Raw genomic sequence first — 225,139 nt, forward strand, 5'->3', positions numbered from 1 at the left:
ATCTTGTGGCCTGACCACGTTTTCTAGCAGGCTGATCCCGCCTCTCCTCACCGTCTCGAACAGTTGACGGCGGCCCGTTTTCCGGAACCGCGAAGCATAAGTAAGACAGAGTGACATGATAACAGCAACGACCGTGGTCGGGATAGATGTGTCCCGCGATTGGCTGGATGGGTTTTGCCTTCCTGGCGAGCAGAGGTTCCGACTGGCGAACTCGGCAGAGGGCCACGAACTGCTGGTCGCGGCGATCCGGGAGATGCCCGGCCCGGTCAAGATCGGGTTTGAGGCGACGGGCGGTCAGGAATGGGTGCTCTGGGCCACACTCGTCGGACCTCCGGACCCTGCTGGACACGCAGGTCCGTGATCTCGGGCAACGGATCGAGAGCGTCATCGCGCAGGAGGAAACCTCGGCTGCAAAGGCAAGGCTCCTGCGGTCCATCCCCGGGATTGGCGCGGTTGCTGCGTCCATGCTGATTGCGGAAATGCCGGAACTCGGCAGGATGACATCTGGAGAGGCCGCAGCCACGACAGGCCTTGCACCTGTCCCACACGACAGTGGTGCGATGCGACGAAGGCGCGCAGTCGCAGGAGGCGGGCGCTCACTTCGGAATGTCTTGTTCCAGGCCGCACTTGCCGCCGCCTGTCACAATCCGGTTCTGAAGCCAGTCGCCCAGCACCTCGAAATGCGCGGCAAGCCGCACAAACTCGTCATCGTCGCCAACGCCCGCAGACTGGTCACCATCGCAAACGCGATCCTGAAAACGGGTGTCCCATGGCGACAAAACCCGGTCACGTAAACACAGGTGCCAGCCCCCCGCATCGAAGACGGCCGCATCGAAGACGGCCGCATCGAAGACGGCCCCCCGAACGACAGCAACTACGACCGCCCCTCGTCCCGAACGCCCGCTCTCAAACGCCCGCGGCTTGCAGCCGGGCGACCACCGCACGCACCTGCGCCTTGCGCTCCATGTTCGGCGGGTGCGTCCCGAGGAACGCATCCCCCGGATCGGGCAGCCGGTCGAAGAACCCCGTGCCCGTCACCGGATCATAGCCCGCGCGCAAGGCGATCTCGGCCCCCAGCGCGTCGGCTTCCAGCTCGAACCCCTTGGCGTAGCCGCGCGCGCCCATCGTGGCCCCCATCTCCTGCGCCTGCTTCACCGTCGCCGCATCCCCGCCCGCCGCCTGGGCGAGTATACCCGCGAGCACTGCCCCCGTCGTCGCTGTCTGCTTTTGCTGCGGGATATGGCCAAGGATGTGGTGCGACGCCTCGTGCCCCAGCACAAAGGCGATCTCGTCGGCATTGCGCGCATCGGCAATCAGCGCCAGCGTGAACCCGAGCACCGGCCGGCCGCTGCGGTCGAGCGTCTGGAACGCGTTCGGTGGCTGGCCGGGCCGGTCATCGATCACGATCATGAAATCGCAGTTCACACCGGGGTTGCGGGCGCGGCACAGCGCCTCGGTCATCGGCTCGACGCGGCGCACGACTTCGATGAAATTGCGCGCCGCATCGCGGGGTTGCAGACGCTCGGATGGCCCCGAGACCTGTTCGGTGGGCGGCATCACGGGGCCGGACCCCACGGGACCAGCGGCCGGACCCATGGGGGCCATGGGCGCACAGGCCGAAAGCCCCAGCGCCAGAACCACCATCGTCACAGCCCAGATGCGTCCGGCCATATCGTCCCCCTACCCGCCTGCCCGAAGCTAGCAAAGCCGCAGCCATGCGAAAGCCCCCGCAGCGGGTTTCGGCGAAAAAACACCCCGGCGCAACCGCCACTCGCAGCCGCCCTCCTCGCTAACCCCCGTTGCCCCGCCACCCGACCCGCGCTAGCCTTGTGCCATGTTCACCATCGAGCACGATTTCGACGCGACCGTCATCACCCTGATCGACGAAGGCCACGAAGGCCTCGTCGACGATGTGACGATCAACGCCTTCGAGGATTGCGTAACGCTCGAGCAGCTCGACCCCCTGACCGGAGAGCCGGTGCGCGTCACCCTGTCGATGGCCCAACTGCGCGACCTCGCCGCAGCGCTCGACCTGCCCGAAGGCAGCTACCGGATCGACCGCAAACCCGCCTGAACCGCAAACCGCCCCGCCCTCGGGGGGCATCGAGCCCCCGCTCGGGCGGGCTGCCGCAGGATCGACGCCCGACCGGGCGCCCTGCGGCGCGAGTGCAAGGCGCGTTTTTCCGCAAGGGTGAAATGGCGGACCGCCACGCCCTGAAGTTCAAAGGCGATGCCGACCGCGGCCGGAGCAAAGCTCGACCACGAGTCGCCTCCCCTCTCGCAGCGCAAGCACCACAGCGGCCCGCCACGACCCCGTGGTCGGACACCGCAAAGACCACCGTCCGTCAGCAGCCATCGCCCGCCCAACCCCGGCCGTCATTCCAGCCGGAACAGCTTATGGCCCACCTCCCCGATCCTCACGCCCAACACACAGGCCGCTGCGGCAAGTGCAGCCCACCCTCGGGCCGAGTTTTCCCACCACCGCCCCTCTCGCAGCGCAAGCACCGCAGACACCCTTCACGACCCCAACGTCGGACACAGCAAAGACCACCGTCCGGCACGCCATAGCCCGCCCAACCCCAGCCGTCATTCCAGCCCTCATTCCAGCCGGAACAGCTTGTCGCGCGACGTGGTCCCCCTGACCAGCACCAGGCGCCCCTTCGCCACGCCCAGCGCATGGGCCACCGCTTCCGCGACCGCTGCATTGGCGCGCCCGTCCTCGGGCGGGGCCGTCACCGCCACGCGCCACAGACCGGCCTCGACCACCACCCCCGGCCGGCGCGCACGCGGCGTTACCCGCACCGCGAACTCGGCCCCCGCCACCGCAAGATGCGCCATTTCCCCCTTCTGCACCGCTGCGTCCCCCGCTACCCTGCGCCCTGACCCAACCGGAGCCGCGCTGATGACCACCGCCCTTTACCACGACGAACGCACTCTCTGGCACGGCGGCGGCAATTATTCCTTTACCCTGCCCACCGGAGGCCTTGTCCAGCCCGGAGCAGGCCTGCCCGAAAGCCCTGAAACCAAGCGCCGCTTCAAGAACCTGATCGAGGTGACGGGCCTCACCCGCGATCTCTCCCTCCGTTCCGCACCCGAGGCGACGACCGAAGACCTGCTGCGCGTCCATCCGCAACACTACCTGACCAGCTTCAAACAGCTGTCCGACCAGGGCGGCGGCGAACTCGGTCCCCGCGCCCCCTTCGGCAAGGGCGGCTACGAGATCGCGGCCCTTTCGGCGGGCCTGACCACCGCCGCGCTGCAAGCCGTGCTTTCGGGCAGCGTCACCAACGCCTATGCCCTGTCGCGCCCGCCGGGGCACCACTGCCTGCCCGACCGTCCGAACGGCTTTTGCCTTCTGGCCAACATCGCCATCGCCATCCGCGCGGCCCAAGCCGCCACCCCCGGCCTGCGCGCCGCCGTGATCGACTGGGATGTGCATCACGGCAACGGAACCGAGGCGATCTTTTACGACGACCCCTCGGTGCTGGCCATCTCGCTGCATCAGGACCGCAACTACCCGATGGACACGGGCCACGCGGCCGACCGCGGCGCGGGGCGGGGGACCGGCTTCAACCTCAACATCCCGCTTCCCCCCGGCACGGGGCACAAGGGCTATCTTGCCGCCTTCGACCGCCTCGTTCTGCCCGCGCTGCAGGGCTTCAAGCCCGATGTCGTCATCGTCGCCTGCGGCTATGACGCGGCGGCGGTCGACCCCTTGGGCCGGATGCTTGCCACCGCCGACACCTTCCGCCAGATGACCCGCCGCACGCTGCAGGCTGCATCCGACCTTTGCGGCGACCGCCTGATGATGGCGCACGAGGGCGGCTATTCCGAAACCTACGTTCCGTTCTGCGGTCATGCGGTCCTACAGGAAATGGCACAAAGCCAAATCACCGCCCCCGACCCGTTCGAACCGACCCTCACCCTGCGCCAGCCTTCCGCCGCATTCGACACCTTCGTCGAAACGTGGATCGACGACCTCGCAGCCGCCCTGTGACCTCCGCGCAAACGGGGGCCAGGCAAACGGGGGCCAGCCCCCATCGGCCGCGGGCCGATTGCCCCGGGATAGTTGGACGAGAAGGGCAAAGCAGGCCACTTCGTTCGACACGCGCGCGGGACTATTGCGCCATCCTCTCCTCCGAAGGCCTGTCACCGCGCTCGCACCATCAAGCCGAGAGTGTGCGGATCATGCATCGGGAAACGCCCGGTTACGGGATCACCGCCGATCGTCATGCCTGCACCCTCGAGATCACAAAATCCAATCCGCAGAACTGCGGCGTCGGCAGCAGCCTGCGTTCGACGACGATGGAAATCGACCTGCGGTCGGTCGACACCGTCACACGGAAACCGGAAACGTCTGCAATCGTCCTCGCACCCAGAAAGTTCATGGCCTGATTGCGGGACTTCGTGCAGACCTGTGACGGCAGCCTAACCGGGATACCCTGAAACACCCCCCGGCCATCTTCCTTCCCGCGGAATTTGTCCTTGGCGAAACCGCACCGCTCGACAGAGCGATCCGCGACTGCAGCCCGTTCTTCTTCCCCGCCCCAGTCTGACCTTCCCAAGGCCCCGACCACCACGGCGCGCCGGAACGTCCGCCAGTCAAACGCCCCCATTCACCCTTGCCCAAATACTCGCCTCGCACCCGCAGCCAAAGCGCGCAACACCAACCGCCCCGCCCCGATCTTGCGTCGATAAATGACCTTCCCCCCGCCGCCCCCCTCGCCTAGCCTGCCCGCAAAACGAAAGGCCACCCACATGACCGTCCATATCGGCGCGAAGCCCGGCGAGATTGCCGAAACCGTCCTTTTGCCGGGCGACCCCTACCGTGCCCGCTGGGCGGCGGAAACCTTCCTGGAAAACCCCCGTCTGGTGAACGAGGTGCGCGGCATGCTCGGCTTCACCGGCACATGGCGCGGCCATCCGGTCACGATCCACGGCTCGGGCATGGGAATGCCGTCGATCTCGATCTATGCCAACGAGCTGATCCGCGACTACGGCGCGCAAACCCTGATCCGCATCGGATCGGCGGGCGCGCTGCAACCCCATGTCAAGGTGCGCGACATCGTGCTCGCACAGGCCACCAGCACGCTGGGCAGCCCCTCGCGCGCGATCATGCGCGAGATGTCCTTTGCCCCCGTGGCCGATTTCGGCCTGCTGGCCGCCGCCCATGCCGCAGCAACCGCCAAAGCCATCCCCACCCATGTCGGCGGGGTCTATTCGTCCGATACTTTCTACGACGAACGCCCCGACCTGTCGGACCAATTGCAACGCCACGGCACGCTCTGCATCGAGATGGAAGCGGCCGAACTCTATACCGTCGCCGCCCGCTACCAGCGGCGCGCGCTGGCCGTGCTCACCATCTCCGACCACATCCTGACCGGCGAGGCCCTGCCGTCGGACCAGCGCGAACGCAGCTTCGGCGACATGGTGGAAATCGCCCTGACCGCCGCCTTCGGCTAAGACCCAAAAGACGGGGGGCCATCTGCCCCCCGCTGCGCGTGCCGCGCCCCCCCGGGGAAATCCGGCCCGTCCATGAAAGAAAAAACGGGCCGCGCGGTCACGGCGCGGCAATGCGCTCGGCCACCATGCGCTGCAAGCGCCACAGGTAGCGGTCCCTGATCCCCAATTCCTCCAGATGCCGCACGGTATTGTGCAGATAGGCCGCACAGCTTCCCATATGGCCCGCCGCCCCTGCCAGACGGTCGGCCTGTTCGGCCTCGGTCAGGCGCACATAGGTCCCTTCCCGTCGCGGGGCGGCATAACAGGCAAGCACCGGAACCACCGCGCCCCCGACACGACCCGCGATCCAGCGCAGAAAGCCGATATCCTCGACATAGCCGATCTCGCGCCGCAGCAAGGCCTCCATCGCCGCCTCCAGCCCGTCCTCGGGCATGCGGTAGGCCATCCCGTGGCACGACCCGCCCCGATCCAGCGCCAGCATCAGCCCCGGACGGTCAACCGTGCCGCGCCAGCTTTCCAGATGCAGGCAGAACGACCGCCGCCAGCCATGCACATGGCAGGGCCGGGCCTCGACCGCCTCGAAAGCGGGCTTCCAGATCAGCGAGCCATAGGCAAAGACCCAAACCGCCCCCGCGGGACGCGCAGCAACCAGCGCCCGCGCGGCAGGTCCGTAATCGGCCTCCTCCATCCGCACCAGCCCCGCGCGCGGCGGGCCTTCGGGTTCCACCCGCTCGACCCGCGCCACCAGTGCCTCGGTCAGATGCAGGGCGCGCGGCGGCCTAGCGGCCATGGCTGCGGTCATAGCCGCTCACCCTTGGCGCCAGCCAGCCTGCAGGCGGGGCAAGGGGGCGGAACACCTCGACCAGCAGCGGATGACACAGCGAAACGTCCGATGAATGTTCCGCCGAGCAATCCCCGCCGGGACAGGCCGACAGCCCGCCCAAAAGATCGATCTCGGCGAAGAACTCGATGAAATCGCCGGGTCGCACGGGGCTGGCCTTCATGAAGTACTGCCCCGTATCGCGCGTGAACCCCGTGCACATGAACACGTTCAGCACGTCATGCACATGCCCCTCGGCCTCATGCAGCGAAAGCCCGGTCCAATCGGCCAGCGCCCGCGTCAGGTTGGAATGGCAGCAGTGGTGATACTGCCCGCCATCCGACAGCAAGGCATGCGTATAGGGGTCGCAGCGCGTGCCGATCACGTCATGCACCGCCCCGCCAAAATCATCGAACCCGTACCAGTCCAGCGTATCCTCGGTGATCACGGCCATGGGCCGCAGATAGGGAAACGATGACCACATCCGGTCCCCCGCCGACAGATGCGTGCCGTGCAGCGCCCGCGTCTTGCCCGAATAGAACCGCTCGCGCAGATCACCCGCAGCCCACAGGTTCAAGTCGCCGACCTGCGGCCCCCCGACACTGCTGATGCGGAAGAAATGCCCCGCAGGCACGGCAAAGCAGCGCGCGTCACGCGGCGGCACCAGCACCTCGGCCACCCGCTCCCACCCCGCCCTCGCGGCAAGCAACGGGGCCAGATCGACCGCAGGCAAGCCCTCGACCGGATAGCAGATCACGGGCCGCACCCCGCGCCGCATGTCGGCATCGGCAGGTCTGGCATGGGCAGGAACGTCGGGCTTCATCGGGGCGCACTCCACTGGCATCGCCCCACCGTATCACCCCACGGGCCGCAGACAATCCTTCGGCCGCTTGCCCGCCGCAACCGTGACCGCAGCCCCGCAGGCCGCACAGCGCCAGGCATCCACGCCCGCCGTGCGGTCCAGCCGCCACCGGCAATCGCGCGTCAGGGTCGACCCCCTGCGCGCCACCCACATATAGGCCAGCACCCCGACCAGCAGCACGATCAGCAAAACCGGCACCACGCCCCCCGTTCACGCTCGCCCAAATATCCATAGCCACAGCCGCGCCAAACGCAACGGGCGCAGGTTTCCCCGCGCCCGCACCGCCATAAGCCGGAAAACCTCAGCGCACGATATAGATGATCTGCCGCTGCCCGTTCTCGACCAGCACCGGAACCCCGTTCACATAGGCATAGGAATAGGTCGTCTCGGGCACCGGCTGCAACGGCACCGTCTCGGGCAGGCTTGCGCCCGTTACCACCTCGCCCTCCAGATACACCGGCTCGACGGGATTTTGCTGCACATAGGTCGTCACCGTCGTGTCGGGCGTCGCCGCAGCCCCGCCCGCAGCACCCAGAGCGCCACCGACCGCAGCCCCGATCGGCCCCGCGATCAACGCACCGGCAACCGCCCCCGCAACACCGCCTGCCGTGGCATTGTCCGAAGTGTCGCCCTCGTATGTCATGGTCTGGACCTTCAGCCGCTCGCGGTTCGGGTAGATCGCCACCGGCGCGTCATTCTCGACCACGGTCAGATAATCGCCCGACGCCCAGCCGTCCGTTCCGTTGAACGACACCTGACACCAGCTCTGCTCGGCAAGGCATCCGCCCACGGTAACGGCGGTCTGCGCCGGAATGACCGACACGACCGGATACATCGGCCCCGGCCCCGCGCGCAGGTTCAGATCGGTCCAGGCGGTCACCGCCATCTGGTCCTGCGCCTGAGCTGCGCCAGCCAGCAGCAGGGCAGACAGCGTAAGGGTCTTGAACATGTCGTATCCTCCAGGGGTTTACGACAACCCAACCCGCAACGCAGCGCCCCGTTCCGTTGCCGCGATGAAATCCCCGTGGTGGCGATGGCGGCGCCCCCCGGGGCCGGCCCCGGACCCCGGAGTATTTGGACAAGGATGAAACCGCAAAAAGACAAAGGCCCGGAACATGTCCGGGCCTTGGGCGGGGTCGGCTTGGCCGGAAGGTGCAGGCTGCCGGTCAGACGACCCGTTCGACCATCATCTTCTTGATCTCGGCAATCGCCTTGGCCGGGTTCAGCCCCTTGGGGCAGGTCTTGGCGCAGTTCATGATCGTGTGGCAGCGATACAGCTTGAACGGGTCTTCCAGATCGTCCAGCCGTTCCGGCGTCGCCTCGTCGCGGCTGTCGATGATCCAGCGGTAAGCGTGCAGCAGCGCCGCAGGCCCCAGATACTTGTCGCTGTTCCACCAGTAAGACGGGCAGGATGTCGAACAGCAGGCGCACATCACGCATTCATAAAGCCCGTCCAGCTTCGCGCGGTCACCGATAGACTGGCGCCATTCCTTGGCCGGGCGGTTGGTCTTGGTCTCCAGCCACGGCATGATGCTGGCATGCTGGGCATAGAAATGCGTCAGGTCGGGGATCAGGTCCTTGATCACCGGCATATGCGGAAGGGGGTATATCTTCACATCCCCCTTCACCTCGTCCAGCCCATAGATGCAGGCCAGCGTGTTGATCCCGTCGATGTTCATCGCGCAAGACCCGCAAATCCCCTCGCGGCAAGACCGGCGGAACGTCAGCGTCGGGTCGATCTCGTTCTTGATCTTGATCAGCGCGTCCAGAACCATCGGTCCGCAACTGTCCATATCGACGAAATAGGTGTCGACGCGCGGGTTCTCGCCATCATCGGGCGTCCAGCGATAGATCTGGAACTTTCGCACGTTCGCCCCCGCAGGCTTCGGCCATGTCTTGCCGGTGCGGATCTTCGAATTCTTCGGCAGCGTGAACTGGACCATAGGCTTATCCCTTCCATTCCGGGAACGAGTAGAGCGGCCTGCTCGGAGGCTGGCCGGATTTCTGATAGACGCAAGAGTTGAACACGTCCGAAGGATCGCGCCCCGCAAGATAGTCCGACGATACGGTCACTTCGATATTGGTCCCGACGCGCCCGTTTGAACCGACACCAACCCCGACCTCACCACGCGGGCCGGCGGTCAGCCGCGCCCGTTCGAAACATTGCCGCTCGGCCTGCTGCACGGTCACCGGCCCGCAAGCAGCCAAAGGCACGGCCAAAGCCAAAAGCGCAAACACCACGCCGCGCATCAAAACACCGGCGCGGCGATACCCGCCGCCCTGAAACAATCCTGCGTCGGAGCACGTGCCGCGATGGTGCGGATCAGCGCCTCGGTCGACGACCCCGCCACCGTGCCCACATCGCGCACCAGCGTCTGCACCTCGGCGGCATCGGCATTCTGCACCACGCATTGCGTGGCCGCCCCGCTGCCAACCACTGGCTGCACAACCGTTTCCGCCGTGCGCCGACCCACTTTGTCGGCCACATCCTCGGGCGAACAGGCGGCAAGGAACGGCAAAACGGTCAGGGCAAGGATCAGGCGCATGGCTTTGGCTCCGGTCAGGGTGTGTTGCCGCCACCCTGCCCCGCAACCCCGCGCTCCCGCATCCCCCGCAGCGCATCCCTGCCCCGCAAAGGCGCTTTCCCGCCGACCCATGCCCGACTTGCCCCTCATCAGAACTTCCGTTCCGCCGGAGCGATCTTCTTCAGGCTGATCCCGCCTTCGGCCTCGGTCGTCAGCGGCTCGGTATGCACGGCACGAAAGCCAAGGCTCACATTCGCCCCGTCCACCCAGGCCAGCGTATGCTTGCGCCAGTTCACGTCGTCGCGCGTGGGATGGTCCTCATGTGCATGCGCTCCGCGGCTTTCGGTCCGCGCATGGGCGCCGTAAATCGTGGCCAAGGCGTTGGGCATCAGGTTGGCCAGCTCCAGCGTCTCCATCAGGTCGCTGTTCCAGACCATGCTACGGTCGGTCACCTTCAGATCGGTCACCTTGCCCGCAATTGCCGTCATCTTGCGTTCGCCCTCGGCCAGCGTCTTTTCGGTGCGGAACACGGCGGCGTCCGACTGCATGGTGCGCTGCATTTCCAGCCGCAACTCGGCCGTGGGCGTGCCGCCTGCCGCATGGCGGAACGCGTCGAAGCGCGACAGCGCCTTGTCGACTTCGGCACGGTTCACGGGGGCGACCGGTGCCTTCGGGTCGACGATCTGCCCTGCCCGGATGGCCGCAGCCCGCCCGAAGACCACAAGGTCGATCAGGCTGTTCGACCCCAGACGGTTCGCGCCATGCACCGAGGCGCAGCCCGCCTCGCCCACGGCCATCAGGCCGGGGAAGATGGCGTCGCCATTGTCAGCCGTGGGGTTCAAGACCTCGCCCCAATAATTGGTGGGGATACCGCCCATGTTGTAATGCACCGTCGGCAAGACCGGGATCGGCTCTTTGGTCAGATCGACGCCCGCAAAGATGCGCGCCGATTCCGAAATGCCCGGAAGCCGCAGGTCGAGCGTTTCTTTCGGCAGATGGTTCAGGTGCAGGTGGATATGGTCGCCATTGGCCCCCACGCCCCGCCCCTCGCGGATTTCCAGCGTCATGCAGCGCGACACGTAATCGCGCGGTGCGAGGTCTTTGTAATGCGGCGCATAGCGTTCCATGAACCGCTCGCCGTTCGAGTTGGTCAGATACCCGCCCTCGCCGCGCGCGCCTTCGGTGATCAGGCAGCCCGAGCCATAGATGCCCGTGGGGTGGAACTGCACGAATTCCATATCCTGAAGCGGCAATCCCGCCCGCGCCACCATGCCGCCGCCGTCGCCGGTGCAGGTATGGGCGGATGTGGCACTGAAATAGGCGCGGCCATAGCCGCCCGTCGCCAACACCACCATCTTGGCGTTGAACACGTGCATCGTGCCGTCATCCAGCTTCCATGCCACCACACCTGTGCAGACGCCATCGGTAATGATCAGGTCGAGCGCGAAATACTCGATGAAGAATTCGGCATTGTTCTTCAGGCTTTGCCCGTACAGCGTATGCAGGATCGCATGCCCCGTCCGGTCAGCCGCCGCACAGGTCCGCTGCACCGGCGGGCCTTCGCCATATTCGGTCGTATGCCCGCCAAAGGGGCGCTGGTAGATCTTGCCCTCTTCGGTGCGCGAAAACGGCACGCCGTAATGCTCCAGCTCGTACACCGCCTTTGGCGCTTCACGGGCCAGATATTCCATCGCATCCGTGTCGCCCAACCAGTCCGACCCCTTGACGGTGTCGTACATGTGCCACTGCCACGAATCCGGACCCATATTGCCAAGCGATGCGGCAATCCCGCCCTGCGCTGCCACGGTATGGCTGCGTGTCGGAAAGACCTTCGTCACGCAAGCGGTCCGCAAGCCCTGCTCGGCCATGCCCAGCGTCGCGCGCAAACCGGCACCACCTGCCCCCACCACGACCACATCGTAGTCGTGAACCTCATACGGATAAGCCGTCATGTCAGACCCTTCAAAGAGCGATACGGGCCAAGGCGTAAAGCCCCGTCGCCGTGATCACGTAAGCCAGCGAATGCGCCAGAATGACCAACCCGCGACGGGTCGATCCTTGCGCGTAATCCTCGATCATCATCGTGGCACCCTTGGCGAAATGCCGCATCGAAACGAACAGCACCAACCCCGTCAGAATCGCCGGAAACGGCCGCGCAAAGGTGGCAACCACCGCCTCGTGGCTTTGCCCCAGCGCATGGCCGAACACGTAAATCCACGTCGGCACCATAAAGGCCAGCGCCACTGCGCTTGCGCTCATGTACCAGTGATGCTCGGTCCCGGTATGCGACGCACCCTTGCCCACGGCACGCTTGCGGTCTGTGATATAACGCATTTCCTGCCTCACACGATCAGAACGGTCAGCACGGTCAGGATGACCGACCCGAGGATGCAACCCCAGCCAAGCCGTTCCGCCGTCGGAATATCAAGCCCGTGGCCCGCGTCGAAATACAGATGCCGCAGCCCCGCAAGATAATGATACCACAGCGCCCAAGCCGACAGCGTGAACACCAGATCGCCGAACCAGCTCGTCGCCACCGCATCGGCAGTCGCAAAGTAGTCCGGCGACACCGCCGCCGCCAGCAGCCACCACACCGCAAGCACCGTGCCCACGATAAGCCCGTTCCCCGTGATCCGCGTCAGGATCGAGGTAATCGAGGTCAATTGCGGACGATAAATCTGCAAATGCGGGGAAAGCGGTCTCTCGACCCGCTTCACGTCGGCCATATCGGTTTCCTCCGTCTTGCTCTCGGACGCTGCAGCCCCGGTAACGGCCGGCGCAGCGATATCTCTATGCAGTGAATAGCGTCTTTTTCGCCCGAGTCACGCCCCACAACGCCGCAGGTGCAGCATGTTCGCGCTAAACCGGCGATTTTTTCGCACGGCGTGATCACAAATTTTCAGCCTGTGATCACAAGAACATCCACGCCGCACGAACCGCCCCTTGCCCAGCTCACAGCCGATCGATCACCTGCTGCGCGCTTTCAGAACAGATCGTCACCGACTGGTCACTGGAATCGTAAAACGCATTGGCCTGCCCGCAGGGCGCCACACGCACCACCAACTCCGACGGCAGGGTGAGGATCGAATTGAAATAATCCACCTCCTCCTTCATCGCGTCGGTCAACGGCGTCTCTTCTTTCGGCTCTTCCCAAACCATCGTCTCGCCCGCTCCGGCATCGACCAACTGCTGGAAGAACCCGCCCCAGCTTTCCTCGATCTGGGCATATTCCTCGGGGCACGAACCGGCCCGATCCTCGGGGATCGCCAGATCGGCGGCAAAATCGCCCCGCGTGTCGGGGCTTGCCCCGTAGAACAGGCAGGCCATCGTCGCGATGCGCTTCTTGTCCGGCCCGTGCACATCCCACCAGTTCGGCTCGCCCTCGCCACGGCTGTCGGCAATCGCGGCCCATGTCGCAAGCGACGCCCGCATCACCTGCTGCGCCCATTCATCTTCCCAGAGCGAGTTGATCAGGAACACCGACATGATATCTGCCGCATCTTCCTCGTTGCCCAGAACCGGCAGGTCCATGATGTCGATCAGCGCATGGCCCATCTCGTGGTAAAGATCGGTGGTGATGCTGCCGGTGATCTCGTTGATCTGGTCCTCGTCGAGCGAGTCCCAATCCACATCCTGTGCGACAGCGGCCACGGGCATCAGGCCCAACAGCGCAACAGACAAAACCTTCAGCATCGACAGCACCACGTAATAACCCGCTCCGGGCATCAAACCGGCATCAGCGCCCAGTAATCAAGGTCCAACAGCACTTCGGGCAAATATTTCCCGCCGTCATCGCGCAACCGGAACGGCTCCGCACCATCCTTGACCGCGACCAGCCGCAAGCGCAGCGCCCCCACCCCCGGCGCGCCCGTCGGGGCCTTGCCCAGCACCTCCGACCATGCCCTCACCGTATCGCCCGCAAAGCACGGGTTGGCATGCGCCCCGCCGTTCAGCGCCACGATCATCTGCGCGTTGGCAAGGCCGTTGAACGACAGCGCCCGCGCCAGCGAGATGACATGCCCGCCATAGATCAGCCGCCGCCCGTCCTCGCGCTGGCGCACGTCGAAATGCACCTTGGACGTGTTCTGCCACGCCCGTGTCGCCAGCATATGCTCGGCGTCCTCGATGGTCACGCCGTCCACATGGTCGATCACCTCGCCCACCGCGTAATCGCCCCAGCGATGCGGCTCGCCGGCCAGCGCAAAGTCATACCCCGTGAAATCCAGCCCCGCAGGCACCACCAGCGCCTCTGCCGCCACGGCCTTGGCCAACTGCGGCACCACCGCCTCCGGTGCCGCCATCGCAAAATCGCGCTTCTTCACCATCACCCAGCGCACGAACTCGATCACCACCGCCCCGCGCTGGTTGATCCCGCGGCTGCGGACGTAAACCACCCCCGACTTGCCGTTCGAGTTCTCCTTCAACCCGATCACCACCGATTCCGACCGCAGCGTATCGCCCGCTTGGACCGGCTCCAGCCAGCGCCCCTCGGCATAGCCAAGGTTCGCCACCGCGTTCAGGCTGATGTCGGGCACCGTCTTGCCAAAGACCACATGGAACGCCAGCAACTCGTCGACCGGCGACCCCGCCAGCCCGCAGGCACGCGCGAATTCATCCGAAGACGCAATCGCATGCCGCGCCGGATAAAGCGCATGGTAAAGCGCCCGCTCCCCGCCCGAAATCGTGCGCGGCACCGCATGCACGATGGTCTCGCCCAGACGGTAATCCTCGAAAAAGCGCCCCGGATTGGTCTTCATTGGAAAGATGAACCCTTCTTAACGCTTTTTTGCATTTCGTCTGCGCCAGCCGTGCATCCCCTGTGCATCGGCCCGGCCCTACTGCTCGCCCAGTTTCAGGTCGGCCGAATAGGTGCCCGGCACCTCTTTCACCACGGCCTGCCCGCAGCGCATCACGCCGCGGGCCGCATCAAAGGCATAGGTCGGCGGGCCTTGCAATTCCCACCCCTTGCTCAAGGCCAAAGACACCTTGTGACAAAAGGCCGAAGTGTCATCTTCCGACAGAAAACGGTACAGTTTCATAGGCTTGCCTCTTGCGTCCTCAGCCCCAGGGCTGCACGCCCAACCAGTTGTGGATGCCCATGACGATCCCCGTCACGACCAGCGCGCCGACCACCGCCATCACCTCGCGCGACATCGGCACAGGCGCCGGGCGCACCCAGTTCCGGTCGGCACGGTTAACCAAAATCACCTGCACCACGGCCCAGGCCAAAAGCCCCCCGAACAGCACCAAAGACGCCAGATCGCCATTCACCAGCAAATGCGCCACGGCCCATGTCTTGATCGCCGTCAGCTGCGGATGCCGGATCTTCCGCGTGATCGCCGTCTTCATCCCGCTCGCGGCATAAAGGTAAAAAGCGAACACCATCAACAGGTTGTTGATCCCGACCAGCGCCTGAACCTTCGGCCACAACTCGACATACTCGGCCCCGCGATAGCCGATGATCATCAGAACCACGCCCAGCACGATCATGACGCCCAGCACCGCCTTGCCGGAATTGCCCATCCGCGCCCGCAGGTCAGGTGCCAGACGTTTCAGAAAATGTGCACCGATCCAAAGCGCCAGACCTAAGATGATTAACAGCACGGCTCGTCCCCCTTGCGACAATTACTGCCGCACCCTGCGCTTAATCCGCCAAAGCCGCAATCGCTTCCGCCCGCCCCAGAACCGCCTCGGCTCCGGCAACGTGCAGATTTTCCACGATCTTCCCGTCCAGCACAGCCACACCCTGCCCCGCCGCCCGCGCAGTGGCAAAGGCCTCGATCTGGCGCCGCGCCAAAGCCACCTCGTCCTCCGAGGGCGCAAAAACCTCGTTCGCCACGGCAAGCTGATCGGGGTGAACCAGCGTCTTGCCGTCAAAGCCCATGTCCCGCCCTTGCAGGCACTCGGCCCGTAACCCGTCGTGATCCCTAAAGGAATTGTAGACCCCGTCGATGATCACCCGCCCCTCGGCCCGTGCCGCCAGCAGGCACATCCCCAGCCCCGCCATCATGGGCAGGCGGTCGGCACGGAAACGGCTTCCTAACTCTTTGGCCAGATCATTGGTCCCCATGACCAAGCCCTCCAGCCGCGGATGCGCCGCGATCACACCTGCGTTCAGCATCCCCCGCGCCGTTTCCATCATCGCCCACAGCGGCTTGTCCGTCATCCCTGCCACAGCATCCAGCACCGCGACCCCGTCAACCTTGGGAACCAGAATGGCATCCACCGCCGCCAACCCGCCAAAGACCGCTGCATCCTCGCGCGCCCAGGGCGTATCCAGCCCGTTTATCCGCACGATCCGCAGCCGTGGCCCGTAATCAACCTCGGCCAGAAACCGCGCCAGCGTCACCCGCGCCGCCGCCTTTTCCTCGGGCAGCACCGCATCTTCCAGATCGAAGATGATCGCATCCGCCGCCAGACCCCGCGCCTTTTCCAAAGCGCGCTGCTTGGACGCCGGAATGTAAAGCACCGAACGGTAGGGGCGGGTCATGACGGAATCCTCCAAGCAAGATTGTTTCGCTTGATGACATCAACGCGACACTTTCCGCAAGCCCAATTTTGCCGCAGCGCAGAAAGTTACCCCAGCAACACCGCCCCGCGAACCCCGTCCCAGACCAGCTTGACCGAAACCGCCACCAGCGCCCATGTCACCAGCCGAAAGAACAACGCCTCGGGCAGCAGCCTCACAAACCGCACCCCGGCAAACACCGCCAGCGCCGCGACAGGCATCAGCACCGCCGCGACATGCAGGTTATCCGACGAAAATTGCCCCAACATGTAGTAGGGAATCAACTTGATCGCGTTCACATAGGCGAACAGGATCGTCGACGTCCCCGCAAACACCGCTTTGCGCATCCCCAAGGGCAGGGTGTAGACCTGATAGGGCGGCCCGCCCGAATGGCTGACGAAACTCACGAACCCCGTCACCACCCCCAGAATACCCCCGGCGCCACAGGCGCGGAGCGGGGCACCGCCTCGATCTTGCGGCGCAGCACAAGGTTCGCGCAATAGGCCAACCCGATCAGCCCCACCAGCAGCGTCACATAGGCCTCCGAAACCACCCGCGCCGTCAGATAACCGGCGTAAACCCCGACCGTCGTCGCAGGCACCATGATCGCCAGCACCCGCTTGTCGAAATCGCGCCGGTAGGCCCAAAGCCCGAACATGTCCGACACCACATAGACCGGCAGCAAAAGCCCCGCCGCCGTGACCGGAGAGATCACAAGCGACAGCACCGGAACCGACAATATGCCAACCATGGGCAAACCGCCCTTTGACACCCCCACCAGCAGCGCGGCCATCCCCGCCGCCGCCCAGAACGCCAGACCTTCCATCGCCAACCCCGCCGCCCGAGAAACCCCGCCCTTGGCCTTTAGCGCAAACATGCACCGTCCACCACCAAATGCCGCATGCAACGGCATACCGAGACGCTTGCCAGACGGGCCATAGCGGCGTAGGCACAGCCCCGACTCACACCAGACGGGAGATAAAACCCATGGCACGACCCAAGATCGCCCTTATCGGCGCAGGCCAGATCGGCGGCACCCTCGCCCACCTCGCCGCCATCAAGGAACTCGGCGACGTCATCGTCTTCGACATCGCCGAAGGCACGCCACAGGGCAAGGCGCTCGACATCGCGCAATCGGGCCCGTCGGAAGGGTTCGACGCAGCAATGCGCGGCACCAACGATTACGCCGATATCGCCGGCGCAGATGTCTGCATCGTCACCGCAGGCGTGCCCCGCAAACCGGGCATGAGCCGCGATGACCTTCTGGGCATCAACCTCAAGGTCATGAAATCGGTCGGCGAAGGCATCAAGGCCCACGCCCCGAACGCCTTCGTCATCTGCATAACCAACCCGCTCGATGCGATGGTCTGGGCCTTGCGCGAATTTTCCGGCCTGCCGCACAACATGGTCGTCGGCATGGCAGGCGTGCTCGATAGCGCGCGCTTCCGTCACTTCCTCTCGGTCGAATTCGGCGTGTCGATGCGCGACGTCACCGCCTTCGTCCTCGGCGGCCACGGCGACACGATGGTCCCGCTGGCGCGTTACTCGACCGTCGCAGGCATCCCGCTTCCCGATCTGGTCAAGATGGGCTGGACCACGCAGGAAAAGCTCGACGGCATCATCCAGCGCACCCGTGACGGCGGCGCAGAAATCGTGGGCCTGCTGAAAACCGGATCGGCCTTCTACGCCCCCGCCACCAGCGCGATCGAAATGGCCGAAGCCTTCCTCAAGGACCAAAAGCGCGTCCTGCCCTGCGCGGCCTATGTCAAAGGCGCCTATGGCCTTGACGGCATGTATGTCGGCGTCCCAACCGTGATCGGCGCGGGCGGGATCGAACGTGTCGTGGCAATCACCCTCGACCCGGCCGAACAGGCGATGATGGACAAATCCGTCGACGCAGTGAAAGGCCTCGTCGCCGCCTGCAAGGCGATCGACCCCTCGCTGGCATGATCCTGCACCGGACCTGACCCAAAGGCGCGCCCCGACGGCGCGCCTTTTCCGTTCGCAGCACGATTTCTGCCAAAAAACGGGGGGCTATCCGCCCCCCTCGGCGCAACCGCGCCTCACCCCCCTTGCACCCCGACCCAAGCCCGCATCGCGTCACGGTCATCACCCCCTCCCCCTCGCAGGGGGAGGGTCGGGGTGGGGGTCACTTTCGCCAGCCTGAAAATCGCAGTAGAAGCGCCCCATGTCCAAAGGTCTCGTCTCGCCCTACACCGCGCCCGACTTCTATGCCGATGCCCTCGCCAAGGGGCGGCACCGCGATATCGTCGGCGGCCGCTGGGATGAAACCGGACGGGCGCAGATGCAACTCCTGCGCGACGTCGGGCTGCAACCACACCACCACCTGCTCGACATCGGCGCCGGCTCCCTACGGCTCGGCTGCAAGGCCGTGCCCTATCTCGATGCCGGCAACTACTGGGCCACCGATGCCAGCCGCGCCCTGATGCTGGCGGGCCATACGCAGGAACTCGACGATCCCGCTCGGCTGCCGACCGACCACCTCGTCGAAGACACCGGTTTCGCCTTTCCGGCCATCCCCGACACCATCACCCACGCCATCGCCTTCGCCGTCTTCACCCACCTGCCGATGAACCACCTGCGCGTGGCACTCCTGTCGCTGCGCGCCCGCTTCCCCGCGCTCGAAACGCTCCTATTCACCGTCTTCCTCGCCCCCGACCCCGCCGCGCTGCTGCACCCCGTCAAGCAGCCCGATGGCGTCGTGACCCACGCCACCCGCGCGCCGTGGCACATGCTGGCCGATGACGTGCTGCACCTTACCCGTGCCTCCGGCTTCACCGCAAAGCTGCGCGCCGACCGCCTCCCGCGCGGTCAGGCACTGGTCATCGCCCACCCCGCCTAAGACCGAATCACCCGTTTGCGGTAACGGTTCCGCGACTTGTGATCACAGTTTTTCAGCGTGTGATCACAAATGCCGCTTTTTTACCGACAATCCGATGCATACCATAGAATACCGTTTTCTGATGCCGTTATCCGTGGCAAGACCCCTGCAAAAGCACAGCGATGGGACATTTGCCATGAACATCCACGAATATCAGGCCAAGGCGTTGTTGCGCCACTACGGGGTTCCCGTGTCCGATGGCCGCGTGGTCCTGCGGGCGGAAGAGGCAAAGACCTGCGCCGGCGAACTCGACGGCCCGCTCTGGGTGGTCAAGGCGCAAATCCACGCCGGTGGCCGTGGCAAGGGCCATTTCAAGGAAGCCGAAGCCGGTGAAAAAGGCGGCGTCCGCCTTGCCCGCTCGGTCGAAGAGGCCGACGAATTCGCCCGCCAGATGCTGGGCCGCACGCTCGTGACCGTCCAGACCGGCCCCGCCGGCAAGACGGTCAACCGCATCTACATCGAAGACGGCAGCGACATCGACCGCGAACTTTACCTCGCCCTGCTGATCGACCGCCAGACATCCCGCGTTTCCTTCGTCGTCTCGACCGAAGGCGGCATGTCCATCGAAGACGTCGCCCACGACACGCCCGAAAAGATCCTGTCCTTCGCCATCGACCCCGCAACCGGCATGTCCGATTTCCACGGCCGCCGCGTCGCTTTCGAGCTTGGCCTCACCGGCAACCAGATCAAGCAATGCGTGGCCTTGGTCAAAAACCTCTACCGCCTCTTCATCGAAAAAGACATGGAGATGCTGGAAATCAACCCGCTCGTGGTGATGACCGATGGCAACCTGAAATGCCTCGACGCCAAGATGGGCTTCGACTCGAATGCCCTCTACCGCCACGCCGATATCGCCGCCCTGCGCGACGAGACAGAGGAAGACCCCAAGGAACTCGCCGCCTCCAAGTTCGACCTCAACTACATCGCGCTCGATGGCGAGATCGGCTGCATGGTCAACGGCGCAGGCCTCGCCATGGCCACGATGGACATCATCAAACTCTACGGCGCGGAACCCGCCAACTTCCTCGACGTGGGCGGCGGCGCGACGAAAGAAAAGGTGACCGAAGCCTTCAAGATCATCACCTCCGATCCCAACGTCAAAGGCATCCTCGTCAACATCTTCGGCGGCATCATGCGTTGCGACATCATTGCCGAAGGCGTGATCGCGGCGGTGAAGGAAGTCGGCCTGAAAGTGCCGCTGGTGGTGCGTCTGGAAGGCACCAACGTCGAACTCGGCAAAGACATCATCCGCAATTCCGGCCTGAACGTCATCGCCGCCGACAACCTATCGGACGCGGCGGCCAAGATCGTCAAAGCGGTCAAGGGGTAAGATCGTGGCGATGCGGGCCAAGATCACGGCACAGGGGGCGGCGCTTCTGGCGTTGTGCCTTGCCCTGCTCGCGGCCTGCACGCCTGATCTGACCCCTGACGAATACGAATTGCGGAACATGAAGCCGTCCAACATCGTGCCGAAATCCTCGCCCAAGGCGCTCGTCACGGCGTTCGAGCGGTTCTGCCTCGATGCTGGCACCCTTGCCGAAACCCGCGCGGCCCTGCGGACGGGCGATTATGTGCCCGTGCCCGACAGGGTGGGTGAGTTGCAGGTCTGGCTGGTCGATGACCAGCGCCCCGCAGTTCTGCTGAACGACACCGATTGCGTCGTGATGGCACAATCGCGCACCGGCCAGACCGAGCGGGTCAAGCGGCTCGTCGCAAGCCGCTTCCCGCAGGCCAAGCCGGTTACCGGCAGCCGCTTCGAAAACCTGTGGTCCGAGGGCCGCAGCCTGATCTTCACCCGTCGCGTCACCCCCAATGCCGCGCCGTCCCAGTTCATGCTCGGCATCTCGCAGGGCAGTTAACCCGTGGCGGGGCAACCCGCACCCCGTGACCACAAAGGAAGGCTGATCATGGCTGTCGCGACCACCGCACCCGCAAAGTTCCCCTGCCCTCTCGTGGCAGGCACCTGCGGCATGGCACTTCGGGCAAGGGGCTGATCGTCATGCGTGCCGGTTTCGCCCTTGTTTTCCTGACCTTGCTGATGCCCCTTGGCGCACATGCCGACACAGCCGCCCGCTTCGACCAAGGCATCGACGGCTGCTATTCCACCATCGGTGAAGGCGGGCGGCAGACGGCGGAATACCTTGCCGATGCGGGCTGGAACGGCGATGCCGATGACGAGATGGGCCTTGGCTGGCTTTATCCCGACGGAACCGAAGACCCTTTCATCACCGTCGCCATCGACGGCAGCTTTTGCCAGATCGAAAGCACCAGCCTCGGCAGCGAGGCCGCCGCAGGCCAGTTGCGCCGCTATCTCGAAACCAAAGGCGCGGCCCATGACCCCGACAAGGACGAGATGGGCTGCACCCGCTTTGACCTTGGCGACGGCTACGCGGTCACCATCACCTCGGGCGGCGACGATCCGACCTGCGCTTCAGACAAGAACAGCGCCCTGCGCTTCACCTACGAATGAACAGCGGGCCGGACGTCCGGCCCGACCCGCGAAAGACCAACCGAAGGAACGCCGCCAATGGCCGTACTCGTCAACGAAAACACCAAACTCATCTGCCAGGGCTTTACCGGCAGCCAAGGCACGTTCCACTCGGAACAGGCCATCGCCTATGGCACGAAAATGGTCGGCGGCGTCACCCCCGGCAAGGGCGGGTCGACCCATCTTAACCTGCCGGTATTCAATTCGGTGCATGAAGCGCGGGCCATGACCGAAGCGAATGCCACCGTGATCTACGTGCCCCCGCCATTCGCAGCCGACTCGATCCTCGAAGCCATCGACGCCGAGATGGAGCTGATCGTCTGCATCACCGAAGGCATCCCCGTGCTTGACATGATGAAGGTCAAGCGCGCGCTGGAGGGGTCGAAATCCCGCCTGATCGGGCCGAACTGCCCCGGCGTCATCACCCCCGACGCCTGCAAGATCGGCATCATGCCCGGCCACATCCACCGCCGCGGCTCTGTCGGCGTCGTCTCGCGCTCCGGCACCCTGACCTATGAAGCCGTGAAACAGACCACCGACCTCGGCCTTGGCCAATCGTCGGCTGTCGGCATCGGCGGCGACCCGATCAAGGGCACCGAACATATCGACGTGCTGGAAATGTTCCTTGCCGACCCCGAAACCCAGTCGATCATCATGATCGGCGAAATCGGCGGATCGGCCGAAGAGGAAGCCGCGCAATTCCTGCGCGATGAAGCCAAGCGCGGCCGCGCCAAACCCTGCGCCGGTTTCATCGCCGGACGCACCGCCCCCCCGGCCGCCGCATGGGCCACGCCGGTGCCATCGTGGCAGGCGGCAAGGGTGACGCGGAATCCAAGATCGAAGCGATGCGCGCCGCTGGCATCATCGTTGCAGACAGCCCCGCCACACTGGGCGAAGCCGTGATGAAAGCCATCGGGCGCTGAACAGGGAACGGGTCATGGAGGAGACGGATATGGATATGCGCGCCAAGACCATGATCGCCTCCTTCGTGGCCCTTTTCGGCCTTCTGGCGCTGACCGCATTCGCCTCGCTGAACCACGCCGAAACCAACGCCGCCCTGACCACCGCCCTTTTCGGCCCCACAGACTGACGACAGACTGACTCCACAGGCACGGGGGACGCCCCGCCGCCAGCCCCAAACGGGAGGAACGACCAGATGACCGACCAAAGCCCGAACGACCAGTTCCACGCCCAAAGCTTCCTGCAAGGGCATAACGCGGAATACATCGACCAGCTGCAGGCCCGCTATGCCACCGACCCCGCGTCGGTCGATGCCGCATGGGCCGAGTTTTTCCGCGCCTTGGGCGAAACCGAAGTCGATGCCAAACGCGCCGCAACTGGCCCGTCATGGGCGCGGGCCGACTGGCCGCCGACCCCCGCCGACGACCTGACCGCCGCGATGACCGGCGAATGGCCCGCAGCCCCCGCCAAGGACGCCAAGGCCACCGCGCAAAAGATCGTCGCCAAGGCCGAAGAAAAGGGCGTCTCGCTTTCCGACGCACAGGTGCAACGCGCCGTGGTCGACAGCATCCGCGCGCTGATGATCATCCGCGCCTACCGCATCAGGGGCCATCTGGTGGCCAACCTCGACCCGCTCGGGATGCGCGACGAAAAGATGCACCCCGAGCTTGACCCCGCCTCCTACGGCTTTTCTGACGCCGACATGGACCGCCCGATCTTTCTCGACAAGGTGCTGGGGCTTGAAACCGCCTCGATGCGCCAGATCATCGAGATCGTCAAACGCACCTATTGCGGCACCTTCGCCCTGCAATACATGCATATCTCCGATCCCGAACAGGCGGCTTGGCTGAAAGAGCGGATCGAAGGCTACGGCAAGGAAATCGCCTTTACCCGCGAAGGGCGCAAGGCGATCCTGAACAAGCTCGTCGAAGCCGAAGGCTACGAGAAATTCCTGCACGTCAAATACATGGGCACCAAGCGTTTCGGCCTCGACGGCGGCGAAGCCCTGATCCCCGCGATGGAACAGATCATCAAACGCGGCGGCGCGCTCGGCGTGAAAGAGGTCGTGATCGGCATGCCGCACCGTGGCCGCCTGTCGGTGCTCGCCAACGTGATGCAAAAACCCTACCGCGCGATCTTCCACGAATTCCAGGGCGGTTCCTACAAGCCCGAAGACGTGGACGGTTCGGGTGACGTGAAATATCACCTCGGCGCGTCAAGCGACCGCGCCTTCGACGGCAACATCGTCCACCTGTCGCTGACCGCCAACCCCAGCCACCTTGAAGCGGTCAACCCCGTCGTCCTCGGCAAGGTCCGCGCCAAGCAAGACCAGTTCGGCGACCAGATCAACCGCGCAACCGTCCTGCCGATCCTGCTGCACGGCGACGCGGCCTTTGCAGGCCAAGGCGTCGTGGCCGAATGCTTCGGCCTGTCGGGCCTGCGCGGCCACCGCACGGGCGGCACCATCCACATCGTGGTGAACAACCAGATCGGCTTTACCACAGCGCCCTCGTTCAGCCGCTCGTCGCCCTATCCGACCGATATCGCGCTGATGGTCGAAGCGCCGATCTTCCACGTCAACGGCGACGACCCCGAAGCCGTGGTCCACGCGGCCAAGGTCGCCACCGAATACCGCCAGAAATTCCACAAGGACGTCGTCATCGACATCTTCTGCTACCGCCGCTTCGGTCACAACGAAGGCGACGAGCCGATGTTCACCAACCCGGCGATGTACACCCGCATCAAGAAGCAAAAGACCACGCTGCAACTCTACACCGAACGCCTCGTCAAAGACGGCCTCATCCCCGAGGGCGAGATCGAGGATATGAAGGCCGCCTTCCAGTCGCGCCTGAACGAGGAATTCGAGGCCGGCAAGAACTTCAAGCCCAACAAGGCCGACTGGCTCGACGGCCGCTGGTCCGGCATCGACCGCGAAGGGTCCGACTACACCCCCGGCGACACCGCCATCAAACCCGAAACGCTGGCCGAAGTGGGCGCGGCGCTGACCCGCATCCCCGAAGGCTTCGACATCCACAAGACCGTGGCCCGCCAGTTGGAAGCCAAGGCCAAGATGTTTGAAACCGGACGCGGCTTTGACTGGGCCACCGCCGAAGCCATCGCTTTCGGCTCGCTCGTGACCGAAGGTTTCCCCGTCCGCCTGTCGGGCCAGGATTGCACCCGCGGCACCTTCAGCCAGCGCCATTCGGCCTTCATCGACCAGCAGACAGAAGAACGCCACTACCCGCTGAACCACATCCGCGCCGGCCAAGCCCGGTACGAGGTCATCGACTCGATGCTCTCGGAATACGCGGTCCTCGGGTTCGAATACGGCTATTCGCTGTCGGAACCCAACGCGCTGACCATGTGGGAAGCGCAGTTCGGCGATTTCGCCAACGGCGCGCAGATCATGATCGACCAGTTCATCAACTCGGGCGAAAGCAAATGGCTGCGGATGTCGGGCCTCGTCATGCTCCTGCCCCACGGCTACGAAGGCCAAGGCCCCGAACACTCCTCGGCCCGGCTCGAACGCTTCCTGCAAATGTCCGCGCAAGACAACTGGATCATCGCCAACTGCTCCACCCCGGCGAACTACTTCCACATCCTGCGCCGCCAGATCCACCGGTCCTTCCGCAAACCGCTCGTCCTGATGACGCCGAAATCGCTGCTGCGTCACCCGATGTGCATTTCGCAAGCCGCCGATTTCACCACCGGCAGCACCTTCCACCGCGTCCTCTGGGATGACGCGCAAAAGGGCAACTCCGAGCTGACCCTGAAACCCGATGCCGAAATCAAGCGCGTCGTCATCTGCTCGGGCAAGGTCTATTACGACCTTCTGGCCGAACGTGACAAACAGGCGCTGGAAAACACCTACATCCTGCGCCTCGAACAGTTCTACCCCTTCCCGGCGCTTGCGCTGACCAAGGAACTCGAACGCTTCAAGGGCGCCGAAATCGTCTGGTGTCAGGAAGAACCGAAAAATCAGGGCGGCTGGTCCTTTGTCGAACCCAACCTCGAATGGGTGCTGACCCGCATCGGCGCCAAGCACAGCCGCGCCCGTTACGCGGGCCGCGACGCCTCGGCCTCGCCCGCCACCGGCCTCGCCTCGCGCCACAAGGCCGAACAGGAAAAACTGGTGAACGAAGCCCTCACCGGCTGACCCCATCCCCCGCGCCACCACAGGCGCGGGCCATCACACAGGGGCCACAGGCCCGAACCGGAACGATTGGCGCCATAGCGCGCGGAGGAATGAACAGATGACCGATGTTATGGTGCCGTCACTCGGCGAAAGCGTATCCGAGGCCACCGTTTCCACGTGGTTCAAGAAAGTCGGCGATTACGTCAAGCAAGACGAGATGCTGTGCGAGCTTGAAACCGACAAGGTGTCGGTCGAAGTGCCCGCCCCCGTCTCGGGCACCCTGACGGAAATCATCGCCCCCGAAGGCGCAACCGTCGCCGCCAGCGCCCGCCTCGCCATCATGACCGAAGGCGCCGCCACAGCCCAAGCCCCCGCCACCGCCCAGCCGGAAATCAAATCCGCCGCCGTGGTAGGCTCGCCGGGTGACGGCCCCGAACAGCTCGTCGCCCGCAAAGACGTCGAAGACGCCCCCGCCGCCAAAAAGGCCATGGCCGAGGCTGGCCTGACCCGTGACCAAGTCCAAGCCACAGGCCGCGATGGCCGCGTGATGAAGGAAGATGTCGCCCGCGCCACCGCCACCGCAGCCCCTGCCCCCGCCCCCGTGGCAGCCCCCGCCGCCATCCCGCGCGGCCCCGTCGCCGCCGACGATGCCGCCCGCGAAGAGCGGGTCAAGATGACCCGCCTGCGCCAGACCATCGCCCGCCGCCTGAAAGACGCGCAAAACACCGCCGCCATGCTCACGACCTATAACGAGGTCGACATGTCCGGCATCATGGAGCTGCGCAACAGCTACAAAGACCAGTTCGAGAAAAAGCACGGCGTCAAACTCGGCTTCATGTCCTTCTTCGTCAAAGCCTGCACCCACGCCCTGAAAGAAATCCCCGAGGTGAACGCCGAAATCGACGGCACCGACGTGATCTATAAAAACTACGTCCACATGGGCGTGGCCGTGGGCACCCCCTCCGGCCTCGTCGTCCCCGTGTTGCGCGACGCCGACCAGATGGGCTTCGCGCAGATCGAGAAAAAGATCGCCGAACTCGGCCTGCGCGCCCGCGACGGCAAGCTGAGCATGGCCGAAATGCAGGGCGGATCGTTCACCATCTCGAACGGCGGCGTTTACGGCTCGCTCATGTCCTCGCCCATCCTGAACCCGCCGCAATCCGGCATCCTCGGCATGCACAAAATCCAGGACCGCCCCGTCGTGGTTAACGGCCAGATCGTCATCCGCCCGATGATGTATCTGGCGCTGTCCTACGACCACCGGATCGTCGACGGGAAGGGTGCGGTCACGTTCCTCGTGCGCGTCAAGGAAGCACTGGAAGACCCGCGTCGGTTGCTGATGGATTTGTAAGGGTGCGCGCATAGCGCACACCCTACGTAGGGTGCGCCTTCATGGCGCACCTTACCCTCCCGCCCTCTCACGCCGGTCCATAAAATGACCCCCGAACTCACCGCCCTAACCCTCGCAGGCCTCCTCCAGATGGTCCAGTTCATCCTCTTCGCGGTCCCCGCGAACCTTGAGCTTGGCACCCGCTACACCTCCGGCCCCCGCGACAAACCGCCCGAGCGTCCCGTCTCCACCCTGACAGGCCGCCTGCAACGCGCAATGAACAACCATTTCGAGGGGCTGATCCTCTTCACCCTCGCCGTAACGGTCGTCACCCTCTCCGGCCAATCGACCACCACGACAGCCACCCTCGCCTACACCTACCTCGCCGCCCGCGTCCTCTACATCCCCGCCTACGCCCTCGGCCTTACCCCGTGGCGCTCGGGCGTATGGGCGGTGGGCTGGTTCGCAACCCTTGCGCTGATGTTAACGGCGCTGATCTAAACTGTGCATCGACTGTGCATTCCCGTTCGCACGAAAAACCGAAGGATCTGACCCATGGCAAGCTTTGACGCGATCATCATCGGCGGCGGCCCCGGCGGCTATGTCTGCGCCATCCGCTGCGCCCAACTCGGCCTGAAAGTCGCCGTGGTCGAAGGCCGCGAAACCCTCGGCGGCACCTGCCTGAACGTCGGCTGCATCCCGTCCAAGGCACTGCTCAATGCCACCCATCACCTGCACGAAGCCCATGAAAACTTTGAGAAAATGGGCCTGATGGGGCCTGCGCCCACCGTCGATTGGCCCAAGATGCTGGGCTACAAAGACGACGTGATCGGCCAGAACACCAAGGGCATCGAATTCCTGTTCAAGAAGAACAAGGTCACATGGATCAAAGGCTGGGCCTCCATCCCCGCCCCCGGTCAGGTGAAAGTCGGCGAAGACATCCACACCGCAAAAAACATAGTAATTGCAACAGGTTCCGAGTCCTCACCCCTGAACGGAGTGACCATCGACGAGAAAACCGTCGTCACCTCCACCGGCGCGCTGACCCTTGAAAAAATCCCGCAAAAACTGGCAGTTATCGGCGCAGGCGTCATCGGGTTGGAGATGGGAAGCGTCTACGCCCGCCTCGGTTCCGAAGTCACAGTGATCGAATACCTCGACGCCATCACCCCCGGCATGGACGCCGAGGTCGCCAAAGCCTTCCAGCGCATCCTGCAAAAACAAGGGCTTAAGTTCATCCTCGGCGCCGCCGTCCAAGGCGTCGACACCACCGCCACCGGCGCCACAGTCCGCTACAAGCTGAAAAAGGACGACTCCGAAGCCACCTATGAGGCCGACACCGTCCTCGTCGCCACCGGCCGCCGCCCCTATACTGCAGGCCTCGGCCTTGGATCGCTCGGCGTCGAAATCCTGCCCCGCGGCCAGATCAAAACCGACGCGCATTTCTCCACCAATATCAACGGCCTATACGCCATCGGCGACGCGATCATCGGCCCCATGCTGGCCCACAAGGCCGAAGACGAAGGCATGGCACTGGCCGAAATCCTCGCCGGAAAAGCCGGCCACGTGAACTACGCCGTCATCCCCGGCGTGATCTACACCACCCCCGAAGTCGCAAGCGTAGGCCAGACCGAAGAACAACTCAAAACCGAAGGCCGCGCCTACAAGGTCGGCAAATTCAGCTTCATGGGCAACGGCCGCGCCAAGGCCGTCTTCCAGGGCGACGGCTTCGTGAAAATCCTCGCCGACAAGGAAACCGACCGCATCCTCGGCGCCCATATCATCGGCCCGATGGCGGGCGACCTGATCCACGAAATCTGCGTCGCCATGGAATTTGGCGCCTCGGCCCAAGACCTCGCCCTCACCTGCCACGCCCACCCCACCTATAGCGAAGCGGTGCGCGAAGCAGCCCTCGCCTGCGGCGATGGCGCAATCCACGCATGACCAAAGGGGGGGGCGGCCGAACACTCAGCCCCCCATTTTCTGCCCTGAACTATCCCACGGGTAGTCCGTCGGTTTCGCCATCGGTTCAAGAAACCGATGGACTGCGGGGTGTGAAACCCCCGGCGGCCCGCCACACGCACACTGCCAGCCGTAACCCTAACCCGCCAGATGCCGCAGCCCCTGCGTCACATCCGTCCTGACCGCCAGCCGCAAGCCCGGCTCGTCGCCCGCCTTCAGCGCGGCAAGGATCATGCGGTGATGCTGCGGCGGTTCCTTCCGGCGCAGCTTGGAATAAAGCGCCCGCATCGTCGGTCCCAGTTGCAGCCAGACCGTCTCGCACATCGCCAGCATCGCCGGTGCCTGCGCCCGCAGATACAAGGTGCGGTGAAACTCCAGATTGGTCCGCACATAGGCCACTGCATCCTGTTTCACCACAGCCTCGGCGTTCAGCGCATTTATTGCCGCCAAGCGCTCGATCAGCGCAAAATGCGCCCGCGGCAAGGCCCGCGAAGCCATTTCCGGCTCCAGCAAAGCCCGGATCGCCGCCAACTCCTCGATCCGCTCGGGGCTCAGTTCCGGCGTCGACACCCGCCCCGAGGAGGACAGCGTGAACGCCCCCTCGGCCACCAGCCGCCGCACGGCCTCACGCGCGGGTGTCATCGACACATCGAACTGCTTGCCGATCCCGCGCAGCGTAAAGGCCTGCCCCGGAGCCATCTCGCCATGCATCACCTGCTGGCGCAGACTGCGGTAAACCCGCTCGTGCGCTGCGGCATTGGGGTCGGTCTGGCGCGGTGTGATCATCTAACCTCCGAAGCGAAAGGCATGCAGGGCCTGCCCTTCGGTATGCAGCCACCTGCGCTGTACCTGCCAACGCGGGTAAAGCCGTTCGACCACGGCCCAGAACCGGTCGGAGTGGTTCATCTCGACCATATGCGCGACCTCATGCGCCGCCACGTAATCGAGCACAGAGGGCGGTGCCATCACCAGCCGCCACGAATACATCAACGCCCCGTCATGCGCGCAAGACCCCCAGCGCGACCGCGTATCGCGCAAGGTCACGCGGCTCACCTTGCGGCCGATCTGCGCGGCGTATCGGTCGGACGCCGCCACGAGCCGCTCCCGCGCCAAGGCCTTGAGGAACGCGCCCACCCGCACACTGGCGACCGCCGGATCGCCCGCCACCACCAGCGTCTCATCCTCGATCCGCACACTGCGCCCCGGCCCCGTAACCAGTCGCAGCATCCGCCCCTCGACAGGCACCAGCGTCCCGATGCCCACGCCTGCCACCACGGGCATCGCGGCCAGCGTCGCCCTGATCCACTCTTCTTGCGCCCTCGCGAACGCCATCGCCTCGGCCTCGCGCGCCCGAACCGGCATAGACAAGGTCACACGCCCGTCCAGCCGCGACACCCGCAGCGAGAATCGTCTCGCCCGCGCCGACCGCTTCAGCGTGATCTCGACCGCCCCGCTATGCGCCCCCGATGCTGGCAGAACCGGCATGCATCCCCTTTGAAAACAAGCGCAGGATACCGCGCCCGCAGCCAAGGGCAACCGGCCCCGCCCCCAAAGCGGAAAATGACGCATTTTCCGCGCCGGAGTTTTGCGAAAACTCCGCCCCCCACCGTCGCGCCTCCGAATTTGCGTCAAATTCCGCCGCGGAAAATGCGTCATTTTCCGCGGCCGCCTCTAAGCCGAATAAAGCCTTTGACACCCGCCTTGGCCTGTGGCAAGCGACACCGCTTATCACGCCTGTCCGCAGGCACCTTGAACCAAGGGGACGACCATGCCCAAGGAAGAATGGGGCACGAAGCGCATTTGCCCGACGACCGGCAAGCGCTTTTACGACCTGAACCGTTCGCCGATCGTTTCGCCCTATACCGGCGAAGTCGTCGATATAGAATCGGCCCGTCGCAAGATGGCTGCCGCCGTCATCAGCCGCGCCGTACCCGAAAAGGACGACGAGGTTCTGGTTGACGATCTGGAGGCCGATGACGATCTGCTCGAAGCCGGTGTCACCGACGATGCCGAACTCGACGACGATCTCCTTGAAGACGACGCCGATGACAACGTCTCGCTCGATGAGTTGGCCGATGTCGCAGGCGACGAGGAAGAGCCCTGATCCAATCCTGACAGGGCCGCCACCAACGGCGCAAGAAGGTGCGTTTTTCCTCTTGCACCCCCCCGCGCCCTAAACTAGACAACGGCCACCGAAGCAGGCGACTGCTTCGCCCATCGAAGCGGAAACGCTTCGACCTCCGGTGGGGTCATAGCTCAGATGGGAGAGCGCTTGAATGGCATTCAAGAGGTCGGGAGTTCGATCCTCCCTGGCTCCACCAACACAAATATAGAAAACTGTTTGAAATCAATGGCGTTGCCCCCTGGGCATCGGGATTTCTTATGATTTTGCTACATATTTTGCAACAAAACTTGCTACAGAATTTTTCGGTCTTGGTAGGTGCCGCAGGGATTGCGCTTATGAATTAGGCGCTCGCCCCCTGACATGATGAGGCAGACAAACAGAGACGCGCTGCGCCTTGTTGGAACGACTTTAGACTCAGGCATGGGATTGGTGACTTCGTCTGGCAGGGTCGGTCGCTACACCTCTTCGCCGGTCGCCAACGCTGCTGAAGTTGTCTTCGGAGCCATCTGTCGGTCGGTAACGATACGCCGCACCGCGCACGGAGGGTCGGCAACAGAAATCGCCGAGGGTCCCTATCGGGATACGGCTATTTCTGTTGCCGGCCCGAGCACGTCGGGCAAGTTGATCGTTCCGGCTGACAGAGGGGCTGAAGAGAGCGGGCTGTCTTTGGTGAATCATGAGGAGGTGCAGGGGTCGGGGGCAGCATGCCCCCTTCGGGTCATGCCGGCATGGCAGGGTGAGTTTTGGACCACCATTATGTCACGGATGACCGTCTTGATCCCACATCGACCCCACGCTGACAGAGGGTCATTTTCGAGATCTTTCCGTCGTTTCCGGCTGCCGACCGCGTAATCGGCAGACACAAACGCTCAGCTTTCGGCCTCGACCATCATCCCGATGACGATCAGCACCTGATAGTCCTGCTTGCTGCACCCCTCGACCGCCGGCATGACCATGCCGGGCGTCATGGGGAAAACAGACATGGGTGCTTTTGCGGGCGAGCAGCTTTGTCCGGAAACATTTTCGGTATAGAGCGCGGCCCGACAGCCGAAATGCGTCACGTCGTAGATCGTCGCCCCGTCGTCCAGGGTCCAGCCTTGTTTGCCGGTGGCATCAGGTTCGGAAACCGTCAGAAGAGATGTCACCTCGCGCCCTCCGGTGACGACATACTGGCCGGCGGGAAGCGGAAACTGCGGCGCCTCCATGATAAGGCCATGCTCTTCCAGCCACCAACCCTTTGGGTCGAACTGCCAGCCGTTCGGGGCGGCACCCGCATTTGCGACCAGATCGTCGAAGTCACCGATGCGAACCCCGCGCGGACCGGGGTCGATCGCCCACAGGCCCCATGTGCCTGCGTCGTCGCCTGCCGAAGCCTTCGGGTTACCCAGAGCCGCAATATATTGCGTGGGGATGCGGACAAAAGTCGCCTCGGCCCATGCGGGCACAGAGGCCGTCAGTGCGACCACAGAGAGGACTACGCCGCATAACATTCGCAAGGCTTTCATGGCAGGTTTCCGTCCCCGTTCGCTGCGTCTGACCAAAAGGAAGAGTAGGGCAGTGGGGACCAAAAGCAAAATGCTGGCTGATTTGCAGTTTCAGGGCAGTAAATGCCCGGCCCGAAGCGCCTGTATCTGGCTCCTGATCCCACACCGCGCCCACACCCTTCCCCCTGCTCACAGCGGAACCCTGCTCAAATCCACGCAGACCGCGCGGCCGGTTTCGCCGGTCCAGCGGGGGAGCTTGCGAAGCATGTGGCGTCCGTCGCCGGGGATGACCAGACCGTGCTGGAGGAGAAGTTTCAGGGCACTTGCGGCCTCGGTCGGGTTTCCGAACCAGCCTTCGAAGGCCTCGCGACTGATGCAGGCGTAGTCGTCATCCTTCCAACCGATAGCGACCGTGGGGGCATCAGGCCTGCCCTGCGGGGTGATGAAGCGGTGCTCGCATTCCTCGAGGTGCATCCAGAGGGTCTCGATTGCGCGGTTATCCTTCATCAAGGTGAAAAAGGCAGGGTTGTCGAACTGCCGCAACGCGCGGAAGGCGCAGTGCCGTATCGCCTTGGTCAGTCCGGCGAGCGTCCAGGGGGCGAGGCCAAAGTCGATCGCCAGAACGCCAGCCGCATAGATGATCGCGAAATTGCGGAGCATGCGGTGGTGCTGCGGGCTGGTCCACCGCCCCGCGGCCAGAACAATCAGACTTCCGTGTTCCAGTTCGACCTGTTGCTTCGCCCTTGCGATCGACGCCGGTAAATCCTGGCAAAGAGCCTCGATGTAGGCCCGCCCGAGGCTGCCGGCATGCTGCGACGCCGCGGTCTTGATGGCCGGCACGAACGCAGTGTCTGAGTCGAAAGGACCGAAGGTGTCGAACAGCCCGTACCTGTGCCCCTGCACCGCAATAACCGGATGGCGGACCCGTTGGCCGGTCTGGACGGGCTCCTTGCTCGCTTCGGTGGGTGTGGTTTCGCCTGTTGTTAAAAGAATGGTCTTCCATTCGTTCTGATGCGCGGCATCTCCGTTGGCGGTGGCGCGCAACTTTCCCCTTCCGTTCGCAACGCCGCAGGAGTCTTTCGCCATGCCCGCGCGCGGGCGCGGTTCATCGAGGACGAAGGCATGATCATTATGACGGGCAATGACCGGCTCCAAACCGTTCGCGGTCGCCTCGGCGGTCATAAGGTGACCACGCGAAAAAACCGCATGGGCCATCGTCCCGGCACTGGATTTGCCCACCGAAGACATCCCGTCGAGATGCACACTGAACCCGTTTTCGCCGATCAGACGCAGGAGCGGACCCGCCAGCTGCAAAGCGATCACCATCGTCGGAATACGGTTGTCCTCTATCAGGCGTTTTACCCCTTCGCACCATTTCAGGGCTTCGCTGCGATAGCTCTGCGTGAAGGTCGGGCCCGCATAGATCGCGGCGATGGTGTCGGGATCCGCGCCGATGACAACGCCATCCTGCATGCGGAAGGCAGGCACCGGCCCGAAAGCCCAGCCCGTCCTGGTCAGGGCGATCTTGCTCGCCTCGACGGGGAAGGACTGGATCAGCGTTGCTACCTTACCTTCCTGCCCGCGAGCGCAACGCAGACCAAGGTCAGCAAGGTTTTTGACAAAACGGCCGCCTTGGACGAGGTCGGCTTCCTTGACCAATTCGCGCTGCACGCGCCCGTGGGGTGTCGAAAACACAACCTCGCGCGGATACCCGCGCCGTTGTCGCGCCGGAAGTCCGCGATGGTCTTGTGATCCGGCACCAGCTTGCCGGTCAGCCACATGACCTCGACGTTGCGCCCTGCCTCGCGTTCCAGCCTGCGGCCAGACGGGATGCGGTTGAGGTAGCCGTAGATGAACAGCTTGAGCAGCACTGCAGGGTGATAGCCGGGCCGTCCCGTCCTCGCGGCGGCAGAGCGAGCGAAACCAAGACGTTGCAGATCCAGCTCTTCGACGAAGAAATCGACAACGCGCACGAGGCTGTCCTCACCGATCCAGTCGTCCAGCCGATCAGGAAAAAGCACCGACTGGCCGCGATCGACGCCCTCGATGAAACCCGCCATGCCCGCCTCCGCCTGACCTGCCGAAGTCTAGCACAGAGAGCAGTTTCCACACAGCCTCGGCCCAAAGCGGCCGTTCGTCTGAGTTCGACGTCTATGTGTTCGGCCCCGAGGGGCCGGCGCTTGGCGCGCCGGCCCGGCTGGTTAGTTGGTCAGGGCTTGGCGGAGGCGGGACGTGGCGTAGTCCATCGCTTGGGCGGCCTGCGGCACGACCGTTCCCATGCCGAAGAATTCGTGTGTCACCGCGTCGTAATTCTTCATCTCGACCGCAACGCCGGCCGCTTCGAGAGCTTTGGCATAGGCCATGCCCTCGGATCTCAGGGGGTCGATCTGTGCCGTGATGACGGTGGCCGGTGGCAGACCGGAGAGGTCGGTCCGGCTGACGAGGTTGATGCGAGGATCCGCCGCATCGTCGGGCTTGGCGAAGGCGTTTTCCACGAACCAGGCCATGTCAGCCTTGCCCAAGGGCGCGGCATCCGCGTTTTCGAGATAGGATGAGGTCGTCATGTCGTTTCCGGCGACGGGATAGACCAGCAGCTGATGCAGGGGCTGGGTGATCTTTGCGTCGCGGGCCATGATGGCCACGTTGGCGGCAAGGTTGCCACCCGCGCTTTCGCCGGCGAGCGCCATATGCGCGGCGTCCCCGTTGAAGTCGCCCGCATGTTCGACGGCCCAGACATAGGCGGCATAGGCATCTTCATGGGCGGCCGGGAACACGTCTTCCGGACCTTGGCGGTAGTGCGACGAGACGACGATTGCCTTTGCGCCGACCGACAATCGGCGGGCCGAGGCGTCGTAGGTGTCGAGATTTGCGATCACCCAACCGCCGCCGTGGTAATAGACGATCACCGGAAACGGGCCCGCGCCGGGTGGTGTGTAGATACGCGCCTTTATCTCGCCGCCGGGGCCGGGGATCGCGACATCGCGCATCTTGATCTCGGCGGCGGGACCGGCATCGATGCCCTTGTCCTTCATCACCACCGCCACGGCATCGGCGGGTGTCGGCTGTGCCCGTGCCTCTTCGACCGTGAGGGTATGGAGCGGCTTTGCGCCGAGCGCCTTGAGCGCGTCGAGAACGGTCTGCATCTCCGGCGACGGGGTCGCCATTGCCTGCGCCGTTCCGGTTTCCGGCTTGGTTTGGGCCGTTCCGCCAGAGGCAAGCGCGGCGAAGACCACCGCCGAGGTTACGGCGACCGAGGGCAACATTTTGAACCGCATATCAACATTCCTTTGTTTGGCCGAAGCTCGGCGTGCGGTCGGCAACCGCAGGCCGGAGCGATTGTTCCGGACTGCGGGGCAGCCCGTTCCGGCGGGAACGCGGCGTGGCGCGGCGGGAGGCGCAAGGGCGTGGAGCGGCCAAGGCGTTGATCTCGTTGCCCGCAGGGCGCGGGCAGGCCGCGGCAGGGATCGAGGCTTGGCAGAGAAAAGAATTCTGCCACGTCACGGTCCAAGGACGATCCTTGCAAGGGTCGGGAGCGCCAACGCGCCGGCGCGATGCGCGATGGTGGATTTCTGCGACAGGGCCGGATTGGACGGTGCAGTTCTATCGGTTCGGTGGTAAGGCTACGGTTGTACCCCTTGCGGTCCCCTTGACCGAGCCAATGCGTGTTCTGCCTTCAGACAGGCGTGGCAGTGGGAAACACCACCGAACAACTTGGATTGGACGCGCCTTGAATCGGACAGCGGATCAACGCACCGCCTCGGACTCGTCTGCCTCCGAGTCCAGTCGCGACACGGTAGGCAAGACCGGTGGCGGGCCGCGGCATTGCCCGCTTGTCGGGATCGGGGCTTCGGCGGGCGGGATCGAGGCGTTGATACGTCTTTTCGACGCCATGCCCCCGGACAGCGGCATGGCCTTTGTCGTCGTGATGCATCTCGATCCGACACGGGTCAGCGGGCTAGCCGATGTTCTGGGCCAGCACACGAAGATGACGGTCGGCGAGGCCGTCGATGGCGTTGCGGTCGAACCCGACCACATCTACGTCATCCCGCCTGCAACCTCGTTGACGGTGGAGGAGGGGCATCTTCGGCTGAGCGAACCGGTCGAGCGGCGCGGTGCCCGCTATCCCATCGACCGGCTTTTCGAGTCGATGGCGACACATCGGCGCGGACGGGCGATCTGCATCGTTCTGTCGGGTTCCGGCACCGACGGCACCGGCGGCCTGCGCGAGGTCAAGGCCGAAGGCGGCTGCGTTCTTGTGCAATCCCCGTCGACGGCAAAGTTTGATTCCATGCCGCAAAGCGTGATCATGGCAGACCTTGCCGATCACGTGCTTGCGCCCGAGAACATGCCCGAAATCCTGTTGCGCTATGTGAAACATGCCTATTCCGCCGGAGCCGAGCTTTTTGCCGACGGGCCGTCGCGCGATGTGTCGATCACTCCGGTGCTTGCGCTGCTGCGAAGCCGCGCGGACCACGATTTCCGCCTCTACAAGCGCAGCACGCTGACGCGACGGATCCACCGCCGCATGGGGCTGTGCAACCTGCACAGCGTGGAAGACTACCTCGACTACCTGCGGTCGCAGCCGGGAGAGTTGGAAACGCTGGCGCGCGATCTGATGATCAACGTCACGACGTTCTTCCGCGATCCCGAGGCATGGGCCGCGCTGGATGAAAGCGTGCTCGCCGCGCTTGTGGCCGAGCGCGAGACCGGCGCCGCGATCCGTCTTTGGGTGCCGGCCTGTGCCACCGGCGAGGAAGCCTATACCTTGGCCATGCTGCTGGTCGACCGGGCCGAGGCGGCGGGCAAGCGCTTCGACATCAAGCTCTTTGCCACCGACAGCCGCGAGGACAACCTGACGATCGCACGCGCGGGGCTGTATTCCGAGGGGGCTATTGCAGCGATCCCGCCACATCTTTTCGAGCGCCACTTCGACATGCTCGGCGAGAATTGCCGGGTCAAGGAAGAGCTGCGCGACATGGTCGTCTTCGCCGCCCACAACCTGCTGCGCGACCCGCCGTTTTCGCAGATCGACGTGGTGACCTGCCGCAACCTGCTGATCTATTTCGAGACCGCCGCGCAGAAGCGCGCGCTGGCCCTGATGCATTTCTCGCTTCGGCAGGGCGGCTACATGATGCTTGGCAATGCCGAAAGCGTCTCGGGGCGCGAGGACCTGTTCGACACAATCTCGAAAAAATGGCGGATCTTTCGCAGGCTCGGACCGAACCGGCACGACATCCTCGACTTTCCGCTGTTTCCCGGCCGGTCGCGGCCCGGCGCTGCGGATGGAGCGGCCGCGCCCGAGGCCAGCCGCCTGCCGCCGCGCATCGTCGATGTGGCGCAGCGCGCGCTTCTGGAGCGTTTTGCCCCCGCCTCGGTGCTGATCGGGCGGAACGGGGAGGTGGTCTGGGTGCACGGATCGACCGGTGCCTATCTGGAACCGCCGCCCGGTGAACCCAGCCGCGACATCCTTGCCATGGCGCGGCATGGCCTGCGCGCCAAGCTGCGCCATGCGGTGCGCGATGCCATCGCCGAGAACCGGCCGGTCGAATTCCGCGTGAGGATCCGGCGCGATCACCACGAACAGCCCGTGGCGGTGGCGGTCGTCCCGCTGTCGGAACAGTCGGACGCGCTGCTTCTGGTCAGTTTCCGCGACATCGGCCCCGAGCAGACCATTCCGGCGACTGCCGATGAAACGGACCGGATGGTGACGCAGCAGGCGGTCGAATTTGAACTCGTCGCCGCGCGGATCGAGTTGCGCGAGACCGTGGAACAGTTTGAACGCACCAACGAGGAGCTGAAGGTCGCCAACGAGGAAGTGACCTCGATGAACGAGGAGCTTCAATCGACGAACGAGGAGTTGGAGACCTCGAAAGAGGAACTTCAGTCGTTCAACGAGGAATTGCAGACCGTCAACAGCCAGCTTCAGCACAAGAACCAGGAATTGGCGGATACGACCGACACGCTGAACAACCTCTTGGCCAGCAGCGAGATCGCGACAGTGTTTCTGGACCGGAATTTCTGCATCAGATGGTTTTCGCCGAGCAGCAAGGGGCTTCTGGCACTGGTTGATACCGACATCGGCAGGCCCGTCACCCATTTCGCCTGGAAGGTCGAGGATGATGCGCTTTTGCCCGATGCGCGGCTGGTGCTGCAAAAGCTGACGGGAATAGACGCCGAGGTGCGCGGCAGTGCCGGACGCTGGTATCTGCGGCGCGTGCTGCCCTACCGGACCCATGACGACCGGATCGCGGGCGTGGTGATCGCCTTCGTCGACATCACCGAGCGCAAGCTGGCGCAGGATGCGATCAAGGAGGCGCTGGACTACGCCGAGGCGATCATCAACACGGTCCGCCATCCCGTGATGGTGCTTGACGCCGAGTTGCGCGTCCAATCCATCAATCCGGCCTTCTGCGAAGCCTTCAGCTGCCCGCCGGATGAGTCCAATGGCTATCAGTTGCACGAACTGGACCACGGAGCCTGGGACATTCCCGAACTCCGCCGTTTGCTGCGCGAGGTGTTGAGCGAGGCGCAGGCCTTCGACGATTTCGAGATCGAGCATGTGTTTCCCAAGCGCGGGCGGCGGCACATGCGTCTCAATGCGCGCAGATTGGTGCATGGCGGCGATCGTACGAAACTGATCCTGCTGGCGATCGAGGACGTGACCGCGAACCACGAGGCCGAGGGGCTGCGCCAGACCCTGATCAGCGAGCTCAGCCACCGCGTGAAGAACACGCTGGCGATGGTGCAGTCGATCGGGTCGCAGACGATCCGCCAGAGTGCGACGCTGGACGAATTCAGGATTGCGTTCGAAGGGCGTCTGACCGCCCTGGCGCGGGTCCATGACCTTTTGCTGCGGCAGAACTGGGACGGAGCCGACCTTGACCAGCTTGTCCGCGAGACGCTGGCTCCGCATGGCCGAAAAGACCGGATCCGCGCCGAGGGCCCCACCCTGACCATGACACCCGATGCCGGCGTGGTGCTGGCGATGGTTTTGAACGAGCTTGCCACCAACGCCGTCAAATACGGCGCGCTTTCGGAAGGGGACGGCCGTCTCGACATCCGTTGGGAATTGCAGACCCGCGCGGACGGAGACTGGGTGTGCCTGACCTGGACCGAAACCGGCGGCCCTGCGGTCGCTGCGCCTTCGCGGCGTGGGTTCGGATCAAGCCTGATCGAGCGCAGCATCACCCATCAACTCGGCGGCACCGCCGAGCTGGACTTTCGGGCCGAGGGGTTGCAGTGCGACATCGCCTTTCCGCGGAAGATCGACCAACGCCCTCCGGGCCGAAAGGAAACCTGATTTGTGTCCGATTCCAGTGAACCACTGAAAGGCCTGCGGATTCTCGTCGTAGAGGACGAGATGCTGATCCTTCTCGACATCGAGGACATGCTGCACGAGTTCGGTTGCGTGGTCGTGGGTCCGGCGGCCACCGTCGCCGCAGCCCTCGCGGTCATCCGGAGCAACGAACTGGACGGCGCTTTGCTCGACATGTCGCTGCGCGGCGAACGCGTCACGCCCGCGGCCGAGGAACTGCTGGCGCGCGGCGTGCCCTTCATCCTCTGCACCGGCTTCGGCAGGGACCCGCGCGACGAGGCCGCGATCCGAGATGCGCCGAGGCTCACCAAGCCATTCTCCAAGGAAAGTCTGCTTTCCTTGATGCACCAGACGTTCAGGGCCGTGACGAAACCATGATCCGTAATGGACGATGTATGCAAGGAGACGACGGCACATGAAAGATCTGACTCCATTGGCATGACCTCTTAGCTGAATTCGGGTTGTTCGCATTTCGCTGTGATGACGTCGACGCCCTCCTGCATCGAGCTGCCGAACTCGTTTCCGAAGCATTGGATTTGCCGCTCGTGAAGCTGCTGGAACACCATCCTGAGCAAGGCGAAATGCTTATTCGTGCGGGAGTGAATTGGCAGCCCGGTGTGGTGGGACACGAAACTTTCGGAGACGACGAGCGATCCCCCGGGGGCCATGCCCTGCGTTCCGACAAGCCAGTTGTATCCCCAGATATAGACCTCGAAGACCGCTTTGATATACCGGACGTGCTGCGTCGCCACGGGTGCGGAGCATGGTCAACGTTATCATCGTCGGCCAAAACGCACCCTTCGGCGTGTTGGAAGTGGATGAACGAGAACCACGAGATTTCAATGCGAATGACATTGCGTTCTTGCAGACCTATGCGAATTTGCGCGCCGCAGCGATTGAAAGGGTTCGAAGCCATATAAAGCTCAGCCAAGGTGCGAGCGAGCAAGCTATTCTGGTTCGCGAGCTCGGTCACAGAGCCCGAAATTTGCTGGGCTTGGTGCGCGCTCTTGCCACACAAACATCTACGACTGACCGCACCGCAGAACAGTTTCGCTCGGCCTTTATCGGTCGGCTGATGGCCCTGTCTGTCGCGGAAGGCATAGTTTTTGAAAGCAGCGGCGACCGTGCCGATCCCCTTCCGCTGGCCCGCGAAGTGCTTGCGCCATTCCGCGATGATGATCCAAAAAAGTGACCATTGACGACAAAGGCCAGATGCGTCACCGTGCCATAGATCAGGGCGAGGGCGATCCTTGCCTTGCCGCTTGGCGGTGCAGCGCATCCCGCCACCAAGGCCGTCAGCCGCCCGATGGGCGTTTCCGGCGTCGTCATGTCCGCTGGCCCCGTCTTTGCGCGAAGGGAACGCACATCAGGGCAACCAGCGTGAGCAGCGCGATCATCAGCCATGCTTCGTTGATCGCCATCGTCAACGAAGCCTTTTCCAGCAGGGGTGCGAGCATCGCCATGCTTGCGGGGTCAATCGGTCCGCTGGGCAGGGCCGTGATCATCGCTTCGGGGATGCCGATGAACCGCGCGGCATCGGCATCGCCGGTTTGCAGCCGCGCCACAAGATCGGCGGCGTGCTGCGGACCGCGCGTGTAGATCACCGTGTCTATCAGTGCCAGTCCGATTGCCCCGCCCAGATTGCGCATCAGGTTGAACAGGCCGCTGGCATCGGGCACCCGCTCGGGTGCCAGTGCCCCGAGGGCAAGGCGGGTTGGCGGCAAGAGGCAGAACATGATGGCGAGGCCCCGCACTACCTGCGGCCAGAACATCTCCGCGCCGTCCGTCCGGGACGTCTGGAAGCCGCTCATCGCGAGCCCCGTGGCAAAAACGGCAAAGCCCAACCCCGTCAGCAGGCGCGCATCGGCCCTTTGTTCCAGCGCAACGGCGAGGGGGGCCATCAGCAACTGCACGACGCCGGTGACGAGCATGATCGTTCCGATCTCGAGTGCATCGTGCCCGCGCACGAAGGCGAGGAAGACCGGCATCAGATAGACCGATCCGAAGAGCCCGATCCCGAGGACGAAGCTGAGGAGGCAGCCAACCGCGAAGCTTCGGCTGGCGAAATTGCGCAGGTCCACGATTGGCGTGGCGGTTGAAAGGCTGCGGCGCACAAAGCCCGTTCCGCTGATGACGGCAAGCGACAGAAGTCCGATCCCAAGCCCCGACGTCCAGCCGCGTTGCGGAGCCTCTTTCAGCGCGATCTCGAGCGCGCCAAGCGCGACGGCCAGCATGGCCAGCGACAGCCAGTCGATCCTGCGGACCAGCCCCATCTGCATCGCGGCGCGTGGCAGCACCGTGGCTGCGACTGCAATTGCGACCACGCCGGGGACCACATTGATCAGAAACAGCCAGTGCCAAGAATAGGTCTCGGTGATCCAGCCCCCGACAATGGGGCCGACCGTCGGGGCCAGCACCGCCAGAACACCGGCCAGCGTGGTGGCGATACCCTGTCGGCTTTGGTCAAACAGCAGGAAGACCGCCGCGAATACCGCCGGAATCAGCGTTCCACCGGCAAGCCCCTGCACGATACGCCAAGCGATAAGCTCAGTGAAACTGCCCGAAGCGGCGCACCCGACCGAGGCGATGGTGAAGATCGCCGTTGCCGCAACGAACAGCCAGCGCATCGTCAGGATACGCATCAGCATTCCGGTCAGCGGGATGGCGATGACCTCGGCGATCAGATAGGCGGTCTGCACCCAACTCATCCGGTCGGGGGCGATCTTCAGGGCGGCTTGGATGTTTGGCAGCGAGGTCGCAACGATCTGCACATCCAAGATCGCCATGAACATGCCGATGCACATCGCGCCGAAGCCAAGCCATGTCGCGATCTGGGCCGGTTCCGTCGGGTGCCGATCAGCGCGCAGCATGGTGGCGGGCCATTTCCAATCCGGCGTTCTCTGCCCTGATACGGACCGTAAGGACCGCAGCATTCAGCGCCGTGAAAACGACCGCCAGCCAAGGCAAGCCAAGGCACAGCGGCAGCACTGCGATCTCTCCGATCACGACGATGTAGTTCGGATGGTTGACGTATCGGTAGGGGCCCCGCGCCACCAGCCGCTCGCCCGGCACGATGATGATGCGTGTTGTCCAGCGCGGACCCATCGTCGCCAGAACCCAGATCCGGCCGAGTTGCAGCACCACGAACACCGCGAGCCATCCCCCGTTCACCGGCTGGCCCGCGCCAAAGGCCCACAGGCTGGCAAGCCACAGGCCGTGCAGCACGACGATTGCCGGATAATGACCGGAGGCCCTTTCGGTCGCGCCTCGGGAAAGCAACCGGGCCGTGTTGCGCCGCGCCAGCCACAACTCGCCCAGACGGGACAGGGTGACGAAGCCAAGCAGCAGAACGGCCGGCGTCATGCGGCGGCCTGCAAGGAAACACAGCTCGCGGTAAATCCCGGCCCCATCGCCGTCAGCAGCGTGCGGGGCGGAAGCCCGTCCCTGACCAGCCGGTCGAGTACGAAGAGTGCGGTCGGGGCGGACATGTTGCCATAGTCGGCCAGAACCCCGCGTTCATGGTTCAGGGTGCCCTGATCCAGTGACAAGGCGCGTTCCAGTGCGGTGATGACCTTTGCCCCGCCGGGGTGGCAGGCGAAACGGTCGACCGCGTCCAGCCCCAAGCCATTCCGACCCAGGATGGTTTGCAGGGCGGGTGCGATGTTTGCCTCGGCAAAGGGCGGGATGGCGCGGTCGAAGATCACGCCAAGTCCGCTGTCATCAACACTCCACCCCATGATGTCGAGCGTCTCGGGCCATGTGTGGTGTCCCGAGAACTCTACAGCGGCAATCCCGTCTCCCGCCGACCCCAAGACGCAGGCGGCCGCGCCATCGCCGAACAGCGCAGTCGCAACGATGTTTTCCTTTGTCAGCTTGTCGAGGCGAAAGGCCACCGAACACAACTCCACAGCGACGACCAAGACGTTGCTTCCGGGCCGCGACGCTGCCAACCGTGCGCCCAGCCCCAGGCCGGTGACACCGCCCGCACATCCGAGGCCGAAGACCGGCACGCGCTCGACATCGGTGCGAAATCCCATCTGCCCTGCGACGCGCGCGTCGATGCCGGGCGTTGCCAATCCGGTGGACGATATGGTGACGACGGTGTCGATATCCGATCCCGCAAGCCCCGCCTCGGCAAGCGCCTTCGATGCAGCCGCAACGAACAGCGCACAAGCTCCGTCAAGATATGCCGCGTTGCGTTCGGCCCATCCCAGCGGCTGAAGATACCAATCCAGAGGTTTGACGAGGTAGCGCTTCAGGATGCCCGAACTTTCGAACACCTTCACCAGACGCTCGAAATCATCGTATCGCGCCGAAAAACTCGCATGGGCTACCTTGGCTGCGTCGCGTTGATGGATCAGGTTCGGGGGGACGGCTGTGCTGACAGAGACGAGTTTGACCTGGTGCGACACCATCGTCTTCCTTTGCTCTCACTCGTCACGGAATTGTGGCGCATCCCTGAGCGCGCCAGAACCCGTTTCGTTCCGGACTTGAAGCAAAGCTCACGTGTAAGTGCAGAGCCTGCTGCGGTGGCTGGATGAAACAACGGGACGCGAAGGTCCGCTTTCCGCCCGGATCGTTGATGAGTAGTTCGGGCCCGCTGCAGATGCACCGCAAACTGGACGACGGCTTTGGGTCTGCTGAAGCCGTGCCGTAACAAAGATAACGCTGTGGCTCGCCCAGCATTACCTACGCCGGGCGAGGACGTTTACAGGTCGACGGTTTCAGACAACGCCAAAGCGTCGTCGAGATCTACGCCAAGGTAGCGGACCGTGCTGTCCATCTTGGTGTGGCCAAGAAGAAGCTGCACTGCGCGCAGGTTGCCGGTCTTCTTGTAGATCTGGGCAACCTTCGTGCGGCGCATCGAATGTGTACCGTAGGCACTTGGCTCCAAACCTATCGATGTGACCCAAGCCCGCATGATCCGTGCGTATTGGCGGGTCGAAAGGTGCGGGCTTCCATTTACCCGACTTGGCCAGAGAAATTCGGCACCGGTCATTTCGGTGTTGACGTCGCCCCCGACTTTTATCCAGCATGAGCGAGACTCCGGGTTTGAGTTTTGCCTGTTTGGGCGGGTTGGGCAACGGGGCGAGGGTCTGGGCGAAGGCGGCAGGCGTCTGCCAGCCGAGGCGTGAGTGCGGGCGTTCGGTGTTGTAGTCCGTGCGCCAGGCCGCGAGCGTGGCGCGGGCGTGGTTCAGGGACGCAAACAGCGTCTCGTTCAGAAGCTCGTCGCGCAGGCGACCGTTGAAGCTCTCGATGAAGGCGTTCCGGGTCGGCGTTCCGGGTCGGCTTGCCGGGTGCGATGTAATGCCACTCGATCTTGCGGTCGTCGGCGAAGGTCAGGATCGCGTTCGAGGTGAACTCGGTGCCATTATCGCTGACCACAGTTCCTGGCTTGCCTCGGACCTCGAATAAGGTCGCCAGCTCTCGCGCCACCCTTGCGCCGGACAGGGACGTGTCGGCGATCAGGGCGAGGCATTCCCGCGTGCAGTCGTCGACCACGGTCATGATCCGGAAGCGGCGGCCATCGGTCAGCTGGTCAGAGATCGAGCCATGGGAACGCCACTGGTCCGAGTGACCATGGCGAGGGTCCAGCGACCAGCGCTGGTTCGGCATCAGGCGTAACGCCATCGGGGCCCGCGTTCCGATGGCCCGCTTGCGTCCACCGCGACGGCGCACGTGCAGCCGCTCCTCGCGGTAGATCCGGAACAGGCGCTTGTGGTTCACCTCATGCCCCTCGCGGCGCAGGAACACATGCAGCCGCCGGTAGCCGAACCGGCGACGGACACGGGCCAGCTCCTTCAGCCGCTCGCGCAGCACGGGGTCCTCCTGCCGGATCGCCTCATAGCGCATGGTCATCCGGCAACAGCCGATCACCCGGCATGCCCGCCGCTCGCTCATCCCGTGGCCCGCCACCCGATGCGCGACCGCTTGCCGCTTTCCGGCGGGCGTCACCACTTTTTTCCCAAGAGATCCTTCAGCGCCGCCCTCGCCATTGGGCTTGAACCAATGGCGCCACAATGGCTCGATCGAGCATCGCATCGGCTAGCGGCCGCTTCAGACGGGCGTTCTCGTCCTCAAGCCCCTTCAGGCGCTTCGCCTCACTGACATCCATGCCACCATACTTGGCCTTCCCCTTGTAGACAGTCGCATCGCTGACGCCGTGCTTGCGACACAGATCGGCGACGGAAACCCCGGCCTCGTGCTCCTTCAGAATGCCGATGATCTGGTCTTGGGTGAACCTACTGCGCTTCATCTCTGGTCCTCTCGGTTGGGCCAGAGTCCACCTCAAACTGGATTAGGCGTAGGGGGCAACGTCACCGATAACCTCGCGACGCCCTGACCGATCAGGCCGCCCCGACCTCGCTTGCCATGACGATGGTCCCCCGGTTCATCGCCCCTCGGGCCCGACGGCTGTGCCCGGTAGCAGGCGCGCCCACACGTCCCGCCCCTTCGCTGACAGTGCCTTCAGGCGCCACGGGCTTTGGCGCGAATGCCTGCAACCCGCGCCACGCAGGGCTGCGGCGCATCCCATACCAAAGAATGTTAATTAGTCTTAATATAAGTTTGAACGGCGATGCCGAACGTCTAAACGGATACCCAGGCGTCATCTTGCGGCGCGAAATCCATTTTCCCCGGAGTTCATGCATGACCACCCGCAGCGCGGCACGGCTTTTTCTTCCGACAGTCGGCCCCGCTGCCGTCCATACCGGCCGCCCCCCCTTCTGCGCGGATGCGCGGTGTCGGCGCTCGCCCTTGGGCTGACGATGTCCGGAACGGCCTCTTTCGCCGGTTGCCTGACCATCGGGATCAACTATCCTTGCATCGGCGCGACCGACTTTACGCTCGATGCCGGCCCCGACGGCAACCTTGTCTATTCGGGTGGTGCGACCGGAAACCTTACCGTCAATGGCCAAGGCGGCAACGACAGCATCGTTTTCGGTGAAGCAAGCAACCTTGCTCCCAAATCCGGCACCACGCTCGTCGATGGCGGAGACGGTGACGATGCCATCACCGCACAGGGCGCCAGCGTCCTGTCCGGCAATATCCTCGGCGCCGATGGGGCCGACAATATCCTGATCGAAGGGGCCTCATCCCTTACCGGCAACGTCGATGGCGGCCTCGGTGACGACATACTGACCCTGCGGAACGCGGGAACGACCGTTACGGGCACCCTGTCGGGCGGTGACGGGGCCGACGTCATCATGCTGCGCGATGCGTCCGAACTCGCAGGCAACATCGACGCCGGCGCAGGGGCCGACAAGGTCACACTCAAACTCGGCACGACGCTCGACGGCGACCTGCTCGCAGGGGCCGATGCAGATACCGTGCTTATCCGTGGCGGCTCGACCGTCACGGGCGACGTCAAGGCCGAAGACGGCGCCGATCTTCTGACCATTCAGGAACAAAGCACCGTCGAAGGATCGGTCTATACCGGCGGCGGCGACGACACGGCACTCCTCGAAGGCGACACGCTGGGCGGCTCGACCATCGAGGGCGACTTCGACGCAGGCGCGGGAAAGGACACCGTGGGGATCCGCGGCGCAAGCACCGTCGACGGCGATGTGCTGGGGGACACGGGCGATGACGCCATCCTCGTCACCGGAGGCTCGACCGTAAAAGGCGATGTCGATGCCGGAGACGACAACGATCTGGTGACGGTCCAGGCCTTGGCCGTCGTCAAGGGCAGCGTGCTTGGCGGCGCTGGCGGCGACAGCCTGCTTGTCGAAGGCAATGCCACGGTCGAGGGCGCGCTATCCGGCGGTACCGGCGATGACACCATCAACGTGACAAGCGGCGAGGTGCAGGGGGGTATCAGCGGCGGCGAAGGCAACGATACGGCCAACCTGACCGGTGGCAAGATCGGGGGCCTCAGTGGCCTCGGGTCACTCGACCTCGGCGCGGGCGGCGACACGCTGAACCTCGTTTTCAACGACACGCTCGGCGCCGATGCGCTGGATGTCACTGGAATTTCGATGTTTGACGGCGGCGACGGCGCCAACAGCGCAACGCTCACCGGCTTCGACGGCGACTACAGCGAGGGCGGACTGTTCTACCGCCAGTTCGACCAATGGGACAGCGTCGAGGCCGTCGGCTCATTCCTGCAGTTCTCGCAAGATGCGACGGTCACCACGCTTGATCTCACATCCTCCAGTGCCCTGTTCCAGACGAACGGTACGCGCGCCCTGACCGCTGCGGACGGGTCCGACACGGCCAAGCTTTCGGTCGATGCGACATCCTATGTCGATTTGCGCGATGCGGCCTTTGCGGCAGTGCTTCCGGTCTCGAACCTGCCGCTTTCGGTCGTGTCCTTTCCGGTCTTGCCGCAATCCACAGCCGACGATGCACTTACCGTCGCCGACCTCGACCTGACCGGAAGCGCCACGCCCCTTACCTTGCCTACGCTGCGTGTGAATTTTGACGCCGATGACACGACCTACCGCAACGGGCGCGACGATGCGGTCAGCGGCAATGCCGACCAGATCGACGTCAGCACCTCGATCACCACCACAGGCACCATCGGCATCCGCATCGACGCGGTTGGCGGCTACCTCGACATGGGCATGCCGCTCGGCCTGTCCGGTTCGGTCGCCATCATCGACGACCTGCAATCCGCTGCCCTGTCCCGACCGGGTGCGGGCGCCTCGCTCGTCGCCTCGACCACCTATGTTGCCGACAGCAATCTGCCCGTCGATCCGGCCCGCCAATGGGCACTGGTCGACCAGGGCAACGGCGGCGTCTACCTGCAATGGACAACGGCGCTCGACGGCGTAACCCTCGGCCCGAACGCCAGCGCCGAACTCGCCTTGGCAAGCGGTGGTGTCGAAGCCATGTCGTCGCTTCTTACGGGCTTTGCCGATGGCTCCATCGCCAAACGCGCGCTCTGCACCGGCACCACGATCGATTGCGCCCTCACGCCCTCGTCTGTCTGGGTCATGGCAGGGGCCGGTTCGTTCCGGATGGGCGCAGCCAGCGGCTTCGAAGGCTTTGACGCGACGAACCGCACCCTGACCGGAGGCATCGAATACGCCATCGGCCAAAGCATGAACGGTGGCGTATTCGCAAGCCTGCAACAGGGCAGCACCGACCTCGGCTCGACCTTGGGCGCCTTCGGTCCGCGCTCCTCCACCGCGTCGCATAGCGCAGGCTATGTCGGCAGCTACCTCAGCGCAGAACAGGGCGGCGCCTACATCACCGCCCTCGGCGCGTTGGGCAAGGCGAACAGCGACCTCGTCAACGGAACGCTGTTCAGCGCAACCTCCAGCCATGACAGCATGATCGCCGTGGTCGCGGCAACGGCAGGCAAGCGCATGGCGTTGGGCAACGGCTTCGCACTCGACCCCCGCGTGGAAGCGTCCTACGCCAGATCGGACTCGAACGCCTACACCGACGATCAGGGCCTGACGGTAGACGCCTCTGGAACCCAGACACGTGTTGCGGCGACGCTTGGGCTTACCTACCGCGAGTCCACCTCGCCTCTCTCCCTGACCCTGCGCGCCGGAACCGCCTTCCTTGTATCCGACACGACCACGGCAGCCGGAGACACAGGCGCAGGATCCTTGTCAGGCATCGACGCGCACCGCTCCGACAGGGTGTTCACCGCCTCGATCGAAGGGCGCTACAGCTTCACCGAAAACGCGGCTCTCGTAGGCTCGATCTCGGCCGATGACGGGAACGATATCGGCGCGGCACGCGGCGGGCTGACCTTCACCTACGCGTTCTGATCCGGACGCAACGAACCGCCGCAAACGCAGCCAAGAGTTTTCAGAACTCTTGGCAAATTCCTTCAAAAGGAATTTGCGCGGCGCAACGGGGGAACGTGCAGAACCTGTGTCGAAAGTGCGGGCCGCTTCACCCGGCCCGCACCACACGGCTCCGGTCCCGTCAGCCGATGATCCGGTTGAACGTTGCCGAAGGACGCATGACCGCAACCGTCTTTGCTGCATCTGTATGGTAATAGCCGCCCAGATCGGCAGGGCTGCCCTGCCCGGCGGCCAGTTCGGCGCAGATCACCGCCTCGTTCGCCGCCAACGCCTCGGCCACCGGCGCGAAGCGCGCGGCAAGCTCAGGCGATTCCGTCTGCGTGGCCAAAGCCTGGGCCCAATAGAGCGCAAAGTAAAAGTGGCTGTCGCGGTTGTCGGTCTGCCCCGCCTTGCCTTGGGGCGACCTGTCGTGGTCAAGCACCCCTTGCGTCGCCACATCGACCGCCGCGCCCAGAATACGCGCCTTGTCGTTACCGGTCGTCTCGCCCAGAAACTTCAGGCTCTCGCCAAGCGCGCAGAACTCGCCCAGCGAATCCCAGCGCAGGTGGTTTTCCTCCACCAACTGCTGCACATGTTTGGGGGCCGACCCGCCCGCGCCGGTCTCGAACAGGCCGCCGCCGTTCATCAGCTTGACGATCGACAGCATCTTGGCCGAGGTGCCCAGTTCCAGAATCGGGAACAGGTCGGTCAGGTAATCGCGCAGCACGTTACCGGTGATGGCAATCGACGTTCCGCCCTTGCGGATCGTCTCGAAACTGCGGCGCGTGGCCGCGCGCGGGGCCAGAACGGCGAACCGGTCGGTCACACCCGCCGCCGCAAGGATCGGCTCGACATAGCCGATCAGCTCGGCATCATGCGGGCGGTCGCGGTCGAGCCAGAAGATCGCCTCGCAGCCCTCGGCCCGCTGCCGGTCGATGGCCAGCCGCACCCAATCCTCGATCGCCGCCTTGCGGGTCGATGCCGCGCGCCAGATATCGCCCGCCTCTACTGCGTGCTCGTGCAGCACATCGCCATTCGCCGCGATCAGCCGCACCACCCCGTCCGACGCGATTTCAAAGGTCGTCGGGTGCGACCCGTATTCCTCGGCCTTCTGCGCCATCAGCCCGATGTTCTGCACCGTTCCCGCCGTGGCCGGATCAAGCGCGCCGGTCTCTTTGAAATAGGCAATCGTCTCGTCATAGACAGCGGCATAGGAGCTGTCGGGAATGATGCAATTGGTATCGGCGGCCTTGCCATCCGGCCCCCAGCCCTTGCCACCGGCTCGGATCAGCGCGGGCATCGAGGCATCAACGATCACATCCGAAGGCACATGCAGGTTGGTGATCCCGCGATCCGAATTGACCATGTAAAGCGGCGCCCGCGCCTTTAGCGTGGCCTCGATCTCGGCCAGAATGGCGGCCCCGCCCGCCATATCGGCGATGCGCTCCAGCATCACGCCCAGACCGGAATTCGCATCGATCCCTGCCGCCTGCATTGCCGCCCCGTGGCGGTCGAACACCGGCGCGAGGAACGCCTTGACCGCATGGCCAAAGATGATCGGGTCCGAAACCTTCATCATCGTGGCCTTGAGGTGGATCGAGAACAGCAGCCCCGCCGCTTGCGTGGCATCCACCTGTTCGGCCAGAAACGCCCGCAGCGCGCGCGCCGACATGAATGTCGCATCGACCACCGTTCCCGCCGGATAATCGACCCCCTGTTTCAGCACTCTCACCGTGCCATCCAGTCCCACATGCTCGATCCGGGCTTTGCCCGCCTGCGCCGCCGTCAGCGTGACCGACCGTTCGTTCGACCGGAAATCCCCCTGCGCCATGGTCGACACGCGGGTCTTGCAATCGGCAGACCAGCGGCCCATCGAATGCGGGTTGGCCTTGGCGTAATTCTTCACCGCCACCGCCGCCCGCCGGTCGGAATTGCCCTCGCGCAGCACGGGGTTCACCGCCGACCCCTTGATCGCATCATAGCGGCGGCGGCTTTCCACCTCCTCCGGTGTTGCGGGCGCTTCGGGATAATCGGGCAGATCATAGCCCTGCGCCTGCAACTCGCGCACCGCTGCCACCAGTTGCGGCACCGAAGCCGAGATGTTGGGCAGCTTGATCACATTCGCCCCCGGCAGCGTGACCAGCCGCCCCAGATCGGCCAGATCGTCGGGTTGACGCTGCGCTTCGGTCAGGCGTTCGGGAAAGGCGGCGATGATCCGCCCGGCAAGCGAGATGTCCCGCGTCCCGACCGACACCCCCGCCGCCGCCGCAAAGCTGCGGATGACCGGCAAAAGCGAAGCCGACGCAAGCTGCGGCGCCTCGTCCACCTTGGTCACGATGATGTCGGAAGCGGTCTGGTCAGTCATTGCAATCAGCCTTGTTGAAACGCGAATACGGGTCCGAGCGGGGAACGGCCGCAAGCCGCCCCCCGTAGCACGGGTTTACACGACCATGACGGTCAGGCTCCCCAGCCCTTCGATCATCGCGTCCATCGTATCGCCGCGCAAGACCGGTCCGACACCCGAAGGCGTGCCCGACATGATGATGTCACCGGCCTGCAGCTCGAAATATTCCGACAGATAGGAAATCATCTCGGGCACCTTCCAGATCATCTGGTTCAGATCGCCCTCTTGCCGCAGCGCGCCATTCACCTTCAACTCGATCCGCCCCGACGCGAGCGGTCCCGAGATTGCAACCGGAATCAGCGGCCCGACCGGAGCCGACCGCTCGAACGCCTTTCCGATCTCCCACGGGCGACCCAGCTTCTTTGCCTCGCCCTGCAAATCGCGCCGCGTCATATCCAGCGACACCGCGTAGCCCCAGACATGGTCAAGCGCGCGGTCGAGCGGAATGTTCGTGCCACCCGACTTCAGCGCCACGACAAGTTCCACCTCGTGATGCACGTCGGTGCTGTGCGGCGGATAGGGAAACTCCCCGCTCGAATCGAGGTTGTCGGGGTTCTTCTGGAAAAAGAACGGCGGCTCGCGGTCCGGGTCGTGCCCCATCTCGATGGCATGGGCGGCATAGTTGCGCCCGATGCAATAGACGCGACGCACGGGAAATGACCCGCCCCCGCTGACCGGAATGGACGGAACGGATGGCGCTGGGATCACGAAATCAGACATGTGTCAGCCTCTTGCGGGATGGATTTGTTGCGGACGGTAACTTTGCGATCGTCGGAAATCAATCCCGCATTGATCCACTATGCACGTCAAAGCAAAATCAATTTGACAATGGTCTGGCGCGATATACCCTGTATTTCAGGAAACCTGTCGTAAATTGGTTGACCAATTTTGGAGAATTGATCGTGAATGACAACGAGGCCGCCACGATGGATCCAGTCGCCCGCCTGCGGAGCTTCATCATCGACGGCGGGTATGAACGGGGCGGAAGACTCCCCCCGAACGGCACCTGACCGACGAACTCGGCCTGTCGCGCGCCACGCTTCGCAAGGCGCTCGACGCGCTTGAACGGGATGGCATGATCTGGCGGCATGTCGGCAAGGGCACCTTCGTTTCGGACGGCACCACGGCCCGCGCGCCCAGCAATGCAGTGCTGGAACTCGGACGCCAGCTTACCCCTTTCCGCATGATGCGCGCCCGTCTTGCCATCGAACCCGCAATCGCCCGCGAAGCGGCGGTGAACGCCTCGGGCGAGACGCTGCAAAAGATGCAGCGCGCCATCGACCGCGCGAAATCTGCCACAACGTGGAAGGACTACGAAGAACAGGACGACATCTTCCACCGCACCATCGCCGAGGCGAGCGACAACCTTCTGCTCCTCGCCCTGTTCGACCAGCTGAACGAAGTCCGCCGCGCCGTCGCATGGGGCAGCGTCACGCGTGAGACGACCAGACCGTCGCCCGACCATTCCAGCTTTGCCGAACACGACGCCATTGCCGCCGCAATCGGCAACCGCGACGCGGGGGCCGCCTATGACGCCATGCGAAAACACCTCGGCTCGGTCGCCAAACGACTGTTCGGCGAGGTGTGAGCACCACGAACGACCACGACGAACGACCACTCCGGCAAGGGACAGAAAACGAAGCCCGCCGGACCAAGGCCCATACTGAAACGGATTCTCAGGGAGGAGAGCCATGACGACGATTTTTGCCAAGTTGGCCGGTGCCGCATTCATGCTGGGCGCGCTTGTTTCAACCGCTCAGGCCGAAACCATCCGCATCGCGCTGGCCGAACCGCCATCTGATGAAATGGCCGCCTTTTTCGTCGCGCTCGACCGCGCCAAGGCGGCAGGGGTCGATTACGAATGGACCGCCTTTGCCGAAGAGGAACTCGCCATTCAGGCGGTCCTCAGCGGTGACATGGATATCGCTTTCGGCACGCCCTATGCCGCCATGCAGCGGTCCAAGGCGCCGGTGCGGATCATCTTCCAGCTGTCGCGGCTGGTGTTCTTCCCCGTGGCGACCAAAGACTACAACACGCTGAAAGACCTCGACGGCGTGCCGATCATGCTGCACTCGCGCGGCGGCGGCACCGATGCCATCGCCAATGTGATCGAAAGCCGCGAAGGCATCACCTTCGGCGACCGCTCCTACGTGCCCGGATCCGACAAGCGTGTGGTGGCCATGCTCGCCGGTCAGGCCGAAGCCACGATCCTCGATCTGTCGAACCGCAACAAGATCATCGCCGAAGCTGGTGACCGCTTCAACTCGCTGCCGATGTTCGAGGTGAAAGCCAGCGACGAAGCCCTGTTCGCCAACCTCGACTGGATCAAGGAAAACGAGGAAGCGGTCAACACGCTGATCAAATCGCTGCATTCGGTCTGGACCGAAATGAGCGCCGACCCCACCCTGATCAGCCGCGAAACCGATCCCGAAGGCCCGATCGGCCAGTTGCCCGCCGAAATCCTGGCCGAACTCGACGGCTTTTACACCGATGCCGTCGCGGGCGGTCTTTACGATCCGAACGGCGGCGGGCGCGAAGCGGCGGCGGCAGACCTCGAATGGTATGCGCTCTCGGGCCAGCTCGAAGGCGATCCGTCCACGCTGAACGCCGAAGACTTCTGGTATTTCGCCCCGCTCGACGCGGCGATGAAGTGACCCTTTCCGCCGGCGCAGCCCGCGCCGGCGGCACCTCCCCCCCTCCCTTCCCCCAGCGCCGGAACGGACCGATGATACACCGATCCCTCCTCCTCAAACTCCTGTCGGCGGCCATCGTCTTTGGCGCTTGGGAAATCGCGGGCCGCGTGCCCGTGTCATACGCTTTCCCCACCTTCATCGATTCCATGGCCGCGCTGCTGCGGATGACCTTCGACGGCAGCATCTTCGTGGCCTACGGCGAAACCCTGCGCCCCCTCGTCGTCGGCGTCGCCATCTCGGCGGTCAGCGGCATCGGCCTCGGCCTCTGGATCGGCCTGTCCGCCCGCTTTGACTGGCTCTTCTCGCCGATCTTCGTCGTGATGCAGGCGGCCCCGCTTGCCGCGCTGATCCCCATCCTCGTCATGGTCTACGGCATCGGCCTGACGTCCAAGGTCTTCGTCGTCTGCATCATGGCCATGCCGGTCATCGTCCTGAACACCGCCTCGGCGGTCCGCAACACCCCCGGCTCGCTGAAAGAGATGTCGCGCTCCTTCCTCGCCTCGGAACGCGACGTCCTGCTGAAGATCATCCTTCCCGCCGCCTCGCCCGTCATCTTTTCCGGCCTCCGGCTCGGGGTGTCGGCGGGCTTCATCGGCGCGATCCTGTCCGAATTGAAAATCACGCCGACAGGGGTCGGCGACATCATCACCTACAGCCGCTCGATTGCGGATTACCCCAGCATGTATGCCGCGATCTTCTCGATCATCCTTCTGGCCGTGCTCTTCCTCAACCTGCTCGAAAAGCTGGAAAACGTCCTCTTTGAAGGGAACAACCGTGGATATGTCTCAGATTAAGCCAGATGCACGACAGGGCGCGGCACCCGCCGACATCGCCGTCTCGGTCCGCAACGTCTCGAAAGTCTACGGCGATGTGCAGGCGCTCAAAGACCTGTCGCTCGATTTTCCGCGCGGCGAACTCACCTCGCTGCTCGGCCCCTCGGGCTGCGGCAAGACCACGCTCCTCAAGATCATCGCAGGCCTTCTGCCCGCCACGTCCGGTCAGATCGAGGTGAACGGCAAGCCCGTCACCGAACCCGGACCCGACCGGTCTTTCGTCTTTCAGGATTTCGCACTGCTGCCCTGGGCCTCGGTGATCCGCAACGTGGCCTTCGGTCTGGAACTGCGCGGCGTGGCCAAATCGGAACGCGAAGCGATTGCCGAAAAATACATCCGCGAGGTCGGGCTGGCCGGGTTCGAACAGAAATTCCCGCACCAGCTTTCGGGCGGCATGCGCCAGCGGGTCGGCCTTGCCCGCGCCCTTTCGGTCAACGCGCAGGTGCTGCTTCTCGACGAACCCTTCTCGGCCGTCGACGAACAGACCCGCCGCAAGTTTCAGGAAGACCTGCTGCAACTGGTGCAGAACGAGAAGAAAACCTTCATCTTCGTCACCCATTCGATCGAGGAAGCGGTCTACGTCTCGGACCAGATCGCCATCCTTCTGCCCCGCCCCAGCCGCGTGTCCGAAATCATCCGCCCCTCCAGCTTCCGCAACAAGGGCGTCGACAACATCCGCCGCGATCCCGAATACCTCGACATCGTCGACAGTATCTGGGCCTCGCTGCGCGCTTATGTCGAATAGGGGCGCGCCATGTATCTTCTCGGCTACAAACTGCCGGCCCTGTCTTCCCTGATCCTGTGGGCCTTGCTGTGGGAGGTGGTGGGCCAGCTGCAACTGACCTTCTTCGTCCCCCCCTTCTCCGAGGTTCTCGTCACCCTTGTCGGCCTTATCCCCACCAAGGCCTTCCTGAACGCGCTCAGGGTCACCGCCTATGCCTTCTGGGCGGGCGTGTTCTTTGCCGTCATCATCGGTATTCCGGTCGGCATCCTGATGGGCAAAAGCCGCCTGCTGGACGAGTTGCTGCTGCCTTGGGTTAACATCTTCCTGTCGGCCCCGCTGACCGCCCTTGTCCCCGTGCTGATGGTCCTCTTTGGCTTCGGCACCAAAACCGTCATCATCACCACCACGCTTTTCGCCATCTGGATCATCATCCTGAACGCCCGCGCAGGCGTGCGCCAGATCAACCGCTCGCTCGTCGAAATGGCGCGCAGCTTCGGCGCCACGCCCACCGATGCCTTCTTCAAGATCTACTTCTGGGCCGCCCTTCCCGAAATCCTCGGTGGCGTCCGCATCGGCGTCATCCGTGCGGTCAAGGGCGTCATCATCGGCCAGCTCCTCATCTCCATCGTCGGCTTCGGCGCGCTGTTCGAACTTTACTCGAGCAAGTTCCTCATGGCCGAATTCTGGGCCGTGCTGATCGTCCTCTTCGGTCTCGCCTTTGTGCTGTCCGAGTTCCTTGGCTTTCTCGAGCGGAAAGTGTCCTATTACGCAGCATCACGCTGACGAACCCGCCCCGAAAGTGCCAAGCCCGACTGCCAAAGGAACAAGCGATGACGACCACCTTGAACAGCCTGATCGCGGGCGCTGCCCCGAATGCCCGTGCCATCGGCGCTCCGGGGCGTGCATGGATGGATTACGCGGGCCTGCGCGCTCTGTCCGCACGGGTCGAACAGCAGTTGCGCGGCTTTGGCATCGGCGCCTCCGACAGGGTGGCAATCGTGCTGCCAAATGGCCCCGAAATGGCCACCGCCTTCGTTACCATCGCGCAGGCGGCGGTGACGGCCCCGCTGAACCCCGCCTATCAACAGGCCGAATACGCCTTCTACTTGGGCGACCTGCAAGCCAAGGCGCTCGTCATTCCCGCAGGCTATGACGGCCCCGCGCTCGCCGCCGCCGAACCCTTGGGCATGGTCATCCTGCGCCTGCATGCCGATACGACCAGCCCCGCGGGCGAATTCCACCTGACCGGCCCCGCAGCCCCCACCCCCGCCGCCCAAGGCCGCCCTGATGCAGATGCGACAGCCCTCATCCTGCACACCTCGGGCACCACATCACGCCCCAAGATCGTGCCGCTTCTCCAATCCAATCTCGCCGCCTCGGCCCGCCACATCGGCCAGTCGCTCGCCCTGACCCCCGCCGATTGCTGCCTGAACGTCATGCCGCTTTTCCACATCCACGGGCTTGTCGCGGCCGTCACAGCCTCGCTCGCGGCGGGCGGGTCGGTCTGGTGCGCGCCGGGCTTCGATGCGCTCAAATTCTTCGGCTGGATGACCGAAGCACAGCCGACATGGTATACCGCCGTCCCGACCATGCATCAGGCCATCCTGTCCCGCGCCGCCCGCAACCGCGATGTCATCGCCGCCCACCCGCTGCGCTTTTTGCGCTCCTCCTCCGCCTCGCTTCCCGCCCAAGTGATGGTAGAGCTGCAATCCACCTTCAACGCCCCCGTGATCGAGGCTTACGGCATGACCGAAGCCGCCCACCAGATGGCCTGCAACCCCCTGCCGCCCCGCGCGCAAAAGCCCGGCTCGGTCGGCATCGCCGCAGGCCCCCTGCTCCGCATCGCGCACGAAGTCGAAAACCGCCTGACGGATGGCACCGGCGAGGTGGTGATTTCCGGCCCCAACGTCACGCCGGGCTATGAAGGCAACCCCGATGCCAACGCCAAGAACTTCTTCGAGGCCGATGGCCTGCGCTGGTTCCGCACCGGCGATCAGGGTGCGCTCGACGACGAAGGCTACCTGCGCCTGACGGGCCGGCTGAAAGAGATCATCAACCGTGGCGGCGAAAAGATCAGCCCGCTCGAGGTTGACGGCGTGCTTCTCGATCACCCCGCCGTGCAGCAGGTCGTGGCCTTCGCCATGCCCCACGCCAAACTCGGCGAAGAGGTCGCCGCCGCCGTCGTCCTGCGCGAAGGCCACAGCGCCACCGAACGCGAAATCCGCGATTTCGCCGCCACCCGCATGGCCGATTTCAAGGTTCCGCGCCGCGTGGTGATCCTCGATGAAATCCCCAAGGGCGCCACGGGCAAACTGCAACGCATCGGGCTTGCAGAAAAGCTGGGCCTCGGCACCCAGTCCGCAGGCGGGGCGGCGTAAACCCATGAAGATCTGCATCTTCGGCGCAGGCGCCATCGGCGGCTACATGGCCGTCAAACTCGCCCAAGCCGGGGCCGATGTCTGCATCGTCGCCCGCGGCCCGCATCTGGCGGCGATCCAGTCCAAAGGCCTGACCCTGCTGGAAGAAGGCCAAGCCCCCGTCACCGTGCCTGTCCGCGCCAGCGCCGACCCTGCCGACTTCGGCCCGCAGGATTACGTGATCGTCACGCTCAAGGCCCATTCCGTCCCGCCCGTGGTCGCCGCCATGCAACCCCTGATCGGCCCTGACAGCACCATCGTCAGCGGCGTAAACGGCGTGCCATGGTGGTATTTCCACAAGATCGGCGGCGCCTTGGAAGGCACGCGCCTCTCAAGCGTCGATCCGGGCAACCTGCAATGGAACGGCTTCGGCCCCGACCGCGTTCTGGGCTGCGTCGTCTATCCAGCGGCCGAGGTCAGCGAACCCGGCACCATCCGCCATATCGAAGGCAACCGCTTCTCGCTCGGCGAACCCGACGGCAGCAAATCCCCCCGCGCCACCGCCCTGTCGCAAGCCCTGCAAGCCGCAGGGTTGAAAGCCCCCGTCCGCCCCCGCTTGCGCGACGAAATCTGGGTCAAGCTCTGGGGCAACCTGTCCTTCAACCCTATATCGGCCCTGACCCATGCCACGCTCGAGGTGCTTTGCACCGATCCCGGCACCCGCGATGTCGCCCGCCGCATGATGGTCGAGGCGCAGGAAATCGCCGAAAAGCTGGGCGTCACCTTCCCCATCGACGTCGAACGGCGCATCGATGGCGGCGCGGCGGTCGGCGCGCACCGCACCTCGATGCTGCAAGACCTCGACGCAGGCCGCCCGCTGGAAATCGACGCGCTGGTCCGCTCGGTGCAGGAACTCGGCCATATCACAGGCACGCCAACCCCCACCATCGACACCGTGCTCGCCCTCGTCACCCTGCGCGCCCGAACCGCCGGGGTCTACTGAACCCGCCCGCGTTCGGCCTACATCAGGCGCGGCAGCCCTGCCAGCAGCGCGACCGTCAAGACCACCGTCACCAGCACAAAATGCCACAACAGCGCGATATTCCACAAAACCGCGTCATAGCGCGGCGTGATCGCCCCGAAGACCAGCCCGACAAAGGCAAAGCCCTGCGCGACCGCCCCCAGCACCAGATGCGCCACCGTCCAGATCACGATGGCCCAAAGCATCGCCGGATAGACATGCAGGGTCGGGTCCAACCCGTTCACCCGAAGCGACCAAAGCAATGCCGCAGCCCCCGCGACCGAAGCCAAGGCAGCCACGGCCAGACACAGCGCCGCCGCAACACCGCGCCCGCCCTTGTTCAGCCTGCGGGCAGCCACCGTCAGCCCCCACGCAGCAAAAACCGCGCCCAGCGCCGCCAGCGCAAAGACCGCCTCGGCATGCGCTGCCCCTTCGGGCGGAAAATCGGGCCGCGCAGTCCAGTAATAGAACACTCCGAAGATCAGGCTGACAAAAGCCGTCGCATCCGCGATCATCGTAATGCACACCGCCCACCAGCCCACCGAAGCCGGACCCGACGCATAAAGCGGCAAGGTCAGCCCCAGCCCCGCATCCTTGCTTTCGGCCTCGGGGTGGCGGGCAATCCCCTGATAAAGCCACACCAGCACCGCCCCCACCGCACCCGCCGCCGAAACTCCGGCCAGCACATACATGTGGAACACCGGCAAGATGAACGCGCCCCCCGTGAACCCCGCCGCCACCAGCGTGATCCAGGCCGACCCCGGCAAGCGATGCACCTGCACAGGCGTCGCATCGATGACCGATGTGACCATCGTCTCGCGCAGCCCCTCGGGCGCGTCGGGCAGATAGTAGCGCCCCTTGCGGATACGCTCCTGAAACCGCTTTTCCTGCCACAGCGGATAGCGGTGATCGACGTATGGGATCGACCGTATCCCCCACCGCTCGTCGGTTTCCCCCGCCCATTCCAGCGTTCCGGCCTGCCACGGATTGCTTCCCGCATCGGCCTTGCCGCGCAGCGGGCGCACCAACTCCCACGCCAGCACGGCAAACCCTGCCGCGATGACAAAGGACGCCACGGTCGACAGCATGTTCAGCCCGTCCCACCCCAGTCCGGCAGGATAGGTGAACACCCGCCGTGGCATGCCGATCAATCCGGTCAGATGCATCGGCAGAAACGCAAGGTTGAACCCCGAAAACACCAGCCAGAAGGCAAGGCGGCAGGCCCTCGGGGACAGAAGTTTGCCCGTAACGGCGGGATAGAAATAGATCGCCCCCGCGATGACCGGAAAGACAAAGCCGCCAAACAGCGTGTAATGCAGATGCGCCACAACGAAATACGTGTCATGCGCCTGCCAGTCGAAGGGCGCTATCGCCACCATCACCCCCGTCAACCCGCCCGCCGTAAAGATCGCAAGTGACCCCGCGATCCACAGCATCGGGGGGATCATCCTGACCCGCCCCGCAAGCAACGTGGCGACAAAGCAGAACAACTGGATCCCCGTCGGAAACACCACCGCCTCGGACGCCGCCGAAAAGAACCCGACCGAGATCGTCGGCAACCCCGTGGTGAACATGTGATGCACCCACAGGCCAAAGCTCAGAAAGCCGGTACCCACCGCCGACAGCACCACCCACGAATAACCCACCATCGGCGTCCGCGCCGCCGTCGGCACGATCATCGCAGCCAAGGCGACCGAGGGCAGGAAGATGATGTAAACCTCGGGATGGCCGAATATCCAGAAGAGGTGCTGCCACAAAAGCGGATCGCCACCCCGCGCAGGGTCGAAGAACGGCCAATCGAAACTGCGCTGCAACTCGAACAGGAAATCCCCCGCGATCAGCGGCGGAAAGGCGAACAGGATCATCACCCCCACCACCAGCACATACCACGCATAAAGCGGGATAAGGTTCAGCCGCATCCCCGGCGGGCGGCACTTCAAGACGCCCACGATCAACTCCACCGCCGCCGCGATCGAGGCGACCTCGATGAAACTCAATCCCAGCAACCAGACATCCGCGCCCACCCCTTTCTCGGCCGTGGCCAGCGGCGGATACATGAACCACCCCGAACTTGGCGCGGCATCGAACAGCACCGAGCCAAGCACAAAGACCCCGCCGATCAGGAAACACCAGTAGCCAAAGGACGACAGGCGCGGAAACGGCAGGTCGCGGGCCGAGAGGAACGCGGGCAAAAGCAGGATCGACACCGCCTCGAACATCGGCACGGCGAACAGGAACATCATCGCCGACCCGTGCATGGTGAAGAACTGGTTGTAACGGTCCGCCGACAGAAAGCTGTTCTCCGGCACCGCCAACTGCACCCGCATCAACAACGCCAGCACCCCCGCCGCCAGCATGAAGACAAAGCAGGTCAGCGTGTACCAGATGCCGATGGACAGGTTGTTCACATCCGACCAATAGCGCCAGCCCGTGGGCGCGGCCCAGACCCGCCGCAGCCGTTCGTCCTGTGCGCGGCGCAGATCGCCCGGCACCTCTTCGGACAGCATCGCTTCGGTCGGGGGGAACACGCCCTTCATTCCAGCCCCCGCAGCCAGACGGCCAGCCGCTGCATATCCTGTGGCGTCATATGGTCATAGGCGGGCATCGCCACACCGGGCTTGAACGCCTGCGGCGCACGCAGCCAGTCGGCGACTGCCTCTGGCGTCATCGGGAGCACGCCCGCCCCAAGCGTCATCCGGCTGCCCAGATGGGTCAGGTCAGGCCCGACCGCCCCCCGCGCCCCGGTCCCGCGCAGCGTATGACACCCCCCGCAGCCCTGCGCCTGAAACAGCCCGAACCCCGCATCCGTGACGCCAGCGCCCAGACCGCCCGCCTGCGCCTCAAGCCAATTGTCGAACTCCCCCGGCTCCATCGCCACGACATCAAGCGCCATCATCGCATGCGACAGTCCGCAGAATTCGGCGCATTGCCCCCGCCACACCCCTGCCCGCACCGGATGCAGCGACATGCGGTTCACACGGCCCGGAACGATATCCATCTTGCCGCCCAGCGCCGGAATCCACAGCGCATGGATCACCTCGCGCCCGACCAGCTCGATCTCGGTGCGCTGCCCCACCGGCAAGCGGATCTCGTTGGCCGAAACCACCGGAGCAGTCGCCCCCTTCGGCCAGTATTCCACCCGCCACCACCAGCTTTCCCCCGTTACCGTCACCCGCAGGCCTGTCCCCGCCGCCCGCTGGTCCGGCATTACCGAAAGGCCATAGGCCAACAGTGGCGTCAGCACGACCAGCGGTAGTGCGATCCCGCCCAGCCCGATCAACCGCCCCGCCCCCTTGCGCGACAGGGGGCGCGACTTGCCGCGCGTGGCATAAAGGAAAGCGCCGTTCATCCCGACCCACAGCAGCGCGGCCCCGCCAAGCATCCAGTAAAACAGCTGCGAAAGCTGCATGGCATCGGCCCCGCCATCCGAAAAGACCGACTGCACGCCAGTGCAGCCCGACGCGGCAAAAGCCGGAACAGCCATGCAGATGCTTGCCCTGATCGACATCGGCCAGATCATCCCCTCGCAGGCTTTGCGCGCGCGGGCCCATCCGCACGCTCTGCAAACGGTTCAACTCCACCCGTCTACGCAAAGCGAACCCCTCCGGTTCCGGCAGGGTTCCACCCGGCACCGGCCGCCCACCCATCCCCCGCAAACGAAAGCAGTGCATCGCCAAAAGACAGGTCAGATACGATTTCGCATCAAGGCCTCTCCTTGGACATCCGACCCGATCCTTTGCCCGTGTTGACCGCCAACCACCCCGACCCGACAAGAGATGCCATAGGAGAAAACCACCATGTGCACCGACTGCAACGACACGAACGCGCCCCGCGCAGACCGCCGCCAGTTCCTCGGCCTCGCCGCCATGCTTGCCGGAGGCGCCGCTCTCTCGCTGACGGCAGGCCGCGCCTTGGCCGATGAATGCGCGCCCTTTCTGGCCGACGCGCAGGCAGCCACGACGCCCGATCAGGCGATCCAGCTTCTGGCCGACGGCAACGCCCGCTTCGCCGCCAACGCATCGCTGCATTGCGACCTTTTGGGCGAAATGAAGGCCACCGCCGAAAAGCAGACCCCCTTCGCCTGCGTTCTGGCCTGCATCGACTCGCGCTCGGCCCCCGAACTGGTGTTCGACCAGCAGATCGGTGACCTCTTCGTCGCCCGCGTCGCCGGTAACCTGCCCACGACCGAGGTATTGGGCAGCTTCGAATACGCCACCAAGGTCGCCGGAACCAAAGCCATCGTCGTGCTCGGCCACAGCCATTGCGGCGCGGTCAAGGGCGCGGTCGACAAGGCCGATGTGGGTGCCAACCTGACCACGCTGCTCGACGCCATCGAACCCGCCATCGCCGCCACCCCGCTCACTGGCGAGCGGTCGTCGAAAAACCACGAATTCGTCGAGGCCGTCGCCGAAACCAACGTCCGCATGGCCGTGGCCGCCATGACGGCCAACAGCCCTGTCCTCGCCGACCTCGTCGCGGCAGGCGCCCTCAAGATCGTCGGTGCGCTTTACGACATCGAAACCGGCAAGGTCAGCTTCCTCGCCTGATCCCGACAGCGCGGCGGCCCTCCCCTCGGGGCCGCCGCGCACCCCCTTTCCAGCCAGCACTTCCTTGTGGCCCCCACGCGCTGCGCTATCGTCGGCGCAAAGCCTTAACGGGACGCAGGGCACAGCCAGCCGCATGACCGCGCTCAAGAAATACCAGCGGCTCGAAAGCCCCGGCCTGTGGCGTGACAGGCAGGATGCCCAGCGCCGCGAAGTCGTCGTGGCCTTCCGCAACGCGACACTCGTCCTGACCGATCCACGCACCGACCGGCCCTTCACCCATTGGTCGCTTCCCGCGATCATCCGGCTCAACGCCGGCGCGCTGCCTGCGCTTTACGCGCCCGCCCCCGATGGCGACGAAACGCTGGAAATAGACGACCCCGACATGATCGCCGCCCTCGAAACCGTGCTCGGCTCGGTCAAGCGGCGCACGCCCCGTCCCGGCCGCTTGCGCGGCACGCTTATCGGCGGCCTTACCCTCGGCATCCTTACCGTCGGGGTGATCTTCCTGCCCGACGCGCTCCTGCGCCATACCGCCAGCATGCTGCCCTTTTCCATGCGCGAGACAATCGGTCAGGCCGCACTCGCCGATGTGGTCCGACTGACCGGCAAACCCTGCACCTCGCCCTTGGGCGACCGCGCACTCGACCTTTTGTCCGAACGCCTCTTTGGCGGCGGCGGCCCGCAGCTTCTCGTGCTGCGCGAGGGGATGAAGGGCGCCGCCCACCTGCCGGGCAACATCGTCCTTCTGTCGCAAGCCAGCTTGAACACCCCGCTTCCCGAAGCGCCCGCAGGCTTTGCACTGGCCGAAAACCTGCGCGCCGCGACGACCGATCCCGTGCTTGCGCTTCTGGCCCATGCCGGACTATCGGCCACCGTCCGCCTGCTCACCACCGGCACCCTGCCGCAGGGCGCTACCGCAGGCTACGGCGAGGTGCTCTTGCAATCGCCACCCGGGCCGCTTGCCGACGAAGCCCTGCTCGCCGCTTTCGAAAAGGCTGCTGTCTCCTCGGCCCCCTACGCCTATGCGCTCGACCCCAGCGGCGAAACCAGCCTCCCCCTGATCGAGGCCGACCCCTACCGCAGCGGCAGCCCGCGCGCCCTGTTGAACGCCGAAGACTGGAACAGCCTAAAGTCGATCTGCCAATGAAAAGACCCCCCGTTTGGACCGGGGGGCCTGCTTCTTGAAAGACCGTCTTTAATTCTGCCCGACGATTTGCACTACCTTACGAACGCGTCACCAAACCCTGCGGACCGCGCGATGCCCCGCGCCGCTGCCGCCTCGGCGGGCGATCCGAACGGACCGGCCATCACCACCGTCAACCCGTTTGCGCGGCCCCGCGCCACAGGCAGACCCGCCGCCGCCAGACGGGCCAAAGCCCCCTCGGCATTGGAGGGAACACCGAAGCTGCCCGCCTGCACGTAATATCCGCCCTGCCGCGCCGCGACCGGAGCCACAGGTTCGGTCGGTGCCGACATGGTCGAAACCACCAGAACCGTCCCGTTGACCCGCGCCCGCGCCGCCTCGCGCCGCGCCTTGCGGGTGTCGCCGACCAGCTTTGCAGGCGTCTTGCGCGTCCAGACCTGGTCCTGCGCCGCCTGCCCCGCCGCCGTGCCGACGCCGCGCAGCGGGTTCAGCCGGTCATCCTTCCACGCAACCGTATACCCGACCGGAGCCTGCGACACCGTCTGCGCCACCCGCACATTCACCGTCGGACGCCCCTGCCCCGAGGCTTGCCCCAAGGGGATCTCGGCGACACGCGATGGCGCAACACGGGCCACAGGCTGCGGCGTATCCTCAAAGGCAGCGCCCACGCCTGCACCGTCCGCAAAGACCGGCGCCCGCAAATTCCGCAACGCCCCGTCACCCGGCGTGCACACCAGCACCGTCCCGCCATTCGTCAGCGCAAGACGCTGCAACCGCGGGGCCGAAGCCGGACACCCGACCTGTCCCGCAACCGACCCTACCGAAACACCGGGCCGCACCGCTACGACCAGCGGTTGGGCCGCCGCAGGCGCAATCTGTCCGGTCGGTATGACCGTTCCCACCCGCGCCGGAGGCGGCACGTAATCCGCAGCCGCAACGCTCTGCCGCATCGGGGCCTGCGCCACCGCCAGGGGCTTCGGTGCAACCGTGGCCACGCGGGGCGCGGCAGCCATCGGTTCCGTCATCGGCACCTCGTCCGGCACGGTCGCAATCTCGACCTGCTTGCCGCCGAATGTCGGAGGATAACCGCACAGCACCTTGCGGTCCTGACCCACGCGCGGCACCCAGTTCACCGTCCCGCCCATGCCCGCACGCAAAAACACGCAGCCGCGACTGTCGATATATTGCATCGATGAATACCCGGCCGGCGGCAGCTCTTTCGGGCCACCGATCTGCGAAACGGTCTGGGAATGGGCCATAGATGCGCCCAGAACGGCGACCCAAAGGGTCACCGAAGCCAACTTAATACACATAAACTACCCCCAAGTAGCACAAGGGGAACCATGCGATAGTTGGCGGTCCGAGTAAAGCGAAAGCTGGCTTATTTTGTGCCGAACATGCGGTCACCCGCATCCCCTAGTCCCGGAACAATATATCCATGATCATTAAGAAGACGATCCACAGATGCTGTGACAATCGGCACATCCGGATGCGCCGCCTTCATCCGCGCGATTCCCTCGGGCGCAGCCAAAAGACACAGGAACCGGATGTTCTTTGCCCCCTTCGACTTGATCAGATCGATCGCCGCCGCACTCGAATTGCCGGTCGCAAGCATCGGATCGACCACGATGGTCACGCGATCCTCAAGCTGTTCGGGCAGCTTGCAGTAATACTGCACCGGTTGCAGCGTCTCGGGGTCGCGGTAAAGCCCCACGAAACCCACGCGCGCGGCCGGAATCAGCTCCAATATCCCGTCCAGCAAACCGTTGCCTGCCCGCAAGATCGACACAAGGGCGAGCTTCTTGCCCTCAATCATCGGCGCGTCCATCTCCTCGAGCGGTGTCTCGATCCGCTTCGTGGTCATCGGCAACCCGCGCGTCACCTCATAGGCCAGAAGCAGGCTGATCTCGCGCAGCAACTGCCGGAATGATGCCGTCGATGTATCTTTTTCCCGCATCAAGGTCAGCTTGTGCTGCACCAGCGGATGGGTGACGACAGTCAGATGGTCCAGCATGGCGAAAGCCCCCTATAGCCTTTTCAGCACCTTTTCGCGGGTATCGGCGTCACAAAAGGCCGCGTCAAGCGATGCCCGCGCAATGCCGTCAAAAACCCCTTCGTCCCAATCGAAAGCACGGTTCAACATCTCGTATTCCCGCGCCATCGTGGTGTGGAAAAACGGCGGATCGTCGGTGGAAACGGTGAACTTCACCCCCCGCTTGTAAAACTCGCCGATGGGATGCTTGCGCCAGCCGTCATAAAGCCCCAGCGCAATGTTCGATCCGGGGCACACCTCCAGCACGATGCCCGCTTCCGCGATCTCGTCCACCAGCGCCAGATCCTCGATCGCCCGCACCCCGTGCCCGATCCGCTCCACCTTCAAATCGCGCAGGGCCTCGCGCACGCTTTCCGGCCCGCCCCACTCACCCGCATGGGCGGTCAGCCGCAACCCCGCCTCGCGCGCGCAATCGAAGGACCAGACGAAATCCTTGGGCTTGCCGATCTTCTCGTCCCCCGCGATCCCGAAGCCCACGATGAAATCCCCCGCCGTCTCGACCGCGCAGCGCACGGTCTGCCGCGCCTTTTCAGGCCCGAAATGCCGGATGCAGGTGATGATCCCGCGCAGGGTAATGCCATCCTGCGCCTCGGCGCGGTCAGCCGCCTCGCGGATCGCGTGCAGATACTCCCGCCACGCCCCCACATCGCGCCCACCGCAGAAATCGGGGCTCAGGAAGGTCTCGCAATACACCACCCCCGACGCAGCACTTTCCTCGAGCACCGCCGTGGTCAGCCGCGCATAATCCTCGGGCTTGGTCAGCACGGATGTCGCCGCTTCGTAAACCTTCAGGAACTCCCAGAAATCGGCAAAACGGTAATTCCCGCCCTCGTCGAAAATCCCGCCGATATCGACCTTCTTTTCCTTCGCCAGCCCACGGATGAACGCAGGCGGCGCCGCCCCTTCAAGGTGCAAATGCAACTCGACCTTGGCCAAATCTTTCACTTGATGGCGTCCTTCACAGAAAACTCCTCCCCGACCCCTGCGCCGGAACCCCCAGATGCGCCGCCACGCTTGCCGCCACATCGACAAACCCGCAAAACCCGATCTCGCCCGCACCGACACCCGCACAGACCACCGGCACCCGTTCCCGCGTGTGTTCCGTCCCGCGCCAAGTCGGGTCATTGCCGTGATCGGCGGTAAAGATCACAAGATCTCCGGCCCGCATCCGCGCCAGAAACGCGCCGACCCTGCGGTCGAACCATTCCAACTGCCGCGCATATCCCGCCACATCGCGGCGATGCCCGAAATTGCTGTCGAACTCGACAAAGTTGGCAAATGTCAGCGATCCCTCCTCGGCCACATCCGCCAGCGTCAGCAAATGTTCGAAAAGCGCCGCATCATCCTTGCCCTTCCACAATCGCCCGATCCCGCGCCCCGAGAAGATATCGCCGATTTTCCCCACAGCATGCGTCGCCCGCCCCGCATCCGCCACCCAGTCGAGCAGCGTCGGCGCAGGCGGCGCAATCGCGAAATCCCGCCGGTTCCCCGTGCGGTGGAAATCCCCCTCGCTTCCCACGAAAGGCCGCGCAATCGCCCGCCCCACCTTCATCGCATGAAGCGTCGGCGCAAGATCGGCGCACAGTTTCACCAGCCGCTCCAGCCCGAACACCTCTTCATGCGCGGCAATCTGGAACACCGAATCCGCGCTCGTATAGCAGATCGGCCAACCGGTCCGCATATGGGCGGCCCCGAAAAGGTCGATGATCGCCGTGCCCGACGCATGGCAATTCCCGAGGATACCACCCACCCCCGCCAGCCTGCACACCTCGGCAACAAGGTCAGGCGGAAAGGCGGGCACCGTATCGGGGAAATAGGTCCAGTCCCAAGGCACCGGCACCCCCGCCAATTCCCAATGGCCCGAAGGCGTATCCTTGCCCATCGACACCTCGGTCGCCGCCCCCCAGCGCCCCTTTGGCACCGCCTCCAACCGTGGTGCAGCCTGACCCGAGGCAAGCCGCATCGCAGCCCCCAACCCAAGCGCATCGAGGTTCGGCATCCGCAGCGGCCCCGCACGCCCCAGATCGGCACGGCCCGCCGCACATTCGGCGGCGATATGGCCCAGCGTATTGGCCCCCTCGTCCCCGAACGCCGCCGCATCGGGCGCACCGCCGCAGCCGACCGAATCCATCAACACCAGAAAGGTCCGCATCACGACACCCGCTTCAGAACCAGGGGCGGCTCGTCGGGTTCCGAAGTCCCGATCCGGTATGCCGCCAGAACCGCCGCCACCGCCCGATCCGCCGCAGCCTCGTCGGCCGCATGCACCATGCCCAAGGGCACGCCCCGCATCACGCTTTCGCCCAATCCGGCAAGGTCCGACACCCCGACCGAAGGGTTCACACGGTCCCCTTCGCGCAGGCGCCCGCCGCCCAGATGCACCACCGCCTCGCCCAAGGCCCGCCCGTCGATGGCCACGACGAAGCCGTCACTTTCGCAAGGCACCTCGCGCACCACGGGGGCCGAAGGCAGACGGTCCGGCCAGCGGTCAACGAAATCGGCAGGCCCGCCCTGCGCGGCAACCATCCGCCCGAAATATTCCGCCGCCTGCCCGCTTTCCAGCGCATCTGCAATACGGGCCGCGCCATCCTCGGCATCGGCGGCCAAGCCGCCCAGCGCCAAAGCCTCGCCCCCCAGCGCTGCGGTCAAATCCCACAGCGCCTCGTTCACGCTCGTTCCCGTCAGCGTCTCCATCACCTCGATCACTTCCAGCGCATTGCCCGCCGCCGTAGCCAAAGGCTGGCTCATGTCGGTGATCAGCGCAGCCGTCATGCAGCCCGCCCCCTGCGCGGTGGACACCAGCGCCTGCGCCAAGGCTTCGGCCTTCTCCAGCGTATCCATGAACGCGCCGGACCCGCATTTGACATCCAGCACCAGCGCCTCCAGCCCCGCCGCCAGCTTCTTGGAAAGGATCGACGCGGTGATCAGATCGATGCTCTCGACCGTGGATGTCACATCCCGCACCGCATAAAGCCGCTTGTCCGCAGGCGCGATCTCGGCATTGGCCGCCACGATGGCGCAGCGCACCTCGACCATCTGGCGGCGCAACTGCGCCTCGGTCAATCCGACCCGAAACCCCGGAATCGCCTCGAGCTTGTCCAGCGTCCCGCCCGTATGCCCAAGACCCCGCCCCGAGATCATCGGCACATAAGCCCCGCAAGCCGCCAGCGCGGGCGCCAAGAGCAGCGACACACAGTCCCCGACCCCGCCGGTCGAATGCTTGTCGACCACCGGCCCGTTCATATCCCACTCCAGCACCTTGCCGGAATCACGCATCCCCTTGGTCAGCGCCACGCGCCCCTCGTCGCCAAGCCCGCGCAACAACGCGGCCATGGCAAAGGCCCCCGCCTGCGCGTCGCTCACCGAGCCATCCGCCAGCCCCGCCGCGAACCAGCGCAACTCGTCCGTCGAAGGCTTGCCCCCGTCCCGCAGCTTGGCGATGATCGCCCGCGCGTCCACCTTAGGTCCGGTCCATATGCGCGGCGGTAAAGACGCCGGGCAACAACTCGGCCACCGTCATCACCTTCTGTGCGCCATCCGTGGTGCACAGCACCACCCGCACATCCTGATCGGCGAATTCCGCGATCTTCTGGCGGCACCCGCCACAGGGCGGCACCGGATCGGGGCTGTCGGCGATCACGCAGACCTCGGCAATGCGGGCATCCCCCGCCGCGATCATCGCCGCAATCGCCCCAGCCTCGGCGCAAGTGCCTTCGGGATAGGCGACATTCTCGACATTGCAGCCCACATGCACGACGCCAGACGTGGACCGGATCGCCGCCCCCACCTTGAAACGCGAATAGGGCGCATAGGCGCGTTCACGCACGGCAGTCGCAGCGGCAAGCAGGGTCATTTCCGTCTCCATATGTCGTTCAGCACATCCTGCGACCGCCGCCGCAAGGATGCAAGGCAGAGGATTTTCCTGCGAAAAATCCAAGGGGGGCTTTCCGCCCCCCTCGGGGCTTCGCCCCTCACCCCCCGAGGATATTTGACGACAGAAAATGCAGAAGAACCGCCTTCCCCCTGCATCCGGGCACAAGTATTTGCCGGGGGGGGGTGCCGGGGGGGCGGCGGCCCCCCCGCTGCGACAGGTCAGCCGGTGATTTCGGTCGCGGGATTGCCCGGCAGCGTCACTTCCAGCAGTTCCAGATCGGCCGAGGGCTGCGCGTAGCGCGTGGCCATCCCCGGCGGGATGACAAAGGCATCGCCGCGCGACAGCGCGAAGGGCTCTTTCCCTTCTCCCTCCAGCACCATCGTCCCTCCCATGACAAAGGTGAACAGGATGTCGCCGCCATGCTTCGTCCACTTCGTATCGCCCCCGTCGGGTCGGGCCACCATGACAGACGCCACGCCCTTGGTATTCGCGTCGATCGTCGTATCCCGCGCCACGAACCCTGGCAGGCGGAACGGCGCGAACGCCCCCTTGGCCCCAACATTGTGAACGAACCGCTGCCCCTGCCATTCACGTTCGGGCAGCAGATGCGGGGTAGGCAGCACCATCGCATGGTCGATCTCGGTCACATGTTCCGCAGGCACCCCGATCTCGATCACCTCGATCCCGTCGCTTGCATGCAGCACGCGGTGGCGGATTTCCGGCGGCTGGATGAAGCAATCGCCCGCCGTCAGCCGGATCGGTGCACCCTGATCCTCGTAGACCACATCGACCCAGCCGTTGATGCAGAAGATCAACTGGAACCCGACCTTGTGGTAATGCACCATGTCCGGCACCGGCCCGCCGTCCGGGATGCGGATGTGGCTTGCGATCATCGCGCCCCCCAGACGCGACGGCACAAGATCACGGTACTGCATCCCCGCCCGCCCGATCACCCATGGCGCCTGATCCGCCAGCCGCCGCACGACAAAGGCATGTTCGGTCGCGGGCAGCACCATCGGCGGGTTCGCCTCGTCGATCTCGATCCTCGTGCCGTTGGGCGCCACCAACACCCGCTCGCCCCCCGCAAAACCGTCAGGGTCATCCGTGAGGATACGGATCGTCCCCGCCGCCTCGCTCGCGCCCTTCTGGATCCGCAACCGCAAGCCATGCCCCGACAGCACCGCCACCTCGGGGTTGTCGGCGGGATAGATGCTGTCCAGCCGGAACCCCAGCCGCTTGGTGTAGAATGGCAGATCGTCGCGCAATTCCTGCGTCGGCAGGCGGATTTCGGCGCGGGTTTCGGTTTTCTGTTCCAGCATGGGGGCCTCCAATTCGGGACGCACTTTGAAGGTCTTGTCCGATGATTTGCAAGCCATCCCGAAAAGTCCTATTCGATATGCCGGGCTTGACGCTGGCAGCGGCGGCAGAAAAACTGGTTTAACGTTAAACAAAATCCAAAGGGGCAGTCATGGACGACGGGAAACCGACAAGCGCACGTCAGGCGGCGCTGGATTACCATGAATTTCCGAAGCCCGGAAAGCTGGAAATCCGCGCGACAAAGCCGCTCGCCAATGGCCGCGACCTGTCCCGCGCCTATTCCCCCGGCGTCGCCGAAGCCTGCCTCGAAATCAAGGCAGACCCCTCGACCGCCTCGCGCTACACCTCGCGCGGCAACCTTGTCGCCGTGGTGACGAACGGCACCGCCGTCCTTGGCCTCGGCAACATCGGCGCCCTTGCCTCGAAGCCGGTGATGGAGGGCAAGGCCGTCCTCTTCAAGAAATTCGCCAATATCGACTGCTTCGACATCGAGCTGAACGAACCCGACCCCGTCAAACTGGCTGAAATCGTCTGCGCGCTGGAACCGACCTTCGGCGCGATCAACCTCGAAGACATCAAGGCCCCCGACTGCTTCATCGTCGAAAAACTCTGCCGCGAACGGATGAACATCCCCGTCTTCCACGACGACCAGCATGGCACCGCCATCGTCGTGGGCGCTGCTGCAACCAACGCGCTGATCGTCGCGGGAAAGAAATTCGAAGACATCAAGGTCGTCTCGACCGGCGGGGGCGCCGCCGGCATCGCCTGCCTCAACATGCTGCTGAAACTGGGCGTCAGGCGTGAAAACGTCTGGCTCTGCGACCTTGCCGGCCTCGTCTACGAAGGCCGCAACGACCAGATGACCGCCCAGAAAGAGGAATACGCCCAAGGCACCACCGCCCGCACGCTGGGCGAGGTGATCGAAGGCGCCGACCTCTTCCTCGGCCTATCGGGCCCCGGCGTGCTGACGCCCGAAATGGTGGCGAAAATGGCCCCCCGCCCCATCGTCTTTGCCTTGGCCAACCCCTCGCCCGAAATCCTGCCCGACGACGTGCGTTCGGTCGCGCCCGAAGCGATCATCGCCACCGGCCGCTCCGACTTTCCGAACCAGGTCAACAACGTCCTCTGCTTCCCCTTCATCTTCCGCGGCGCGCTCGACGTCGGCGCAACCGTCATCAACAAGCAGATGGAACTCGCCTGCATAGAAGGCATCGCTGCCCTCGCCCGCGCCACCACCAGCGCCGAAGCCGCCGCCGCCTATTCGGGCGAGAAGCTGTCCTTCGGGGCCGATTACCTGATCCCAAAACCGTTTGATCCGCGCCTGATCGGCGTGGTCGCCACCGCCGTCGCCAAGGCCGCGATGGAAACCGGCGTCGCCACCCGCCCCATCGCCGACCTTGATGCCTACAAGCGCACGCTCGACGGGTCGGTGTTCAAATCGGCCATGATCATGCGCCCCGTATTCGAGGCGTCCAAGATCAGCGCCCGCCGCATCGTCTTTGCCGAGGGCGAAGATGAACGCGTGCTGCGCGCCGCCCATGCGATGATGGAGGAGACCAACGACATCCCTATCCTGATCGGCCGCCCCGAAGTGGTGGAAATGCGCTGCGAACGTGCAGGCCTGCCGATCCGCCCGGGCACCGACATCCACCTCGTGAACCCCGAAAACGACCCGCGCTACCGCGATTACTGGGGCACCTATCACGAACTGATGGCGCGGCGTGGCGTCACCCCCGATATCGCCCGCGCCGTTATGCGGACCAACACCACCGCCATCGGCGCGATCATGGTGCACAGGGGCGAAGCCGACAGCATGATCTGCGGCACCTTCGGCCAATACCTCTGGCACCTCGGCTATGTCCGACAAGTGCTCGCCCGTGGCGGGTTGCATCCCGTCGGCGCCCTGTCCCTGATGATCCTCGAAGACGGCCCGCTCTTCGTGGCCGACACGCAGGTCCACCCCGAACCGACCCCGCAGCAGATCATGGAAACCGTGCTGGGCGCCGCCCGCCACGTCCGCCGCTTCGGGTTGGAGCCGAAAATCGCGCTCTGCACGCAAAGCCAGTTCGGCAACATGGAAAACGCCGCCGCCTTGCGGATGCGCGCCGCACTGGAACTGCTCGACGCCCGCGAGCCGGACTTTTGCTACGAAGGCGAGATGAACGTCGACTCTGCGCTCGACCAGCAACTGCGCGAACGCATCTTCCCGCACAGCCGGATGGAGGGCGCGGCCAACGTCCTCGTCTTCGCCTCGACCGACGCGGCAGCCGCCACGCGCAACATCCTGAAAATGAAGGCCAACGGGCTCGAGGTCGGCCCGATCCTGATGGGCATGGGCAACAAGGCCCATATCGTCACCCCTTCCATCACCGCGCGGGGATTGCTGAACATTTCGGCACTGGCCGGAACGCCGGTCACCCATTACGGCTGAAAATCGTCTCTCGAACGATACCACGCCGACCAAAGCAGGGCCGCGCAATCACAATGCGCGGTCCCGTTCTGTTTCGCCCCGCTCTATCCTTACGGGTTCTGCGGTGCATCCTTGCCGCAGCACTCAAGGCAGGAACTCTAGATGAACATGAAATGTGTCCCGCTTGTCGCCATCACAGTGCTTTGTGCACCGATGGCCATGGCAGGTGGACCCGCCGCCCCCGCAGCAGAATCCGCAGTGGCCACCTCCGCGCCCGCACGCGCCGCTTCGCCCTTTGATGGCGCCTGGGCAGGCATCTCCGTCGGCAAAGGCTATTCGTCGATTGGCGTCACCGCCGGCATCGGCCCGCAAGAGGGAATAGACGCCCCCTTCGTCGGGGACCTGATCTCGCTCGCCTATCCCGACAGCGGCGCCTCGGGGCGCACACTCGGTGTCGAAGCGGGCTACGGGCGCAGCTTCGGGAACGGCTGGTATTGGGGGGCGCAGTTGGATCACACATCCACCGCCATCGACGCAAACGCCAATCTCAAACTCAGCATTGTGAACCCGATCCAGGGGCCGAACCCTTATCCGCCTTCGGGCGAAGCCGATTTCGGCTACCGCGTCGGCATCTCGTCGATGACCTCGGCTCTTGGCCGGATCGGCTATCAGCTCAACGACCATTCGATGGTCTATGGTCTGGGCGGCATTACGGCGGCTCGGGGGAATGCGTCGCTCGAAGGTCTGAGCACTTCGCAAAGCGGACGCAGCTTCACCGCCGCCGCGGTCACCCTCGGCATGGGCATCGAAACCCTTGTCGGTGAAAAGACCTCGCTCAAGCTGGAATACCGCTCGTCCAACTTCGGCGACCAGACGATCGAAAGCATCGACTCGACCGTTCCGTCTGTTCCGCTCAACTTCCACGCCACAGCCTCGACCCGTGCCGACACGATCCGAGTCGTTCTGGCCCACCGCTTCTGACAAGGGCGGGGCGAAGTTTGCAAACTTCGCCCCGCTTCGCTCTCCAACGCTAACAAGAGTGAGCTTTGCAAAACTTTGCGACGGCTTTACCCCCAATTCTGCAAATATTTTGCCGCACCCCCCTTGCTGCAGCCCGCAACAGCATTGCGCGAAAGCCCCCCCAGCTTGTAACAAACCGCAACTCGTGGAGGAGGGCATACAATGGCATACCGTGAGATCTACGCGAAATGGCAAGCCGACCCGGAAGCCTTCTGGCTTGACGCCGCAGGGTCCATCGACTGGACGACACACCCGCAAACCGCCCTGAACGCCACCCGCGCGCCGCTTTACGAATGGTTCACCGACGCAACAGTCAACACCTGCTGGAACGCGGTGGACCGCCACGTGCTTGCCGGTCGCGGCAAACAACCCGCGATCATCCATGACAGCCCCGTCACCGGCACCAAACACGTCATCACCTATGCCGAACTCCTCGACCGCGTCTCGCGCCTTGCCGGGGCGCTGAAAGCCCGCGGCGTGGCCAAGGGCGACCGCGTCATCATCTATATGCCCATGGTGCCCGAGGCGCTGGAAGCCATGCTCGCCTGCGGCCGCATCGGCGCGATCCATTCGGTCGTTTTCGGCGGTTTCGCTGCCGCCGAACTTGCCGTCCGCATCGACGATTGCAAACCCAAGGCGATCATCGCGGCATCCTGCGGGATCGAACCCAACCGTGTGGTCCATTACAAACCGCTGCTCGACGGCGCGATAGACCAAGCCACGCACAAGCCCGACTTTTGCGTGATCCTGCAACGCGAACAAGAGGTCGCCAAGCTGATAGAGGGCCGTGACCTCGCGTGGCATTCGTTCCAATACGGCGTCGAACCGGCCCCCTGCGAACCCGTCGCGGGCAACCACCCCGCCTATATCCTGTACACCTCCGGCACCACCGGCGCGCCCAAAGGCGTGGTCCGCCCCACCGCAGGCCATCTGGTGGCACTCGCATGGACCATGCGCGCGATCTACGATTGCGGCCCCGGCGATGTGTTCTGGGCCGCGTCCGATGTCGGCTGGGTCGTGGGCCACAGCTACATCTGTTACGCCCCCCTGATCGCCGGATGCACCACCATCGTGTACGAGGGCAAACCCGTCGGCACCCCCGACGCAGGCGCTTTCTGGCGGGTGATCGAAGAACACAAGGTCCGCGCCTTCTTTACCGCCCCCACCGCGCTGCGCGCGATCAAGCGCGACGACCCCGAAGGCACCTTGGTCAAGGATTATGACCTTTCGCGGCTCAACGCGCTCTACCTCGCCGGCGAACGCGCCGACCCCGATACGGTCAACTGGGCATCGCGCCACCTGAATGTGCCAGTGGTCGATCACTGGTGGCAGACCGAAACCGGCTATGCCATCGCCGCAAATCCCTTGGGAATCGAACGCCTGCCGGTCAAGGTGGGCAGCCCTTCGGTCGCCATGCCGGGCTTCGATGTGCAGGTGCTCGACGAAGGCGGCCACCCCGTCCCCGCCGGACAGCTTGGCGCCATCGCGATCAAACTGCCCCTGCCCCCCGGCACCCTGCCCACACTTTGGAATGCCGAAGACCGCTTCGTGAAATCCTATCTGACCCATTTTCCCGGCTATTACGAAACCGGCGATGCGGGCTATGTGGATGAGGACGGCTATCTTTACATCATGGCCCGCACCGATGACGTGATCAACGTCGCAGGCCACCGCCTGTCGACCGGCGCAATGGAAGAGGTTCTGGCCAACCACCCCCATGTCGCCGAATGCGCCGTGATCGGCGTGTCCGACACGCTGAAAGGCCAATCCCCGCTCGGCTTTCTGTGCCTGAACAAGGGCTGCACCGTGCCGAGTGACCAGATCATCCGCGAATGCGTGCAACTGATGCGCGACAAGATCGGCCCCGTGGCCGATTTCAAACGCGCGGTGGTGATCGACCGCCTGCCGAAAACCCGCTCGGGCAAGATCCTGCGCGGCACCATGGTAAAAATCGCGGACGGCGCGGCGTTCAAGATGCCCGCCACCATAGACGACCCCGCCATCCTCGACGAAATCCGCACGGCCCTCCAATCCTTGGGTCTGGCGAAACCCGCCTGACGCAAACCCGCGACACGAACGGGGGGCTTGCCGCCCCCCGCACCCCCCGCCCGTGACGCCCTGCGATCCGGTGCGTGGCCACGGCCTTCGTTTGGCAGGGCTGGACAACCACAGGCACCTGCGTAACCTGTCACCCATGCAGCCCCGCACCATGCCCGACTCCAAAGGCGACACCGAAACCTGCCTTCTGGGCGATGGTGGCACATTGCGCGACATCCTTATGCTTGCCGGACCCGACATCGCACCAAGGCTGCTCGCGCAGATCACCGCCGACCTGACCCAGACCGCCAACCAGTTGCGCCCGGCACTCGCACAGCGTGACTGGCCGCTGATCCGCGCGCAAACGCATGTGCTGATCTCGGTCGCGGGCACCATCGGCGCGATGGGCCTGCATGCCGAAGCCTGCCGCCTGAACACCGCAGCCCACCTGCGGGACGAAGCGCAGACCGCCGCCCTCGCCCCGGCGCTGATGGACGACCTTTCGCGCCTGATCGCCCTGATCGACGCGTTGGGGACCGCGCCATGACAGGGCCGCTGCTTCTGATCGAGGACACGCCTTCGCTGCAGATGGTCTACCGTTCGGTGCTGACCTCGGCGGGCCATTCGGTGCATGTCGCCGCAAACGCCGCCGACGGTCTGGCGGGCTTTGTCGAACACCGCCCGGCCGTGGTTCTGCTCGACCTCATGCTGCCCGACCGCGACGGGCTGGATCTCATGCAAGAGATGCTGGCCCTGCGGCCCGAGGTGAATGTCATCGTCATCACCGCCAACGGCTCGATCAACAAGGCGGTCGAGGCGATGCGGGCCGGAGCGCACGACTTCCTCGTCAAACCCTTTGACGAGACGCGTTTTCTTGGCGCGGTCGACAATGCGCTAAGCGGCCGCACGCCGCCCCGCCGCACGCCCCGCATGACCACCCCCGCGCCCCCCCGTCGGATGCTTTCATCGGCACCTCGGGCGTCATGGCCGAAATCCATGCCAAGATCAGATCGGTCGCCCGCTCGATGGCGACCGTCTTCATCACCGGCGAAAGCGGCACCGGCAAGGAACTGTGCGCGCTGGCAATCCATGACAATTCCGCCCGCGCCACCGGACCTTTCATCGCGCTGAACTGCGGCGCGATCCCGCAGGACCTGCTGGAATCCGAGGTGTTCGGCCATGTCAAAGGCAGCTTTACGGGGGCGATCAGCGACAAGCCGGGCGCCGCGACGGCCGCCGATGGCGGCACCCTGTTTCTGGACGAAATCTGCGAGATGGCTCCCGCCCTGCAAACCAAGCTGCTGCGCTTTTTGCAAACCTCGACCGTGCAGCCGGTCGGGGCGACACGGCCGCGCAAGGTCAACGTCCGCATCGTCTGCGCCACCAACCAGGACCCGCTCGACGCCGTGCGCCGGGGCGCCTTTCGCGAAGACCTTTACTATCGGCTTTTCGTCGTGCCGATCCACATGCCGCCCCTGCGCGACCGTGGCGAGGATGTGATCGAAATCGCCCAAGCCGCCCTGCACCGCTTTTCGGTCGAGGAAGGCCGGAACTTCGCGGGCCTGTCGGGCGAGGTAGAAACGCTGTTTCGCAATCACCCCTGGCCGGGCAACGTGCGCCAGTTGCTCAATGTGATCCGCCATGTCGTCGTCTTGAACGACGGCGGACTCGTCACGCTGCCGATGCTGCCCGAAAGCCTGCCCCGGAGCGTCCAGCCGCCCCCTGCCCCCGCCGCCGCCGCGCCAACCGATCCCGCATCCTCGGGATATGTACTCGACAGCCTGATCGGCCGCCCCCTCGCCGAGATCGAACGCATCGTCATCGAAGCGACCCTTGCCCGTTTCGACGGATCGGTCCCCAAAGCCGCCCGCGCGCTCGAGCTGTCGCCCTCGACCCTCTACCGCAAGATCGAAGGCTGGCGCGGGGCCTGACCGCCCCGCCCTCGGGGGGCATCGAGCCCCCGCTCGGGCGGACTGCCGTGGCAGACCGGCAAAGGAAACGCCGCAGGCGCATGGTGCGCCACGAGTATTTGGACAAGGGTGAAAGCATGCGATGCAAAGCGCCCGCCCCCTGCTCGCCCCACTTTGCAGGACCGGCTACAGCGGTGACGGGGTGCGACTGTCAGACGAATTGTTCGTTGATCAGCCGCTCTTCCAGCCCGTGGCCTGGATCGAACAGGATACGGTGCCGGACCTCGGGTTCGGATGCGACCTCGACACTCGCCACCTCGCGCACCGAACCACGGCTGTCGGCATCGGCCATGACCGGGCGCTTGTCCGCTTCCAGCACCTCGAAACGCACCACGGCGGTCTTGGGCAGCAGCGCCCCGCGCCAGCGCCGCGGCCTGAACGCCGCCATCGCCGTCAGGGCCAGCACATCCGCCCCGATCGGCAGGATGGGACCATGCGCCGAGTAGTTATAGGCAGTGGATCCGGCAGGCGTGGCCACCAGCGCCCCGTCGCAGACCAGTTCTTCCATCCGCACGCGCCCGTCGACGCTGATCCGCAGCTTTGCCGCCTGCGGCCCTGCGCGCAGCAGCGACACCTCGTTGATCGCCAGCGCCCGCGTTTCCACCCCGTCGACACCGACGGCCGTCATCCGCAGCGGGTTGATCACTGCCTCTTCCGCCATGCCCAGCCGGTCGGGCAGGTCGCCGGGCTGATAGGCATTCATCAGGAAGCCCACCGTGCCGCAGTTCATGCCATAGACCGGCAGTCCCAACCGCTCGGTATCATGCAGCGTGGCCAGCATGAACCCGTCGCCGCCCAGCGCCACCACCACGTCGGCATGCGTCACCGGCGTCTGGCCATAGCGCGCCGTCAGCACGCGCAGCGCCTCTTGTCCCGCTGCCGAATTGCTCGCCGTAAAGGCGATCCGCGCCAAGCCCATCGGCCCCGTCCCCCGTATGCTGTGCTGCACCTTGATCAGCCAACCCGCCAAACTCAAGCCCCCTACGACCGCTTTCGCATGAAGGCCACGCGTTTCCGCTCCGCCGCTTTATTTCGCAGCGGCCCCCGTTTGAGTCGTTTTCTTGCCTTTCCGCACCCCGAACCTTGCTCTAGATAGGCCTTAAGCCCGCAATACCCAGCTTTCCGCCCCGACAGGAGCCACGCCCATGAACGCCCCCCACCGCGATACCGGATTTTTCACCGAAAGCCTGACCACGCGCGACCCTGAACTGTTCGGCGCCATCACGCAGGAACTCGGCCGCCAACGGCACGAGATCGAACTGATCGCTTCCGAAAACATCGTCAGCCGCGCCGTGATGGAAGCCCAAGGCTCTGTCATGACGAACAAATACGCCGAAGGCTATCCGGGCAAGCGCTACTACGGCGGTTGCCAGTATGTGGACATCGCCGAGAACCTCGCGATCGAACGCGCCTGCCAGCTGTTCGGCTGCTCTTTCGCCAATGTGCAGCCCAACTCGGGGTCGCAGGCCAACCAGGGCGTGTTCCAGGCCCTCATCCAGCCCGGCGATACCATTCTCGGCATGTCGCTCGATGCTGGCGGCCACCTGACCCATGGCGCGGCCCCCAACCAGTCGGGCAAGTGGTTCAAGGCCATCCAGTATGGCGTGCGCAAGCAGGACTTGCAGCTTGATTACGATCAGGTCGCCGAACTCGCCGCCGAGCACAAGCCCAAGCTGATCATCGCCGGCGGTTCGGCCATTCCGCGCATCATCGACTTCAAGAAGATGCGCGAGATCGCCGACAGCGTCGGTGCCTACCTGCTGGTCGACATGGCGCATTTCGCCGGTCTGGTCGCTGCCGGCCTCTACCCCTCGCCCTTCCCGCATGCCCATGTGGCGACCACCACCACGCATAAAACCCTGCGCGGCCCGCGCGGCGGCATGATCCTCACGAATGACGAGGCGATTGCCAAAAAGTGCAACTCGGCCATCTTCCCCGGCATCCAGGGCGGCCCGCTGATGCATGTGATCGCCGCGAAAGCCGTGGCCTTCGGTGAGGCGTTGCAACCCGGCTTCAAGACCTATCAGGCGCAGGTCATCAAGAACGCGCAGGCGCTGGCGGACCAGCTGATGAAGGGCGGTCTCGACATCGTCACCGGCGGCACCGACACGCACCTGATGCTCGTCGACCTGCGGCCGAAATCAGTGAAAGGCAACGCGACCGAAAAAGCCCTGGGCCGCGCCCACATCACCTGCAACAAGAACGGCATCCCCTTCGACACCGAAAAGCCGACCATCACCTCGGGCGTCCGCCTCGGCACGCCTGCAGGCACCACGCGCGGCTTCGGCGAAGCCGAATTCCGCCAGATCGGCACCTGGATCACCGAAGTCGTCGACGGCCTCGCCGCCAATGGCGAGGAAGGCAACGGCGCGGTCGAAGCCAAGGTCAAGGCCGAGGTCGAGACGCTCTGCAAGCAGTTCCCGATCTATCCGGGCCTCTGATCCACCCACATGATCCCAAAGGCGCGCCCGTCAAACGGCGCGCCTTTTCCATTCGGCAAAGCGGAAAATGGCGCATTTTCCGCGTCGTTTTCTGACGCAGAAAACGAACCCCACCGGCACCGCCCCTTGCCGCCGGAAAATGCGTCATTTTCCGCCGCGTTTTCTGCGTCAGAAAACGCTTTCCTCCCCCGCTTGACGAAAGCCCCCCCGCTTGTAGGCTGCCATCGTCCTTGCCGAGTGCTCCATGCCCGATCCCGACACACGCAGTCTCGAAAACCGCCTCGGCAACGCCGCCCGCACGGTCCTGCCGGAATTCGCACTCTTCGTGCTGAAACAGGGCTGGGCCTGCCTTTTCGGCAGCCTCATGCTCACAGCGATCATCGCCTCGAAATTCCTCTGGCAACCCGACTGGCCGATTCACCGCTATGACGCGCTCTTCCTCTTCGCGCTTGCCACGCAAGCCGCCTTCCTGCGCTTCAGACTGGAAACATGGGAAGAAGCCCGCGTCATCCTCCTCTTCCACCTCACCGGCACGGCGATGGAATGGTTCAAGGTCCATGCCGGATCGTGGGCCTATCCCGAACCCGCCGCCTTGAAACTGATGGGCGTGCCGCTTTTCTCGGGCTTCATGTATGCCGCCGTCGGCAGCTACATGGCCCGCGTGATCCGCATCTTCGACATGCGCTTCACCCCCTACCCGCCCTTTGCCGCGACGGTGGCGCTGGCCCTCGCGATCTATGCCAACTTCTTCGCCCACCATTTCCTGCCCGACCTGCGCTATGCCCTCTTCGCCGCAACACTCGCGCTTTATGCCCGCACCAGCGTCTGGTTCCGCGTCTCCACCCGCCATCTGAGGATGCCCCTGCCGCTGGCTGCGTTCCTGTCCAGCATCGCGCTCTGGCTCGCCGAGAATATCGGCACCATGACCGGCACATGGCTCTATTCCGGCCAGATCGCGGGCCAAGCGGTCAGCCTTGGCAAGCTAGGCTCGTGGTATCTATTGCTTTACGTCTCGTTCGTCACCGTCACGGTTGTCAGCCGCGCGGCACTCGGCGGTCCGGCCCCCGCCACGTCTGGCCCTGCGGCACAGGCCCCGCTATAACCGCCCCATGCTGTCGCTGATCAAACACCCCGCCGCTACCCGGACCGAAGCGCCACCGCTTCTCATCGCGCACGGGCTTTTCGGCACCGGCCGCAACTGGGGCGTCATCGCCCGCCGCCTTGCAGACATCCGCGATGTCTACACCGTCGACATGCGCAACCACGGCGAAAGCCCGCATATGGCGACACACAGCTACCCCGACCTTGCCGCCGATCTGGCCGAGGTCGCCCGCCACATCGGCGCACCCGTCGATCTTCTGGGCCATTCCATGGGCGGCAAGGCCGCGATGCAACTGGCCCTCACCGAACCCGCGCTCGTCCGCCGCATGGTCGTGGCCGACATCGCCCCCGTCGCCTATACCCATGACCAGACCCGCCATATCGACGCCATGCGCGCCCTTGATCTGACAGGCCTGTCCACGCGGGCCGAGGCCGACCGCCGACTGTCAGCCCATATCGATGACGAAGGCCTGCGCGCCTTTTTCCTGCAATCGCTAGACCTCAAGTCGCCCCAAGGCCCGCGCTGGAAACTCAACTTCGACACGCTGGCCGCCGAGATGCCGATCATCGTCGGCTGGCCCGGCACGACGGGGCAATTCGGCCACCCGACCCTGTTCCTGACCGGATCGGAAAGCCATTACGTCAAACCCGAATACCGCGACACGATCCGCGCCCTGTTCCCCCGCGCACGCTTTGCAAAACTCCCCGGCGCGGGCCACTGGCTCCACGCCGAAAAACCGCGCGAATTCGAAGAAACCGTCCGCGTCTTCCTGACCGCGCCCGAACGCGCGCCCGCTTAGCCCGGCCGCTTCATCCGCAGCAAAAGCCCGTCCTTCAGCACGAACTGGTGCCACAGCGCGGCCAACACATGCAGCCCCACCAGCACGATCAGCACGGGCTTGACCCAGCCATGAAGATCACCCGCAGTCTCGCTGCCGCCGAACCATGCGATCAGCCCCAGCGTCGGCGCGACGATCAGGATCGCGTAAAACGACCAATGCGCCAGCTTTGCGGCCAGCCCCAGCGGCCCTGCGCCTTCGTCGGGCACACCGCGCCGCAGACGCAGCGACAGCCGCCACAGCGCCAAAAGCCCGATCAGCACACCGGCTGCGATATGCAGCACTGCCTGCAGCGAATAACCCGAAGCCCCGCTTTCCAGCCGAGCATCGAAACTCTCCACGATCCCCTCGCCAAAGATCAGTTGCAATATGACCAAAGCCGCAACGACCCAGTGCAACCGGATTTGCAGCAGCGAATAACCCGAAGGCTTTGCAGACATGGCAGGATATCCTTGTTTAAACCGTTGCTATCCATCACCCGCAGGCGGGGCGTTGTAAAGCCCCGGTTCATCGCCCGCGCCGGGCATCCTCGGGAAACTCGGCCGCCCTCAGAAAAGGATGTCGTCCAGATCGTCCGATGCCGCAGCCGCCACAGCCACAGCCACAGCCGCTCCTGCGGCAACTTTCACAGTGGCCGGCACGGGCGCGCCGACGATGCGGTCATGGATGTCACGCTCGGCCTGCATCGTATAGCGCTTGCGTAAACCGGCCAGCACTTCGCCTGCCTCCGCATCCGGCGCTGCGGCATTCCCCAGACCCACCAGCCGCGCTGCCACCGCCGCATCAAAGAACGTCATTTCACCCAGCAAAAGCTGAAAGCCCGCCAGCGCCTGCGTTGCATGGCCCAGCTTTTTCGGCAGGCTCTGCCCCACGTCGTCGAACGTCCGCGCCGCCTCGGCACGATCCTGCCCGATCCGCTCGATAAAGCTGCCAAGCTCCGCCGCCTCGTCAAAAAAGGCGTGCAGCGCCGTCTCGAAGCCGCCGATGCTTTCCCCGCCCATCCGGTCGGCCAGCCCCGCCGTGCTGTCGAGCACAGTTTGCAAGCGCATCACGATCGCATCGCTTTCGTCGGTCAGCATGCGAAGCCATTGCGCCAGTTCCCGCAAGGCCCGCCCATCCTCGCCCAGCTTGGCGCAAATCAGTACCGCATTCAGCCCCGACAGACGCACCTGATGCCCGATCTGGCGCAGCGCCGCCTCGTGGCGCAGAATGGCACCCAACCTTTCGCGCAGGGCCGCCGCCCGCGCCCGCATCAGACCAAGCTTGCCCCGGACCGACGCGATGCTGGCCGCAAAGCCAGCCGCGGCATCGCCTTCGCCCGCCATATTCACCGACCGCTCGACATAGCAGACCCGCGCCTGCCCCACCGCGACATCCGCCGACTTCTGCACCGTCCCGGCAGCCTCGACCGTCGCCGCGATCTCGCCCGCAGCCGCCTTGACCGCCGCGTCCGACAAAGCCGCCGCCAATTCCAGAAGCACCGCAGCCCAAGGCGAACCGGCCGCCAGATGCAACACGTCGCGCACCCGTTCAAGCCGCTGGCGCGTCGCATCGCCCGATTGCAGCCCGATCACCAGTCGCGACACCTCGGCGTTGATCGTGTCCATCCGCTTCGCCAGACCGGCATTGGTCAGCGCCATCGCATCCTGACGGTCCAGAACGCCCTGCGCCATCCGGTCGAACCGTGCCAGCGCGGGCAGCACCTTCTGGCCCAATTCCTCGCGCAGGTCTTGCGTCACCGCGTCCATCTCGACCATTTCCGCACCGATCCCGGCCATGGCCTCGCGCACATCGCGCAAGATCGCCTCGGCCTCGGCGGCCATCACGGCCAGCCGTTCGATAAAGGCCGTTACCTGCGGGCGCGGCGGGATCAGCCCGTTGCCCTGGATACGCGCATTGATCGACACATTGGCGATGGTCCGCACCACGCGGTCCAGATCGCCCACCTCGACCCGTACGCTCCGCACGGCCAGACGCACCGCCTCGTTGGCATCCACAAGGCGGCCGAAGCCGCCCTGTATTTCAGCCACATGGCCCCGCGTCGCCGCGATCAGCGCCACCAGCCGGTCGCCGTTTTCAGGGCCAAAGGTCACGCGCAGCCGGTCGAACAGCCCGCCGACAAGGCGCAGCACCTCGACCGCGTCCACCAGATCGCTTCCCGCGGCAAGGAAACTGGCCTCGGTCCGGCGCAGCACCTCTTCCAGTATCTCCTCGGCCCCGGCCGCCCCTTGCGGAACCACGCTTCCGGCAGGAAAGAGGTGCTGCAAATTCATCCGGTCGCCCCCATCTGCTGCCTGCGCGCAAAGCCCATGATCGCTGCCGCCATCCGCTCGAGAGGCAGCGTCTGCACCGCGCCGCCCCGTTCCACCGCCTCGCGCGGCATGCCGTAGACCACGCAGCTCGCCTCGTCCTGCGCGATGGTGGGCGATCCCATCGCCCGCATCTCGGCCATGCACGACGCCCCGTCATCGCCCATTCCGGTCAGGATGATCCCCATCGCATTCGACCCCGCCTGCACCGCAGCCGACCGGAAAAGCACATCGACCGAAGGGCGGTGACGGCTGACATTTGGCCCGCCCACCACGTTTGCGCGATACCCCGTCCCGATCCGCCGCAACAAAAGATGGTGGTCCCCCTCGGCGATCACCACCTTGCCCTGGCCCAGCACCGCGCCGTCCACCGCCTCGGTGATGGCCATCGCGCAAAGCGAATTCAGACGCTTGGCGAAAGCCGCCGTAAATCCCGAAGGCATATGCTGCACGACCGCAATGGCGGGCGCATCGGCAGGCAACATCTCCAGAATGACGCGCAGCGCCTCGGTCCCGCCGGTAGACGCGCCGATGCAGATGATCGGCTCGGTCCGCGGCACGGCCCGCCCGATGATCGGCGGCGGCAGGATTTCGGTCGCCGTCAGCTTGGGACCGGGCACCTTGTCCTGCACGACAACCCGCTGCGGCCTGCGTCCCAGACGGCTCTGCGTTGCCGCATGGACCGCGTCGCAAATCCGCATCGTGGCATCCTGCAAAGACGCCTCGTCGCGCGGCGACGGCTTCAGGATGACCTCGACCGCGCCCGCTTCCAACGCCTCGAAACTCTTCTCCGACCCGAATTCGGTATGGCTGGAGCACACCACCACCGGCATCGGCCGCTGCTCCATGATCCGCTTGAGAAACGTGATCCCGTCCATCCCCGGCAATTCGAGATCGAGCAGGATCACGTCGGGCAATTCAACCTTCATCAGCCTGACGGCGGCAAAGGCATCGCCTGCGGCCCCCATGACGCACAGCCCCGGATCGCCTTCGACGATCCGGCGCAGCATGGTGCGGGCCGATGTGGAATCGTCGACGATCAGAACCTTGATCGGGTCGGTCTTGCGCGGCGGTACCATCACTCAAACTTTCTGGAAGATTGTTGGACGTATCTGTTTCAGGCCGGCCAACCGCACGACCATGCTTTCGGCATGACCCACGACCAGATACCCGCCCGTAGCGACATGCGATGCCAGACGCTGAACCACGCGCTCCTGATCGCCCTGATCGAAATAGATCAGGATGTTTCTCAGGAAGATCAGGTCGACATCGCGGTCCACCGGATAGGTTTCGTCCATCAGGTTCAGATGGCGGAACCGCACATGCCGGCGCAATTCGGGCACGACACGCACCTTGCCCGCCACGCTCGGATGGCGCGACGACATGAAGTAGCGTTTCACCAGATCCGGCGGCACGGTCGAAAGCTGGTCGGCGGCATAGACCGCTTCCGCCCCCCGCTCCAGCATCCGCTGCGAAATGTCGGTACCCAGAACCGCAAAGTCGAACTGAAGCCCGCGCCGCTGCGCCTCGGCAAGCACCATAGCCGAGGTAAAGGCCTCGGCCCCCTCGGACGCGGCCGCACTCCACAGCTTGAAGCGAGGCCGCCTCGTCCCCTTGGCCGCAGCCAGCCTTTGCGGCAGGGCCTCGCGCGCCAGAAAATCGAAATGCTCGGACTCGCGAAAGAAGCTGGTGGTGTTGGTCGTGATCAGGTCGATCACGATCCGCAACTCCTCTTCCATCCCCTGCCCGTCGAGCAGTTGTTCCAGATAGGCCTCGGTATCGGGCAGATCAAAGGCCATGACCCGCCGCCTCAGCCGCTGCTCGATCATCACCACCTTGCTTTGCGGCAGGCTGATGCCCGTCAACGACCGGATCAGGACCCGGAAACGGTCGCTGTAACTTGATCCGCTTGCACTCATTACATTCATCACCCGTTCCACTTCACGCCGCGTCCGCAAGCGCGGGCAGGTCCACCCGCTCGAACAGCCGGTCAAGGTCAAGCAAGCTGACCACTTCGCCCTTCAGACGCCCGATCCCTGCGATCGCACTGCCCGACCAGCGCAGCAGGTCGGCCTCGGCCAAGGGGCTGACCCGCCCCTCGTCCAGTTGCGTCACCTCGATCACACGGTCGGTCTTCACCCCGATCGTGACCTGCCCCCCCAGATGCGCGACCGACACCACAAGGATGCGCGTTTGCGCCGTATCCTCGCCCGACACCCGCCCCAGAAGCTGCCGCAGGTCGACCACGGGGATATTGGCCCCCGCAGATCGATGATCCCCAGCAGATGCGCGGGCGCGTTCGGCATCACCGCCACCGGGCGCAGGTCGAGTATTTCCTGCACCCGGCTGACCTGCACCGCGTAAAGCGCATGGTCGGCAATGAACGTCACGACATCTCCGGTCTGCAGTTCCGTCTCGGACCCGCCCTTCACAACAGTATCGTTCACCACCGCACCCCCGCTCAGGCCGCGTCGCGGCGTTTGAAGTTGGCATCGATGTCGTCGGCGCCTTCGTTCAGGTCAAAGTCGAAGCCGCCGTCGTTGCGCGACACAGGCCGCGCCGCTTTGGCCGGCTTGCGCGGCGCGGCCGAGGCGGCAGGCCGCATCCGCCCGTTGCCGATGATCACGCCCGCAGGGCTGTCATCGAGCTTGAAGAACTCGATGGCCGAGGCCAGCGCATCGGACTGGCTCGCCAGTTCGGTCGCCGAAGACGACATCTCTTCGGACGCGCTGGTGTTTTGCTGCGTCACCTTGTCGAGCTGCTGGATCGACATGCTGATCTGCGCCGATCCGGTCGCCAACTCGCGCGACGCAGACGAGATTTCGGTCACCAGCGCGCTCGTCTTCTCGATGTCGGGCACCAGACCCAGCAGCATCTCGCCTGCGCTCGCCGCCGTCCGCACCGTGCTCGCCGACAGCGACGAGATTTCCGCCGCCGCCGTCTGGCTGCGTTCGGCCAGCTTCCTGACCTCGGCCGCAACCACCGCAAAGCCACGGCCATGCTCGCCCGCCCGCGCCGCTTCCACCGCCGCGTTCAGCGCCAGAAGGTCGGTCTGCCGCGCGATTTCCTGCACGATCATGATCCGGTCGGCAATGGTCTGCATCGCCTGCACCGCATCGGCCACGACCTTGCCGCTGGTGCGCGCATCCTCGGCCGATTTCACGGCGATCCGCTCGGTGATCGACGCGTTGTCGGCGCTTTGCTTGATGTTGGCCGACATCTCCTCGACCGCAGCGCTCGCCTCTTCGGTCGATGCCGCCTGCTCGGTCGCGCCCTGGCTCAGCTCTTCCGATGTGGCCGCCATCTGCGCCGATCCCGAAGCCACGTTCCGCACCGCCATCGACACGTTGCCCACCACTTCGCGCAGTCGCAGGATCATCGCATTTTGCGCGTTCAGCAGGTCGGCAATCTCGTCACGGCCTTGCACCGCTGCCGTCTTGCGCAAATCACCCTCGGCCACGGCCTTTGCCAGATCGACCGATTGCCCCAGCCCACGCATCAGGCCCGAGATCGTGTACCACGCCGCCACGACCGACGCAGCAAGCCCGATCCCCAACAGGATCAGCAGATTGCGCGACGAGGCAGCTTGCTCGCCAGAGGTCTCCTCGGCCTGCGCCCGCAGATCCGTACGGATCGCCTCGCGCATCGCGGTAAGCGCATCGCGGATGCGCGTTCCCATCTCTTTCAGCTCGCCCTGATAAAGATCATCGGCCGCCTGCATCTGGCCCGACATGGCAAGCTGCATCGTCTTGACGTTCAGCGCATAAGCCTGCTTGTGCAGCCCTTCGAAATCGTCGACCGCATCGCGCAGCTTGCCGGTGGTGCTGGCCTGCAACTCGGCCACGCGCTTGTCCACGTTGGCGGCCAGTTCCACCACCTTCGCTTTCTGGCTGTTGATATAGTCCGCAGGCATGTTGGTCATGGGAATCAGCATGTCGGCCACCGCAGTCCGCACCTGCAACTTGGTCGAAATGACGTCTTCGATCGCCATCAGCTCCGCCACTTCCACATTCACCGTCCGCGCGTAGCGGTCTCCGCCATGGCGAAGATCGGTGATCGCCAGCCCGACAGAAACGGCCCACAAGACGAAGATCGTCAGGAAGGTCGCGATGAGTTTGGTCTTGATTGTCAGTTTCATGATACTCGGTACCCTTTGGTTGGATCAGGCCGTTGCCACTTGGGCGGTCTGGGCAGAAAAAATTGCGGGAAGGTCGGGAAGAAGCACAAATCCGGTCGGGCCCTTGTAAAGCCCGATCAGAAAGTCCGGCGGCCAGATGCTGGCGGTTTCGGGCAGGCGTTCGATGCCCGCCGTTTCGATCGTGGCGACCTCGTAGACCGCGTCGGCCTTGATCGCGACAAGCGCGGGTTCCCCGTCGAGCGGCAGTTCCAGAACCAGAATCCGGCTCCGCTCGTCCACGCTATCCTCGGTGATCCCCAAAGCGATCTTCAGGTTCGCCAAAGGCACCACCGATCCGCGCACGTTCACAACATGCCGCACGAAAGGCGCCGCCCCCGGCACCCGCGTGACAGGCAGCGGGTCGAGGATTTCGCGCAGCGCGCTGGCCGGTATGGCCAGCGTCTGGCTTCCCAGCGCCATCGTCACCAGCGTGATCTGCGCCTCTTGCTTCAAGCTCTCCAGTTTCATGCTGCCACCTCTGCAAAGCCCGTGCCCGCTGCGACCACCGGCCCCGACAGACGGCCCAGCGCGATCAGATGTCCGACGTCGAGGATCAGCGCCACCGACCCGTCGCCAAGGATCGTCGCCCCCGAAACCGCCCGCACCCCGGAATGCAGCTTCGACATTTGCTTGATGACGGTCTGGTTCGTCCCCACGATCCGGTCGACGACGATGCCGACCCGCGTTTCCCCCGAACTGACGATCACCACGTTCTGCTCGGCCGAAGGCGTTCCGGCACAGTCAAACAACGACCGCAACCGCAGGAACGGCACGAAATGGCCGCGGATATCCAGAAAATCGCCCGTCCGCTTCGGCGTCACCCGGTCCCGCGGCAGCGCCACGATCTCGTGCACCGATGCCATGGGCAGGGTGTATTTCTCGCCCGCCACCTCGATCTGCAGGCCTTCGATGATCGCCAGCGTCAGCGGCAGGCGCAGCGTCACGCTTGTCCCCTGGCCCAGCTTCGAGTCGATCTCGATATTGCCGCGCAGGCTTTCGATGGTGCGCCGCACCACATCCATGCCCACGCCACGGCCCGAAAGCTCGGTCACTTCGGTCGCGGTCGAAAACCCCGGCTCGAAGATCAACGCGAATATCTGCCCCTCGGTCAGCACGGCATCATGCGCGATCAGCCCCTGCGACACCGCCTTGGCCCGTATCCGCGCCGGGTCCATCCCGCGCCCGTCGTCGCGTACGCGGATCAGCACCTCGGCCCCTGCATGCTGCGCCGAAAGCTCGATGACCCCGACCGCAGGCTTGCCGCTTTCGGCCCGCTGCGCGGCGGTCTCCATCCCGTGGTCGATCGCATTGCGAAGCACGTGAACCAGCGGGTCGGCCAGTTTTTCGATCACCGTCTTGTCAAGCTCGGTATCCTCGCCCAGCACGCTAAAGCTGACGGGCTTTGCCAGCGTATCCGACAGCCCCATCACCAGACGGCGGAACCGCCCGACCAGCGACCGCATCGGCACCATCCGCATCGTCATCGTCGCGTCGCGCAGACCTGCCGCCAACCGCGTGATCTGCTCGGCGGTGGTCATCAGCGCCGGATCGCGGCTTTGGCGCGCCAGTTCCGTCAGCCGCGCCTCGACGATCACCAACTCGCCCACCGCATCCATCAGCGCATCCAGCCGCTCGGCCGAAACCCGGATCGTCGCCGCCGCTTGCGCCACCGGCACAGCGTCGGATTCTGCGTTCCCCGCTTTGGCTGGCGTATTGGCCGAACCCGCGCCGCCCAAGCCCGCGCCACCTTGCCGTACGGGCTCCGCTTCGGCCGGTTCAACCGGCGCCACAGATACCGGCGGCGCACCCTCCGCCTCGGCCCCGAGCTCGAAGTCGAAACCCGACCCGTCCGAGACCTCAAGCCGCGTCAGCTTCCATTCGGCATCGACGAAGACAAACACATCCTCGACCTCGGCCTCGGTCACGGTTGCCGGGAGTTCCAACCGCCACACGATATGGCAGGTATCAGGGTCCAGCGTATCGAGCGGCGGAACATCGGCCAGATCGGCCACGATCCCCGAAGCCCCCAGATCGCGCAATTCCGTCAGCAATATCTCGGGCCGCGCGCCCAGACCAAGCGCCTCGCCCAGCAGCCGGAACTCCAGCGCCAGCGGCCCCGCTTCGGCTGCATCCGCCCCCGCGGCATCAGCCGCTTCGGGTTCCGCGTCCGGAACCGGAACCGGACCGTCCCCCAGCGCCACAAGCCCCGCAAGGATCGCCACGCGCCGCCCCTCGGGATCGGCCTTGCCATCCACCAGCCCCGGAATCTCGTCACGCGCGGCCAGCGCCAGCCGGATCAGGCCGGGCGTCACCGGCACCTCGCCCGCGCGGACCTTGTCGAACTCGGTCTCGAAACTGTGGATGAAGGCGGCAAGGTCGGTGAACCCGAACATCGCCCCGCTGCCCTTGACCGTATGCAGGTCGCGGAACACCTGATTGACCAGCGCCATATCCTCTGGCGCCGCCTGAAGGTCCAAAAGCCCGCGCTCCAGACTGTCGAGCAGATCGCGCAACTCTTCGCGGAACACCGCCGTCATTTCGTCATCGACCATTACCCGAGCACCTTCTTCACAACCGCCAGCAACTTGTCTTGCGTAAAGGGCTTCATCATCCAGCCCAGCGCCCCCGCCTCGCGGGCCTGCGCTTTCAGGTCTTCTTGCCCGTCCGTCGAAAGCACCACGATCGGCACGCCGCGTCCCATCGGATGCTGGCGCAGCGCGCGGATCATCCCCAGCCCGTCAAGGTTGGGCATGTTCTGGTCGGTGATGATCGCATCGATCGCCTGCGACGTGGCCTTTTCCAGCCCGTCCTTGCCGTCCACCGCCTCGATGACGCTGTAACCCGCCTCTTGCAGCGTCATGGCGATCATGCGGCGGATAGACGGGCTGTCATCCACGGTCAGAATGGTCTTGCTCATTGCGATAGTCCCGCTGTCAATTCGTCTGCGGCCACATCCGGCATGGGCAATCCCACCGCCGGCAGGGCCAGGGTCTGCGCTATATTCCAGACCGCGCAACCTTCGGGCATGTGGACATGCAGCCGCCGTCCGGTCCGGTCCGCCAAAGTGCTCGCCGCGATCAGCACCTGAAGGATGCCCGCATCGGCCTGACTGACCTGCGACACATCCAGCATCGCGTCGCCGGTCGCCAGGGCGGCGGTCAAATCAGCCGCCAAAGCGCGGGCATCGGCCTGCCGCAAGGCCCCCTGCATCTGTCCAACCATAAAATCTGCCCCCTTTTACCAGTCAAACAACCGGCACATGCCGGTCAAACAACCGGCACATACCGGTCCAACAGACGCCACGCGCCTGTGACATCTCCTCAAACGGACGGGTTTTCCGCGCTGTTAGCCGCTCCCCCCAGAAACCCGCGCCCGAAACGGGCAAAAAATTCGGGGCCAGACGGGGGCCAGACGGGGGCCAGACGGGGGCCGGACAGCGGCGAACACCCCCGCTTCAGGCGTCACCCCACGGGAAACGCGCCGTTTCCGCCGCGAAACCCGCGTCACGGGCCACAACCGCCGCAAATTGTTTTAACCTTGAAATTCCCGTTGACAGCCCAAGGCACCGCAATAGGCTGGCCCCCTACCAGCGAGGTTGCCATGCCTGTCCCCATTCTTGGCCCCATCCTTGGCCCCATCCTTGGCCCCACCGGCCATTCCGACACTTTCACCCGTGACAACCTGCCCCCGCCGGACCTTTGGCCCGATCTCGTCACCGCAGGCTTCGACTACCCCGAATGGCTCAACGCGGGCGTCGAACTCACCGACCGCATGGTCGAACGCGGCTTTGGCGACCACACCGCCCTGATCGGCAACGGCCGCTCGCGCACGTACAAGGAACTGGCCGACTGGACGAACCGCATCGCCCATGCGCTTGTCGCCGACTTCGGCGTGAAACCGGGCAACCGCGTGCTGATCCGTTCGGCCAACAATCCCGCCATGGTCGCGGCATGGCTCGCCGCCACCAAAGCGGGCGCGGTCGTCGTCAACACCATGCCAATGCTCCGCGCGGGCGAGTTGTCAAAGATCGTCGACAAGGCCGAAATCACCCACGCGCTGTGCGACACCCGCCTGATGGAAGACCTCGTCGCCTGCGAGAAATCCAGCCGCTTCCTGAAAACGGTCATAGGCTTCGACGGCACCGCCAACCACGATGCCGAACTCGACCGCGCCGCCCTTCGCAAACCCGTCAAATTCGACGCCATCCGCACGGGGCGCGACGATGTCGCCCTCCTCGGCTTCACCTCGGGCACCACCGGCGAGCCCAAAGCCACGATGCACTTCCACCGCGACCTCCTCATCATCGCCGATGGCTACGCGCGCGAGGTGCTGGGCGTCACCCCCGACGACATCTTCATCGGCTCGCCACCCCTCGCCTTCACCTTCGGCTTGGGCGGCCTTGCCATCTTCCCGCTGCGCTTTGGCGCGGCGGCGGCGCTTCTGGAACAGGCCAGCCCGCAAAACATGATCGAAATGATCGAAACCCACCGCGCCACCGTCTGCTTCACCGCCCCCACCGCCTACCGCGTCATGCTCAAAGCCATGGCCGAAGGCGCCGACCTCACGTCGCTCCGCGCCGCCGTATCCGCAGGCGAAACCCTGCCCGCCCCGGTCTATACCGAATGGATGGAACGCACCGGCAAACCCATGCTCGACGGCATCGGAGCGACCGAGATGCTGCATATCTTCGTCACCAACCGCTTCTCAGACCACCACCCCGCCTGCACCGGCCGCCCCGTCACCGGGTATGAGGCCCGCATCGTCGACGACACCATGCAAACCCTGCCGATAGGCGAAGTCGGCCGCCTCGCCGTGCGCGGCCCCACCGGCTGCCGCTACATGGCCGACGACCGCCAAAGCAAATACGTGCAAGACGGCTGGAACCTGACCGGCGACAGCTTCTGGATGGACGAAGATGGCCGCTTCCACTTTGCCGCCCGCTCGGATGACATGATCATATCCGCAGGCTACAACATCGCCGGCCCCGAGGTCGAAGCCGCCCTTCTGTCACACCCCGCCGTGCTGGAATGCGCCGTGATCGGCGCGACAGACGAAGACCGTGGCCAGATCGTCGAAGCCCATGTCGTCCTTGCACCGGGCCAGACCGGCGACCCGCTCATGGTCAAGCTGTTGCAAGACCACGTCAAAGCCACCATCGCCCCTTACAAATACCCCCGCCGCGTGGTCTTTACCGACAGCTTGCCCAAAACCCAGACCGGCAAGATCCAGCGCTTCCGCCTGAAACACTAAGCGGCCGGACCCAGAATGACAGACCTCGACCTCGCAGCCCTGACCGCCACCCTCGACAGCCTGCCCAAACGCTTCCCCGGTCCGGGCGGCGTGGCGGGCGTGGTCCGGAACGGCCAGACCATCGCCGCCCGCGCATGGGGCTACACCGACCTCGACGCGGGCACCCCCATGACCGCCGCCACCCGCCTGCCGCTCTGCTCCATCACCAAACAATTCACCTGTCAGGCCCTGCTGTCCCTCTTCCCCGACCCCGACCGCCTGAACGACCGCGTGGCCCGCTACCTGCCCGCCTTTACCGGCCTCTTGCCCACCATCCGCCAGCTTGCCCACAACCAATCCGGCCTGCGCGACTACTGGGCGCTGACCGTCCTGCAAGGTGCCCGTGCCGAACAGCCCTTCCGCCGCGAAGACGCCCTGCCCCTCGTCGCCCGCATGAAGACCGGCCACTTCCCCCCCGGCACGCAATACTCCTACTGCAACTGCAACTTCCGCATCCTGTCCGAGATCGTCGAGGCCGAAACCGGCGAAGCCATGGCCGCCCTTTACGACCGCCTCGTCTTCGCCCCTGCGGCCATGAAAACCGCCACCCTCACCGCCGACACCAGCCGCCCCGCCGATGGCGTCACCGGCTACGAAGGCACCGACGCGACCGGCCATTTCCCCGCCGAAAACGCGATCTACTGGGTCGGCGATGCAGGCATCTCCGCCTCGCTCGACGACATGCTCGCCTATGAGGCATGGATCGACACCACCCGCGACGACCCCGACAGCCTGTATAACCGCGCCACCCGCCGCCCCCGCTTTGCCGATGGCGCGCCTGCCTCCTACGGCTTTGGCCTTGCCCACCGCAGCATCGCGGGCCGCGCCTTCACCGGCCATGGCGGCGCGCTGCGCGGCTTTCGCGCCCACCGCATCACCTGCCGCGACGAACGCCTGTCGGTCGTCGTGCTGTTCAACCACGAAGCCAGCGCCCAAGCCGCAGCCGACGCCTTGGCCGAAGCCGCCCTTGGCCACCGCACCCCCGCCCCCGCACCGGTCACGACCGCGATGGACGGCCAATACCTCTGCCCGCAGGGCCTGCGCGCCACGCTCGTCGCAGGCCGCACCACGGCCAGCCTCGCCTATGCCACCGCCCCCGATACGCTGCGTGCCACGGGCGACGCCCTCGCATCGCCCACCGTGACCGTCACCCGTCAGGGCGACGCTCTGACGATGCAGCGCACAGCCGATAACCTGACCACCCCCCTCGCCCCGCTTCCCATCCTCGACCGCGCCGACCCCGCCCCGCTCACCGGCAGATGGCACGCGCCCGAACTGGATGCGACGCTGGAAATCATGGCCCGCGACGGTGCCGCCTACGCCCGCTTCACCGGCATGCTCGGCACCGGCCGGATCGAGCGTATGGCCCCCGCAGGCCCCGATGTCTGGACCATAGCCACCCGCCGCGCGATGGACGCCCCCGCCCCCGGCGACTGGACACTGATCCTTGCGCGTGATGCCAGGGGCACACCCACCCACCTCACCTTGGGATGCTGGCTCGCCCGTGGCATCGTCTACTCGCGGGCCTGACAGCGACGCACCGGACACCTTGCCCGTGCCCTTGCCTTGACCGCACGGCACGCGACACCTTAGCCCGCCGCAGCTTCGCGCAGCGGGCAACAAGCGGCTTCTCGATTCACCAAAGCGCCGCCTCGACACTCACTTTTCAGATCTTGTGCAGCTCTTGAGGTAGTCGATCAACCAGCGCCCCGCCGGACCGGGCGGGGTGGTGGCCTTGTAAACCGCCAACATGGGCAACGTGACTCTGGCCTGCGGCACCTCTTGCAGGTCGAGCGTCACCAGACGCCCCGCCTTGATGTCGGCCTCGACCGCATGCGACGGCATGCTGCCCCAACCAAGGCCGCGCAAAATGAAAGCCTGCTTGGCAAAGAGATCGGCCAACCGCCAGGTCGACGGAGAGACCACGTTATAATCGTTGCCAGACGACAGCGCTGACCGGTCGGTCAAGACCAGCTGCACATAGCGCGCAAGCTCTGTGCGCGGGATCGGCCCCGGATAGGCTGCAAGCGGATGATCGGGCGCTGCAACCGTGATCAGATCGATCCGTGTGATGTCTTCCACGATCAAACCCTGTGGCGGGGTCGGAAACGACGCCACAAGCGCAAGCCCCGCCCTGCCATCCAGCACCGGCTCGATGACTCCGCCCAAAGCCTCGACCGAGATGCGAAGCGGGGTCCTCGGAAACTCGGCATAGAACGCATGCGCGGCGTCGGACAGCGCATCTAGCGGAAAGAACACATCGAAGACAGCGACGAGTTCAGCCTCGAGCCCGTCGGAAATTCCCTTGGCGCGGGCCTTCATAGCATCGACTCCGGCCACGACGGCGCGTGCATCGTGCAGCAGCACCACCCCCGTCGGCGTCAGCTTGGGGTAGCGGTTCGTTCGGTCAAAGATCGTGACCCGCAACTGTGCTTCCAGATTGGCGATGGATTCGCTGACCGCCGATTGCGTTCGGTTCAGGCTGCGCGCGGCTGCGGAAAAGCTGCCCTCGTCGGCCGCAGCGACGAAGATCCGCAGTTGATCGAGAGATACACCGTCAAGCATGGCCTGTCCTCTATCGGTTTGCCCGATGGATAGCACAATCTAACACAGGCTTCTCCGTTTTCTTTTGGCATGGCACCTACGCAGCAAGAGCAAGAGGAGCCAGAAATGACCCATGCAGGTCGGATTGCCGTGGTAACGGGTGCAGGTCGCGGGATCGGCGCACAAATCGCGATCGAACTTGCGCGGCGTGGGGCGACTGTGGTCTGTGCCGACCTTCAAATGCCTGCGGCAACCCTGCTCGCAATAGGGTCGGGCGCAGTGGGCGTCGCGGCCGACGTCAGCGAACCTGCCGGCTGGAAGACGATTGCCACCGCCGCCCCGGGCACGGTGGATATCGTCGTGAACAACGCGGCCTATTATCCCAACGCACCGATCGACACTCTGGACTTCGACACATGGCGGCGGACCATGGCCGTCAACATGGACGCGCATTTCCTCTCGGCCAAACAGTTCCTTCCCGGGATGCGTCAGCAGAAATGGGGCCGTTTCGTCGGCATCTCGTCCAATTCCGTCGGCTTGGCGATTCCGGGCATGAGCCATTATATCGCCTCGAAGATGGGCATCATCGGCTTCATGCGCGGTCTGGCCAATGATGTGGCAGCCGATGGCATCACCTGCAATGCCGTGCTGCCCGGCCTGACCGATACCCCCGCCACCGCCGCAATGGATGACGCGCAGCGCCGCGCCACCTGGCAGGGCCAAGCCATCCAGCGTTTTGCCGACCCCGCCGATGTCGTGGGTCCGGTGCTGTTCCTTACATCCGACGACGCCGCTTTCATGACAGGCCAGGCGCTTGTCGTGGATGGTGGGCAATACCGCGTCGGCTGACCATTTTAACCCTGACTGGAGACGATGATGACGAAACTTAGTGCCGTTGAGTTGTTGGAAAGAAGCTTTGACCGCTTCAAGGCCAAGGACATGCGCGGCTGGGCCGATCTTTGCGCCCCCGATGTGGTGGCGGAATTCCCCTTTGCCCCCGCTGGCCTGCCCAACCGGATCGAAGGGCGCGACGCGCTTTACGACTATCTCAAGGGCTATCCCGACGTGATCGACATCACGGCAATGCCGACCATGCACATCTTCGCCACCGATGACCCGAATGTCGCCGTGGCGGAATGGAGCGTCTCGGGCAAGGTCCTGACCAACGGCAACCCTTATGAAATGAGCTATGCCACCTTCGCCACCTACCGCGATGGCGAGCTGGTCCTGTACCGCGAATACTGGAACCCGATGGCGTTCCTGACCGCGATGGGCGGCGGCTCGTTCTAAACCCGACCAAAGTTGTGCAGGGCTATCTGGCCCTGCACCCATCCCGAACGCGGCCGCCTTTCGCTTTCCGCGACCACAACGGCTTTGTCCGGCACCCACAGGAGGAACACATGTTCGACGCCAAAAACATGAATGACGGCCATCTTGTCCTGAACCGGCGGCGCTTTCTGGGCGTGGCGGCGGCGCTGATCGCATCAGGTGCCCTGCCGAAATCGGCCCTTGCGCTGGCTGGCCCGCACCGCTTCACCCACGGAGCCTTCGACCTGACGGTGCTGAGCGATGGCCAACTCGTGCTGCCGCTTTCGATCGTAAGCGCGCAGGCCACGACCGGGGATTTGAAGACCCTTATGGGGGCGGCCATCCAGCCCGGCGACATGTTCACATCGGAAATCAACGTCGTGCTGGCCCGCAGCGGCAGCGACCTGATCCTGTTCGACACCGGCGCAGCCGGTGCCTTCGGTCCGACGGCGGGCCAACTGTTCGAAAGCCTCAAGACCGCAGGCGTCGATCCCGCCGACATCACCAAGGTGATCTTCACCCATGCCCACCCCGACCACATCCTCGGGGCTATCGGGGCCGATGGCAAACCGACCTTTGCCAATGCCTCGTTCCATCTCGCGGAAAACGAGTTCAACTTCTGGTCGCCTGCCGACCTTGCTTCCCAAGTCCCTGCCCAGATGAAGGACATGACCTTGGGCATTCAGGCCGCTTTGAAAGTGCTGGGCGACCGTCTGGTCACGTTCAAAGCCGGAGCCGAGGTTCTGCCGGGTATCGGCGTGATCGAAACCCCCGGCCATACACCGGGCCATGTGGCCTTCGAACTTGCAGGCGGTGACGGGCTGATCCTCGCCGGCGATTCCATCGCGCTCGAGTCGGTATTCTTCAAGAACCCCGACTGGGCCTTTGGCTTCGACTATGACGGCACGCTGGCCGGCAAAAGCCGCCGCGCGCTGCTCGATCAGGCAGCCACGGGCAAGAAGCAGATGCTGGGCTACCACTGGACCTATCCCGGTCTGGGCCGGGCCGAGGCCAAGGACGGCGCCTTCGTCTACGTGCCAGCAAATATCTGACGGTCAATCACAAGGCCCCGCCAAAGCTTGGCGGGGCCTTCTTGCCAACAGAGATCGAAATGAGCGAAGCAACTTATGACATCATCATCGTCGGCGGTGGCTCGGCGGGCGATGTGCCATCGGTCGCGACAGGCTTTCCGACCATGATGCCGGCGGAACGCATCGCCCGCGCGATGATGTGACAAAAGCCCGGCCAGTCGCGTCTGGCCGGGCTATTCCTGCTCCGCCGCAATCAACCCTCGATACTGCCGTCCGAGCGGCCCCTGCACCTTTGCACAAGACCTCCGGTACTGCTGGCCGCAGCCATGCAGACATCTCCTGCGCCGTCCGCGATGCCCGCGCGGCTGCCCGCCGTGGTATCGACATTGCCGATCCGAACCGCTGGCTCCGGGCAGGGCCATGCCCCCGAAGTCCGGAGCCACATTTTGCAAATCCGACATGCCCGCTTCATGCCACTGTCACCGGCCACCGTCATTGGTCAGTCCGTGAACCGAAGCAAGAGGTTGCGATGGACGAGAGCGCAGGCCACACCTTCAGCCGTGTCCGTCACCACAGAGCCTTGTTCCTTTCAGACCTCCACCTTGGCACGCTGGGGTGCCGCGCCGATCTTGCGCTGTCTTTTCTGGAACAGAACTCCGCTGACACGATCTATCTGGTTGGCGATATCTTCGATCTGTGGGATCCGCTGGTCATCCGATGGGGCGCGGAACATGACCGCATCCTGACCCTGTTGCGCGCCCGCGCCGGGGCGGGGACAGAACTGTTTTTCCTCACAGGCAATCACGACAAACCGGTGGCATCGGGGCTGCACCGCGATCCGCGCACGGATCTGCCGGCTGTGCCGCAGGCCGCGGTGACGCATGCCGCAGCCGACGGGCGGCGCTATCTGGTCTTGCATGGCGACATTTGCGATGCGCGGTTCCTGCGCTTTCACCTGCTCACCCGGATCGGGTCGCGGCTGGATAGCCTGCTGCGACTGCTGGATGGCGGACTGCGCCGGTTGCGGTTCAGCTTCGGTCCCGATGGCAGGGGTCCGGTCGAACTCGCGCTGTCGGCGGTGAACGATCTGCTGTACCGCGGACGGCAGCACGAAAGACGGCTGGTTGCCCTTGCCCGCTCTGGCGGTCATGACGGGGTGATCTGCGGCCATTTCCACATCGCAGCCCTGCATGCCGATTTCGGCCTGATCTACGCAAACTGTGGCGACTGGGTCGACAGCTTCAGCGCTATCGCCGAAGCCGCCGACGGGTCGCTTCGACTCCTGTCCCTGTCCCCCGCCGAAGCCACGCAGTCCGCGCCGGTGCCTGTCGTGGCCGAGTGATCCCATGGAAACAGCATTTCTTATGATTTCGGCAGTGCTGGTTGTCCTGCACATCGCGACCTGCGCCATCGCGTCTCTCCGCCTTGGACGCCGGCAGCCTGCCGCGAAGCACCGTCCCTCTGTCACGCTGCTGCGGCCCGTATGCGGGCTTGACGCCCATGACGAACGAACCCTTGGGTCCTCTTTCGCCATCGACTGGCCGGAATACGACGTGATCTTTTGTGCGGCCCGCGCAGATGATGCCGCCGTGGCCGTCATCCGCCGTCTGATCGCGGAAAATCCCCGGATCCCCGCGCAGCTTTTGATCGGAGAGGATCGCATCACCCGCAATCCCAAGTTGAACAACCTGGCCAAGGGCTGGCATGCCGCGAAAGGCGACAGGATCGTGATGGCAGATGCCAACCTGTTGCTCCCCCGCGACTATTTCGAACGTCTGGTCGCGGCCGAAGCGGCGGACACCGGCCTTGTATCCTCACCCCCGATCGGCACCGAAGCCGATGGCCTCTGGGGAACGCTAGAGGCCGCCTTTCTGAACGGAAATCAGGCGCGGTTACAGCTTTGCGCGGCTGAACTCGGTCAAGGCTTCGCGCAGGGAAAGACGATGATGTGGCAACGCCACGTGCTTGATCGTGCGGGCGGCATTGCCGCTTTGGGGCGCACGCTGGCCGAAGATGTCGCTGCGACGAAACTGGTCCGCGAAAGTGGCCTTCGCGTCAGCCTGACCGGCGCGCCCTTCGCGCAGCCGATCGGCCACCGTGGCCTCCGGGCCGTCTGGGCACGTCAGTTGCGTTGGTCCAAGGTGCGCCGTGACGGCTTTCCCGCCCTCTTCCTTCTGGAACCGCTGAACGGCGCGGCCTTGCCGGTCGCATTGGCCAGTGTCGGCGCCGGACCGGCCACAGGACTGATCGTCGCCGTCGCCGTCTATGGCGCAGAGCTTGCGCTCTGCCGGTTTGCCCGCTGGCCCGTCGGGCGCCTGTCGCTGCCCGCCATGGTGCTGCGCGACCTGATGCTGCCGGTCCTTTGGGTCGTCACCTTTACGAAACGCGGCTTCGAATGGCGCGGCACGGCGCTGGCACCGCCCCGCCAACCCGCCCTGGGGGAATAGGCCAGATGCCGGAAATCGGCCTCGCTACCCACGGGCATCTGATGCTGTTTCTTTTGGCCATGCTGGAAGGGCCGGTCATCGTCGCCACGACCGCGGCACTGGCGGATACCCTGAAATTCCATCTCGGCACGATCTGGATCGTCGCCCTTGCCGCCGATCTGGCAGGGGACCTGCTGCTATACGCGGCAGGCCGGTTCCTGTCGCACCTGATCCCGCATCGTTTCCGCATCTTGACGCCAAAGCCGGAACTGACGCGCCTTTTTGACCGGTCGGGCGGCAGGATACTGGTCGTCGCCAAACTGACCCATGTCGCGGGCCTGCCGACACTGCTGGCCGCCGGATATGCCCGGATGGAGGTCCTGAGATTTCTGGGCTGGAACCTTGCCGGAACGCTGCCAAAAGTCACGCTGATCGTGCTGGGCGGATGGGCCTTGGGCACGGGGTCCATTCTGGTGCTGCACCGGCTCGGCAACCAGGGCGCGGTGCTGGCCGCCTTGATCTGCCTTGCCATCGCCTGCGGCGCCGTTTGGAAATTCTACGTCAAGCGAAAGGTACCGGTATGGAGCTGACAGTCAGTTGCATCATCCCCGCATGGAACGAGGCTGACAGGCTGCCCGCCGTTCTGGCCTGCGTGGCGGCGCATCCCCTGCTTGCCGAAGTGATCGTGGTCGATGACGCATCCACCGATGCAACCGCCCGTGTCGCTGCGGCCTTTGGCGTTACGGTCATCCGGCAGGACCGCAATGGTGGAAAATCCGCCGCCGTCGCACAGGGCCTGCGGGCGGCGCGGGGGGATCTGGTCTTGCTGCTGGATGCAGACCTGATTGGCTTGACCCCGATGCATGTGACCGCCCTTCTGGAACCCCTTGTGTCGCGCAAGGCAGTGGCATCGGTCAGCCTGCGGTCAAACGCACCGCTTTTGTGGCGGTTGATCGGTCTGGATTACATTTCCGGCGAACGCGCGATGCCACGCGCTTTGCTGGCTGAAAATCTGTCGCGGGTCGAAAATTTGCGCGGCTTCGGGCTAGAGGTCCATATGAACCGCCTGTGGCTCGCGCGCGGGGGCCGGATCGCCGTGGTGCGCCTTGAGGGTGTGGAAAGCCCGTCAAAAGCTGCAAAACGCGGCCTTCTTGGCGGGATAAAGGGCGATGCCGCCATGCTTGTCGACATCTTCCGCACCGTAGGCATGGCCGAGGCGCTGCGCCAGATCTACAACCTTCGCCGCGCAAGCGCATAGACAGGCTCTAGGATCGAAACATCCGCCCGCATTCGGCAGACCCACGCACAGAAACCGCCGGGCAACTGACCGCCCGTCTCACCGCTATGCCCGTCTCACCGATTTGGCCGTCTCACCGTTTTGGCCGTCTCACCGCTATGCTCGTCCCACCGTTTTGGCCGTCACACCATCTGCCGAAGCGGATGGAAATGGTGCATCGTATCGAAATTGCAGAACGCGACGGGCCCAAGGTCAATCTTTGCCAGTCCAAGCGCATGTCTGGACTGCAGATCGTGGCTGAACTCTGCCAGCGCCCGCGCCGTCGTTTCGGTCACCCAGTCCAGCAGATAGCCAAGCGTGATATGGAACGTATAGGTCTCGAAGTCATCGCTCTGGATTCCCGTCCGCTCCCTCAGATCGCGCCGCGCCTGACGCAGCGCCGTTTCCGTTTCGCCGTCCAGCCCGCGGACGGTCAGGCTATGCGCGCAGAAAAGATCAACCATCCTGACCGTGCGATCCGCCGCAAAAGCCAGCCCGCGTGTCGCGTCCAGCAGTGTTTCGCTGTGCCGGTCGCGCTGCGCCAGATCGTAATCCGCGGCGCTGCCGGGAGAGCGGCCCTGAAATACCGTCATGTGAAACGATGATGGCGGCAAAAAGGTGAACAGCCGCGCAAAGCGGCTTAGCTTTACCTCCTCTTGCAGGGCACGCAAGGCGTCCAGCGAAGCACCGCTTTGCACGTGACAGACAAAGGTGTTGCCGGGCCAGACCTGAACCGACCCGTCGGTTGCAAATTTCCCGCCTGCCGCAGGAAGTGAAATCCCGTTTGGCAACACATGCCGCGAAAGTCGGCCGGTTGCGTAAGCGATCGGGTCCCTGCTTGTGGCAGTGGCGGTTGACTTGGCTGTCATGGTTTTCTGCTCCGACTGGATGATGCCACCGCATGCGGCACCCGCCCCATGCCTAGCAGGCAACCGCAACGGTATAATTTCAGTCAACCCTTCGCACGGTGATACCGGCGCGACGGGACTGTCATTTCAGCCAAAGGCGCAGGTTCAGCCAGAAGCCATCGATATCACGCGTTCGTGCCAACGTAACGATGCCGAGCCTTGCGCCGAACTGCACCTCGACGATGCGACAAATCCCGATACCCCGGAAAAGCCTTGCGATGATCCTCTGCTCTGCGCGATGCCGCCAAAAGCGCCGCAGGATGATGACGCGGGTTCAGGGTGATTTGACCCCGCGCCAAACGCCCGACACGCATGGCCGCGCGAAAACGGGCAAAGCTCAGGGCGGCGTCTCGAACCAATCCATCGCCATCTTTGCCCAGCCCTTGGGAATGGAATGGCCGCCGTCATGCAAGGCGAAGTCAAGCTCCGCCCCGGGCGCACAGTCTGACCAGCGCCGTATGGTGTAGATGGTCCGGGTTTGCGTCACATCAGGGTCGACCGACGTACAGCGATCCGTGATCCGCCAGATCTCGATCGCCTCGAACACATTGCCTTGCTCGAAACCCTTCGCCACTTCACGCCCCAGCAGGGGAACAGTGGTGTCTGCCGTTCCATGGGTGTGCAACAGCCGGACGGGGCCGGCACAGCCTGCCGGATGGGGCCGCCAGAAACTGCCCGCAACCGGGGCATAGGCTGCAAAGGCGTCAGGTCTTGCACAGGCAAGATAGCTTGTCATAGACCCGCCGATGGAAAACCCCGCCAGCAGCATGGCACTCCGGTCCAGCCCGTATTTGGCCGCCGCGTCATCGGCAACCGAAATCAGGAAGCCGATCTCGTCGCGGGTCGCAGGGCGGTCGGGGTGAAAATCCCATGTCCGCCCCGCACCGGAACTGCGGCGTTGCCCGTCCGGCGCGATCACGGCATAGCCACGCCCCGACATCAGGCTTACCATCGCCTTGTTGCGGATCGTGCCCAGACCCTCGCCGCCATAGCCATGCAGCAGGATGATCGCGGGGACCGGGCCCTTGGCGCCTTCCGGCAAGACGATGTGATAGGTGCCGCCCGGCACCTCGCAGGCCACGGCCGCCCCATTGCAATCGGCTTTCGCCGCCGAGGCCACAAGGGCAAGTGCCAAGCCAATAGCCAATCCAAACCCAATGGTGTTCATGCGGCGATCCTTTGTTCCTTGCAGCGGTGAAATACGGCCACTGGCATCTGGAGAAGGGCGGCCAGCCCGACCGAAAGGCACAGGCTGATTGCCACCGGCAAGAGCCAAAGGCTGTGACCAGCCCCGCGGCCCAAAGCCCCAGAAGAACGGCGCCAAGAAGCGTCTCGGTCGCATGGAAACGCATCAGTTGAAACACCGTCAGGCTGCCGGTCGCATGCGCCGTCCATCCCCCGTCGAAGCCGGCAAAGGTGCGCAGCACCGCGCGCACCTGATGCACCATCTGCATGGGGGCGAGCAGCGCCGAGACCGTGATCTCGGACAGCACCACCAGCCCGAAGCGGGGGGCGTCGGACAGGGAAAGCCCATGGTCTCGGACATGACCGATGATCCCCAGAACCTTGGGGGCCATCAGGGCCAGACCGACCAAGGCCGCGAGTGCGCCTTGCGTCACGGGCGGCAGCATCGGAAAACCGGGCAGATAGGGGTTGGCGGCAAAGACATCGACACTGCTCCCGCCCCAACCCGGCAAGGCCCGAAGCACCAGAAGCATCAGCCACCAGACCGAGGCAAGATAGGACATGGCCCCTTGCAGCAGATGAAACCGCGACATGGGGTGCAGGCCGGGCATCCCGATCAGCCGCAGATGCTGCATGTTGCCCTGACACCAGCGTCGGTCACGGCGCAGATAGCCCAACAGGGTCTCGGGCGTGTCCTCGAAACTGTCCTCGGCCCCGGCCATCATCCGCACACCCCATCCGGCGCGACGCAACAAGGCCGCCTCGACGAAGTCATGGCTCAATATGACCCCCCGCGCGGGGCACGGCCCGGCAGATGCGGCAGCCCGGCACAACGGGCAAAAGCCCCGACCCTTACCATTGCGTTATGGCCAAGAAAGTTGCCCTCCGCGCCCGTCCACATCGCAAAGCCCCGGCCCATGTTGGTGCCGTACACCTCGGAGGCAAAGCTTTGCAGGGCTTGCCACAACGTATGTCCCGGCAGAACCCGCGGCACGGTTTGCAAAAGGCCCAGACCGGGCTCGGCGGCCAGGGCATCGGCCATCTTCATCACGGTCCTTGGCCCCATGATGCTGTCGGCATCCAGAATCAGCATGGCGTCATGCGCCGCACCATGGCTTTGCACCCAGTCGCGGATATTGCCCGACTTGAAATCCGTATTCCTCATGCGGCGGCGATACTGGATGGACAGGGCCGGATGTGTCTGGCGCAGGGCGCCTGCCAGGCCTGCCCAGCGAAAGCCATCCCAAGCCCAGCGTCACGCCCAGCGGCACCGACAGCGCCATGGCCCGAAGCATCAGGGTGGCGCGATCGGTCCGGATGCCCGGAGCATCGCGGTCATGGAACGGCGCCGACAGGTCTTGGTCGGGCATGACCAGCGGGTCGCCCATGACCACGGATTTTCTGTGCAGATAGGTCATGTCTTCACCCGACGGTTGACCCGGACCTCGGCCACGCGCGCCGCGCCGCGCCAGAGTTCGGCCTGCAAGGCCCCGTCATCGACAGGACGGTGCGGCGGGACGGGGCGGTCATGGGCGCACCTCGGTCGGGCTGTGCACAGCAAAGGCGCGGGTGCGGGCGGTTTTCCAAGGCTCCGCCTTGAAAAAGGCGGCAAGATGCGCCACGCCGATGATCAGGCCAAAGCCCGCCAGATTTACGGCCAGCGCGGCCACGGGACCATTGCCCGCAAGGTTCAGCACGGCGCCCAGCACCCGCGCCAGGACCATCGACGCGGCAAAGACCGCAAGCGACTGCTGGCCCACGCGCGAGATCAGAGCAATCGCCCGCCCTGCCAACCCGGTTTGGCGCAGATTGCGCCCCTCGGGCCCGACGGCGACCCAGGCCAGATAGGCCAACGCAAGAAAATGGACAAAGCGCAGGATGCCGAAGTCCGACTTGTCGATCAGGACGGCGCCTGCATGGCGCAGGGTGCGAATGGCCTCGACCTGACCGATGATCTTGCCCCAGGCAAACGGCACCGACACGAAAACCACCGCTACGGCCGTCCAGACCAGCCAACGGCGCACAGGCGGGGCAGGCAGCCAACCCGCCATCAGCGCAAAGCCGGTGAAGAACAGGACCTGCCAGGCGAAGGGGTTGAAAAACCATGCGCGGTCCGAGGGTTTGGCAAACCATAACTCGGCCGGCAGGTTCAATCCCGCCGAGGCCGCGACCCAAATGCCGACACTGGCCAAAAGCGCCAGTCGCACATCCACAGCGGCCAAGGCGATCATCAGGGGGATCAGGGCAAGGATCACCAGATACATCGGCAGGATGTCGAAGTAATTCGGAACATAGGTAAGGGTAAGAAGCCCGATCAAGTTCGGCCCGGTGGTGTTCAGGAACGGCCCGAGGTTCAGTGCATTCACTTCGTCCCGCGCAAAGAACCCGGTCATGTTCAGCGCCAGCATCAGGACCAGCGTCAGGAAGAACACCCCAAGATGCACCCAATAGACCTGCCAGATCCGATGTGCGATCCGCAAGCTGCCCATGACCCAACCCGCCCGGGCAAAGACCCCGCCAAAGGCAATGGCCGAGGCCATGCCCGAGCAAAACACGAACATCTCTGTCGCATCGGAAAACCCGAAGCGCGCCGGAATCCACAAGGTCCACGGGTTGTTGGTGATATGGGCGATCAGGATGATGAACATGCCGACGCCCCGAAAGAAGTCGAGACGCGGATCGCGCTGCTTCGCGGCCATGTCAGACCGCCAGCGCGCGGGCGGCATCGATCAGCGACAGGCGGGCTGCGGCATACCCGTCCAGCGCGCCTCCGCGCCGCGTCAGTCGGTCGCGCAAGAGACCATCGGCCGCGTCCATGTACCCGCCCCGCAGCGCGGCCTCGATGGTGATGCGGTCAAAGATATCGCGTTGCGCATGGCTGCCGCCGATCTGTTGCAGATCTCCTCGACCGGCGCGCAGATGCATCCAGGCGGTGGAGTATTCGCCCCCCGCAAAGGCCTGCAGACCCCGGGCGATATGCAGGCCCGGATGGGCGATGACGCGCAGCGACTCGTTGCCCGCGGCTTGGGTCTTGTGCATCCGCGCGATCAGACCCGCCGCCGCCTTCTCCCGCGCGCCGCCGCAAAGCGCCAGCATGTAATGCAGATCGGCAAAGGCGAGGCAACCATCGGAGGCCCGGTTTTCTGCCAGATCGGCCAGTTCTTCCCAACGCGCTCCGACATCGACACCCTCAAGCTCCAGCCGCGACAAAAGCGAGGCCGCGTTCGAGATATCGCGATAGTCATCAGTCTTTTCGGCACGGATGTCGGCGTCGTAATGGGCCAGGGCCGTGTCATACTCGCCAAGATCCAGATGCATCAAGGCGCGGTGCCACCAGACGTGAAAGCGAAAATTGTTGCAATGCGACCACGACACCTCTCGCCCCGAAAGCCAGTCGAGCCCCGCACGCGCACGGCCCGTCATGTCATAGACATGCGCCACGGCATGCAGGCCCCAGGCGTCATCGCGAGCAAGCTCCACACCTGCGCGACCGGTGGCTTCGGCCCGGGCATATTCACCCGTCTCCTCTAGCGCAAAGGCATGACAGCCCAAAAGATAGCCGCGCGCCGGGTGGTCCACCCACGCCGAAAGAACCCCCTCGACCGAAGCGCGCATCGCCCCGGGGCGCCCCATGACGAAATGAATGGCCTGGATCATCTTCATCGCCAATGCGTCGTGCGGATGCAGGGTCAGCATCGCCTGAACCCGCGCTGCCGCCCGCGTCGGACGTCCTCCCAGCCAGTCGCCCAAAGCATGAACGAAAGCGATCTCGCGCATCGTGGCAGGGGCGCCTTGCAAGGCTGCGCCATAGGCCTGACGCGCCACAGGGATCATCTCGGCACGGCCAAGAAGCAGGCACGAAAGGCCGCGGATGGCCTGGCCCAAGGCAAAGTCCGGCGCCGCAGCCAGCAGCGCGTTCAGGTTTGGCCCCGTGCTGGCGGCATGCGACAGGATCCCCAGGATAACCCGGTTCCAATCGCCGATGAGGTCCGGTGAAAGTGAGGTCGGCAGTCCACTCAAATCTTCGGTCATCGGCATCGCAGCACCTTTCGCATCCGGGCATGGGCCTGCGCAACCAGGGGTGCTTGCAGGCGTTCTGACATGCGGTTCGGTGGCGGTCGGCCGGTTGTTACCGGGGATTGCGATTGTGATGGACCCTTCACGGCAAAGTGAAACCACCCTGCCCTAAAAGGCGCCGTCATAGGACCGGCGCCCGATATGGGCGGCGATCAGCGTGAAGCTGTCGCGCGACAGGGCGGCTCTGGCCTCGGCGGCAAGCGAGGCACCGGAGTCGACATCGACCCCATGGCCGCCAAAGGCGCGGGCAAGGGCCGCAAAATCCGTGCCCGCCCCGGTAAAATCGACGCCAAGGTTCGGGCGTTGGCCACTGCGCTGCTTCATCTCGATCAGCGACAGGCTGTGATCGACCAGAACGCAGATCACGACGGGCAGATTTCGGGCGGCCAGCGTTGCCAGCTCGCCCGCCCCCATCTCCAGCCCGGCGTCGCCCACAAAGGCCATGACCGGCACATCGGGGCGACCGATTTTCGCCCCTGCGGCCAGCGGCACCGCGCAAGCCATGGTGCAAAGGCCCGACGATTGCAGCATCAGGCGCGGTCCCGGGCAGTCCCACATCTGGCTGACCAGGATGCGATGCGCGCCGCTGTCGGCGGTGATGACGGTTTCGGGCGGCATCACGGCGCGGAGCGTGGCAAAGACCTCATGCGGCCCCCAGGTGCCGGGTCCGGAAAAGGCGGCCTTCAGCGCGGCCCTTGCGGTCTGCGGCTGATGGTCCGGCCAGCGGGCGGGGGCTTCGTGGGACAGTTCCGAAAGCGTCGGGGCAATCGCCCCGGTCAGGGTGATCTTTGCGCTGTGCATGCCGTGATCGCGGCGGGTCGGGGCAAGCTCGATCACCTTGGCCGCGCCAAAGGGGTTGCGCCAGCCCGCGCGCATCTCGATCGGGTCATAGCCCAAAAGCAGGATCACGTCGGCCTCGGCCATCAGGGGCATCAGGATGCTGTCGGCCTTGGGCGAAAGGCCCGCCCCGCCCAGACAAAGCAATTCGCTTTCCGGCATCAACCCCTTGCCCTTGTAGGTGGTGATCAGGGGCATGCCATGCGCGCGGCAAAAGGCGGTGATCGCGGGGCCTGCCCCTTCGTTGACCGCATCGACCCCGGCAATGGCCAGCGGACGCTTGGCCTCGGCCAGCACCGCCAGCGCCCCGGTAATGTTGGCGGGCAAGCCGGGTGTGGCGAGTGACAGCCCTACCGGTGCTTCGCGTGACCGCCCCTCGGCCACGCCGATCGGCACATCGACATGCACAGGCCCCGGCTGGCCCGAGACGGCCAGAGCGATGGCCTTGGCCATACCGGCCGCCACCGCACCCTGGGCCAGGCGAAAGCTTCCCTTGACCACGGGGCGCAGCAGGGCCTGATGGTCAAATATCTGATGGGTATAGGTTTCGGCCTCGGCCGCATCGACGCAACCGGTCAGAAAGATCAAGGGTACGCGGTCCTGCATCGCATTGGCCACGACGTTCACCGCATTGGCGACTCCCGGCCCAAGCGTGGCCACCAGCACAGGCAAGGCGCCGGTCATGTGCCAAAGCCCCTCGGCCATGAAACCGCCGCCGTTCTCATGCTTGACCAGCACGAACTGCAGGCCAGCCGTATCAAGGCCCTGCATCAACCCCAAGACCTCCCCGCCCGGAATGCCGAAAGCATGGGTTGCTCCGGCGGCAGCAAGGGCCTCGCCGATGATATCCGACCCCGTCGTCATTGGACCCGCGCCTCCTCGATCACCCCTGCCGCAGCAAGGTCCTGCACTGCTTGCGCCGAAAGGCCCAGAATACGCCCCAGCACCGCGCCGGAATCCTCGCCCAGACAGGGCGGAGCTTTGGCATAGGTGACAGGGGTTGCCGACATCTTCAACGGGTTGCCGATCAGATCGACCCCGCCCTCCATCCTGACCGCCATATGCCGCGCGGCCACCTGCGGGCTGGCAAAGACCTGCGCCAGGTCATTCACGGGGCCTGCGGGCACCCCCAGACGCTCGCAAGCGGCCAGCCAATCGGCGCTGTCCCGGCCTGCGGTCAGGGCGGCAATCAGGGGAACCAGCACCTCGCGATTGCGGACCCGCGCGGCATTGGTGGCAAAGCACGCATCAAGCGCCAGACCCGGCGCTCCGGCCTCTGTGACAAAGCGGGCGAATTGGCTGTCATTGCCGATGGCGAGGATAAAGCTGACATCCCGCGCGGGAAAACTGCCATAAGGCACGATCGTCGGGTGATCATTGCCGCGTCGGGGCGGGATCTGGCCATCCATCAGATGCGCCACGCCCTGATTGACCAACATCGCCACCTGCACATCCATCAACGCAAGGTCAATGTGCTGCCCCTGCCCCGTGGAATGCCGCGCCTGCACGGCCGCGAGGATCCCGACCGCTGCATACATCCCGCACAGGACATCCGCGATGCCGACACCGGCCTTCACGGGCTGGCCCTCCGGCGTTCCGGTCAGGCTCATCAACCCGCCCTCGCCCTGCACCAGAAAGTCATAGCCCGCACGATGGGCATTCGGTCCCGTCTGCCCGAAGCCCGAAATCGAGCAATAGATCAGCCGGCGATTGGCCAGGCTCAGGCCGGTATAATCCAGACCGTATCGCGCAAGGTCTCCGGGCTTGAAATTCTCGACCACAATGTCGGACTGCGCGGCCAGGTCCCGGATCAGCCCTTGGCCCCGCGGATCGGCCATGTTCACCGCAACCGAATGCTTGCCGCGATTGGCCGACAGGTAATAGGCGCTCTGCCCGGGCGCTTGGGATTGAAACGGAGGCCCCCAGCCGCGCGTGTCGTCGCCCTTGCCCGGACGTTCTATCTTGATGACCTCGGCGCCCAGATCGGCCAGAAGCTGGGTCGCCGTCGGTCCGGCAAGGATGCGCGACAGATCGAGAACGCGCAGGCCGGTCAGGGCACGCGCGCTGGTCACATTCGGTTCGGACAGGGTCAAAGCCCGAAACCTTTCAGTTCGACACCGGCGCCACCGAGCTGAAATCGGGGATCTTCGAGGTCGAGGCCGCAGTGGGTTCGATGCCCACCCAATTCGTCTCGGATTTCTTCAGATTGCCGGGAATGTCCTCTTCCCAGAAGCCCACGACATTCTTGGTGATGTTCAGGTAAAGCTTGCCATCCACGATCCGCCACAGCGTCGGATTGCCCGGCACCTTGCCGCCTTGGGCCACGCCATAGGCGCAATGCCCGTCATATTGCGGCACATAGGCCGTGGGGTTGGACAGGAAGGCCGCGCGGTTGGCCTCGGTGGCAAAGGCAAAGGTCGCGTCATTGAAGGTGGCCGTGATGGCGGCATTGCCGGGCAGCGGCGATGCCTGCGGCTGCCCCACCTCGGACTGCGCCAGCCCGAAATACGACACGACATCATAGCCCGAGACGGCAAGCCCGGTCTTGTCGACATATTGCTCCCCTGCAAATGCCGGGCCCATGAGGCCCGCGACAAAGACGGCGGCGACGGCGGTAAGCTTGAACATGATCGGCTCCTGTTTGGCGGTTCAGGGGGCAATTCGTGCGGCGAGGCCCGGCCGTTACACCCGTTTCAGCGTGATCTCGCTTCTGTGAAGCGTCCGGGTCCACGCTCAGCGCGCAAGCTGCGTCGAGATTGCCGCACATAGCGCCTCTCGCCGCAGGTGCAGGAAGCGCCGCGCCGCCGCCTCGGTCGGATGCAGCGTATGCTTGACTTTACCCGAAGCCTTGCGGCGGAAATTCGCGGGATTGCGCATGTTCAGGGCGATGGTGTCCGGCGTCAGACCGGGGACGAAACTGCAACGGCCCAGTTGGTCAAAGGCGCTCTGGATGTTGTCTTGCGCCTCTTGCCGCAACCGGACCTCCTTTTCCCGATAGGGCGGGGCCGACGTCATGAGGATGCAGGGCCGTCCCCGTGGCAGGTCATCTGTAAAGTCGCGGCCATCCTCCAGCGCGGCCTCGGGGCTGGCGGCCCAGCGTTCGGCCGCATTGCCCATCAGAAACATGACCACAAGCGCAGGCTTGTAATAGCCGTCATGGAACACCGCCCCCAGCGCAGAGCGTTCCGGCGTGCAGAACTGGAACTGCGCGCCCCGACCGATCTGGACAAAAGGGTTCTTGCCTTGGGACAGGGTGCCATAGGCTGCGGCATTCACCCGCCACTTCGGATCGGCGTCGCAAATGGCCCTCTTGGCCGCCTTGCTGCGCCCCGACCACGACCGCAGAGAGGTCGAGCGCACTCCGATCACGCCCGTCGTGGCCCTTTGTCCAAGGCCGCAGGTTCCGGCCATGCCCGTCAACAGATCGACAAACGCCACTCCGGCGCCAAAGGTCAGTTGCGAATCTCCAAGGACCAGCACATCGGGCGATCCTGTGGCCTCGCTTCGGGCGGGGTGTGCCAGCCCCGGGGCCACAAGCGCCAGCACCGCAAGCCCGGCCCATTGATGACCTCCCATGCGTTCCGGGCGGGCGGGTCGATCCCAAGCAGATCGGCTGCGGCCCCGGCCAGCGCCGTGTTCAAGGGATGGCTGGAGACAAAGCGCATCATATCGCTGATCACCCATGCCAGACGGGGATCACCCGATTGCACAATCGCGGCCAAGGCCTCCGATTGTGGCTGCTCCCGGGTCGAGAAGGCCAGACTGTCGACAAGGGCCACCTGCATCGCATCCGTCAGCCTGTCTGGCAAAGGGCCGGCCGGACTGTCGGGCGGCTGTCCGAATTCCGTGATCACATGGGCGGGCAATCTGCCCTTGGTCTGCGCGCCTGCCACGTCCGCCTGGACCCGCGCCAATGCAAGGCCAGGCAACAGTGCAAAGCGCCGGACAAGACCTTGGCTTTGGAAAAGGAATTTCATCGGGGATTCTCCTTTGACCATTTCAAGAAGGCGCAGTCGCACGAAACTGCTGTCCGGCAGACCCGTGCCACCTCGCGCGGCCAAAAGGGGACCAGCCGAGATCGGTGCCATCCGCAAAGGCAAAGGCGAGCGTGACATCAAGGCTGGCCTTGAGAAGCATTACGCTGTGCCGGATGGTACAGCGCACCACCCGGCCGGTACGGGGGTCTTGCAGCGGCAGGCTTTCGGCATCTGTCTGGCGGCATCTGTCTGGCGGCATCTGTCTGGCGGCATCTGTCTGGCGGCGTCTGTCAGGCGGCGGCCAGAGCCAAATCCAGCAAGGCCCTGATATCCTCGGTCGAGGTGCCTGCGACGATCCGGCCCAGTTCCTGAAGGCCCTTCATGGCCACAAGCGTCGACCTGCGCGGGATATTCAGGGATTTGGAAAGATCGCCTTTGCCATATTCGTCCCAGTCCACGACGAAGAACACGATATTCTGTTCATATGCCGGGTTCTCCGCCTTCAGCGCCGCCAGAACGCGGTGTTGGGCGGCACAGGTCGAACACCAGCTGGCCCAGAAGTCCAGAAAGACGATCTTGCCCGCATCCATGGCGGCCTCGGCCGCACCTGGGGTGTAAGGGGTCGCTTCTCCCGCGCGGGCGGCGCGTGGCAGAAAGGTCAGGCTTGCCGACATGGCAAGGAAATCGCGGCGGTGCATTCGGGTGGCTCCTTGATTCAGATGGAAACGGAAAAGTCGATCAGCGAGGCGGGAAGCGTTTCGATCAACCAGCGGTCGATGACGTGATGCAGGCCGAACCAAAGCGCCAGGCCAACAAGGACAAAGGTTGCACCCATCACCGGTTTGGCACGATCCGCCAACGCGCGCAGCAGGGTCTGGCGCCGCCGGATGGCGGATTTCGCACCATATGCAAGACCGACGATCAATGTGGACACGCCAAGTGCAAAGCTCGCCATGATTGCGCCCGCACGGCCAAGGTTTTCTCCGGTCGAGGCCAATGCAATCGCCGCACCCAGGGTGGGGCCGATGCAGGGGCTCCAGACCGCACCAAGCAAGGCCCCTGACAGGAACTGCCCGCCAAGCCCTGCGTCGGATGTCGTGTCGATCTGCGCGTCGGCCCGGGCCGCCAAGCCTGCGGTCGCCGTCGAAAACCGTGCCGACAAGGCTGGCACAAGCATCACAAGGCCGAACCCGACCATGACGAGTGCGGCGATGCGGGCGACGCTGTCGGTATCGAACCCCAGGGCGGGCCCAAGGGCTGTGATCCCCAAACCCAGAGTGACGAAGGACAGGCTCATACCCGCTGCAAGCGCCACGGGCGCGCGACGGTCGCGGTGGAGGCTCGACGCCAGCACGATGGGCAACACCGGCAGCACGCATGGATTGATCAGGGTCAAAAGCCCGGCAAGATAGGCGAAGATCAGATCCATGCTTGCCTCTGCCACGCATGACCAAGGCCCTTGGCGACCCTCTGCCCGATGCTGCGGCGCCTTTCGGGCCTCTGACCCGTCCTGTCGAATGTCATTCTTCTTTGCCCTGTGATGGTCGCGCTTGTACGCCTCGCCCTTGCACTTCGTGAAATCGGGCGGAGTGTTACAGTCGTCACGTTCTTGTGTATGGATGCGCCAACACCGCATTTATCGCGAATGACCCTGTAACAAATCGAGCCGGGGCGCGAACTGGAAGGGCATGATGGCGGAACAAGGTGACGAATGGGCGCCGCTTCTGGCGGCCGCGAATGCCGGAGATGCCCGGGCCTATGGCAGGTTCCTGCAGGCGGTGACGCCTGTGTTGCGGGGCATTGTCCGGGCAAAGGGCGGCAGCCTTGGTGTTGCGACCTGCGAGGATGTGCTGCAAGAGGTTCTTCTTGCGATCCATCTGAAGCGGCATACGTGGCAGCCCGGCCATCCGGTGCGGCCTTGGGCCTATGCCATCACGCGGCATAAGGTCATCGACGCCTTTCGGGCGCGCGGGCGCAAGATCGACGTACCGATCGAAGATTTTGCCGATGTGCTTGCGGCCGATGCCGGACCTGACCCGACCGAAGCCGCCGACATGGCAAAGATGATCGGGATGTTGGACACAAGATCGGCCACGATCATCCAAAAGATCGGGCTGGAAGGCGTCAGTGTGGCCGACACCGGGGCCGCGATGACGATGAGCGAAGGTGCAGTGCGTGTGGCCCTGCACCGGGCGTTGAAAACTTTGGCCATCCTGCGGGAAAGGCATGTGAAATGAAGACCGATGATCTGCTCCGGGCGCTGGCCGCCGACACCAAGCCGCGACCGCTTCTTCGCACGACGCTCGCTCTGGGCATGGTGCCCTCTTTGGCGATCGTCGCTTTGGCGGTGTGGTTCGTCTTGGGCTTTCGTGCAGACCTTCTGACCGCCCTCGTGACACCGGTCTCTGTCGCTCGCATCCTGCTGACGGGCACCTTGGGCTTTGCGGCCATGCGTCTGGCCTTGCTTTTGGCGCGCCCCGAGGGCGCGCAGTCTGCGCGCCTGTGGCCTTTGGCGGCGGTCGCGCTGGCGGCGCTTGGGCTGCTGGCTTGGGCCTATGTCACCACACCGGCCGAGGCGCGGCAGATGGCAACGGTCGGCAAGACGATGAAGGTATGCCTTGTGGCGATCCCGCTTTTGTCGGTTCTGCCGGTCGCGACGATGCTCTATGTCCTGCGTCAGGGGGCCACGACCGCGCCGATGCGGGCCGGTTTCGTTGCGGGTGTGGCGGGATCCGGGCTTTCGGCGGCCATCTATGCGCTGCATTGCACCGAGGACAGCCCGCTATTCTATGTCACGTGGTACGGATTGGCGATCATGGGGGTCACCCTTGTGTCGACCCTCATCGGCGCGCGGACCTTGCGGTGGTAAGCGTTCTGCGCCGCGCATCCGGCCCTCCCTGATCCTCGAGCCAAGGACCGGAGACTGGCGACCGGAGACCGGCGACCGGAGACCGGAGACCGGCTGCAATCAGCAAAAGGAGCAGACGCCATGGGAAACATCTCGGTGCGATCCGGCGCCTTGACCGCCTTGATCGTCGGCCTTGCGATAACCGGGCCGACGGTTGGCGGCTCGTCCGTGCCTGATGGCGGCTGGCCTGTAAGTGCAACCTATGCCGAACCCACAAAGCGTTACGACCACAACATCATGGGGCGGATTCCGGCCTGGGGTCGCCTAACGGTCGATCTCGCCCCCTGTGCAACCTGTAGCTCCGGCGTGGTCAGGGTCAGGATCGACCAACCGCACTCCCGCGTGTTTGAAGACTTCGCACCGCGCCTGTGGGACATCACCGGTGACGGCCGCCCCGAAGTCGTCGCCGTCGAAAGTGATTTGTCCAAGGGGTCGCGGCTGGCTGTCTGGGAAGTGACAAAAGACGCAGGCGGTATCTCGTTGCGCCGTCTTGCGACGACCGCATATCTTGGTACGAAGCACCGCTGGTTGGCGCCGATCGGGGCTGCCGATTTCGATCGGGACGGGGCGATTGAAATCGCCTATGTGGAAAAGCCGCATCTTGCCCGTGTACTGCGCCTCGTCAGGCTTGAGCGAGATCGACTGACGGAAGTAGCCGCTTTGGCCGGGGTCACGAACCACGCGATAGGTCAGGAACAGGTCGAAAGCCTTGTTCGAACCTGCAGTGGCCTTCCTGAAATCATCGCTCTGTCGGCAGACGGTCAGCAAGTTCTGGCGATCACGTGGAACGTTCAAGGTCTGACAGCCCGCCAGATCGGCAGGGCCTCCGCTCGCAAGCTCCCTGCCGGGCTAGGGTCATGCTGAGGTCTCGCCGCCGCACGCCCCCTTCGATCTGACACGCGCGCAGGGTGCCCCGAACAAGGTTTCAGCCTTCGGTCAGGGGCAGGACTGCCGTCTTCTCTGTATATGTCCGGACCGTCCGCAGCCCTATTGCGCCGGCCGCAAGGCGCTTTCTGACCGGGCCGGGCCATGATCCAGCCCCAACATGGCATCCAGAGACACCCGCCCCGGCCCTCGCGCGATCAGCGCCAACAGGGCCGCCCCCCACAGACCATGCGTCACCCAGGCATCGGGATAGACAAAGGTCTGGATGACCAGCGTCATGGCCAAAAGACCCAAAGCGGAAAACCGCGTGAAAAGCCCGAGGATCATCAGGGCGGGCAGAACATGCTCTGCCGTGGTCGCAAGAACCGCCGCAAGGTCAGAGGCGACCAAAGGCAGGGCATATTCCTCCTTGAAAAGGAACCACGTGGACTCCTTGATGGTGAACAACCCCTCGACCTTGGTTCGACCCGATTGCCAGAAGACCATGGCAGGAAAGACCCGCAAGGCCAGCGAAACGGCGTCCGGCGGGATCAGGTCGAAACGGCTGTTCAGATGGCGGATCAGGGGGATCATGGGGCTTCCTTTGGCAAGGTGATGACGCCCGCCTGCATAAGGCGGACCAGAACAGGTTGCGGGTCGTGTTCAGGTTCGGCCCCGGCTGCGGCCTCTGCTGCATGCAGAAGGGTCTGGCCCTGTTGTAGCGCGGTGATCATCTCCGCATCGCCGGGCGCCAGCACGCTGACAGGCACATCGAAGACCGTGTTACGCAAGATCAGCGCGATTTGCGGGCCTGAAGCCAGGCCTTGGGCCAGAGCCCCCGGTTGATTAACCGCCCAGATGCTGGCGGCAGGCGTGTCCAGCCGCAAGACTTGAACCGAAGGATGCAGGCCAAGCCGGGCGCTGCCCGGGTCCGCGGCGGCCGAGATCAGGGCCGAAGCCGCAATCGGGGCGCAGTCCGCGGCGTGATAGGCGCGGCCGCGGGCCAGTTCGATCCGCGCGACATCGGCCATATAGGGATAGGCAGCAAGCGGCGGATAGTCGGCCAGAAAGCCCGGAAAACTTTCGCCCCATTCATGCAGCACCGGCGATTTCGGACGGTGGTCAGCCATGTAGATCTGGCCCATTGCGGCAAAGAACTCTGCGCCCACAAGGCGTTCGATTACCGGAAACCGGGCCGACAGGGCAGCGGCCAGACTGAGCGCCACATTGTTTCGATAGACGGCAAAGCGCCGGGCGGCCTCGTCGGGGGCCTGCGCCGTCAGGCCAGGCGGCAGGGTGCCACTCGCCAAACCCGAAGCGAAAGCACGCACAAGGTCAGGATACGCGGGCAAGGCGGGCCTCCGATGCTTTATCCAGCAGGGCTTGCGCCCGCAGGGCCTCGGCCAACAGGTCGGGCCAAGGCGGCACATCGTTATCCCGTTCGATAAGCGTGGGCAGCGGCCCGGTCTGCGCCAGCACCTGTGCATAGATCGCCCAGACCGGGTCCGCGACAGGCGTTCCATGCGCGTCGATCAAAAGCGGGCCAGAGGGCAGTTCTTCCCCGGAATGGCCGCCGAGGTGAATCTCGCCTACCGCCGACATCGGGAATTCCGCAAGATAGGCCAGCGCATCGGTCCGGTGGTTGGTGGCCGAAACGAAGACGTTGTTCACATCCAGAAGCAGCCCGCAGCCGGTGCGCCGAACGATCTCGGCCAGAAAGTCGGTCTCTGCGAGGGTGGATTGTTCGAACAACACATAGGTCGAGGGATTTTCCAGCAGCATCCGCCGCCCCAAAGCCTCTTGCACCTGGCACACATGCCGGCAGACCTGATCCAGCGTTTCCCCGGTATAGGGCAGCGGCAAAAGATCGTTCAGATAGTCGCCCCCATGACTGGACCAAGCCAGATGTTCTGAAAAACTTTCGGGCTGATAACGGTCACACAGCGCCTTCAGCCGCGCCAGATGATCGCGGTCCAGCGCATCGGACCCGCCGATCGACAGACCGACGCCGTGAATGGACAGCGCATGATCCCGGCGCAAGAGACCCAGTTGGTGATGCGGCAGGCCGCCCGCCCCAAGGTAGTTTTCGGCATGCACCTCCAGAAACCCAAGACCCGGCGTGGTGCGGATCCGGTCGAAATGCTCGGGCTTGAAACCGATACCGGCAGCGGCGGGAAGGGGCATGGCGCGCGTTCCTTGGAAGTAAGGGTCAGGACGGGGCAACATGCCCCGCCCTGAAGCAAGGTCATGCGGGGACATCGCGCGTAAGCGCCTCGAGGCTGCCCATGCGGCCTTCGGGCAGTTCCATCGTGGCGCAGGTGCCAGCCGGAACCAGCTTCCAGGCATTGCCCTGGAAATCCACTTTGGACGTGCCCGCGCAGGTCGTGCCGGCGCCAGCGGCACAATCGTTCTTGCCAGCTTCGGCCACGCCAAAGCACTTTTCCATCCCGCCCTCGGCATGGGCCGCCGTCACCGCCATCGTGGACAAAGCGCAGGCCAGGGTCGCGCCAAGCGCAAAGGTCGATTTCATCGTCATGTCATGCTCCATCCTGATCCAGAGGCCCCGTTTTTCGGGTCCGCATCTGACAATTCGCGGCAGCATGACACTTGTTACAGCGTTCACGACACCGTGTTTCCCTGATCCGGTTTGGTCAAAAGGACGGATCGCTGGCGATGTCAGGCTGTTCTCGAAAAAGGCATGATCTGGCGGCCTTCGACCAGCAGACTGCACAGACTGGCGTGACTGTGATCTTGGGGCAGAATTGGAACTCCGGCATCCATGACGGTTTGCTGAACACAGGACAGCGCGCGACTGCGCGTCTTGGTGAAGCGTATCCTGCGGAAGTACGGATACTCACCGGACCTGCAGTATATAGCGGTACAGCTGGTGCTTTGGCAGGCCGCGGCACTTTCAGCGAAGTGTGCCGCATAATGAAATGGGCGGCACTAAGCCGCCCAATCCCCGAAAACGCACTCTCTAGAACTGTGGTCCGGTAGCGATTAGCTGCATTCCTGAACACGGGCTTCCAGCGCGAGTATTTTGCCTTTGCTGGTGGCAATCGCACCTTCACGATCGGCGCCGGTCAAACTCGACACGGGGATCAGCACCAAAAACACGCCAATAGCATCACCCGTCTGGGCGCTCTTTTGCTGCGATTCCAAAGCGGAGAGCGTCTGACGCTCCTGCTCTAGCATGGGACGCGCCTTCTTGCAGGACAGGTTGTCATAGGCTCCGGCCATTGACACAGGAGCAATCGACGCGGGCGATTTTGCACATGCCCCGAGGGATGCCGCAAGCGACGCGGCAAGCACAAAACCAGTTGAAATTCTCATGAACGTAAGTCTCCTAAGTCTTATATTGTAACGAAAGGCACAATCTACGAAGCGCCGTCCGTTACGCTGCGCCGCGCCGTTAACAAAGGTCAACGTCGCAGTCATCAAACCGCGAAAGCTTTGGGTGTGTGTTGCTGGTCGCTCCCGCTACAAAGCGACCCAAGACATCCGCGCTCGACCGGCGCGGCTTGGCATTCTGCAAGAGAAAGCCGGGTAACAGGCCTCGTCAAAGAGGGTAGAGTACGTCTCGGCGGGAAAAGCGGTGCGACGCCCAAGGCGTCGCCCAATTTCATCAGTTATATCAAGATGTTATCGACTGGATCTGGTGGAGCAGAGGGGGATCGAACCCCTGACCTCGTCATTGCGAACGACGCGCTCTCCCAACTGAGCTACTGCCCCCACGTGCAGGTTTCTCGCCCGTCACCGCCCTCTTGTCAAGACCGGCTCAGGCCCGCGCCGTCCGGTGCGACTGCACGAAAGCTACGATATCCGCCGCCGGCCGCGCGCCCGGCAGCCGCGCGACCTCGCGCCCCCGGTGATACAGGACCAGCGCCGGAATCCCCCGGATCGCCGCCCGCTGCGCGATGCCCGGATGCTCTTCGGTGTTCAGCTTGCCCAACCGGACCTGCGGTGCCAAAGCCTTCGCCGCCTTGGCGAATTCCGGCGCCATCGTACGGCACGGCCCGCACCAGGGCGCCCAGTAATCGACAAGCAAGGGCACATCATCCCCCCGCACCGCCTTGTCATGGCTCAGCCCGTCCAACTCGTGCACCCGACCATCGGCCAGCGCCTCGCCGCAACTGCCGCATTTCGGCCCCGCAGCCAGACGATCCGCCGCGACACGGTTGGCCTGTCCACAAACTGCACAAACCAGCTTCAATCCATCCGCCATGGCGCCCTCACATTCTTTAACCGGAATATGATAACCACCCCGGCCTGCCGCAACCCCTCACAACAGATCTTCCTCGGCGCCCGCCACATCGACCCCCATCGCATCCAGCCCCGCTTCCAGATTCTCGGCCAGATGCGGCATCCCCATCAGGTAGACATCCGTCGGCACCGTCGCCTCGGCAAAGGCCGTGGCCACCGCCTCGCCGTAGGCTTCCGCACCAAAGGCTCCGCGCCCCACCCAGGCCAACGCGGTCAGATGCGCCTTCTCGTCCTCGTTCAGCCCGCCGATAAATGCGTGCAACTCCCGCGCGCCCGCCGGGCCCTCGCGCGCCAGAAACACCACCTGAACCACCTTGTCCGCTGCGATCTCGATCATGCCATCCACCCCCCGATCCGCCAGATGGTCCGCCCGCCCCGCCCGTCAGGCAAGCCCTTAGCGATTGTTACAGCCAATCGTGACTTTCATGCTCGTCCGGATATCCTCGGGGGGTAACGGGCGCAGGCCCGAGAGGGGGGCCTACGCGCTCACCGCAAAGACCAAGCCATAAGCCGCAGCTCCCCCCAGCGTCGCCAGCACCACCGACCGCCGCCAGACCCACAGCGCCAGCACTCCGGCCACCCCGGCCACCAGCGGTCCCCGATCCGCGCCCGCCAAGGGCAGCACCGATGCGACCACCAGCGTTGCAATCGCCGCAGGCCCCGTTGCGGCCAGAAACCGCGCGATCCAGCCCGCCCCGCCCGCCTGCCCCGCACCCAACCGCGCACCAATCGGCCCATAGCGGAACACGTAATTCGCCAAACCCACGATCAGCGCCAGCGCCAGAACCTCGACCCTCATGTCCGCACCACGCCCGCCAAGGCCCCCGCCACCATACCGCCCAGAATTCCGGCCGTGGGCGATACCGCCAAAGTGCCACAGACCGTCACCAAACCCGCCACCGCGATCACCGGAACCGCCGCCCGGGTCAGAATCGACAAAAGCAGCGCCAGAAACAGCGCGGGCAGCATGAACCCCAGCCCCGCCTCGACCGCCGGCCACCCCTGCAAGGCGCCGCCTCCCGCGACCGCCCCCACGACGGTGCCTGAAACCCAGGCGGCATAGGCCCCAAGCCCAAGCCCGAACATGTAGCGTTCCGAAAACCGCCGCCCCCGCGCCATCTCGCCCAGCGCCGCGCCGAACACCTCGTCCGTCAGGCCCCAGGCCCAGCCCCATGCCAGATGGCGCGACGCCCCCTCGCCCGCCGCCTTCATCAAGGCAGGCCCGTAAAGCACATGCCGCAGGTTCATCGCGACCAGCGTGAACGCCGCCACCAGCAGCGGCGCGCCGCTCGTCATCAGGGCCAGCGCCAGAAACTGCGATGCCCCGGCATAGATGACCAGCGACAACACAAAGGCCTCGGCCCCGGAAAACCCCGCCTTGGTCGCCGCCACGCCAAAGGCAAAGGCGATCGGAAAGTAACCAAGCGCAATCGGAACCGAGGTGAGAAGCCCCCGCGAAAATGTCGATGGTGTCTCGTCCAATCCGTCCCCCGAACCGCCACAAGGCGCAAAAGCCGCCAAGCCCTAGCGCCCCCGACAAGCTGCCGTCAAGCTACCGTCAGCCCGCCGTAAGGCCGCGGCCAACCCGCGCGAACAGATGAACCGATCTTAACGCTTTTGCGGAAAACATATGCATAGCCTGTGCATAGACCGTGCATCGGACGCTCCGAAAGATGACCATCCGGTTAACAGAAAATCCCTGCAAAATCAGATACTAAACTATCTCGACCACCGCTTGCGGCAAAAGCCGCAAAACGTCCTCGTTGCGGCAAAGTTCGGTCGCAGCCGACATCACCGCAGCCGCCGCCGCCGCCACCCCCATCGCCAAAGCCTCGGCTTCCGTCCCGCCCCGCGCCAGCGCCAGCACATAGCCGCCGACGAAACTGTCGCCCGCCCCGACCTTCGAGCGCACCGCCACCTTGGGCGCCGATGCAAACAGCCGCACCCCTTCCCCCGCCAGCACCGACCCGTCCGCGCCGCGCGCCACGATCACCTTTTTCGCCACGCCCCGCGCCACCAGTTCCACGGCGAAATCCGCCGTCTCGGCCCGCGTCGCAAGCACCCGCCCTGCCAGCGCCTCGGCCTCTTCGCCATCCATCCGTAGCACTTCCAGCCCCGGCACCGGATGCTCCACCGCCCGCGTCAGCGCAGCCCCGCTCGTGTCCATCACCACCCGCATTCCCGCCATGGCCGCAGCCAGCCTTGCCGGAAAATCCACCGGGACGCCGGGGGGCTGACTGCCTGAAATCACTGCGAAACCGCCCGGTTTCCCCGCTGCCCGGAGCAGCATGAACACCCGCTCCTGATCGGCCTCGTGCCAGACCGGACCGGGCAGCATGAAGCGGTATTGCCGCCCCGTTTCGGCCTCGTTCACCGTCAGGCTTTGCCGCGTCTCGCCCGGTCCGGTGATGCCCAGAAACATCACCCCCTCGCGGCGGATCAATTCGGCCAGCCGGTCGCCCGTCAGCCCGCCCAGCGCCACCAGCGCAAGGCTCTCGCCCCCCATCAGATGCACCGCGCGGCTGACGTTCAGCCCGCCGCCACCGGGGTCGAGCTGCGGATCGGTGCAGCGCAATTTCTCGTCGGGCCGCATCACCGCCACTTCCGTCGCCATGTCCAGCGCCGGGTTCAGCGTCAATGTCAGGATCGGCGCCTGATGCCGGAAACCGCCTTTTTCGCCCATGAAATCCTCCATCGCCCGCGCCGTTAGGATAGCGCTAACGCCCGCAGTGCTACAACCCGCGCAACGGCGCACAGACCCTCTGCGCGCATCGGCATATTCGCACATCGGCAAAGCGATTAGGTAAATCGCACAGGATTACCCCAACGCTTTCGCTCAATGAGGCTGAAAATGACCGTCAAACTCGCCGTGATCTATTATTCGACCTATGGCACCAACCATAAAATGGCCGAAATCGCCGCCGAAGCCGCCCGCGCCGCTGGCGCCGAGGTCAAGGTTCTGCGGATCGCAGAAACCGCGCCCGCCGATGTGGTGAACAGCCAAGATGCATGGAAAGCCGCCGCTGAAAACCAGTCGTCGGTTCCCGTCGCCACCCCCGCCGACATGGAATGGGCCGACGCCTATATCTTCTCGACCCCCACGCGCTTTGGTTCGGCCACCTCGCAACTGCGCGCCTTCATCGACACGCTCGGCGGCCAGTGGTTCACCGGCAAACTGTCGAACAAGGCCGTCTCGGCCATGACCAGCGCCCAGAACGCACATGGCGGGCAAGAGGCGACGATCCTCGGCCTTTACACCAGCTTCATGCATTGGGGCTCGGTCATCGTGGCCCCCGGCTACACCGATGCAGCCCTCTTCGCCACGGGCGGCAACCCGTACGGCTACAGCCACACCCAGGGTGCCGAATTCGACGACAAGGCGAAAGCCTCGATCGGCCATCAGGCCAAGCGCACCGTCGAAATCGCGGCCAAGCTCAAGGCCTGAAACCAAAGCACCGGGAGGGCACCTGCCCTCCCGGACCCTCCCTGTTCATTCTGACCCGGAAGACAAGGATAGACACCCCGGCTTCTTCTCGGCCCAAATATCCACAGGGGGTGAATGGCCGCAGAGCGGCCAGAGGGGGCGCGTTCGCCCCCTGCCCTTTTGGTTAACCGAACATGAACTGATACGAGGCCGGCACATAGCGGAACCCGTCGCCAGCCGCCTCGACAAAGCCGATGCCGGGAAACGGCATGTGATAGCCCGCAAAGGCGATACGATCCGCCGCCAGCATCCCGAGCATCTGTCGCCGCGTCGCCGCCGCCTGCGTCTTGTCCTGATCGAAACGCACTTCCCAATCGGGATAGGCCAGCGACCAGACATAGTGGTTCGTCGTATCCGCCAACACCGCCAGTTGCGCCCCGTTGCTTTCGATCCGATAGGCGAAATGTCCCGGCGTATGCCCCGGAGCAGCCATCGCCGTGATGCCCGACACCACCGAACCGCCATCGTCAAGGAAGGTGAACTTGTCGTTCAGCGGCTTCACATTCGCATCGAACCCCTCGTTCGCCGCCTGCGACCAGTTGTTATGCTCGGCCGCCCCCGTAACGTAGCGCGCATTGGCGAATGTCGGGGTTGCCCCGCCAAGCCCGCCGATATGGTCGCCATGCATATGGGTCAGCACCACCACATCCACCTGATCCGGCGCGATCCCCGCCGCCGCCAGCGCCGCCGTGATCCCCTCGGCAGACAGGCCGGTATCGAACAAAACCAGTTCGGAACCGGTGTTTACAAGCACCGGCGCGAAACTGTTGAACGTCTTGTCATCGGGGATGAAATTCGCCGCCGACACCGCCGCGAACTCCTCGGCCGGCACGTTCATCCCGAATGTCTCCTGCGGCTTGTCGCCTTCCCGCGATCCGGCCAGCAGCGTCGTCACCTCGAAGCCCCCGACCTTGGCGCGGTGGAACAAGGGCATCGCAGGCCCCTGCAACGGCACGGCAGCCTGCGCCGCACCGGTCATCAGCAAAGGCGCAAAGGGCAAAGCCGAGGCGGCAAACATCGCCTGACGGCGCGACAAACGGGTATCGGTCATGGGCGTATCCTTGGATGTTGCGAAACTCCCAAAAGGATAGGTCGCGCCTTTTGCCCGCCAAATCACGCCTTCGTCAGTCACGCTCCCACCACGGATCGATCGCGGCGATATCACCGTCCGACCAGCCGAAGTGATGCGCCAATTCGTGCACCAGCACATGGCCCACCATGTCGCCCAAGCCCACATCGCCCCGCTCGCACCATTCGTCCAGAATGGGTCGCCGGAACAGCCAGATCACATCGGGCTGCGCCGGTTGGTCCATCACCGACTTCTCGGTCAACGGCACACCGTCGTACAGCCCCGTCAGCTCGAACGGATCGGTCAGCCCCATCTCCTCGATCACCTCGTCCGGCGCGAAATCGACCACCCGCAGCGCCACCAGCGCCGCCGCCTCGCGGTAGGGCGCGGGCAAGGCGGCAATCGCATCCCGCGCCAACTCCTCGATCAACCCGAGATCGGGCGCGACAAAACCGTCCCATGTCGGCGCATCTTCGGTTTCGGCCATCCCACCCTCCATTCGATCCCCCACAGATATGGACAAAACCCCGCGCCTGTGAAAGAGCATCGCGGTCACCGGAGAGCCAAAATGTCCAACGTCACCACCCGCTTCGCCCCGTCGCCGACCGGCTATATCCACGTTGGCAACCTTCGCACCGCGCTGATGAACTACCTCATCACCCGCAAGGCAGGCGGAACCTTCATCCTGCGCCTCGACGACACCGATCAGGAACGCTCGAAACAGGAATATGCCGACGGCATCATGGCAGACCTCGAATGGCTCGGCATCCATTGGGACCGCGTCGAAAAGCAGTCGCTCCGCATGGACCGCTACCGCGAGGCCGCCGAAGACCTGAAAGCCAAGAACCGCTTCTACGAATGCTTCGAGTCCCCCGTCGAACTCGACCTGAAACGCAAGAAGCAGCTCAACATGCACCGCCCGCCGGTGTATGATCGCGCCTCGCTGGGCCTTTCAGAAGACGACAAGACCAAGATGCGCGCCGAAGGCCGCGACGGCTATTGGCGTTTCCTTTTGAACCAGACCCGCATCGAATGGCCCGATGGCATCCTCGGCCCCATCTCCATCGACGCCGCCTCCGTCTCCGACCCCGTCCTGATCCGCGCCGACGGGCAGGTGCTTTACACCTTCGCCTCCTCGGTCGACGACATCGACATGGGCGTGACCTTCATTGTTCGGGGCGCCGACCACGTCACCAACACCGCGACCCAGATCCAGATCATGGAAGCCATGGGCGGAACCCCGCCCTCTTTCGCGCACCACTCGCTCCTCACCGGCGCCAAGGGCGAAGAACTTTCCAAACGCCTCGGCACGCTGTCCTTGCGCGACCTGCGCGCCCAGGGCGTCGAACCCATGGCGCTTTTGTCGCTGATGGCCCGCCTCGGATCGTCCAAGCCGGTCGAGCTTGCCCATTCCATGCAAGACCTGATCGACGGTTTCGACGTGGGCAGCTTCGGTGCGGCCCCCACCAAATTCGACGCCGAAGACCTGTTCCCGCTGACCCGCGCGCATGTCCAGTCCCTGCCCCTGCCCGCCGTGGCCGACCGCATCGCAGCCCTTGGAGTCACCGCCGAAGAAGCCCCCGATTTCTGGGACATCGCCAAGGCCAACATCACCATCCTGTCCGACCTCAAGGAATGGGCCGACCTGTTCCAGAACGGTGCCGACCCGCTGGTCGACCCCGAGGATGCCGATTTCGTCAAGGAAGCCGTGGCCCTCCTCCCGCCGCGCCCATGGACCAAATCGACCTGGAGCGCATGGACCGAGGCCGTCAAAACCGCCACCGGACGCAAGGGCAAGGGCCTTTACATGCCGCTGAGAAAGGCGCTGACAGGCCGCGCCAACGGGCCGGAAATGGCCGATGTCATGCCGCTGCTCAAGGTCGTCAAGGCGGGCTGACGCCCGCCAGACGCGGTCACAGGACGTAACGGTAACCGCAAGTTCATCCTTGCGGTTCATTTTTCGCATTATATCGCGGCATGCCCCGCAAAGGAAACCCGATGTCCTCCCCGCAGCAGGCCAAATTCGTCCAAGGCAACCTTCTGCGCCACATCGCGGTGATGTCGTTGTCGTCCTCGGTCGGCCTCATGGCGATCTTCGTCGTCGACCTGATCAACATGGTCTACATCTCGTGGCTCGGCGATCCGGTAAAAACCGCCGCCATCGGCTATGCGGGCGCGGTCCTGTTCTTTACCACCGCTTTCGGCATCGGCCTGTCGGTCGGCGTCTCGGCCCGCGTCGCCCGCGCCATCGGTGAACGTGACCTGCCGCTTGCCCGTGAACGCGCCACCTCGGGCCTTGTCCTCGGCGGGCTGTTCGGCGTGGTCTTTGCCGCCGTGGTCTGGGCCGCCCTGCCCGCCATCGTCGGCGTTCTGGGGGCCGAAGGGCGCACCGCCGACGAAACGCTGTGGTATCTGCAACTGATGACCCCGCTGCAACCGCTTCTGATGGTCGGCATCGTCGCCACCGGCATCTTGCGGGCGCATGGCGATGCGCGGCGCTCGATGATGGTCACCGTCTGGGGAGCCGTAGTTCTGGCCGCTCTCGATCCTGTGCTGATCCTCTGGGCCGATCTGGGTCTGACCGGCGCGGCACTCGCGGGTTGGGGGTCGCGCCTTGCGATCATCGTGATGGGCATCTATCCCATTTGGAAAAACTACGGCGGCTTTGCCCCCGTCACCCGCCGCAGCCTGACCGAGGCCGCCCCGCCCCTGATGACAATCTCCGGCCCTGCGATACTGACCCAGCTTGCCACCCCTGTCGGCCAAGCCGTCATCACCCGCATGGTCGCAGGCTACGGCGAGGCTGCGGTGGCTGGCATGGCGATAGCCGGACGCCTTACCCCCGTGGCCTTTGGCATCATCTTCGCGCTGTCAGGCGCGGTCGGCCCGATCTTCGGCCAGAACCTCGGCGCGGGCCGGATCGACCGCGTGCGCCGCGCCTTCCTCGACGGCTTGCTTTTTGCGGGCATGGTCATCGTCGGCATGTCGGCCCTGCTCTTTGCCGCGCGCGGCCCCATTGGCGATCTGTTCCACGCCGAAGGGCTGACCCGCGATCTGGTCTACCTGTTCTGCGGCCCGCTCAGCCTGCTCTTTTTCTTCAACGCCATGATCTTCGTGGCCAATGCGCTGTGCAACAACCTCGGTGCGGCGTTCCAGTCCACCATGGTGAACTGGGGCCGCCACACGCTCGGCACCGTGCCCTTTGCCATGTGGCTTGGCGGTTACTGGGGCGCGCAGGGCATCCTCATCGGTCAGGCCGTGGGTGGCATCCTCTTTGGCCTCCTCGCTGTCTGGCTGGCATGGCGCGTGATCGACCGCGTCGCCCTCGCCCGTGGCCACGGCGCAGCGGCGGCGAAAGCAGCTTAAGAAACCGTATACCACGGTATTCTTTTTCGGCTTGCCACGGGTCCGCGCGGTGGTTTAACCCTTGATTCATCAGATTCGGGAGAATCCGGTTGCATGCAGCCGGTGCCGAAGGAGCAACCGCCCCGGTAAACTCTCAGGCGCAAGGGACCGTTTCTGACACACACTCTGGAGAGTGGCCGAAAGGCCCGCCGAAGGGATAACGATCTCAGGCGCCCCGCTACGGGCAAGGACAGAGGGGGCATCGCGGGACAGGGGTTAGCCTGTCTGGACGGTGCCGGTATGCGTTATCCGGCTTTGGAAAGGGGAGCGGCATGGCCGATCCGAAGCTGAAACGATTGGGTCTGCACGACCTCCACGTAGCCCTCGGCGGCAAGATGGTCCCCTTTGCCGGCTATGAAATGCCGGTCCAATACCCCGCCGGAGTGATGAAGGAACACCTCCACACCCGAACCGCAGCGGGCCTCTTTGATGTCAGCCACATGGGACAGGTGATCCTGCGCCCCAAGACCGACATGGCGTCCCTCGCCCTCGCCTTCGAGGCGATGATGCCGGTCGACGTGCTGGGTCTGGCGCAGGGTCGGCAACGCTACGGGTTGTTCACCAACGATGCGGGCGGGGTGCTTGACGACCTGATGTTCGCCAACCGTGGAGATCATTTCTTCGTGGTGGTCAACGCCGCCTGCAAGGACGCCGATGTTGCCCATATGCGCGCCAGCCTCGCAGAGGCTGCGACGGTGGAATACATTGAAAACAGGGCGCTTTTGGCCCTTCAGGGCCCGCATGCCGGCGATGTTCTCGCCCGCCTGATCCCCGAAACCGCCGCCCTGCGCTTCATGGATGTCGCCCGTCCGGTCTGGAACGGCACCGAACTCTGGATCTCGCGCTCCGGCTACACCGGCGAGGACGGGTTCGAGATTTCCTTGCCCGAAACCGCCGCCGAAACCTTTGCCAAAGCCCTGCTCGACCACCCCGAGGTCATGCCCATCGGTCTCGGCGCCCGCGACAGCCTGCGGCTCGAAGCCGGACTTTGCCTTTACGGCCATGACCTTGACGAGGCCACGACCCCCGTCGAAGCCGCTCTGACATGGGCGATCCAGAAATCCCGCCGCACAGGCGACCGCGCAGGCGGGTTCCCGGGTGCCGACCGCATCCTGTCGGAACTGGCCAACGGACCAAAGCGCCTGCGCGTCGGCCTGAAACCCGAAGGCCGCGCCTCGATGCGCGAGGGGACCGAACTGTTCACCGAGGCAGGCGAAAAGGTCGGCACAGTCACCTCCGGCGGCTTTGGTCCATCGGTCGAAGCCCCCGTTGCAATGGGATATGTCGATGCGTCTAATGCCGCAGTCGGAACGTCGCTGCTGGGCGAGGTGCGCGGAAAGCGCCTGGCCGTGACGGTCTGCGATTTGCCTTTCCACCCAACACGTTACAAGCGCTGAGGACCCAAGATGAAATATACCGAAGATCACGAATGGCTGCGGGTCGAGGGCGACTTGGTCGTCGTCGGAATCACCGAACATGCCGCGACGCAACTGGGCGATGTTGTGTTCGTCGAACTGCCGGAAACCGAAACCATGGTCGCTTCGGGCGATGAGGTTGTGGTGATCGAAAGCGTCAAGGCGGCGTCCGACATTCTGGCCCCCGTCGATGGCGAAATCGTCGAAGTGAACGCCAAGCTCGTCGATGCGCCCGGTCTGGTGAACGACGACCCGCTGGGGGCGGCCTGGTTCTTCAAGATAAAGGTCGATGACCTTTCGGTGCTCGACCAGTTCATGGACGAAGACGAATACAACGATCTGATCGCATAAGAGATTGTTTTAAAGCGGTTTTCCAAGCTGGAATCCGCCGATACGGATTTTGTGGGCGCCACCCCGCGCCCGCAACGACATGGAAAGGAGCCGCGCCATGGCCTTTACGCCCGTTGACTATAACCCCTACGATTTCGCGAACCGCCGCCACATCGGCCCCTCGCCCTCCGAGATGGACGAGATGCTGAAAGCGGTCGGGGTTGCCTCGCTGGACGAGTTGATCGACCAGACGGTGCCTGCATCGATCCGCCAGTCGGTGCCTCTGGGTTGGGCACCCTTGTCCGAGCATGAGTTGCTGGCGCGGATGCGAGCCGTGGCGGGGCGCAACAAGGTGATGACCAGCCTGATCGGCCAAGGCTATTACGGGACCGTGACGCCGCCTGCCATCCAGCGGAATATCCTTGAGAATCCGGCGTGGTATACGGCCTATACCCCCTATCAGCCCGAGATTGCCCAAGGGCGGCTGGAAGCGCTGCTCAACTATCAGACCATGATCGCCGATCTGACCGGCCTGCCGGTCGCCAATGCCAGCCTGCTGGACGAGGCGACGGCCGCGGCGGAAGCCATGGCCATGGCCGAGCGGGTGGCCAAGTCGAAAGCGCGGGGGTTCTTCGTCGACCATGGCTGCCATCCGCAGACCATCGCCGTGATCAAGACCCGCGCCCTGCCCTTGGGGATCGAGGTGATCGTGGGGGCGCCCGAGGCGATGGAGGCCGACAAGGTGTTCGGCGCGATCTTCCAGTATCCCGGAACGCATGGACATGTTACTGATTTTACAAACGAAATCAATTATTTGCACGACAATAAGGCAATTGCCGTCGTCGCCACGGACCTGCTGGCGTTAACGCTTTTGAAAGAACCGGGCGCGATGGGGGCCGATATCGCCATCGGGTCGAGCCAGCGTTTCGGCGTGCCGATGGGCTATGGCGGGCCGCATGCGGCGTTCATGTCCTGCCGCGACGATCTGAAACGGGCCATGCCGGGGCGTATCGTGGGGGTTTCCATCGATGCGCGGGGCAACAAGGCGTATCGCTTGTCCTTGCAAACCCGCGAGCAGCATATCCGCCGCGAAAAGGCCACGAGCAACGTTTGCACCGCGCAGGCGCTTTTGGCCGTCATGGCCAGTTTCTACGCTGTGTTCCACGGGCCAAAGGGGCTGCGGGCAATTGCCGAGCGGGTGCATTTTCTGACCAACCGTCTGGCGCGGGCGCTGAAAGCGGCGGGTGCCAAGGTGTCTCCCAAGGCGTTCTTCGACACGATCACGGTCGAGGTCGGCGTTGGGCAGGCGGGGATCATGGCGGCTGCGCGGGCCGAGGGGTTGAACTTCCGCAAGGTAGGCCACGACCGCGTGGGGATCACGCTGGACGAAACGACCGATGAAAAGGTGCTGATCCGCGTGTTGCGGGCATTCGGCATCGACGGGGTGCCGCCGCATCGCGCCACGCTGGGCTTCCCCGAAGCGATGCTGCGCGAGACGGAGTATCTGACCCACCCCGTTTTTCACATGAACCGCGCCGAATCCGAGATGATGCGCTATATGCGCCGCCTGTCGGACCGCGACCTTGCGCTTGACCGTGCGATGATTCCGCTGGGGTCTTGCACCATGAAGCTGAACGCTGCGGCCGAGATGATGCCGATCACCTGGCCGGAATTCGGCAGCCTTCACCCCTTTGCGCCCGCGGATCAGGCGCTTGGCTACCGCGAAGCGATCGAGGATCTGACGGCAAAGCTGTGCGAGGTGACGGGTTATGATGCGTTCTCCATGCAGCCGAATTCGGGCGCTCAGGGAGAATATGCCGGACTCCTTACCATTCAGGCATACCACCGTGCGCGGGGCGACATGCACCGCAACATCTGCCTGATTCCCGTTTCGGCGCATGGCACGAACCCTGCGTCGGCGCAAATGGCGGGGATGCAGGTGGTGGTGGTGAAATCGGCCCCGAACGGGGATGTCGACCTTGACGATTTCCGGCAAAAGGCTGAAGCGGCTGGGGAAAATCTGGCGGCCTGCATGATCACCTATCCGTCGACGCACGGTGTTTTCGAAGAGACTGTCAAGGAAATCTGCAAGATCACGCATGATTTCGGAGGGCAGGTTTACCTCGACGGGGCGAATATGAACGCGCTGGTGGGGCTGGTGAAACCGGGCGAGATCGGGTCGGATGTGAGCCATTTGAACCTGCACAAGACCTTTGCCATTCCGCATGGCGGCGGGGGGCCGGGGATGGGACCGATTGGCGTCAAGGCGCATCTGGCGCCGTTCCTGCCCGGCCATTCCGAACAGGGAACCGACGGGGCAGTCAGCGCGGCGCCCTTTGGCAGCGCGAGTATCCTGCTGATTTCATGGGCCTATTGCCTGATGATGGGCGGGTCTGGCCTGACGCAGGCGACGCGGGTGGCGATCTTGAACGCCAATTACATCGCGGCGCGGTTGACGGGAAGCTATCCGATCCTGTTCATGGGGAACCGGGGGCGGGTGGCGCATGAATGCATCCTCGACACGCGGCCTTTCGCCGAAGTGGGCGTGACGGTGGACGATATCGCCAAGCGCTTGGTGGATAACGGATTCCACGCGCCCACGATGTCTTGGCCGGTGGCGGGAACGCTGATGGTGGAGCCGACGGAAAGCGAGACCAAGGCCGAGATCGACCGCTTCATCACGGCGCTTCTGGCGATACGGGCGGAAATCCAAGCCGTTGAAAAGGGTGAGATTTCTGCCGAGGATAGCCCCCTGCGCCATGCCCCGCATACGGTGGAAGATCTGGTCGCCGACTGGACGCGCAAGTATCCGCGCGAGCAGGGATGTTTCCCGCCGGGGGCGTTCCGGGTGGACAAGTACTGGCCGCCCGTGGGCCGTGTGGACAACGTTTTCGGCGACCGGAATCTGGTGTGCACCTGCCCGCCGCTCGAGGATTATCTGGCGGCAGCCGAGTGACACGAGCGATGCACGGGTGATGCAGACGCGAGAATCGCTGCGTTAGGGATATGGTAACGAATGGCGGGGGCGGTTTTGCGCCCCCCCTCACCCTGACCCTCTCCCCCAAGGGGAGAGGGGAGCGCCCTTTGCTGCGCGGTTTCACCCTTGCTTAAATACTCGGGGCGCAACGCAGGCGGCAGCGCTTAGCTGACCGCGTCGCGCCAACGGTTCACCATCGGGTAGCGGCGGTCGAGCCAGAAGGCCTTTTGCGTCAGGCGCACGCCGGGGGCGGATTGGAAGCGTTTCCACTCGCTGGTGTAAAGGAGGTGTTCGACCCGTTTAACGGTAGCGAGGTCATGGCCTTGCGCCACGATCTCGGCAACCGAAAGGTCCTTTTCCACCAGACCTTCGAGGATGGCATCGAGCACCGGATAGGGCGGCAGGCTGTCATCGTCGCGCTGGTTTTCGCGCAGTTCGGCGCTGGGGGGTTTGTCGATGACGTTCGGCGGAATGACGGTGCCTGCGGGGCCTTTCATCCACAGGCGGTGGTTGGCGTTGCGCCAGCGGCAGGTGTCGAAGACGCGGGTTTTCCACAGGTCCTTGATCGGGTTGTAGCCGCCGTTCATGTCGCCGTAGATCGTGCAATAGCCGACCGCGACTTCGGATTTGTTGCCGGTCGTCAAGAGCATCGCGCCGGATTTGTTCGACAGTGCCATGAGGAGCAGACCGCGCAGGCGGCTTTGGATGTTCTCCTCGGTTATACCCGCTTCGGTTCCGGCAAAGAGGGGCGCAAGGGCTTCGCCCACGGCGTCTTGCGGGCCGGTGATCGGGATGGTGTCGAGCCGGCAGCCAAGGGCGCGGGCGACGGCGGCGGCATCGTCAAGCGAGGCTTGCGAGGTGAAGCGCGAGGGCAGCATGACGCAATGCACGTTTTCGGGGCCAAGCGCATCGGCGGCGATTGTGGCGACGATGGCAGAATCGATGCCTCCCGAGAGGCCGAGCACGACTTTTTTGAAACCGGATTTGGCAAGGTAATCGTGCAGGCCGATGGTCATGGCGCGGTAATCGGCCTCGGCCACTTCGGGCACGCTGGCGCGTTCGCCCGTTTTGGCGCGCCAGCCGTCGGGGGTGCGGGTGAAAGTGACATGGGTTATCGAGTCGTCGAATTGCGGCATTTGCACCGCAAGCTGCCCGCCGGGGTTCAGCACCATCGAGCAGCCGTCGAAGACCTGATCGTCCTGCCCGCCGGTCATGTTGAGGTAGACGAGCGGCAGGCCGGTTTCGACCACGCGCGACACCATGAGGTTCAGCCGCAGATTGGGCTTGCCGCGGTGGTAGGGCGAGCCATTGGGGACGAGCAGGATCTCGGCCCCGGTCTCGGCCAGGGTTTCGGCGACATCGGGGTGCCAGCTGTCCTCGCAGATCGGGGTGCCGATGCGGACGCCCGCCACGGTATAGGGGCCATGCACATCGGCCGAGGCGAAGAGGCGCTTTTCATCGAAGACATTGCTGTTGGGCAGGTGGTGTTTGAGCACGGTTGCCGTGACGGTACCACCTTGCAGGATGTAATAGGCGTTATAAAGCGCGCCGCCCCGCAAGCAGGGGCCGCCGATGCCAAGTGCGGGGCCATCGGCGCAGTCTTTCGCCAGCGCCTCGATCGCGGCCACGGCATCGCGCACGAAGGCGGGTTTCAGGATCAGGTCCTGCGTCTGGTAGCCGGTGACGAACATCTCGGTCAGGGCGGCCATGTCGCTGCCTGCGGCTTTCGCCTGTTGCCAGACCGAACGGGCGAGCGCCATGTTCGCCGCAATCGCGCCCACGGTCGGGTTCAACTGCGCCAGCGTAAGGCGGAAGGTGTCGGCCATCGGTGCTTCCTTTGCGCGGGTCCGCTTGTGGTTCTAGCCCGAGGCGGGAGGAAGGGAAAGGTTCCCCGCCGAGACGCGGGCGCGGTGCTTGTCTGGGTCGGGGTGGAGGGATAGGCTTTGGGTACAGAACCTGAAAACGGGGCGGTACAAGATGCGGCAGTGGCAGGCGGCGGGGCTGGTCGGGTTGGGATTGGCGTTGGGCACACCGCAGGCGGGGCTTGCCCAGACGGCAGGCGAGATCGTCACCAAGCAATATGACGACGGGTCGGTCTATGAGGGCACGTTCAAGGACGGGTTGCAGGACGGGACCGGCACTTATCGGTTGGTAAACGGGTTCGAGTATTCTGGCGATTGGGTGGCGGGCGAGATCCGCGGTCAGGGCCGCGCCGCATATCCTGACGGTTCGGTCTACGTGGGAGAGTTTGCCAAGGGAAAACCCGAAGGCAAGGGCAAGATAACCTATGCCGACGGCGCCAGTTTCGAGGGGGATTGGAAGGACGGCAAGATCGAAGGGCAAGGCGTGGCCCGCTATCCGGACGGGTCGGCCTATACCGGCGCTTTCGTGGACGGCAAGCAGCAGGGCAAGGGCGTCATGGAAGGCCCCGGCGGCTATCGATACGAGGGCGACTGGGTGGCTGGCGAGAAAGAGGGCACCGGCAAGATCACCTATCCCGATGGCGCGGTATATGACGGCGGGTTGAAGGCCGGATTACGCGAAGGTCAGGGGATGCTGGTCCTGCCCGACGGGCTGCGCTACGTCGGCGACTGGAAAGACGGGCAGATCAACGGGCAGGGAAAATTGACCCAGCCGAAGGGCGATATCTACGAGGGTGGCTTTGCAAACGGTCAAAAGCAGGGGACGGGGCGGCTGTCTTATGCGTCGGGCGATGTTTACGAAGGCGATTATGCGGCCGACCTACGCAGCGGCAAAGGCCTGTTCCGGTCGAAGGACGGGTATGTGTTCGAGGGCGTCTGGACGGCGGGGCACCTGTCGGGGCCGGGTAAGCTGACCTATCCGGACGGGTCGGTCTATGTGGGCGGTCTGGTCAAGGACCGACCCGAGGGGCAAGGCAAGATCACCTATGGGGACGGGTCGTCCTACGAGGGGACCTGGTTTGCGGGAAGCATCGGTGGCCAAGGTCGCGCGACATATGCCGACGGGTCGGTCTATACGGGGCGGTTCGTCGATGCCAAGCCCGACGGCAGCGGCGAGATCACCTTTCCCGACGGTTACGGCTATCGCGGCGAATGGAAGGCGGGGGTGCGGCAGGGATACGGGCGCGCGGCCTATCCGGACGGGTCGGTCTACGCGGGGCAGTTCGAGGCGGGGCGGCGGCAGGGCAAGGGGCGTCTGGTGATGCCGGACGGGTTTTCCTATGTCGGGGACTGGGCGGCGGGCGAGATCGAGGGGCAAGGCGTCGCCGTCTATGCCGGTGGCGACCGCTACGAGGGGCAGTTTGCCAAGGGCAAGCGGCAGGGCAAGGGCAAGCTGGTGTACACAAGCGGCAAGATTGCGGAAGGCGAATGGCTGGCCGGTATTCTGGTCGAAGCACCCGACACCGCGGCCCCGGCCGAGGCGAAGCCACCGTCGGAGTGAGGGGCGGGGCAGAATTTTCGGCGAAAATTCTGCGGGAGGAACAAATTTTCTGCGAAAATTTGTGGCGTGCGGGGGCGTGCGGGCGGGTGGTAGGAGACGAATTTTCTGCGAAAATTCGTCGTCTGGCCAAAAATTTTCGCCGAAAATTTTTACCCCGTCAGACCGGATCGCCTGCATCGAGGCGGGTCAGAAAGGCTTCGGCAGCGGCCAGCACCGTGGTGCGATGGGTTTCGTCCATCTTGTCCCAGGTGCGATACATCTGGGCCATTCGGGGGTTGGCGGCGAAGCGGTCGCGGTGGCGGTTCAGGAAGTGCCAGTAGAGCAGGTTGAACGGACAGGCTTTGGCGCCGGACTTTTCCTTGACCGCATAGGTGCAGGATTTGCAGTAATCCGACATCCGGTCGATATAGGCGCCTGACGAGACATAGGGTTTCGATCCGACCACCCCGCCATCGGCCCATTGTGACATGCCGATGGTGTTGGGGGCTTCGACCCATTCGAAGGCGTCGATATAGACCGAGAGATACCATTCGTGGACTTCGGCCGGGTCGACGCCGGCGAGCAGGGCGAAATTGCCGGTGACCATCAAGCGCTGGATGTGGTGGGCATAAGCCATGTCGCGGGTCTGGCCGACGGCGTGCGACAGGCAGTTCATGCGGGTGGGTTTGCCCCAGTAGAGGGCGGGCAGCGGGCGGTTGTGGCCAAGCACGTTGCGCGATGTGTAGCCTTCGCCTTCGAGCATGTAGATGCCGCGCATGAATTCGCGCCACCCGATGATCTGGCGGATGAATCCTTCGGCGGCGTTTATCGGCACGCGGCCCGCTTTCCATTCGGCTTCGACGCGCTGGCAGATCTCGAGCGGGGCAAGGAGGCCGATGTTGAGGTAGGGCGAGATCAGCGCGTGGCTGAGCGTGGGGTCGTCTGTCAGCATCGCGTCCTGTTCGTCGCCGAAGCGTGGCAGGGCGTGAGTGGCGAAATGGTCGAGTGCCAGAAGGGCATCGTGGCGGGTGACGGCCCAGCCGAAGGGTTCGGCCTTGCCGAAGTGGCCGGGGAAGCGGGCTTTGACGAGGGCTGCGACCTCTTGTGTGACGGCATCGGGGGCAAAGCGTGGCGGGCGGGGGCGCAGGAGGTCAGGTTTGGCCGCTTTGCGGTTGTCGTGGTCGAAGTTCCACTGGCCGCCTGCGGGTTTGTCGCCCTCCATCATCAAGCCGGTCTTGCGGCGCATGTCGCGGTAGAAGAACTCCATGCGGAGTTGTTTGCGGTCTTTGGCCCATGCGGCGAATTCGGCGTCGGAGCAGAGGAAGCGGTCATCGGGCAGCAGGGTGACGCGGAGGGGGGTTTCTTGCAGCGCGCGGATCAGGCGCCATTCGCCGGGGGTGGTGGCGATGATTTCGGTCGCACCCGTGGCTGCGGCGTGGCGCAGGAGTTCGCCGGGGATGGAGTGGGTGTTATCGGGATCGTCGAGTCTGGTGTAGGCGACGCGCCACCCTGCGGCGCGCAGGTCATGGGCGAAGTGGCGCATGGCCGACAGGATCAGCACGATCTTTTGCGGGTGATGCGGCACATAGGTGCCTTCGGCCAGCACCTCGGCCATGACGATCAGATCGGTGGCGGGGTCTGCTTGGCGCAGGGCCGCTACGCTTTGGCAGAGTTGGTCGCCAAGGATCAGGATCAATCGCATGGCTGGCCTTTGGTTGAGCGGGACCGCCGGGAGGGCTGTCTGCCCTCCCGGACCCTCCCGAGGATATTTTCAGACAGAAAATGGCGGGCGGGGACTACCAAGGGATTGCTTTTCCCTGCCAGTCGAAGAAGCCGCCCGTGTCGGCGGGGGTGAGGTTTGCCAGCACGGACAGAAGGTGATGCGCGGCGGTGTCGGGCGGGACGGTCGGATGGCCGTTCGCATAGGCGCCGGTAAGGGGGGTTGCCACGGTGCCGGGGTGGTAGGTGCACAGGATCGCTTGGGGGTGGGTGCGTTTGACCTCGACCGCCGCGGTGTGGATCAGCTGGTTCAGGGCTGCTTTGGCGGCGCGATAGGCGAACCAGCCGCCAAGCGCATTGTCGCCGATCGAACCGACGCGGGCCGAAAGCGCGGCGAAGCGGGCGGGCCGGTCGCGGGGGATAAGCCGCAGCGCGTGTTTCAGCACAAGCGCGGGGCCGGTGGCGTTTAGGGCGAAATGCGCGGCGAGGGCTGCCGGGTCGAGCGCGCGGAGGGATTTTTCGGGCCGGTGGGGACCGAGTTCAAGCGCGCCTGTCGCCACGAGGATCAGGTCATAGGGGGCTTCGAGCGGGGCGAGATGCGCGGCAATGGATGATTCGTCCGTGAGGTCGAGGCCGTGGCTGCGGCGGGACAGGGCGGTTACCTCGGTGCCTTGTGCCATGAGCGCCGCCGTCACGGCTGCGCCGATGCCGCCGGATGCGCCGATGACCAGCGCACGGGGGGTGAAGGATGTTTCGTTTGCCATGAGGGGGTTCTAGGGCGACGGGGCGTGAGGGCGAGGGAAAAAATGGGGCGGCGGTGGTTGGACGGGTGGAAGGAAGATGAGTATTTGGGCAAAGGTGAAACGCCGGGCGCAACTGGATGCGGGTGCGGGCCGGGGTGCGGCGGCGGGATGGGCAAGGCGGCTCGGGCCGAGAGAGGCGAAACCTGACGGGGCGTTCCTTGATCGGGCGATTTTCGGCTTGTCTTGGCGCAAAGCTTCGGTATCGTCGCGGCCATGACACGGGACCCGCATATTCACGACCTTTCCGGCGCTGCGGCGTCTGTGCGCGCCCCTGCGCTGCTTCTGCTTCTTAGCTGCCTCTGAGCGTGCCCTTGGGCGCGACCGCTCGGAGGTGACAAGCGCCCAAGCCAGAAACAGAAGCCAAAAGAATTCCAAGGATACGATCCGATGACCGAAAAGACCACGCAACCCCGCGTCCTGATTTTCGACACCACGCTGCGCGACGGGGAACAGTCGCCCGGTGCGACGATGAGCCATGAGGAAAAGCTCGAGATCGCGGGGCTTCTGGACGAGATGGGCGTCGACATCATCGAGGCCGGTTTCCCGATTGCGTCCGAAGGCGATTTTGCCGCCGTGTCGGAGATTGCCAAGCGGGCGAAGAACTCGACGATCTGCGGCCTCGCGCGGGCGAATTACAAGGATATCGACCGCTGCTGGGAGGCGGTGAAACACGCGAAATCGCCGCGTATCCATACGTTCATCGGCACGTCGCCGTTGCACCGCGCCATTCCGAACCTGACGATGGACGAGATGGCGGCGCGGATCCATGACACGGTGACCCATGCGCGCAACCTGTGCGACAACGTGCAGTGGTCGCCGATGGATGCCACGCGGACCGAGGATGATTACCTGTGCCGCGTGGTCGAGATCGCGATCAAGGCAGGTGCGACCACGATCAACATTCCCGATACGGTCGGCTACACCTATCCGATGGAAAGCGCCAAGATCATCCGCATGCTGCTCGAGCGGGTGCCGGGGGCTGACAGCATCGTCTTTGCGACGCATTGCCACAACGATCTTGGCATGGCGACGGCGAATTCGCTGGCCGCGGTCGAGGGCGGCGCACGGCAGATCGAGTGCACGATCAACGGCTTGGGCGAGCGGGCGGGCAATACCGCGCTGGAAGAGGTGGTCATGGCGCTGCGGGTTCGCAACGACATTCTGCCATATCGGACGAACATCGACACCACCAAGATCATGAACCTGTCGCGGCGGGTGGCCTCGGTTTCCGGTTTCGCGGTGCAGTTCAACAAGGCCATCGTGGGCAAGAACGCCTTCCTGCACGAAAGCGGCATCCATCAGGATGGTGTGCTGAAGAACGTGGAGACCTTCGAGATCATGCGCCCCGAGGATATCGGGCTGACGCAGAAGAACCTGACGATGGGCAAGCATTCGGGCCGCGCCGCGTTGCGGGCGAAGTTGAAGGAGCTGGGCTACGAGTTGGCGGATAACCAGCTCAATGACGTATTCGTGCGCTTCAAGGCTTTGGCCGACCGCAAGAAAGAGGTCTATGACGACGATCTGGTGGCACTCGTGGCCGACGAGGCGACGATGGACGCGCATGACACTCTGGTGTTGAAGAAGCTGCGCGTGATCTGCGGGACAGACGGGCCGCAAGAGGCCGACATGGTGCTGACCATCGACGGGGTGGATCACCATATCGACGCCACGGGCGACGGGCCGGTGGATGCGGCGTTCAACTGCGTGAAGATGCTGTTCCCGCATCGGGCGCGGTTGCAGGTCTATCAGGTGGCTGCCGTGACGGCGGGGACGGACGCGCAGGCGACGGTTTCGGTGCGGCTGGAAGAGGACGGGCGGATCGTGACGGGGTCGAGCGCGGATACCGATACCATCGTCGCCAGCGCCAAAGCCTATATCAATGCGCTCAACAAGCTGATCGTGCGGCGGCAGAAGACCGCGCCGGATGCGGATGTGAAGAGCGTGAACTACCGCGACGCGGGCTGAGGCGTTTTCTGGCGTAAGACTTCGCGCCGGAATTTGGCGCAGATTCCGCTTTTCCCACAGGGGCGGGCGAAATCTGCGTCAGATTTCGGCGCGGAGTTTGCGTCAAACTCCGATTGTCGGTCAGAATGGGCCAAAGCGGGTTTGCAGGGCTTTGGCGTGGGGGGCGAGGGCGGGGGTGGCTGCCCATTGCGCGAGGAGGTCTGACCAGCGCAGGGGGACGAAGGCAACGTCTTGGCCCTTGATGCGGCGGGCGAGGTCTTCGACCTCGGCGCCGTGGCGGGCGATGGAGGCGGGATCGACGGGCTTGCCGCTCGCCCATGTGGCGGGGGCTGCATGGAGGTAGACGAGCACCGCGCCGCGCGCCCGTTTGTGCGCCTGCGTGCGCAAGCCATAGGCCAGTTTCACCAGTTGCACCGCGTCGAGGTGGCGATAGGTCAGCGCTCCCCGCGTCAGGGCGGCGCGCAGGGCTTCGAAACGTGCCATCCCCTCGCCCCAGTCTAGGCTGTCGAAGGGTTCGGCAAAGCGGTTCGCCTTGGCCGGACGGAAGGGTTCGTAGCGTCTGGCACAGATGCCGACGAAAGAGGTGGCGCTGGTGAGCGCCACGTCACACCACGGGTGACGCCCGCCGCGCCATGGAAAGTGCATCTCGACCGACAGGGCCACCTGCTCGGGCCGGCTCATCGGCACGGCGGGCAGCGCGGGCAAAAGCGCGGGGGCATCGAGGAACCGGCCAAAGGCATTTACCGCGAGGGCAGCAGAGGACTCGGGGCTGTCGAATTTGCCCGAAGCAAGCTCGTTTCCCGGTGATCTGGCGAGGGCGGCGAGGACGGCATCGACCGGAACGTCGGGCAGGAAGTCGGGCATGGCGTGGCCTTTGGCGGCGGAAGGTTGGTCCACTTAGGACGCTTTGGGAGAGAGGGAAAGGGACGAAGCCATGCATCCTGAACCGCGCCGCAAGGCTGCGCGGCGGGGCGAAAGGCGGCCTAAAGCAGGAAAAGTGAAATCCGGCTGAATTTCTACGGTTACTTCGCGGGCAAAATATGGGAAAAATGCTACTTGTGCTGCGTCACGCGGAATTGCGCGGGCCGCTTGGTGCGGGGCTTTCGCAGGCGCGGCGCTGTCTTTATATGGACTGACCCGCCTTGGATCCGTCCGAGTCGCGGGCACATATCTTATTTCTGCGTTGGCACAGGACACACCCCGTATGTCTATACTCTCGAGCCTCTTTTCGTCGGACATGGCGATCGACCTCGGCACGGCGAATACGCTGGTATATATTCGCGGCAAGGGCATCGTGCTAAACGAGCCTTCGGTGGTGGCCTATCATATCAAGGACGGCAAGAAGCAGGTTCTGGCGGTGGGCGAGGATGCCAAGCTGATGCTGGGCCGCACGCCGGGAACGATTCAGGCGATCCGCCCGATGCGGGACGGTGTTATCGCGGATTTCGACAGCGCCGAAGAGATGATCAAGCATTTCATCCGCAAGGTGCATCGCCGCACGACATTCTCGAAGCCCAAGATCATCGTCTGCGTGCCGCATGGCGCGACGCCGGTGGAAAAGCGGGCGATCCGGCAGTCGGTGCTTTCGGCAGGGGCGCGACGGGCGGGGCTGATCGCTGAACCGATCGCGGCGGCGATCGGCGCGGGGATGCCGATCACCGATCCCACGGGGAACATGGTGGTCGATATCGGCGGCGGGACCACGGAGGTCGCGGTGCTGTCGCTTGGCGATATCGTCTACGCGCGGTCGGTGCGTGTGGGTGGCGACCGGATGGACGAGGCGATCATTTCCTATCTGCGCCGTCACCAGAACCTGCTGATCGGCGAATCGACGGCCGAGCGGATCAAGACATCCATCGGCACGGCGCGGATGCCCGATGACGGGCGCGGGGCGTCGATGCAAATTCGCGGGCGTGACCTGCTGAACGGTGTGCCTAAGGAAACCGAGATCAATCAGGCGCAGGTGGCCGAGGCTTTGGCCGAACCCGTGCAACAGATTTGCGACGCGGTGATGCAGGCGCTGGAAGCAACTCCGCCCGATCTGGCGGCGGATATCGTGGACCGGGGCGTGATGCTGACGGGCGGCGGGGCGCTTCTGGGCGATCTGGACCTTGCGCTGCGCGAGCAGACGGGGCTTTCGATTTCGGTCGCCAACGAGTCGCTCAATTGTGTGGCTTTGGGCACCGGCAAGGCGCTGGAATATGAAAAGCAACTGCGTCACGTGATCGATTACGACAGCTGATCAGCTGACCGCTTCGCGTATCGGACGACAAGGGCAAGGCCGTGGCTAGAACGCGCAGCACTGGACCAGAAGACTTTGCACGACCCTTGCGGCGCGTGCTGGTGTCGTTGCTGGTCCTGCTTCTGGTAGGGCTGTTCCTTTTGTGGCGCATAGACAGCCCGCGGGTGGAACGTTTCCGTGCGGCGCTGGTCGATACGGTGGTGCCATCGTTCGACTGGGCCTTGCTTCCTGTCGCCAAGGCAACCGCGATGGTGGATGAATTCCACAGCTACGCCAGCCTTTACGCGCAAAATCAGGAGCTGCGGCGCGAGTTGCAGCAAATGAAGGCTTGGAAGGAAGCGGCGCTACAACTCGAGCAGAAGAATGCGCGGCTTCTGGACCTGAACCAGGTGCGGCTCGATCCAAAGCTGACGCATGTGACGGGGGTGGTTCTGGCCGACAGCGGGTCGCCGTTCCGCCAGTCGGTGCTGTTGAACGTGGGCGCGCGGGACGGCATCCGCGACGGCTGGGCAACGATGGACGGGATCGGGCTGGTGGGCCGGATTTCGGGCGTGGGAGAGCGGACCGCCCGCGTGATCCTGCTGACCGACAGCAACAGCCGCGTGCCGGTGACGGTACAGCCGAGCGGACAGAAGGCACTGTTGTCGGGCGACAACTCAGGCCTGCCGCCGCTGGAATTTCTGGAGGACGCCGATCTGGTGCGACCCGGTGACCGTGTGGTGACAAGCGGCGACGGAGGCATGTTGCCTGCGGGGCTGCTGGTCGGGCAGGTGGCGATGGGCACGGACAGGCGGCTGCGCGTGGTGCTGAGCGCCGATTACGAGCGGCTGGAGTTCCTGCGGGTGCTGCGGAGCCACGATCTGGAGCCGATCACCGATGCGGGCGCGCTGATCGCCGAACCACCTAGCCCGCCCGCGCCCGCGCCTGCGGTGACGGGCGAGGAGCCTGCGGACGGGGCTGCAACCGCAACTGGCACGGGCGATGCGACCGGCGGGTCACCGGACGGCGAGGCGGGCGATGGTTGATCCGCTGCGCGTTACACTGTGGTTCTATCGCGGGCTGTTCGTGACGCTTGCGGCCTTGTTGCTGTTCATCAAGCTGCTGCCGCTTGGGTCGCTTGCCGGGTCGTGGCCGGGGCCTGACCTTTTGCTGTGTCTGATTCTGGCATGGGTGGTGCGGCGGCCGGATTACCTGCCGGTGCTATTGATCTGCGCTGTGGTGCTGATCGAGGATTTCCTGCTGATGCGTCCGCCGGGACTGTGGGCGGGGGTGGTCATCCTTGGCACCGAATTCCTGCGGGTGCGGGTCGGATTGACGCGCGAGTTGAGCTTTGCCGCCGAATGGGCACTGGTCGCGGCGGTGCTGGTGGCGATGCTGCTGGCGTACCGGCTGGTGTTCGTGATCGCTTTCCTGCCGCAGCCTGCATTCGGCTTTGCGCTGTTGCAGACGTTGTGGTCGATCTTGTGCTATCCATTCGTGGTTGCCGCATCGCGCTTTGCCTTTGACTTGCGAAAGCCCGCGACGGGCGAGGTGGATGCCTACGGGAGGCGGTTGTGAGACGCCCATGAGACGCAATGCCCGCGATACCGAGGAAAGTGCGCGCCGCGTGAACCGCCGCGCCTTGCTGCTGGGCGGGGCCTCGGCGGCGATGTTTGCCGTGCTGGGGGCGCGGATGCGGTTTTTATCGGTGGAACAGGCCGACCAGTTCCGCCTGCTGGCCGAGGAAAACCGCATCAACATGCGGCTGATCCCGCCCGAACGGGGGTTGATTCAGGACCGCAACGGCAAGCTGATCGCCGGAAACGAGCAGAATTACCGGATCACCCTGACGCGGGAAGATGCGGGTGATGTGGAGACGGTACTGAACCGGCTGTCGCATATCATCGCGATGACGGAAGAAGACCTGGACCGGGTTCGCAAGGATCTGGAGCGCAACAGCCCGTTTGTGCCGATCATCGTAGCCGACCGGGTGCCGTGGCAGGATTTCTCGAAGATCGCGCTGAATGCCCCTACCCTGCCGGGTATCACGCCCGAAGTGGGCCTGTCGCGGCATTACCCGCTGGTCGAGGATTTCAGCCATGTTGTCGGCTATGTCGGCCCGGTGAGCGAGAAGGATCTGGCGGAGCTGACCGATCCCGACCCGGTGCTGACCATCCCGAAGTTCCAGATCGGCAAGATCGGGGTGGAACGCTGGATGGAGGACACGCTGCGGGGGGCAGCGGGCAACAAGCGGATCGAGGTGAATGCCGTGGGCCGCGTGATGCGCGAGCTGGAGCGGACCGAAGGCAAGCCGGGGGCCGATATCCAGCTGACCATCGACGCCGATGTGCAGAATTTCGTGCAGATGCGGCTGGGCGACCTGTCGGCGGCCTGTGTGGTGATGGATGTGAACAGTGGCGAGTTGATCGCATGCACCTCGGCCCCCGGGTTCGACCCCAACCTGTTCGTGCGCGGCATCACGCAGCGGGATTATTCCACGCTGATGGAGAATGACCACCGCCCGCTGGCCAACAAATCAGTGCAGGGTGCCTATCCGCCGGGGTCGACCTTCAAGATCGTGACCGCGCTGGCGGCGCTGGAAGCGGGGGTAATCACGCCCGAGACGACGCATTACTGCCCCGGTTACATAGAATTCGGCAACCGGCGCTTCCATTGCTGGAAACATGGCGGGCATGGCACGGTGAACCTTGCCCATTCGCTCGAGCAAAGTTGCGACGTCTTTTATTACGAGGTGGCGCAAAAGGTCGGGATCGACGCGATTGCGGCGATGGGCAAGCGCATGGGGCTTGGCATGCGGCATGATCTGCCGATGTCTGCGATCACCGAGGGCATCATGCCCAACAAGGAGTGGAAGCAGGAGCGCTGGGGGCAGGACTGGCGGATCGGCGATACGATCAACGCGTCGATCGGGCAGGGGTATGTGCTGGCGTCGCCCTTGCAGCTTGCGGTGATGACGGCGCGGGTGGCGACGGGCAAGATGGTCGAGCCACGGCTGATAAAGGCGGTTGGCGGCAAACCGGTCGAGGTGCCAGAGCCTGCCTCGATCGGGTTGACGCCTGCACAGTTGCGGGCGGTCCAGACCGGCATGTATGATGTGATGAACAGCGAACGCGGGACGGCGAAATCGTCGCGCATCGCTGACGAGACGATGCTGATGGCGGGCAAGACCGGGACCAGTCAGGTGCGTAACATCAGCGCCGCCGAACGGGCGCGGGGCGTCACGTCGAACGATGATCTGCCATGGGAGCGGCGCGACCATGCGCTGTTCGTGGGCTATGCGCCCTATGCGGCGCCCCGCTACGCGGTGGCGGTGGTGGTGGAACATGGCGGCGGCGGGTCGACGGTGGCCGCCCCCATAGCGCGCGATGCCTTGCTGCGGGCGCTGACGGGGGGGATACCCCCGCTTGACGCTTATCCGGCTGCCCAGCGCGGACGGATCGAGACCGATCTGAACGCGCTGAAGGAAAAGCTGCGTATAAGCGGTACGCCGCAGACGACGCGGGCCTGAGGGGGCGGACGGGTGAGTTTTCTCGAATATCGCGTAAAGACCGCGCCGACGGGGCTGCGAAAGGTGCTGCATCTGAACTGGGCGCTGGTCGTTCTGGTTACCGCGGTTTCGGCCATCGGGTTTCTGGTGCTCTATTCCATCGCGGGGGGCCGGATGGAGCTGTGGGCCGAACCACAGATGAAGCGGTTCGGCGTGGGGCTGCTGCTCATGTTCGCCATCGCCTTCGTGCCGATCTGGTTCTGGCGGAACGTCACGGCGCTTTGCTATGTGGTGACGCTTTTGTTGCTGGTGGCAGTCGAATTGTTCGGCGCGGTCGGCATGGGGGCGCAGCGTTGGCTGGATATCGGGCCGATCCGCATCCAGCCTTCGGAGTTGATGAAGGTGACGCTGGTGATGATGCTGGCGGCCTATTACGACTGGCTCGACCCCAAGAAGGTGTCGCGGCCGCTGTGGGTTCTGGTGCCGGTCTTGCTGATCGTGGTGCCGACCGCGCTGGTGGTCATCCAGCCGAACCTTGGCACGTCGCTCATGCTGCTGATGGGGGGCGCTGCCGTGATGTTCGCGGCCGGTGTGAGCATCTGGTATTACGTGGTGGTGCTGGCGCTCGTGGCGGGGGCGGTGACGGCTGTCTTTACGACACGCGGGACGCCGTGGCAGTTCCTGCACGATTACCAATACCGGCGGATCGACACCTTTCTCGATCCGTCTGCCGACCCGCTGGGGGCAGGCTACAACATCATGCAGGCCAAGATCGCGCTTGGCTCGGGCGGGTGGAGCGGCAAGGGGTTCATGCAAGGCACCCAGTCGCGGCTGAATTTCCTGCCCGAAAAGCACACCGATTTCATCTTTACCACGCTGGGCGAGGAGTTCGGTTTCGTCGGCACGATGACGCTTCTGGTGCTATACGGGCTGATCCTGTTTTTCCTGTTCACAAGTGCGTTGCAGAACAAGGACCGTTTCAGCCAATTGCTGATTCTGGGGATCGGGGCAAATTTTTTCCTTTATATTGCGGTGAACATGTCGATGGTGATGGGCATGGCGCCGGTGGTGGGGGTGCCCCTGCCCTTCCTTTCCTATGGCGGGTCGGTCATGCTGGTCTTGCTGATCGCATTCGGACTGGTGCAAAGCGCCTATGTCCACCGGCTGAGATAGGAGCCTTTCATGCCCACCGTCCTGTTCGCGGTTCCTGCCCTGTGGGAGGAGTACCGGCCAAGCCTGACCGCCGCCTTTGACGGGATGGGGGTCGATCTCGTGACCGAAGCCGCGCCCGAGACGGTGGATTACATCATCTATGCGCCCTCGTCGCCATTGCAGGATTTCGCGCCCTATACGGCTTGCAAGGCAGTGCTGTCCTTGTGGGCGGGAGTCGAGCGGATCGTGGGCAACCCTTCGCTGACACAAGCCCTGTGCCGGATGGTCGACCCTGCCCTGACCGAAGGCATGGTGGAATGGGTGGTGGGGCATGCGCTGCGCCATCACCTTGGGATAGACCGCCATATCGTCAATCCGGGGCGGGTGTGGGACCCGACCTGCCCGCCCTTGGCGCGGGAACGGCCCGTGGCGATGCTAGGCATGGGCGAGTTGGGCACGGCGGCGGCGCGGGCGCTGGCCTCTTTGAACTTTCCGGTGACGGGGTGGAGCCGGTCCGCGAAGGCGGTCGCGGGCATCGCTTGCCTGCATGGCGAGGAGGGGCTTGAAGCTGCACTGCGCGGGGCGGCCATCGTCGTGACGCTGCTGCCCAAGACGGCCGAGACGGAAAACCTGCTCGATGCGCGGCGGCTGGCAATGCTGCCTGCGGGGGCGGTGATCCTGAACCCCGGTCGCGGGGCGATCATCGACGATGCGGCGCTGCTGGCGGCGCTGGATGCGGGGCATATCGGCCATGCGACGCTGGACGTGTTCCGCGTCGAACCCTTGCCGAAGGATCACCCCTATTGGGCGCATCCGCGTGTGACGGTCACGCCGCATATCGCGGCCGACACGCGGCCTGCCTCATCCGCGCGGGTGATTGCCGAGAATGTGCGGCGGGGCGAGGCCGGCGAGCCCTTGCTGAACCTTGTGGACCGCAAGCGCGGGTATTGAAAGCGCCGCCCTTGCGTCGGGAACGGGACAGACGCGGCGCGGTGCAGATTGCCCCATGGTGGCAGTGATGTCTGGGGGTTCGATGCGCTACGGAACGGGAATGCTCTTGGTTGTCGCCGCGGGGGTGCTGTGGTCGGTGCAGGGGCTGGTGTTTCGCCAGATCGATACGGCGGGGACCTGGGCCGTGCTGTTCTGGCGGTCGGTCGGGATGCTGCCCGTTCTTCTGGCGTTTCTGGCCTATCGGGCGGGCGGGTCGCCTGTTCCTGCGATCCGGCAGGTGGGGCTGGCGGGTGCCTTGGGCGGGATCGGGCTGGTCGCGGCCTTTGCCGGTGCGATCTATTCCATTCAGGTCACGACGATTGCCAATGCGGTCTTCCTGTTCGCGGCCTCGCCCTTTCTGACCGCGCTGATCGGCTGGGTGGTGCTGGGCGAGAGGGTGCGCGGCGAGACATGGGCCGCGATCGGGGTCGCGCTGGTCGGGATATTCGTGATGGTGCGCGAAGGGCTGCACGGCGGGGCGATGGCCGGAAACGTGGCGGCGCTGTTGTCGGCGCTGGGTTTTGCGGTGTTCACCGTGTCGCTGCGCTGGAGAAAGCTGACCGACACGCTGCCTTCGGTGCTGATGGGCGGCGTGTTTTCGATCATCGTGGGGGCGGCGGTCGCGTCGATGCTGGGCCAGACGCTGGCCGTGCCAGTATCGGATGCGGTCTGGGCGATGGCGATGGGGGCGGTCACGCTGTCGGGCGGGATGGTGCTTTACACGCTGGGCAGCCGCGTGGTGCCTGCGGCAGAACTGGCGCTTTTGTCCAACATCGAGGTGATGCTGGCACCGCTGTGGGTCTGGGCCTTTCTGGGCGAGACGGCGAGTGCCAACACCTTTCTGGGCGGGGCGATCATTTTGGTCGCCGTGATGATGAATGGTGTTTCCGGGGCGCGACGACGCCTGGCCTAAGGGCGGAATTTGACGCAAATTCCGCGTAAAATTTTTGCGAAAAATTTTGGGTCGCGCCCGTGGCAGGTGGGGCGCCCGGGATTTGCGTCAAATTCCGGCGCGATTTCTGCGTCAGAAATCGCTAGCGGTGGCGGCGGAAGAAACGGGCGCGGGTGTAAAGGTCTTCGAGCCGTTTCAGGCGGCCTTCGGTCGTGGCCCATGTGCGGTCCTGCACCGAGGCGAGCAGGGTTTCGATCAGGACGAGGATCGACACCATGCTGTCCCATGCGCTTGGCGCTTCGATATGGCAGGCGAGCGTGTGGCGGGCATGGGTGGCGGCAGGGCTGACCCAGCGGTCGGTGATCAGGACGACTTCCGCCCCATGTTCGACGGCCAGTTCCACCAGTTGCAGCACGGCGTTTTCGTAGCGGCGCACGTCGAACACCACCAGCACATCGCCGGGCGCGAGGTCGACCAGCGCCGAGGGCCAGGCGTTCGACATGTCGGACATCAGCGTGACATTGCTGCGGACCGCCCGCATCAGTGTGGCGAAGTAATCAGCCATCGCATGGGTGATGCGCCCGCCCACGGTGAAGATGCGGCGGTCGGGATCGGCCAGCAGGGTGGCGGCTGCGTCGAATTCGGCATGGTCGATCTGGCCGAAGGTGGCTTGCAGGTTGCCCACCACCGCGTCCGCAAAGCGGTTGAGGATATGCGACTGAGGCACGCCCCCTGCCCAGCGGTCATGTTTGGCGAGCGGCGAGACGAGCATCGCCTCGACCTCGCCGCGCAAGGAGTGCTGGAAATCGGGATAGCCCTTGAAACCGAGTTTCTGCACGAGGCGCACGACGGTGGGTGTGGACACTTCGGCCGCTTTGGCCAATGCGGTGATCGAGCCCAAGGCTGCGACCGGATACTGGCCGAGGATATGGGTCGCGAGTTGGCGTTCGGCACGGGTCAGGTCGGGCAAGGCGCGGCGGATGTGGTCTTCGATCGTGCTGTCCAGATCCATGCGGCGGCTCCCTTGGTCCTGGCGCATCATCGGGCGCGGGGCGCGATGCTGCAAACAGAAAACATCACTACAGCGGGAGATGTCGTGAATAATTCTTGACAGTGCGCTTGGGCAAGGCAAGCCTTGGGTGCGAATTGACAAGGATGACAGGTAGGAATGGAGCAGCGTTTTGCGCCGGTGATCGAGAACGAGGCGGCCAAGGGCCGTGTGGTTCTGGTCTGCGAACATGCGTCCAATGCCTTTCCGGCACCCTGGGGCGATCTGGGGTTGTCCGAGGCGGCGCGTCAGGCGCATATCGCCTGGGATCCGGGCGCGCTGGGGCTGGCGCGGGGGCTGATGTCGCGGCTGGATGCGGTACTGATCCACGCTCCGGCCAGCCGGTTGATCTATGATTGCAACCGTGCGCCCGACATGCCCGGCGCGATGCCGGCGCGGTCCGAGGTTTATGATGTCCCCGGAAACATCGCCGTGTCGCCCGAGGAGCGCAGGGCGCGGACCGAAGCGGTCTATCTGCCGTTCCACGATGCGCTGCACGGGCTTTTGATGCGGCGTCTGGCGGCGGGGTTGCGGCCGGTGATGGTGACGATCCACAGTTTCACGCCGGTCTATTTCGGCAAGGCGCGGGCGGTAGAATTCGGGGTGATCCATGACGCCGATCCGGCGCTTGCGGTGGCGATACGCGATGCGGCGGCGCGGATGACGCGGATGAACGCGCAACTGAACGCGCCCTATTCGGCGGCGGATGATGTGACCCACAGCTTGCGGGTCAATGCCACGCCCTACGGGCTGCCCAATGCCATGCTGGAAATCAGGAACGACCTGATTGCCGATGCCGCGGCGCAAGAGGCGATGGCGGCGCTGCTGGCACCTGTGATCAACATGGGTGTGGCCGAAATCCAGAAACAGGCCAAGGCCAGTTGAGCCTTTCGCTGCCCGAGTGACGCGACGGGGGCCAAGCGCGCCCGCTTACAGATGCAAATGACCCCGCGCCCTTTGCAGGCAGGGGCTTGAACCCGACGGAGAGACCGGATGCCCGGAAACATGACGATGGACGCGCTGAAGGATGCCGTGGCGCGCGGCGAGATCGATACCGTGCTGGTCGCAGGGGTCGATATGCAGGGGCGCCTGATGGGCAAGCGTTTTCACGCCGCCTTTTTCGTGAACGGCGGGCATGAGGAAACGCATTGCTGCAACTATCTGCTGACCGTGGATATGGAGATGAACACGGTGCAGGGTTACAAATCGACAAGCTGGGAAACCGGCTATGGCGATTACGTGATGAAGCCCGACCTGTCGACGCTGCGCCCCTTGCCGTGGCTGCCCGGCACCGCGCTGGTGCTGTGCGATCTGCTGGACCATCACACGCATGAGGAGGTGCCGCATTCGCCACGCGCGATCCTGAAGCGGCAGGTGGCGCGGGCGCGGGCGATGGGGTTCGAGCCGATGATGGCGACGGAACTCGAATTCTACATCTTCGAGAACAGCTACGAGTCGTTCCGCGACAACGGGTTCGGCGGGCTGAAGCCGATCAGCGCCTATAACGAGGATTATCACATCTTCCAGACCAGCAAGGAAGAAGAGGTGATGCGGGCGGTTCGCAACGGGCTTTATGCGGCGGGGATTCCGGTGGAAAACTCGAAAGGCGAGGCCGAGGCGGGGCAGGAAGAGATCAACTATCGCTACTCGGACGCGCTGGATACGGCGGACAACCATTCGATCATCAAGACGGCGGTCAAGGAAATCGCATGGTCCAAGGGGCGGTCGGTGACCTTCATGGCCAAGTATGACCATCGGCGTGCGGGATCGTCGAGCCATGTGCACCAGTCGCTCTGGTCGGTGGATGGTAAGCCGCTGTTCGTCGACAAGGCTGACAAGCACGGCATGAGCGAGGTGATGAAGCAGTTCCTTGCAGGCCAATTGGCCCACGCGCAGGAGATCACGCTGTTTCTGGCGCCTTATGTCAACAGCTACAAGCGGTTCACCGTGGGGATGTTCGCGCCGACGAAAGCGGTGTGGTCGTCGGACAACCGCACGGCGGGGTTCCGGATTTGCGGCGAGCATACCAAGGGGATACGCGTCGAATGCCGGATTCCGGGCAGCGACGTGAACCCCTATCTGTGCTGTGCTGCTTTGCTGGCGGCGGGGCTGGACGGGATCGAGAAGAAGATGGAGTTGGAACCCGAGATGCGCGGCGATATGTATGCCGCCAAGGGGATCCGCGAGATACCGAAGAACCTGCGCGAGGCGGCGGCGCTGGCCAACGGGTCGGCCATGCTGCGGGCGGCCTTTGGCGACGACGTGGTGGACCATTACCACCATGCCGCCCAGTGGGAAATTGCCGAGACCGACCGCGTGGTGACGGATTTCGAGGTGCAACGCCTGCTTGAACGGGCGTAAGGACGGGCAGCGGTGCGCGGTGAACGCGCACCCTACACGGCGAAGGACGGGGTGAAAGCGGGGCGGTGGGTGCAGAGCACCCACCCTACGCAACGGGGCGCATGTCCCGCAGGAAATGGCAAGTAGGGTGGGTGCTTTGCACCCACCGCAGGGGGCGGGACGCCCGAAGGTGAAGCGATGAAGCCGATACAGTTGATCTCTCCGGTGGATGGTTCGGTCTATGCCGAGCGGACGCCGCTATCGCATGACGCGGCGGTTGCTGCCGTTGCCCGCGCCAAGGCGGCGCAAAAGGCCTGGGCGGCGCGGCCCTTGACCGAGCGTGTGGCGCTGGTGCAGGCGGGGGTTGCCAAGCTGAACGGGATGTCGGCGGTGATCGTCGAGGAGCTGGCGTGGCAGATGGGCCGCCCCACCCGTTTCGGCGGGGAATTCGGCGGGGTGAATGCGCGGACCGACTATATGGCGGGGATCGCGGCCGAGACGCTGGCGCCGAAGATGGTCGAGGACAGCGACACGTTCCGTCGCTACCTCGCGCGTGAGGCGCTTGGGGTCGTGTTCATCGTGGCGCCGTGGAATTACCCGTACCTGACCACCATCAACACGCTGGTGCCTGCGCTGATCGCGGGCAACTCGGTCGTGCTGAAGGCATCGAGCCAGACGTTGCTGGTGGGCGAGCGGATGGCGGAAGCCTTCCATGCGGCGGGCGTGCCTGCGGATGTGTTCCAGAACGTGGTGCTGGACCATGCGACGACGGAGGCCCTGATCGGGGCGCGGGCCTTTGGATTCGTGAACTTCACCGGATCGGTCGGCGGCGGCGTGGCGATGGAGAAGGCGGCTGCGGGGACGTTTACCCCGCTTGGGCTGGAATTGGGCGGCAAGGATCCGGGCTATGTGCGGGCGGATGCCAATCTGGATGCGGCGGTCGATACGCTGATGGACGGGGCGATGTTCAACTCGGGGCAGTGCTGCTGCGGGATCGAGCGGATCTACGTGCATGAAAGCCTGTATGACGCTTTCGTCGAAAAGGCGGTGGCTTGGGTCAACGCGCTGAAACTGGGCAATCCGTTCGATGCGGCCACGACGCTGGGGCCGATGGCGAACAAACGGTTCGCCGCCGTGGTGCGCGGGCAGGTGGCCGAGGCGATTGCGGCAGGGGCGATGCCGCTGATCGATCCGGCGAATTTCCCTGCCGATGACGGCGGGGCTTACCTTGCGCCGCAGGTGCTGGTGAATGTCGACCATTCCATGCGGGTGATGACCGAAGAGAGCTTTGGCCCCGTGGTCGGGATCATGAAGGTCAAGGACGATGCCGAAGCCATCGCGCTGATGAACGACAGCCCTTACGGGTTGACGGCAAGCGTCTGGACGGAAGATTACGACACCGCAGCCGCCATCGGGGCGCAGATCGAGACGGGCACCGTTTTCATGAACCGCGCCGATTACCTCGACCCCGCCTTGTGCTGGACGGGGTGCAAGGACACGGGGCGCGGCGGGTCGCTTTCCTATCTCGGGTTCCATTCGGTGACCCGACCGAAATCCTATCATTTCAAAAAGGTGTGACATGAGCCACAACGTTCCCAATCGCAACTGGTCCTATCCGACCGCGATCAAGTTCGGCGTGGGCCGGATTTCCGAACTGGCCGAGCATTGCGCGGCGGCAGGGGTGAAAAAGCCCCTGCTGGTGACCGACAAGGCGCTGGCGAGCCTGCCGATCACGGCGGCGGCGCTGGACGGGCTGGCGGCGGCGGGGCTGGGCAGGTCGGTGTTTTCCGAGGTCGACCCGAACCCGAACGAGGGCAACATGGCAGCGGGGATCGCTGTCTATCTGGCCGGTGGCCATGACGGGGTGATCTGCTTCGGTGGCGGATCGGCCTTGGACCTTGGCAAGATGATCGCGCTGATGGCGCATCAGCGGGCCGACCTGTCGGTCTGGGATCTGGAGGATATCGACGACTGGTTCACCCGTGCGGATGCGGGCAAGATCGCGCCGATCATCGCGGTGCCGACCACGGCGGGGACCGGTTCGGAAGTGGGCCGCGCGGGCGTGCTGACCAATTCGGTGACGCATAAGAAGAAGATCATCTTCCATCCCAAGCTGATGCCGGTGGTGACGATCTGTGACCCTGCCTTGACGGTGGGGATGCCCAAGTTCATCACCGCAGGCACGGGCATGGACGCGCTGGCGCATTGTCTGGAAGCCTATTGCAGCCCGTTCTACCATCCGATGTCGCAGGGTATCGCGCTGGAGGGGATGCGGCTTGTGTTCGAGAACCTGCCCACGGCTTACGGCGACCCGACCAACCTCGAGGCCCGCGCCCATATGATGAGCGCGGCGGCGATGGGGGCCGTGGCCTTCCAGAAGGGGCTCGGGGCGATCCATGCGCTGAGCCATCCGATCGGGGCGGTCTACAACACCCATCACGGCACGACAAATGCGGTGGTGATGCCCATGGTGCTCGACTTCAACCGCCCCGCCATCGAGGCGCGGCTGGAGAAGGCTGCGGCCTATATCGGCATTGCGGGCGGGTTTGACGGGTTCCGGCAGGCGGTGATGAACCTGCGGACGGTGCTGGGGATTCCGGCGAACCTGACCGCGATGGGGGTCGAGGCCGCGCGGCTGGACGCGTTGACCGAAATGGCGCTGGAAGACCCGTCTTGCGGCGGCAATCCGGTGGAATTGACGCGCGCCAATACACGGGCGCTGTTTGACGCCTGCATGTGAGTGCTGAGGGCGGGGGGACGGCCGTCCCCCCGCACCCCCCATAACCGATGAAGGCCCCGTTCCATGACCGAGCGCAGCGAAATCGCCGTGATCGGCGCAGGCGTGATAGGCCTTGCCGTGGCCGAGCGGCTGCTGGCCGAGGGGCGCGAGGTCACGCTGGTCGATCCGGGCGAGCCGGGGGCGGGGGCGTCTTACGGGAACGCCGGCACAATTGCAGATTACGCGGTGATGCCGGTGGGCAGCCCCGATGTGCTGCGGAACCTGCCTTCGTTGTTGTTCGACAAGATGTCGCCGCTGTCGATCCGGCGCGCGGCGATTGCGTCGCTGATGCCTTGGCTGATGCGCTTTGCCGCGCAATCGCTGCCCGGACCGACCGCGCGGAACGCTGCGGCGATTGCGCGGCTGCTGGCCGATGCCTGCCCGTCATGGCTGGATTTGGCCGACCGGATCGGCGGCGACGGCATCATGCAAAAACGCGGCTGTCTTTACGTCTACGAGACGAAGGCCGCCTTTCGCGCTGCCGAGGCCGATATGGCGTTTCGGCGGACACTCGGGATTACGGTCGATCTGGTCGGCCCTGCGGTGCTGCGCCAGATGGAACCGGGGTTGCCCGAGGTCGAGGGCGGGGCTGCGTTCTTTCCCAAGGCAGTGTTCCTGAACGATCCGGGCGCGATGATGCGGCTGCTGGCGGCCCATGTCGGAAGCGGGGCGCGGGTCATTCGCGCAAGGGCGGAACGGCTGGAGCGGCGGGTGGACGGGATCGTGGTCAGTGGACCGGGGTTTGCGCTGCATGCGCGCAAGGTGGTGCTGGCGGCGGGGGCCCATTCGCGGGCGCTGGCGGCGCAGGCGGGCGACCGCGTGCCGCTCGATACCGAACGGGGTTATCATGTCGAATGGGACATGGAGGCACCGCGTCTCATGCGGCCCGCCTGCCCCACGGCGCGGGGCTTTTATCTGTGCCCGATGCAAGGGCGCTTGCGGGTGGCGGGGACGGTGGAACTGGGCGGGCTGAGAGCGCCTCCCTCGCCTCATCGCATCGCGAAACTGGTCGAGGGCGCGCGGGCGATCTTTCCCGACCTGCCCGAACCGAGCCGCGAATGGATGGGGTTTCGCCCGTCGGTCCCCGACTCGGTGCCGGTGATCGGGCCGTCGTCGCGGGGCGATGACGTGATCCACGCTTACGGCCACGGCCATATCGGCCTGACGCTGGCCCCGATCACGGCGCGGATCGTGGCCGATCTGGTAGCGGGTCGCGCGCCCGAGCTTGACCTTTCATCCTATCTTCCAACCCGTTTCTGAACGGAGCCGCTGGCGCGGCACGCGGTCAGCGCCTTGCGGCGCGGGTTCAGGGGGCGCGAGCGCCCCCTCTTGGCCGTGCCGGCCAATTCACCCCAGAGGATATTTGAGGACAGAAAATGAACTGTATCGGCATTTTCTGTCCTTAAATATCCTGCAGGGGGAAGGCTCGCTTGCGAGCCGTGGGGGCGGCATACGCCCCCTTGCTGCGGCGGGGCTTGACCATGCCTTGCCGGATGGGCGAATTGGGCTTGGCATGAAGGGGACGGGCATGGGACAGCGGGCATTGGTGACGGGGTCGGCCGGGTTCATCGGGTATCACCTGACGGCGCGGTTGTTGGCCGAGGGGTGGAGTGTCACCGGCCTCGATGCGATGACCGACTATTATGACGTAAGCCTGAAGCAACGGCGGCACGGGATGCTGGCCCAGCAGCCGGGGTTCCGCCCGGTCGAAGGGCGGGTCGAGACGGCTGGGCTGGTGCGCGAACTGGCCGAGGGGGTGGATGTGATCGTCCACCTTGCGGCGCAGGCGGGGGTGCGCCATTCCATCGACGCGCCGCGGTCTTACGTCGAGGCGAACCTGATCGGCACCTTCGAGGTGCTCGAGGCGGCGCGGGCGGTGCAGCCTGCGCATCTGTTGATGGCCTCGACCTCATCTGTCTACGGGGCCAATACCGAGATGCCCTATGCCGAGGTGCACAAGGCCGACAGCCCCATGTCGTTCTATGCCGCCACCAAGAAGGCGACCGAGGCGATGGGCCATTCCTATGCACATCTTTACGCTATTCCCACGACCATGTTCCGCTTCTTTACGGTCTATGGTCCCTGGGGGCGGCCCGACATGGCACTGTTCAAATTCGTCCGCGCCATCCTCGCGGGGGAACCGATCGACATTTACAACCATGGCGACATGCGGCGGGATTTTACCTATGTCGACGATCTGGTCGAAGGGATCGTGCGGCTGATTGGCGTGCCGCCGGGCGGGGAAGCGGTGGGCGGGATGGACAGTCTGTCCGCCGTCGCGCCGTTTCGCGTGGTCAATATCGGCAATGGCGCGCCGGTCGGGTTGATGGAGTTCGTTAGCGCGATCGAGGCTGCACTGGGGCAGAGCGCCGAAAAGCGGTTCCTGCCGATGCAGGCGGGCGACGTGCCCGCCACATGGGCCGATGCGGCGCTGATCGAGGCGCTGACCGGCACCCTGCCCCGCACCGGCATAGCCGAGGGGGTGGGGCGTTTCGTTGCATGGTACCGCGACTATTACCGGGTCTAGGCCAGCGGTCCCTTGGTCACATAGTCTTGATAATCCTGCTTGGGGTCGGCCCCGAGCAGCATCTTGAGGCCCGCGACGAGGCTTGATCCGTTGAGCCACATCTCGGCCTGTGACGGGTCGAAGCGGAGCAGGAGGAGCGTTGGGTCGTCCTGCCCTTGGGGATACCATGCGGCGACGAAGGGATTCCAGAGTTTTGCCACCCTCGCGCGGTCGGTATCGGGCGAAAGCAGGCCATGGACGGTGGCAAACACATCGTGGCCTTTGGAAGCGAAGGTGAAGAAGGCTTGGCTGGTGGTTTGCACCGCTTCGCCAAGTTCGGTTTCCTTGGAGGTGAATATCCACAAGGGGCCGTGATCGGCGTCCCCCTCGGTCATCACGGTCATCGGGCGCGGCGCGGCTTCGCCGCCTTGCAGGCCCAGCATGACAGTCCGGTCGGAATGGAGGGCGCGCCAGAAGCGGGCGCGGATATCGGCATCGTCGGTCATGGAATTTCCCTTTCCCTGTGTCGGAAAGGGAACGCATCCGAGGCCGTGACCGTTCCCCTGCGCTGCGCGTTGGCGGGTCTGGTGCTTCGCGTCGCAGGCCGGCGCGCGGGTCAGAGCATACCCGGCACGACCTGATCGGGCGGGCGGTGGCCATCGGCGAAGGTCTTGATGTTGATGATGACTTTTTCGCCCATCTCGATCCGGCCTTCGCGGGTCGCCGATCCCATATGCGGCAAGAGGACCACGTTGGGGAGTTCGCGCAGGCGGGGGTTGATCTCGGCCCCGCGTTCGTAGACGTCGAGACCCGCGCCCGCCAATTCACCCGCGCGCAGCATGCGGGTCAGGGCGTTTTCGTCGATCACCTCGCCGCGCGACGTGTTCACGATCACGGCGGTGGGTTTCATCAGTTTCAGGCGCCGCGCGTTCATCAGGTGGAAGGTCGAGGGCGTATGCGGACAGTTAACGCTTATCACATCCATCCGGCTGACCATCTGGTCGAGGCTTTCCCAATAGGTCGCTTCGAGTTCGGCTTCCACCTCGGGGCGGACGCGGCGGCGGTTGTGGTAATGGACCTGCATCCCGAAGGCGCGGGCGCGGCGGGCCACGGCCTGACCGATGCGCCCCATGCCGAGGATGCCGAGGCGTTTGCCGCCGATCCGGCCACCCAGCAAGGACAGGGGCGACCAGCCGTGCCAGTCGCCCGATTGCATCAGCGCGAGCCCTTCGGGGATGCGGCGGGTGACGGCAAGCACAAGCGCCATGGCCATGTCGGCGGTGTCTTCGGTCAGCACGCCGGGAGTGTTCGACACAAGGATGCCGCGCGACCGCGCCGTGCCCACGTCGATATGGTCGACGCCCGCGCCGTAATTGGCGATCAGCTTCAGCCGGTCGCCCGCCTGCGCCAGAAGGCCTGCGTCTATCGCGTCGGTGATCGTGGGCACAAGAACATCGGCGCGGCGCAGGGCGCTGGCCAGTTCGTCGCGGGTCATGGGCGCGTCTGTGTCGCGCAGTTCTACGTCGAAAAGTTCGGTCATGCGGGTTTCGACCGCTTCTGGCAACCGTCGCGTCACGACAACACTCAGCCGGGTTGCGGGCATGAGGTTCCTCCCTTGCACTTCCAAATCCGCATCATGGGTGGCAAAGTGGCGGGAAGCGGGGAAAGGCACAAGACCCTGCTGGGACGGGGCGCCGGAAAGAGCGCCGTGGAACGGGCAACAAGGCAGAGCGAAGGGCCGGGCGACCGGTGTCTTTTCGCGAGATGGACACAGGCGGACGCAATGGGAATTGGCAAGCGGGCGGTGATCGGCTTTTGCATGATCGTCTTGGCCGGGGTCGTGGGGGCCGGGGTCGTGGCGGCCGAGGAGCTTGGGGCAAAGCGCCCCGCACCGCGCCCCGAGACGCTGGCGGCCCCCTTCATCGACGGGGCGGAGGCGGCCGGGGTCAAGGAAGCGCCGGCGCTTGCCGCGCCGCAGGTCCAGCCTGCGATTGCCAAGCCGCGGGTGCCGCCGCGTGATCCGACGCGGGGGTCGGTGACGAACCTGCCCTTGCCGCGCTTTGTCAGCCTGAAGGGCAACGAGGGAAATGCGCGGCGTGGACCGGGGTTGACGCACCGTATCGACTGGGTGTTCACCCGCTCGGGCATGCCGCTGCGGATCACGGCGGAATACGAGCATTGGCGCCGGATCGAGGATGCCGATGGTGCGGGCGGCTGGGTGCATTACGCGCTGCTTTCGGGCGTGCGCTCGGCGCTGGTGACTGCCGATGTCGCCGATTTCCGCGATGCGCCACGCGATGACGCCGAGGTTTCGTTTCAGGCCGAGCGCAATGTCGTGGGATGGATACAGGAATGTGTGCCGGACTGGTGCCGCCTGTCGGTCGATGGTGAAAAGGGCTGGGTGCGGACGTCGGCGCTTTGGGGTGTCGATCCGGGTGAGGTGATCGAATAGCAGCCGCAAGGCAGGGATAGACCGGATTTCCGGTTTTGACGCCACCTTTTGCGTGACTGTTATTGTTCAAACGTATAATTCATATGGTGCCCTGTTGTTGCGGATTGCCTGCCCATGACCGTCGCCCCGACCAATACACGCCGACCCTACCGCCGCGAGGGCGAGGAGAAGCGGCGTGACGATCTGATCGCCGCGGCGATCCAGCTTGTGGCCGAGGGCGGCGCCGCTGCGGCGACCGTTCGCGCGATTGCCGAACGGGCGGGGGTCACGCCCGGATTGATCCGGCATTACTTCGCCTCGAAGGAAGAGCTGACCCAGACCGCCTATCGCAGCGTTATGGAGGGGATGACGCAAAGCGCCGTGCAATCGCTGGCCGATGCGGCGGTGGATGACCCCTTGGCGCGGCTTGCGGTTTTCGTGGCGTCGAATTTCCAGCCTGCGATCCTCGACCCTGTCGTGCTGGCGGTCTGGGCGGCCTATCTGCACCGGTCGCGCACCGATCCGGCGATGATGTCGGTGCATGAGGCGGCCTATCTGGGCTTCCGCACGCAGTTGCAGGGGCTGATCGCCGCCCTGCCCGGACGCAAGCAAAACCCGGCGCGGGACCGGCGCGATGCCATCGCCTGCAACGCCGTGATCGACGGGCTGTGGATCGAGGGGGCGGCGCTGCCCGATGCCTTTACAAGGGGCGAGCTGGTGCGGATCGCGCTGGATGCGACCGGCGCGATACTGGGTGTGACCCTGCCCGTTCCCGATGCCCATTCCGAATGACCGAACCGAAGGAAAGACCGATGCGTTTCGCCCCCGTGACCGACCGCCTTGCCGGACTTGGCAGCGAGAAGTGGGATATCCATATCCGCGCCCGCAAGATGAAGGCGGCGGGCGAGGCGGTGATCGAGCTGACCATCGGCGAGCCGGATGTGGCGACCCCGCCCGCGCTGCTGGCGGCTGCGGCGGCCGCGATGCAGGCGGGGCGGATGGGCTATTCCAACGGGCGGGGCGAGCCTGCGCTGCTGCGGGCACTGGCCGCACGCTACACGGCGCGGCGCGGGCGGGTGATCGGGACGGATCAGGTGATGTGCTTTCCGGGCACCCAGACCACGCTTTACGCGGTGTTGCAGGCGATGGTGTCGGCGGGCGACGAGGTGCTGGTGGGCGATCCGATGTATGCGACCTATGAGGGGTTGATCCGCGCCACGGGGGCCGCTGTCGTGCCGGTGCCGCTGCGGGCAGAGGCCGGGTTTCGGATGCAGGCCGCCGATGTCGAGGCGCGGATCACTCCGAAAAGTCGCGTGCTGATGCTGAATTCGCCGCACAATCCGACTGGCGCGGTGCTGACACGGGCCGATCTGGTGGCGCTGTGCGAGGTGGCGGCGAAGCATGACCTTTGGGTGCTCTGCGACGAGGTCTATGAGGAGATGTGTTTTGCGGGGGTCGATTTCGCCTCGCCCCTCGATCTTGGCGAGTTTGCCGAGCGGGTGGTCGTCGCATCGTCGATTTCCAAATCGCATGCTGCGCCGGGGTTCCGGTCGGGCTGGTGCGTGGGCTCGCCCGCGTTTTGCGCCCAGTTGCTGCCGCTGGCCGAGACGATGCTGTTCGGCAACCAGCCCTTTATCGCCGATGCGACCGCGCTTGCGGTTTCGGCGCCTTCGCCGGTGGCGGCGGGGATGGTCGAGCGGTTCGCGCGGCGGGCAGAATTGATCGCGGCACGGCTGGACGGGGTGGCGGGCTTGCGGGTGCATCGGCCCAGCGCGGGCATGTTCGCGCTGGTCGATGTGCGCGAAAGCGGGCTTTCGGGCGACGCGTTCGCAGCGGCGCTGCTGGCGGAGGCCAAGGTTGCGGTGATGCCGGGGGAAAGTTTCGGCAGTGCGCTTGCGGGCTGGCTGCGCGTCAGCCTGACGCAACCCGACGAGGTGATCGCCGCCGCCTGCGACCGGATCGCGGGATTTGCCCAAGCGCGAAGGAGTGCGGCATGAGGACCGTCGGACATGCCTTGGTCGAGGGGTTGCGCCTACGCGGGGTCGAGGTCGTCTTCGGGATACCGGGGGTGCATACGATCGAGTTGTATCGCGGGCTTGCGGGGGGCGGCATGCGGCATGTGACGCCGCGCCATGAACAGGGCGCGGGCTTCATGGCCGATGGCTATGCGCGGGTGTCGGGCAAGCCGGGGGTGGCTTTCGTCATCACCGGGCCGGGGCTGACCAACACGATCACGGCCATGGCGCAGGCCAAGGCGGATTCGGTGCCGATGCTGGTGGTGTCGGGGGTGAACCGGCGGGCGTCGCTGGGGCGGGGCTTGGGGCATTTGCACGAATTGCCCGACCAGTCGGCGATGATCGCCAAGCTGTGCCCGACCGAGCGGGTGGAGGACCCCGCGCAACTGTCGGCAGCGCTGGACCGTGCCTTTGCGCGGATGGCAAGCGGGCGGCCCGGCCCCGTGCATATCGAGATTCCGACCGATGTAATGGGGCTGGCCTGCCCCGCGCCCGAGGTGGCTGCTATGGTGCCGCCCCCTGCCCCGCCCGAGGCGGCGCTTGCGGATGCGGTGGCGCGGCTGGACGGGGCTGCGCGTGTGGTCATCCTTGCCGGTGGCGGGGCGCGGGGCTGCGACGCAGGCCTGACCGCGCTGGCCGAACGGCTGGACGCGCCGGTCGTGCTGACAGTAAACGCGCGGGGAATGCTGCATGGGCATGGGCTGGGGGTTCCGGCCTCGCCCTCGCTTGATGCGGTGCGGGCGCTGGTCGCGGGGGCCGATCAGGTGCTGGCTTTGGGCACCGAGCTTGGGCCGACCGATTACGACATGTATATGCGCGGCGGCCTGCCCGACCTGTCGGGGATGATCCGCGTCGATCTTTGCGCCGAGCAGCTGCGGCGGCATCCGGCGGCGGTGGCGGTGCAGACCAGCGTGGCCGGGGCGATTGACGCGCTGTTGCCGCTTGTCACCCCGCGCAAGGGCGACGGGCTGGCGCGGGCCGCGGCGGCGCGGGTCGCGGCGCGGGCGGAACTGGCGGGGCTGCATCCGTCGATGCCGGCGCAACTGGCGATGGTCGAGGCGATCCGCGACGCGGTGCCGGGGGCTATCATCGTGGGCGATTCTACCCAGCCGGTCTATGCGGGAAACCTGTTCTTCGATCCCGACCGCGCGGGCGGCTGGTTCAATGCTGCGACCGGATATGGGGCGCTTGGCTACGGGCTGGGTGCTGCAATCGGTGCTTCTGTCGCAGCCCCCGGTGCGCCGGTCATCTGCCTTGTGGGGGACGGCGGGTTGCAGTTCGACCCCGCCGAGATGCGTGTCGCGGTCGATGAAGGCCTGCCCGTCACCTATGTCGTCTGGAACAACGCAAGCTACCGCGAGATCGCCGAAGCGATGCGCGACGCGCAGACCGAGATCATCGGGTGTTCGCCGTCACCCTTGAAGCTCGAACACCTTGCCGCTGCCTGCGACCTTGGCTTCCAGAGCGTCGCAGAAACGCCCGAGGCACTGACAGCGGCGCTGCGCCAACCCCATGACGGCCCGCGCCTGATCGAAGTGCGCGTTCTGTCCTGATTTCACGCTGGCCCAAATGTCCCAAGGTGGGGGGTGCGGGGGGTGTGAACCCCCCGCTCCGGCATGAGCGGATAAACTGCCCGCTTCCATTTGATCAAATTCCGCGCCATAAGGTTTTTGCTGGAAATGACGGGTGGCGCGGCCATGACAAAGACCATTGCAGGGGTACGGGCTGACCGCCTTGGCGCAATTGCCGAACGCGAGGCGCGGCGTTTCGGGGCCGGGCGCAAGCTGTCGGCCGAGGCGATGGCGGCCGGATCGGGCGCGTTTCTGTACGGCGTGCCGATGCATTGGATGACCGATTGGCCGATGCCGCATCTGCCGGTGGTCGCCAAGGCCCAAGGCGCGCGGCTGACCGATATCGACGGCTACGAGATCGACGATTTCTGTCTGGGCGACACGGGGTCGATGTTCGGCCACTCGCCCGCGCCCGTGGCAAAGGCGATCCGTCATCAGGCGCGGCGCGGGCTGACCTATATGCTGCCGACGACCGATGCGCTGGAAGCGGGGCATCTGCTGACCGAACGCTTCGGTGATTTCCGCTGGCAGATTGCTACCACCGCGACCGATGCCAACCGCTTTGCGTTGCGGGTGGCGCGGGCGGTGACGGGGCGGCCCAAGGTGCTGGTGTTCAACGGCTGCTATCATGGCACGCTGGACGACACGATGGTGGAATTGTCGGGCGGGCACACTGTCAACCGCGTGGGGCTGGTCGGGCAGGTGCAAGACCTGACGCTTGGCGCGGTGGCGGTGGAATTCAACGATCTGGCGGCGGTCGAGGCGGCACTGGCCACGGGCGAGGTCGCGGCGGTGCTGACCGAGCCTGTGATGACCAATTGCTGCATGGTGCTGCCCGAGGCGGGCTTTCTGCAAGGGTTGCGCGACCTGACGCGGCGCTACGGCAGCCTGCTGATCATCGACGAGACGCATACGCTTTCGACCGGACTTGGCGGTTATACCGGCGTGCATGGGTTGCAGCCCGACATCTTTGTCGTGGGCAAATGCGTGGCTGGGGGCATGCCCACTGCCGTCTGGGGGCTTTCGCCCGATGTTGCTGCGCGGTTCAGGGCCTATGACGATGCCCGCCCCGCAGGCCATTCGGGCATGGGGACCACGCTTTCGGGCAATCCGGTGCAGTTCGCCTGCCTGCGGGCCACGTTGGCCGAGGTGATGACGCCCGCCAATTACGCCAAGATGGACAAGGGCGCTGCGCGGCTGGCCGCGGGCCTTTCTGCGGCGATCGAACGGCACAAGGCGCCGTGGCATGTGGTGCGGGTCGGGGCGCGGGTCGAGTTCATTTGCGCCAAGGGGCCGCTCAGGAACGGAACCGAGGCGGGGGCCGCGCATCAGCCTGCGCTGGAGGCCGCGATCCATACCGCGCTGTTGAACCGTGGCTGTCTGATCGCGCCGTTCCATAACATGATGCTGGTCAGCCCTGCCACCACGAAACGGCAGATCGACCGGCTGATCGCCGCTTTTGACGAAATCCTGACCGACCTCTTCGAGTGATCCCATGACTGATACACAAAGCCCTTCGGGCAGCACACTGGCCGAGGCCGAGGCCTTTCTGGCCGCCCATCCGGAAATCGAGGCCTTCGACATCGTATTGCACGATGCCAACGGGATCGGGCGGGGCAAGATCATCCGCCGCCACGAATTGACCGCGCTTTACAAAGGCGGGCGGCATCTGCCGATCTCGATCCTTGGCTTGGATATCTGCGGCGAGGATGTGCACGAGACCGGGCTGATCTGGGATCAGGGCGACGGCGATCTGCGGGCATGGCCCATTCCGGGAACACTGGTGCCGCTGCATGGCACCAACCCGCCGCGGGGCGAGCTGTTCATGTCGATGTATGATCTGGACGGGGCCAAGATGGGATCAGACCCGCGCCATGCGCTTCAGGCACAGGTCGATGCGCTGGCGGCGGAAGGGCTTTACCCTTCTGGCGCATTCGAGCTGGAGTTCTTCCTGCTCCACAACCAGCGCGGGCCGGATGGCAAGGTGCAGCCTGCCCGCGATGTGCTGGACGGGCGCGCAAGCTTCAAGACCGAGGTTTACAGCGTCGACCACCTGCACGGGATGCTGCCGCTGTTTTCCGACATCTACGCGGGCGCGGCCAAGGCCGGGATCAAGGCCGAGACCATGATCTCGGAATATGCGCCGGGGCAGTATGAGCTGACGCTGCATTACCGGACGGATGTGATGCAGGCGGCGGATGATCTGATGCGCCTGAAGCGGATCGTGCGGGCACAGGCGCGGGCGCATGGGGTGACGGCCTGCTTCATGGCCAAGCCGGTCGAGAAATATGCCGGATCGGGGATGCATTTCCACGTCAGCCTTATGGATGCGGGCGGCAAGAATGTCTTTGTCGAGGCGGTCGAGGGCCAATGGTCCGAAACGATCCTGCACGCTTTGGGCGGGATGCGGGCGACGATGGGCGAATCGATGCTGGTCTTTGCGCCGCATGCGAATTCGTGGCGGCGCTTTGCGTCGCAAAGCTATGCGCCGGTCAGCCCGACTTGGGGGGTGAACAACCGCTCGGTCGCCTTGCGGATTCCGGCGGGCGACATCAAGGCGCGGCGGATCGAGCATCGGCCCGCGGGGGTGGATGCGAACCCCTATCTGGTGGCGGCGACGGTGCTGGCCGGGCTGCGGCACGGCATGGCGAACCGGATCGATCCGGGGCCGGAAACCACCGGAAACGGCTATGCCGACGCACAGGATGCGCCACCCATTCCGGTCGACTGGCGGTCGGCCATTACGGCGGCGGAAGGATCGGCCTTTCTGAAACAAGCGCTAGGGTCCGAGATGCACCGTACCTTTACCGCGATCAAGGCGGCGGAATACGCGCGCGTGGCCCGCACGGTCAGCGAGGTCGATTTCGACCTGTATCTGCACACGGTCTGAGACAGGCGCGACGGCGCAGGCGGGGCGGGATTTTTCGCAGAAAAATCGCGGCGGGTCAGGGGGTTCTGGCCTAGCTCATGCCTGCGTCGCGGGCGATCATCGCTGCATGAGTGCGGTTCTTGGCGCCGAGTTTGCGCGACAGGGTCTTGACGTGCAGCTTGACCGTCACCTCTTGCAGGTCGAGGTCGCGGGCGATTTCCTTGTTCGACTTGCCCTCGCAGATGCCCCGAAGCACGTCGACCTCGCGTTTGGTGAGGGCCGCCAACACCTCGGCAACGGGGGTGTCTTGCATCAGCAGCGACAGGGGGGCGAAAACCTCGCCCGAGGCCATGGCCTGGATGGCCGCGACCATCGCACGCGAGGCAAGCGTTTTGGGCACGAAGCCTGCCGCTCCGGCCGCGAGGGCGGCTTCGGCCAGTTCGCGGTTGGTGGTGCCCGAAATGATGGCGACGGGCGTCTTCTTTGCCGCGACGCGAACCACTTCCTTTGCTTTCAAAAGTCCTTCGAGGCCGTTCATGCCGGGCATCTGGTAGTCGAGCAACACCATGTCGAAGCGGGTCTGGCCCGCCAGTTCTAAAAGTGCGGCCGGCAAGTCGCCGACCGTGCGAACCTCGGCGAAGCCTTCGGCAAGAAGGAAAGCCGCAAGTGTTTCGCGCACGAGATCGTGATCGTCTGCAAGAAGGATTCGCATCGATTGTGGTCTATCGTCACCCGGAAACACGCTGCCATCCCATACTATTGGTACCATCATTCGATGCAGAACAAGATGGAACGCAAGCCTCTTGTGCATTAGGTTTGCAGAAAGATCCGAAATCCGGTGCGGGACGTGGTGAAATGACGTTTGGCGGACGCCCGCCTGTGGCTGAATGGTTCAAGACGCTGCGTTTTGCAGGGGCACTGGTCTTAGTCGGTATCTGTGTCGTGGCGATCGTCACGCTGGCGCTGGACGTCAAGACGCGGCTCAAGGCGCTGGAAGCGGCGAATTCCGACAATACGCAATGGGTGATGATGCAGACCGAGGTCGAGGTGCTGCGGTTGCAGGCCGCAGCCCTGACCGTGCTTGCCGAGGATCGCCCCGCAGACCCGGCCGCCCAGCTTGACGAGGTGCGGCGCTGGTTCAACGTGTTTTACAGCCGTGTGTCGATGCTGGAGCAAAGCCCGGTCTATGCGCCGCTTCTGGGAAAGGAAGGGTATGCTGCGGATTACAGCATGCTGCGGCAGTTCCTCGACATGGAAGTCGCAGTGATCGACGGGTCGGATGTGAAGCTGCGCGAGGAAATCCCCGCGCTGGCGCAACGCCTGCCCGACGTCAGGGCGGCGGCGCGCAGCCTGACCTTGCGTGCGCTGACCGATTTTGCATCGCTTTCGGATGTGCAGCGGATGTCGATGTCGGACACGCTGCTGCGGCTGGCGATCCTGACGGTTGGCCTGATCCTGATGCTGACCGCGCTGGCGCTTGTGATGGCGCGGCTTTACCGCGTGTCTGAAACCCGGGCCGAAGAGGTGCGCCAGACGAGCGCCCGGCTTGCGACGATCATCGCAAATTCGGCTGACGGGATCGTGGTGACGGATCCGTCGGGCAAGATCCTCGAATTCAACCCCGCCGCTCAGATCATCTTTGGCCATCGGCGCGAGGCGGTGCTTGGCAAGACCGGAACCGATCTGCTGTTTGCCGACGGAGCCGAAGGCGGCCAAGGCCGGGCCCTGCGCGATGCGATGGCGGGCATGACCGACGGTCGCGAGCCTTTGAGGATGGAGATCGATGCGCGACGCAGCGACGGCACCGATTTTCCGGCGGAAATCTCGATTGCCCTGTCGCGTCCGGCGGGGGCAGCCTTATCGTGGCTTTCGTGCGCGACATCTCGGAACGGCGCAAGGCGCAGCGCGACCTGACCGATGCGCTTGAGCGCGCGCTTGCAGGCGAAAAGACCAAGGCCGAGTTCCTTGCCGTGATGAGCCACGAGATGCGGACACCGCTGAACGGGCTGATCGGGTCGATGGACCTGATGGGACAGACAGCGCTGGATGCCGGACAACGCGAGTTGTTGGGGATCATGGAAACCTCGGGCGATATTCTGCTCGGGCATGTGAATTCGGTGCTTGATATCAGCAAGGCCGAGGCAGGGGCGATGCAGATCGTCGAGGCGCGGTTCGATCTGGACCGCTTGGTCGAGGATACGGTGGCGAACCAGAGCGGACTTGCCGCGATGCGGGGCACGAAACTGTCGGTCGTGCAGTTGAGCGGGCCGCTTGGCGAGGTGACGGGCGATGCGGGGCGCATCCGGCAGATCTTGCTGAACCTGATCGGCAATGCGGTGAAGTTCACTGACAACGGCACGGTCACGGTCGAGACGGAATGTCTGGTCGACGGCGCAAGACAGCCCCGGCGCAAGATGTTCGAATTCCGGGTGATCGACAGCGGGATCGGGATATCGGAAGACGATCTTGCGCGGATTTTTCAGGATTTCGTGACAGTCGATGCCAGCTACGGGCGCAAACAGGGCGGGACCGGACTTGGCCTTGGCATCGCCCGCCGTCTGGCGGATGCTATGGGCGGCGAGATCGGGGCCGAAAGCGTGGATGGTGAAGGCAGCCTGTTCTGGCTGCGCCTGCCGCTTGGCGTCGAGACCGAGGGGAGCGAGGTGGCGCGCACGCCGAAGCCGGCCCCGTCTGCGGAGAGATCAGCCGAACCGGCCGTTGATGTGCCGGTGGCCAGACCGCTCGACGTGCTGGTGGTCGAGGATAACGAGATCAACCGTTTCCTGCTGCGGCGCTATCTGGAAGCGGCGGGGCACAGCGTCACCGAGGCGGTCGATGGTCTGGACGGTGTGGAACAGGCGGTGGGGCGGCGTTTCGATGCAATCTTGATGGATGTGTCGATGCCACGGATGGACGGGGTTACGGCGACCGAGCGCATCCGCGCATCAGGCGGGCTGTCGGCGCAGACGCGCATCCTTGCCCTGACTGCCCACGCCATGCCCGAGGAGGAGTCGCGCTTCCGCTCGGTCGGGATGGAGACGGGTTTGACCAAGCCGGTCAGTCGCATCGAATTGCTGCGCCGTCTTGCCGGGGGGGCGGCGTCCGGCGCGGTGGAGGACGAGGATGCGACAGAGGCCGATGTGCTGGACCTCTCCGCCCTGAACGAGTTGGTAGAGCAGATCGGGCAGGAAATGGCGGTGATGCTGATCCAGCGGTTGGTCGAAGAGGCCGAAGTGACGGTGGGGCGGATCGGCGACTTGAGCGGTTTGGTGCATGATGACGAGGTGGCGCGGCTATCGCATCAGCTTGCCGGAACCTGCGGCACCTTCGGGACGGCGCGGCTGCGCTTCGTGCTGTCGGCGGTGGAGAGCGCGGCAAAGGTCGGGTCGCGCGACGATCTGGACCGCGAGCGCGCCAACCTGCCCGCCATATGGCGGGCAACGCGGGCGGCGCTGGAGGATCAGCTTTCGGTGCTGGAAAGCGTGGCCTGACGGGCCGACTGCAGCGCGGCAGCGATCAGGGCCGGAACACGGGGATCAAGGCCCACGGGTTCGAGCAGCGTTCCCTTGAGACCGGCTTGCTCGAGCGCCTCGGGTAAATCATCGATGACATGCCCGCCTTTGGCGGCAAAGAAGGGCAGGACGAGCGAGCCTGCGGGAAAGCCGGCGGCGGCTTCGACGATGCGCGGGGTCTGGTCGATGAAGGCGGCCTCGACCCGCGCAAAGCCTGTGTCACGCTTCAGCCGGTCGGCCATGGCATTGGCCACCCGCGCCGGGGCCGGGCTGCGGAACGAGCCATGTGCGGCCAGAAGAAGGGCCGTATCTGCCGGGGCAAGCCCGCGCGCGGCGGCGGCTTCGGACGCGAGGGTGACGGTAAGGCGTTGCAGGCCTTCGTCGATGCCGAAAGGGTCGAGCACCTGCCAGCCTGTGCCACCCGCCTCGGCCAGCCGTTTGGGCAGGTGGTCGCGGGTGAACCAGCCATCGGCCATGAACATCGGATATGCGAAGCCCTGCGGTCCGGCCTTGGCGATCTGGTCGGCCAGCGCATCGGGCGTGGCGAGCGTTGCCGAGGCAACGTGCCAGTCGGGCATCAGCGCCTGCACGCGGGCGGCGAGGGCGGCGAGTTCGGCCTCGGCCGGGGCCGGGTCGGAGGGTTGGCCGTGCGAGATGATGAGGGCTGCGGGCATGGTCGCTCCTTTCGCCTGCGATGTAACCGTGGAACGGGGCGCGTCAAGCGTGGGGAGAGGAGAGACCGGGCAGGACGGCATCGGTGACGGTGGCGCGGCAATGGTCGACGAAGGCCGCGACCGTGCGGCGCGGCGGGGTCTGGGCGGGCAGGATCAGGCCCATACACATCGGGGCACGCGTGGTTTCCAGCGGCACGAAGACCAGTTTGGCACCATCGGGCGCTCGGTCGGACCCGAGGCGGATGTTGGCGATGGAATAGCCGAACCCGTTGGCGACCATCGCCCGCATCACGCCCATGTCGCGGGTCCGTTCGGCGATGCGGGGTTTTGCGCGGGTGAAGAAGGACAGGAAATAATCGGTGCTATAGGGCAGATCGAGCAGCACCATCGGATGGGGTGCGAGGTCGTCGGGGGTGACGGTCTTGCGCGTGGCGAGGGGATGGTCCTCGGCCAGCAGGGCATAGGGCGGCAGCGACAGGAGCGGCTGGAAGGCGAGGTCGGGCGGCACCTGCATGTCGTAGCTGAGGGCTGCATCGATGCGGCCATGGCGCAGCGCGTCGATCAGGGCGGCGTGGTCGTGCTCGGATTGCCGGAATTCGACCTGCGGGTGGGCATCGGCGAAACTGCGGCGCAGGCGGGGGAGAAGGACGTGCGCGAAGGTCAGCAGACAGCCGACCGAGACGCTGCCCGACACGGTTCCGGTCAGTTCCGAGGCGCGGTCGTTCAGGTCGGCGGCGGCTGTCAGGATGGCGCGGGCGGCAGTGACGAACTGGCGGCCGCCTTCGGTGAGCGACAGGCCTTGCGCGTGGCGGCGGATGAAGAGCTGCAGGCCGAATTCGGCTTCGAGCTGCGAGATGGCGGCCGAGATCGAGGGCGAGGAAACGTGGAGCCGTTCGGCGGCCAAGGCGACCGATCCGGCATCGGCGACAGCGATCAGGTATTCGATCTGGCGAAGGGTAAAGCGCAGCGGCATGGCCGAAGGCTAGCGCGGCGGGGCGGCGGGGGGAAGATGCGACAGTGTGACGGGCCGGAATGTATGCTTCCTGCCGGTGGCCCTGTTCCGACGCCCCCACCCCGACCCTCCCCCGAGGGGGAGGGAGGCGCGCTTGCCCTTGACGGGGTGCGCGACTACTCGTTGCCGGGCACGCCGTATGAGGGTGCTTCGCGCGGGTCGCGGGCGCGTTGCAGGTAGGCAGGCATTTGCGGGGCGTAGACCTGCCATGCGCGGGCGACGGCTTCGATCGGGCAGGTGTCATCCACCCAGTCGCAGCGGAGTTCGGCGCAGGGCCATGTATCGGCGTCGACCATCAGAAGGCCTGCGGAATGGACGGGGCCTGCTTCGCCACCCGCATCGCGTCCGGCGCGCAGGGCAGCGATCAGGCGGTCGCCGAGGGTGCCGGAAGATGCCGCGAAGGCATCGACCATCGCTTGCGGCACGCCGTCATGGGCAAGTAGATTGCCTCCGGCAACGCAACCCGGCCCTTGGGCGGTGTTCCATGTGCCGAGGATATGCGCGCCGGAATGGAGGGCGGTGCGGCCTTGGGCGTCGATGCAGAGCAGTTGGCGATAGGCGATATGCGGGGCAGATGCCACGATGGCGGACATCGCTTCATGCGCGGAGTGCCCTGCGGCCATGAGATCGAGGAGGCGCGGGCCGAGTGTCGGATCGGTGATGTTCTGGGTCGCGGCCACCCCTACCCCGGCCCGCGCATGGGCGCAGCGGGCGGCGACGGCGGGCGAGGAGGAGGAGATCACCATGCCGAAGCGGCCGGTGGTGGCGCAGCGGGCGAGGAGAGAGAATGTCATCAGGTGCAGTTCCTTTGGCAAAGGCCGGGGGACTTTGCGTCCCCCGGACCCCCTGCAGGATATTTCAGGACAGAAAATACCTTGGCTTCATTTTCTGTCTTCAAATATCCTCGGGGGGAAGCCCGCAAGGCGGGCGCGGGGGCGGAAAGCCCCCCGTTCTTTCGGGGTCAGTCGGGGATCACCGCGGTGGCGTCGATCTCGACCAGCCAGTCGGGGCGGGCAAGCGCCACGACGACGAGGCCGGTGCAGACCGGAAACACGCCTTTGATGTATTCGCCCATGGTGCGGTAGACCGCCTCGCGGTGGCGCACGTCGGTCAGGTAGACGACGAGCTTGGTCACGTGCTCCATCTTGCCGCCGCATTCTTCCACCAGTTGGCGGATGTTCTGCATGACCTTGTGGGTCTGTTCGACCGGATCGTGGCTGCCTATGTTCTGCGCGGTGTCGAGGTCTTGCGGGCATTGGCCGCGCAGGAAGATCATCGTGCCGCGGGCGACGACCGCTTGGGCCAGATCGTTGTCGAGTTTCTGTTCGGGGTAGGTGTCACGGGTGTTGAACTTGCGGTGGCGGGTGTGGGCCATTTTGTCCTGCTGATATGGTGGGTGCGGCCGGATGTGGGGCCGGGGGAACGTCAGGCTTCGGGCATCATGTCGGCGATGTAGCGGGCGAATTCGAAATTGGGCCGTTCGAGGTGGCTCAGCGGGCCCGGGCTGGAGAGGTTGGCACAGAGGCCGCGGTAGACGCGTTCGGTGCAGCCTTTGTCTTCGATGTTCACCCTATCCAGCAGGGCCTTGACGGCGGCGAGGTTGGCGGTGGCTTCGGGGTCGGCCATCCAGTCGGCGCTCATGCCGCCGCCGAAAGTGACGTTGACATGGCCGGGGCCGTCGGGTGTGAGGCAGAGATACCAGAAATATCCCGGTGTCAGGGTGATCAGAAGCGAGGGGTAGATCGCCAGAAGCCATGTGATGCGGCGCTGGTCGCCGGTCAGCGTGGTGTTGGCGGGATGGGCGAGCGCAAGGGGGACGGTGTCGTTTTTGACGATCCAGTGATAGTTGAAGGCGGGGTCGCCTTCGGGGCAGGTCATCAGCGCAAGGTCGCAACTGCCGCCGATGGTGCCCGCGTGGCAGGCGGGAAGGTGGTAGCTTTCCATGAAATTCTCGGCCAGCACCTTCCAGTTGGTCGCCCAGCGGAAGTCTTCGCGGAAGGTTTCGGTATAGGTCGACATGTCGAGGTAGCCGACGAGGTCTTCGACCGGCTTCAGGCGCGTGGCGGGATCGGGGGCATCGGGGTCGAGGGTAACGAGCACCCAGCCGAGCCAGTTGACCACGCGGATCTGCGGCAGGCGGATGGCATCCTTGCAGAAGCCTTCGTTCAGGGTCATGGCGGGCGCGCCGCGCAGGGTGCCATCGAGGTTGTAGGTCCAGGCGTGATAGGGGCAGGTGATGGCGCGGACATGGCCGCGGCCTTCGAGCAGGGTCGACATGCGGTGGCGACAGACATTGGACATGCCGCGCAAGGCGCCGTCGCGGTCGCGCAGGATGATGACGGGTTCGCCCGCGATCTGCATGGTCAGGTAATCGCCCGGTTCCTTCAACGCGTCGGCGCGGCCCGCGCAAAGCCAGTCGCGGGCGAAGATGTGGCGCTGTTCGGCGGCGGCGAAGTCGGGCGAGGTATAGACCGATTTCGGCATGGCGCGGGCGCGTTCGAATGCGTCTGCGACATTGGCGCGCAATTCGGCGAGGGCCGAGGCAGCTGCAGGGCCAAGGGCGGGATCATGCGTGGTCATCGGCGGGCTTTCCGGTCGGGTCGGGATGGGGTCGCGCCGCTGTGGCAGGCGGGCGGCGAGGGCCAGTTTCGGGCAGCAAGGCGGGCAGGACAAGCAGGATGTTCCGCCGCAAGGCTTTGGCGCAGCCTAATCAAAGCCCGGCGCGTCCTGTCCCGTGGCGATCATCGTGGCAAGGCGGCGCGCGACGGGTGTCAGGATCGTGCCGGTGCGGGTCAGAAGGCCGTAGGGTTCGACGGTTATGCCAAGGTCGAGCGGCAGGATGACATAGGGCGTGCCTGCAGGCGACAGGGGGGCCGAGCCGAAACGGTCGCAGACGGCGCGGGCCAAGGGGGCGATGGCATTGGATTGCTGGATCAGCGCCAGCGTCAGCAGGAAGGACGCAGTTGCCAGACGCTGCGGCGGCGGCGGCAGGCCCAGCGCCCGAAGGCGGGCGAGCACGGCACGGGTCAGCAGCGCCTCGGGCGGGGGAAGCACCCAGTCGTAGCCCATCAGGTCGGTCGGTTCGATCCGGTCCTGAAGCGCGAGGCGGTGGCCACGGCGGACCATCAGCGCCACGGGTTCGCTGTCGATCGGGGCCGAGAGGGTCAGGTGGTCCTCCATCCCGTCAGGCATGCGGCCGATGGCGAAATCGAGCCGTCCGGAAATGAGGTGCTGGCCAAGGACGTCGGAAGTTGCGACGACCGCCTCGGCGGTGATGCCCGGCAGGGCGAGGCGGGCGGTGCGGAGCGCGGGGAGCAGGCGGTCGAGCGCGGGGCCGGTGACGGACCCGATCCTGACATGGCCCGACCCGCCCGAGGCGATTTCGGAAATCTCGCGTTCGGCGTCGCGCAGTTCGGTCACCACGCGGGCGGCGCGGCGGGCCAGCGCCTCGCCCATCGGGGTAAGCGTGATGCCGCGCCCGGTGCGAAGGTGGACGGGTTGGCCCGCGATACGCTCGACCTCGGCCAGAAGGCGGCTGGCGGCGGGTTGGGCGATGGAGAGGCGGCCTGCGGCAAGGCCGATCTGGCCGGTTTCGGCCAGTGCGTGCAGGAGGCGCAGATGGCTGAGCTTCAGCCCTTTGCGAAGTAGCGTGTCGGGATCATTCATAACATTTTCGCCATGCATCCATCACGAAGCATTCTTTGACGGATATGGCGCAGCTTGGCAACTCTGCGCGCACGTGCCGCGGCGGTTCGCGGCAAGGGAGGACATGCAATGAAACTTTCCAGAAGGGCGCTTTTGGCGCTTGCGACTGCTACCGTGGCCGTTGCCGGCGTGCCGGCATTTGCCCAGGACAAGGGCACCATCGGGATCGCGATGCCGACCAAATCGTCGGCGCGCTGGATTTCGGACGGCGACTCGATGGTCAAGCAGTTCGAAGCCGCCGGTTACGCGGCTGATCTGCAATATGCCGAAGACGACATCCCGAACCAGCTTGCCCAGATCGAGAACATGATCACCAAAGGGGTGAAGGTTCTGGTGATTGCCGCCATCGACGGCACCACGCTGTCGAACGCGCTGGCCAACGCGCAGGCGTCGGGCATCAAGGTTATCGCTTACGACCGCCTTATCCGCGATTCCGGCGATGTGGACTATTACGCCACCTTCGACAACTTCAAGGTTGGCGTGCAGCAGGCGGAATCGCTGGTGAAGGGCCTGAAAGAGCGCTTCGCAGACGTGAAGCCGTGGAACGTCGAACTGTTCGGCGGATCGCCCGACGACAACAACGCCTTCTTCTTCTACGATGGTGCGATGTCGGTCCTGCAGCCCATGATCGACTCGGGCGACATCGTGATCCCGTCGGGCCAGACCGGCATGGACGTGGTCGGCACCCTGCGTTGGGACGGTGCTGTCGCACAGGCCCGCATGGATAACCTGCTGTCGGCCAACTATGGCGACAAGGCGCTGCACGGCGCGCTCTCGCCCTATGACGGGCTGTCGATCGGGATCCTGTCCTCGCTCAAGGGCGTGGGCTACGGGTCGGGCGACATGAAGATGCCGATCGTGACCGGTCAGGACTGCGAAGTCCCGTCGATCAAGTCGATCATCGCGGGCGAGCAGTATTCGTCGATCTTCAAGGACACCCGCAACCTTGCCGGTGTGACCGTGAAGATGGTCGATGCGATCCTGTCGGGTGGCGAGCCCGAGATCAACGACACCAAGACCTACAACAACGGTGTCAAGGTCGTGCCGTCCTATCTGCTGGAGCCGCAGCCGGTCGATGCGACCAACTACGAGCAGGTTCTGATCACCGATTCGGCCTATTACACGGCCGACCAGCTGAAATAAGCTGTAGCCTGAGACATGGCCCGCCCCCTGACGCGGGGGCGGGCTTTTTTGACCGGAGGGACCGGATGGCAAAGACGCTTCTTGAAATGCGCGGGATCACCAAGGTTTTTCCGGGGGTCAAGGCGCTGGACCACGTCAACCTGACGGTGGAACAGGGCGAGATCCATGCGATCTGCGGCGAGAACGGCGCGGGGAAATCCACGCTGATGAAGGTGCTTTCGGGCGTCTATCCGCACGGGTCGTACGAGGGCGAGATCATCTATGACGGGGCGCCCTTGGCCTGTCGTGGCATTCGCGACAGCGAGGCCAAGGGAATCATCATCATCCATCAGGAACTGGCGCTGGTGCCGCTTTTGTCGATTGCCGAGAACCTGTTTCTGGGCAACGAGGTGGCAAGCCGTGGCGTGATCAACTGGCCGCGCTGTTTCCAGAAGACCGAGGAATTGCTGAGGAAGGTGGGGCTGGCCGAGGCACCGACCACGCAGGTAGGCAAGCTGGGGGTCGGCAAGCAACAGCTGATCGAGATCGCCAAGGCGCTGGCCAAGGATGTGCGGCTGCTGATCCTCGACGAGCCGACCGCCGCCTTGCAGGAGAACGACAGCCAGAAGTTGCTGGACCTGCTTTTGGAGTTGAAGCGGCAGGGGATCACCTCGATCCTGATTTCGCACAAGCTGAACGAGATTTCGCGGGTCGCGGACCGCATCACCATCATCCGCGACGGGGCGGCGGTTTCGACGCTTTCGACCGACGACATCAGCGAAGAGCGTATCATCCGCGACATGGTGGGCCGCGATATGGCGCACCGCTACCCCGACCGGACGCCCGCCATCGGCGAGGTGTTGATGGAGGTCGAGGGCTGGAACGTCTGGCATCCGGAACAGACCGGACGGCAGATGATAAAAGACGTGTCGATCAATGTCCGCAAGGGCGAGATCGTCGGCATCGCGGGGCTGATGGGCACGGGGCGCACGGAACTGGCGATGAGCCTGTTCGGCCATTCCTACGGGCGGGGCATCAGCGGCACGGTGCGGATGGGTGGCAAGGCGGTGGATACATCGTCGGTCCAAAAGGCGATTGCGGCAGGGCTGGCCTATGTGACCGAAGACCGCAAGCAGTTGGGTCTGGTGCTGGAAGAGCCTATCGTGAAGAACATCACGCTGGCCAATCTGGCGGGGGTGGCGTCACGGTCGGTGATCAGCCGCGGGCGCGAACAGCAGGTGGCCGAGCAATACCGCCGTGCCATGTCGATCCGCACGCCGAGCGTGTTCCAGAAGGTGGTGAACCTGTCAGGCGGCAACCAGCAAAAGGTGGTGTTGTCGAAATGGCTGTTCACCGATCCGCAGGTGCTGATCCTCGATGAACCCACGCGGGGCATCGATGTGGGTGCGAAGTTCGAGATCTATACGATCATGAACGAATTGGTCGCGCAGGGGCGCGGGGTGGTGATGATCTCGTCGGAGATGCCGGAACTTCTAGGCATGTGCGACCGGATCTATGTGATGAACGAGGGGCGCATCATGGGCGAATTGACACGGGCCGAGGCCAGTCAGGAGCGGATCATGGCGCTGATCCTGAAGAACGAAACGAAAGCGAAGGTGGCGTGATGGCGGATACAACTGCATCGGGCGGCGAAAAGGGCATCGGCGCGCATCTGGGCGGGCATCTGCGCGAGAACGGGATGCTGATCGCGCTCGTGGCGATTGTGCTGTTCTTCTATGTGGTCTTGCAGATCGTGCCGCAGAACCCCGTCGATTTCCTGTCGGCGCAGAACATCACCAACCTTTTCCTGCAAAACAGCTACGTCATCATCATGGCGCTGGGGATGCTGCTGGTGATCGTGGCGGGGCATATCGACCTGTCCATCGGGTCGGTCGTGGGCTTTACCGGAGCGGTGGCTGCGGTCTTGACGGTGAACATGGGCTGGCCGGTCATTGCGGTGGTGCCGACCTGTCTGCTGATCGGGGCGGCTATAGGCGCGGCGCAGGGCTACTGGATCGCCTATTGGCGCATCCCGTCGTTCATCGTCACGCTGGCGGGGATGCTGGTGTTTCGCGGGCTGACGCTGTGGCTGCTGAACGGGCAGAACGTGGGGCCTTTCCCGAAAACCTTTCAGTCGCTTTCGACGGGGTTCATTCCTGACGCCTTTGGCGTGGACAAGCCCAACGTGACGGCCTTGGTCATCGTGGCGCTGGCGGCGGCTATCGTGATTTTCATCGGCTGGCGGGCGCGCAACCGCGATGCCGAGTTTGGCATGACGCCGGAACCGATAGTGATGTTTCTGGCACGCAACATCATCGTCGCGGCGGCGCTGATGTTCGTCGGCTACAAGCTGGCAACGTTCCGTGGCCTGCCCAATGTGGTGATCATCCTTGGCCTGCTGACGGTGCTTTATGCGTTCTTTACCGAAAGCACGACGACCGGGCGGCGGGTTTACGCGCTTGGCGGCAACGAAAAGGCGGCGAAACTGTCGGGTATCAACACCGACCGGCTGGTGTTTCTGACCTTTTGCAACATGGGCGTTCTGGCGTCATTGGCCGGTATGATCGTGGCGGCGCGGCTGAATTCCTCGACCCCCAAGGCGGGGGTGGGGTTCGAGCTTGACGTGATCGCGGCGGTGTTCATCGGCGGGGCGTCGATGACCGGCGGGTCGGGCAAGATCATCGGGGTGGTGGTCGGCGCGCTGATCATGGGGGTGATGAACAACGGGATGTCGATTTTGGGCATCGGGATCGATTATCAGCAGGTGATCAAGGGGCTGGTCTTGCTGGCTGCCGTGATTTTCGACGTTTACAACAAGAACAAATGAGGCGGGCGATGCTGATTTCGCAGGTGGTCGGGCCGGACGGGAAGATTGCCGTGGTGGTGCGCGACGGGTCGGAAGCTGCCGTGCTGCGCGGAGCCGACAGCAGTTATGCGCTGGCTATGGAGGCTGCGGCGGCAAAGCGGCCTGTGGCGGCGCTGGTGGCCGAGCGGGGGCTTGGCGAGGCGGTCGATCTGCCGTCACTTCTGGCGGCGGGGCGCGTGGTGCTGCCGATTTCGCACCCTGACCCGGTGCATATGCATCTGACCGGAACGGGGCTGACGCATCTGGGCAGTGCGTCGGCGCGGGACGCGATGCATGCCAAGCTGGAGGGGGCGGAAGTGCTGACCGACAGCATGAAGATGTTCCGCATGGGGCTGGAAGGCGGGCGACCCGCGCAGGGGACGGTCGGCGCGCAGCCCGAGTGGTTTTACAAGGGGAACGGCACGACCGCCGTGGCCCCCGGCAAGCCCCTGACCATGCCCGGCTTTGCCGAGGACGGGGGCGAGGAGCCGGAGATCGCGGGGATTTACGTGATCGCGCCCGATGGCACCCCTTGCCGTCTGGGCTGGGCCTTGGCGAACGAGTTTTCCGACCATGTGACCGAGCGGGTGAATTACCTCTGGCTGGCCCATTCCAAGCTGCGTCAGGCGTCTTTCGGGCCGGAAATCCTGATCGGCGATCTGCCCGCCGATGTGCAGGGCAGCAGCCGGATCCGGCGCGGGGGCGCGATTGTGTGGGAAAAGCCCTTCGTCTCGGGCGAGGCGAACATGTCGCATAGCTTTGCGAACCTTGAGCATCACCACTTTAAATATGACATCTTCCGCCACCCCGGCGATGTGCATGTGCATATGTTCGGCACCGCCACGCTGAGCTTTGCTGATGGCTTTGCCACGCAGGCGGGCGACGAATTCGAGATCGAGGCGGCACCATTCGGCCTGCCGCTGACCAACCCCCTTGCCAAGGCCCCTGCCCTTGCGGGCACTGTGGCCGTGACCGCGCTCTGAAAGGAAGATCATGACCTTTAAACCCGCCGCATGGCCCCGCAAACTGCGTTCGCAGGAATGGTTCGGTGGCACGTCGCGTGACGTGATCTATCACCGCGGCTGGATGAAGAACCAAGGCTTTCCGCATGACCTGTTCGACGGGCGGCCGGTGATCGGCATCCTGAACACGTGGTCGGAGCTGACACCCTGCAACGCGCATCTGAACGATCTGGCGCAGCGCGTGAAGCACGGCATCTACGAGGCGGGCGGGTTTCCGGTGGAAGTGCCGGTGTTTTCAGCATCGGAATCGGCGTTCCGCCCCACGGCGATGATGTTCCGTAACCTTGCCGCCATGGCGGTCGAGGAAGCGATGCGCGGCCAACCGATGGACGGTTGTGTGCTGCTGGTCGGCTGCGACAAGACCACGCCGAGCCTGCTGATGGCGGCGGCCTCGACCGATTTGCCGTCGATCGTGGTGACGGGCGGGCCGATGCTCAACGGGTATTACCGCGGCGAGCGGGTCGGGTCGGGCACGCATCTGTGGAAGTTTTCCGAAGCGGTGAAGGCGGGCGAGATGACTCCGGCCGAATTCGCCGAGGCCGAGGCGTCGATGAGCCGCAGCCCCGGGTCGTGCAATACGATGGGCACCGCTTCGACCATGGCCAGCATGGCCGAGGCGTTGGGCATGGCGCTGTCGGGCAATGCGGCGATTCCGGCGGTGGATTCGCGGCGGCGGGTCATGGCGCAGCTTACCGGGCGGCGCATCGTGCAGATGGTGAAGGATGATCTGAAGCCTTCGGACATTCTGAAGAAAGAAGCGTTTGAAAACGCGATCCGCACCAATGCGGCGATTGGCGGGTCGACCAATGCGGTGATCCACCTTTTGGCGATTGCAGGTCGCGTGGGTATCGATCTGACGCTGGACGATTGGGACCGCTGCGGGCGCGATGTGCCGACGATCGTGAACCTGATGCCATCGGGCAAATATCTGATGGAGGAATTCTTTTATGCCGGTGGTTTGCCCGTGGTCATCAAGCGGCTTGGCGAGGCGGGGCTTTTGCACAAGGACGCGCTGACGGTTTCGGGTGAAACCGCGTGGGATCAGGTCAAGGATGTGGTGAACCACAACCCCGATGTGATCTTGCCGACCGACAAGGCGCTGACGCAATCGGGCGGTGTGGTGGTGCTGAAGGGCAACCTTGCGCCCAAAGGGGCGGTGCTGAAGCCTTCGGCTGCGACCCCGAGCCTGATGGTGCATCGGGGGCGTGCGGTCGTGTTCGAGGATATCGACGACTACAAGGCCAAGATCAACGACGAGGCGTTGGACATCGACGAGACCTGCGTGATGGTCTTGAAGAACTGCGGACCCAAGGGCTATCCGGGCATGGCCGAGGTGGGCAACATGGGCCTGCCGCCCAAGGTGCTTCGCAAGGGGATCACCGATATGGTGCGGATTTCCGATGCGCGCATGTCGGGTACGGCGTTTGGCACGGTGTGCCTGCACACCTCGCCCGAAGCCGCCGTTGGCGGGCCGCTGGCAGTGGTGCAGAACGGTGACTTCATCGAGTTGGATGTGCCCAACCGGCGCCTGCATCTGGATATTTCCGACGAAGAACTGGCCGCGCGTCTGGCGGTCTGGGCAGCGCCCAAGGGTGCGCCTGAAAGTGGCTATGCCTGGCTGCACAACGCGCATGTGATGGGGGCGGATACGGGGGCGGACCTCGACTTCCTGCTCGGCGGGCGGGGCGCTCCGGTCGGGCGGGATTCGCACTGATGGCGATGAAGGTCGCGTTGGTCGGGATCGGCAAGATCGCACGTGACCAGCATGTTCCGGCGCTTGCGGCTTCGGGCGATTGGGAGTTGGCGGCGACGGTCAGCCGGTCGGGAACGGTGGACGGTATTGCAGCCTTTACCGATTTCGCCACGATGATGGCCGAGCGGCCCGATATCCCCATGGTGTCGCTGTGCCTGCCGCCGCAACCGCGTTTCGCCTATGCCGAGGCGGCGCTGCGGGCGGGACGGCACGTGATGCTGGAAAAGCCCCCCGGCCAGACGCTGGCCGAGGTGCATGCGCTGGAGACGCTGGCACGCACCATGGGTGTCACGCTTTACACCACTTGGCACAGCCGCATGGCCGAGGCGGTGGCCGCCGCCAAGGCGTGGCTGGCGGATACGGTGGTGCGCCGCGCGCATATCACCTGGCGCGAGGATGTCCGCAAATGGCATCCGGGGCAGGACTGGGTGTTCGAACCTGGCGGCATGGGCGTGTTCGATCCGGGCATCAACGCGCTGTCGATCCTGACCGAGATCTTGCCCGCGCCGGTGCATGTGACCGCCGCTGTGCTGGAGTTTCCGGAAAACCGTGACACGCCGATTGCGGCGCAGATCGGCTTTTCGGGCGGGGTGAGTGCCGATTTCGACTGGCGTCAGGAAGGGCCGCAGACCTGGGATATGGAGTTCGAGACCGACAAGGGACCGATGGCGCTGCGGATGGGGGGCAACCGTCTGGAACTGGGCGGCAAACCTGCGGGTGGAGTGAACAGCATCATGGGGGAATATCCCGCACTCTATGCGCGCATGGCCGATCTGGTGCGGAACGGGCAGTCCGAGGTCGATCTGTCACCGATGGTGCATGTAGCCGATGCTCTGACGCTCGGCAAACGGGTGACGGTCGCGGCCTTCAACTTCTGAGCGGAACGGAAGGACCCGGGGGGTTTCCGGGCCCTTCAGCCCCGACTGGCCGAAGTGACTGGCCGAAGTGACTGGCCGAATTGGCCGTAGTCTTGCGGCCACCCCGGAGGGGCGACCGCTTCACCGGGTAAGGCACACCAACCGAAAAACTCGTCACAGCACTCGTAAAAGGCAGAAGCCGGATGCGTGCGCACCGACGGGTCGACAGCACGCGTTGCTTTGACTGGTCCCTTAATGCCACGAAAACGGCGCGTGACTTGGTTGCGCCCGAGTAGCGCATGTCGTCCGAAGCGCCGCCCGCCCGACCGATGGGACAGCAGAGGCATCCTTGGGGCGGTCTGCCATTCCTGCGGCCCTGACCGTCTGCCCTGCCTTTGCTGTTGCCCGCCGTAGCCAGCAGGTTAAGGTTTTGCCCAAAGGGTGGAGTTCGCTTTGGCAGGTATCAGGGACATCGCAACCCGCGCGGGCGCCTCGATCGCGACCGTATCACGGGTGATAAACGGGTCGGGCTATGTCAGCCCGTCGATGCGGGCCCGGATCGAGACGGTGATCACCGAGATGCAGTTTCGCCCGAATGCGGGGGCCGCGTCGATGCGGCGGGGGAAAAGCCGGATGGTGGGGGTGCTGCTGCCGGCGCTCGACGTCAAGTTCTTCGGCATCCTTGCCCATGTGATCGAGCAGGCCTTGTTCGCGCGAGGGTATCACGCCTTTATCTGTTGCAGTTCGGAAAGCCCCGATCGCGAGGCCGAGTATATCGCCGCCATGCTGGCGCAAAGGGTCGACGGGGTGATCATCGCCAGCGTCACCTCGGATACGGTGACGGCGGCGCGACTGACAGCGGCGGGCGTTCCCATCGTGGCGGTGGACCGGGCCATTGCCGGGGCGGTGACGGTCAAGGCCGACCATTACGCGGGCGGGCGGCTGATGGCCGGACATCTGCTGGGCCTTGGCCACCGCAGCATCGCGGTAACGGGCGCGCCGGAACATTCGACGCCGGTGACGGAACGTCTGGCAGGGGTGCGCGATGCGCTGGCCGCGGCGGGGCTGGAACCTGTCGCGGTACGACTGGGAGACGAGCACGGGTTCGAGGCCTGCCGCGATCTGGCGGCAGGGATGCTCGATGACGGGGTGGAGGCCGACGCGGTGATCGGGCTGACCGACCTTGCCGCGATCGGCGCGATCCATGCGCTGCACGAGCGCGGCGTGGCGGTGCCACAGGATGTTTCGGTGATCGGCTTCGATGACATGCCGATGGCGCGCTATGTGATCCCGCAACTGACCACCGTAGCCCAGCCGATCCGCGAGATCGGGGCGCTGGCCGTCGAGCAGATCGTGCGGCTGATGACGGGCGAGCCGCTGAGCGAGGAGCAGCCCCCTGCCCTTTCGGTGATCGAACGCGGCACCACGGCGCGGCGCCCTGCCTGACCGCAGCGGGGGCTGTCTGCCCCCGCACCCCCGAGGATATTTGCACCAGCGTGAAAAGGGGCAGCGGTCTTTGCTGGTTTCATGCTGGCTGAAATATCCTCGGGTGAGGTCCGGAGAGGGTGGAAAACCCTCTCCGGGGCTAAAGCAGGGCGGACAGGGGGGGAATGGATTCGGTGGCTGTGGCGCCTTTCAATGCGGCGGCGGCGGCGCGGTGACCGAGGCGGAGGCAGGCCTCTGGCTGCCAGCCTTCGTGGATGCCGTAAAGGCAGCCTGCGGCGAAGGCGTCGCCTGCACCGACTGGGCTGACGATGTCTTCGGGCATGACGGGGTCGGGGCGGCGGGTCAGCGCGGTGCCCTCTGCGCCCAACCACAGGCCGAGGGCGGGGGTGTGCACGATCACGGCGCGGCGGACGCCTTTGGCGAGCAACTGGCGGGCAGCGGCGGAAAGCGAGGCTTCATCTGCGGGGTCGGCGGGCAGGCCCGTGGCGCGGGCGGCTTCGACTTCGTTGAGGAAAAGGTAATCGGTGTGGGGCAAGGCGGCTTCGACTGCGGCGCGGAATTCGGGGCGGTCAGTCGAGACGAGGTCGACTGCGGTGACCATTCCGGCGGCGCGGGCGCGGGACAGGACGCGGGCTGCGCCGGTGCCTTGGGGGTCGATTTCGTCGAGCTTTCCCAAAAGGTTGAGGTAGCCAAGGTAGAAGATCGCGGCCCCTTTGGCGGCGGCGGCTTCGACGGCGATGTCATCTTCGGCCAAAAGGTCGTTGGTGCCGGGGTGGTAAAAGAAGGTGCGGCTGTCGCCGGACAGGTTCATCACATGGGTGTGGGCGGTGGGGGCGCGGTCGGTGGTTTTAAGACCGCTGAGGTCGGCCCCTGCCGTCCGCACCGCGGCGCGGACGGTTTCGGCGTGGCGGTCGGTGCCGACCAGCCCAAGCGCGTAAAGCGGCAGGCCGGTGCGAAAGGCGGCGAGGGCCAGAAGCACATTGGCCGCGCCGCCTCCGGTGCCTTCGGCCTCGGCCTTGATGCGGACGAGGTCGGACTTTTGCGGCCATGCCTCGATGGTGTGGACGATGTCCACGATCCAGTTTCCGGCGCAGGCGATGCCGCGCTTCATGCGTAGGCGACCTTGACCGATTGGCCGGTCTTGCCTGCCTGAAGGGCAGCGGTCAGCACCGCGTGGTGGGCGCTCGCTTCCTGCGGCGAGGCGCAGGGGAAGCCATGCGCGTCGCCTCCGGCCAGTTCATCGATAAAGGCGGCCCACATCTGCTGGATCGCATCGGTGAAGCCGAATTCGAAGATGCCGCCCGTGATCGCAGGGAAAAGCGGGGTGTAGCCGAGATCTTCTGTCGCCCATGCCTGCGGGCCACCTGCCGTGTAGCGCATGAATTGCCATTGGCGGGGTTGTTTGGTGCTGAAATAGGCCGAGCCGTTCATGCCCAAGACGCGGATGGACCATGTGTTCGCCTCGCCCGGGGCGATGCGCCATGTCTTCAGGACCATGGGGAAGGCGCCGTCGGCATGGGGGACGGTGGCGGTGATGGTTGCGTTGTCCCATGTGTCGCAAGGCAGCGTGCCGCCCTTGCCATCGGGGCGGGTTGGCACGCGTTTCACGAGGCTGGCGGTCACGGTTTCGGGCCGCCAGCCAAGCCGCAGGGGGACGTGCAGGACGTGCATCCCGAGATCGCCCATGCAGCCGTATTCGCCGTTGACCGATGCCATGCGCTTCCAGTTCAGGGGCTTTTGCGGGTTGATGTCGGAGGAGTGGAGGAAGGCGGCTTCCACCTCGAGGATCGGGCCGATTGAGCCGGATTTGACGAAGTCGATCACGCGTTGCGCGCCGGGGTAGAAGGGCATTTCCGACGAGCAACGGACGATCAGGTTCGGGTGTGCTGCGATTGCGGCCATGATGGTGGCGTTTTGCGCGGCGTCCATGCCGAAGGGTTTTTCGCCCAAGAGATGTTTACCGGCGGCAAGTATGGCGGGGTAAAGTTCCGCGTGCAACACATGGGGGACGGCGCAATAGACGGCGTCGACCTCGGGGTTGGCCAGAAGTTCGCGGTAATCGGTGGTTTGCTGCATGGGGCCGAGGTGTTCGGCATACCAGCCCATCAGGGCGGGGTTGGTGTCGCATACGGCGACGATGCGGGGCTTGGCGCGGGTGTCGGTCAGGTGCAGCCAGCGGGCTGCGGCGCTGGCGAATTCGCGCCCCATGAGACCGCAGCCGATGATGCCGAAGCGGATTTCACGCATCAGATCATCCTCAATGCGGCTTCGGGGGTGGCCCCGTCATGCACCACGGCCATGAGCGCGCGGGTCATGCCGCCGGGGTTGGGGTGCTGGATGACGTTGCGGCCGTAGACGATGCCGCGCGCGCCTTGGCGCATAAGTTCGGCGGTGCGCGACAGGATTTCGGCATCGGACACGCGGCCGCCGCCGCGCACCAGCACCGGCAGGCCCTGGGCGATTTCGATCACGCGGTGGTAATCGGCCACGTTTTCGCACGGGTCGGCCTTGATGATGTCGGCGCCGAGTTCGGCGGCTTGCCGGACGAGCGGAAGGATCAGGTCGATATTGCCGTCGACCATGTAGCCGCCCTTGGAATTGTCTTGCATCACAAGGGGTTCCACCATAAGCGGCATTCCCATGATTTCACATTCGCGTTTGAGACGATTCACGTTTTGAACGCAGGCGCGGTAGAGTTCGGGTTGGTTGGGCAGCAAGAGCAGGTTCACCACCACGCAGGCCGCATCGAGCACCACGCCCTGTTCGACGGCGCGGTCGATGGTTTCGGAAAACAGCGAAGACGGCAGCGGCGTGCCATAGACGTTGGCGATATCGGTCCGCAGCACCAGCGCGGGGCGGGACTTGCCGGGGATGGCTTGCAGGATCGGGGCGGTGCCCGGGGGAAGCTGGATCGCATCTGGGGCGGCGGCGGCGACGGTGTGGATCGCGTCGCGCATGTTCTCGATCCCGCCGAGGAAGGAGCGTTCGTTGAACATGCCGTGGTCGATCGCCACGTCGAAGCAATTGCCCGAGGGCGAGAAAAGGCGGTTCATCCGGGCGAGTTTCATCTGTGCTGCCTGCGGTTTGTGTAAACGTTTACAGAAAATTAATGCGACTTGTGGCGATTGTCAAAATTTTTGGGCGTCGGGGAAAGGAAATTCGTCGCGGCGCTGCGGCATCGGGGTTTTGAACTGGTATGATGAGTATACATCATGTTAAAGCTGCGTCCGGTCATGGCTTTGGCGGGTCTTCGGGCGGTCGGGGCGTTTTGCAGCTTTGGGAAAATCGATATGGCACAGTCAGTCGCGGTGTTCGGTGCGGGCGGGAAGATGGGCTTCCGTGTTACACGCAAATTCGTTGAGGCCGGGTATGACACCCGTGCGGTCGAGGTGGGCGAGGTCGGGATCAAGCGGCTGGCCGAGGTGGGGATTGCAGCGGTCGACGCATCGGTCGGGCTGGACGGGGCTGCGATCGTGGTGCTGGCGCTGCCCGACAGCCTGATCGGCAAGATCGCGCACGAGATCGTGCCGGGGCTGGCTGCGGGGACGATGGTGGTGATCCTCGACGCCGCGGCGCCCTATGCGGGGGCCTTGCCCGAGCGGGCGGATATCACCTATTTCGTGGGGCACCCCTGCCATCCGCCGCTGTACAACGACGAGACGGACCCCGCCGCGCGGGCCGATGTGCATGGCGGCGTGGCCAAGCAGGCAATCGTCTGCGCGCTGATGCAGGGGCCGGAGGAGCATTACGAGATCGGGGCGGAAATCTGCCGCGTGATGTGGTCGCCGGTGATGCGGACGCATCGGGTCACGGTCGAACAGCTGGCGATACTCGAGCCGGGGCTTTCGGAAATGATCGCCATGCCCTTTGTCGACATGATGGCCGAAGCGGTGGATGTTTGCGCCGAGAAGTACGGGATTCCGCGCGAGGCCGCGTTCGATTTCCTGATCGGGCACCTGAACGTGGAAATCGCGATGTGGTTTGGTTATTCGCCCAAATTGCCGTCGGATGCGGCGGTGCGGGTGATGACCCATGCGCGGAAATATCTGATAAAAGACAATTGGTTGGATGTTCTTTCGCCCCCCGTGGTCAAGGACAGCTGCGAGCTGATCGTGCAAGGCCGCACCGCCTGATGGGGGGGCCGATCCTGCGGCGCAAGCTGGGCGAGGAGGTGCGGTTGCGCCTGCTTGCCCAGATCGAGCGGGGCGAGTTGCGCCCCGGCGATGCGCTGCCTTCGGAGCGGGAATTGATGGAGACGATGGGGGTTGGCCGCCCCGCCGTGCGCGAGGCGATGCAGGCGCTGGAAGGCGCGGGGCTGATCGAGATCAGGCATGGCGAGAGGGCGCGGGTGGCCGAGCCTTCGGTGGGCCGCATGGTCGACCAACTGTCGGTGACGATGAAGCATCTGCTGGTCCATTCCAATGCTTCGCTGGAAAATCTCAAGGATGCGCGGGTCACGTTTGAATGCGAGATGGCGCGGATCGCGGCGCGGCGTCATACGGCGGCCGACCTCGAGCGGCTGGCCGAAACCGTGGCGCGGCAGGCGGCGGCGCTGGACGATCCGGCGGCATTCCGGCGGCTGGACGGGCAGTTTCACCGCGAGATCGCGGGCATCAGCGGCAACCCGATCTGGACGGCCTTGTCGGACGGGCTGTTTCGCTGGCTGAACGATTTTCATGTCGATCTGGTCAGCGTTCCGGGCAAGGAAAACCTGACACTGGCCGAGCATCGCGGCATCATCGCGGCGATAGGGTCGGGCGATGCGGGGCGTGCGGGCGTGGCGATGGCGGACCATTTGAACCGGGCGAACGAGCTTTATCGCCGGGGAACGGCGATGCACAGGTGATGCAGATGGATGCACGGAAGTCTTCAGAACCTGTTCATCTTTGCGCGCAAGCCCCGCGGCGGGGCGTGGTAACAGACTGGAAACTGGTATGATGACCAAGGCCGAGGTGCTGCGTGACGTAACGGTTGGTCGGGTGTCGCTGCTGATCGCCGACGGGGATTTGCGGCGCATCCGTTTCGACGGGGTCGAGGTGTTGCGGCGCGTGTCCTATCCGGTGCGGGACGAGGGCTGGGGCACCTGTCCGGTGGTGACGCTTGCCGAGGCGGTCGAAGAAGGCGCGGGACGCATGAGCTATGAGCGCCGTTTCGCAGCGGTGGACGGGCGGTTCGGCGGGGTGTTCCGCGCCGAGGTAGCAGAAACGGGTGACGGGGCGCGGCTGGCATTGTCGGTCGCGATGGATGCCCCGCAAGAGGTGGCGGTGAACCGCGCGGGGTTCACGCTGCTGCATCCGCTGGAGGGTGTCGCGGGTCAGGCGCTGACGGTTATGCATTCTGGCGGGAAGAAGGAAGAGACGGTTTGGCCGTCGCTCATTTCGCCGTCGCAGCCTGCTTTCGACATCGCGGGGCTGGCGCACGAGGTTGCGGGCGTGCGGGTGGCGATTGCGATGACGGGCGAGGTCTTCGAGATGGAGGACCAGCGCAACTGGACGGATGCGAGCTACAAGACCTATTGCCGCCCGCTGGCATTGCCCCTGCCCTATGCGCTTGGACCCGATGCGCCGGTGCGGCAAGGGGTGGAGGTACGGCTTTCGGGGCGGGCGCTGCCTGCGGTTTCCGGCGAGGCTCCGCTGCGCGGAGTGGTGCCCGAGGTCGCAGTTGCTATGGAGCCGGGGCTGGCGGCTGCGGTCTTGCCGTTTCCGGTACAGTTAAGGTTAACGCCGGGCGATGCGGTGCCGGATCTGGCGGGGCCGGTGCAGCTGGAGATCGTGGTTAACGAAGGGTTGGACGGGTTGGAGGCGCTGGCGAGGGATTGCGCCAGGCTGGACGTGGTGCGGGTGACGGCTTTGACCGCGCCCTATCTGAAAAGCCACCAGCCCGAGGGGCCTTGGCCCGCAGGTCCGAAGCCCATGGATCTGGTGCCGAAGCTGCGGGCGCTGTTTCCGCAGGCGGCGGTGGGGGGTGGTGTGTTGACCAATTTCACCGAATTCAACCGTTGCCCGCCTGACCCTGCGTTGGTGGATTTCGCTACTTGGGGCGGGACGGCAGTGGTGCATGCGGCGGATGATCTTTCGGTGATCGAAACGCTGGGGGCGCTGGAGGCTGTGTTTGCCTCGGGTCACGCTTTGGCGGGGGGAAAGCCGTTGCATCTGGGGCTGTTTTCCATCGGGATGCGGTCGAACCCCTATGCGGCGGAATGCGTGGCGAACCCTGCGCTGGACCGGATTGCGATGGTGCGGGACGACCCGAGGCAAGTGGGGCGGTTTGCGGCCTGTTTCGCGGTGGGTGTGCTGGCCGCGGCGGTGGCCGGAAACGTGGCGTCATTGGCGCTGGCGATGACCGACGGGCCATTGGGCGCGGTGGGTCCGCAGGGGGTGCGGCCGGTCTTCCATGTGCTGCGCTTTGCCCGAGGGTTGCGCGGTCAGGCGGCGGTGGCGGGCCTCGATGATACGGTGACGATCAAGGCGCAATCCGGCGGGATCATCGCGGCTTTGGGGGATGGGGTCAGCTTGCCACAGGGTGCCCGTGGATGGTTACTGAATGCTTATTCGGAAACTTGCGCGCAGAGGGCGGATTGGCTGGACATGCCGTCTCAGAATCTGGGCGGAGTCAGGCTTTCGGCCTTTGATCTGGCCTTTCTGACAGGGGCTTTGCCATGACGAAACGGGGCGTTCTGATCGGCTGCGGTTTCTTTGCGCGCAACCATATGGAGGCGTGGAGGCGGCAGGACGGGGTGCGGATCGTCGGGGTCTGCGACACCGATCCGGCCAAGGCTGCGGCCTTTGCGGCGGCCTATGGCTGCGAGGCCGGGACGGATGCGGGCGAGATGCTGGGGCGGCTGCGGCCCGATTTCGTGGATATCGCCACGACCGTGGGGTCGCATCGGGCGCTGGTGGAGCTTGCGGCGGCGCATGCGCGGCTGGTGATTTGCCAGAAACCCTTTGCCGAGACGCTGGAAGATGGCGCGGCGATGGTGGCGGCCTGTGCTGCGCGGGATGTCACGCTGACGGTGCATGAAAACTTTCGCTGGCAGCGGCCGATCCGCGAGATGAAGGCGCGGATGGGGTTGGTGGGCAGGCCGCGGTTTTTGCGGCTGGCGTTCCGGCATGGTTACGACATTTACGCCAACCAGCCCTATCTGGCGGCGGTCGAGAACCTCGCCTTGACCGATGTCGGGCTGCATCTGTTTGATATGGCACGGTATCTGATGGGCGATGTGGTGCGGGTGTCGTGCGAGGCGCAGCGGCGCAACCCTGCCGTGGCGGGCGAGGATGCGTTTTGTGCGCTGCTGCGCCATGCGTCGGGCGCGGTGAGTTCGGTGGAGTGTTCGTTCCATTCGACGCTTGCGCCCGACCCGTTTCCGCAGACTCTGGCGCTGCTGGAAGGGGATGCGGGGTCGATCGAGGTGCTGGAGGGATACCGCTTGCGGCTGCATCGGGGCGGGGCGGTCGAGGAATGGGACGCCGAGCCGGGGTGCCCCGCGTGGGGGGCAAAGCCGTGGTATCTGATACAGGAGTCGGTCATGGCGTTTCAGGCGCATGTGGTGGCGGTGCTGGAGGGGCGGGCGGAGCCTGCGCCTTCGGGGGCGGACAATCTGGAGACGTTGGCGCTGATGCTGGCGGCGATAGGCTCGGCGCGGACGGGCAAGGCGGTGGAACTATGACGCGGTTCGAGGCGGATTACCGGATCGAGACAGGGTATGACCTGTCGGTCGCGGCAGAGGCGATGGCGGGCGAACAGTCGTCGGGAACGTTCCTGCCGGTGCCTGGAGAGACGCCCGAGTTGAAGGCGCGGGCGGCCGCAAGGGTCGAGCGGATCGAGGAGTTGGGCGAGGTTCCGGTGGCGCTGCCGGGGGCTGGCAAGGGTGCGGGTGTGGTGCGGGCGGCGAAGGTCACGCTGTCATGGCCCTTGGCGAATATCGGGCCGAGCCTGCCGAACCTGTTGGCGACGGTGGCGGGCAACCTGTTCGAGTTGAAGTATTTCAGCGGGTTGCGCCTGATGGACCTGCGCTTGCCGGTCGAGTTTGCGCGGCGCTATGGCGGGCCTGCCTTTGGGGTCGAGGGCACGCGCCGTCTGAGCGGGGTGGCGGGGCGGCCCCTGATCGGGACGATCATCAAGCCGTCGGTCGGGCTGTCGGCGGATGATACGGCGGCGATGGTGGACCGGTTGTGCGCGGCGGGGATCGATTTCATCAAGGATGACGAATTGCAGGCGGACGGCCCCGCCTGCCCCTTCGAGGCGCGGGCGCGGGCGGTGATGGCGGTGATAAACCGCCATGCCGACCGGACGGGCAGACGGGTGATGTATGCGTTCAACGTGACTGGCGAGGTCGACGAGATGCTGGCGCGGCACGATCTGGTGGAAGCCTTGGGCGGGACTTGTGTGATGGTGTCGCTGAACTCGGTCGGGTTGACGGGGTTCACGGCGCTGAAGCGCGGGGCGCGGTTGCCGATCCACGCGCACCGGAACGGCTGGGGGGCGCTGTCGCGGCATCCTTCCTTGGGGTTCGACTATGTGGCGTGGTCGAAGCTGTGGCGCGTGGCGGGGGCGGACCATCTGCATGTGAACGGGATCCGGAACAAGTTCTGCGAGAGCGATGCATCGTCGGTCGCCTCGGCCCGGTCGGTGTTGTCGCCTATGTTCGAGGGTGCGGCGGGCTGTCAGGCGATGCCGGTGTTTTCCAGCGGGCAATCGGCGGCGCAGGCGCATGATACGTGGGCGGCGCTGGGGTCGGTCGATCTGATCCATGCGGCGGGGGGCGGGATCATGGCGCATCCGCACGGGCCTGCGGGGGGTGTGGAATCGATGCGGGCAGCGTGGGAGGCGGCGGTAGCGGGCGTGCCTTTAGCAGTGGCGGGGCGGGAGAATTCCGCGCTGGGAGCAGCGCTGGGGGTCTTTGCATGACATTGCCGGAAGGTGTGCTGCTGACGTGGTATGGCGATGATTTCACCGGTTCGGCTGCGGTGCTGGAAGCGCTGGATTTCGCGGGCCTGCCTGCGGTGATGTTTCTGGGCATTCCCGCGCCCGAGGTGCTGGCGCGTTTTGCGGGTGTGCGGGCGGTGGGGATCGCGGGGGATGCGCGGACGCGGGGGCCAGAGTGGATGGAGGCGCATCTGCCCGCCATCTATGCCAGCCTGCGGGCGATGGGCGGGCGGGTGATGCAGTACAAGCTGTGCTCGACCTTTGATTCCGCGCCGCATCTGGGCAGCATCGGCAAGGCGGCGGAACTGGGGATCGGGGATTGGGCGCCGATGGTGGTGGCCGCGCCCAAGAACGGGCGCTGGCAGGTGTTTGGCACCCTGTTCGCCAAGACACCGGACGGCGTGGCGCGGCTCGACCGGCATCCGACGATGTCGGTGCATCCGGCGACCCCGATGCACGAGGCCGACGTGCGGCGGCATCTGGCGGCGCAGACCGCGCTGCCGGTGGGGTTGGTCGATGTGCTGGCCTTGCAGGCCGGGCGCGCGGCGGTGGCGCTGGAGGGTGAACTGGCCAAGGGGGCGCGGATCGTCGCCTTTGACGTGCTGGACCAGCAGACTTTGGCCGAGGCGGGGCGGGTCATCTGGGAGCGGGCGATGGAAGCGCCGGTCTTTGCGCTGGGATCGCAGGGGCTGAACGAGGCGCTGATCGCGCATTGGGACCTGCCCAAGCCCGCGCTGCGGTTGGCGGGGGCTGCGGGGCGGATCGCGGTGGTATCGGGGTCATGCTCGCCCGATACGGCGCGGCAGATCGGGGCGGCGGAAGCGGCGGGCTTTGCGGGGCTGCGGATTGCGGCGGAACGGGTGGTGGACGCAGGCGCATGGGCGGCGGAACTGGCGCGGGTCGAGACGGCGGCGCTGGCCGCGCTGGCCGAGGGGCGTTCGCCGCTGGTCTATTCGGCGATGGGGCCACAGGATCCGGCCCTTGTGCGGGTGGCCGAGGCGCGGGCGGCCGCAGGAATGGATGCGGCCACCGCCACGGCGCGCTTGTCGCAAGGCTTGGGCGCTGTGCTGGCGCGGCTGGTGGCGCAGGAAGGGTTGGGCCGCGTGGTGATTGCGGGGGGCGATACGTCAAGCCTTGCCACGGCGGAACTGGGCTGCGTGGCCCTGACGGCCAAGGCTGCGATTGCCCAGTCGGTGCCGCTGCTTGCGGCGCATTTCGCGGACGGGCGCACCCCTCTGGAACTGGTGCTGAAGGGTGGCCAGATGGGAGAGGCCGGGCTGTTTGCCCAGATCCGCGACGGGATAGGCGGGTAACGCGCCGAGGGCGGGGGGGCGTGTTGCCCCCGCCCCAGCGTTACAAGATAAGGTCGGAGGCGGTGAAGCGCGCGTTGCCCGCGAAGGCGATGTCGAGATCGGGCAACGCATCGCCGTCGACATCGGCCACAAGATGCATCGAGCGTTTATCGCCTTCGGTCCAGATGCCGTAGCTTGTGGCGGTCTTGCCGAAGGTGAGGCTGTGGTCGGAGATGTCCATCAGGTCGATCTTGTCCTGACCGCCGCGGAAATCGGTGATCGTGTCGCCTGCACCGCGGGGGGAATCCGTGGCGCTGCGGAACAGGAAGGTGTCTGCGCCCTGCCCTCCGGTCAGGCGGTCGCGGCCAAGCCCGCCGTCGAGCACATCGTTGCCTTTGTCGCCCGAAAGCGCATCGTCGCCTGTGCTGCCGAGAAGGATGTTGGCCATACGGTCGCCGGTGATGGTGTCGTTGCCCGCGCCGCCGATCACGTTCTCGACGTTCTTGACGGTGTCATTGCCCATCGCGGCGTCGCGGCCGCTCTTGCCCAGTGTCAAGGCCACGCCTACGGCGCTGGCAACGGCAAGCCAGTCGATGCCCGCTCCGCCATCGATCAGGTCGTTGCCCGCGTCGAGAAAGAAGGTATCGGCCCCGTCGCCGCCGAACAGATGGTCGTTGCCCGCACCGCCGAGCAGCGCATCGTCGCCCGCGTTGCCGTTGAGGGTGTCATTGCCGCCGCGACCGTCCATCACGTCGTTGCCGATGGTGCCCGCAAGCAGGTTGGCCAGTTCGTTGCCGACAAGGCCCGTCGGGGGCGGTTCGCCGCCTTGGGTCACCATGCCCATCGCGGTGACTTTGGCCACCATCGGCGAGCCGGGATAGACCCAAGGCCCGGCCCAGTATTCCTGCCCGCCCGGCGAGACGGGCCAAAGGTCGACATAGGCGCGCAGGTCGGTCACGCGCCATGCATCGCCGATCATGTCGGCGGCGGTATAGGTGGCAAGTTCGCGCCCGTCGATGGTGAAGGTGGCCGAGGTGCCGGTGACTTCGATGGTATAGCTGTGCTGGCCAAGCGCGGCGTCGAAGCCGAGGTCGATGGTTTGCGGGCCACCCTCGAGCGTGACGATCTGGCCCGATACGTTCTGCATATGGACGTTCAGTTCGATCTGGGTGGTGTCGTCGCCGACGAATTCGAAATCATATTCGGCGCGGGGCGATTGCGGATCGGCCTGAAACAGGAACATGCCAAGCACCGAACCCGACGCCATGTCGGGGGCTTGCAGCGTCCATTCCCATGTGCCGGTCATGGCGGTTGCGGTGGTTGCCACCTCGCCGCTGACGAAGGGGCGGTCGGTTCCGGCGGGGGAGGGTTCGAGCACGAGGTCGAAGCTGCCGTCGGGGTGCCAGATCACGTTGTCGGGCGACCAGCGCAGGCGGGATGTCTGGGTCGCGGGGTAGTCGGACACCATGTAGCCTTCGGTCGGGGCAGAGGCGGTGAAGATGGAGGCGAGCGAAGTCGGCGTGGGGCCGAGCGAAGGGCTGAAGGCTTTCTTGCCTGATGAAAAATCCAGTGCCATGGGCTGCTCCATATGAAACGTCGCTCTCGCAACGGTCGGGCGCGCCGGCGGGTTGCCTGTTCTGGTTTGGGGTGGGCGACAATAAGCGTCCGTAAATGTGACGGAACCCGAGGAAAGGCAGCGGGGTTCGGCGCAGTGGGTCTGCGAAGCAGGATGAGGGGGGGCATGGCACCGAATAGCTATTGGAAAGGCTACCTCAAGCTGTCGCTGGTGACCTGTCCGATCCAGATGGTGCCCGCGACGAGCGAGACCGAGCGGGTGCGGTTCCGCACCTTGAACAGGGCAACGGGGCATCCGGTGGTCAGCCGCGCGGTCGATGCGGTGACGGGCGACGTGGTCGCGCCGGAAGCGACGGTCAAGGGCTATCCGCGCGGCGAGGACGCCTATGTGATGCTGGAAGACGCGGATTTGGAGGCGGTGGCGCTGGAAAGCACCCGGACCATCGACATCGAGACCTTCGTCGATGCAGGTGATGTGGGGTGGATCTGGTATGATCGGCCCTATTACCTGCTGCCGTCCGACCCGGTCGGGGAAGAGGCATTCGCGGTGATCCGCGCGGCAATGGCGGCGACGGGACAGGCGGGGATTTCGCGGCTGGTGATGGGCGGGCGCGAGCGGGCGGTGCTGCTTTTGCCGCGTCTGGACGGGATCGTGATGTGGACGCTGCGCTATGGCGACGAGCTGCGCGACGATGCTGCGTTCCGCGATGCAGCGCAGGATGCGGCACCCGAGCAGGGATTGCTCGACATGGTGTGCAAGCTGATCGACGCGCGCACGGCGAAGTGGTCGGCGGATATGGTGAAAGATCCTGTGCAGGACAATCTGCTGGCGCTGATCGAGGGCAAGCGGAAGGCACCTAAGAAGCGCGCGCAGAAGCCCAAGGCAGAGCCGGAGGGCGGCAATGTGATCAGCATCATGGATGCTCTCAGACGCAGCCTATCGGCGGAGAAGAAGCGTTAGGGCACGATTTTTCTGCGAAAAATCTGGCGCCCGGATTTCGGGCGCAGCGTGCTTGGTCAAAGGGTGCGGGGGGCCAGCCCCCATCGGCCCTTGGCCGATTCCCCCGGGATATTTGAGCCAGCGTGAATGGGGAAAGTGCAGGTGTGTTCACCTTTGTGCAAATACTCGGATACGACGCGCGCCAAGGACGCGCCGCTGGCAGGTTCGCGCGATTTTTCGCAGAAAAATCGGGGGGGTCAGGGGCGCAGCGGGGTAGCATGGTGGCGGAAGTCTTGCCACGGGTCTGCGGTAAGGGTGGCGAGGCGGGCGGGCAGGGTCGTTGTGGTGAAAGTGTTTGCGGCGGAAATGTCGGGCAGTTCATCCCATGTCAGCGGTGCCGAGACCGGGGCACCTGCGCGCGCGCGGGTCGAGAAGGCGGCGACGGCGGTCGCGTTCCACTGGTTGCGGAGGTAGTCGATCAGGATGCGGTTCCGGCGTTTGGCCTTGGCGATGGTCGAGACGTAAAGGTCGGGGCTGTCGGCGGCCATGCTGTCGGCCATCGCCTTGGTGAAGGCCTTGACGGCTTTCCAGTCTGCCTTGGGCTTCAGGGGGGCTACGACGTGCAGGCCCTTGCCGCCCGAGGTCTTGACGAAGGCGGTCAGGCCTTTGGCTTGCAGGCGTTCACGCACTTCATGCGCTGCGGTGACGAGGGCGGGCCAGCCCACGCCCTCGCCGGGGTCGAGGTCCATGGTGATCTGGTCGGGGTGGTAGAGGTCGGCGGTGGCGGCGCCCCATGGGTGGATTTCCAGCACGCCTGCCTGTGCCAGTTCCATCAGCCCGTCGAGGTCGTTGATGCCGAGGAAGGGTTCGGCTTTGGGATCGGAGGGGTCGGGGATGTTGGCGATGTTCTTGCCCGCGCCGCGCCAGAGGTGTTTCTGGAAGAAGTGCTGGCCGTCGATGCCGGTGGGGCAGCGGACGAGGGCAAGCGGGCGGCCCACGACGAAGGGGGCGATGTTGGGCCAGACTTCGGCGTAGTAATCGGCGAGGCCCTCTTTCGTGACGCCGGCATCGGGCCAGTAGATGCGGTCGGGGTGGGTCAGACGGATGCGGCGGCGGGCGGGGGGGTCTTCCTTGGCGTCGGCCTTGGCGCTGCCGGTTTTGGGGATTTCGCGGGTGACGGCGCTGGCGGGTTTGTCTTCGCGCAAGCCGCGAAAGCTGGCGTGGCGGAGTTGGCCTGCGCCGGTCCATGCGCGGAATTCGACCTCGGCTACCAGTTCGGGCCTGGTGAAGCGGGCGGTTTTGTCGGGCGGGGGCGGGTTGGCGGTGAAGGGCGAGGTGTCCTGCCGGATCGCTTCGAGTTTACCGTAGAGGTCGCGCGCGACGGCATGGGTGAAGCCGGTGCCGACGCGGCCCACGTTGCGGAAATCATGCCCGTCGAAGACGCCGAGGAGCAGCGCGCCTATGGCGCGGGGGTCGGTCGAGGACGGGGTGAAGCCGCCGATGACGAATTCCTGCCGCGCCGAGCATTTGGATTTGATCCACGCCTTGGTGCGGCCCGAGCGGTAGGGTTCGTCGCATTTCTTGGACAGGATACCTTCGAGCGACAGGCGGCAGGCGTGGGTCAGCACCATTGCGCCCGCATCGTTGAACGGGTGCGAGAGGCGGAGGGGGTCTGTTTCGGCGACCGTGGCCTTGAGGAGTTCGAAGCGGCGGTATTGCGGCAGTCTGGTGGTGTCGTGGCCGTCGAGGTGCATCAGGTCGAAGAGGTAGAGGAGGAAGCGGTCGCTGCGTTCTGCCGAGAGGTCGGCTTGCAGGGCGGAAAAGTCGGAGGCGCCGGTGGCGGCTTCGACCACCACTTCGCCGTCGAAGATCGCGGTATTGACCGGCAGGGATTGCAGGGCGTTCGTTATGGCGGGGCCGAAGCGGGCGGTCCAGTCGTGGCCCGAGCGGGTGAGGAGTTGGACGGTTCCGTTGTCGATGCGGGCTTGCAGGCGGTAGCCGTCGAATTTGATTTCATGCGTCCAGTTCGGGCCTTTGGGCGGGGTGGTTTGCAGGGTGGCCAGCGCGGGGGGAAGGAAAACGGGGAGTTTGGCCTTGGGGGCGTCGGTGAGGTCGGCTGGCTGCGGGGCGGGTTTCGTGTCCTTTGGTTTCGCGGCCTTCGGTTTTGCGGCTTTGCGTTTGCGGGCGGGTTTGCCTGCGGCGACGTCTTGGATGCTGCGGCTGGTTTGCACGCTTTCGGGGCGGTCGGTCAGGATGTCGCGGTCGGGCGTGGCGTGGGTGTCGTCGCCCTTGATCAGAAGCCAGTTGGTGCGCTTTTCCTTTGGTTTGCCCTTGATGCGGACGAGGTGCCAGCGGCCATGGAGTTTTTCACCTGCGAGGTCGAATTCGAGATGGCCTTTGGTGAAGCCCTTGGCCGCGTCGAAGGCGGGGGACCATGTGCCGCGATCCCAGACGATGACGGTGCCGCCGCCGTATTCGCCCTGCGGAATGGTGCCTTCGAAGCTGTTGTAGTCGAGCGGGTGATCCTCGACCTCCACCGCGAGGCGCTTGTCTTGGGGGTTCAGGCTGGGGCCACGGGTGACGGCCCAGCTTTTCATCACGCCCTGCCATTCGAGGCGGAGGTCGTAATGCAGGCGGGTGGCATCGTGTTTCTGGATGACGAAGGCGTTGCCCGACTGCGGGGCCGCCTGCCCTGCCGGTTCGGGAGTTTTGGTAAAATCCCGCTTGGCGTTGTAGGTTTCGAGCGCCATGGGTCAGCCTGCCTTGCGTTTGGGCTTTGGGGCGGGTTTTTGGTCGGGCTTGGCATCGTCGGGTTTGCCCGCGCTTTGGCGCAGGGCGGCGAGGAGGTCGGATTGCCTTGACACCTTGGGTGCGGGCTTGGGTTTGATCCTGCGGCCTTCGATCTTGGCTTTGACCAGTTCGGCGAGGGCGGCATCGTAGCGGTCGTCGAAGGTGGCGGGGTCGAAGCTGCCTTTCTTGGTGTCGATGATGTGGCGGGCGAGGTCGAGCATTTCGCCCTTTATCTTGACCTTGGGCGCGTCCGACAGGGCCTCGGATGCGGGGCGGACTTCGTAATCGAAGTTGAGGGTGGTGCCGGTAAGGCCCGCGCCGTTCGGGCGGATCAGCATGGTGCGGAAGCGGCGGAAAAGGACGGTTTGCGCCAGCGCCACGACATTGCGGGCGCGCAGGCCTGCGACCAGCAGTGCGAAGGGTTCGGCGGCGTCTTTGGACGAGGGCGCGAGGTAATAGGGTTTGTCGAAATATACATCATCCACGGACGCGCAGGGGATGAAATGCTCGATGGTCAGGGTTTTGTCGCTGTCGGGGATGGCGGCGGCGATTTCTTCGGGGTCGAGGATGATGAAATCGTCGGGGGCAACCTCGTAGCCCTTTACCTGCGCGTCGCGGTCCACCACGGCGCCGGTTTCGGCATCGACGAACTGGCGGTTGATGCGGTGGCCTGTGGCGCGGTTCAGGGTGTGAAAGGTCACGCGGTCCGAGGTGGAGGCGGCGGCGTAGAGGGCGACCGGAACCGTCACCTTTGCCAGTTTGAGCCAGCCTTTCCAGAGCGCGCGGGTCATTCGACGGGCCTGCCGCCGGAGCGGTGCTTGTCGTGCGGGTCGCCGTGGGGGTGGTCCCAGTCGGCGGGGGTGGGAAGCCGTTCGAAGGTGTGGGCGGGCGGGGGCGAGGGGAGCGACCATTCCAGCGTGTCGGCGTTGGCAGTCCACGGGTTCGCCACGGTCAGGCGGCGGCCGAAGAACAGCGTGTAGAAGACGATGCCGATGAAGAAGAGGAAGGAGGCGAAGGAAATGAACGCGCCGAGGGTGGAGACGGAGTTCCACAGGGCGAAGGCCTCGGGGTAGTCGATGTAACGGCGGGGCATGCCCTGGCGGCCAAGGAAATGCTGGGGGAAGAAGGTGAGCATGACGCCGGTGAAGAAGGTGACGAAATGCACGCGCCCCGCCCATTCGGGGTATTGGCGGCCCGACATCTTGCCGATCCAGTAGTAGATGCCTGCAAAGAGCGAGAAGACCGCGCCTATGGACATGACGTAGTGGAAATGCGCCACGACATAATAGGTGTCGTGGTAGAAGCGGTCGATGCTGGCTTGGGACAGCACGACCCCCGTCACGCCGCCGAGGGTGAACAGGAAGATGAAGCCGATGGCAAACAGCATCGGCGTGGCGAAGAGGATGGACCCGCCCCACATGGTGGCGATCCAACTGAACACCTTGATGCCTGTGGGGACGGCGATGACCATGGTGGCGAGCATGAAGTAGCTTTGCTGGGTCAGCGACATTCCGGCGGTATACATGTGGTGCGCCCAGACGACGAAGCCCAACACCCCGATGCCGATGAGCGCATAGACCATGGGCAGGTAGCCGAAGATCGGCTTCTGGCTGAAGGTGGAAATCACATGGCTGATGATGCCGAAGCCGGGCAGGATGATGATGTAAACCTCGGGGTGGCCGAAGAACCACAAGAGGTGCTGGTAAAGGACCGGATCGCCGCCGCCCGAGGCGTCGAAGAAGGTGGTGCCGAAGTTGCGGTCGGTCAGCAGCATGGTGATCGCGCCCGCAAGCACCGGCAGGGCGAGGACGATCATCCATGCGGTGACGAAGACCGACCATGCAAAGAGCGGCACCTTGTGCAGGGTCATGCCCGGCGCGCGCATGTTCAGGAAGGTGGTGATGATGTTGATCGACCCGAGGATGGAAGACGCGCCCGAGACGTGGACGGCGAAGATCGCGAGGTCGGTGGAATAGCCCGGTTCCTGCGTCGAAAGCGGCGGGTAAAGCACCCAGCCGATGCCCGACCCCGCGCTGTCATTGCCGCCGGGCGCGAAGATCGAGGCCACGCCGAGGGATACGCCCGCCACGAAGAGCCAGTAGGACAGGTTGTTCAGGCGCGGAAAGGCCATGTCGGGCGCGCCGATGTGCAGCGGCATGAAGTAGTTGCCGAAGCCGCCGAACAGCGCAGGGATCATCACGAAGAACATCATCAACACGCCGTGGTAGGTGATGAAGGTGTTGTAGCGGTGGCCATCGGGGGTGCATTCCGCGGATGAGGGCCAGAGGCGCATGCCCTCTTCGCACATGAACTGCACGCCGGGGTTCATCAGTTCCATCCGCATGTAGACCGACATCAGGACCGCGATCAGCCCGACGATGCCTGCGGTGAAGAGGTAAAGGATGCCGATGTCCTTGTGGTTCGTCGACATGAACCAGCGCTGGAGGAAGCCGGGGTGGTCGTGGTTATGGGTTGCGTCAACCATGCGGAAAGCCCTCGCTTTGCGGCTGAACACGGGTCGGGGGCGGGGCGTTCCGCGCGGAGGGGTGAAAAATCGCGCGCGGGATTGCTGCGGATGGGGCTTCAGCTTTGCCCTGTCAGGGTGGCTGCGGCCTCGGCCATGATCAGCAGGCCCGTTGCGCCGATGATGCCTGCTGCGATGCGGTTGGTCAGCCGCAGTGCGCCGGGGCTTTGCATCAGCCCGCGGGCGCGCGAGGCGAGCAGGGCGTAGGGGGTCAGGATCGCTGTCAGCACGCAGATGGTTATGGCCACCAGAAGCGCCCATTGCGCGAGGTCGATCTTGTCGAGGTCAAGCACGGTGGGCAGGAGGGCGAGGTAGAAGATGATCGTCTTGGGGTTGCCCAGCGTCAGCGAAAACCCCGCAAGGACCGTGCCGAGGCCGCTTTGGCCCCGTGACGCGGCGATGCGCGACGGGTCGGTCGGGCCGGTCCAGAGCTTGACGGACAGATAGATCAGGTAGGCCCCGCCGGTGATCTTGACGAGCAGGATCACGCCCGCAAAAGTTTGCGCGATGGCGGCGAAGCCCGCGATGGCGACGGTCAGGTAGACCACATCGCCCAGAACGATGCCGGCCATCAGGCAGAGGGCGGATTGCAGGCCGCGACCCATTGACTGCCCGACGAGGGCCGCGACGCCGGGGCCGGGAATGGCGACCGCCAGACCAAGCGCTGCGGCATAGGCGAACAGCGATGCCATCGAAAAAGCCTTTCCCCCGATCGGCGCGTTATCGGGCCGATCGGGGGAAAAGAGAAGCACCAAGACCAGCCCGAAGGCGTGACGACCGACAGGGGTTGCCGCAGATGGAATGCACGGGTGCAACCCGAAGGCGTGCGGCGGGGCGTGCAAACGCCCCTATGGGCGGGTTTTGGCTGACATTGCCGCAACGTTTCTAGCCTTCGACGAAATAGGGGGTTCCTTGCGGGCCTGTCATGCTCCATTTGGGAAACGGGGCCCGACGCAGGCCCTGAATGAAAAGGCGACAGGATGACCCGACCCGAGTTTGTGGCCCCGCGTACCGAGGGGCAAGGTTTTGTGACATCGGTTGAAGGAGCGCAGACCAAACCGCGCGATGCGGTGGCTTGGGTCAGGGTGCTTGCGAAGTATCGCGAGCCGTCGACCCGCCGCAGCGTGCTGGAACTGGCGGCGACGCTGGTGCCCTTTGTCACGCTCTGGGTGCTGGCATGGGTGTCCCTGTCGGTGAGTGTCTGGCTGTCGCTGGCCATCGCGGTGGCAAACGGGTTCTTTCTGGTGCGACTGTTCTGCATCCAGCATGACTGCGGGCATGCGTCGTTCTTTCATGACCGTCGGGTGCAGGACTGGGTCGGGCGCTGCATGGGGGTGTTGACGCTGACGCCCTATGACGTGTGGCGGCGGACGCATTCGCTGCATCACGCGCAGCATGGCAATCTGGACATGCGCGGCATCGGTGACATCACCACGCTGACGGTCGAGGAATACCGCGCGCGCGGGCGCTTGGGGCGGTTGGCTTACCGGCTGTATCGCAATCCGGTGGTGCTGTTCGTCCTGGGGCCGGCCTATCTGTTCTTCGTGCAGAACCGTCTGCCGGTGGGGCTGATGACGGCGGGGGTGCGCTATTGGGTTTCCGCCATGGGCACCAATGCGGTGATCGGGATCGCTCTGGGGCTGATGGTCTGGGCGGGCGGGTTCATGCCGCTTTTGCTGATCTATATCCCCACGTCGGTCGTGGCAGGCACTTTGGGCGTGTGGCTGTTCTATGTGCAGCACCAGTTCGAGGAAACCCATTGGGCCAAGGGCGAGGATTGGCAGTTGCATGATGCGGCCCTTGCCGGATCGTCGCATTACGTGCTGCCGCAGCCGTTGCAGTGGTTGTCGGCCAATATCGGCATCCACCATGTGCATCACCTTTACAGCCGCGTGCCGTTCTACCGGCTGCCGGAAATCTTGCGCGACCATAAGGAGCTGGACGAAGCACAGCGCCTGACGCCGTGGGAAAGCCTGAAGTCGGTGGGGCTGCACCTGTGGGACGAGAAGCGGGAAAAGCTGATGTCGTTCCGCGAGGCGAAGCGGCTTTACGGCGCAGCTTGAGGGTTTCGTTGCCCGCGCTAGATGGGACGCATGGGCGACGATATCCGCGTTTTATACAATGATACCTGTCCGGTTTGCCGGTTCGAGATCGACAGCTATCGCAGGCTGGCCGAGAGCCACGGGATTGCTATGGGCTTCGATCCGGTGGCGAAGGCTGCCGACTGGGGGCTGACGCAGGACGCGGCGGCGCAGCGGTTGCACGTGGTGCTGGACGGCGAGTTGTTGTCGGGGATGGCGGCGTTCCGCGCGATATGGGCGCGGTTGCCACGCTGGCGCTGGGCGGCGATGGTGACAGGCTGGCCGGTGGTGCGGCCCGTGATGGATTTCGTTTATGACCGGATCGCAGCGCCCGTGCTTTACCGCGCGCATCTGCGGCGGCAGGGGCGGCAGGGCGAAATCTGACGCAGATTTCGCGGCGGAATTTGACGCAAATTCCGGATCGTGTGGTGCGGCCCGTGATGGATTTCGTTTATGATCGGATCGCAGCGCCCGTACTTTACCGCGCGCATCTGCGGCGGCAGGGGCGGCAGGGCGAAATCTGACGCAGATTTCGCGGCGGAATTTGACGCAAATTCCGGATCGTGACGGGTGGGTGCGGAATTTGCGCCAAATTCCGGCGCGGAAAATGCGTCATTTTCCGCTGTCAGAAGGTTAGCACCATATCGCGGTGGGGAATGCCCGCGTCGTCGTATTGCGGGCCGGTGGTGACGAAACCGAGGCGCTCGTAAAAGCCGATGGCATGGGTTTGCGAGCCGAGCTTGGCGCGGGTGATGCCGGGCATGGTGCGGAAGATTTCGACCGCTTGCCGGATCAGCGCCGCGCCGAGGCCGGTGCCCCGCGCGTCACGCAAGACGCAGACGCGGCCGATCTTGCCGGTTTCTCCCATCGCGATCAGGCGGGCCGATCCGGTGGGGACGCCGTCTACAGTTGCCAGAAGGTGGATCGCCTGACCGTCGAGGTCGTCGAGTTCGTCGGCTTCGGGAACGCCCTGTTCGTGGATGAACACGATGCGGCGCAGGCGGCGGCAGGTTTCGATGTCGGTCGTGGGCTTGATGAGGATTTCAGGCAAAGTAATCTTTCAGGATGCGGCTGTAGATGGATTTCAACTGGTGGATCTGGGTCATGCTGACGCGTTCGTCGACCTGATGCATGGTGCGGCCCACAAGGCCGAATTCCACCACCGGGCAGTGGTTCTTGACAAAGCGGGCGTCCGAGGTGCCGCCGGTGGTGGAGAGTTCCGGCGTGACGCCGGTTTCGGCCTGCACTGCGCGGGCGATCAGGGCGGACAATTCGCCCGGAGGGGTGACGAAGCTTTCGCCGGAGATCTGGATGCGGGTGGCGATGGTCACGCCGGTTTCGGCTTCGACCTTGGCAGCCTCGGCACGCAGCCAGTCGGCGAGGGCGGCGCCCGTGTGGCTGTCGTTGAAGCGGATGTTGACGGTGGCGCTGCCTTTGGCGGGGATCACGTTGTTGGCGGGGTTGCCACAGTCGATGGTGGTGATCTGCAGGGTCGAGGCGTCGAAATGCGCGGTGCCTGCATCCAGCGTATCGGGCAGGCGCGACAACAGTGTGGTCAGCGCCCGCATCGGGTTCTTGGCGCGGTGCGGATAGGCGGAATGGCCCTGCACGCCCTGGGCGGTGAACCATGCGGTCATCGACCCGCGGCGGCCGATCTTCATCATCTGGCCCATCGTATCGGGGCAGGTCGGTTCGCCCACGAGGCAATGCGTCATCCGCTCGCCCTGCCCTGCCATCCAGTCCAAGAGCGCCACGGTGCCATCGGTGGCATCGCCTTCTTCGTCGCCGGTGATGGCGAGGATGACGGCGCCGTCGGGGGGCGTTTCGCGCACGAAGTCGATGGCGGCGGCAGCAAAGGCGGCTACGCCCGATTTCATGTCGGTGGCGCCGCGTCCGTAAAGCCAGTCGCCTTCGGTTTCGGCGCCGAAGGGGTCGTGCGTCCATGCCGCAAGGTCGCCCACGGGGACGACGTCGGTATGTCCGTTGAAGCCGAAGCTGCGGTTCGCGCCGCGTGCGCCCCAGCGGGCGAAAAGGTTGGGGGTGCCGTTGCGGTCGACCCGCGTGCAGGCAAAGCCCGCTTGCGACAGCAGGTCTTCGAGCAGGACCAGCGCGCCGCCTTCGGCAGGGGTGACAGAGGCACAGCGGATCAGTGCGGCGGTCAGGGCTGCGGGATCGGTGGGGGCTGCGGGATCGGTGGGGGGCATCGGAACCTCGGGCTGCGCGGTGCGGCAGGGATAGCGGCTTGGCGGGGCGGGGGCAAGTTGGGCGGCAAGGCCGCGCGACTGTTGCCGTTGAGTCACCCGCCCCGTGCCGCGCGACCCATCCTTTCGGATGTTGGTGACAGCGCGGATGCGCTTCGCTACGGTGGGGGCAATAACAATGTCCCGAGGCAGGACGGTTGGGCCAATGTGCCCGTCAGAGCAGACCCGACAGGACCGGATGCGCGTAGCGCGTTCGCGGGGCGGCCATGGCATATCCGTTTTGCACCCGGGAAGATGGGGTGTGGTGATGGTGCAGATCGGGTCGGGGACGGACTGGATAGCGCTTTCGGACAGGGCAGGACAGACGGGCGGGGCCGATGTGGCGGACGGGCTGTTCGTGGCCGAGTTGCGGCTGCCGATCGACGGGCCGCAGGTGCTGCTTGACCAGCGCAGTGCGGACGGGGCCGAGGTGTTTTCCATCCTGCATGACGCGGCCGCCGGGCTTTCGGTGCTGCATCGCCGCGACGGTCGCCTGACGCGGCACGAACTGCCCGGGCCGTTGCCGGTCGACCGTGCGACGGCGCGGCTGGAATTCGGCTGGAATACGGGGCGGGACCTGTGGCGGCTGGAATTCGGGCTGCTGACCGACGGTCACGGCACGGGGCTGCGGATCGAGGCGCAGGGGCGCGGGGTGCAGGGCTTGGGTGCCGGGATGCTGTCCGACCTATGCGCGGGGCGCGGGCAGCGGCATGACGCGGTGCTTTGGTTTGGCGTGACCGGCGGCGCAATGCCTGCGCGGCGGGCTTGGGTCGGGCCGAGAAGCAAGCTTCGCACGGTGCGCGGGCCGGTCGCCGCCGAAGACTTGCGGGTGGGCGAGGTGGTGGTGACGCGCAACGGGTTGGTGCCGATCCTTGGTCTCGCGCGGCATGCGGTTCCGGCGCGGGGCAGTTTCCAGCCGGTCCTGTTGCGCGCGCCGTGGTTTGGGGCTTCGGATATCCTCGTGTCAGGCGAGCAACTGGTGCGGCTGGGCGGGCCGGAGGCGGAATACCTGTTCGGCGAAGAGGAAGTGCTGGTTCCCGCGCACCTGCTGGTCGACGGGCAATCAGCGCTGGCCGAGGTGCGGCGGGCGGTGGTGAAAGGCATCACGGTCGATCTGGGCGGGGCCGAGTTGATCGAGGTGCAGGGCTGCACGCTGTGCACCGAGCCGCCCCCCGGTCTGGAGTTGCCGTTGCGGCTGCTGGACCGCTACGAGGCGGTGCCCTTGTTGGCGCAACTGGGCAGGTTGCCGCAGCGGGCGGTGGGTTAGTCGAAAAACGGGGTCATCTGGGCGACGACGACCGAGTTTTCGTCGAGCGCGCGTTGCATCAGGGCGCGTTCCTCGGGGTCGATCTCGTCGCCTGCGGCCACGCGGTCGTCGAGCGTGCCGTAGCCCGACACATCAAGCGGCGCGAGGTCGGCCTGTTTCAGGATGGCCACGGTTTCGCGCACGGCCTCGTCCTCGTCCACGCCGGAAGCATAGATCATCAGGGCAGCACCTGTCGCCTTGGCGGGCAATCCGTCACCGGGTTTGCGGCCGACCTCGACCACCAGGGTATAGACCTGCTGCGGGCGCTTTTCCTTTTTGGGCTTTTCCGTCTCGTCGGTCATGGGGTGGTCCTGCGTGTTTTGTGGCCCTGTTAGCACTGGCGCGGGGAAAGCGCAAAGCGTCGGGCCTCTGCAACTGGGGTTGCAGACGGGGATTTCGGGGCAGTCTGTAACCTTTGGTCAATTTGCGGCGGTGCAGCAAAGGGGCAAGTGGGGGGCACCGGAAGCGGGGCGCTTGTGCCCTGACCGGATGCTGATGGAGAGACCCGAATGAAACGCACCCTGACCGCCGTGGCGCTTGCCTTTGCCTGCCTGTCGGCCCCTGCCTTTGCCGATGGCGATGCGGTGGACGCTGCGGTGAAGGACAAGCTGACCGCGCAACTGGTTGCCGAAGGCTATGACGTCCGCAAGGTCGAGACCGAGGACGGGCTGATCGAAGCCTATGTCGTCAAGGACGGCGCGACGCTGCAACTGTGGTTCGACGCCGACCTCAAGCCGGTCGAGCATGGCGCCGAAGCGGATTGATCCGCGTCTTGGCGGGCTGCGCCGGTCGTAGCCCGCCGATGGTCTGATGCGAAGGGCCGCGCGGGACGTGGCCGGAAGTTAGGGTTTTGCGAAATGCGGAAAATCAAAGTCTGGGATCCTGTGGTCCGCCTGTTTCACTGGTCGCTGGTCGTGGCTTTTGCCGCGAACGCCTTTTACACCAAGCCCGGGCGCGATGTGCACCAATGGGTGGGCTATGCCGTTGCGGGGCTGATCGCGCTGCGGCTGATCTGGGGGTTGGTCGGCACGCGCCATGCGCGGTTCGCCGATTTCCTGCCTTCGCCCCGCGCGGTGCTGGGGCAGTTGCGCGATATGGCGACGGGGCGGCGGCATGTGCATGTCGGCCATTCGCCGCTGGGGTCGCTGATGATCTATAACCTGTTGCTGACCATGGCCGCCCTTGCCGGGTCGGGCTATGCGATGACCACCGTCGCCTTCTTCGGCGTCGAATGGGTCGAGGAGGTGCATGTGGCGCTGGTGACTTGGGCCGAGATCAGCATCGTGGTGCATGTGCTGGCGGTTGTGGTGGAAAGCCGCAGGCTGGGGATCAACCTTCCGAAGGCGATGGTTACGGGCTACAAGACCTTGCCGTGAACCGGAAGGACTGGCCCGATGACTGCGCCGATGGATGGCCTGAAATCTGTCCCCGAAAGTGAGACCGAGACTGTTGCGGGGGCCACGAGACGTGACATGACGCTGCGGTCCCTGCCCCATCGCGGGGACCGGCCCTATGCGCTGGTCGCGCTGATCGTGTTCCAGTGCTTTTGCACGGCGTTCTTCGTCTATGACGTGACCCGCGATCTGGACGAAGGCTTGACGAGCCTGCTGTACATGCTGCCCGAAGTGGCTGCCACGGTGGGGCTGGTGGCGGGGCTGGTCTTCGAGGTGCGGTCGCTCGTGGGGCTGTTGCAACGGCAGGCGCGGATGGAGCAGAGCCTTGGCGTGGCGTCGGGCGCATTGGCCGAGGTGATGGAGGGGCATTTCCGGGCATGGGGGCTGACGCCTTCGGAACAGGACGTGGCGACGTTCACCATCAAGGGCTGTTCGATTGCCGAGATCGCCGCGCTGCGCGGATCGGCAGAAGGCACGGTAAAGACGCATCTGAACGCGATCTACCGCAAGGCGGGGGTGCAGGGGCGCGGGCAGTTGGTGAGCGTGCTGATCGAGGATCTGATGGGCGGGCCGTTGGTGGCTTCGCCAGACAGGTCGTGAGATAACAACGGCAGGGGTTGCCCCGTGGCCCAAAGCCACGGGGCGCGCCCGACCCGCCCCGCCGAATCTGTTGGGGGGGGAGGGCGCACGTATACGTGCACCCACCCCTCGGTTCGGGCGCGCCCCTATCGGCAGCGCAATATGCGACCTTAGTCCCGCAACAACTCGTTGATGCTGGTCTTGCTGCGCGTCTGGGCATCGACCTTTTTCACGATCACCGCGCAGTAGAGGTTGATCCCGTTCTTGGACGGCATCGAGCCTGCGACGACGACCGATCCTGCGGGCACCTCGCCATAGGTCACCGATCCGGTTTCGCGGTCGACGATCTTGGTCGATTTGCCGATGAAGACCCCCATCCCGAGGACCGAGCCTTCGCGCACGATGCAGCCTTCGACCACTTCGGAGCGTGCGCCGATGAAGCAGTTGTCTTCGATGATGGTCGGGCCTGCCTGCATCGGTTCCAGAACGCCGCCGATGCCGACGCCGCCTGAAAGGTGGACGTTCTTGCCGATCTGGGCGCAGGAGCCGACCGTGGCCCATGTGTCGACCATGGTGCCTTCGTCGACGAAGGCGCCGAGGTTGACGAAGGACGGCATGAGGACGACGCCCTTGGCGATATGGGCCGAGCGGCGCACGATGCAGTGGGGCACGGCGCGGAAGGCGGCGGCCTTCCAGTCGGCTTCACCCCAGCCGTGGAACTTGCTGTCGACCTTGTCCCACCACGTGCCGCCCTGCGGGCCACCCGATTGCAGGCCCATGTCCTTGATGCGGAAGCCCAGTAGCACGGCTTTCTTGGCCCATTGGTTCACGTGCCAATCGCCCGAAGTCTGACGTTCCGCGACGCGCAGCTTGCCACTGTCGAGAGCGGTAAGGGTGGCTTCTATGGCGTCGACTGCCTCGCCCTTTGACGCGGGGGTCAGCGTGTCGCGGGCCTCCCATGCGGTATCGATGGCGGCTTCCAGCGCAGCGTAGGTCATGTTTCCCCCGTTTTGGTTGGTGTCGGTCTTTGCGCCCCTATAAAGACAGGATTGCCGCCACGCAATCACGAGGGACCGCCATGACCGACGACAGCCGCAGCCACCCGTTCCGCGACAGCACGCAGGACGCAGCCGCGGCGGAACGGCTGCCCGACACCGCGCAGACGCGCGCGCCCGCTTACCGTCTGGCCTTTACCGACACCGATTTCATGATGCGCGAGGAGTTGCGCCCCGTGCGGTTGCAGCTTGAGCTGCTGAAACCGCAGATGGTGATGGACGAGCGCGGGATCAGATCGACGGTGGTGCTGATGGGGTCGGCCAGAATTCGTGAAGGCGGGGTGCGTGAAGGCGGGGTGCGCGAAGGCGGGGCCGCTGCGGGGCTGATGCCGTGGTATGCCGAGGCGCGGCGGCTGGCGGCGATGATCACGGTGGAAAGCCTGAAAAGCTATGGCCGCGAATGGGTGGTGGTGACGGGTGGCGGGCCGGGGATCATGGAAGCGGGCAACCGGGGTGCTGCCGATGCGGGGGGCCAGTCGATCGGGCTGAACATCGTGCTGCCGCACGAGCAGGCGCCCAACCCCTATGTGACGCCGGACCTGTGCTTCAACTTTCACTACTTCGCGATCCGCAAGATGCACTTCCTGATGCGGGCGCGGGCGGTCTGCATCTTTCCGGGGGGCTTTGGCACGCTGGACGAGATGTTCGAGAGCCTGACGCTGATCCAGACGGGGCGGATGAAACGGGTGCCGTTCCTGCTGTTCGGTCGGGCCTTTTGGGAAAAGGTGGTGAACTGGCAGGCGCTGGTGGACGAAGGCGTGATCGGTGCGGGCGATCTGGAGCTGTTTTCCTTTGTCGAGACGGCGGAAGAAGCGATGGCGGCCATGGTCGGCGGCGGGTCGGGCGAACCCTTGGGCGACACCGCCGCAGGGCGCGCAATCTAGGCGGGAAGTCCGTGCTTTTTCGAGCACAGACTTTTGTCGAGGAATCCATACTTTGGTCTGTAAAATACATTTGAACGGATATCGGGCCTCGTGGGCATGAATTTGCATGCCCGACCGGCTGGCGGATCCTTTGTGACCCGCGACCTGGCGTGAACAGGTCGGCCTGATGCGGGTGTAGCGATTGATGGAGTGTGTGATGTTCGACGCGATTGTGCGCCGGTTCTGGCGCGGCTTGATGGTTCTATGTCTGTCGGTGACAGCGCTGGTTTCGCCGAGCGGGCGGGCGGAGGCTATAGGGGCTGTTCCTTTTACAGTCCGAACTCTTGGGACTTGCCAGGTTTGGTTCTGGGGCGAGTTTAATTCCTATGTTCGGTTGATCCTTCCTACGGGTGAACAATTTGCGGGAGGCACATTGTTCAGTGGCAGCGGCTTAGCGGGTGAGGCTCAAGCCATTACCGAAGCAGGCTTGGCTCAGTGTGGCCTATCCAATGTGACCATCACTTCCCAAAATGGCGCGGACTCGACCCAGCCGTCGGTCCTTACATGGGAATCATCTTCCGTGCGACAGAAGGGGGGATTTTGTATGATTACGAATATGCGTTGGTCGGCGCCACCGACACGCTAATTGTGGCAAATAGGACGGCGTTGAACACTGCTCCCACCGCCAATGCTGGCGGCAACAAGGAGGTGGGGTCGGGAAAGACTGTCACATTGGACGGTTCGGGGTCTGACCCCGACGCAGGGGCTGTTCTGACCTATTCCTGGACCGCGCCGATCGGTGTGGGAACCTTGTCGAACGCGACCTCTGCGACGCCGGTCTATACAGCGCCCAAGGTACCTGCGGGAACGTCGGATGTCGTCGTCACGTTGACGCTGACGGTCAGTGACGGCACCGCCTCGGCCACGTCGACGATGCAGGTTACGGTGAAGCCGAACACGGCTCCGGTCGTGAGTGCGGGGGGTGACCTGGAGGTCGCTTCGGGCGGGCAAGTCTCGTTGAATGCGACGGTGATCGATCCGGATGCGGGCGATGTTGCGGCGATGGGCTATGCCTGGGTTGCGACGCCGGATGGGCTTTCGTTCAACTGGAGTTCGCCAAGCCCGATGTTCACCGCGCCTGTGCTGGAGGCGAACGCAGCGGATCAGGTTTTCGATCTGACCGTGACGGCTAATGACGGAACCAACAGCCACAGCGATACAATGCGGCTTACCGTGACGTCGAAGAAGAACGTGGCGCCTGTCGCGGTGGCGACGAGCAGCGGTGAGGTTGAGGCGGGCGGGACCATCACGCTGTCAGCGGCAGGGTCGACCGATGCCGACGAGGGTGATGTCGATTCCCTGGACTATGTCTGGGCGCAAACCGGGGGACCGAGTGTCTTGCTGTTGGGGTCCAACGCGGCCGAGGCGTCGTTCGGTCTGCCCACTCCGCTGCCGACGAATGCGGGTGGCGATCTGGTGTTCACCGTCACGGTGACCGACAATGACGGGGCGTCCGACACCGAGACGATCGTGGTCGAACTGCCCGAGCCGCCTGCTTTGGTGGTTACGGCGACCGCGTCGGACGACGCTGTCGTGACGGGCGGGTTTGTCGGGCTGGAGGCAACCGTATCGGGTGCAGACCCCGAGAGCACGCTGACCTATCAGTGGGAGACGGAATCCGACGTGATGATCGACGACCCGGCGATGCAGAATACCTATTTCTTCGCGCCGAACGTCGCCACCAGCATCACGGCCGAGTTCGTGCTGACCGTGACCGAAACCACTGCGAAGAACACGACCCGCACGGCACGCTCGTCGGTATTCGTGACCATCGGACCGAACACGGCACCGGTGATCGTGGTGACCGGGCCTACGACGGCTAAGGAAGGCGAGAGCGTGACGCTGGACGCCTCGGGATCGACGGATCCGGACGAGAGCAATCTGCGCATCCGCTGGGTCCAGACCGCAGGGCCGACGGTGCTGGAGGAAGAGATCGTGAGGGTTGTGGAGAGTGCGGCCCTGACGGAGGATCAGCTTCCGCCGACGTCGAGGGGGGCTGCGATCAGCTTTACCGCCCCCGCCGTGCCAGAAGGCGAGACGCAGGTTTCGCTGGTGTTCGACGTGATGGTGTCCGACGGGGTCGACACGTCGACCAAGACGGTGACGGTCACGGTGACGCGCGCGGGAGCCGAGGAACCGGGGACCGATGACGACGAGCGCGAAAAGGTGATCGCCGAAACCGAGGCGCAGATTGACCAGTTCGTGCAGACCCGCATGAACAACCTGATCGGCACGCAGCCCGACCTTGGCTCGGTGGTCTCGGGCGGTGACGGGACGGCCAATGTCACCATGTCGTCGATGGGGGGTCAGGTCGACCTCGCCACCGCGCCGGATCAGCCGGTCTGGCTGCGGTTGAAAGGCAACTGGTCGACCGTCGGCGGGGCCGAGGGCGACTATGTGCTTGGCGCTGCCGGAACGCATGTGATGGTCGGCGAAGGGCTGGCGCTTGGGGTCATGGCGCAGGTGGACCATCTGAAGACGGTGGACGGGTTGGCCGTGGCCGAGGGCACCGGTTACCTGATCGGGCCCTATGTCGTGGCCAAGTTGCCCGACCAACCGCTGGTGGTGCAGGGGCGGCTGCTTTACGGCGCGTCGCAGAACACCTTCTCGCCGCTGGGCACGTTCGAGGACAGTTTCGACGCCACGCGGCTTTTGGCGCAGTTCGGGGTGTCGGGGCAGATTGCCAAGGGCGATGTGGTCTGGAAACCCAGCCTGCAAGCCGCCTATGCACGCGAACAGACCGATGCCTATACTGACGGCTTGGGCAATCCGATCGGGGCGGGCGACAACGCGGTGGCGCAGGTTTCGGTCGGGGTCGAAGTGACCTTTCCGCTGCCGGTGCCTGCGGGGGCCATGACGGCGACATTTGGTCTGTCGGACATCTGGGCGGGCAGCGTCAGCGGCGGGCCTGCGGTTTACGAAGGGCATCGGGGCAAGGTCAGCTTTGGCGTGAACCGCGTCTTCGGGTCGGGGGCAGAGCTGTCGCTGACCGGAAGCTACGACGGTCTGGGCGCCGACGGCTACGAAAGCCTTGGTCTGGATCTGGTGTTCCAGCACAAGTTCTGAAAACCGGTTGCGGGGGGTCAGGCCCCCCGCAGCGAACCTTGCAGCCAGTCGGGCAGGTATTCGACGCGGTCGCAGCCTGCAAAGACCGCAAGGCGGTGCAGTTCGGCATCGAGCCGTGCGAGGCGCTGTTTGGTGGTGGTAACGCCCGCCTCGGGCCAGAAGGCGCGGACGCGCAGGGTGTTTTCGGCGCGGAAGGCCTTGGCGTCGATGCGGCCGATGAGGGTGGCACCTTGGAGCACGGGAAAGACGTAATAGCCGTAGCGGCGTTTGGCTTCAGGCACGAAAACCTCGATCCGGTAGTGGAAGCCGAACAGGTGTTCGATGCGGTTCCTGTCGCGCAGGGCGGGGTCGAAGGGAGACAGAATCCGCAGGCGGGCGGGCGGTTCGGGCGGGGTTTCGGTCAGCGTGGCGGGAAAGGCCAAGGCGCGGCGCGGGGTGCCATCGGCACCTGCCACGGTGATTTCGGTGACCTCACCGCTTGCGCGGGCGGTGGCGACCCAAGCCTTCACCTCATCGGGGCGCAGGGCGTTCCAGTAGCCGCGCAGTTCGGTTTCATTGGCAAAGCCGAGATGCGAGAGGGCCGAGCGGCAGGCCCAATCGGTCAGGGCGCTTGCATCTGGGGCGGGGCTGCGATGGGCGGCGGGGATGACGCGTTCGGTCAGGTCATAGACCTTGCGAAAGCCGTCGCGGCGGGTGATCGCCAATTGGCCGGTGCGCCAGAGCCATTCGAGCGCGGTTTTCGACGGGTGCCAATCCCACCAGCCGCCTTTGCCACGCACCTCGCCCTCGCCCACATCGGAGGTCGATACGGGGCCGTCGCGGGCGATGCGGTTCAGGATGGTGTCGAATTGCGCGGCATAGCCGTCGCGGAACCAGCGCTGCCAGTTGTCGCGCAGGCGCAGCGCATCGCGTTCGAAGCGGTGCTGCCAGAAGGGGTAAAGCCGCATGGGCAGGATCGAGGCGTCATGCGTCCAGTGTTCGAACAGGGCGCGGTCGGTTTCGAGCAAGCGTTTCAGAGCGGGCGGGCGGTAGCTTTGGCGGCGCGACCACAGGATCATGTCATGCGCGCGGGCGACGGTGTTGATGCTGTCGATCTGCACGAAACCGATGCGGTCGATCAGCGCAGCAAGGTCGGCACCGGTGGCGGGGCCGGAGGAGGATTCGGCCAGCGCGTGACGGTCGAGGAAGATGCGGCGGGCGGTGGCGTTGTCGATGCGGGTCATGGCAGCGAGGGGACGCGGGCGGCGGCCTTGCGTCAACGGGGAAATTTCTGACGCAGAAATTTCGACCGGAATTTGACGCAAATTCCGGAGGCGCTGCGGAAAAGTTCGCGCTTCGCCAGCAACGGGAGCGACCCGAATTTCTGCGTCAGAAATTTTGCCGGAATTTGCGTCAAATTCCGGTCGGGGAACGGGTTTACCGCGTTTTGGGTGCTTGAACCCGGGCAGAGTGTGGTTAGCTGCACCATACACGGAGTCATAGACCGAGCGCCCCGCCCGTCCGGCGGACAAACCAGTTCGAGGAGAACCGATGCCGCATGAAACCCCGCTGATCGCAACCATCGTGGTCGGCTTGTGCCTTGCCTTTGCGCTGGCGCTGCTGGCGCAGCGGCTGAAGTTACCGTTGATCGCGGGGTATTTGCTGGCAGGGGTTATCGTGGGGCCGTTCACGCCGGGTTATGTGGCGGACCAGAAGCTGGCGACCGAACTGGCCGAGCTTGGGGTGATTTTGTTGATGTTCGGGGTGGGGCTGCACTTTTCGGTGCGTGACCTGCTAAGCGTCAAGACCATCGCCGTGCCGGGGGCTGTGGGGCAGATCGCGGTGGCGACGGGGGCGGGCGTGCTGCTGGCATGGGCGCTGGGTTGGGGCCTTGGCGCGGGTGTGATCTTCGGGCTGTCGCTTTCGGTCGCCTCGACGGTCGTGCTGCTGCGGGCCTTGCAGGACCGTGGATTGATCGAGACCGAGCGGGGCCGGATCGCGGTGGGCTGGCTGATCGTCGAGGATCTGGTGATGGTGGTTTCGCTGGTGCTGATCCCGCCGCTTGCGGGGCTGCTGGGCGGGCAGACGCAGCCGGTTGACGGGCAAGCGGCGGAAGTGGTGGCGCTGGGGGTCGGGCCGGTGGTCGCGACGCTGCTGGTCACGGCGGCCAAGGTCGGGGCCTTTGTCGCGCTGATGCTGCTGGTGGGGCAGCGGGTCATTCCTGCCGTTTTGCATTATGTCGCCCATACCGGCAGCCGCGAGTTGTTCCGCCTGTCGGTGCTGGCGATTGCGCTGGGGGTGGCGTTCGGATCGTCGACGCTGTTTGGTGTCAGTTTCGCGCTGGGGGCGTTCTTTGCCGGTATGGTGATGGCCGGATCGACGCTGAGCCAGCAGGCCGCACGCGAGACGCTACCGCTGCGCGATGCGTTTGCGGTGTTGTTCTTCGTGTCGGTGGGGATGCTGTTCAACCCGATGGTGGTGGTGACCGCTCCCTTGGCGCTGGTAGGAACGGTGGTGATTATCGTCGGGATCAAGGCGCTTGCGGCTTATGGCATCGTGGTTGCTTTCGGCTACGAGCGGTCGGTGGCGCTGACGATTTCGGCGTCATTGGCGCAGATCGGCGAGTTTTCGTTCATCCTGATCGTGATGGGGCTTTCGCTGGGCATCGTACCGCAAGAGGCGAAAGACTTGGTCGTGGCGGGGGCGATGCTGTCGATCCTTGCCAATCCGCTGCTGTTCCGGATGCTCGACCGCTGGTCGGCGCGGCACGAGGCGAAGGCTGCGGGTTAAAGGTTGTCGGTGACGCGGAAGCCTTGCGGGATGGCGTCATGTCCTGACAGGATCAGGTCGGCCATGGTGGTCGCGACTTTGGGGGCCATGCCGAAGCCGATCTTGAAGCCGCCGTTGGCGATGAAGTGCCCCGTGCGGTCGGGCCATTCGCCCAGCATCGGGGCGCGGGTGCGGGCGCGGGGGCGGATGCCGGCCCAGCGGGCGACGACGGGTGCGCCGTGCAGGGCGGGAAGGGCTGCGAGGGCGCGGGCATGCAGCGCCTCGCCCGAGGCGTCGAAGTCTGGCGTGGTCCAGTGGTTTTCGGATGTCGAGCCGATGGCGACGGTGCCGTCGGCATGGGGGACGATGTGCAGGCCATCGGTGAAAAGTTGCGGCAGGGTGGCGGCGTCATGGGCCAGTGACAGGGCTTGGCCCTTGACGCCGGCACCCACGGGTTTGGCAAAATGCTGCGACAGGGTTTGCAGGCCGCTCGCCCCTGTGGCCCAGAGGATCGCGCCCTGTGCTTGGCCTTCGGCTGTGATTTCGCCGCCCCCTGCGGTGATCGCGGCGGTCAGGGTGGCAAGCGCCATGCGGGGCGAGAGGCGGGCGGTGAGGGTGTCGTGGATCAACTGGCCTGACGGGCTGACGGGTTCCCAAGGCGCACCCGTGGCGGGGATGACCTGCCAGAGCGCCCTGCCCTGCCACAGGGTTGCGGCCTCGGCCGCGCGGGCGGTGGCGTGGGCGATTGCCTGGGCATCGGCGAGCGGTTGCAGGCGGCCCGAGCGCAGATAGCCCGTGGGCAAGCCCGATGCCGCGCCGACCGCTGCCCACCAGCTTTCGGCCATGAGCAGGCTTTCAAGCTGGAAGGCCTTTTTCGGGTTCCAGTTTTCCGGCACATGCGGGGCGAGCGCGCCGACAAGCCCGCCCGAGGCCCCTGCCCCCGGCCCGTTCGGGTCGATCACGCGGACGCGGGCGCCACGGGTCAGGGCCGCCCATGCGATGGACAGGCCGAAGATGCCCGCGCCCATCACTGTCAGATCGACCCTTGCCATTCCGTAATGCCTTGCCCATGGTCCGCCGCGATTTCTAGGGTTTAGGGCAGATGACCGGCGGCGAACAGGGTGTGACTTGGAAGGACGGGGTAATCCCCGTCTCGACCCGTTTCGACGACCCGTATTTCTCGCTGGCCGATGGTCTGGCCGAGACGCGGCATGTGTTTCTGGCGGGCAACGGGTTGCCGGACCGGCTGGCGGACGGGTTCCATGTGGCCGAACTGGGGTTCGGGACGGGGCTGAACCTGCTGGCGCTGCTGATCGCATGGGCGGGAACGGGGCGGGCGGGGACGTTGCGCTATACCAGCTTCGAGGCCTATCCGCTGGATGCGACCGACATCGCCCGCGCGCTGCGCCATTTCCCCGAGGCGCAGGCGGTGGCAGGGCCGTTTCTGGCTGCGTGGGACAGTGGAAAGCGCCGCTTTGCGCTGGCGGGGATCGAGGTCGAGGTGGTGATCGGCGATGCCCGCGACACGCTGCCCGCATGGGGGGCCTGCGCGGATGCGTGGTTTCTGGACGGGTTTTCGCCCGCCAAGAACCCTGAATTGTGGTCGCCGGAACTGATGGCCGAGGTCGGCGCGCATACGGCCACGGGTGGCACCTTTGCCACCTATACCGCAGCGGGCCATGTGCGCCGGTCGCTGGAAGCGGCGGGTTTCGCCGTCGAACGCGTGACCGGCCACGGGCGCAAAAGACATATGACGACAGGACGGAAATGAGCCGCAATCGCTCCAAGGGTATCTGGCTGATGGTGGCAGCCGTGTTCTGCTTTGCCTTGCAGGACGGGTTTTCGCGGCATCTGGCTGAGACGTATAACACGCTCATGGTCATCATGGTGCGCTACTGGGTCTTTGCCGCTTTCGTGCTGGTGCTGGCCTTGCGCCGCCCCGAGGGGTTTCGTGCCGCGATCCGCACCAAGCGCCCCGTGGTCCATGCGCTGCGCGGCACGCTGCTGGTGGCCGAGGTGTGCCTGATCGTCTGGGGCTATACCATGATCGGTCTGATCGAAAGCCATGCGGTCTTTGCCGTCTGCCCCTTGCTGATCGCCGCGCTGTCGGGGCCGATACTGGGCGAAAAGATCGGCTGGCAGCGTTGGGCCGCGATCGGCGCGGGGCTGGTGGGGGTGCTGGTGGTGCTGCGGCCGACCTCGGGCGTGTTTTCCTGGCCTGCGCTCTTGCCCTTTGCCGCCGCGCTGATGTTTGCGACCTATTCCATCCTGACCCGCCTTTCGGCGCGGGACGAGGCGGTGTTTCCGTCGTTCTTCTGGTCGGCCATCATCGGGGCGGGGTTCATGACGCTGCTTGGCCTACCGAACTGGCAGGCGGTGCAGGGTGTCGATCTGGGCTATCTTGCGGTCTATTGCGCGCTGGCGATCCTGTCGCATTGGCTGTTGACCATCTGCTATGAAAACGCCGAGGCCAATGTGGTGCAGCCCTATGCCTATTTGCAGATCGTCTTTGTCACGGTGATCGGGATGCTGGTCTATGGCGAGCGGCTTGCGCCCATGGTGGCGCTTGGCACGGTGATCGTGGTCGCGGCGGGGATCTTCGCACTGACGCAGGAACGGCGGCGGGCATGACACCGAACGCCACCGCACAGAACACGCGGGCGGGCATCTGGCTGATGGTCGCAACCACACTGGTATTCGCGGTGCAGGACGGCATCTCGCGGCATCTGGCGGCAAGCTATCCGGTGCAGATGGTTGTGATGATCCGCTTCTGGTTCTTTGCCGCCTTCGTCATGGTCATGGCCGCGCGGCAAAAGGGCGGGCTGCGTGCGGCGGTCAAGACGCATTATCCGGTGCTGCAGGCGCTGCGCGGGGCGCTGCTGGCGGTGGAAATCTGCGTCTTCGTCGCCGGTTTCGTGACGCTGGGGCTGGTGGAAAGCCATGCGGCCTTTGCCAGCTATCCCTTGCTGATCGCTGCCCTGTCGGGGCCGGTGTTGGGCGAGCGGGTGGGCTGGCGGCGCTGGTGCGCGATATTGGCGGGCTTCGTGGGGGTGGTGATCATCCTGCAACCCGGCG

At 64.9% G+C, this 225,139-nt stretch carries 211 protein-coding genes, 2 tRNA genes, 9 pseudogenes and 1 riboswitch (1 of these 223 only partly in view); of the genes and pseudogenes, 114 read left to right on the forward strand and 108 right to left on the reverse strand.

The annotated features are described in order from the left end of the window. The first annotated feature begins 115 nt into the window (after positions 1 to 115). The 3 genes and pseudogenes from HYN69_RS21220 (at position 116) to HYN69_RS21480 (ending at position 794) form a co-directional block, all read left to right on the forward strand. Complete coding sequence (locus tag HYN69_RS21220; RefSeq protein ID WP_216824696.1) at positions 116 to 361, forward strand: hypothetical protein; 246 nt, start codon at positions 116 to 118, stop codon at positions 359 to 361. 103 nt (positions 362 to 464) lie between these two features. Next, a pseudogene (locus tag HYN69_RS21930) lies at positions 465 to 599 on the forward strand (transposase); the annotation flags it as partial. Positions 600 to 611: 12 nt separating this feature from the next. Then, on the forward strand, positions 612 to 794 hold the full coding sequence (locus HYN69_RS21480) for a hypothetical protein (protein WP_230426402.1): 183 nt from the start codon (positions 612 to 614) through the stop codon (positions 792 to 794). Positions 795 to 906: 112 nt separating this feature from the next. Here the strand turns inward: HYN69_RS21480 and HYN69_RS13015 are convergent, their stop codons facing one another. Further along, a complete protein-coding gene (locus HYN69_RS13015; RefSeq protein WP_230426403.1) occupies positions 907 to 1,671 on the reverse strand; it encodes a M48 family metallopeptidase in 765 nt (254 codons plus the stop codon). Between the two features lie 163 nt (positions 1,672 to 1,834). Between HYN69_RS13015 and HYN69_RS13020 the strand changes: the two genes are divergently transcribed. Beyond that, a complete protein-coding gene (locus HYN69_RS13020; protein ID WP_108436118.1) occupies positions 1,835 to 2,074 on the forward strand; it encodes a hypothetical protein in 240 nt (79 codons plus the stop codon). Positions 2,075 to 2,598: 524 nt separating this feature from the next. Here the strand turns inward: HYN69_RS13020 and HYN69_RS13025 are convergent. Beyond that, entirely contained in the window at positions 2,599 to 2,838 is a 240-nt protein-coding gene (locus tag HYN69_RS13025; RefSeq protein ID WP_108436119.1) for a DUF167 domain-containing protein, read from the reverse strand. A gap of 64 nt (positions 2,839 to 2,902) precedes the next feature. Between HYN69_RS13025 and HYN69_RS13030 the strand changes: the two genes are divergently transcribed. The 3 genes from HYN69_RS13030 to deoD all read left to right on the forward strand — a co-directional run bounded on the left by HYN69_RS13030 (position 2,903) and on the right by deoD (position 5,463). After that, on the forward strand, positions 2,903 to 3,997 hold the full coding sequence (locus HYN69_RS13030) for a class II histone deacetylase (RefSeq protein WP_108436120.1): 1,095 nt from the start codon (positions 2,903 to 2,905) through the stop codon (positions 3,995 to 3,997). 191 nt (positions 3,998 to 4,188) lie between these two features. Then, a complete protein-coding gene (locus HYN69_RS20635) occupies positions 4,189 to 4,395 on the forward strand; it encodes a hypothetical protein (protein WP_159082464.1) in 207 nt (68 codons plus the stop codon). A 363-nt stretch (positions 4,396 to 4,758) separates the two neighbouring features. Continuing rightward, complete coding sequence (deoD, locus tag HYN69_RS13040) at positions 4,759 to 5,463, forward strand: purine-nucleoside phosphorylase (RefSeq protein ID WP_108436122.1); 705 nt, start codon at positions 4,759 to 4,761, stop codon at positions 5,461 to 5,463. 97 nt (positions 5,464 to 5,560) lie between these two features. On the opposite strand, the gene HYN69_RS13045 is transcribed toward deoD, so the two are convergent. The 16 genes and pseudogenes from HYN69_RS13045 to HYN69_RS13120 all read right to left on the reverse strand — a co-directional run bounded on the left by HYN69_RS13045 (position 5,561) and on the right by HYN69_RS13120 (position 17,004). After that, on the reverse strand, positions 5,561 to 6,265 hold the full coding sequence (locus HYN69_RS13045; RefSeq protein WP_108436123.1) for a gamma-glutamylcyclotransferase: 705 nt from the start codon (positions 6,263 to 6,265) through the stop codon (positions 5,561 to 5,563). Continuing rightward, a complete protein-coding gene (locus HYN69_RS13050) occupies positions 6,243 to 7,106 on the reverse strand; it encodes an urea carboxylase-associated family protein (RefSeq protein ID WP_108436124.1) in 864 nt (287 codons plus the stop codon). The genes HYN69_RS13045 and HYN69_RS13050 overlap by 23 nt, the downstream gene beginning before the upstream one ends. A 33-nt stretch (positions 7,107 to 7,139) precedes the next feature. After that, positions 7,140 to 7,343: a hypothetical protein gene (locus HYN69_RS13055; RefSeq protein ID WP_108436125.1), complete on the reverse strand. Its 204-nt coding sequence runs from the start codon at positions 7,341 to 7,343 to the stop codon at positions 7,140 to 7,142. Between the two features lie 103 nt (positions 7,344 to 7,446). Beyond that, positions 7,447 to 8,094: a DUF1236 domain-containing protein gene (locus HYN69_RS13060; RefSeq protein ID WP_108436126.1), complete on the reverse strand. Its 648-nt coding sequence runs from the start codon at positions 8,092 to 8,094 to the stop codon at positions 7,447 to 7,449. Between the two features lie 217 nt (positions 8,095 to 8,311). Continuing rightward, entirely contained in the window at positions 8,312 to 9,088 is a 777-nt protein-coding gene (locus HYN69_RS13065; RefSeq protein ID WP_108436127.1) for a succinate dehydrogenase iron-sulfur subunit, read from the reverse strand. Between the two features lie 4 nt (positions 9,089 to 9,092). Beyond that, the gene (locus HYN69_RS13070) at positions 9,093 to 9,395 is read right to left on the reverse strand and encodes a hypothetical protein (RefSeq protein WP_108436128.1); all 303 of its coding nucleotides are present in this window, start codon (positions 9,393 to 9,395) and stop codon (positions 9,093 to 9,095) included. After that, entirely contained in the window at positions 9,395 to 9,820 is a 426-nt protein-coding gene (locus tag HYN69_RS13075) for a hypothetical protein (protein WP_230426404.1), read from the reverse strand. The genes HYN69_RS13070 and HYN69_RS13075 overlap by 1 nt, the downstream gene beginning before the upstream one ends. After that, on the reverse strand, positions 9,820 to 11,622 hold the full coding sequence (sdhA, locus tag HYN69_RS13080) for a succinate dehydrogenase flavoprotein subunit (RefSeq protein ID WP_108436129.1): 1,803 nt from the start codon (positions 11,620 to 11,622) through the stop codon (positions 9,820 to 9,822). The genes HYN69_RS13075 and sdhA overlap by 1 nt, the downstream gene beginning before the upstream one ends. Before the next feature lie 10 nt (positions 11,623 to 11,632). Beyond that, positions 11,633 to 12,004, reverse strand: coding sequence for a succinate dehydrogenase, hydrophobic membrane anchor protein (gene sdhD / locus HYN69_RS13085; protein ID WP_108436130.1), 372 nt, complete (start codon positions 12,002 to 12,004; stop codon positions 11,633 to 11,635). Positions 12,005 to 12,012: 8 nt separating this feature from the next. Next, positions 12,013 to 12,396: a succinate dehydrogenase, cytochrome b556 subunit gene (gene sdhC / locus HYN69_RS13090; protein WP_108436131.1), complete on the reverse strand. Its 384-nt coding sequence runs from the start codon at positions 12,394 to 12,396 to the stop codon at positions 12,013 to 12,015. A 226-nt stretch (positions 12,397 to 12,622) separates the two neighbouring features. Then, the gene (locus HYN69_RS13095) at positions 12,623 to 13,396 is read right to left on the reverse strand and encodes a DUF4344 domain-containing metallopeptidase (RefSeq protein WP_108436132.1); all 774 of its coding nucleotides are present in this window, start codon (positions 13,394 to 13,396) and stop codon (positions 12,623 to 12,625) included. Then, positions 13,396 to 14,427, reverse strand: a complete 1,032-nt coding sequence (locus HYN69_RS13100) for a MaoC family dehydratase (RefSeq protein ID WP_108436133.1) — start codon at positions 14,425 to 14,427, stop codon at positions 13,396 to 13,398. The genes HYN69_RS13095 and HYN69_RS13100 overlap by 1 nt, the downstream gene beginning before the upstream one ends. Positions 14,428 to 14,505: 78 nt before the next feature. After that, positions 14,506 to 14,709, reverse strand: a complete 204-nt coding sequence (locus tag HYN69_RS13105) for a DUF1737 domain-containing protein (protein WP_108436134.1) — start codon at positions 14,707 to 14,709, stop codon at positions 14,506 to 14,508. A gap of 19 nt (positions 14,710 to 14,728) precedes the next feature. After that, entirely contained in the window at positions 14,729 to 15,274 is a 546-nt protein-coding gene (locus HYN69_RS13110) for an NnrU family protein (RefSeq protein ID WP_108436135.1), read from the reverse strand. 40 nt (positions 15,275 to 15,314) lie between these two features. Beyond that, a complete protein-coding gene (locus HYN69_RS13115) occupies positions 15,315 to 16,160 on the reverse strand; it encodes an HpcH/HpaI aldolase/citrate lyase family protein (RefSeq protein ID WP_108436136.1) in 846 nt (281 codons plus the stop codon). Positions 16,161 to 16,246: 86 nt separating this feature from the next. Next, positions 16,247 to 17,004: pseudogene (locus HYN69_RS13120) on the reverse strand (sulfite exporter TauE/SafE family protein). Between the two features lie 161 nt (positions 17,005 to 17,165). Here HYN69_RS13120 and mdh point away from each other — a divergent pair. From mdh to lpdA, 11 genes and pseudogenes are all read left to right on the forward strand, one after another. Then, the gene (gene mdh, locus HYN69_RS13125; RefSeq protein WP_108436137.1) at positions 17,166 to 18,128 is read left to right on the forward strand and encodes a malate dehydrogenase; all 963 of its coding nucleotides are present in this window, start codon (positions 17,166 to 17,168) and stop codon (positions 18,126 to 18,128) included. A 238-nt stretch (positions 18,129 to 18,366) separates the two neighbouring features. After that, on the forward strand, positions 18,367 to 19,041 hold the full coding sequence (locus HYN69_RS13130) for a methyltransferase type 12 (RefSeq protein WP_108436138.1): 675 nt from the start codon (positions 18,367 to 18,369) through the stop codon (positions 19,039 to 19,041). Between the two features lie 175 nt (positions 19,042 to 19,216). After that, positions 19,217 to 20,410: an ADP-forming succinate--CoA ligase subunit beta gene (sucC, locus tag HYN69_RS13135; RefSeq protein WP_108436139.1), complete on the forward strand. Its 1,194-nt coding sequence runs from the start codon at positions 19,217 to 19,219 to the stop codon at positions 20,408 to 20,410. A gap of 4 nt (positions 20,411 to 20,414) precedes the next feature. After that, positions 20,415 to 20,939, forward strand: a complete 525-nt coding sequence (locus HYN69_RS13140) for a hypothetical protein (RefSeq protein ID WP_159082465.1) — start codon at positions 20,415 to 20,417, stop codon at positions 20,937 to 20,939. A 140-nt stretch (positions 20,940 to 21,079) separates the two neighbouring features. Beyond that, positions 21,080 to 21,550: a hypothetical protein gene (locus tag HYN69_RS13145; RefSeq protein ID WP_108436141.1), complete on the forward strand. Its 471-nt coding sequence runs from the start codon at positions 21,080 to 21,082 to the stop codon at positions 21,548 to 21,550. A 57-nt stretch (positions 21,551 to 21,607) separates the two neighbouring features. Then, positions 21,608 to 22,491 (forward strand): annotated as a pseudogene (gene sucD / locus HYN69_RS13150) (succinate--CoA ligase subunit alpha). A 14-nt stretch (positions 22,492 to 22,505) separates the two neighbouring features. Continuing rightward, positions 22,506 to 22,658 carry a hypothetical protein gene (locus HYN69_RS20640; RefSeq protein ID WP_159082466.1) on the forward strand — a complete coding sequence of 51 codons (153 nt, stop codon included), beginning with the start codon at positions 22,506 to 22,508 and terminating at the stop codon, positions 22,656 to 22,658. Between the two features lie 66 nt (positions 22,659 to 22,724). Then, complete coding sequence (locus HYN69_RS13155) at positions 22,725 to 25,685, forward strand: 2-oxoglutarate dehydrogenase E1 component (protein WP_108436142.1); 2,961 nt, start codon at positions 22,725 to 22,727, stop codon at positions 25,683 to 25,685. A gap of 97 nt (positions 25,686 to 25,782) precedes the next feature. Next, entirely contained in the window at positions 25,783 to 27,015 is a 1,233-nt protein-coding gene (gene odhB / locus HYN69_RS13160) for a 2-oxoglutarate dehydrogenase complex dihydrolipoyllysine-residue succinyltransferase (RefSeq protein ID WP_230426405.1), read from the forward strand. An 84-nt stretch (positions 27,016 to 27,099) separates the two neighbouring features. Continuing rightward, positions 27,100 to 27,495, forward strand: coding sequence for an MAPEG family protein (locus tag HYN69_RS13165; RefSeq protein ID WP_108436143.1), 396 nt, complete (start codon positions 27,100 to 27,102; stop codon positions 27,493 to 27,495). A 54-nt stretch (positions 27,496 to 27,549) separates the two neighbouring features. Further along, positions 27,550 to 28,938, forward strand: a complete 1,389-nt coding sequence (gene lpdA / locus HYN69_RS13170) for a dihydrolipoyl dehydrogenase (RefSeq protein WP_108436144.1) — start codon at positions 27,550 to 27,552, stop codon at positions 28,936 to 28,938. A gap of 156 nt (positions 28,939 to 29,094) precedes the next feature. Here lpdA and HYN69_RS13175 read toward each other — a convergent pair whose 3' ends face one another. Continuing rightward, positions 29,095 to 29,742, reverse strand: coding sequence for a GntR family transcriptional regulator (locus HYN69_RS13175; RefSeq protein ID WP_108436145.1), 648 nt, complete (start codon positions 29,740 to 29,742; stop codon positions 29,095 to 29,097). After that, on the reverse strand, positions 29,743 to 30,441 hold the full coding sequence (locus HYN69_RS13180) for a M48 family metallopeptidase (protein WP_108436146.1): 699 nt from the start codon (positions 30,439 to 30,441) through the stop codon (positions 29,743 to 29,745). It abuts the gene before it with no gap. A gap of 283 nt (positions 30,442 to 30,724) precedes the next feature. On the opposite strand from HYN69_RS13180, the gene HYN69_RS13185 reads away from it, so the two are divergent. Beyond that, entirely contained in the window at positions 30,725 to 31,060 is a 336-nt protein-coding gene (locus HYN69_RS13185) for a TIGR02300 family protein (RefSeq protein ID WP_108436147.1), read from the forward strand. 141 nt (positions 31,061 to 31,201) lie between these two features. Beyond that, a tRNA-Ala gene (locus HYN69_RS13190) sits at positions 31,202 to 31,277 on the forward strand. 673 nt (positions 31,278 to 31,950) lie between these two features. Here HYN69_RS13190 and HYN69_RS13195 read toward each other — a convergent pair. The 4 genes and pseudogenes from HYN69_RS13195 to HYN69_RS13210 form a co-directional block, all read right to left on the reverse strand. Next, the gene (locus tag HYN69_RS13195; protein WP_159082467.1) at positions 31,951 to 32,571 is read right to left on the reverse strand and encodes a hypothetical protein; all 621 of its coding nucleotides are present in this window, start codon (positions 32,569 to 32,571) and stop codon (positions 31,951 to 31,953) included. A gap of 183 nt (positions 32,572 to 32,754) precedes the next feature. Continuing rightward, positions 32,755 to 34,236, reverse strand: a complete 1,482-nt coding sequence (locus HYN69_RS13200; protein WP_230426406.1) for a DUF927 domain-containing protein — start codon at positions 34,234 to 34,236, stop codon at positions 32,755 to 32,757. Positions 34,237 to 34,265: 29 nt separating this feature from the next. Continuing rightward, a pseudogene (locus HYN69_RS13205) lies at positions 34,266 to 34,625 on the reverse strand (transposase); the annotation flags it as partial. A gap of 141 nt (positions 34,626 to 34,766) precedes the next feature. Then, positions 34,767 to 35,840, reverse strand: a complete 1,074-nt coding sequence (locus HYN69_RS13210; RefSeq protein ID WP_230426407.1) for an alpha/beta hydrolase — start codon at positions 35,838 to 35,840, stop codon at positions 34,767 to 34,769. Between the two features lie 452 nt (positions 35,841 to 36,292). On the opposite strand from HYN69_RS13210, the gene HYN69_RS13215 reads away from it, so the two are divergent. The 4 genes and pseudogenes from HYN69_RS13215 to HYN69_RS13230 all read left to right on the forward strand — a co-directional run bounded on the left by HYN69_RS13215 (position 36,293) and on the right by HYN69_RS13230 (position 41,072). Further along, entirely contained in the window at positions 36,293 to 39,865 is a 3,573-nt protein-coding gene (locus tag HYN69_RS13215; RefSeq protein WP_159082469.1) for a chemotaxis protein CheB, read from the forward strand. 3 nt (positions 39,866 to 39,868) lie between these two features. Beyond that, a complete protein-coding gene (locus tag HYN69_RS13220; RefSeq protein ID WP_216824608.1) occupies positions 39,869 to 40,258 on the forward strand; it encodes a response regulator in 390 nt (129 codons plus the stop codon). A 158-nt stretch (positions 40,259 to 40,416) separates the two neighbouring features. Continuing rightward, a pseudogene (locus HYN69_RS21935) lies at positions 40,417 to 40,590 on the forward strand (hypothetical protein); the annotation flags it as partial. Positions 40,591 to 40,643: 53 nt separating this feature from the next. Then, on the forward strand, positions 40,644 to 41,072 hold the full coding sequence (locus HYN69_RS13230) for an HWE histidine kinase domain-containing protein (protein WP_108436152.1): 429 nt from the start codon (positions 40,644 to 40,646) through the stop codon (positions 41,070 to 41,072). 133 nt (positions 41,073 to 41,205) lie between these two features. Here the strand turns inward: HYN69_RS13230 and HYN69_RS13235 are convergent, their stop codons facing one another. From HYN69_RS13235 to HYN69_RS13255, 5 genes and pseudogenes are all read right to left on the reverse strand, one after another. Then, positions 41,206 to 42,750 (reverse strand): DHA2 family efflux MFS transporter permease subunit, encoded by a 1,545-nt coding sequence (locus HYN69_RS13235; RefSeq protein WP_108436153.1) that lies wholly within the window; start codon positions 42,748 to 42,750, stop codon positions 41,206 to 41,208. Continuing rightward, positions 42,737 to 43,243, reverse strand: a complete 507-nt coding sequence (locus tag HYN69_RS13240) for an isoprenylcysteine carboxyl methyltransferase family protein (protein WP_108436154.1) — start codon at positions 43,241 to 43,243, stop codon at positions 42,737 to 42,739. The genes HYN69_RS13235 and HYN69_RS13240 overlap by 14 nt, the downstream gene beginning before the upstream one ends. Then, on the reverse strand, positions 43,240 to 44,295 hold the full coding sequence (locus HYN69_RS13245) for a type III polyketide synthase (RefSeq protein WP_230426408.1): 1,056 nt from the start codon (positions 44,293 to 44,295) through the stop codon (positions 43,240 to 43,242). Before HYN69_RS13245 ends, HYN69_RS13240 begins: the two co-directional genes overlap by 4 nt. Positions 44,296 to 44,588: 293 nt before the next feature. Further along, positions 44,589 to 44,879 (reverse strand): annotated as a pseudogene (locus tag HYN69_RS13250) (tyrosine-type recombinase/integrase); the annotation flags it as partial. Between the two features lie 85 nt (positions 44,880 to 44,964). Next, positions 44,965 to 46,136 (reverse strand): annotated as a pseudogene (locus tag HYN69_RS13255) (IS3 family transposase); the annotation flags it as partial. Positions 46,137 to 46,620: 484 nt separating this feature from the next. Here HYN69_RS13255 and HYN69_RS13260 point away from each other — a divergent pair. Continuing rightward, positions 46,621 to 49,605, forward strand: a complete 2,985-nt coding sequence (locus HYN69_RS13260) for a beta strand repeat-containing protein (RefSeq protein ID WP_159082471.1) — start codon at positions 46,621 to 46,623, stop codon at positions 49,603 to 49,605. Between the two features lie 160 nt (positions 49,606 to 49,765). Here the strand turns inward: HYN69_RS13260 and HYN69_RS13265 are convergent, their stop codons facing one another. Beyond that, complete coding sequence (locus tag HYN69_RS13265) at positions 49,766 to 51,988, reverse strand: NADP-dependent isocitrate dehydrogenase (RefSeq protein WP_108436156.1); 2,223 nt, start codon at positions 51,986 to 51,988, stop codon at positions 49,766 to 49,768. 75 nt (positions 51,989 to 52,063) lie between these two features. Then, positions 52,064 to 52,747 (reverse strand): fumarylacetoacetate hydrolase family protein, encoded by a 684-nt coding sequence (locus HYN69_RS13270; RefSeq protein ID WP_108436157.1) that lies wholly within the window; start codon positions 52,745 to 52,747, stop codon positions 52,064 to 52,066. On the opposite strand from HYN69_RS13270, the gene HYN69_RS21485 reads away from it, so the two are divergent. The 8 genes from HYN69_RS21485 (at position 52,720) to HYN69_RS13305 (ending at position 59,637) form a co-directional block, all read left to right on the forward strand. After that, a complete protein-coding gene (locus HYN69_RS21485; RefSeq protein ID WP_230426409.1) occupies positions 52,720 to 53,037 on the forward strand; it encodes a hypothetical protein in 318 nt (105 codons plus the stop codon). The two genes, HYN69_RS13270 and HYN69_RS21485, sit on opposite strands and share 28 nt — an antisense overlap. A 65-nt stretch (positions 53,038 to 53,102) precedes the next feature. Further along, positions 53,103 to 53,615, forward strand: a complete 513-nt coding sequence (locus tag HYN69_RS13275) for a FadR/GntR family transcriptional regulator (protein WP_230426410.1) — start codon at positions 53,103 to 53,105, stop codon at positions 53,613 to 53,615. Between the two features lie 103 nt (positions 53,616 to 53,718). Beyond that, positions 53,719 to 54,681, forward strand: coding sequence for an ABC transporter substrate-binding protein (locus tag HYN69_RS13280; protein WP_108436158.1), 963 nt, complete (start codon positions 53,719 to 53,721; stop codon positions 54,679 to 54,681). A 71-nt stretch (positions 54,682 to 54,752) separates the two neighbouring features. Further along, positions 54,753 to 55,514, forward strand: a complete 762-nt coding sequence (locus tag HYN69_RS13285; protein ID WP_108436159.1) for an ABC transporter permease — start codon at positions 54,753 to 54,755, stop codon at positions 55,512 to 55,514. Then, a complete protein-coding gene (locus HYN69_RS13290) occupies positions 55,501 to 56,298 on the forward strand; it encodes an ABC transporter ATP-binding protein (RefSeq protein WP_108436160.1) in 798 nt (265 codons plus the stop codon). Before HYN69_RS13285 ends, HYN69_RS13290 begins: the two co-directional genes overlap by 14 nt. Before the next feature lie 9 nt (positions 56,299 to 56,307). Then, positions 56,308 to 57,060: an ABC transporter permease gene (locus HYN69_RS13295; protein WP_108436161.1), complete on the forward strand. Its 753-nt coding sequence runs from the start codon at positions 56,308 to 56,310 to the stop codon at positions 57,058 to 57,060. A 47-nt stretch (positions 57,061 to 57,107) separates the two neighbouring features. Next, positions 57,108 to 58,655 carry an acyl--CoA ligase gene (locus tag HYN69_RS13300; protein ID WP_108436162.1) on the forward strand — a complete coding sequence of 516 codons (1,548 nt, stop codon included), beginning with the start codon at positions 57,108 to 57,110 and terminating at the stop codon, positions 58,653 to 58,655. A gap of 4 nt (positions 58,656 to 58,659) precedes the next feature. Beyond that, on the forward strand, positions 58,660 to 59,637 hold the full coding sequence (locus HYN69_RS13305) for a 2-dehydropantoate 2-reductase (protein WP_108436163.1): 978 nt from the start codon (positions 58,660 to 58,662) through the stop codon (positions 59,635 to 59,637). Between the two features lie 17 nt (positions 59,638 to 59,654). Here HYN69_RS13305 and HYN69_RS13310 read toward each other — a convergent pair whose 3' ends face one another. Then, positions 59,655 to 62,192 (reverse strand): cbb3-type cytochrome c oxidase subunit I, encoded by a 2,538-nt coding sequence (locus HYN69_RS13310; RefSeq protein WP_108436164.1) that lies wholly within the window; start codon positions 62,190 to 62,192, stop codon positions 59,655 to 59,657. Then, on the reverse strand, positions 62,189 to 63,175 hold the full coding sequence (locus HYN69_RS13315; protein WP_230426411.1) for a cytochrome c oxidase subunit II: 987 nt from the start codon (positions 63,173 to 63,175) through the stop codon (positions 62,189 to 62,191). Before HYN69_RS13315 ends, HYN69_RS13310 begins: the two co-directional genes overlap by 4 nt. A 277-nt stretch (positions 63,176 to 63,452) precedes the next feature. Here HYN69_RS13315 and HYN69_RS13320 point away from each other — a divergent pair, with 277 nt between their 5' ends. Both HYN69_RS13320 and HYN69_RS13325 read left to right on the forward strand, forming a co-directional pair. Then, the gene (locus HYN69_RS13320; protein ID WP_108436165.1) at positions 63,453 to 64,202 is read left to right on the forward strand and encodes a carbonic anhydrase family protein; all 750 of its coding nucleotides are present in this window, start codon (positions 63,453 to 63,455) and stop codon (positions 64,200 to 64,202) included. A gap of 133 nt (positions 64,203 to 64,335) precedes the next feature. Then, entirely contained in the window at positions 64,336 to 65,349 is a 1,014-nt protein-coding gene (locus HYN69_RS13325) for a hypothetical protein (RefSeq protein WP_108436166.1), read from the forward strand. A gap of 71 nt (positions 65,350 to 65,420) precedes the next feature. Here the strand turns inward: HYN69_RS13325 and HYN69_RS13330 are convergent, their stop codons facing one another. The 7 genes from HYN69_RS13330 to HYN69_RS13360 form a co-directional block, all read right to left on the reverse strand. Further along, positions 65,421 to 66,536 (reverse strand): SPOR domain-containing protein, encoded by a 1,116-nt coding sequence (locus tag HYN69_RS13330; RefSeq protein WP_159082472.1) that lies wholly within the window; start codon positions 66,534 to 66,536, stop codon positions 65,421 to 65,423. 191 nt (positions 66,537 to 66,727) lie between these two features. Next, entirely contained in the window at positions 66,728 to 67,360 is a 633-nt protein-coding gene (gene upp, locus HYN69_RS13335) for a uracil phosphoribosyltransferase (protein WP_108436168.1), read from the reverse strand. A gap of 12 nt (positions 67,361 to 67,372) precedes the next feature. Further along, positions 67,373 to 68,344: an adenosine deaminase gene (locus HYN69_RS13340; RefSeq protein WP_230426412.1), complete on the reverse strand. Its 972-nt coding sequence runs from the start codon at positions 68,342 to 68,344 to the stop codon at positions 67,373 to 67,375. Positions 68,345 to 68,357: 13 nt separating this feature from the next. After that, a complete protein-coding gene (locus HYN69_RS13345; protein ID WP_108436170.1) occupies positions 68,358 to 69,554 on the reverse strand; it encodes a phosphopentomutase in 1,197 nt (398 codons plus the stop codon). Further along, positions 69,551 to 70,858 (reverse strand): thymidine phosphorylase, encoded by a 1,308-nt coding sequence (locus HYN69_RS13350; protein ID WP_108436171.1) that lies wholly within the window; start codon positions 70,856 to 70,858, stop codon positions 69,551 to 69,553. Before HYN69_RS13350 ends, HYN69_RS13345 begins: the two co-directional genes overlap by 4 nt. 1 nt (position 70,859) lies before the next feature. Continuing rightward, entirely contained in the window at positions 70,860 to 71,252 is a 393-nt protein-coding gene (locus HYN69_RS13355; RefSeq protein ID WP_230426413.1) for a cytidine deaminase, read from the reverse strand. Positions 71,253 to 71,491: 239 nt separating this feature from the next. After that, positions 71,492 to 72,592 carry a cupin domain-containing protein gene (locus HYN69_RS13360; protein ID WP_108437207.1) on the reverse strand — a complete coding sequence of 367 codons (1,101 nt, stop codon included), beginning with the start codon at positions 72,590 to 72,592 and terminating at the stop codon, positions 71,492 to 71,494. 149 nt (positions 72,593 to 72,741) lie between these two features. On the opposite strand from HYN69_RS13360, the gene HYN69_RS13365 reads away from it, so the two are divergent. The 6 genes from HYN69_RS13365 (at position 72,742) to HYN69_RS13385 (ending at position 79,988) form a co-directional block, all read left to right on the forward strand. Further along, positions 72,742 to 75,021: an NADP-dependent malic enzyme gene (locus HYN69_RS13365; RefSeq protein WP_108436173.1), complete on the forward strand. Its 2,280-nt coding sequence runs from the start codon at positions 72,742 to 72,744 to the stop codon at positions 75,019 to 75,021. 198 nt (positions 75,022 to 75,219) lie between these two features. After that, on the forward strand, positions 75,220 to 75,981 hold the full coding sequence (locus HYN69_RS13370) for an outer membrane protein (RefSeq protein WP_216824609.1): 762 nt from the start codon (positions 75,220 to 75,222) through the stop codon (positions 75,979 to 75,981). 201 nt (positions 75,982 to 76,182) lie between these two features. Continuing rightward, entirely contained in the window at positions 76,183 to 78,078 is a 1,896-nt protein-coding gene (locus HYN69_RS13375; protein ID WP_108436175.1) for a propionyl-CoA synthetase, read from the forward strand. 136 nt (positions 78,079 to 78,214) lie between these two features. Next, positions 78,215 to 78,604 carry a hypothetical protein gene (locus HYN69_RS13380; RefSeq protein WP_108436176.1) on the forward strand — a complete coding sequence of 130 codons (390 nt, stop codon included), beginning with the start codon at positions 78,215 to 78,217 and terminating at the stop codon, positions 78,602 to 78,604. After that, the gene (locus HYN69_RS21495; RefSeq protein ID WP_230426414.1) at positions 78,601 to 79,188 is read left to right on the forward strand and encodes a response regulator; all 588 of its coding nucleotides are present in this window, start codon (positions 78,601 to 78,603) and stop codon (positions 79,186 to 79,188) included. Before HYN69_RS13380 ends, HYN69_RS21495 begins: the two co-directional genes overlap by 4 nt. Further along, positions 79,083 to 79,988 (forward strand): sigma-54 interaction domain-containing protein, encoded by a 906-nt coding sequence (locus HYN69_RS13385; RefSeq protein ID WP_230426415.1) that lies wholly within the window; start codon positions 79,083 to 79,085, stop codon positions 79,986 to 79,988. The genes HYN69_RS21495 and HYN69_RS13385 overlap by 106 nt, the downstream gene beginning before the upstream one ends. A gap of 190 nt (positions 79,989 to 80,178) precedes the next feature. Here the strand turns inward: HYN69_RS13385 and HYN69_RS13390 are convergent, their stop codons facing one another. Further along, entirely contained in the window at positions 80,179 to 80,946 is a 768-nt protein-coding gene (locus HYN69_RS13390; protein WP_108437208.1) for an NAD kinase, read from the reverse strand. A gap of 226 nt (positions 80,947 to 81,172) precedes the next feature. Here HYN69_RS13390 and glyA point away from each other — a divergent pair, with 226 nt between their 5' ends. The 3 genes from glyA (at position 81,173) to HYN69_RS13405 (ending at position 84,369) form a co-directional block, all read left to right on the forward strand. Continuing rightward, positions 81,173 to 82,468: a serine hydroxymethyltransferase gene (glyA, locus tag HYN69_RS13395; RefSeq protein WP_108436177.1), complete on the forward strand. Its 1,296-nt coding sequence runs from the start codon at positions 81,173 to 81,175 to the stop codon at positions 82,466 to 82,468. 244 nt (positions 82,469 to 82,712) lie between these two features. Next, positions 82,713 to 83,570, forward strand: a complete 858-nt coding sequence (locus tag HYN69_RS13400; RefSeq protein WP_108436178.1) for a DUF817 domain-containing protein — start codon at positions 82,713 to 82,715, stop codon at positions 83,568 to 83,570. A 7-nt stretch (positions 83,571 to 83,577) separates the two neighbouring features. Then, on the forward strand, positions 83,578 to 84,369 hold the full coding sequence (locus HYN69_RS13405) for an alpha/beta fold hydrolase (protein WP_108436179.1): 792 nt from the start codon (positions 83,578 to 83,580) through the stop codon (positions 84,367 to 84,369). Here the strand turns inward: HYN69_RS13405 and HYN69_RS13410 are convergent. From HYN69_RS13410 to HYN69_RS13455, 10 genes and pseudogenes are all read right to left on the reverse strand, one after another. After that, positions 84,366 to 84,848, reverse strand: a complete 483-nt coding sequence (locus HYN69_RS13410; protein ID WP_108436180.1) for a cytochrome b — start codon at positions 84,846 to 84,848, stop codon at positions 84,366 to 84,368. The two genes, HYN69_RS13405 and HYN69_RS13410, sit on opposite strands and share 4 nt — an antisense overlap. A 108-nt stretch (positions 84,849 to 84,956) precedes the next feature. Beyond that, positions 84,957 to 86,681 (reverse strand): hypothetical protein, encoded by a 1,725-nt coding sequence (locus HYN69_RS13415; RefSeq protein WP_108436181.1) that lies wholly within the window; start codon positions 86,679 to 86,681, stop codon positions 84,957 to 84,959. Next, positions 86,678 to 87,796 carry a protein-glutamate methylesterase/protein-glutamine glutaminase gene (locus HYN69_RS13420; RefSeq protein WP_108436182.1) on the reverse strand — a complete coding sequence of 373 codons (1,119 nt, stop codon included), beginning with the start codon at positions 87,794 to 87,796 and terminating at the stop codon, positions 86,678 to 86,680. The genes HYN69_RS13415 and HYN69_RS13420 overlap by 4 nt, the downstream gene beginning before the upstream one ends. A gap of 3 nt (positions 87,797 to 87,799) precedes the next feature. Next, entirely contained in the window at positions 87,800 to 88,645 is an 846-nt protein-coding gene (locus HYN69_RS13425; RefSeq protein WP_230426416.1) for a CheR family methyltransferase, read from the reverse strand. A 13-nt stretch (positions 88,646 to 88,658) separates the two neighbouring features. Next, positions 88,659 to 89,167 (reverse strand): annotated as a pseudogene (locus HYN69_RS21940) (chemotaxis protein CheW). A gap of 11 nt (positions 89,168 to 89,178) precedes the next feature. Then, positions 89,179 to 90,855, reverse strand: coding sequence for a methyl-accepting chemotaxis protein (locus HYN69_RS13435; RefSeq protein ID WP_230426418.1), 1,677 nt, complete (start codon positions 90,853 to 90,855; stop codon positions 89,179 to 89,181). 24 nt (positions 90,856 to 90,879) lie between these two features. Beyond that, positions 90,880 to 91,362: a chemotaxis protein CheW gene (locus HYN69_RS13440; RefSeq protein ID WP_108436184.1), complete on the reverse strand. Its 483-nt coding sequence runs from the start codon at positions 91,360 to 91,362 to the stop codon at positions 90,880 to 90,882. Further along, positions 91,359 to 93,446 carry a chemotaxis protein CheA gene (locus tag HYN69_RS13445; protein ID WP_108436185.1) on the reverse strand — a complete coding sequence of 696 codons (2,088 nt, stop codon included), beginning with the start codon at positions 93,444 to 93,446 and terminating at the stop codon, positions 91,359 to 91,361. The genes HYN69_RS13440 and HYN69_RS13445 overlap by 4 nt, the downstream gene beginning before the upstream one ends. After that, on the reverse strand, positions 93,446 to 93,811 hold the full coding sequence (locus HYN69_RS13450; protein WP_108436186.1) for a response regulator: 366 nt from the start codon (positions 93,809 to 93,811) through the stop codon (positions 93,446 to 93,448). The genes HYN69_RS13445 and HYN69_RS13450 overlap by 1 nt, the downstream gene beginning before the upstream one ends. Beyond that, positions 93,808 to 94,116, reverse strand: a complete 309-nt coding sequence (locus HYN69_RS13455; protein WP_108436187.1) for an STAS domain-containing protein — start codon at positions 94,114 to 94,116, stop codon at positions 93,808 to 93,810. Before HYN69_RS13455 ends, HYN69_RS13450 begins: the two co-directional genes overlap by 4 nt. Positions 94,117 to 94,530: 414 nt before the next feature. Between HYN69_RS13455 and HYN69_RS13460 the strand changes: the two genes are divergently transcribed. Next, positions 94,531 to 96,144 carry an AMP-binding protein gene (locus HYN69_RS13460; protein ID WP_108437210.1) on the forward strand — a complete coding sequence of 538 codons (1,614 nt, stop codon included), beginning with the start codon at positions 94,531 to 94,533 and terminating at the stop codon, positions 96,142 to 96,144. Between the two features lie 15 nt (positions 96,145 to 96,159). Then, positions 96,160 to 97,713: a D-aminopeptidase gene (locus tag HYN69_RS13465; RefSeq protein ID WP_108436188.1), complete on the forward strand. Its 1,554-nt coding sequence runs from the start codon at positions 96,160 to 96,162 to the stop codon at positions 97,711 to 97,713. A 129-nt stretch (positions 97,714 to 97,842) separates the two neighbouring features. Here HYN69_RS13465 and HYN69_RS13470 read toward each other — a convergent pair whose 3' ends face one another. After that, positions 97,843 to 98,748: a LysR family transcriptional regulator gene (locus HYN69_RS13470; RefSeq protein ID WP_108436189.1), complete on the reverse strand. Its 906-nt coding sequence runs from the start codon at positions 98,746 to 98,748 to the stop codon at positions 97,843 to 97,845. 105 nt (positions 98,749 to 98,853) lie between these two features. Between HYN69_RS13470 and HYN69_RS13475 the strand changes: the two genes are divergently transcribed. From HYN69_RS13475 to HYN69_RS13505, 8 genes are all read left to right on the forward strand, one after another. After that, a complete protein-coding gene (locus HYN69_RS13475) occupies positions 98,854 to 99,576 on the forward strand; it encodes an SDR family NAD(P)-dependent oxidoreductase (protein WP_108436190.1) in 723 nt (240 codons plus the stop codon). A 24-nt stretch (positions 99,577 to 99,600) separates the two neighbouring features. Continuing rightward, positions 99,601 to 100,017, forward strand: a complete 417-nt coding sequence (locus HYN69_RS13480; RefSeq protein WP_108436191.1) for a nuclear transport factor 2 family protein — start codon at positions 99,601 to 99,603, stop codon at positions 100,015 to 100,017. Positions 100,018 to 100,127: 110 nt separating this feature from the next. Continuing rightward, positions 100,128 to 101,087 (forward strand): MBL fold metallo-hydrolase, encoded by a 960-nt coding sequence (locus tag HYN69_RS13485; protein ID WP_108436192.1) that lies wholly within the window; start codon positions 100,128 to 100,130, stop codon positions 101,085 to 101,087. Between the two features lie 59 nt (positions 101,088 to 101,146). Then, entirely contained in the window at positions 101,147 to 101,269 is a 123-nt protein-coding gene (locus HYN69_RS21750) for a hypothetical protein (protein ID WP_268902872.1), read from the forward strand. A 326-nt stretch (positions 101,270 to 101,595) separates the two neighbouring features. Beyond that, positions 101,596 to 102,408: a UDP-2,3-diacylglucosamine diphosphatase gene (locus HYN69_RS13490; protein ID WP_108436193.1), complete on the forward strand. Its 813-nt coding sequence runs from the start codon at positions 101,596 to 101,598 to the stop codon at positions 102,406 to 102,408. A 4-nt stretch (positions 102,409 to 102,412) separates the two neighbouring features. Next, positions 102,413 to 103,513: a glycosyltransferase gene (locus tag HYN69_RS13495; RefSeq protein WP_230426419.1), complete on the forward strand. Its 1,101-nt coding sequence runs from the start codon at positions 102,413 to 102,415 to the stop codon at positions 103,511 to 103,513. 5 nt (positions 103,514 to 103,518) lie between these two features. Further along, a complete protein-coding gene (locus HYN69_RS13500; protein ID WP_159082475.1) occupies positions 103,519 to 104,082 on the forward strand; it encodes a DedA family protein in 564 nt (187 codons plus the stop codon). Continuing rightward, the gene (locus HYN69_RS13505; RefSeq protein WP_108436196.1) at positions 104,073 to 104,750 is read left to right on the forward strand and encodes a glycosyltransferase family 2 protein; all 678 of its coding nucleotides are present in this window, start codon (positions 104,073 to 104,075) and stop codon (positions 104,748 to 104,750) included. The genes HYN69_RS13500 and HYN69_RS13505 overlap by 10 nt, the downstream gene beginning before the upstream one ends. Before the next feature lie 161 nt (positions 104,751 to 104,911). Here the strand turns inward: HYN69_RS13505 and HYN69_RS13510 are convergent, their stop codons facing one another. After that, positions 104,912 to 105,637 carry a DUF1868 domain-containing protein gene (locus tag HYN69_RS13510; RefSeq protein WP_108436197.1) on the reverse strand — a complete coding sequence of 242 codons (726 nt, stop codon included), beginning with the start codon at positions 105,635 to 105,637 and terminating at the stop codon, positions 104,912 to 104,914. On the opposite strand from HYN69_RS13510, the gene HYN69_RS20650 reads away from it, so the two are divergent. Then, positions 105,627 to 105,959, forward strand: coding sequence for a hypothetical protein (locus HYN69_RS20650; protein ID WP_159082476.1), 333 nt, complete (start codon positions 105,627 to 105,629; stop codon positions 105,957 to 105,959). The two genes, HYN69_RS13510 and HYN69_RS20650, sit on opposite strands and share 11 nt — an antisense overlap. Positions 105,960 to 106,013: 54 nt before the next feature. On the opposite strand, the gene HYN69_RS13515 is transcribed toward HYN69_RS20650, so the two are convergent. From HYN69_RS13515 to HYN69_RS13570, 14 genes and pseudogenes are all read right to left on the reverse strand, one after another. After that, complete coding sequence (locus HYN69_RS13515) at positions 106,014 to 106,844, reverse strand: alpha/beta hydrolase family esterase (RefSeq protein ID WP_108436198.1); 831 nt, start codon at positions 106,842 to 106,844, stop codon at positions 106,014 to 106,016. Between the two features lie 595 nt (positions 106,845 to 107,439). Next, positions 107,440 to 107,592 (reverse strand): annotated as a pseudogene (locus HYN69_RS21945) (hypothetical protein); the annotation flags it as partial. A gap of 47 nt (positions 107,593 to 107,639) precedes the next feature. Next, positions 107,640 to 108,026, reverse strand: a complete 387-nt coding sequence (locus HYN69_RS13525; RefSeq protein ID WP_108436200.1) for a glycosyltransferase — start codon at positions 108,024 to 108,026, stop codon at positions 107,640 to 107,642. Next, entirely contained in the window at positions 107,959 to 108,279 is a 321-nt protein-coding gene (locus HYN69_RS20655) for a hypothetical protein (protein WP_159082477.1), read from the reverse strand. Before HYN69_RS20655 ends, HYN69_RS13525 begins: the two co-directional genes overlap by 68 nt. A 108-nt stretch (positions 108,280 to 108,387) precedes the next feature. Further along, positions 108,388 to 109,560 carry an OpgC family protein gene (locus tag HYN69_RS13530; RefSeq protein ID WP_230426420.1) on the reverse strand — a complete coding sequence of 391 codons (1,173 nt, stop codon included), beginning with the start codon at positions 109,558 to 109,560 and terminating at the stop codon, positions 108,388 to 108,390. A 1-nt stretch (position 109,561) separates the two neighbouring features. Continuing rightward, positions 109,562 to 110,893, reverse strand: coding sequence for a tetratricopeptide repeat protein (locus HYN69_RS13535; protein WP_108437211.1), 1,332 nt, complete (start codon positions 110,891 to 110,893; stop codon positions 109,562 to 109,564). 153 nt (positions 110,894 to 111,046) lie between these two features. Then, complete coding sequence (locus HYN69_RS13540; RefSeq protein WP_108436202.1) at positions 111,047 to 112,639, reverse strand: thiamine pyrophosphate-binding protein; 1,593 nt, start codon at positions 112,637 to 112,639, stop codon at positions 111,047 to 111,049. Then, positions 112,636 to 113,868, reverse strand: coding sequence for a CaiB/BaiF CoA transferase family protein (locus HYN69_RS13545; protein WP_230426421.1), 1,233 nt, complete (start codon positions 113,866 to 113,868; stop codon positions 112,636 to 112,638). Before HYN69_RS13545 ends, HYN69_RS13540 begins: the two co-directional genes overlap by 4 nt. Positions 113,869 to 113,881: 13 nt before the next feature. After that, the gene (locus HYN69_RS13550; protein ID WP_108436203.1) at positions 113,882 to 114,403 is read right to left on the reverse strand and encodes a YHS domain-containing (seleno)protein; all 522 of its coding nucleotides are present in this window, start codon (positions 114,401 to 114,403) and stop codon (positions 113,882 to 113,884) included. 105 nt (positions 114,404 to 114,508) lie between these two features. Further along, positions 114,509 to 115,255 (reverse strand): SGNH/GDSL hydrolase family protein, encoded by a 747-nt coding sequence (locus tag HYN69_RS13555; RefSeq protein WP_108436204.1) that lies wholly within the window; start codon positions 115,253 to 115,255, stop codon positions 114,509 to 114,511. Continuing rightward, complete coding sequence (locus tag HYN69_RS13560; RefSeq protein WP_108436205.1) at positions 115,228 to 115,752, reverse strand: hypothetical protein; 525 nt, start codon at positions 115,750 to 115,752, stop codon at positions 115,228 to 115,230. Before HYN69_RS13560 ends, HYN69_RS13555 begins: the two co-directional genes overlap by 28 nt. A 22-nt stretch (positions 115,753 to 115,774) precedes the next feature. Continuing rightward, on the reverse strand, positions 115,775 to 116,011 hold the full coding sequence (locus HYN69_RS21225; RefSeq protein WP_216824610.1) for a hypothetical protein: 237 nt from the start codon (positions 116,009 to 116,011) through the stop codon (positions 115,775 to 115,777). A gap of 31 nt (positions 116,012 to 116,042) precedes the next feature. Then, positions 116,043 to 116,450, reverse strand: coding sequence for a thioredoxin family protein (locus HYN69_RS13565; protein WP_108436206.1), 408 nt, complete (start codon positions 116,448 to 116,450; stop codon positions 116,043 to 116,045). 17 nt (positions 116,451 to 116,467) lie between these two features. Further along, complete coding sequence (locus HYN69_RS13570; RefSeq protein ID WP_108436207.1) at positions 116,468 to 117,181, reverse strand: cytochrome c biogenesis CcdA family protein; 714 nt, start codon at positions 117,179 to 117,181, stop codon at positions 116,468 to 116,470. Between the two features lie 259 nt (positions 117,182 to 117,440). Between HYN69_RS13570 and HYN69_RS13575 the strand changes: the two genes are divergently transcribed. The 3 genes from HYN69_RS13575 (at position 117,441) to HYN69_RS13585 (ending at position 119,524) form a co-directional block, all read left to right on the forward strand. Next, the gene (locus HYN69_RS13575) at positions 117,441 to 117,989 is read left to right on the forward strand and encodes a sigma factor (RefSeq protein ID WP_230426422.1); all 549 of its coding nucleotides are present in this window, start codon (positions 117,441 to 117,443) and stop codon (positions 117,987 to 117,989) included. After that, the gene (locus HYN69_RS13580) at positions 117,986 to 118,621 is read left to right on the forward strand and encodes an NrsF family protein (RefSeq protein ID WP_108436208.1); all 636 of its coding nucleotides are present in this window, start codon (positions 117,986 to 117,988) and stop codon (positions 118,619 to 118,621) included. Before HYN69_RS13575 ends, HYN69_RS13580 begins: the two co-directional genes overlap by 4 nt. A 150-nt stretch (positions 118,622 to 118,771) precedes the next feature. Next, a complete protein-coding gene (locus HYN69_RS13585) occupies positions 118,772 to 119,524 on the forward strand; it encodes an FG-GAP repeat domain-containing protein (protein WP_159082478.1) in 753 nt (250 codons plus the stop codon). Positions 119,525 to 119,647: 123 nt separating this feature from the next. On the opposite strand, the gene HYN69_RS13590 is transcribed toward HYN69_RS13585, so the two are convergent. The 4 genes from HYN69_RS13590 to HYN69_RS13605 form a co-directional block, all read right to left on the reverse strand. After that, complete coding sequence (locus HYN69_RS13590; RefSeq protein WP_108436210.1) at positions 119,648 to 120,118, reverse strand: DoxX family protein; 471 nt, start codon at positions 120,116 to 120,118, stop codon at positions 119,648 to 119,650. After that, positions 120,115 to 120,855 (reverse strand): HvfC/BufC N-terminal domain-containing protein, encoded by a 741-nt coding sequence (locus tag HYN69_RS13595; protein ID WP_216824611.1) that lies wholly within the window; start codon positions 120,853 to 120,855, stop codon positions 120,115 to 120,117. Before HYN69_RS13595 ends, HYN69_RS13590 begins: the two co-directional genes overlap by 4 nt. 4 nt (positions 120,856 to 120,859) lie before the next feature. Further along, the gene (bufB, locus tag HYN69_RS13600) at positions 120,860 to 121,708 is read right to left on the reverse strand and encodes an MNIO family bufferin maturase (protein ID WP_108436212.1); all 849 of its coding nucleotides are present in this window, start codon (positions 121,706 to 121,708) and stop codon (positions 120,860 to 120,862) included. Positions 121,709 to 121,769: 61 nt separating this feature from the next. After that, positions 121,770 to 122,060, reverse strand: a complete 291-nt coding sequence (locus tag HYN69_RS13605; RefSeq protein ID WP_108437214.1) for a BufA1 family periplasmic bufferin-type metallophore — start codon at positions 122,058 to 122,060, stop codon at positions 121,770 to 121,772. A 288-nt stretch (positions 122,061 to 122,348) separates the two neighbouring features. On the opposite strand from HYN69_RS13605, the gene HYN69_RS13610 reads away from it, so the two are divergent. After that, a complete protein-coding gene (locus tag HYN69_RS13610; RefSeq protein WP_230426423.1) occupies positions 122,349 to 122,456 on the forward strand; it encodes a DUF3387 domain-containing protein in 108 nt (35 codons plus the stop codon). 68 nt (positions 122,457 to 122,524) lie between these two features. On the opposite strand, the gene HYN69_RS13615 is transcribed toward HYN69_RS13610, so the two are convergent. The 7 genes from HYN69_RS13615 to HYN69_RS13645 form a co-directional block, all read right to left on the reverse strand. Continuing rightward, entirely contained in the window at positions 122,525 to 122,764 is a 240-nt protein-coding gene (locus tag HYN69_RS13615) for a hypothetical protein (RefSeq protein WP_108436214.1), read from the reverse strand. Between the two features lie 416 nt (positions 122,765 to 123,180). Further along, positions 123,181 to 123,256, reverse strand: a tRNA-Ala gene (locus HYN69_RS13620). A gap of 46 nt (positions 123,257 to 123,302) precedes the next feature. Next, complete coding sequence (locus HYN69_RS13625; protein ID WP_108436215.1) at positions 123,303 to 123,749, reverse strand: thioredoxin family protein; 447 nt, start codon at positions 123,747 to 123,749, stop codon at positions 123,303 to 123,305. Positions 123,750 to 123,806: 57 nt separating this feature from the next. After that, the gene (locus HYN69_RS13630) at positions 123,807 to 124,124 is read right to left on the reverse strand and encodes a DUF3775 domain-containing protein (protein ID WP_108437215.1); all 318 of its coding nucleotides are present in this window, start codon (positions 124,122 to 124,124) and stop codon (positions 123,807 to 123,809) included. 141 nt (positions 124,125 to 124,265) lie between these two features. After that, entirely contained in the window at positions 124,266 to 124,586 is a 321-nt protein-coding gene (locus HYN69_RS13635) for an AzlD domain-containing protein (protein ID WP_108436216.1), read from the reverse strand. Further along, entirely contained in the window at positions 124,583 to 125,269 is a 687-nt protein-coding gene (locus HYN69_RS13640; protein WP_108436217.1) for an AzlC family ABC transporter permease, read from the reverse strand. Before HYN69_RS13640 ends, HYN69_RS13635 begins: the two co-directional genes overlap by 4 nt. A 232-nt stretch (positions 125,270 to 125,501) precedes the next feature. Next, positions 125,502 to 126,482, reverse strand: a complete 981-nt coding sequence (locus tag HYN69_RS13645) for a 1-phosphofructokinase family hexose kinase (protein ID WP_230426424.1) — start codon at positions 126,480 to 126,482, stop codon at positions 125,502 to 125,504. A 156-nt stretch (positions 126,483 to 126,638) separates the two neighbouring features. Between HYN69_RS13645 and wrbA the strand changes: the two genes are divergently transcribed. Further along, on the forward strand, positions 126,639 to 127,232 hold the full coding sequence (gene wrbA, locus HYN69_RS13650) for an NAD(P)H:quinone oxidoreductase (protein ID WP_108437217.1): 594 nt from the start codon (positions 126,639 to 126,641) through the stop codon (positions 127,230 to 127,232). A gap of 163 nt (positions 127,233 to 127,395) precedes the next feature. On the opposite strand, the gene HYN69_RS13655 is transcribed toward wrbA, so the two are convergent. After that, on the reverse strand, positions 127,396 to 128,322 hold the full coding sequence (locus HYN69_RS13655) for an MBL fold metallo-hydrolase (protein ID WP_108436218.1): 927 nt from the start codon (positions 128,320 to 128,322) through the stop codon (positions 127,396 to 127,398). A 73-nt stretch (positions 128,323 to 128,395) separates the two neighbouring features. Continuing rightward, the gene (locus tag HYN69_RS13660; protein WP_108436219.1) at positions 128,396 to 128,827 is read right to left on the reverse strand and encodes a metallopeptidase family protein; all 432 of its coding nucleotides are present in this window, start codon (positions 128,825 to 128,827) and stop codon (positions 128,396 to 128,398) included. Between the two features lie 81 nt (positions 128,828 to 128,908). Between HYN69_RS13660 and gltX the strand changes: the two genes are divergently transcribed. The 5 genes from gltX to gcvP all read left to right on the forward strand — a co-directional run bounded on the left by gltX (position 128,909) and on the right by gcvP (position 136,446). Continuing rightward, positions 128,909 to 130,237 (forward strand): glutamate--tRNA ligase, encoded by a 1,329-nt coding sequence (gltX, locus tag HYN69_RS13665; protein WP_108436220.1) that lies wholly within the window; start codon positions 128,909 to 128,911, stop codon positions 130,235 to 130,237. Positions 130,238 to 130,338: 101 nt separating this feature from the next. After that, positions 130,339 to 131,706, forward strand: a complete 1,368-nt coding sequence (locus HYN69_RS13670; protein ID WP_108436221.1) for an MATE family efflux transporter — start codon at positions 130,339 to 130,341, stop codon at positions 131,704 to 131,706. Between the two features lie 66 nt (positions 131,707 to 131,772). After that, positions 131,773 to 131,866: riboswitch (glycine riboswitch) on the forward strand. A 151-nt stretch (positions 131,867 to 132,017) separates the two neighbouring features. Beyond that, positions 132,018 to 133,142, forward strand: a complete 1,125-nt coding sequence (gcvT, locus tag HYN69_RS13675) for a glycine cleavage system aminomethyltransferase GcvT (RefSeq protein ID WP_108436222.1) — start codon at positions 132,018 to 132,020, stop codon at positions 133,140 to 133,142. Positions 133,143 to 133,151: 9 nt separating this feature from the next. Continuing rightward, positions 133,152 to 133,511 (forward strand): glycine cleavage system protein GcvH, encoded by a 360-nt coding sequence (gene gcvH / locus HYN69_RS13680; protein ID WP_108436223.1) that lies wholly within the window; start codon positions 133,152 to 133,154, stop codon positions 133,509 to 133,511. A 97-nt stretch (positions 133,512 to 133,608) separates the two neighbouring features. Beyond that, entirely contained in the window at positions 133,609 to 136,446 is a 2,838-nt protein-coding gene (gcvP, locus tag HYN69_RS13685) for an aminomethyl-transferring glycine dehydrogenase (RefSeq protein ID WP_108436224.1), read from the forward strand. Between the two features lie 185 nt (positions 136,447 to 136,631). Here the strand turns inward: gcvP and HYN69_RS13690 are convergent, their stop codons facing one another. Then, a complete protein-coding gene (locus HYN69_RS13690) occupies positions 136,632 to 138,293 on the reverse strand; it encodes an NAD+ synthase (protein WP_108436225.1) in 1,662 nt (553 codons plus the stop codon). Positions 138,294 to 138,444: 151 nt separating this feature from the next. On the opposite strand from HYN69_RS13690, the gene HYN69_RS13695 reads away from it, so the two are divergent. Continuing rightward, a complete protein-coding gene (locus HYN69_RS13695) occupies positions 138,445 to 139,890 on the forward strand; it encodes an MORN repeat-containing protein (protein WP_108436226.1) in 1,446 nt (481 codons plus the stop codon). A 157-nt stretch (positions 139,891 to 140,047) separates the two neighbouring features. Here HYN69_RS13695 and HYN69_RS13700 read toward each other — a convergent pair whose 3' ends face one another. Beyond that, positions 140,048 to 141,571, reverse strand: a complete 1,524-nt coding sequence (locus HYN69_RS13700; RefSeq protein WP_108436227.1) for a cryptochrome/photolyase family protein — start codon at positions 141,569 to 141,571, stop codon at positions 140,048 to 140,050. A 94-nt stretch (positions 141,572 to 141,665) separates the two neighbouring features. Continuing rightward, a complete protein-coding gene (locus HYN69_RS13705; RefSeq protein WP_108436228.1) occupies positions 141,666 to 142,352 on the reverse strand; it encodes an SDR family NAD(P)-dependent oxidoreductase in 687 nt (228 codons plus the stop codon). A gap of 426 nt (positions 142,353 to 142,778) precedes the next feature. Between HYN69_RS13705 and HYN69_RS13710 the strand changes: the two genes are divergently transcribed. Further along, a complete protein-coding gene (locus tag HYN69_RS13710) occupies positions 142,779 to 144,356 on the forward strand; it encodes a 2-isopropylmalate synthase (protein WP_108436229.1) in 1,578 nt (525 codons plus the stop codon). Positions 144,357 to 144,476: 120 nt separating this feature from the next. Here the strand turns inward: HYN69_RS13710 and HYN69_RS13715 are convergent, their stop codons facing one another. Then, positions 144,477 to 145,253, reverse strand: a complete 777-nt coding sequence (locus HYN69_RS13715; protein ID WP_159082481.1) for a hypothetical protein — start codon at positions 145,251 to 145,253, stop codon at positions 144,477 to 144,479. A gap of 307 nt (positions 145,254 to 145,560) precedes the next feature. Between HYN69_RS13715 and HYN69_RS13720 the strand changes: the two genes are divergently transcribed. The 7 genes from HYN69_RS13720 (at position 145,561) to HYN69_RS13750 (ending at position 153,140) form a co-directional block, all read left to right on the forward strand. Further along, entirely contained in the window at positions 145,561 to 146,598 is a 1,038-nt protein-coding gene (locus tag HYN69_RS13720) for a rod shape-determining protein (RefSeq protein WP_108436231.1), read from the forward strand. A 41-nt stretch (positions 146,599 to 146,639) separates the two neighbouring features. Then, positions 146,640 to 147,623: a rod shape-determining protein MreC gene (mreC, locus tag HYN69_RS13725; protein WP_108436232.1), complete on the forward strand. Its 984-nt coding sequence runs from the start codon at positions 146,640 to 146,642 to the stop codon at positions 147,621 to 147,623. Further along, the gene (locus HYN69_RS13730; protein ID WP_108436233.1) at positions 147,616 to 148,155 is read left to right on the forward strand and encodes a rod shape-determining protein MreD; all 540 of its coding nucleotides are present in this window, start codon (positions 147,616 to 147,618) and stop codon (positions 148,153 to 148,155) included. Before mreC ends, HYN69_RS13730 begins: the two co-directional genes overlap by 8 nt. A gap of 7 nt (positions 148,156 to 148,162) precedes the next feature. Continuing rightward, positions 148,163 to 150,106, forward strand: a complete 1,944-nt coding sequence (gene mrdA, locus HYN69_RS13735; protein ID WP_108436234.1) for a penicillin-binding protein 2 — start codon at positions 148,163 to 148,165, stop codon at positions 150,104 to 150,106. Positions 150,107 to 150,118: 12 nt separating this feature from the next. Then, complete coding sequence (gene rodA / locus HYN69_RS13740) at positions 150,119 to 151,258, forward strand: rod shape-determining protein RodA (RefSeq protein WP_108436235.1); 1,140 nt, start codon at positions 150,119 to 150,121, stop codon at positions 151,256 to 151,258. A 9-nt stretch (positions 151,259 to 151,267) separates the two neighbouring features. Then, on the forward strand, positions 151,268 to 152,188 hold the full coding sequence (locus HYN69_RS13745; protein ID WP_108436236.1) for a 2-hydroxyacid dehydrogenase: 921 nt from the start codon (positions 151,268 to 151,270) through the stop codon (positions 152,186 to 152,188). Positions 152,189 to 152,255: 67 nt separating this feature from the next. Beyond that, positions 152,256 to 153,140 (forward strand): DMT family transporter, encoded by an 885-nt coding sequence (locus HYN69_RS13750; protein WP_230426425.1) that lies wholly within the window; start codon positions 152,256 to 152,258, stop codon positions 153,138 to 153,140. Between the two features lie 121 nt (positions 153,141 to 153,261). Here the strand turns inward: HYN69_RS13750 and HYN69_RS13755 are convergent, their stop codons facing one another. Next, positions 153,262 to 154,131 (reverse strand): MurR/RpiR family transcriptional regulator, encoded by an 870-nt coding sequence (locus HYN69_RS13755; protein WP_108436237.1) that lies wholly within the window; start codon positions 154,129 to 154,131, stop codon positions 153,262 to 153,264. Positions 154,132 to 154,287: 156 nt separating this feature from the next. Between HYN69_RS13755 and HYN69_RS13760 the strand changes: the two genes are divergently transcribed. From HYN69_RS13760 to HYN69_RS13785, 6 genes are all read left to right on the forward strand, one after another. Continuing rightward, positions 154,288 to 155,052, forward strand: coding sequence for an N-formylglutamate amidohydrolase (locus HYN69_RS13760; protein WP_108436238.1), 765 nt, complete (start codon positions 154,288 to 154,290; stop codon positions 155,050 to 155,052). Between the two features lie 108 nt (positions 155,053 to 155,160). Beyond that, positions 155,161 to 156,528, forward strand: a complete 1,368-nt coding sequence (locus HYN69_RS13765) for a glutamine synthetase family protein (RefSeq protein ID WP_108436239.1) — start codon at positions 155,161 to 155,163, stop codon at positions 156,526 to 156,528. Between the two features lie 177 nt (positions 156,529 to 156,705). Next, positions 156,706 to 158,085 (forward strand): aldehyde dehydrogenase family protein, encoded by a 1,380-nt coding sequence (locus HYN69_RS13770; RefSeq protein WP_108436240.1) that lies wholly within the window; start codon positions 156,706 to 156,708, stop codon positions 158,083 to 158,085. 1 nt (position 158,086) lies between these two features. Beyond that, positions 158,087 to 159,247: an iron-containing alcohol dehydrogenase gene (locus HYN69_RS13775; protein ID WP_108436241.1), complete on the forward strand. Its 1,161-nt coding sequence runs from the start codon at positions 158,087 to 158,089 to the stop codon at positions 159,245 to 159,247. A 63-nt stretch (positions 159,248 to 159,310) separates the two neighbouring features. After that, entirely contained in the window at positions 159,311 to 160,546 is a 1,236-nt protein-coding gene (locus tag HYN69_RS13780; protein WP_108436242.1) for an NAD(P)/FAD-dependent oxidoreductase, read from the forward strand. A 268-nt stretch (positions 160,547 to 160,814) separates the two neighbouring features. After that, positions 160,815 to 161,813, forward strand: coding sequence for an NAD-dependent epimerase/dehydratase family protein (locus HYN69_RS13785; protein WP_108437219.1), 999 nt, complete (start codon positions 160,815 to 160,817; stop codon positions 161,811 to 161,813). Here HYN69_RS13785 and HYN69_RS13790 read toward each other — a convergent pair. Both HYN69_RS13790 and HYN69_RS13795 read right to left on the reverse strand, forming a co-directional pair. Then, on the reverse strand, positions 161,810 to 162,298 hold the full coding sequence (locus tag HYN69_RS13790) for a pyridoxamine 5'-phosphate oxidase family protein (protein ID WP_108436243.1): 489 nt from the start codon (positions 162,296 to 162,298) through the stop codon (positions 161,810 to 161,812). The two genes, HYN69_RS13785 and HYN69_RS13790, sit on opposite strands and share 4 nt — an antisense overlap. 110 nt (positions 162,299 to 162,408) lie before the next feature. Continuing rightward, positions 162,409 to 163,395 (reverse strand): 2-hydroxyacid dehydrogenase, encoded by a 987-nt coding sequence (locus HYN69_RS13795; RefSeq protein ID WP_108436244.1) that lies wholly within the window; start codon positions 163,393 to 163,395, stop codon positions 162,409 to 162,411. Positions 163,396 to 163,575: 180 nt separating this feature from the next. Here HYN69_RS13795 and HYN69_RS13800 point away from each other — a divergent pair, with 180 nt between their 5' ends. The 6 genes from HYN69_RS13800 (at position 163,576) to HYN69_RS13825 (ending at position 170,699) form a co-directional block, all read left to right on the forward strand. Then, positions 163,576 to 164,244 carry an SH3 domain-containing protein gene (locus HYN69_RS13800; protein ID WP_230426426.1) on the forward strand — a complete coding sequence of 223 codons (669 nt, stop codon included), beginning with the start codon at positions 163,576 to 163,578 and terminating at the stop codon, positions 164,242 to 164,244. A gap of 114 nt (positions 164,245 to 164,358) precedes the next feature. Continuing rightward, entirely contained in the window at positions 164,359 to 165,015 is a 657-nt protein-coding gene (locus HYN69_RS13805) for a TetR family transcriptional regulator C-terminal domain-containing protein (RefSeq protein WP_108436245.1), read from the forward strand. A gap of 20 nt (positions 165,016 to 165,035) precedes the next feature. Then, the gene (locus HYN69_RS13810; RefSeq protein ID WP_108436246.1) at positions 165,036 to 166,220 is read left to right on the forward strand and encodes a pyridoxal phosphate-dependent aminotransferase; all 1,185 of its coding nucleotides are present in this window, start codon (positions 165,036 to 165,038) and stop codon (positions 166,218 to 166,220) included. Beyond that, positions 166,217 to 167,791: a 5-guanidino-2-oxopentanoate decarboxylase gene (locus tag HYN69_RS13815; RefSeq protein WP_108436247.1), complete on the forward strand. Its 1,575-nt coding sequence runs from the start codon at positions 166,217 to 166,219 to the stop codon at positions 167,789 to 167,791. The genes HYN69_RS13810 and HYN69_RS13815 overlap by 4 nt, the downstream gene beginning before the upstream one ends. Positions 167,792 to 167,935: 144 nt before the next feature. Next, positions 167,936 to 169,300: an aspartate aminotransferase family protein gene (locus HYN69_RS13820; RefSeq protein WP_108437221.1), complete on the forward strand. Its 1,365-nt coding sequence runs from the start codon at positions 167,936 to 167,938 to the stop codon at positions 169,298 to 169,300. A 4-nt stretch (positions 169,301 to 169,304) separates the two neighbouring features. After that, a complete protein-coding gene (locus tag HYN69_RS13825; protein WP_108436248.1) occupies positions 169,305 to 170,699 on the forward strand; it encodes a glutamine synthetase family protein in 1,395 nt (464 codons plus the stop codon). A gap of 70 nt (positions 170,700 to 170,769) precedes the next feature. Here the strand turns inward: HYN69_RS13825 and HYN69_RS13830 are convergent, their stop codons facing one another. Then, a complete protein-coding gene (locus HYN69_RS13830; protein WP_108436249.1) occupies positions 170,770 to 171,390 on the reverse strand; it encodes a response regulator transcription factor in 621 nt (206 codons plus the stop codon). Positions 171,391 to 171,533: 143 nt separating this feature from the next. Here HYN69_RS13830 and HYN69_RS13835 point away from each other — a divergent pair, with 143 nt between their 5' ends. Both HYN69_RS13835 and HYN69_RS13840 read left to right on the forward strand, forming a co-directional pair. Beyond that, complete coding sequence (locus tag HYN69_RS13835) at positions 171,534 to 172,592, forward strand: PAS domain S-box protein (protein ID WP_108436250.1); 1,059 nt, start codon at positions 171,534 to 171,536, stop codon at positions 172,590 to 172,592. Continuing rightward, complete coding sequence (locus HYN69_RS13840; protein ID WP_108436251.1) at positions 172,541 to 174,169, forward strand: ATP-binding protein; 1,629 nt, start codon at positions 172,541 to 172,543, stop codon at positions 174,167 to 174,169. The genes HYN69_RS13835 and HYN69_RS13840 overlap by 52 nt, the downstream gene beginning before the upstream one ends. Here the strand turns inward: HYN69_RS13840 and HYN69_RS13845 are convergent. From HYN69_RS13845 to HYN69_RS13870, 6 genes are all read right to left on the reverse strand, one after another. Then, complete coding sequence (locus tag HYN69_RS13845; RefSeq protein WP_108436252.1) at positions 174,139 to 174,864, reverse strand: sirohydrochlorin chelatase; 726 nt, start codon at positions 174,862 to 174,864, stop codon at positions 174,139 to 174,141. The genes HYN69_RS13840 and HYN69_RS13845 overlap by 31 nt on opposite strands. 43 nt (positions 174,865 to 174,907) lie before the next feature. Continuing rightward, on the reverse strand, positions 174,908 to 175,837 hold the full coding sequence (locus HYN69_RS13850) for a LysR substrate-binding domain-containing protein (protein WP_108436253.1): 930 nt from the start codon (positions 175,835 to 175,837) through the stop codon (positions 174,908 to 174,910). A gap of 155 nt (positions 175,838 to 175,992) precedes the next feature. Next, the gene (locus tag HYN69_RS13855) at positions 175,993 to 176,670 is read right to left on the reverse strand and encodes a DUF1028 domain-containing protein (RefSeq protein ID WP_108436254.1); all 678 of its coding nucleotides are present in this window, start codon (positions 176,668 to 176,670) and stop codon (positions 175,993 to 175,995) included. Positions 176,671 to 176,837: 167 nt separating this feature from the next. After that, the gene (locus HYN69_RS13860) at positions 176,838 to 177,251 is read right to left on the reverse strand and encodes a RidA family protein (protein ID WP_108436255.1); all 414 of its coding nucleotides are present in this window, start codon (positions 177,249 to 177,251) and stop codon (positions 176,838 to 176,840) included. Between the two features lie 50 nt (positions 177,252 to 177,301). Continuing rightward, on the reverse strand, positions 177,302 to 178,456 hold the full coding sequence (locus HYN69_RS13865; protein ID WP_108436256.1) for an aromatic ring-hydroxylating oxygenase subunit alpha: 1,155 nt from the start codon (positions 178,454 to 178,456) through the stop codon (positions 177,302 to 177,304). A 126-nt stretch (positions 178,457 to 178,582) separates the two neighbouring features. Continuing rightward, on the reverse strand, positions 178,583 to 179,542 hold the full coding sequence (locus HYN69_RS13870; protein ID WP_159082482.1) for a LysR family transcriptional regulator: 960 nt from the start codon (positions 179,540 to 179,542) through the stop codon (positions 178,583 to 178,585). Between the two features lie 108 nt (positions 179,543 to 179,650). Between HYN69_RS13870 and chvE the strand changes: the two genes are divergently transcribed. The 7 genes from chvE (at position 179,651) to HYN69_RS13905 (ending at position 188,626) form a co-directional block, all read left to right on the forward strand. Beyond that, complete coding sequence (gene chvE / locus HYN69_RS13875) at positions 179,651 to 180,724, forward strand: multiple monosaccharide ABC transporter substrate-binding protein (protein WP_108436258.1); 1,074 nt, start codon at positions 179,651 to 179,653, stop codon at positions 180,722 to 180,724. 65 nt (positions 180,725 to 180,789) lie between these two features. After that, positions 180,790 to 182,328: a multiple monosaccharide ABC transporter ATP-binding protein gene (mmsA, locus tag HYN69_RS13880; RefSeq protein WP_108436259.1), complete on the forward strand. Its 1,539-nt coding sequence runs from the start codon at positions 180,790 to 180,792 to the stop codon at positions 182,326 to 182,328. Further along, entirely contained in the window at positions 182,328 to 183,530 is a 1,203-nt protein-coding gene (mmsB, locus tag HYN69_RS13885) for a multiple monosaccharide ABC transporter permease (RefSeq protein WP_108436260.1), read from the forward strand. Before mmsA ends, mmsB begins: the two co-directional genes overlap by 1 nt. A gap of 8 nt (positions 183,531 to 183,538) precedes the next feature. After that, positions 183,539 to 184,531, forward strand: coding sequence for an AraD1 family protein (araD1, locus tag HYN69_RS13890; protein ID WP_108436261.1), 993 nt, complete (start codon positions 183,539 to 183,541; stop codon positions 184,529 to 184,531). 10 nt (positions 184,532 to 184,541) lie between these two features. Next, positions 184,542 to 186,284 carry an L-arabinonate dehydratase gene (gene araD / locus HYN69_RS13895; RefSeq protein WP_108436262.1) on the forward strand — a complete coding sequence of 581 codons (1,743 nt, stop codon included), beginning with the start codon at positions 184,542 to 184,544 and terminating at the stop codon, positions 186,282 to 186,284. A gap of 5 nt (positions 186,285 to 186,289) precedes the next feature. Further along, on the forward strand, positions 186,290 to 187,201 hold the full coding sequence (locus HYN69_RS13900; protein WP_108437222.1) for a Gfo/Idh/MocA family protein: 912 nt from the start codon (positions 186,290 to 186,292) through the stop codon (positions 187,199 to 187,201). A gap of 420 nt (positions 187,202 to 187,621) precedes the next feature. Beyond that, positions 187,622 to 188,626: a LacI family DNA-binding transcriptional regulator gene (locus tag HYN69_RS13905; RefSeq protein ID WP_108436263.1), complete on the forward strand. Its 1,005-nt coding sequence runs from the start codon at positions 187,622 to 187,624 to the stop codon at positions 188,624 to 188,626. Positions 188,627 to 188,765: 139 nt separating this feature from the next. On the opposite strand, the gene HYN69_RS13910 is transcribed toward HYN69_RS13905, so the two are convergent. Genes HYN69_RS13910 through HYN69_RS13920 form a run of 3 tightly spaced genes read right to left on the reverse strand, consistent with a single transcriptional unit; the run spans position 188,766 to position 191,694 of the window. Then, positions 188,766 to 189,737, reverse strand: coding sequence for a carbohydrate kinase family protein (locus tag HYN69_RS13910; RefSeq protein WP_108436264.1), 972 nt, complete (start codon positions 189,735 to 189,737; stop codon positions 188,766 to 188,768). Then, a complete protein-coding gene (locus tag HYN69_RS13915) occupies positions 189,734 to 190,873 on the reverse strand; it encodes a Gfo/Idh/MocA family protein (protein ID WP_216824612.1) in 1,140 nt (379 codons plus the stop codon). The genes HYN69_RS13910 and HYN69_RS13915 overlap by 4 nt, the downstream gene beginning before the upstream one ends. Next, entirely contained in the window at positions 190,873 to 191,694 is an 822-nt protein-coding gene (locus HYN69_RS13920) for a class I fructose-bisphosphate aldolase (RefSeq protein ID WP_108436266.1), read from the reverse strand. Before HYN69_RS13920 ends, HYN69_RS13915 begins: the two co-directional genes overlap by 1 nt. A gap of 222 nt (positions 191,695 to 191,916) precedes the next feature. On the opposite strand from HYN69_RS13920, the gene HYN69_RS13925 reads away from it, so the two are divergent. The 6 genes from HYN69_RS13925 to HYN69_RS13950 all read left to right on the forward strand — a co-directional run bounded on the left by HYN69_RS13925 (position 191,917) and on the right by HYN69_RS13950 (position 198,864). Continuing rightward, on the forward strand, positions 191,917 to 192,759 hold the full coding sequence (locus HYN69_RS13925) for a phosphogluconate dehydrogenase C-terminal domain-containing protein (RefSeq protein WP_108437223.1): 843 nt from the start codon (positions 191,917 to 191,919) through the stop codon (positions 192,757 to 192,759). Further along, positions 192,759 to 193,472, forward strand: a complete 714-nt coding sequence (gene nanR, locus HYN69_RS13930; RefSeq protein ID WP_108436267.1) for a transcriptional regulator NanR — start codon at positions 192,759 to 192,761, stop codon at positions 193,470 to 193,472. Before HYN69_RS13925 ends, nanR begins: the two co-directional genes overlap by 1 nt. An 88-nt stretch (positions 193,473 to 193,560) precedes the next feature. Further along, positions 193,561 to 195,288: a hypothetical protein gene (locus tag HYN69_RS13935; RefSeq protein WP_108436268.1), complete on the forward strand. Its 1,728-nt coding sequence runs from the start codon at positions 193,561 to 193,563 to the stop codon at positions 195,286 to 195,288. Further along, a complete protein-coding gene (locus HYN69_RS13940; RefSeq protein WP_108436269.1) occupies positions 195,285 to 196,292 on the forward strand; it encodes a Gfo/Idh/MocA family protein in 1,008 nt (335 codons plus the stop codon). Before HYN69_RS13935 ends, HYN69_RS13940 begins: the two co-directional genes overlap by 4 nt. Further along, positions 196,289 to 197,533 carry a ribulose-bisphosphate carboxylase large subunit family protein gene (locus tag HYN69_RS13945; protein ID WP_108436270.1) on the forward strand — a complete coding sequence of 415 codons (1,245 nt, stop codon included), beginning with the start codon at positions 196,289 to 196,291 and terminating at the stop codon, positions 197,531 to 197,533. The genes HYN69_RS13940 and HYN69_RS13945 overlap by 4 nt, the downstream gene beginning before the upstream one ends. Next, positions 197,530 to 198,864 carry a four-carbon acid sugar kinase family protein gene (locus HYN69_RS13950; protein WP_108436271.1) on the forward strand — a complete coding sequence of 445 codons (1,335 nt, stop codon included), beginning with the start codon at positions 197,530 to 197,532 and terminating at the stop codon, positions 198,862 to 198,864. The genes HYN69_RS13945 and HYN69_RS13950 overlap by 4 nt, the downstream gene beginning before the upstream one ends. Positions 198,865 to 198,904: 40 nt before the next feature. Here HYN69_RS13950 and HYN69_RS13955 read toward each other — a convergent pair whose 3' ends face one another. Beyond that, positions 198,905 to 200,419, reverse strand: a complete 1,515-nt coding sequence (locus HYN69_RS13955; RefSeq protein ID WP_159082484.1) for a M10 family metallopeptidase C-terminal domain-containing protein — start codon at positions 200,417 to 200,419, stop codon at positions 198,905 to 198,907. 165 nt (positions 200,420 to 200,584) lie between these two features. Between HYN69_RS13955 and ku (HYN69_RS13960) the strand changes: the two genes are divergently transcribed. Further along, positions 200,585 to 201,379 carry a non-homologous end joining protein Ku gene (gene ku / locus HYN69_RS13960; protein WP_108436273.1) on the forward strand — a complete coding sequence of 265 codons (795 nt, stop codon included), beginning with the start codon at positions 200,585 to 200,587 and terminating at the stop codon, positions 201,377 to 201,379. A 236-nt stretch (positions 201,380 to 201,615) separates the two neighbouring features. Here the strand turns inward: ku (HYN69_RS13960) and ligD are convergent, their stop codons facing one another. The 4 genes from ligD to HYN69_RS13980 all read right to left on the reverse strand — a co-directional run bounded on the left by ligD (position 201,616) and on the right by HYN69_RS13980 (position 207,364). Next, positions 201,616 to 204,108 carry a DNA ligase D gene (gene ligD / locus HYN69_RS13965; RefSeq protein WP_108436274.1) on the reverse strand — a complete coding sequence of 831 codons (2,493 nt, stop codon included), beginning with the start codon at positions 204,106 to 204,108 and terminating at the stop codon, positions 201,616 to 201,618. Positions 204,109 to 204,111: 3 nt separating this feature from the next. Further along, entirely contained in the window at positions 204,112 to 204,939 is an 828-nt protein-coding gene (ku, locus tag HYN69_RS13970; protein WP_108436275.1) for a non-homologous end joining protein Ku, read from the reverse strand. Further along, positions 204,936 to 206,633: a cytochrome c oxidase subunit I gene (ctaD, locus tag HYN69_RS13975; protein WP_108436276.1), complete on the reverse strand. Its 1,698-nt coding sequence runs from the start codon at positions 206,631 to 206,633 to the stop codon at positions 204,936 to 204,938. Before ctaD ends, ku (HYN69_RS13970) begins: the two co-directional genes overlap by 4 nt. Positions 206,634 to 206,731: 98 nt before the next feature. Beyond that, complete coding sequence (locus HYN69_RS13980; protein WP_108436277.1) at positions 206,732 to 207,364, reverse strand: LysE family translocator; 633 nt, start codon at positions 207,362 to 207,364, stop codon at positions 206,732 to 206,734. A 288-nt stretch (positions 207,365 to 207,652) separates the two neighbouring features. Between HYN69_RS13980 and HYN69_RS13985 the strand changes: the two genes are divergently transcribed. Together HYN69_RS13985 and HYN69_RS13990 are read left to right on the forward strand one after the other, a co-directional pair. Next, the gene (locus HYN69_RS13985) at positions 207,653 to 208,735 is read left to right on the forward strand and encodes a fatty acid desaturase (protein ID WP_108436278.1); all 1,083 of its coding nucleotides are present in this window, start codon (positions 207,653 to 207,655) and stop codon (positions 208,733 to 208,735) included. A 30-nt stretch (positions 208,736 to 208,765) separates the two neighbouring features. Next, positions 208,766 to 209,137, forward strand: coding sequence for a thiol-disulfide oxidoreductase DCC family protein (locus HYN69_RS13990; protein ID WP_159082485.1), 372 nt, complete (start codon positions 208,766 to 208,768; stop codon positions 209,135 to 209,137). A gap of 241 nt (positions 209,138 to 209,378) precedes the next feature. On the opposite strand, the gene HYN69_RS13995 is transcribed toward HYN69_RS13990, so the two are convergent. Together HYN69_RS13995 and dapE are read right to left on the reverse strand one after the other, a co-directional pair. Next, positions 209,379 to 209,795, reverse strand: coding sequence for a GNAT family N-acetyltransferase (locus tag HYN69_RS13995; RefSeq protein WP_108437224.1), 417 nt, complete (start codon positions 209,793 to 209,795; stop codon positions 209,379 to 209,381). Position 209,796: 1 nt separating this feature from the next. Next, positions 209,797 to 210,957, reverse strand: coding sequence for a succinyl-diaminopimelate desuccinylase (gene dapE / locus HYN69_RS14000; protein ID WP_108437225.1), 1,161 nt, complete (start codon positions 210,955 to 210,957; stop codon positions 209,797 to 209,799). Positions 210,958 to 211,261: 304 nt separating this feature from the next. Here dapE and HYN69_RS14005 point away from each other — a divergent pair, with 304 nt between their 5' ends. Further along, positions 211,262 to 212,260 (forward strand): Hint domain-containing protein, encoded by a 999-nt coding sequence (locus HYN69_RS14005; RefSeq protein WP_159082486.1) that lies wholly within the window; start codon positions 211,262 to 211,264, stop codon positions 212,258 to 212,260. Here HYN69_RS14005 and HYN69_RS14010 read toward each other — a convergent pair. Further along, positions 212,257 to 212,601, reverse strand: a complete 345-nt coding sequence (locus HYN69_RS14010; protein WP_108436281.1) for a hypothetical protein — start codon at positions 212,599 to 212,601, stop codon at positions 212,257 to 212,259. The genes HYN69_RS14005 and HYN69_RS14010 overlap by 4 nt on opposite strands. 207 nt (positions 212,602 to 212,808) lie before the next feature. Here HYN69_RS14010 and HYN69_RS14015 point away from each other — a divergent pair, with 207 nt between their 5' ends. From HYN69_RS14015 to HYN69_RS14025, 3 genes are all read left to right on the forward strand, one after another. Next, a complete protein-coding gene (locus HYN69_RS14015) occupies positions 212,809 to 213,063 on the forward strand; it encodes a PepSY domain-containing protein (protein ID WP_108436282.1) in 255 nt (84 codons plus the stop codon). Between the two features lie 93 nt (positions 213,064 to 213,156). Beyond that, a complete protein-coding gene (locus tag HYN69_RS14020; protein WP_108436283.1) occupies positions 213,157 to 213,675 on the forward strand; it encodes a cytochrome b/b6 domain-containing protein in 519 nt (172 codons plus the stop codon). 18 nt (positions 213,676 to 213,693) lie between these two features. Beyond that, positions 213,694 to 214,293, forward strand: coding sequence for a helix-turn-helix transcriptional regulator (locus HYN69_RS14025; RefSeq protein WP_230426427.1), 600 nt, complete (start codon positions 213,694 to 213,696; stop codon positions 214,291 to 214,293). Positions 214,294 to 214,442: 149 nt separating this feature from the next. Here the strand turns inward: HYN69_RS14025 and dapD are convergent, their stop codons facing one another. Beyond that, on the reverse strand, positions 214,443 to 215,270 hold the full coding sequence (gene dapD, locus HYN69_RS14030; protein WP_108436284.1) for a 2,3,4,5-tetrahydropyridine-2,6-dicarboxylate N-succinyltransferase: 828 nt from the start codon (positions 215,268 to 215,270) through the stop codon (positions 214,443 to 214,445). 80 nt (positions 215,271 to 215,350) lie between these two features. On the opposite strand from dapD, the gene HYN69_RS14035 reads away from it, so the two are divergent. Both HYN69_RS14035 and HYN69_RS14040 read left to right on the forward strand, forming a co-directional pair. Then, a complete protein-coding gene (locus tag HYN69_RS14035; protein WP_108436285.1) occupies positions 215,351 to 216,211 on the forward strand; it encodes an LOG family protein in 861 nt (286 codons plus the stop codon). Positions 216,212 to 216,754: 543 nt separating this feature from the next. Continuing rightward, positions 216,755 to 219,316 (forward strand): PKD domain-containing protein, encoded by a 2,562-nt coding sequence (locus HYN69_RS14040; RefSeq protein ID WP_108436286.1) that lies wholly within the window; start codon positions 216,755 to 216,757, stop codon positions 219,314 to 219,316. Positions 219,317 to 219,333: 17 nt separating this feature from the next. Here the strand turns inward: HYN69_RS14040 and HYN69_RS14045 are convergent, their stop codons facing one another. Next, the gene (locus tag HYN69_RS14045) at positions 219,334 to 220,539 is read right to left on the reverse strand and encodes a winged helix-turn-helix domain-containing protein (RefSeq protein WP_108436287.1); all 1,206 of its coding nucleotides are present in this window, start codon (positions 220,537 to 220,539) and stop codon (positions 219,334 to 219,336) included. 307 nt (positions 220,540 to 220,846) lie between these two features. Between HYN69_RS14045 and HYN69_RS14050 the strand changes: the two genes are divergently transcribed. Further along, on the forward strand, positions 220,847 to 222,085 hold the full coding sequence (locus HYN69_RS14050; RefSeq protein WP_108436288.1) for a cation:proton antiporter domain-containing protein: 1,239 nt from the start codon (positions 220,847 to 220,849) through the stop codon (positions 222,083 to 222,085). Here HYN69_RS14050 and HYN69_RS14055 read toward each other — a convergent pair. After that, complete coding sequence (locus HYN69_RS14055; RefSeq protein ID WP_108436289.1) at positions 222,082 to 223,116, reverse strand: NAD(P)/FAD-dependent oxidoreductase; 1,035 nt, start codon at positions 223,114 to 223,116, stop codon at positions 222,082 to 222,084. The genes HYN69_RS14050 and HYN69_RS14055 overlap by 4 nt on opposite strands. A gap of 50 nt (positions 223,117 to 223,166) precedes the next feature. On the opposite strand from HYN69_RS14055, the gene mnmD reads away from it, so the two are divergent. The 3 genes in view from mnmD to HYN69_RS14070 are tightly spaced (each overlapping or abutting the next) and all read left to right on the forward strand, a layout consistent with a single transcriptional unit that may run on beyond the window. Continuing rightward, positions 223,167 to 223,835 carry a tRNA (5-methylaminomethyl-2-thiouridine)(34)-methyltransferase MnmD gene (mnmD, locus tag HYN69_RS14060; protein ID WP_108436290.1) on the forward strand — a complete coding sequence of 223 codons (669 nt, stop codon included), beginning with the start codon at positions 223,167 to 223,169 and terminating at the stop codon, positions 223,833 to 223,835. Then, positions 223,832 to 224,695, forward strand: a complete 864-nt coding sequence (locus tag HYN69_RS14065; protein WP_108436291.1) for a DMT family transporter — start codon at positions 223,832 to 223,834, stop codon at positions 224,693 to 224,695. Before mnmD ends, HYN69_RS14065 begins: the two co-directional genes overlap by 4 nt. Next, positions 224,692 to 225,139, forward strand: partial view of a DMT family transporter gene (locus tag HYN69_RS14070; protein ID WP_108436292.1) — the start only. 449 nt of this gene lie beyond the right edge of the window; the window shows 448 of its 897 coding nt (coding positions 1–448); the start codon lies at positions 224,692 to 224,694; its stop codon lies off the right edge, out of view. Before HYN69_RS14065 ends, HYN69_RS14070 begins: the two co-directional genes overlap by 4 nt.

Source organism: Gemmobacter aquarius (genome assembly GCF_003060865.1).
Taxonomy (GTDB): Bacteria; Pseudomonadota; Alphaproteobacteria; order Rhodobacterales; family Rhodobacteraceae; genus Paragemmobacter; species Paragemmobacter aquarius.

What these genes read in the sequence shown, in the direction of transcription:
- HYN69_RS21220 (WP_216824696.1), top strand. Translation starts at nt 116, where the DNA reads ATGATAACAGCAACGACCGTGGTCGGGATAGATGTGTCCCGCGATTGG.
- HYN69_RS13015 (WP_230426403.1), bottom strand. Translation starts at nt 1,671, where the DNA reads ATGGCCGGACGCATCTGGGCTGTGACGATGGTGGTTCTGGCGCTGGGG.
- HYN69_RS13020 (WP_108436118.1), top strand. Translation starts at nt 1,835, where the DNA reads ATGTTCACCATCGAGCACGATTTCGACGCGACCGTCATCACCCTGATC.
- HYN69_RS13025 (WP_108436119.1), bottom strand. Translation starts at nt 2,838, where the DNA reads ATGGCGCATCTTGCGGTGGCGGGGGCCGAGTTCGCGGTGCGGGTAACG.
- HYN69_RS13030 (WP_108436120.1), top strand. Translation starts at nt 2,903, where the DNA reads ATGACCACCGCCCTTTACCACGACGAACGCACTCTCTGGCACGGCGGC.
- HYN69_RS20635 (WP_159082464.1), top strand. Translation starts at nt 4,189, where the DNA reads ATGCATCGGGAAACGCCCGGTTACGGGATCACCGCCGATCGTCATGCC.
- deoD (WP_108436122.1), top strand. Translation starts at nt 4,759, where the DNA reads ATGACCGTCCATATCGGCGCGAAGCCCGGCGAGATTGCCGAAACCGTC.
- HYN69_RS13045 (WP_108436123.1), bottom strand. Translation starts at nt 6,265, where the DNA reads ATGACCGCAGCCATGGCCGCTAGGCCGCCGCGCGCCCTGCATCTGACC.
- HYN69_RS13050 (WP_108436124.1), bottom strand. Translation starts at nt 7,106, where the DNA reads ATGAAGCCCGACGTTCCTGCCCATGCCAGACCTGCCGATGCCGACATG.
- HYN69_RS13060 (WP_108436126.1), bottom strand. Translation starts at nt 8,094, where the DNA reads ATGTTCAAGACCCTTACGCTGTCTGCCCTGCTGCTGGCTGGCGCAGCT.
- HYN69_RS13065 (WP_108436127.1), bottom strand. Translation starts at nt 9,088, where the DNA reads ATGGTCCAGTTCACGCTGCCGAAGAATTCGAAGATCCGCACCGGCAAG.
- HYN69_RS13070 (WP_108436128.1), bottom strand. Translation starts at nt 9,395, where the DNA reads ATGCGCGGCGTGGTGTTTGCGCTTTTGGCTTTGGCCGTGCCTTTGGCT.
- HYN69_RS13075 (WP_230426404.1), bottom strand. Translation starts at nt 9,820, where the DNA reads ATGAGGGGCAAGTCGGGCATGGGTCGGCGGGAAAGCGCCTTTGCGGGG.
- sdhA (WP_108436129.1), bottom strand. Translation starts at nt 11,622, where the DNA reads ATGACGGCTTATCCGTATGAGGTTCACGACTACGATGTGGTCGTGGTG.
- sdhD (WP_108436130.1), bottom strand. Translation starts at nt 12,004, where the DNA reads ATGCGTTATATCACAGACCGCAAGCGTGCCGTGGGCAAGGGTGCGTCG.
- sdhC (WP_108436131.1), bottom strand. Translation starts at nt 12,396, where the DNA reads ATGGCCGACGTGAAGCGGGTCGAGAGACCGCTTTCCCCGCATTTGCAG.
- HYN69_RS13095 (WP_108436132.1), bottom strand. Translation starts at nt 13,396, where the DNA reads ATGCCCGGAGCGGGTTATTACGTGGTGCTGTCGATGCTGAAGGTTTTG.
- HYN69_RS13100 (WP_108436133.1), bottom strand. Translation starts at nt 14,427, where the DNA reads ATGAAGACCAATCCGGGGCGCTTTTTCGAGGATTACCGTCTGGGCGAG.
- HYN69_RS13105 (WP_108436134.1), bottom strand. Translation starts at nt 14,709, where the DNA reads ATGAAACTGTACCGTTTTCTGTCGGAAGATGACACTTCGGCCTTTTGT.
- HYN69_RS13115 (WP_108436136.1), bottom strand. Translation starts at nt 16,160, where the DNA reads ATGACCCGCCCCTACCGTTCGGTGCTTTACATTCCGGCGTCCAAGCAG.
- mdh (WP_108436137.1), top strand. Translation starts at nt 17,166, where the DNA reads ATGGCACGACCCAAGATCGCCCTTATCGGCGCAGGCCAGATCGGCGGC.
- HYN69_RS13130 (WP_108436138.1), top strand. Translation starts at nt 18,367, where the DNA reads ATGTCCAAAGGTCTCGTCTCGCCCTACACCGCGCCCGACTTCTATGCC.
- sucC (WP_108436139.1), top strand. Translation starts at nt 19,217, where the DNA reads ATGAACATCCACGAATATCAGGCCAAGGCGTTGTTGCGCCACTACGGG.
- HYN69_RS13145 (WP_108436141.1), top strand. Translation starts at nt 21,080, where the DNA reads ATGCGTGCCGGTTTCGCCCTTGTTTTCCTGACCTTGCTGATGCCCCTT.
- HYN69_RS20640 (WP_159082466.1), top strand. Translation starts at nt 22,506, where the DNA reads ATGGAGGAGACGGATATGGATATGCGCGCCAAGACCATGATCGCCTCC.
- HYN69_RS13155 (WP_108436142.1), top strand. Translation starts at nt 22,725, where the DNA reads ATGACCGACCAAAGCCCGAACGACCAGTTCCACGCCCAAAGCTTCCTG.
- odhB (WP_230426405.1), top strand. Translation starts at nt 25,783, where the DNA reads ATGACCGATGTTATGGTGCCGTCACTCGGCGAAAGCGTATCCGAGGCC.
- HYN69_RS13165 (WP_108436143.1), top strand. Translation starts at nt 27,100, where the DNA reads ATGACCCCCGAACTCACCGCCCTAACCCTCGCAGGCCTCCTCCAGATG.
- lpdA (WP_108436144.1), top strand. Translation starts at nt 27,550, where the DNA reads ATGGCAAGCTTTGACGCGATCATCATCGGCGGCGGCCCCGGCGGCTAT.
- HYN69_RS13175 (WP_108436145.1), bottom strand. Translation starts at nt 29,742, where the DNA reads ATGATCACACCGCGCCAGACCGACCCCAATGCCGCAGCGCACGAGCGG.
- HYN69_RS13180 (WP_108436146.1), bottom strand. Translation starts at nt 30,441, where the DNA reads ATGCCGGTTCTGCCAGCATCGGGGGCGCATAGCGGGGCGGTCGAGATC.
- HYN69_RS13185 (WP_108436147.1), top strand. Translation starts at nt 30,725, where the DNA reads ATGCCCAAGGAAGAATGGGGCACGAAGCGCATTTGCCCGACGACCGGC.
- HYN69_RS13195 (WP_159082467.1), bottom strand. Translation starts at nt 32,571, where the DNA reads ATGTTATGCGGCGTAGTCCTCTCTGTGGTCGCACTGACGGCCTCTGTG.
- HYN69_RS13210 (WP_230426407.1), bottom strand. Translation starts at nt 35,840, where the DNA reads ATGCGGTTCAAAATGTTGCCCTCGGTCGCCGTAACCTCGGCGGTGGTC.
- HYN69_RS13230 (WP_108436152.1), top strand. Translation starts at nt 40,644, where the DNA reads ATGGTCAACGTTATCATCGTCGGCCAAAACGCACCCTTCGGCGTGTTG.
- HYN69_RS13235 (WP_108436153.1), bottom strand. Translation starts at nt 42,750, where the DNA reads ATGCTGCGCGCTGATCGGCACCCGACGGAACCGGCCCAGATCGCGACA.
- HYN69_RS13240 (WP_108436154.1), bottom strand. Translation starts at nt 43,243, where the DNA reads ATGACGCCGGCCGTTCTGCTGCTTGGCTTCGTCACCCTGTCCCGTCTG.
- HYN69_RS13245 (WP_230426408.1), bottom strand. Translation starts at nt 44,295, where the DNA reads ATGGTGTCGCACCAGGTCAAACTCGTCTCTGTCAGCACAGCCGTCCCC.
- HYN69_RS13265 (WP_108436156.1), bottom strand. Translation starts at nt 51,988, where the DNA reads ATGACTGACCAGACCGCTTCCGACATCATCGTGACCAAGGTGGACGAG.
- HYN69_RS21485 (WP_230426409.1), top strand. Translation starts at nt 52,720, where the DNA reads ATGGCGCTGGGATCACGAAATCAGACATGTGTCAGCCTCTTGCGGGAT.
- HYN69_RS13270 (WP_108436157.1), bottom strand. Translation starts at nt 52,747, where the DNA reads ATGTCTGATTTCGTGATCCCAGCGCCATCCGTTCCGTCCATTCCGGTC.
- HYN69_RS13275 (WP_230426410.1), top strand. Translation starts at nt 53,103, where the DNA reads ATGATCTGGCGGCATGTCGGCAAGGGCACCTTCGTTTCGGACGGCACC.
- HYN69_RS13280 (WP_108436158.1), top strand. Translation starts at nt 53,719, where the DNA reads ATGACGACGATTTTTGCCAAGTTGGCCGGTGCCGCATTCATGCTGGGC.
- HYN69_RS13285 (WP_108436159.1), top strand. Translation starts at nt 54,753, where the DNA reads ATGATACACCGATCCCTCCTCCTCAAACTCCTGTCGGCGGCCATCGTC.
- HYN69_RS13290 (WP_108436160.1), top strand. Translation starts at nt 55,501, where the DNA reads ATGTCTCAGATTAAGCCAGATGCACGACAGGGCGCGGCACCCGCCGAC.
- HYN69_RS13295 (WP_108436161.1), top strand. Translation starts at nt 56,308, where the DNA reads ATGTATCTTCTCGGCTACAAACTGCCGGCCCTGTCTTCCCTGATCCTG.
- HYN69_RS13300 (WP_108436162.1), top strand. Translation starts at nt 57,108, where the DNA reads ATGACGACCACCTTGAACAGCCTGATCGCGGGCGCTGCCCCGAATGCC.
- HYN69_RS13305 (WP_108436163.1), top strand. Translation starts at nt 58,660, where the DNA reads ATGAAGATCTGCATCTTCGGCGCAGGCGCCATCGGCGGCTACATGGCC.
- HYN69_RS13310 (WP_108436164.1), bottom strand. Translation starts at nt 62,192, where the DNA reads ATGAAGGGCGTGTTCCCCCCGACCGAAGCGATGCTGTCCGAAGAGGTG.
- HYN69_RS13315 (WP_230426411.1), bottom strand. Translation starts at nt 63,175, where the DNA reads ATGATCTGGCCGATGTCGATCAGGGCAAGCATCTGCATGGCTGTTCCG.
- HYN69_RS13320 (WP_108436165.1), top strand. Translation starts at nt 63,453, where the DNA reads ATGTGCACCGACTGCAACGACACGAACGCGCCCCGCGCAGACCGCCGC.
- HYN69_RS13325 (WP_108436166.1), top strand. Translation starts at nt 64,336, where the DNA reads ATGACCGCGCTCAAGAAATACCAGCGGCTCGAAAGCCCCGGCCTGTGG.
- HYN69_RS13330 (WP_159082472.1), bottom strand. Translation starts at nt 66,536, where the DNA reads ATGCAATATATCGACAGTCGCGGCTGCGTGTTTTTGCGTGCGGGCATG.
- upp (WP_108436168.1), bottom strand. Translation starts at nt 67,360, where the DNA reads ATGCTGGACCATCTGACTGTCGTCACCCATCCGCTGGTGCAGCACAAG.
- HYN69_RS13355 (WP_230426413.1), bottom strand. Translation starts at nt 71,252, where the DNA reads ATGACCCTGCTTGCCGCTGCGACTGCCGTGCGTGAACGCGCCTATGCG.
- HYN69_RS13360 (WP_108437207.1), bottom strand. Translation starts at nt 72,592, where the DNA reads ATGCTGGAACAGAAAACCGAAACCCGCGCCGAAATCCGCCTGCCGACG.
- HYN69_RS13365 (WP_108436173.1), top strand. Translation starts at nt 72,742, where the DNA reads ATGGACGACGGGAAACCGACAAGCGCACGTCAGGCGGCGCTGGATTAC.
- HYN69_RS13370 (WP_216824609.1), top strand. Translation starts at nt 75,220, where the DNA reads ATGGCAGGTGGACCCGCCGCCCCCGCAGCAGAATCCGCAGTGGCCACC.
- HYN69_RS13375 (WP_108436175.1), top strand. Translation starts at nt 76,183, where the DNA reads ATGGCATACCGTGAGATCTACGCGAAATGGCAAGCCGACCCGGAAGCC.
- HYN69_RS13380 (WP_108436176.1), top strand. Translation starts at nt 78,215, where the DNA reads ATGCAGCCCCGCACCATGCCCGACTCCAAAGGCGACACCGAAACCTGC.
- HYN69_RS21495 (WP_230426414.1), top strand. Translation starts at nt 78,601, where the DNA reads ATGACAGGGCCGCTGCTTCTGATCGAGGACACGCCTTCGCTGCAGATG.
- HYN69_RS13385 (WP_230426415.1), top strand. Translation starts at nt 79,083, where the DNA reads ATGGCGACCGTCTTCATCACCGGCGAAAGCGGCACCGGCAAGGAACTG.
- HYN69_RS13390 (WP_108437208.1), bottom strand. Translation starts at nt 80,946, where the DNA reads ATGGGCTTGGCGCGGATCGCCTTTACGGCGAGCAATTCGGCAGCGGGA.
- glyA (WP_108436177.1), top strand. Translation starts at nt 81,173, where the DNA reads ATGAACGCCCCCCACCGCGATACCGGATTTTTCACCGAAAGCCTGACC.
- HYN69_RS13400 (WP_108436178.1), top strand. Translation starts at nt 82,713, where the DNA reads ATGCCCGATCCCGACACACGCAGTCTCGAAAACCGCCTCGGCAACGCC.
- HYN69_RS13405 (WP_108436179.1), top strand. Translation starts at nt 83,578, where the DNA reads ATGCTGTCGCTGATCAAACACCCCGCCGCTACCCGGACCGAAGCGCCA.
- HYN69_RS13410 (WP_108436180.1), bottom strand. Translation starts at nt 84,848, where the DNA reads ATGTCTGCAAAGCCTTCGGGTTATTCGCTGCTGCAAATCCGGTTGCAC.
- HYN69_RS13415 (WP_108436181.1), bottom strand. Translation starts at nt 86,681, where the DNA reads ATGAATTTGCAGCACCTCTTTCCTGCCGGAAGCGTGGTTCCGCAAGGG.
- HYN69_RS13420 (WP_108436182.1), bottom strand. Translation starts at nt 87,796, where the DNA reads ATGGTACCGCCGCGCAAGACCGACCCGATCAAGGTTCTGATCGTCGAC.
- HYN69_RS13425 (WP_230426416.1), bottom strand. Translation starts at nt 88,645, where the DNA reads ATGAATGTAATGAGTGCAAGCGGATCAAGTTACAGCGACCGTTTCCGG.
- HYN69_RS13435 (WP_230426418.1), bottom strand. Translation starts at nt 90,855, where the DNA reads ATGAAACTGACAATCAAGACCAAACTCATCGCGACCTTCCTGACGATC.
- HYN69_RS13440 (WP_108436184.1), bottom strand. Translation starts at nt 91,362, where the DNA reads ATGAAACTGGAGAGCTTGAAGCAAGAGGCGCAGATCACGCTGGTGACG.
- HYN69_RS13445 (WP_108436185.1), bottom strand. Translation starts at nt 93,446, where the DNA reads ATGGTCGATGACGAAATGACGGCGGTGTTCCGCGAAGAGTTGCGCGAT.
- HYN69_RS13450 (WP_108436186.1), bottom strand. Translation starts at nt 93,811, where the DNA reads ATGAGCAAGACCATTCTGACCGTGGATGACAGCCCGTCTATCCGCCGC.
- HYN69_RS13455 (WP_108436187.1), bottom strand. Translation starts at nt 94,116, where the DNA reads ATGGTTGGACAGATGCAGGGGGCCTTGCGGCAGGCCGATGCCCGCGCT.
- HYN69_RS13465 (WP_108436188.1), top strand. Translation starts at nt 96,160, where the DNA reads ATGACAGACCTCGACCTCGCAGCCCTGACCGCCACCCTCGACAGCCTG.
- HYN69_RS13470 (WP_108436189.1), bottom strand. Translation starts at nt 98,748, where the DNA reads ATGCTTGACGGTGTATCTCTCGATCAACTGCGGATCTTCGTCGCTGCG.
- HYN69_RS13475 (WP_108436190.1), top strand. Translation starts at nt 98,854, where the DNA reads ATGACCCATGCAGGTCGGATTGCCGTGGTAACGGGTGCAGGTCGCGGG.
- HYN69_RS13480 (WP_108436191.1), top strand. Translation starts at nt 99,601, where the DNA reads ATGATGACGAAACTTAGTGCCGTTGAGTTGTTGGAAAGAAGCTTTGAC.
- HYN69_RS13485 (WP_108436192.1), top strand. Translation starts at nt 100,128, where the DNA reads ATGTTCGACGCCAAAAACATGAATGACGGCCATCTTGTCCTGAACCGG.
- HYN69_RS21750 (WP_268902872.1), top strand. Translation starts at nt 101,147, where the DNA reads ATGAGCGAAGCAACTTATGACATCATCATCGTCGGCGGTGGCTCGGCG.
- HYN69_RS13490 (WP_108436193.1), top strand. Translation starts at nt 101,596, where the DNA reads ATGGACGAGAGCGCAGGCCACACCTTCAGCCGTGTCCGTCACCACAGA.
- HYN69_RS13495 (WP_230426419.1), top strand. Translation starts at nt 102,413, where the DNA reads ATGGAAACAGCATTTCTTATGATTTCGGCAGTGCTGGTTGTCCTGCAC.
- HYN69_RS13500 (WP_159082475.1), top strand. Translation starts at nt 103,519, where the DNA reads ATGCCGGAAATCGGCCTCGCTACCCACGGGCATCTGATGCTGTTTCTT.
- HYN69_RS13505 (WP_108436196.1), top strand. Translation starts at nt 104,073, where the DNA reads ATGGAGCTGACAGTCAGTTGCATCATCCCCGCATGGAACGAGGCTGAC.
- HYN69_RS13510 (WP_108436197.1), bottom strand. Translation starts at nt 105,637, where the DNA reads ATGACAGCCAAGTCAACCGCCACTGCCACAAGCAGGGACCCGATCGCT.
- HYN69_RS13515 (WP_108436198.1), bottom strand. Translation starts at nt 106,844, where the DNA reads ATGAACACCATTGGGTTTGGATTGGCTATTGGCTTGGCACTTGCCCTT.
- HYN69_RS13525 (WP_108436200.1), bottom strand. Translation starts at nt 108,026, where the DNA reads ATGAGGAATACGGATTTCAAGTCGGGCAATATCCGCGACTGGGTGCAA.
- HYN69_RS20655 (WP_159082477.1), bottom strand. Translation starts at nt 108,279, where the DNA reads ATGACCTATCTGCACAGAAAATCCGTGGTCATGGGCGACCCGCTGGTC.
- HYN69_RS13530 (WP_230426420.1), bottom strand. Translation starts at nt 109,560, where the DNA reads ATGGCCGCGAAGCAGCGCGATCCGCGTCTCGACTTCTTTCGGGGCGTC.
- HYN69_RS13535 (WP_108437211.1), bottom strand. Translation starts at nt 110,893, where the DNA reads ATGACCGAAGATTTGAGTGGACTGCCGACCTCACTTTCACCGGACCTC.
- HYN69_RS13540 (WP_108436202.1), bottom strand. Translation starts at nt 112,639, where the DNA reads ATGACGACGGGGTCGGATATCATCGGCGAGGCCCTTGCTGCCGCCGGA.
- HYN69_RS13550 (WP_108436203.1), bottom strand. Translation starts at nt 114,403, where the DNA reads ATGTTCAAGCTTACCGCCGTCGCCGCCGTCTTTGTCGCGGGCCTCATG.
- HYN69_RS13560 (WP_108436205.1), bottom strand. Translation starts at nt 115,752, where the DNA reads ATGAAATTCCTTTTCCAAAGCCAAGGTCTTGTCCGGCGCTTTGCACTG.
- HYN69_RS21225 (WP_216824610.1), bottom strand. Translation starts at nt 116,011, where the DNA reads ATGCCGCCAGACAGATGCCGCCAGACAGATGCCGAAAGCCTGCCGCTG.
- HYN69_RS13565 (WP_108436206.1), bottom strand. Translation starts at nt 116,450, where the DNA reads ATGCACCGCCGCGATTTCCTTGCCATGTCGGCAAGCCTGACCTTTCTG.
- HYN69_RS13570 (WP_108436207.1), bottom strand. Translation starts at nt 117,181, where the DNA reads ATGGATCTGATCTTCGCCTATCTTGCCGGGCTTTTGACCCTGATCAAT.
- HYN69_RS13575 (WP_230426422.1), top strand. Translation starts at nt 117,441, where the DNA reads ATGATGGCGGAACAAGGTGACGAATGGGCGCCGCTTCTGGCGGCCGCG.
- HYN69_RS13580 (WP_108436208.1), top strand. Translation starts at nt 117,986, where the DNA reads ATGAAGACCGATGATCTGCTCCGGGCGCTGGCCGCCGACACCAAGCCG.
- HYN69_RS13590 (WP_108436210.1), bottom strand. Translation starts at nt 120,118, where the DNA reads ATGATCCCCCTGATCCGCCATCTGAACAGCCGTTTCGACCTGATCCCG.
- bufB (WP_108436212.1), bottom strand. Translation starts at nt 121,708, where the DNA reads ATGCCCCTTCCCGCCGCTGCCGGTATCGGTTTCAAGCCCGAGCATTTC.
- HYN69_RS13605 (WP_108437214.1), bottom strand. Translation starts at nt 122,060, where the DNA reads ATGACGATGAAATCGACCTTTGCGCTTGGCGCGACCCTGGCCTGCGCT.
- HYN69_RS13615 (WP_108436214.1), bottom strand. Translation starts at nt 122,764, where the DNA reads ATGGCCGGAGCCTATGACAACCTGTCCTGCAAGAAGGCGCGTCCCATG.
- HYN69_RS13625 (WP_108436215.1), bottom strand. Translation starts at nt 123,749, where the DNA reads ATGGCGGATGGATTGAAGCTGGTTTGTGCAGTTTGTGGACAGGCCAAC.
- HYN69_RS13630 (WP_108437215.1), bottom strand. Translation starts at nt 124,124, where the DNA reads ATGATCGAGATCGCAGCGGACAAGGTGGTTCAGGTGGTGTTTCTGGCG.
- HYN69_RS13635 (WP_108436216.1), bottom strand. Translation starts at nt 124,586, where the DNA reads ATGAGGGTCGAGGTTCTGGCGCTGGCGCTGATCGTGGGTTTGGCGAAT.
- HYN69_RS13645 (WP_230426424.1), bottom strand. Translation starts at nt 126,482, where the DNA reads ATGGAGGATTTCATGGGCGAAAAAGGCGGTTTCCGGCATCAGGCGCCG.
- wrbA (WP_108437217.1), top strand. Translation starts at nt 126,639, where the DNA reads ATGACCGTCAAACTCGCCGTGATCTATTATTCGACCTATGGCACCAAC.
- HYN69_RS13655 (WP_108436218.1), bottom strand. Translation starts at nt 128,322, where the DNA reads ATGACCGATACCCGTTTGTCGCGCCGTCAGGCGATGTTTGCCGCCTCG.
- HYN69_RS13660 (WP_108436219.1), bottom strand. Translation starts at nt 128,827, where the DNA reads ATGGCCGAAACCGAAGATGCGCCGACATGGGACGGTTTTGTCGCGCCC.
- gltX (WP_108436220.1), top strand. Translation starts at nt 128,909, where the DNA reads ATGTCCAACGTCACCACCCGCTTCGCCCCGTCGCCGACCGGCTATATC.
- HYN69_RS13670 (WP_108436221.1), top strand. Translation starts at nt 130,339, where the DNA reads ATGTCCTCCCCGCAGCAGGCCAAATTCGTCCAAGGCAACCTTCTGCGC.
- gcvT (WP_108436222.1), top strand. Translation starts at nt 132,018, where the DNA reads ATGGCCGATCCGAAGCTGAAACGATTGGGTCTGCACGACCTCCACGTA.
- gcvH (WP_108436223.1), top strand. Translation starts at nt 133,152, where the DNA reads ATGAAATATACCGAAGATCACGAATGGCTGCGGGTCGAGGGCGACTTG.
- gcvP (WP_108436224.1), top strand. Translation starts at nt 133,609, where the DNA reads ATGGCCTTTACGCCCGTTGACTATAACCCCTACGATTTCGCGAACCGC.
- HYN69_RS13690 (WP_108436225.1), bottom strand. Translation starts at nt 138,293, where the DNA reads ATGGCCGACACCTTCCGCCTTACGCTGGCGCAGTTGAACCCGACCGTG.
- HYN69_RS13695 (WP_108436226.1), top strand. Translation starts at nt 138,445, where the DNA reads ATGCGGCAGTGGCAGGCGGCGGGGCTGGTCGGGTTGGGATTGGCGTTG.
- HYN69_RS13700 (WP_108436227.1), bottom strand. Translation starts at nt 141,571, where the DNA reads ATGCGATTGATCCTGATCCTTGGCGACCAACTCTGCCAAAGCGTAGCG.
- HYN69_RS13705 (WP_108436228.1), bottom strand. Translation starts at nt 142,352, where the DNA reads ATGGCAAACGAAACATCCTTCACCCCCCGTGCGCTGGTCATCGGCGCA.
- HYN69_RS13710 (WP_108436229.1), top strand. Translation starts at nt 142,779, where the DNA reads ATGACCGAAAAGACCACGCAACCCCGCGTCCTGATTTTCGACACCACG.
- HYN69_RS13720 (WP_108436231.1), top strand. Translation starts at nt 145,561, where the DNA reads ATGTCTATACTCTCGAGCCTCTTTTCGTCGGACATGGCGATCGACCTC.
- HYN69_RS13730 (WP_108436233.1), top strand. Translation starts at nt 147,616, where the DNA reads ATGGTTGATCCGCTGCGCGTTACACTGTGGTTCTATCGCGGGCTGTTC.
- mrdA (WP_108436234.1), top strand. Translation starts at nt 148,163, where the DNA reads ATGAGACGCAATGCCCGCGATACCGAGGAAAGTGCGCGCCGCGTGAAC.
- HYN69_RS13745 (WP_108436236.1), top strand. Translation starts at nt 151,268, where the DNA reads ATGCCCACCGTCCTGTTCGCGGTTCCTGCCCTGTGGGAGGAGTACCGG.
- HYN69_RS13750 (WP_230426425.1), top strand. Translation starts at nt 152,256, where the DNA reads ATGTCTGGGGGTTCGATGCGCTACGGAACGGGAATGCTCTTGGTTGTC.
- HYN69_RS13755 (WP_108436237.1), bottom strand. Translation starts at nt 154,131, where the DNA reads ATGGATCTGGACAGCACGATCGAAGACCACATCCGCCGCGCCTTGCCC.
- HYN69_RS13760 (WP_108436238.1), top strand. Translation starts at nt 154,288, where the DNA reads ATGGAGCAGCGTTTTGCGCCGGTGATCGAGAACGAGGCGGCCAAGGGC.
- HYN69_RS13765 (WP_108436239.1), top strand. Translation starts at nt 155,161, where the DNA reads ATGCCCGGAAACATGACGATGGACGCGCTGAAGGATGCCGTGGCGCGC.
- HYN69_RS13770 (WP_108436240.1), top strand. Translation starts at nt 156,706, where the DNA reads ATGAAGCCGATACAGTTGATCTCTCCGGTGGATGGTTCGGTCTATGCC.
- HYN69_RS13775 (WP_108436241.1), top strand. Translation starts at nt 158,087, where the DNA reads ATGAGCCACAACGTTCCCAATCGCAACTGGTCCTATCCGACCGCGATC.
- HYN69_RS13780 (WP_108436242.1), top strand. Translation starts at nt 159,311, where the DNA reads ATGACCGAGCGCAGCGAAATCGCCGTGATCGGCGCAGGCGTGATAGGC.
- HYN69_RS13785 (WP_108437219.1), top strand. Translation starts at nt 160,815, where the DNA reads ATGGGACAGCGGGCATTGGTGACGGGGTCGGCCGGGTTCATCGGGTAT.
- HYN69_RS13790 (WP_108436243.1), bottom strand. Translation starts at nt 162,298, where the DNA reads ATGACCGACGATGCCGATATCCGCGCCCGCTTCTGGCGCGCCCTCCAT.
- HYN69_RS13795 (WP_108436244.1), bottom strand. Translation starts at nt 163,395, where the DNA reads ATGCCCGCAACCCGGCTGAGTGTTGTCGTGACGCGACGGTTGCCAGAA.
- HYN69_RS13800 (WP_230426426.1), top strand. Translation starts at nt 163,576, where the DNA reads ATGGGAATTGGCAAGCGGGCGGTGATCGGCTTTTGCATGATCGTCTTG.
- HYN69_RS13805 (WP_108436245.1), top strand. Translation starts at nt 164,359, where the DNA reads ATGACCGTCGCCCCGACCAATACACGCCGACCCTACCGCCGCGAGGGC.
- HYN69_RS13810 (WP_108436246.1), top strand. Translation starts at nt 165,036, where the DNA reads ATGCGTTTCGCCCCCGTGACCGACCGCCTTGCCGGACTTGGCAGCGAG.
- HYN69_RS13815 (WP_108436247.1), top strand. Translation starts at nt 166,217, where the DNA reads ATGAGGACCGTCGGACATGCCTTGGTCGAGGGGTTGCGCCTACGCGGG.
- HYN69_RS13820 (WP_108437221.1), top strand. Translation starts at nt 167,936, where the DNA reads ATGACAAAGACCATTGCAGGGGTACGGGCTGACCGCCTTGGCGCAATT.
- HYN69_RS13825 (WP_108436248.1), top strand. Translation starts at nt 169,305, where the DNA reads ATGACTGATACACAAAGCCCTTCGGGCAGCACACTGGCCGAGGCCGAG.
- HYN69_RS13830 (WP_108436249.1), bottom strand. Translation starts at nt 171,390, where the DNA reads ATGCGAATCCTTCTTGCAGACGATCACGATCTCGTGCGCGAAACACTT.
- HYN69_RS13835 (WP_108436250.1), top strand. Translation starts at nt 171,534, where the DNA reads ATGACGTTTGGCGGACGCCCGCCTGTGGCTGAATGGTTCAAGACGCTG.
- HYN69_RS13845 (WP_108436252.1), bottom strand. Translation starts at nt 174,864, where the DNA reads ATGCCCGCAGCCCTCATCATCTCGCACGGCCAACCCTCCGACCCGGCC.
- HYN69_RS13850 (WP_108436253.1), bottom strand. Translation starts at nt 175,837, where the DNA reads ATGCCGCTGCGCTTTACCCTTCGCCAGATCGAATACCTGATCGCTGTC.
- HYN69_RS13855 (WP_108436254.1), bottom strand. Translation starts at nt 176,670, where the DNA reads ATGACATTCTCTCTCCTCGCCCGCTGCGCCACCACCGGCCGCTTCGGC.
- HYN69_RS13860 (WP_108436255.1), bottom strand. Translation starts at nt 177,251, where the DNA reads ATGGCCCACACCCGCCACCGCAAGTTCAACACCCGTGACACCTACCCC.
- HYN69_RS13865 (WP_108436256.1), bottom strand. Translation starts at nt 178,456, where the DNA reads ATGACCACGCATGATCCCGCCCTTGGCCCTGCAGCTGCCTCGGCCCTC.
- HYN69_RS13870 (WP_159082482.1), bottom strand. Translation starts at nt 179,542, where the DNA reads ATGAATGATCCCGACACGCTACTTCGCAAAGGGCTGAAGCTCAGCCAT.
- chvE (WP_108436258.1), top strand. Translation starts at nt 179,651, where the DNA reads ATGAAACTTTCCAGAAGGGCGCTTTTGGCGCTTGCGACTGCTACCGTG.
- mmsA (WP_108436259.1), top strand. Translation starts at nt 180,790, where the DNA reads ATGGCAAAGACGCTTCTTGAAATGCGCGGGATCACCAAGGTTTTTCCG.
- mmsB (WP_108436260.1), top strand. Translation starts at nt 182,328, where the DNA reads ATGGCGGATACAACTGCATCGGGCGGCGAAAAGGGCATCGGCGCGCAT.
- araD1 (WP_108436261.1), top strand. Translation starts at nt 183,539, where the DNA reads ATGCTGATTTCGCAGGTGGTCGGGCCGGACGGGAAGATTGCCGTGGTG.
- araD (WP_108436262.1), top strand. Translation starts at nt 184,542, where the DNA reads ATGACCTTTAAACCCGCCGCATGGCCCCGCAAACTGCGTTCGCAGGAA.
- HYN69_RS13900 (WP_108437222.1), top strand. Translation starts at nt 186,290, where the DNA reads ATGAAGGTCGCGTTGGTCGGGATCGGCAAGATCGCACGTGACCAGCAT.
- HYN69_RS13910 (WP_108436264.1), bottom strand. Translation starts at nt 189,737, where the DNA reads ATGAAGCGCGGCATCGCCTGCGCCGGAAACTGGATCGTGGACATCGTC.
- HYN69_RS13915 (WP_216824612.1), bottom strand. Translation starts at nt 190,873, where the DNA reads ATGCGTGAAATCCGCTTCGGCATCATCGGCTGCGGTCTCATGGGGCGC.
- HYN69_RS13920 (WP_108436266.1), bottom strand. Translation starts at nt 191,694, where the DNA reads ATGAAACTCGCCCGGATGAACCGCCTTTTCTCGCCCTCGGGCAATTGC.
- HYN69_RS13925 (WP_108437223.1), top strand. Translation starts at nt 191,917, where the DNA reads ATGGCACAGTCAGTCGCGGTGTTCGGTGCGGGCGGGAAGATGGGCTTC.
- nanR (WP_108436267.1), top strand. Translation starts at nt 192,759, where the DNA reads ATGGGGGGGCCGATCCTGCGGCGCAAGCTGGGCGAGGAGGTGCGGTTG.
- HYN69_RS13935 (WP_108436268.1), top strand. Translation starts at nt 193,561, where the DNA reads ATGATGACCAAGGCCGAGGTGCTGCGTGACGTAACGGTTGGTCGGGTG.
- HYN69_RS13940 (WP_108436269.1), top strand. Translation starts at nt 195,285, where the DNA reads ATGACGAAACGGGGCGTTCTGATCGGCTGCGGTTTCTTTGCGCGCAAC.
- HYN69_RS13945 (WP_108436270.1), top strand. Translation starts at nt 196,289, where the DNA reads ATGACGCGGTTCGAGGCGGATTACCGGATCGAGACAGGGTATGACCTG.
- HYN69_RS13950 (WP_108436271.1), top strand. Translation starts at nt 197,530, where the DNA reads ATGACATTGCCGGAAGGTGTGCTGCTGACGTGGTATGGCGATGATTTC.
- HYN69_RS13955 (WP_159082484.1), bottom strand. Translation starts at nt 200,419, where the DNA reads ATGGCACTGGATTTTTCATCAGGCAAGAAAGCCTTCAGCCCTTCGCTC.
- ku (WP_108436273.1), top strand. Translation starts at nt 200,585, where the DNA reads ATGGCACCGAATAGCTATTGGAAAGGCTACCTCAAGCTGTCGCTGGTG.
- ligD (WP_108436274.1), bottom strand. Translation starts at nt 204,108, where the DNA reads ATGGCGCTCGAAACCTACAACGCCAAGCGGGATTTTACCAAAACTCCC.
- ku (WP_108436275.1), bottom strand. Translation starts at nt 204,939, where the DNA reads ATGACCCGCGCGCTCTGGAAAGGCTGGCTCAAACTGGCAAAGGTGACG.
- ctaD (WP_108436276.1), bottom strand. Translation starts at nt 206,633, where the DNA reads ATGGTTGACGCAACCCATAACCACGACCACCCCGGCTTCCTCCAGCGC.
- HYN69_RS13980 (WP_108436277.1), bottom strand. Translation starts at nt 207,364, where the DNA reads ATGGCATCGCTGTTCGCCTATGCCGCAGCGCTTGGTCTGGCGGTCGCC.
- HYN69_RS13985 (WP_108436278.1), top strand. Translation starts at nt 207,653, where the DNA reads ATGACCCGACCCGAGTTTGTGGCCCCGCGTACCGAGGGGCAAGGTTTT.
- HYN69_RS13990 (WP_159082485.1), top strand. Translation starts at nt 208,766, where the DNA reads ATGGGCGACGATATCCGCGTTTTATACAATGATACCTGTCCGGTTTGC.
- dapE (WP_108437225.1), bottom strand. Translation starts at nt 210,957, where the DNA reads ATGCCCCCCACCGATCCCGCAGCCCCCACCGATCCCGCAGCCCTGACC.
- HYN69_RS14005 (WP_159082486.1), top strand. Translation starts at nt 211,262, where the DNA reads ATGGTGCAGATCGGGTCGGGGACGGACTGGATAGCGCTTTCGGACAGG.
- HYN69_RS14010 (WP_108436281.1), bottom strand. Translation starts at nt 212,601, where the DNA reads ATGACCGACGAGACGGAAAAGCCCAAAAAGGAAAAGCGCCCGCAGCAG.
- HYN69_RS14015 (WP_108436282.1), top strand. Translation starts at nt 212,809, where the DNA reads ATGAAACGCACCCTGACCGCCGTGGCGCTTGCCTTTGCCTGCCTGTCG.
- HYN69_RS14020 (WP_108436283.1), top strand. Translation starts at nt 213,157, where the DNA reads ATGCGGAAAATCAAAGTCTGGGATCCTGTGGTCCGCCTGTTTCACTGG.
- HYN69_RS14025 (WP_230426427.1), top strand. Translation starts at nt 213,694, where the DNA reads ATGACTGCGCCGATGGATGGCCTGAAATCTGTCCCCGAAAGTGAGACC.
- dapD (WP_108436284.1), bottom strand. Translation starts at nt 215,270, where the DNA reads ATGACCTACGCTGCGCTGGAAGCCGCCATCGATACCGCATGGGAGGCC.
- HYN69_RS14035 (WP_108436285.1), top strand. Translation starts at nt 215,351, where the DNA reads ATGACCGACGACAGCCGCAGCCACCCGTTCCGCGACAGCACGCAGGAC.
- HYN69_RS14040 (WP_108436286.1), top strand. Translation starts at nt 216,755, where the DNA reads ATGGGAATCATCTTCCGTGCGACAGAAGGGGGGATTTTGTATGATTAC.
- HYN69_RS14045 (WP_108436287.1), bottom strand. Translation starts at nt 220,539, where the DNA reads ATGACCCGCATCGACAACGCCACCGCCCGCCGCATCTTCCTCGACCGT.
- HYN69_RS14050 (WP_108436288.1), top strand. Translation starts at nt 220,847, where the DNA reads ATGCCGCATGAAACCCCGCTGATCGCAACCATCGTGGTCGGCTTGTGC.
- HYN69_RS14055 (WP_108436289.1), bottom strand. Translation starts at nt 223,116, where the DNA reads ATGGCAAGGGTCGATCTGACAGTGATGGGCGCGGGCATCTTCGGCCTG.
- mnmD (WP_108436290.1), top strand. Translation starts at nt 223,167, where the DNA reads ATGACCGGCGGCGAACAGGGTGTGACTTGGAAGGACGGGGTAATCCCC.
- HYN69_RS14065 (WP_108436291.1), top strand. Translation starts at nt 223,832, where the DNA reads ATGAGCCGCAATCGCTCCAAGGGTATCTGGCTGATGGTGGCAGCCGTG.